The sequence below is a fragment of the Vibrio sp. JZG10 genome (genome assembly GCF_054064075.1).
This window is the reverse complement of sequence record NZ_JBSUGE010000011.1, coordinates 57,672-230,575: the sequence shown is the minus strand read 5'-3', so window position 1 is coordinate 230,575 and position 172,904 is coordinate 57,672. Positions and strand designations below refer to the sequence as shown.

Sequence of the window (172,904 nt, the reverse complement as noted above, 5' to 3'; positions counted from 1 at the left end):
CTTCAATGTAGAAATTGGTAGAAATCGTGCTCTCGGTCAAGCCTTATTCCACAAGGGGTTTTCATGATCTTGCCCTGCCTAGTATTTGGTTTTGATAGGTATGAGAAATGGAGATTTAAATTGTAACCTATGCCTAACCAACATTTGCTCGCCACTTTGTTAGCTTTGAGCGTCCCTCTGACAAAAGGGAATTACATAAATTTGTAATAGTTCTCGTTTTTTATAAATCAATCTTGCCAGAAATGCACTTAGGTGCTTATTATTATTGAAAATTCTTTAGTTTGACCTCTTTCTTTTATTAGGAAGGAGGCTTCAACGGTGATTTGGGCACGCTACCGCCCCTAGGTCTGGCTCCTAGAAGCAAGTTTTTGCACGTAATGTGAACGGTTGCATTTCCAAACAGGAGACGAATTGTATAGTAAACACGTTGCAACTAAAAGTAGAACGTGTAAAAAGCTTACAAAAAAATGTCTTTTTTCTGACACTTATACCGTCATAAATGTGGCGTGTTTTATAAAATTATAATTATCAAACACCCACTTTACGCAGCGAGCACTAAACAGCCAGTGACGCTGATTCCAAAAGCTTAAATAAAAATAGTTGCAATAATATGAATTGCATCACAAGCGGTTGCAATGAAACGTAGTCAAATTTATGACGAATATCTAAGTCTCTCTAAACTTTCAGTTTTGCCATTTTCTTTCTCCTATTTTGCTTGCCTACAATACGCTCACTTATTCACTACCTGCCTGCTTACCCTGACTACTGAGCGATTTACCAAATCACTGCCAAATAGTGAGGTTTGGCTATGTGTAAAATAGATATTCACAAGCGTAAGCTAGCAAAGGTAAAAGCGTCGTTTTGTTATGAAAGTACTGCACCACGGTGGGAAAAATACGGTTACTGGCTCTTGCCACGAGCTCGTGTTACAAAATGGAAGTGTGCTGATCGACTGTGGTTTGCTACAAGGCCAAGACAATACTCAGCAGCAGAGTTTGGGTATCGACTTTTCTATCGCTCATCTCAAAGCGGTAGTGCTAACTCATTCTCATATCGATCATATTGGTAGGCTGCCCTGGCTATTAGCAGCTGGCTATAAGGGCCCTATCTACTGTACGGAAGCCACCGCTGAGCTCGTGCCGCTTATGTTAGAAGATGGTTTAAAGCTCCAATTGGGTATGCGACGTCATCAAAGAGAGAAAGTGCTCGATTTTATTCGAGCGCTTATTCGTCCTTGTCCTTACTCAGTGTGGGTAGAAATAGAAGAGAGTACTTCTCTGCGCTTTCAACCTGCTGGGCACATTTTAGGCTCAGCATATGTTGAATTTCATTTATCAAACCAGGAGGCTGTTGTTTTCTCTGGGGATTTGGGACCTCGCAACACACCTCTCCTACCGGATCCATTATCACCGGAAAAAGCTGACTACCTGTTTATCGAGTCGACTTACGGCAATAAAATTCACGAGGATGTAGAGTCTCGCAGCAGGAGATTACTTTCTATTATTGAGCACGCCCTTGGGGATGGTGGCGTAATTGTGATACCAGCTTTTAGTGTCGGGAGAACCCAAGAGTTACTCTTTGATATAGAGCAGCTTATACATGAGCACGCTTTGCAAGATTCACTGCCTATTATTCTCGACTCTCCTTTGGCTAAAAAGGTGACCAATACCTATCGCCATTTTAAAAAACTTTGGGGATCTGAAGCGAAAGAGCGACTCGATCATCATCGACACCCGCTCGCGTTTGACCAATGCATTACGATCGAAAGCCACGCAGACCATTTACGGCTCGTTAACCGTCTCGCAAGTACATCAGAAGCCGCTATCGTGGTTGCAGCCTCCGGAATGTGTGAAGGTGGCCGTGTCGTCAATTATTTGGAAGCTTTACTGCCAGATAAAAGAAATGATTTGCTATTTGCAGGCTATCAAGCAGAAGGGACGTTAGGTCGGCGTATCCAGGATGGAGAAGAAAGTGTATTGATTGAAGGTAAGCGCGTGAAAGTGAAAGCTCAAGTTCATACGATGTCAGGCTACTCTGCGCATGCCGATATGAACGACTTAATACAATTTGTAACTGCCATTCCTGCTCCTCCTAAAGAGGTTCACCTTATACATGGTGAGGAAGGTTCGAAAAAAGCGCTTTATCAAAAACTCATCAACCTCGGATATAGCTGCGTAATATAGTGAATTAGATAATCATTTAATTTAGAGGCAACATAATATATCGCAAACATAGTTTGTCGAATTCATTGATATAGTTACGTCAAGATTCAAAAACAAGCCATAAGTAAGGACTCAGGTTCAAGAAAATTAACAAAGTTACAAGCATGTTCTGGATTAAGGGATATAATTTCTATACGAATTAAATTATAATCGCCGACTTGTAAGCAATTGGCTAGTCGAAAACAACTTATTCCATTCCTATGACAGACAGTATGAGCGACACGCTTCAAGAACGAGAAGCTTCTGAATTAACTAAAAATAATTCTATCAGCATAACATCAGCATTGGACGAGTTATCCGCAAGTGAAACAGACGCTTGCCTTTATATCTACTGTCCGAAAGAAGACGAAGCAAAGATTGCTCAAGTACTTAAGAGACATCCTGAGATCAACGCTCAGGTAAACAACTATGCGCTCAGGGAGTTTAAGAGTAAAACTCTTTGTCACTTCAAAAGCTCAAATTTGAGTGTAGAACAGCAGGCTTTTTTGGTTGCAGCTACAGAGCTTGGAGCTTGGGTCGAACCTCTAGTCAGCTACTTTGACCGCTCTTTAGGCTACACAGAAACTGAGCTCTTGCATAGTGGCTACTTCTTACACCAAAAAGCTTTTTCTATCCTCTCTAATCGTAAGAACAGCTGGCAAAAGCGCTTCATCGATCTCTTGTTTGTTTTTATGCTATCGTGGGTTGCTATCCCAGTAGGGCTTATTACGGCACTGCTCATTAAGCTTGAGTCACCAGGCCCGGTATTCTTTAAGCAGCGTCGTACTGGCCAATATAATGAAGAGTTTGAAGTGATCAAGTTTCGCTCTATGCGAAACGATGCGGAAAAGAACGGTGCCCAATGGGCGACCAAAGGCGACACCCGTGTGACGAGAGTCGGCTGTTTTATTCGTAAAACTCGTATAGATGAACTCCCTCAGTTGATCAATGTTCTAAAGGGAGAGATGTCGATGGTTGGCCCTCGCCCAGAACGCGAAGTGTTCATCTCTGAATTGGAAAAAGCAATTCCTTATTACCGCTTTCGTCATGCAGTGAAACCTGGGGTAACTGGTCTAGCTCAAGTTAAATACCCTTATGGCGCATCGGTAGAAGATGCTATTTGGAAGCATAAATACGATATCTACTACATCAAACACCAAAACTGGATTATGGAAGTGAAAATTCTATTCCTAACAGTAAAAACGGTCTTGTTCGGTATGGGACGTTAAACAAGAAGTATCACAATACGTTTTTAAGTAACTGTAGATAAAAAGAGCAGCCCCTTTACGGGATCTGCTCTTTTTACGTTTATAGCACTGTAGTGAAGAGTTAAAAGGAACGAGACTAAAACTTGCGCTTCGCTCTATGCTTGATTGTTCCTTTTACAGCATACACAGAAAATGTTAGTAAGCTTTTAGGGAAACTCAAACCCACTACATCTCTATAGAACTTCCATTGATATGACAAAACACTAAGCTTATTCGCTGTCATACCAGTATCCATTCGATACTTGGCTAATGTTTTGGGCAAACAATAAGCTTTAGGAGTATCTTTTAATATCTCCAACCATAAGCCCATATCTTGCCGCTTACGAATCAGTGGCATATAACGTTTACCTAAAGTCTGAGCATCATAAACTGCTGTCAGGCATCCAATAACATTACTGTATAATAACTTTTTATACGTAGTGGAATCAGGTGCAGTCACAACGCTAATTTCTTCTTCGCTATTAAAGCGACTGTAGTGCGTATATGTTAGAGCGTAATTATTATTTAACATGAACGCGATTTGCTCTGACAATTTATCTTCTGTCCATAAATCATCAGAATCCAAAAATGCAATAAATCGGCCTTGAGCCTTTTCTATGGCTAAATTTCGGCTTGCGCCAGCGCCTCGGTTCATGTCATTTTGGAAGATATGAATGTTAGGATATTGCTCAGAAAAACGTTTGAGTATTGTCCATGTACCATCTGTAGACTTGTCATCAACAACTATAATTTCCCAATTTGTATAAGTTTGGGATATAACGCTTTTGATGCTCTCTGCAATCGTACCTTCTGAGTTATAGGACGGCATGATGACAGAAACAAGAGGTTGAGTATTTGGCATAATACAGACTACTTAAGGACCTATTCGACTTGCTTTAAGTTGATTGACGAGATTTAAGTCCCCCCAAACAACGCGATTATTAGCTTGGAGGGGCTATAAGTTATTTAATTCGATTGAAGATTTCTGCCCACATTTGCTCTGTCTGAGCTTTGTACTCTGCAATTTTGGTATTGTAGGTTTCTTCTTCTACTGTTGAGATAGATAATCTTAATGCTTCCTTCAGTTCTTCTTTCGACCACTCTGGCTTCGCTAAGAAGTCGGCACGATTGTACTCGTCAAAAAGGCTCTCGTATTTATGGCTCCAGCTAGTACCTACACAAGGGATGCCCTGGGTTAACGCACTAACACAGCCATGAAATCGAGAACAAATAATGCCTCGGCTTGAGCCAATCAAACCTTTCACTTTTAAAGGGTTGGTCTCTTGAATAATTTCAATCGAATGAGGTGTTGCCGCTTTCACTTTTTCACACAGCTCACCATCGTGCTTGCCTTCATGGTTCAACAGTACTGGCACGTAGCCTAGCTCAAGAATGTTTTCAGCAGATTCTACTAAGAAGTCTAGGTAACGTGATTTCCAAGTAGTATTGTTATTGCGCTCGTTTACCATATTGTAGTTAGGGATGATAAACACGGTATTGTTATACTTCGCGTAATCTTCTTCGAGTTCACCTTTCACTAGGTTAGTGAAGTCAGGAGCAATTTTTAACTTTGATGTATCCTCAAGGTAAGGTCGAATGCCATCAAAACTGCTCTGCTCACGAGCAAAAATCAATGCAGCCTTGCTAAAGCCATCTTTTACTGCCACTTGTTTCTCTGGATCAGCAAACGGACCTAGTGCTTGAGGCATGAAAATGAATGTTTTGTTGTGTTTTGCTAGTCGCTTAACTTCTTTAGCTACTGCCTCTAAATGCTTAGTCGGCCATTGATCACCATAAGCAAAACCAGATGCATCCAGCACTACATCCACATCCGCTTCCGTCACAATACCCCAATTGGTTTTTAGCCACTTTCTAATTTTTGTCGGTAGGTGGTAAGACAACTCGTTTAAGTCTAAAAAACGCTTTTTCAAAGACAGCTTCTGATAAGCGTTGACCTCAGCACGCGCTTTATATGGCGAGTTACCATTAGGTGCCAAAACAATCTCTGCACTAGGATCAAACTCATTCAATTTTTGAATAACAGCGTGCAACATAAGCTCCGCGCCTTTGTTAACAAATTGAACACCTTTAATTTCAACGATCATTATTTCACTACCTTTATTAAATCTGAGTTGTCTTTTTTGTGAGAGAACGGGATAAAACCTTCAGGATCTGCATAACCTACTGACATCAGCATAACCGTACGTTCGTGAGACTCCAAACCTAGCAGTTTTTCAAGTCTCTTTTCACGGTCCTCTACATCTGGCCAGTTGATCATACAAGAGCTTAGCTCCATAGTTTCCAGTGCCAACGCAAATTGCATTGCTACCAATGAGCCATCAATATAAATAACATGGCGGTCTCGCTCTGCTGGGTATGCTGAAAGATCTCCAACGATAGCAATAATCATTGGGAAGTTATGCCCAAAACCAACAGTTCCCATAGCGCTATCGGCAACTTTATTCACCATGTCTTTGTCGGTTACAACATGAAACTTAAATGGTTGGCGGTTACAAGCAGAAGGCGCTTGCTTTGCAATTGTCATTGCTCGCTCAATCTTTTCTATTTCAACCGCCTGCTCAAGGTACCAGCGGGTCGAGCGGCGTTGTCTAAACAATTTTTCTAGCTGCTCTGTCGTAATTTCTGAAACTTCACTCGCGTTTTTCGCATACGGAACTGAACGCATAGTTAGCTCATCTAGAGATTGAACGTTCTCTAAGCACGCGAAGTAATCAACTTTTGCTTTCTCAATATCATTGTCTTTACCCGCAATTTCGAAGAAATGGCTAAGTACGCTCACACACCAATCCAACTCTTCTTTCTTAAGTTGTTGGTTGTTGCAAGCGACAACAAAAGCGTCAACGGTTTCTTGAATGTAACGAGTAGCAAATACATCCCTTCTCGGGCGCATAATCAAGCCCTTTTCAAGACGGTGTACATTTCGTCTTAAAAGAACTCGACTGTCCTTGGCTTTGGCGTTGTCATCATAGTATTTCAAACTACCTTTCAAAACCGATTGGTGCTCTCTGTAAAACCTAGTACTGAAGAACGTGTAATATAGAGAAGAGGTAAATCTGGTTTTTGACATTGTACGGATCAAACCTGCTCTTGTATTTTCAATGAACGTCTTAATGCGATTTTTGGTATTTTTACTCAGAAGCTTCAATAACAGGCTTTTCATTTAAATTTCCTAATACAGTATGTTGCAGGCATAAGTACAGATTTAGTCATAATTAATGCCATAATTTGTGTCTTTGGATGTAGCCAAAGAACGAAATAACTCGCGCTAGCATATGAAATGAGCGTAGCAATAGCAGCACCTTCCCCTCCAAATTTAGGAATAAGGAAGTAGTTGAGTACAATGTTAACAATTGCTGCGATACCATGAGTAAACAAAGAAAATTTTAGTAACCCTTCAGCAATGAGCCATTTGCTCAATAAAGCGCGCATAAAGATAAAACAACCAGCCCAAATATGAATAGTCAGAATTGGCGCAGCTGGAGCATAAGGTTCTCCAAAAGCAAACGGAACAAGCCACCCGCCCAACAGTGATACGGCAATAGCAATTATTATGGCCATCCAAAGTAACACGCCACATAGCTGTTCAAGCTGGAAATTATAGCTTTCTCTGTTTCCTCGAGCTTTAAGCAGTTTAGGGAAGAAAGAAGTTGTTAGAGCTAGTGGAAAAAAATACCAAACTTCAGACAAACGAGCGGCAACAGAGTAAACACCTAACTCTGTTGCTCCTACCATTTGGCCGATCATTAGCTGATCTATTTTAAGATAAACAACGGACATAAACCCAGATAAAACTAGCCATTTCGATTGGTCTAGTAAAGAAAATGCATACGTCTTATTCCAAGAAAAATGTTTAAGTGTGATAACTTCAGAAAAGTGTTTATTGTAGTAAATATAACTAGATACATACAATACACCACGTATAATTAGCTCAACAAAAAACACCCAAATAAAGAAGCTAAGATCAGCCTTCAACAAAATCCCAACTAACTTAGCTGCACTTGAAATTATTAGTGTGGTGACTCGAATAAAGACAATATATTTGGATGCCACCTCAGCTTGAAAATAAAATTCAATAACATATAAGGCGGATGAAATATTTATAACTGCGGCTACAATCAACCATTTAGGATCGACGAGTTCAATCGAACTCTGCCAAATCAAAATACCAACCACAGCGATCGTTGCCCCAACTAATCCTCCGATTAACCGCAATAAGAAGGATGAGCACAATACTTCGTATTGGCTTCGACCGTTTACAATTTCACGAGTAACAAGTGCGTTGAGGCCAAGAGAAGTAAAAGGAGCTAAAAGGGCTAAAAAAGAAACTATAAAGTTGTATTGCCCAAATTGTTCCGGAGCTAAATATCTCGCTAGAAAAATATTTATTAAAAAGGTAATGGCTAAAGTTATTATTCTCTCACTAAATAACCAAGCTGTATTTCTCAATGCTTTTTTTGTTGAGTTCATTATTCTAAATCACTTAATAGACTTGATCATTGTAAAAATAGCCTTTATAAATATCTCGTAAGGCTAAAGCCTTATTATATCGTATCTTTTTAAATGACTTTATAAAAAATGCAACGTTGAGAACCAGGCTCAAACTACCAAATATCTCTCGAAAGGCGATGCCTCTAGCTATCATCTCATTGCTACTTTTTATTTCCTTACCTGATGACTCTAATGGATGTCGAGTTATCACCTCCGGAACATAGCCTAGCTTACATCCAGATTTACTCAATCGGTTCAAAAATACTGGTTCATCACAAAGAGGGTATTTAGCACCAGCCCCAAGGTTTTCAGGAAAAGTAATATGGGGCTTTTCTAATAAAACAGAAGCTTTAACTGCAATCTCAATCGTTCCGACTTTCAAGATGGAAATATTATTATGCTTAAATTCTTTATCTGCATAGTTTTTGATCAGCCTGTTTCCTGTTAGGTCTGACACTGAGAAAGTCAACACTTCGTAATCATTTTTCGCAAAAGCCTGAACAACCCTCTCGTAAGCGAATTCCTCTAACTCGACATCATCGTCAAGGAAGAACACATAACTTGCGTCGTTTGGGATGTGCTTTATCGCTAGATTTCTGCTTTTTGTAACACCCGTTTCATCTGAAAATACAGAAAACACATCGCTACGCTGTGAGATTTTCTTGAGAAATTCATCTTGAGTAGACTTTGAGGTGCACTGGGAAACGACAATGTAAGACACTTCTTCCCTCTGCTTCAAAAAGATGTCAGGAACGTTGAGCAACCGATCACCATAAGCAGCAACTAAAAATATAACCTTTTCCATTTTTATTTTCTCAAATTTCGCTGCTTCAAGAAAAGTGAAAGTGCAGACTTGTAGTTATCACGAGAAATCAATCGAGCCATAGTCAAAAGAGGGAGAGTTTCTCCTGTCACCTTGTATCTCATGATTTCCATTGATTTTTTATGATCGGCATTCATTTTGTTTTGATGCTTTTCGAAAAACAGTTCAAAACCTCTCGTTTTACGATTACTCGAACTTGAGATTCTCTCTCCCGCATGTTCCGTATTTAGGTAATAGTTGTATTTATCAGTTTTGTAACCTTTACCAAATCGATCTACAAGTCTTACCCAAGTGTCGTAATCTTGAAATGCTGGCATCGCTTCATCAAAGCCGCCAATAGCCTTGAGCTTAGAAACGCTGGTTAGCATCTGGTTTCCAACCAAATTTTGATACATTAGGTTATTCAGATCAAACTCACCCTGCTCAAATCCAAATTTTCGATGAATTTCTCTGTCGATGGTAACTTCAATAATGTTTGCACAAACTAGAGAATACTTGTCCTCATACACACCGACTAAATCGTCTACACGGGATGCTCCAAAGTAATCATCATCATCCATACCTGTAATCAACTCACCCGATGCAGCGTTCAATGCAACATTTCGAGAGTAGCAAGCTCCTTTCCCTTCATCGTTTCTGAAGTATTTTAATGGATAAGTTGTTTGCATCTGTTTAATAACATCTTGGGTGTCGTCTGTTGACGCATCATCTACTACGATAACTTCGATGTTTTCGTAAGTTTGGTTATAAGCAGATTCAATTGCTCGTTTGAGCAGTTGACTCCGATTATGAGTAACAATATAAATAGTCACTAATTTCATATTCAACTCTATTATTTATTTTTACTAATTAGTTTTTCTGCTCTTTCGAGCTCTGCCAACTTATAAATACATAGTATTAGAAATACGATCCAAGCAAAGTGAGTGCTAAGATACTCAGAGCGATAAGTAGAAGCAATTAAAAGATGAAACGTTAATAGGCCACCAAGAAAGTACTTTACAGAGGTAAAACCATATTTAAAGCAAGGATAGAATAATGACATAAAGAAAGTAAAGATCATAAGAACGCCGATTGCTCCACTTTCCCAAAACATGTCTAAAATATAGTTATTGGTGATCCTAAATAAATAGTCTTCACTTTTCATTCCAAACTCATCAAGAACAGACATTGTACCAAGTCCGTGCCCAAAGATAAGTTGAGTATAGTTTGACTCTGTTATTAATTGAACAAAAGATATCATAAATTGGCTACGAGAAGACCCACCAGAAGCTTCTGTCGACATCTTATAATAGATAAATTCAATTAAAATAGTACCTACATATATTAGAAGCAACACCAATACCATTACAATAACAAGTATGAAAAAGTGACTTATCCTTGTTTTACCAGTTAGAGCTGTTTTTAGAAAAGTAAATACGAATACAAAGCCTAGTAATAAGACAAAGTTTACATATGCACCACCAGAGAAAGAGAGTATTACAATGCCAAATGACAGCAACAACAATACTAATCTTGAGAAGCTATGTCTTACCAAAAAAGTGATAAGAATCAATGACTCCATTAGGATAGGCGATAAATAGTTTGGCTCTTCAGCGATCGAAGTTACGCGAGAAGGAAACACCGCCCTCAAAGCTGCAGGGACGCCATGCATCCAGTCTCGTGTTTCAATAAAGAATGGGATACCCAAGAACTTACCAATTACTTGCCAGTAACCAAGAGCGATAAAAGCCAGTACACTTAACAAGGCTAATTTCATAAATTTCTTTAAGGAAGACTCTGCTGCATTCGAGATCCAAAGAAGAAAGATAATAACATTCAGCATAAGAGAAAAAAATGTAAACATCCTGCCTATGATTACTGTTCTCAAATACTCCGCTACCAAGTAATCTCGACTAATTAATATACTAAAAAGTGAGATAATAAAAACGGAAGAAAATGAAAGGCAAACGAATACAGGGTATTTTTCAAAACTAACTGTTCTTGAATTAATTAAGTAGTATGAAAATGCTAATAATGAGGAAAGGAATAAGATAACTAAAAAAATTTTATTCCATTGTGTCACTGACAAAGGTGCAAAGAGAGCAAAGAGGCACATATGTGCCTCTAATAGCTTTTTCGGTGCTAGATCTATGCTATGCATGTTTTCTTTTTACTGCAATTCTAATTAATGCAATGAATATAGAAAGAATACCACCAATCAATGTACCTAAGACGCAAATTATTGCCCGGCTAGGACTATCCTTTTCTTCTGGTACTACTGGAGGATCAATCACTTCAAATATATATTGATCTTGAGCTTCAGCTAGCATTAATTTTTTAGTCTGTTCTTCAATAAGCTGATAAAAAACATTTTGCATTTCAGAGAGGTTAGTCAACTTCAGCTGCTTATCCAAATATTCAATATTCTTCTTAGCTTGGTTAATATCTTTATTCTTCATCCATTCATTTAGATCAGAGATCAACCAAGTCAACCATTGCTCTGCTAGATCTGGAGACTGATTTGTTAATGAAATAATCGTAGCGCCACTTACTTTATTGGAGTCAATTGATAACAATTCGTTAAAGAACTTAATTGCTTCAAGCTTAGTTGGCTTTGGCAACTTTCCTTCACTGACTGAACGAGTCCAAACGCCTGTTGATTCATCGTATATTTCTGGATCAATAACGATTCGTTTTGCAGATGCATCCCAGCTATCAATTGCCATTAATGGAATTAAGATGTCACGTCGTTCGATAAAAGATCCTAAAAAAGCTCTCGAACGCAATGCTTCCAATGCGATCGCTTGTTTTGAGCTTTCCTGCCCACCAAAACCCGCTAATGCAGCTAAACCACCTAACTGCCCCATTGCGGAACTTGTAGAGTTATCAGTAACAGGGAACAACACTGCTTCAGATTTATAGATGTTTGGTTTTGAAATAGCAAACAACACCGATGCAACTGCAAAAGTAAATGTAATTGAAATAATCAACCACTTTTGTTTCCAGAGCAATCGAACTAGTTCACTAATATCCACTTCAAATTGATTTTTTTCCATTATACCAAAGGGGAGATTACTCCCCCCCGTCTCTCAATTTTATTCTTTGATCTAATTATTTATTACTTGAGTGCGTTAATCGCTACACCTGTTTGATATAGGATCTGTGTCGCAGCAGTCCAAGTACTTAGTGCATCTCTGTAATCGGTGTCAATTGGAACAACGATCGTATCACCAGGCTTCAATTCCTGCTTGTCATTACCAAACCAGTAGCCAGAACTTGGCTTATACACTGAGCCATCTGCACGTACTACGAAAATACGATCTTCATCAGCTTGTTTCTTAACACCACCAGCTTTGTTTATGTAATCATCTACATCTAAACGATTATCAAGTAAGTATGTTATGCTGACTTGAACTTCTCCCATAATAGAGACCGTATTGCGGAATGTTGGTATAAATAGAAAGTCGCCATCCTCGAGCACAAAATCAGCAGATTTATCCTTAGCTATGATTCTGTCAAGCTGTACAACCATTCTTCCGAGAGCCTTATTTTTGCTCGCCTCTTCAACGAACTTCAGTGTTTTATCTGGGTCAGAGATAACTGAACCAATATTGCTATCTGCACGGAAAGTTTTCTTAGCAGTTTCAGCTCTTATATCTGCTGCATATTGATCTAATAACTTCTGTTCTTGTAAACGCAATGCCTCTCGAGTAAAAATAGCTCCTTGAGGATGTGCATATTGAGTAAGACCACCAGCTCTAGCTAACAGACTACCCAAAGTTTCACCTTGGCTAACGGTATAGGTCCCAGGAAAACGAACTTCACCTTGCAGTACAACTGTACTTTGCAAATTAACATTAGGCTTTTCTAGAATATTAAGTCTATCTCTACCTACAACTTTTACATCACTAGAAACGTCACCTTGGATAGCGCTTCGAAGATCAATTCTTTCTACTGATATAGAAGCACTTTCATCTAGATCGTTTACAATACTTCTTGCTAGCTCTGCATTGATAGTAAATGCGTTATATGTCAAACCACCTGCTGCTGCAATTAAGTCAGATACTTTCATTGTTTGAGTGATTGGGTATCGGCCTGGATGCTTTACTTCACCAAAAACTTCAGCTATTTGCGGTGCTAACCCTAACCGTGATTGTTGCTGCAATTGCAACAAAATAGGTGCTAACAACGTTCTGCGAGTATTCATTTTGATCTTTTCAAAATCTTCTTGAGTAATTTCTTTACCTCTAAAGATGATCTTAGGTAACGGTTCTCTTGATTGAAGATTATTCTTACCGTTGGGATTAGCGTTGTTTGTGTTGTCTTTATTAAGAATGTTGTTTTGGTTAGAGCCAATCGTAACTGACGAGCTCACCTGTTCTTGCTCTTTTTGTTGCTCAAGCTCTGCTTTCTCTTGAGCTTGCTCTAGTGTCTTGGCTTTATTTACTACTTCATTCTCAACAACAGCATCAAGATCTTCGTTGTTGAATCTGTTGAAGACTAAAACTCGATCTCGAGAATTTAATGTAATATTGTCGGAACTATTTGGTGATAAAATAGCGTTTGCAAGGTTTAGCTGGAGTACTTTAATATCGCGCTGTGGGTTAATTTCTCTAACGACAACTGCGTAGTTGATATCTGCTGTAGAGTTAAAAGCCGTATCAACCGAACGGAACAAATCTGCAACCTTTAGGCCAGACTTCCATTCTACAAAGCCAGGGTGTTTAACATCACCTTCTATTTGTACATAGCGAGTTAGTTCCTCGCTTTTTTTATGCACATTAACTTCATCACCATCTTTTGCTTGAATTTTGCGTTGAGAGGGAATTGAAAAGTCAAGAGAGAGAACCTCTCTATTACCTTTTGACTCATACCTTCTTACTTCAACTTGCTCAGAATATGCATTTGCAGTAAAGCCGCCTGCATATTTAATAGCTTGTTCGTAAGATTCACCTGGTTTGATCTCATAAATTGCTGGGCGATTAACTTCACCATCAATACTGACCGTGTTGCCAACAGAGCCGATAAATACGACATCGCCAGACATTAAACGTACATCTCGACTTGAGTCACCTTTCAAGAGTAAGTCATACATATCTAACTGACTGATAACTCGACCATCTCGCTTCAACTTAATATTTCGCAAAGCACCGCTTTCACCAAAGCCACCACTGTAGTAAATAGCTTGTGATATCGTAGTCAAAGCGCTAACCGTGTAAGCCCCGGGTTTGTATGCATCGCCCATCACAAATACTTGCATAGTCCTCATTTCCCCTAAGGAAATATCACTACGTACCCCGATGATTTGCTCTTCGACTCTTTTGCTTAGTGACGCGCGCATCTCTGAGAAACTCATACCTGCAACGCTCACAGGCCCTAAAGACGGAAAATTAATTATGCCAGCTCGGTTAACTCTCAAACGATGAGTAACATTATCTTTACCGAATAATTGAACAATAATCTCATCACCTGCCCCAATATTATAATCTGCGGGTACTGGAACATCACTAATAGGTGCAAATGTAGTTGGCGAACCTGCGAATAACTCTAACCCGAAACGTTTTAGCTCTTCGTCGTCTGGATTTTTACCAAATTCTTTTTCCATTGCTGTAGAAAATGCTGAACTTTCTTCCGCTCTAGGTTTAATTACATCAGGTTGTTGAAATGAACTAGGTTGAGAAGAACCCGAAGGGATGGCAAACCCGTATTTCGTAGCCAAAGCTTGCTGTTGATCTGCTGGTAAACTTTGGAACATTTGGAGCTGTTCAGGTGTTGGAGTGGCTGCATAACTGACTGATGCAAATAGGCCTACTAGTAGAGCTATAGCAAGAGAGATATATCCTTTAAGCATGATGGGTCGCTTTAGTTATATGGGATGAAAAATAAGAGCAAGGGCGTTTGCGATCTAGCAACATTCGTCGCCATGAAGCTTTTTGTCTACTTAAAATTAGAATCGGTGTTGAAATCCAATACTAATAGTATTGAGACGAGCAGTGTTATCTGAAGATACATCTACAAACTCGAATGTAACGGCATTGTTTGTATCTAAGGCGTAGTGCATACCTAGACCAAAACTGAAGCTTTCTTCTGAATTAGATCCGACGTTTTGTTGATCCATTTGCAAAAATGAATAGCCAGCTAAGCCATAAACTGCAATGCGATTTGAAACCGGAATATTGAACTTAGTAAACGCACTGGTAATGCTATCAATATTGAGGTTGTTATCTCGTTGTATTGAAGTACCATAACGAGCCTCTAAGGCCAGATAATCATTGAAAAAATAGCCCAGCTGCCCTTGCAGAACATAAGGGTTTGCTTCTAGAGTAGAAGCTGGTTGCTTATATTCTGCGTTAGAGTAACTTGCTAACACTCCTGCATAATAATCCGCCGAAGCCGAGATAGAATACAAGCTTAAACCTAGAGTACTAATCACATTCAACAAAACTCGTTTACTTATCACGAACACTTCCTTTAAATCAGTAACTTATAAAGCACTACCTTTGTACACGCAGCTTACTTACAGCCACATTCTTTGCCTACGCTACCGCCCTGAGGCAAGCGAATAACCACCGTTTCGCAGTAACATCAAACTCACCTATAGGTTAGACACATTGAATTAATCACATATGTACCCACTAGAGAGAAAATTGCGATTCAACTCGATATAAGCACAAAAGCTGGCAAATTATGCACGTAATGATTAAAAACGGCAAGGTTACAACTGTCAAAGAACAAGCAGAAACATTAAGCTAGTAGTAAATGCTCGACTAGACATCACAAACATTTACTAACTTACGAAAGAAAAAGTTGCGGATAAGTTCCACAACTTTAATATCGTTCTTATTTCTCAGTTTTGCTTAAACAATACCAATTCGAGTACATCAGCCCCGTAGCTATCAAGAACAATCCTATCTCTACCTATATGACTCACTTTGTAGTTTGACAAAACAGAGTTGTCCTTTAGTACCTCTCTCGACACCTCTCCCGTTTCTAAATTGCGAAGTTGAATTACAGCAAACATTGAGTTCTCTTGCTCAAAAACAGCGGAGAGTCGAATAGCTGAAGACATGATTTTTTTCTCGCCCGCTTCAAGAGCCTTCTCTGAACTTTCAACCTCAGCCTTATCATCAATAGCGGCTTCTGCTTCTTTAGCTTTTAAGGGGTTAATCGATGCAAAGTGAGCTAGCAAAGAACTGACCTCTTCACTCTTTGGCGTCGACTTCTCTACATACGAAACGTCTCTATGCGTTAGCGAACGAGCCCCATCGCTTTGAACTGCCACCTTAGGAGAAATGGTAATATCAATAATAACGGCCAGTAAAACTAGAGGAATAGCCCAAGATAGAGATTGCGTCGTCAAAATCGCTTTCATACTTCCTTTCCTTCTAATACTGGTACCGCGAGTTTGTAGTTACTCTGTATGGACCATTGCCAATTACGACCTCTTGTATTTGGAGTTCTCCAGCTAAAACTCGATATTGCGACTTGTTCTTTGCTTTGTGCTAAATAACGATGGAATGCCGCGATGTCATCAACTGAACCGGAAAGTACAACCTCCAAGTTATACCAGCTCACAACTTCATCTCTAATTGGCTCCAACCAGGCAATAGACTGAACTTTGACATTAAGCGCCTGAGCCTCGACTTCAAGCCGTTTTTGAAACTCAAGTCGAAAAGCAGATTCATCATCTGAATGGTAAAACCTATGCTCAACTTTCTCGATGGCTCGCTCCAAAGACGTTTTCTGTAGTTCGAATGCATCTTTGTTGTTGATGACTTCTTGCGTCTTGATAATCTGACTTTGAAGTGCACTTAACCCTTCTCGATGCTCATTTCGGCTTTCAAGTACAGGTACCCACAGAAATTTGGCGATCACAAGTAAGCTGAGCCAAGGCAAGTATTTCTTATACTGTTCTGTATTCATCTCTCTACCTTCTGAGCCAGCTTAACCTCAACGTTAACAACTTCTTTATCACGCACCTTTCTCGCAGGACCGCTGAACTTTGCAGATGAAACGTTCACGTTATTAATTAAGTTTTGTAGAACTGCACTCGATGAGTCAGCTCTAACACGAATATTGACTAAATCATCCACCACCGTAATTCGCTCAATTTGGCTCCCCATTTCGTAGAGAGGGACTAAGACTGGCCATAGCTCCCATCTTGTTTGCACTGCATTTTGTACAACAGAGAGCTTATGCAAGTGTTCATCCAAATTTCTGACTTCATTTCGAACCTTTAAGGCACTGCCAACGTTAGCCTTTAAACCGCTAAGCTCATCAGAAGCAGAATTCATTTGCATACTCACAAAGGCAGAGCTAAGTAACAAGTAAACGGTAAATAGAAGAGAAAATGGAAAGACAGCTTTACTCAATCTATCAAAAAGAGACTCATCACTTCCCGGAGCTTGATGCCACAAGCCCATACATTTATGCCAAGGTAAGCGGAACCAGTTTTCGTTTAGGATTTTACTAAACTCAACCACCTCTATGTGTCGAGATTCTAAGGCAGCAATACCATGCGCAGCACAAAAATACTCCGCATTAGCAAACATACCAGCCGAAAGCTTTGAAAATATCCCTTTACTATTCTTTGCCAAGTAAACCGAATTACTGCCATTTTGATACCGAACAAACTCCCCTTCTTTTATCGAGCGACCAATAATGAGGCTCTCGGGAATTAATACACCGGTAAGCTCATTTAGGGATGGGGCGATCCAATATATATCCACAGTAATCGAGTTGTTAGAATTCTGATTTACAACGTATAAACCATGCTCTTCTTTCCCTTGAAGCTCAAATTCAATAGCCTGCTTGAGGGCTTTGCGCTCCATCACTGGCAACGTCAGTGTTTGCTCTCGGTATAACTCTCGATTAAGTACATAAACAGGCCTTTTCGCCCCCGAACGCTCTAGATGTTCACCGACTGACTCCGGTGTGATATATTTAAAAAGCACACCCAATAGAGAGTCCAACTGAAACTTTTCTTTTTTCACTACCCTTCGACTCCAAAACTCCAAATGGGTTGGGATTTATTTGTGGGAGACACATTGATGAACATTTTCCTCTGCACTCGAGCATCTCCAATTTGTTTCTTCAACGTAATAATAAAACGGCCACTAGGGTAAAACAGCATATAGTCACTTTTCCGCAACCCCGTAAGCTGGGTAAATAGTTGAGGTGTAAGTTCGCCATTTTGTCTCGATTCGATCACAGCCTTTGCCTGGCGTTCAGGCAACCATAATTTTAAAGATTCATCTGGAGCCTGCAATGGTAAGTAAGCGCTATAAGGAATGCGTGTAAACACTTCGGCCTTTGACGAAGATATCCCAACCTCTTCCAAAGCTCTCAACATTTCTTTTCGACTTTGGAAAAACTGCCCACTTAAGCCAGTGTCATTCGTAGAGCTCTGGAAACCTTGTTTGTCAATCAGTGCATTACGAGCAACTCTAGCCTGATGCTTACTGCCAAGTAATCGCTCAAATGCTCTCTCCACAGTTGAGCGATCCCCTCCGTTAAACACTGAAATCAGCCCTGAATTATCTTGGATTGTGATTGTTCCAATATCTTCATACTCAAAAGGAGAACCATAAAAATTCCATATCTGAGCCAATTTGTTTTCGTGTTGTTCGTCTTTGGCCCAGCGAGCCGTTGACAAGGCAAAAAGTAATTCAGACTCCATGGTTCTTACCGCAACCTCAGCCATAACTTTATCCTGTATGACCTGAGCGATAGATACTTTATCTTTTGCCGAATAACTCATTTGCAAAGCGAGTACGCTAATCACAGCACTCATTAATAAAACTTGCAGTAAGGCAACGCCGGACTGCTTAGTGTAGAAAAAGTTCACTACGCTTCATCCCATGTGTCAGTTGAGAAATTGAGCATGTAACTGTTATCTTCTGGAAGCAGAAATCGCAATACTTCGTCACCTATTGTAAGAGCGATAGCGACGGGCATCGTCTTTACAGCCTGTGCGCTATAGTCATCGTTCCATTGAGGCTTCCCTTCAAATTCATCTAGGAATAGGTTTTTATCCTCTAAGCTTTCCCACCCCAAATATCGAAAACCTGCTATTTCCAGCCCTTCAAATAAAACCTTTTCATACTTAAAGTCAGGCTTGGAAGAATCAAGTGCAAAAGATGAATTGAGTATTGGTGCCTCTTTGTATATGACTTGGAATGTACCATCTCCGACAGCCTGTACAGATATCTGAACTAGTGCTGGATCAGTACCAAAAATAGGTAGTTCGGTCACGGCCTCAAACTGCCGCCCATCACCTTCGAAAAAGTAAGAAGCTTTACCCTTCCCCCTGACTAGATATGGTAATGTGCCGTTTAGAACATCGAGCATCATTAATTGGCTTTTTTTCTCAACGACCAACTGATAAAACTGCCCCTTGTCTTTAAACCATCTATCATGAAAGAAGCTATAGCTAGTACTAGCTATCAACAAAACAGCCATCATGATGACACTAGCCACTAGCATTTCAACTAGGGTAAAACCTTGTTGCCCTTTCACCAGCTAAACTCCTTATAGACAATAGGAGCCCGGTTTTCGACCGTCAGCGTAACGGACCATAAAACAAAACGACGTTGCTGGGCACCATACTCATCTTCCAACCCCTCAGGCACGTATCCTGCTTTTCTATCTATTTCTGATGCATTCCAATGATAATAAGCTCCTTGGGCGTACCCCTCTCCATTATCAATCCTCTCATAGCGGATTTGATAACGGATCTGGTCAAGAATAAAAGGGATTGCACTTGAGTATTCGATAGATTGCTTGGCTTTGAGCTCTGCTTTTATTGTGCTTTGATAAAGCATCGACATAGATGTGATGACAGCAAAAAGGATCATGCTTGCTACCAGAGCTTCAATAAGCGTAAAGCCTTTGTGCTTATACATATTCCCATTCGCTTATAGTAGGCAAAAATTAACGTATAACGTCTAACTAAAAAGGTGTCGATAGGCCCAAATTAATGAGCCTATGCACTATATATCTTAAATTTTGACGTGCTCAAGCCCCTGAGCAAAACGTGCTTTCAGATCATCCCATTGGCTGCTGCTTTCAACGATTCTTGGCGTCACCATAATCACAAGCTCAGTTTTGGTCTTGTTATCAGTTTTAGTTCCGAACAAACCACCAACAACGGGTAAAGAACCTAAGAATGGTACTGCTGAACCATTGTTTGTAACATTTTCACTGATCAAGCCACCCAGAATTACTGTTTGACCAGATTCAGCAACTACTTCTGTTGTAATGCTACGATCAAAAATTGAAGGGTTGCCCTCTACAGAGGTACCACCATCAACTTGGTTACTATTTTCCTGAGAAATAACCATTGAAACAATACCTTGAGCGTTGACTGTTGGAGTAACAGCAACTTTTACACCAGTTTTTCGGTATTCCACTGAACGTGTTACACCATTATTGCTGTCTGTAGTTGTTTGTCCAACTACAGGAATATCTGTACCGACATTAATATTTGCTTCAACACCATCTCTTACTAACAAGCTAGGTTTTGACATGATATTAACGTTATTATTACTCTCGAATGCCTGTAAGTTAATGAAGTCATCACCGCTCATCCATTTGATCAAGCCACCTCCGACTTTATCCAAACCAAAAGCATCTTTTGTGCTAGCTGAAAAATTACCATTAGAAAAGGCCCACTCGACCCCAAACTTAAATTCATCAGTCATCGTTACCTCCGCAATTGTCATTTCCAAAATAACTTGCTTAGGCATTACATCTAGCTGAGCAATAAGCGGTAGCAAAGCCTGATATTCGGTAGAGCTGGATCTGAATATCAATGTATTCGCTCTTTCATCAACCACTAAACTCAGTTTGTCATTCGATACTGAGTTACTACTTTGGCTATTTACTTCTATTTTAGAAGAGTCTTTGTCTGCACTCTTTTGAACCGATAGCGAACGACCACCTATTAGCTTACTTAAGCTATCACCTATATCTGCAGCTCTTGCATACTTAGGTTGATAGATGAAATAACGTAAATCTGCGCCCTGACTTGGTCGATCCATTTGCGCAGCCCAGTATCGAACTCTCTTTATAAAAGAGTCTTCCGATGCAAAAACAGCCAAGGCTCCTAGCTGAGGGATCTGTACCATTGATAATCGCTTATCATTAACTCCACCATCAGCAACAATTCCCTCATTTTGTAAAAGCTCGGTCACGGTAGCGATGAAGTCCTCAGTAGTAATGTACCTTAGCTTCACCAACCCGATATGCTTGCTAGTATTTGAGGGAGCATCAAGGATTTTCAGTAATTCAATGGCCCTAACTACCTCCGAGCGCTTTCCGCTCAGAATGAGTACGCCCTGCCTTAAATCTGGAGAAACTCTAACTGACGTAAGTTCTCTAATTACGCCCATAGTCGAATTGCTGAAAGTAAACTTCAGAGGAACTACTTGAACTACGTCGATAGCCCCATCTGGCACAGATTCAGGCGTGGAGCCATAACCCAAAACGGCACTAGATTTACCATCTTGTTTCAAGTTCATAATGACATATAAACCATCACGAGCCTGCACACTAATACCACGCTGAACCAAAAGCTCCTGTGTCAAATCAAACAGACGTCTCGGGCTGATATCATTTTGAACATTCAGAGTGACCGGAGTTGTAACTCCTTGCAAGTTATCCCCAAGAATGTAGTCAACTTGCAGTATCTGACCAAAAACATAATGCAAGAAATCATTCAAAGGCATAGCGTCAGCAGCCAGCTTTAAGCTAGCTTCATCACTGAAGTTCGTTGAGAGTGCCTGACCCGCCTCAAAACGGTCATTACTAACCTTTAGAGTAGGTACTGTTTTATACACAGCCCCTGGTTTTGCTACTTTTGGCTCTAAGTCTGAACTAGCTTTCTTTTCAGTGACCTCATCTTTTGATAGTACGCTGTTTGTTGCCTCAGACTCTAAAAATGAACCGCTGACCGGATATTGACGCTCAGAAGCGTCTGTTAACACACACCCTGACAACAATGAACTGCATAACAGTGCAGACGTTGTTAACTTGAACTGTTTATTCATTTTGATTCCATGAAACGAGTTTGCCTCAGTCGTTATATCAATCTGTCGCTTCGACGAGGCGGAATAAATTGATTTCCTGACGAGCGCCTCTAAACACAACTATGAGATATTCAGGATCTGGATATCCATTGCGATTAAAGGCCACCATTTGCTCTTCCGGAAAACCTAGAAATTTAAAAGTAATATGCTTTTCACTTGTGGGCTGTTGAGAAGTATCCAACAACGTTAGCTCATTATTTCGAACATATAGCCCGATATCACCACCACGGTTAAACGCAAGATTACTTGTCTTGCGAACTAGACTTTTTAGCTTTTGTAGTTCAGCTCTGGCTTCAGCTTTTTCAACTTGAGCAATTGTAGCCGGCCCAACTAATGAGGCTGCAAGTCCCATTAGAGCCAAAACAATTAATAGCTCTATTAGAGTAAAGCCACGTGGGTGCATTTAAATCGCCACATCATTCAATGAAGTTATGCTCAAAAGCATAACCACCACAACACCACCAACAATCCCGCCCATAACAAGGATCATCAATGGCTCAAGAATAGAAGTTAATTTCGACGTCCAAGATTCAAAATCAGCTCGGCTTCGATGTGCAACCTCGTCAAAAACCCTGGCTAGCTCACCACTTTCTTCACCAACTTCAATTAAAGAGAGAGAAAGATCTGAATATAACTCTATATTTGACAGAGCTAACGTTAAGCTCTCGCCACCACTCACTTTGCTACGGGCTGCATTGAGTGAATTTTGTAATTCAGCCCAAGTGATGCCATCACAAACCAGCTTCAAAGCTTGATCTAACTTCACTCCACTAGTTAATAGCATTGCCATTGAACTACTGACTTGAATTCGATTAACAAGCAATATTGAGCTCTTAAGACCTGGCGTTTGGCTAAAAACCCTCGAAACCCAAGACTTAAGCTGTCCCGTATTAGCTAAGTGAAGAGTAAAAAACACACACCCGATGACTCCAATCAGCAGGTAGATTTGGTAACTTTGCATCCAAGCACTTAACCCTAGGAGCATTTCTGTATAAACAGGTAACTCCGCCGCTTGCTCAAATAACCCACTCATTCTCGGAACTATGAAGTTAAAGACAAATAAAATACAGGCTACACAAACAAACAAAATCACTGCCGGATAGGTAAGTGACTGAATGATTTTTGCTTTCAACTCACATTTAAACTTAAGTTCTTTGGCTAGCTGACCAAATACTAGAGGTAAGTTACCGCTCTCTTCCGCCATTTTAACCAAGCTGACATAGACATGGTCAAAACCTTTAAGATTTGACATTGCAGAAGATAAAGAGTCCCCTTTTCGAACAGCACTGGCAAGTTGAGACATGACGCGGCCTAAGTTGCTCTCACTGCCTTTTGCCAATATGTCTAAACCTCTATCAATCCGAACACCACTCTCAAGTAAAAGAGCAAGCTCAGATGTCATGATTTCTAGCTCTTTCAACGTTAATGGTTTAATTGGCCCGCTCGCCTTGCTACGGTTATTTGCTAGTGTCTCTTGTAGCTTTACGACCGTTAAATTTTGCTGCTTGAGCTGTTTTTTTGCGTCCTCTAGTGAAGACGCATCAATTGCACCATTATGTTTGGCTCCATGACGATCATACGCCTGATAGTCAAACTTCATTAGTTAGCCACCCTCATAACTTCTTCGATGGTTGTAAGTCCTTGAGATACTTTTAATAACCCATCATCAGTCAAACCACGACCACCAATACTTCTATGATAAGCGATGGCTTTTTGCAGAAAGTGTTGATCTTTCTTGAGGGCTCGAATCTCATCGTCAATAGACATGTATTCAATTATCGCCATACGACCTTTATAACCAGTATTCCCGCAGTGTTCGCATCCCCTTGCCTGCTTTAGGTTCAGCGTATGTCCGCTTCTTTCGGCTAAGGTTGCCAGTGTTGGGTGCCTTTTCAATGTTTCTGAAGGGTCGATCGGCTCCGCACAATGAATGCATAACTTCCTAACCAGTCGCTGAGCTACGATAGATACCAGCGCCGCATTCAGCAAATACTCTTCAGCCCCAAGGTCGAGTAAACGAGTAAACGCTGAAGGAGCATCATTGGTATGTACTGTACTAAACACCAAGTGTCCGGTTAATGCAGATTGCATTGCAATACGCGCCGTTTCTGCATCACGAATCTCACCCAGCATAATGACATCAGGGTCCTGTCGGACAATAGAACGCAAGCCCTCAGCAAAGCCAAACCCAATATCCGATTGAACTTGTACTTGGTTAATACCGTCTAGACGGTATTCTACAGGGTCTTCCAAAGTAATGATTTTACGAGATTCGTCGTTCAATAAACTCAGAAAGGTATATAAGCTGGTCGTTTTACCTGAGCCTGTAGGACCAGTAAGCAATACTACGCCTGCTGTTTTTTTTATATCGCCTAGAATAGCGCTTTGAATATCACTGGATAAACCCAAACTACCAATATCGTAACGAATCGACTGTTGTCGTAAGAAACGCAAAACCATGCTTTCGCCATCTGCAAGAGGCAGGGCTGATACACGGATGTCTAGTTTTTCATTCGCGATCTTAATTGCGATCTTGCCATCTTGAGGTCGTCGTTTCTCCGCGATATCCATACCAGAGAGAATTTTCAATCGTGAGATTATCGGCACACTCAAGCGAGCAGGAACTTTTTCCACTTCATGAAGTACGCCGTCAACACGCATTCGCACTCGATAGGAATTCTCACTCGGTTCTAAGTGCATATCGGATGCACCTAGTTTTAAACCTTTAGTGATCAGGCCGTTAAGAAGGTTTACTACTGGAGCTTCAGAAGCAAGCTCTCTTAGCTTGTCCTCTTCTAATGAACTGAGGTTGTTGAAGTCATTTTCATCAGAGTTCTCACCATCAGAAACATGAGATTGTATGAGCTCGTCAAACTGAGACTCACTTGTAACAACAAACTGGACATTTTCGGTTGGAACCAAGCTTGACAAAAGCTCAATAGCTTCTGGGTGAAGGGGGTTTTGTGCAAAAACAACGAGTTCACCTTCACCGGTCTTGGCAACCAGCCAGCCCATGTTCTGCAAAGCAGAATACTTTTCACCGTTTTCAAACAGCAAATCTGGTGGCAGTTCGAATTCAGTGATAAGCGGTAGCTTTAAGTAAGTCGCGTAAAATTCAGGAAGATTCTCTTCTGTCAACGCGCCTATGTTGACTAAAATCTGTTCTAGTTGCCCACCATTCCGCGATTGGAAATGACGAGCTTTCACTAAATCTTCACTAGAGACATCGAAGTGCGACCTGAAGATGGCTTCAATTTGACTCATTGATAAACCACATCCGCCGCTTCACCTTCTCCACCTTCTACACCATCAGAGCCAAGACTCTTTAGACTGTATGGCGCGCTGTTTTCACCCGGTACTTTGTAAATGTATGCTCGGTTCCACGGGTCTAACGGAATCGCTTTTGGAAGATAAGGACCATCCCAACCAACTTTATCATCTTGACGAAGCTGTTCCAGAGCTGAAGGATAGTTACCAACGTCTAAGCGATATACGTCTAAGGCTGTCGCCATCATCTGCATTTGTGCTTCTGCTGTCTTAGCTTTGGAGGCACCAACCTTCGAAAACATAGTCGGAGCGACGAGTGACATCAGCAGGCCCATAATGACAATAACAATTAAAAGTTCCATTAGCGTGAAGCCGCGTGTGCGAGAACGTAAAGAATTAACAACCAAAATTTTGCTCCCAGATAGACCAATTGGAAGGCGATACTATCATAGCCATTTTTAAATCCATACCACTTCTCCATATCGAAGCGGTTGCTCAAAACAACATCACAAAACTGTTAACAAAGTAATATACAGATCTATCAGTCAAATATTATTAACAGCATCAATAGTAGCGCCCTTAATTACAAAACCAACAGAATGCGTAATAAAAATGTTATATTTGAGCACTATTTGAGCACGCTAATGACAGTCCTATAAATTAACTCAAATATTCGGACGTTTTGCTGACATAAGTGTGAGTTAGGGCAATTTTTTTTGACAATAACCCCTCCTCACCAGTTGATGTTGACATTTAATTCCTTTATATTTCCGCTTGTAGCTAAACCTTTGGAAGGGGTGGTTACAATATTGATTAGATTTTGTCCTAATCGGTGTCACGGGGCATCATTAATTCCAACCCGGGTGGCAATGCTGCCTCGTCGGTAATGACAAAATCTCTTATAGTTGGCAGTTATGGAAAACAATAACTTTTGGTTAGGGTTTCATGACACCAATTTCATGAAATTGGAGAAATTTTCAAAATGAAAAAGCTATTTAACGCATCTCTTGTTGCGCTAGCAGTGGCTGGTACTTTCAGCGCAAACGCAGCTGATATCTCAGTAAACGGTGATTCAGTAAAAATCTCTACTGAAGCAAAAGAAGTAGGTCTAAGCTACACTGGTGCACTTACTTTCGATACTATCGTTAAAAAAGATCACTCAGCTGGTTCTGAGATCGTTCTAACATTCAGCGAAGACGTAGATCTATCTGGCGTAGTTGGTGGTGCTTGTTCAGGCCTTAACTCTGGTACATTTGAGTGTGGTGGTACAACAGACGCAAACACTGACGGTCTAGTATTTGATGTAGGTACAGGTTCATTCACATTCGATGCAGTTACTGTAGACAACACAGCTAAAACTATTAGCTTCAACGTTAACCTTGGTAACCCACTGATTGCTAACTCTGCTTTCCGTACTACTATCAACAACATTGAGATCGCTGGTGCATCTGACCTAGATTACGCATCAAACTTGGGCGGCGCGGAAATTGAAACTGGTTCAGCACTAATCGCAACTGAAGCATCTCAGTACTCTTTCGCAGTTCAAACTGAGTACAACAACCGTGTTGAACGTGTAAACCAAGAAACGTTTGCAACATTTGCTTCTGACGAAGGCGCTCTTGTTGATATCGCTCGCGTTAACATCCTAGATAAAGCAACTGAATTTGACGTTGCTGCGACTACTGTTGATTCAGACATCAAAGTTTCTGCAGACCTACACCTAGGTGGTGCTACTGAAGCTGCATTTGGTATCACTGGTACTAGTGGTACTGTAACTAAAGTTGAAGAGGCTGGTAAACTAGTTGGCTTTACTTCTGCTCTAACAGGTCTAGATGCAACTAAAGCAACCGTAATTACGTTTACTAACCCAGCTAACACTCCTATTGCGCTTACAAACTTCGCAATTGATGCAGCTGTGGAATACAACGATGGTGCTTCTGCAACTGGTACTAAGACTCTAGCACAAGCTGCTGATCTTGGTCAGTGGGAACTAGACGCGTCAGTAGTTAACGTTCCTTACCTACCAGTAGGTTACGAGAACCTATCTTCAAACGTTGAGTACTCTAACCACGGCTCTTCTGCTGCTGAAGTAAGCATCTCTGCTTTCGACAACAAGGGCAACGAGTGGAACGGTACACTAGCTAACGCAGCTCCTAAGACTGTAACTAAGTACTCTGAAGATGACATCATGGCTGCTCTAGGCATCACTGAAGCTACTAAACTAAACATCACGTTCATCTCTGACGCTGATGAAGAAAACGTAAGCATCGTACCTTACTACCGTCAAGGCGATTCTCGCGTTCAATCTATCAACGACCAATACAAAAAGTAATTAAGTACTTTTAGTATAACTCGTTAAAAAGCAGGCTTCGGCCTGCTTTTTTTGTTTGTTCTGTTTTAAAGCAACTGTTTACAACATATGCATATATACCCTAAAATGCAGTTTGAGGTTTACCCTCACATCGATGTTATTGAACCTTGCAAGGAATAGTTATGAAAAATATCGCATTGGCAATGTTAGTGGCACTAGGTGCTTCTACTTCTGCTTTCGCTGAAACAGGTACAGAAGCAGGCAGCGCTGGCGCAGCATCTGCATCTGCAACAGGTACAACAGCTGTTGCTGTTGGTGCAGCAGCAGCTGTAACTGTAGTTGCAGTAGCAGCGTCTGACTCAGACAGCTCTTCTAATTCTACTTCAACTTCTACTTCAGCTTCAGTTTCTAACTAATCTTAACTGTCTGACAAAGAAGTTAATCGCCCTGATCTTTTCAGGGCGATTTTATTTGTATTCAACCCAAGGTGAGGACGGCATGGGTAAAATGAGAGGTAATGAGGGTAAAACTCAAGCAAAACTCTTGATCATTACATCAATTTTATTGATGGCGGGCTGTACGCAAAAGTTTAATGATGTTTCGGCAACCGTAGAAGAAGCTTACTCAAACTATATTGATGTTGAGTTAACATCTGATGAGATAAAACAAGTACCTTATGCTAGTGCATACTTGAGAATAGGCACTCAAAAGCAAGTCTTCGTTGTGCTGGCTTTTGCCGAAGAAAACAAAATCACAGGAGCCCAGCAACTAAAATGGGTGAGCGCTGATAAGTCTATGATTGTGACAGAGAACGGACGCATTGTTAAAACAATAGGCTTACAAGGAAACAACCTCGTCGCTCTATCTGGCACTTATCCTAAATTTAATGATGTAAATACGACTCATAATTATTCATTAACTTATGATTGGATGCCGAAGTATCGCTACAACTATTCTGCGACAGCACAATTATCTAAAAGTATTACTTCAACGGTAGAAACCGCACTCTATAACTCTCCAGCTCAGGTATTTGAAGAAAGCATTTATTTTAAAGCTTTAGACTCTAAAATTACGAATAGATACTGGGTTGATACTTCGGGAAATGTTCTAAAAACAAGACAATACCTTGGTCCTAATATGGAACCAATTGAAATTACTTTCCTTAAAAGGTATACGGAGAAAAAATAATGTTTAGGATTACTATTACATTTTTCTTTATACTTGTGAACTTCCCATTATATGCTTCAGAACAAGTAAAAGACGATTATCTTACTCTTAAACTTTCCAACTCAAACCAAGAGTTCAAGTTTTCATCATCAACACGACTACACCAAGCTTTAACGGCTCTCGAACAGCATAATGTCTATATAACTTACCCCTTATCAACTACGCTTTTCTCTCTGAACCCTTCTGATGTAGAACAAGTTCGACTCAGCAAAGAGCGTGCCCTTGAGTTGATGAAAGAATATAAGCTCAACAAGACGGAACTTTTTAATTTAATTCAACGTTCTGGTACTTCTAAAAGAGTCATTTCAAATATTGATTTAGATACTATTCGTTTAAATAAAAAAAACAATCCTCTTCTAAAAGGAAAGTATATTCTCTCAGTTGGTGAACGAGGAAGACCTTTACTTGTATTGGGTAATACCCCTAAAATTGAAACTATCTCGACTGAAGAAAACATGAGCCTGAGTAGTTTATTCAATGATGAAACAGCATTATTTAAAAATCTAGAACACGCTCCTGTACTTATTTACCCTGACGGCAAACTAACACAATCGCACATTGGAAACTGGAAGACAAAAAGTTACTCTCTTCCACCTGGCACTATTATCTACATTCCATTTTACAAATTTGAGAATTCACCTTTAGATAAAGCTATCGTTGAACTTTTGATAAACATGAATACAGTCTTATGAAGCTCATTCCAAATTTTCTACCCATTGTACTAATGAGCCCTGTAGCAGTGTTGGCTCAATCAGTGCCTTTTGAAGCACCAGATTTAACCCCTTCTCAGATGGATTTCGGTGGTGTTGGTTTAATGCAGATGCCCACCGCAAGGATGTCTGATGAAGGCGAATTTAATTTTTCAGTTACCGGTAGTAATGAGTATTTGTTTTATAACGTCACCCTACAAGTACTACCTTGGTTAGAAAGCACCATACGCTACACCAAGGTGAGGGATCTACCATACTCATCGTCTTTTCCTGGAGTAGACAACGACTACACTGATAAAGGAATCGATTTTAAGATTCGCTTGATGCAAGAATCTCAGTATCTACCTGAACTGTCTGTTGGTGTTCGAGACTTCGCAGGTACAGGCCTTTTCGATGCTGAATTTATCGCGGCAACAAAACGTTACTCCAACCCTAACTTAGGTACTTTTGATTTTACACTTGGTATGGGCTGGGGATACTTAGGTACCCGAGATAATGTAACAAACTCATTCTGTAAGTTAGGAGATAAGTTCTGCGAGCGTTCTGACGAGTTTCTTGACTCAGGCGGCACAACTAATTTTGAAAGAGCATTTAAAGGCCCTGCAGCTCTGTTTGGTGGTGTAGAGTTCCAGACTCTGCACGAGCCACTGCGGTTCAAAATCGAATATGATAGCAATGACTACAGTGAAGATTATGCTGTCGTCAGATCAGAAGTCGATATGACGCCCCATACACCTTGGAACTTTGGTGTTCTATATCGTTTAGGACATATGGCTGATTTGCGCCTGAGTTATGAGCGTGGTGATACACTCGTTGCTGGTGTTAGCCTTTACACTAACTTCAATGAAATGCCGTCTTTCTGGCGAGACACGCCAACTCCTGAAATGAATGACGAGCAACCGGAGCAACTGTCTGATGTAGATTGGGAACGAGTCACTAAAGAGTTAGATAACGTTGCTGGTTACCAAAATGCCCAACTCTATGTTAGTGAAAACACGGTCTCAGTAGTCGGAGAACAAAAGAAGTATCGTGATCGCACCGAAGCTCATGAAAAAGCATCAGCGGTTCTATACAACGAGATGCCAGAAAACATTAATACTTTTACTATAAATGAGCGCAGTCGTGGGTTGATTGGTGAACAAACGGTTATCTCTAGAGATAAATACCGTGATTTCGCTGAGGTGAACTATGTAGATCCAGTAATTTCAGATGCAACTTCAACGTCAGGAATGAAGCCGCAAGGTGATCTAGCATATGATGGATTTGAACGCTTTGATTGGGGTTTTGCCCCGAAACTGACTCAAACTTTGGGAAGTGCGGAAGACTTTTACTTATTTAGCGTAGGGCTGAGCGGTAGCGCCTCATACTGGCTGACAGACAACCTTGAAATTGGCGGCTCGTTGTACTGGGATTGGTATAACAACTACGATAAGTTTAACTATGTAACTCCACCTGATGGTACTACTGTTCCTCGCGTTCGTACCATGTTCCGCGCTTACCAAAATGAACATGCTATAACCATGTCAAACTTACAATTGACTTGGTTCCAAGAGTATTCCGATACCATGGTTCAACAATTCTACGCGGGTTATCTGGAGAGCATGTTTGCTGGAGTCGGTACCGAGTTTCTTTACCGACCACAAGGAGCTAGCTGGGCGATTGGCGCTGACGTCAACGTAATTTCTCAACGTGATCCACAAAGTTACTTCGGTGTTTACGATGAGAAATGGCAGAACGTTCCAGAATATGGACGTCCATTCCAAGTTATTGATAAAGGATTCACTGGTTTTGTATCTGGTTACTACTACCCTCAATGGGAATTCCTGCAAGATTTGATGATCCAAGTCGATGTTGGTCAGTTCCTAGCTGGTGATGTTGGTACACAAATCAATGTTTCTAAGCAGTTCAAGAGTGGCGTAATTGCTGGCGCCTTTGCCTCATTTACAGACTTGTCTGCGGACGAATTTGGTGAAGGTAGCTTTACTAAAGGTTTCTACTTGTCGATTCCGTTTGACATCATGACCGTTAAGCCAAGTAACAATCGTGCGAACTTTAGTTGGCAGCCTCTTACTCGTGACGGAGGGCAGAAGCTCGGCCGCAAATACAGCTTAATTGAGTTAACCGACGAACGAAATCCTTGGTACCAAAGACCTAACCGTTCGGATGTGGAATAATAAAGTAATCAAGGGAGCTGCGGCTCCCTTTTCATATCCAGATACTGAGTCATAGAAGACTAAAACCTATCTTCCTGCTTCCAATAGCGCTACTTTTCGTTTCTTGCTAGAATTCCTGAGAAAATTTTAATCTATGGTGGAAGTTCTATGATCATCGTAACTGGTGGCGCTGGCATGATCGGCAGCAACATTGTTAAAGCACTAAACGAAGCTGGTATTAACGATATCCTGGTTGTCGACAACCTAAAAAATGGCAAAAAGTTTAAGAACTTAGTTGATCTGGACATCACAGATTACATGGATCGTGACGACTTTCTGACCCAAATTATGGCGGGCGATGATTTTGGTCCGATTGAGGCAATTTTCCACGAAGGTGCTTGCTCTGCAACAACTGAGTGGGATGGTAAGTACATGATGCTAAACAACTACGAGTACTCTAAAGAGCTGCTTCATTACTGTTTAGATCGCGAGATTCCATTCCTATACGCTTCTTCTGCAGCCACTTACGGCGATACCGATACTTTCGTTGAAGAACGCGAATACGAAGGCGCACTGAATGTATACGGTTACTCGAAACAGCAGTTTGATAACTACGTTCGTCGCCTATGGCAAGACGCTGAAGAACATGGTGAGACCCTTTCTCAAATCACCGGCTTCCGCTACTTCAACGTATATGGCCCACGTGAAGACCACAAAGGTAGCATGGCATCAGTTGCGTTCCACCTAAACAACCAACTTAACGCAGGTGAAAATCCTAAATTGTTCGCGGGCAGCGAATCATTCAAACGCGACTTCGTTTACGTTGGTGATGTCTGTAAAGTAAACCTGTGGTTCTTAGAAAACGGCGTATCAGGCATTTTTAACTGTGGTACTGGCCGTGCTGAATCTTTTGAAGAGGTAGCAAAAGCAGTTATCAAGCATCATGGCCAAGGCCAAATTGAAACCATCCCATTCCCTGAGCACCTAAAAGGCGCTTACCAAGAATTCACACAAGCGGATCTGACCAAACTGCGCACCGCAGGCTGTGATGTTGAATTCAAGACAGTTGCAGAAGGCGTTGCCGAATACTTGACTATCCAAAACCGTTAAGCCCCACAAGGTGGCAGAACCATAATCTGCCACCTTTACTCAAGTGTAATAGCCTGTATCATTCCTAACTATCTTTTTTCTCATTTAAACCACTTCGCCCGTACACGAATAGGTAACTAGACACGCCATGACCATAAAACGTGATGACTTCGACCCTAAAGCATATAACCCTGAGTTTAAGCGCCACTTTCTGTCGCCTAAGTACTGGGGCACGTGGTTAGGTGTTATCTTATTTTTACCTTTATCATTAATGCCACTAAGTTTACAAAAGTGGTTGGCGAAAACCATAGCCAAAAAACTGTCGAAATCCCACAAGGGGCCAGCTCACCGAGCGAGGGTTAACTTTGAGCTGTGTTTTCCGGAAAAGTCGTTCCAAGAACGTGAAGCTTTGATAGAAAAAACACTCTACACAGCGGCCATGTTCTTTTTTCGCTTCGGGTTACTAAGTTTACGCTCACCAAAGTGGCTTCAGAACCGTTGCCAAATTCGCGGCCTAGACATTTTACGACAGCACATTGATAACAACGAAAATGTGATTTTAATGGTTCCCCACTCTTGGGCAATTGATGTGCCTGCTATCTTGCTCGCTTCAATGGGAATGCCAGTTTCTGCAATGGCGAAGAAACAAAAGAATGATGTTGCTGACTGGCTTATGCACAAGCAAAGAGTTCAATACGGTGGTCGTGTTTATGAACGCTCAGGTGGCATTAAGCCTTTTCTGAAATCCATTCGAGATGGCTATGTGGGGTATTATCTACCCGATCAAGATCACGGCCCAGAGCATAGTGTGTTCGTAGATTTCTTTGCTACACGTAAAGCAACGCTACCTGGTTTAGGCAAAATAGCGAAACTATCACGCTCAAAAGTACTGCCTCTATTTGCGTCGATGAACACTGAAGATGGTACGTTTGATATTGAGATTTTACCGGCGTTTGAGCTGGATAAAGGCGAAGAGCAAGACGCTCGTACCTGTAATGAAGCCATTGAATATTTTGTCGGTGATAAACCCGAACAATATATGTGGGTACTGCAGTTGCTGCACTCTCAAGAAGACCGCAATAACTATTACAATTTGTTTAAACCAAGATATAACAGCGACTGGAAAGTGCAGTGAAAGTATTTGTCGTAAGCTTGGCTCGATCGCTAGATCGCCGAGAACGTATTGAAGAAAAGTTAAAACAACAAGGTATTACGTTTGAATTTTTTGATGCCGTAGATGGCTCTGTTGACAGTTTTCTTCATTCAGAAAAAAGTCGTCCAACCATTACTCTACGCCGCAAAGGGTATCAATTAAAAACCAGTGAAGTCGCCTGCTTTGCAAGCCATTACGAGTTGTGGGTTCGCTGTATTGAGCTTGATGAACCGATCATCATCTTAGAAGACAACGTCGACCCCGTAGAAGGGCTAAAGCAAGTACTCGAACATACCCTTCCACTGACTTCTAATTATGACTACATCAAGTTGTCTGCCACTCAGAAGTGTGCATTCATCCCAATTGTACCTATTGATGATACTCATATGCTAGGGGGCTACTCTGCTGGCACTTGTGGTACCACCGCTTATATCGTCACACCTAAAGCAGCCTCAAAGTTTGTTATGCATGCTCAAGAGTTTATTGAACCAGTCGATGACTACATGGAAAAACCATGGAGACATGGTGTTCAAGTTTACAGCGTGTCTCCAGATCTTTTTACTAGAGCTGAGATTGCTTCGACGATTGGTGGTAAAAGAAAAGATAAATCCAAAATGACTCTTGCGAATAAAATATACGCTGAACTTTTTAGAACTTATGAGTCAATTTTGAAATTCCTATACTGGAAAAACAAAGCATGAAGATTTTAGTCATTGGCCCTGCGTGGGTCGGCGATATGGTAATGTCGCAATCGTTATATATCGTATTAAAGCAACGTCATCCAGATAGCCAAATTGACGTTATCGCTCCAGGATGGTGTAAACCGATTCTTGAGCGTATGCCAGAAATCCACCAAGCTATTGAAATGCCTATCGGTCATGGTGAGTTTAACTTATTAGGCCGCAGGGAAATTGGTAAATCATTACGTGAAAAGCAATATGACCATGCCTATATCTTGCCTAAATCAGCGAAATCAGCACTGATCCCATGGTTTGCAAACATTCCTCTTCGTACTGGCTGGAAGGGAGAAATGCGCTATGGTTTATTGAATGACTTACGCCCTAACATGAAGTCTTTTCAGTACATGGTAGAGCGCTATGTAGCGTTAGCTTATCCAAAAGCAGAAATGGTGGATTCTAACTCTCTTGGCGGGCTTGAAACCTTGCCTCGCCCGCGCCTTGCAATCAACGCAGCTGAGCAACAAGCCACGCTCAAAAAGTTCAACTTAACGCAAGACCAACCAATCATTGGACTGTGCCCAGGAGCAGAGTTTGGTCCTGCCAAAAAATGGCCTGAAACACACTACGCTGAAGTTGCGACACAAATGGCTCGATCTGGGCATCAAATCTGGTTGTTTGGTTCTCAAAAGGACTTAGAGACTTGTAACAATATTCGCGCACTTGTTCCGACGCAATTCCATAAGCACATTCATGTTCTAGCAGGCCAAACCAGCTTAATTGAAGCGGTCGATCTACTTGCTGCATGTAAGACTGTTGTCGCGAACGACTCCGGCTTAATGCATGTGGCATCTGCGGTTGGTTGTAATGTTGTTGCCGTGTATGGCTCAACTTCACCGAAGTACACACCTCCACTCGCAGAAAAGGTGGAGATTGTTCATACCGATATTGATTGTCGCCCTTGTTTCCAGCGTGAATGTCAATACAAACACCTAAAGTGCTTGACAGAACTTTCGCCTAAGCAAGTGCTAGATAGTATCCAAAAACTTGACGCCATTACGATAAGCTCATGTTAGTTCGTATTGTTTATACCTTACTACTCGCCCTAGCGTCACCGCTGCTTTTATTTGGTTTGTACAAGAGCAAACCAAATAAACCTAAGTTCGGCTCTCGCTGGAAAGAGCACTTTGGTATCACTCCCAAGCTAAAAAGCAACGACAAACCTATTTGGATACATGCCGTATCTGTTGGTGAAAGCATAGCAGCAACACCTTTAATCAAAGCCCTTAAGGAACAAAACCCCGAACAATCTATTCTAGTTACTACAACAACAAGTACCGGAGCTGAACAGATTGCTAAGTTGGGTGATTTAGTTGAACACCGCTATATGCCAATTGACTTTGGGTTCGCTATCAAAGGTCTTCTTAAAGCAGTGCAACCAAAACAAATGTTGATCATTGAGACTGAGCTGTGGCCAAACACGCTTCACAATGTTTACAAAGCGGGTATCCCTATAACTGTCGTGAATGCGCGCCTCTCTGACAAATCGTGTCATAACTACGCAAAAATACAGCTGCTTTTTAACCAGCTTCATCCATGCCTAACTCAAGTACTCTGCCAAACAGATTCAGATGCAGAGCGCTTCGAACGACTAGGCGTCGAGAAAAAGAAACTATCCGTTACTGGCTCGATTAAGTTCGATATTCAAATATCAGAGCAAGTGAAACAGCAAGGACAGCAGCTTCGAGCCCAACTTGGAAACGATCGCCCAATTTGGATTGCAGCTAGCACCCACAAAGGCGAGGACGAACAGGTATTAGATGCACATAGACAAGTTTTAAAATCTCATCCAAATGCTTTACTCGTTTTGGTTCCTCGCCATCCAGAACGATTTGATGATGTATTCACACTTTGCCAACAGCAAGGCTTTAACACTGTGCGTCGTACTTCAACGCATGCAGTAGAGACGAATACTCAAGTATATCTAGGCGATACTATGGGTGAGATGCTAACGTTGACGGGCGCAGCGGACATCTGCTTTATGGGTGGAAGCCTAATTGGAGATAAGGTTGGTGGGCACAATGTGCTAGAGCCTGCGGCTTTGGGCGTCCCTATTATCAATGGTCCAAGCTTCTTTAACTTTAAAGAAATCATCAATGACATGAAGCAGAATAGCCTGATAGAGATCGTCCAGGATGATAAAGAGCTTGCTAAAGCGATAATCGCACTCGTTGATAACGAAGTCGCTCGAGAGCACCTCACCACAACGCTTGCCGCTTTCATGTCAGCGAACTCAGGCTCTCTGCAACGAACTACCACAGCTATCTCTTCTATCTAAAAAAGCCGATATTAACTCGGCTTTATTTTAAGCTTTAGTTTTAAACCAACGCTTTATTTTCTTTCTGTAATGCTTTTTCGATTTCTTTAAGTATATAGAAATAAAGGTTGGCCAGTATTTATAGCCATATATCCGATTTAGCCCTAAGATTCGTTTTTTATATTGCTCAAATTCACGATCTTCAGCAATCGGGTCTTTCGCTTGCTGCAGACTCCAAGAGCCCTCATGCATACTACGATACACTGACATATAACCCGGTATGTAAAGTGCGCCTTTGTCGACACTATTGATAATCTGTAATACGGAGTGTTCACAGTTATATAGGAAAAAATCCGGGTTTTTAGCGATTAACTCAAGAAATGGTTTAGTTCGAATAAACAAAGAAGCCATTGGCATATAGCCTCCACCCTTCTTGATGATCGTCTTAAATGAGACGATCTCGTCTTCTTCCCCAAGATAGCCATACTTTTTGTCAAGTAACTGTTCGTCAATTAAGGTATATACTGGATGAAAACATGCATTTAACTCTGGCTTGTCAACCATTTTATCATATTGTTTTTGAAGCTTATTCTCATCTAGCCAATAGTCATCCCCCTCGCAAAAAGCGATAAACTCACCTTTTGCCTTAGGAATAATGACCGAAGACATTGTAATGCCTTTTGAGTATTGATTCTCCTCTGCGTAAATTTTTCTTAAAGCGCACTTTTTATTATTTAAAATAAATTCGTCAATAATAGTTCTAGTATTGTCCGTAGATAAATCATCATAAATCAACACTTCATAATCAAAGTTTGTTTTTTGATTAGAAATGCCACTTAGTGCTTTTTCAATAAATTTCTCGTGGTTATAGCAGACGACAAAAACTGAAACTTTAATACCTTCAGAAAACTCACTTGACATAGAAAGCTACCATTAAAATAAATTAAACAAAAAATAATCACAGCTTAGTTTTAAATCGTTAAAAATAGTGACAAAACAAAACCACAATATCAATAAATTAAAAAACCATAGCGATTAATAAATAATTATAACATATTAAAGTCTGATGCTCACCATTGTATTAAATGAACATCCTAAAAAACTATAAGCTCTTTGTTAATTTCATTTTTATCTACCAACACAATGTGTCAACACTGTTGGACAAACTTGGACTATATATAAGAAGTAATTACCCTTATAATCTAAAGCCAGTTCGCTGCACGATACCAAAGAGAGAGCTTAATGACTACAATTGATTTCCACAAGCTGGGCCATTGGGAGCAATGTCCGAATGCCCGTGATTTCTGGAACAAAGATATCCAAACACCTCGATATGCTATTGGTAAAAACTGCCAATCCTTAGATATCAACATGATTTCACCTTTGGATGGTATTGTTGATGACTACTCAACATCCTCAACATGGAATAACATTCCCGTTGTGCATAGCTCGCAAGTTCCTAAAAATAGCTTGGTAGTTAATTGCTCAACATCCGTGAGTCCAGTCTCAGTTGAAAAAGTTTTTTCAAATCGAGAGTGGTGTCTACTAAGTCTAAACTCTGTCATACATGCATCAGAAGGAGCGCTTAAACTACCTTTATTCAGTCAAGGTATGTGGCATTTGGTAGAACACGATGCTGACAAATTGAATAAGATATATCGTAGCTTAGCTGACAATGAGTCTAAGCATGTATTCTTAGATACCATTGCTTATCGACTTTACCTACAACCGTCAGTAATGAAGAATTATAAAAATAGAATATCTGAACAATATTTTGAAGATTTCATGGCTTTCGAGAATGATGTGTTTGTTGATGCAGGTGGCTTTGATGGAGATACTACAGAAGAGTTTGCAGTTCGCTACCCTACCTATAAGAAGATATACTTGATAGAACCGTCAAGTAAGAACATGGACAATGCAAAGAGAAGGCTCAAGAATTTCTCAAGAATCGAGTTTATTCAACGAGCTGTTTCTAATAAATATCAAGAACTAACATTTGATGAAGACTCTGGTTCGGCATCAAATGTTAGTGACTCAGGCTCAATTAAAGTTATTGCTGAGCCTATCGACGACTTAATCAAAGAAAAAGTAACCTTTCTAAAAATGGACCTTGAGGGTTGGGAAGTGCAAGCTTTAGAAGGTTCTGCAAGCATCATCAAACAGGACAAGCCCAAACTTGCTATTGCTGTTTACCATTCGTCTAAGGACTACATTTCTCTTTACGATTACATAATGAACATTAATCCTGACTATAAGGTTTATATGCGTCATTACACCGAAGGCTGGTCAGAGACAATTATGTTTTTCAAACGCTGATTAAACAATAGATAAAGGCACTGATTCAGTGCCTTTATAGCCCATACGGGTCACTACTATAGTTTATATAGATTACGTTTGACGCAGCTATCGAAAATCGCTTTTTTATTACCATTTAAGAAAGCAATGCCTACTCTCGTTTTTTGATTGGCTAAGACCTCTGAGCCGAGTGAAAGTAAAGGGTAGAAAGCCTTTACATTTACTGATGTATTAAACTCAAGTGACTCATAGCTGATAACTTCCAAAGATGAAACAGTGTGCCTTACCACTGGATTAGCCTGATTTACAACCGCCTTATACTCCTTACCGACGAAATAAGACGCGAACTTGCCTGCGTAATCAAACCCGGTACTGTATTCAATCAACTTAGAGTAGAGATCACCAGGGCATCGTCTTGTAATCTCGATTAAGTACGGTTGACCATCCGCAAGAATAAACTGCAAATGAACCAGCCCATCGCGAAGCTGTAGATGCTGTGCAATCGCTTCGATGCTCTTTTTCAGAACAGCACGAGCGTCTTCATTGAATTCATCATCCACATAACTGGTGTCAACGGCATATGGATTGGAAGATGAACCTTCAATAACCACGAAGCTTTCTACTACCTTACGTTGCTCAATAAAAGCACTGTAACTATACAGTTGCCCCTCGACAAAAGTCTCAAATAGCGAGCGCCCGGTATGGCTAACCGAACGAGCAACTTCGTCAGCATTAGCAACCGAATCGATGTCCATACCGTCAATAACCGATACGCCTCGACCACTAAACGCATCCACTGGTTTGCAGATATAGCGGCCAGATAATGGGAAGTCTTCACGTTGCTTGCGTTGCGGAGACAACAAGCCCAGCTCCGCACACATTTTTCTAAAATGCTCTTTGTCTCCCAGGTACTGATAAGCTTCTGGTGTATCAAAAAAGTCGTATGTATCCACAACTTCTTGGCACACTTCTATCGATAAATCAGTACACCCTGGCAAGATATAATCAAACTCGTGATCCGCAACAATGTGCTTTACAGACTCAATTTGGCTGTAATCTTGATTGATCCATTTCGGTCCAGCTCTCATAGCCAAGGCATCACCTGCGCGGTTGCCCATTACGTAAACGCTATGACCCTGTTTAATCAGATAGTTATAAATGGGTACAGACGCAAAGGCTGTATCCAAAAGCAATACTTTACTCAAACTGTTGTCCCACTTAATTACAGGTAAATCGGTTTTTCTTCTAATATCGACTGCTGTATTGCATCCAGCACTCGCATATTGTTATAACCACTTCGTCCGCTAACAAGTGGACTTGCTAGACCTTGAATAACATCAACAAAGTGATCGAGTTGGCAACGTAACGGATCTTGCGCTTCAACCGGTACATTCTCATGCGTAAAAGGCTTCCACCAAGAGGCATGTTCAACCTCTCGATAATAAGTAAGATCCATGCTAGGGAAGTCCAATGAACCATTGGTGCCTGCAAAGTGATAGCAAGCTTCTCTAGGATAATGAGGATACGCCGGGTTTTCACCGCTTGTCATTTCCCAACTCTTGGTGCTGGCTGCACAATCAGACAGGATAAAAGTACCGATACAACCTTTATCAAACTCAAAGTTGATCGCCACCGTATCTTCCACTTCATACTCACGAGTGGTATTCGAAGCAAAAGCGAAGACTTTGATGACTTCACCACATAGCTCTCGCATTATTCCTATCTCGTGGATCAAGTTAATTAGGATCGGGCCGCCACCTTTTTTAGTGCGCCATTCCCCTTCAACAAAGTAATGGCCTGGCTTGAAGAACTGAGCACTGCCCTGTACTGACACCAATTTACCAAACTTGTCGCTACCAATTATTTCTTTGGCGATAGGCATAAACGAGCTGTAAGTTCGATGATGACCAACCAGCACTGGTACGCTTTTGTCTTCAGCGTATTTTATTAAACTAGCCGCTCGCTCTAAGGTATCCGTAAGAGGTTTTTCTACTAATATCGGTAAGTTATTATCGATACACTTTAACGCATGTTCATAATGAAATTCATTTGGCGAGCTAATAATTACCGCATCAAATGTATGATGTTCAAACGCTAGCTCTAACGTTCCATAAACTGGAATGCCCGCTTCGGTAAGGTAGTTATCATGCATCTCTGGGTGTAAGGCAACGATAGCCTCGACTGAACATTTTGGATGCTCTTGGATCAATTGAATGTGCTTTCGGCCAATTAACCCTGGGCCAATTACTAAAAACTTCATTACTTTACTCTTGGTCATCTTTCTACATTACTGTGAGTTTCTTTGCGATACAGAAGCGGACAACTCTGCCAACATTTCTAGTGTACTTTCCCAGTCAATACACGCATCTGTTACAGATTGACCGTAGGCTAAAGCCTTACCGTCCGCTAAATCTTGTCGGCCTTCGACTAAATTTGATTCAATCATTACACCCATAATACCATCGCCACCATTCTCTAGCTGTCGACAAATATCTTGTCCTACCACTCTCTGGCGCTGGTACTGCTTTGAACTATTGCCATGGCTGCAATCGATCATTAACTTTGGTGTTAGACCACCTTGCTTTAGCTCTTCTAAGCTAGACGTAACATGGTGTTCTTGGTAGTTCGGCTCTAAGCCACCACGCAAGATAATATGTCCGTGTGGGTTACCTAATGTATGCGCCACAGAAGCCTGACCATGCTGATCTATGGTCAACTGAAAGTGCCTTGCTTGAGCTGCCTTTACGCCATCCATTGCGACATTGACGTTACCATTGGTCGCATTTTTAAAACCAATCGGGAACGGGAGGTTTGAAGCAAGCTCACGGTGGATTTGCGACTCAGTGGTTCTTGCGCCAATCGCTCCCCAAGAGACTAAATCTTGAAGGTAACTCGGAGTAATCATATCTAAGAATTCACAAGCGACTGGGATACCCATCTCTGTAAGAGAAACCAGCAAATTACGTGCAATTCTGATTCCGTCGTTTATTTCAAAGCTACCATTTAGGTATGGGTCATTGATCAACCCCTTCCATCCCACTGTGGTTCTTGGCTTTTCAAAATATACTCGCATCACTATTTCAAGTGTTTCAGAGTACATTTGTCGTGCTTGCGCGATTTGCTGAGCGTAATCTATCGCCTCTTCGACATTGTGAATTGAGCATGGCCCAACAACGACTAGTAGTCTTGAGTCGCCCCCTGATACGATCTGCTTGATCGCATCGCGATTACGTCCAATCGTCTGAACCGCTAATGCGCTGCTCTTATGGCAATGCTCCATCACCTGACGGGGTGAGAGTAACGCTAAGTTATTATCCAAATTGGCTGTATTTACTTGTTCTTTCATCAATCAATCAGTTTTATTGAAATAAGATACGACTCATCAGATGAGTCGTATCTATAAAGCGAATTTACTGGCTTAGCGCGTCCTTAACGACTGAGACCACCTTAGAAACTTCCACTTCGGTCATATAACCATGAAGTGGTAAGCAAAAGACTCCCTGCGCTTTCAGTTGACTGGTCACACACCCAAAGCTTCTCAGCTCTGGATAGGCAAGGTCTAACGAAGGAGTAAAATAACGGCGATACTGAATGCCGTTATTGTCGAGAGCACGCTGAAGTTTATCTTGATCGTGAACTTCTACGTAAATCGGCATATAAGCGCCATTGAATGAAGCTTGTTGATGCCATTTGGGCATTTCAACAATACCCGCGAGTTCGTGTCTATATTTAAGCAGAAGCTTCGCACGATGAGCAATAATGACATCAATCTCATCTAAAAGAGTCAACCCTACCGCACATTGATATTCATTCAATTTAGCATTGATACCAGGCTGCCCTAAAGCCCCATTACTCTGCATGCCAAAGTTAATCAGCTCTTTTGCACGTTCGAAATCATTCCTATGTTTAAAAACAATGGCACCACCTTCTACGGTGTGAAAGACCTTAGTGGCATGAAAGCTTAATGTACTTGCATCACCAAAATTCAAAACTGATGTTCCTTCCACATCAACACCAAATGCATGGGCAGCATCGTATATTACTTTAACGTTATGCTGCTGACTTAGCGCTTCGAAAGCTTTTACATCGCAGGGGTTACCATAGACATGCGTCGCTACAATGCCATCAAAACTTTCTTGTCGTAGTGCTTTTTGGGCAGCTTCAGGTGACAAGTTGTAGCTCTCTGCATCGATATCACAAAAACTAATATCCATTTTTTGCCACAATAAAGCACTTGATGTCGCGACAAAGCTGAATGGCGTGGTTAATGCGCGCTCAACTTGAAGCACTTTCGCAGCAACTTGCAATGCAAATGTCCCATTTGAAACCAACAATAGGTTTTCCACACCTAAGAATTCTTCTAACCTTTGTGTCAACTGCTGGTGCAAGGGGCCGAAGTTTGTATACCAACCACTCTCATTAACTTGAGATAAATAGTTAGAAAGCTTAGTTAAGTCTGGAGCTAATGGACTGTTAAGTTTAATTGTCATCTTCGCTCACAATGCTTGATAGGTAGATACCATAATTGTTCTTCTTAAGGGCATCAGCTGCCGCCATTAACTTCTGTTTGCTAATCCAACCATTGTTAAAGGCAATTTCTTCCAAACATGCAATCTTATAACCTTGTCGTTTCTCTATCGTCGAAACAAATTGAGCAGCTTCGAGCAAGCTTTCGTAAGTACCTGTGTCTAACCAGGCAAAACCACGCCCTAACATTTCAACATTGAGCTCGTTTGCTGTTAGGTACATTTGATTTAATGTGGTAATTTCCAGCTCACCTCGCTCTGATGGTTCGACTTGCTTAGCTCTACTCACGACTTGGTTGTCAAAGAAGTACAGCCCCGTCACAGCATAGTGGCTCTTTGGCTTAGCTGGCTTTTCTTCAATAGAGATAGCTTTTCTGTCAGCATCAAACTCAACCACACCAAAGCGCTCAGGGTCTTTCACTTGGTAGCCAAACACCGTAGCCCCATTGCCACTCTCTGCCGTCTCAACCGCTTTCTTTAACTTTGGAGAGAACCCTTGCCCATAAAAGATGTTGTCACCCAGCACTAAACATACTGAATCATCGCCAATGAATCCTTCGCCAATGATGAAGGCTTGAGCTAAGCCATCTGGACTTGGTTGAATCGCGTATTGCAACTCAATGCCAAACTCTGAGCCATCACCTAATAGGCGCTGAAAACCCTCCAGGTCTTCTGGCGTGGTGATGATCAAGATTTCACGAATGCCAGCAAGCATGAGTACCGACAACGGGTAGTAAATCATTGGTTTGTCATAAACCGGCAGTAACTGCTTAGAGACACCGCGTGTTATAGGGTAAAGGCGAGTGCCCGAGCCACCTGCTAAAATAATGCCTTTCATTATTCGCCCGCTCCTAATCGCTCTAAACTGTATGAACCATCAAGCACGCGTTGCCACCATTGCTGATTATTGAGGTACCATTCCACGGTTTTGCGAATACCGCTTTCAAACGTTTCTTCTGGCGTCCAGCCAAGCTCTTGAGCGATCTTGGTGGCATCAATTGCGTAGCGCACATCATGACCAGGGCGATCTTTGACATAAGTGATCAAAGATTCATAAGACTCGACCCCGGCCGGTTTTTCTGGACGCAACTCTTCAAGCAAAGCACAAATGGTTTTCACCACTTCGATGTTTGCTTTTTCGTTATGGCCACCAATGTTGTAGGTTTCACCGACTTCACCTTCGTTGACCACTTTGTACAGCGCGCGAGCATGATCTTCCACGAACAGCCAATCTCGGATTTGCATACCATCGCCATACACAGGCAGCGGCTTGCCGTCGAGGGCATTTAAAATCATCAGAGGGATCAACTTCTCTGGGAAGTGGTACGGGCCATAGTTGTTTGAGCAATTGGTGACAAGTGTCGGTAAACCATAAGTACGTTGCCAAGCGCGAACCAGATGATCGCTCGACGCTTTAGATGCGGAATATGGGCTACTCGGCGCGTATGAAGTGGTTTCGGTGAACAAATCATCCGTCCCCTCTAAATCGCCGTACACTTCGTCCGTAGAAATATGATGAAAACGGAATGCCGATTGGCGCGCTTCATCTAGGTTCGACCAATATTGACGCACCGCTTCAAGCAAATGGTAAGTGCCCATCACGTTGGTCTCAATAAAAGCAGCAGGACCATCAATAGAACGATCGACATGAGACTCAGCCGCTAAATGCATCACCATATCGGGTTGATGCTCTGAAAACACGCGGTCTAGTTCAGCTCGGTCACAGATATCCACTTGCTCGAAGTAGTAACGTTCACTCTCTGAGACATCAACCAATGACTCTAGATTCCCTGCGTAGGTCAGTTTATCTAAATTGATAACAGTATCTTGAGTGTCACGAATGATATGTCGGACAACAGCTGAGCCAATGAAGCCTGCTCCACCGGTTACTAATATTTTCTTCACGAATGTTACCTACGTTAATTTGTGTGTCATCAGATACACATGAATACTTTATGATTATTGTAGTTTATAGACTCACTCGAGCATCGTTAGACTCAAGAGGGCTTACTTAGAGCAATTAATGCAAAATGATAAGAAACTCAATTAAGATTGAGAAGCATAACCGTCCTGCAAATGCTCAAAATCGGATTCTTGCCAAATAATCTGTCGCTTTAAACGCTCTTTATTAAATGAACGCCGAAGTCTATTTAGATTTTGATGCTTCCAGTCACCAGAAGTTTCAAAACGACACTTATCAAAATCGATAATCCATACCTTATCTTTGTCGTCGATCAAGATATTGTGGATATTCAAATCAGTATGGTTAACGCCAACCTGATGCATCTTGGCAATTTCTTGCCCTATTTTCTGATACATTTCTACCGATAAAGACTGCTCTTGCAAGATACTAACCAGATCTCTGGCGTTTGGGATTCGCTCACTTAATAAATCACCTTGATAGAAGAGTCCTGACTTTACGGCTCTTGCTGCAATAGGACGAGGAACGTGCACCCCAGCCTCAATTAGCGCCAACAAAAGCTGAAACTCTTGCGCACAACGGGTGTTATCCCAGCCAGAGAACCAATAATAATCGTTAACTAACTTCCCAAACAAACCGCCACGACGGTAATGACGTAGTGCCGCTTGCATGTTCTCTAGTTGGATAAACCATGTTGTGCCTCGCCCCGTCGCACTGCCAACCACCTTGTCGGAGGACTGCCAGTATTCCGCATCAAATATCGGTTGGCTAGGGTCTGTAATAATCTCGTCATCAAACCAGATCACTTGGTTGTTGTTTTTATACTGTTGAGTCATACGCTCACCCTCTAGCCTAAATACCGGCTGGCTAATATATACAACCAAGTAAATGCAGCAAACGCCAAAGCAACCATAACGGCAGCAGAGCCTATATCTTTAGCTCGACCACTGAGTTCATGCCGTTCAATACCGATACGATCCACTACCGCCTCAATCGCTGAGTTTACAAGCTCTACAATCAAGACTAATACCACGACCCCGATCATTAAGATACGCTCAACCATGCCGACATCCACTAGCCAAGCCAAAATCACAGCAATACTCAACAGAGCCAACTCTTGTCGAATGGCAGCTTCATGCTTAAAAGCCGCTTTTAATCCTTGGATCGAATAACCCGTCGCTTTAACGATGCGCTTTAGCCCGGTGTTACCCGGCTTGCCAGATTCTTGCGATTGATGTGGTGTTGTCTTTGACATTGCAGAACACTTATCAGTACTTAGCTATATTCGAGCCGTGTATTTTACATTTATTGGGGATGTCTGCATAATTTACCTGCCTCTATTCATCGAATCAGACAATAATTATGTTCACTTCTGCCCCATCGTCATTATGCATCTTGCGTTTGTCCGCTATTGGAGACGTTTGCAATACCATCGCCACCGTTCAAGCTATTCAGAAACACTGGCCTTCGACCCAGATTACTTGGATAACGGGTAAACTTGAAGCCCAGTTATTAGCCGCCATTGATGGCGTAGAAGTGATTGTTTTTGATAAAAAAGCGGGATTCGATGGCTACAAATCGCTTTGGCGACAGCTGAAAGGCAGAGAGTTTGATGCGCTATTGCATATGCAGTACGCGATTCGAGCGAGTGTCGCGACGTTGGGCATTAAAGCAAAATACAAACTTGGTTTCTCTTCTGATAGAAGCCAAGATTTTCAGACGCTATTTACCAATGTCAAAGTGCCTTCCCCGCAATCTCTGCATGTCGCAGATGGCTTAATGGCCTTTGCCCACCAAATTGGGGTACCAAAGGCAGAACTGGACTGGGTACTTTCTTGTTCAGACCACGACCAAGCTTGGGCAGAGTCTCATATTTCTCGTAGTAAACCTAACCTGCTGATTGTGCCTGGTGCGAGCAAAGCTTATAAAAACTGGAACGCGGAAGGTTATGTGGATGTGATTCACCACGCCAGAGCAAAAGGCTGGAACGTGATTCTGGCAGGCAGCCCTGCTCAGGTAGAATTGGACCTGGCAGAGACCATTCAATCTCGCTTGGAAGAACCGTGTCTAAATTTAGTTGGACAAAGTTCAATTCTGCAAATGCTTGCGTTAATAGATAAGGTTGAAATGGTCATCGCCCCCGATACCGGACCAGCACACATGGCGAATGCAATGAAAACGCCAATCATCGGGCTCTATGCACACCATAATCCGCTGCGAGTAGGACCTTACCGTTATCTAAAATACGTTGTCTCAGTGTATGAAGAAACGATCTTTGCGGAAACAGGCAAAAACAGTCACGAGTTAAGCTGGCGAACTCGCGCTAAAGATGAAACGGCAATGAACCGCATTACTAACACTCAAGTAATGAGCATGTTCGATCAACTCTTAGAAGATTTGTATCCTCAATACCAGTAAACTTACTGTCTTGATTTGTTAAGAAGGAAATGACCTTGTCCAAACCAACCTTAGCCGTTGCCTTAATTGTAAAAAATGAAGAGAAGCACTTACAAGCTTGTCTAGACACAGTAAAAGATTGGGTCGATGAGATTGTCATCCTAGATTCTGGCAGTACGGATAATACTGAATCCATCGCAAGGCAATACACAGATAAGTTTTACTCTAACTTAGACTGGCAGGGGTTTGGCAAACAGCGCCAACTTGCTCAAACTTATATCGAGTCCGATTTCGTTCTTTGGCTAGATGCTGATGAGCGCGTAACTGACGAACTGCGTCAAGACATACTGAATGCTATCAGTCAGCACAAAGACAAAAACGTCTACCAAATTAATCGTCTAACCACTGCCTTTGCCAAAGAAATTCGTCACTCTGGCTGGTCTCCTGACTGGGTAGTCCGTTTGTATAAAACTTCACAAACTCAATACAACGATGCATTGGTGCACGAAAGCGTGGTCATTCCAAATGGATTTAACATCGTGTCATTGAACGGGCGTCTCAAGCACTTTACCTACGAAAGGCTAGGTGAATATATCCGCAAGACTCAATTGTATATGCAGTCTTGGGCTGACCAAAGAGAAGGAAAAAAAAACGCTTCTCTACTTAGTGCATTTACGCACGGTTTTTTTCGATTCTTTAAAATGTATATCATCAAGCGTGGCTTCTTAGATGGACGACACGGATTTTTGCTAGCCGTGTTAAGCGCAAACACCACTTTTACCCGTTATGCCGATCTGTGGCTGCGTGACTACGTGAAAAAACACAATAAAGAGCAATAATATGAATATTTGCCATGTTAATTTGGCTTCTGGCTACCATGGAGGAGAAAACCAAACCCTTCAACTCATCCAGCAACAAGTCAAATTGGGTTATAACCTTACGGTAGTCGCTAACCCTAAAAGCCCTTTTGCCGATGCCATCCGTAAACTGAACGTTAAGCTAGTGCTGGCGACTCACTTTACCAAGGCACACTCTAAAGCTGTAACTCAAAAGTGTTCAATCATTCATGTTCATGAAGGACGCGCAATTTATTGGGCTCTCATTCAGCACATGCTTTATGGTAAGCCTTATATCGTCACGCGCCGTATAGATAACCCTCTAAAGAAAAAGTGGCTGGCAAATTTAGCCTACACGAAAGCGAGTGCTGTAGTTGGCTTAAGCACAGCCATTGTTCAGAGAGTCAAAGACGCTTACCCAACGTCTACCACTTACAAAATACCAAGCTCCCCAGTGGTATACTCTGTAGATAAACAAGCAGTTAAAGCCCTAAGAGAGCGCTTTGCGGGTAAGTTTTTGGTGATTCATGCCGCAAACATGCTCAAACATAAAGGCTTCAATGTCACTATCGAAGCGGCAAGGCTACTAAAAGACATTGCGCCCTCTGTTCACATCTGTTTATTGGGCGATGGTCCAGAGCGACAAACGCTTGAAGCACAAGCAGAAGGTCTAACTAACATTAGCTTTGAAGGTAAACAGAACAACATGGGTGATTGGTTTGCAGCGGCAGACTTACAAGTACACCCATCGTATACCGAAGGGCTTGGTTCTGTCATTTTGGAAGGTATGGGCTCTGGTTTACCTATTATTGGTACCAACGCAGGAGGCATTCCTGACATCATCGACCACAACTCAAATGGATTACTGGTTGAGCCAGGTAATTCACAAGAACTGGCAGATGCAATAGTAAAGGTTTCCCAAGATGATGAATTGAAGCAACACTTCATTGCTCAAGGGCAAGAGAAATTGAAATTGTTTGATATCAACTACACTGCTAATCAATACGTAGACATTTACGAGACAGTTTTACGATGAAAAAAGTCATATACCCAGGTACTTTCGATCCAATCACAAATGGTCACCTTGATATCATCACTCGTGCCGCAGACATGTTTGATCAAATTGTTATTGGTGTCGCGGCAAGCCCTTCTAAAAATACGCTTTTTAGCCTAGAAGAACGCGTAAAACTGGTTGAAGAATCAACAGCACATTTAAGTAATGTATCGACAGCCGGTTTTAGTGGTCTACTTGTTGATTTTGCCAGAGAGCAAGAAGCAAACGTATTGGTACGCGGCCTGAGAACAACGGTAGACTTTGAATACGAGTTCGGCCTTACCAGCATGTATCGCAAACTGTTGCCAGGAATGGAAAGCGTGTTCCTTACTCCAGCCGACGAATACGCCTTCCTTTCTTCCACTATTGTTCGTGAAGTTGCCATTCATGGTGGAGATGTGAAGCAATTTGTACCTGAATGTGTTTATATCGCTATCAATACAAAGGTAGCACAATGAGTTTCAGAAAATTTAAGTATTACGCTTCAAATAGTCTGCAAGTCTTAGTACCTAACTCCATTAGAAGTAAATCAGCTCGTCGTCTTATCGATAAATACCCGATGGATTCCTATATCCAAGAGCGAGTAGACTACTACAACAAGGTTAACGAGTCATTTGAACTTCCTGAAAACGAGTCGACACGTGTTGGCGGCTACAAAAAGACAGGCGGTACAACATACTACTTCGACCTACACAAAGTAGTTAAGTCCTTCCCAGCTCAATACTTTTTCCAGTTTTTGAACGGTGATATTCGTTATGTACCAGAATACCCATGCTTTCTTAAAAGTCGACCGATTGGGGAAGACAATCAAAACTCCGTCTTACTAAAGTTAAATGAGATTCGTCACTTCCAGTTTGTTACTGATAAACAGTCATTTAGAAGCAAGAAAAACATGGCGGCTTGGCGTGGTGTTGGATACCAGCCACACCGTAAAAAAGTGATTGAGCAGTTCTATAACCACCCTCAATGTAACATTGGTCAGACACAGCCAGTCAACGGCGATCCTTGGGAAAAAGGATTTATGTCGATTGAAGAACAGCTTAATTACAAGTTTTTGCTCGCCATCGAAGGCAATGATGTTGCGACTAACCTCAAGTGGGCGATGTCTTCAAACTCACTGGTAATAATGTCCAAGCCTAGGTATGAGACTTGGTTTATGGAAGGCCGCTTGCAAGCAGGTGTTCACTATGTAGAGGTGAAAGCCGATTACTCTGATTTGATAGAGAAAATGGAATACTACATCGCTCATCCTGAAGAGGCAGAAGCCATCATCCATAATGCGCACGAATGGGTAGAACAGTTTAAAAACCCTCAGCGAGAAAAATTAATCTCTCTATTAGTGGCAAAGAAGTACTTTGAAAAATCAGGGCAAATGTAATTTGCCCTAATCCATATTTCACTTCTGACACTCACCACAAAAGAAGGTATTACGCTGCCCTATTTTTAGCTCCTGAAGTCGTTCGCCGCATTCTGGGCATGGCTCTCCGGCTTTTCCGTAAACTAATAACTCTTGTGCAAAGTAACCCGGCTTTCCATCAGCTTGCGCAAAGTCTTTCAGCGTAGTCCCACCTTGCGTAATGGCAATCTCAAGTGTCATTTTGATATTTTCAACAAGTAATCCCCACTCTTGAGAAGTCAGTTTACCTGCGGGCCTTGAAGGGTGAATTCGAGATTTAAACAACGATTCATTCGCGTAGATGTTCCCGACACCAACCACGACTTTGTTGTCCATGATGAACTGCTTGACGGCAACACGCTTATTTTTAGCTTTCTCCGCTACATATTCCGCGTTGAACTCTTCAGTTAAAGGCTCAGGCCCCATGTTTGCTAGTACAGCATGTGACTCGCCAGGAGCACACCACAACCATGCCCCAAAACGACGCGGATCGTTATAACGTAGTATTTTTCCACTGCTTAGTTTGAGATCCACATGATCGTGCTTTGCTGGCGGAAAGTCGGCATCTAGGACACGTAAAGACCCAGACATGCCTAAGTGAACAATGGCTGTACCTGTGTTTGTCTCGATCAGTAAGTATTTCGCACGACGGCTAATCGTACGGATCACCTGCCCTTCCAATTTTTTAAGCTCTATAGGAATATCCCAGCGCAATTTAGGCGTTCGAAAAGTAAACGACTGGATCGTTTGTCCAACCATGTGGGGGCTAATCCCCATACGACTGACTTCTACTTCTGGCAACTCAGGCATTAGATTCTCCAATTCACCGGCTAATAGTTCTCGCTGCTAGCATAATCGAAAAGAAAAACGATAAATAGAGAAGCTTATTAGGGGTATAGACGCAAAAAGGCTTTACTCTGGCATAAGGTAGTTTTCATCGACGGAGATAGCGACCCATTTGTCTTGCCAGGTTTTAAATAGCCAGAAATCAGGTAAACGAAAGAAAGTCACCCGCTGCGGCTCTTCGAGATCCTGATACCAGACTTCTACCGTTTCAGGTACCGTCAGGTTAGGTTTTAAGTGATCGAACTGTTCCGAGGTGAGCTCGGTCCCTTCCAATGACTGCCAGCGTGATACAAGCTCACTGATCGGTGCATCGACTTTGATATTGGATTGCCATCGTCCATCATGCAGTTCGAACTCCCAGCCACTATAGTACAAAGACTCAACCGTATAGCCGGAGCGAAGTACATTTGGGTAAGGGTCTGCTTGGTCTGTTAATAGGTAAGTTTTGATCCACATCGGCGCATTTAAGATCACTATAAACGCGATAATGCCCAGAATAAGAATATTGTTCCATCGGCGGCGACGAGCCGGACTCACACGCATAACCATCTCTACTCTCTTATAGTTATGAGTAAACTACCAAAGAGTATTGAGGTTGACTAGAACAATGGTGTGCAAGTGTGTAGAGAAGTGGTGACAAAGCGGTAGAGAGCGATAAATCAAAAATTCTAGTGTAGCGTCGGACCGATAAAATGACTTCAGCAGTGCTTTATAATCCGATGACGTACTGAACACTTTTTTAGCACTTTTTTATTCAGGTAATAAAAAACCCAACTCGAAAGTTGGGTTTTTCAATTCATCAAAGAGACTGAAACCAATTATTTGATTTTTGCTTCTTTGTACATAACGTGCTGGCGAACTACTGGATCAAACTTTTTGATCTCAAATTTGCCTGGCATATTACGCTTGTTCTTATCAGTTGTGTAGAAGTGGCCTGTACCTGCAGAAGATACTAGACGGATTTTCTCACGAACGCCTTTCTTTGCCATTGCTTATTTCCTCTTAAACGTTTTCGCCACGTGCACGCATGTCTGCAAGAACAGTATCAATACCTTTCTTGTCGATGATGCGCATACCTTTAGCAGATAGACGTAGTTTAACAAAACGTTTTTCGCTCTCTACCCAGAAACGATGAGTTTGTAGGTTCGGCAGAAAACGACGCTTAGTAGCATTTCGTGCGTGTGAACGGTTGTTACCCGTTACTGGACGCTTACCAGTTACTTGGCATACTCGTGACATGAATGTCTTCTCCAAAATCGTTTCAGCTCGATATCAACCTTGGTGGCCGAACCTCTCTATCTCTCGAAAAGAAGTTAGAGGTTAAGAACCGCTATGGAAAATCCATACAAGGCTATCAAAGGTCGCGCATTATACTAACTTGATATGCATTGCTCAAGACCCGAACAGATCCTTTTTACAGGTTTTCGTGATCTTTTTTTAGACAGCAGATTTTTTTAGCAGTCCAAGCTGAATTCAGTTAAAAATTTAGTGGCGTGGATGATAGCAGATTTTTAGCAACTAACAACCTAAAAAACGCACAGTTATATCCAGCCTCTTTCAGCAAAAGAGACACTTTCCCCATCTCCGATGACGAAATGGTCCAAAATACGAATATCCACCAATGCTAATGCGTCGGTGAGACGCCTTGTAATCCTTCTGTCAGCTTGGCTCGGCTCAGCAACGCCTGAAGGATGATTGTGCGCCAAAATCAAAGCCGCCGCATTATGATGCAGAGCTCGCTTGACGACTTCTCTCGGATAAACCGACGCGGCATCCAACGTTCCTTCAAATAAAATTTCATCTTTTATCACTCGGTGCTGGTTATCGAGAAAAAGAATATAAAAAGCCTCTCTTTGCCGATCCCTTAAAATAGAAGACAGATATAACTTAGTTTGGTCGGGACTGGTTAAGGCATCACCACGCTTTAGCGTCTCCGCCAAGTAGCGTTGCGTCATTTCTAGTACCGCTTGCAACTGAACATACTTGGCTTGCCCCAATCCTTTGTGACGACAAAACTCTTGCTCTGATGCTGAAAATAGTTGTCTGAGCGAACCAAAGTCTTGAATAAGGAAGTCTGCAAGCTCAATCACGTTCATTCCGCGGGTGCCTGTGCGCAAGAAGATGGCCAGTAGCTCAGCATCGGTCAATGCTTGCGGTCCTCGTTGCAACAACTTCTCTCTGGGCATGGACTCAGTTGGCATAGCTTTCAGTATCATCTGATGTCTCTTTATATGGAAAGTGCCCCTATTCCACAAAACAAAAAGCGAAAGTCGAGTATGACTTTCGCTTTCTTCGTACCATCAGTGCTTTCAATGCAACTTAACAGTTCATCAGAGTTTAAAGTTGCCAACCAAGCCGTGAATTTCTGTTCCAGATTGTGATAGCTGCGTGCTGATTGACTCGGCATGCTGCAACGTCTTATTAATGTTGTTCACGATCTGTTGAATAGCCACTAAGTTTTGGTTGATGTCTTCTGCAACCGCACTTTGCTCTTCGGCAGCAGACGCGGTTTGAATACCCATATCTCGAATTGTTCCGATAGAATGATGAACACTAGAAAGAGATTGCTGAATGAGCGCCGATTCTTCCGCCGTTTTTACACCTCGTTTTTGGCTCACCGACATCGTACTGACCGCTCTTGATACACCATTTTGTAGCTGCTTAAGCATGTCACCAATTTCATGAGTACTATTTTGCGTACGACTGGCTAGCGAGCGAACTTCATCCGCAACGACGGCAAATCCTCGGCCTTGCTCACCGGCTCTAGCCGCTTCAATCGCCGCATTTAGGGCCAACAAATTCGTTTGCTCGGCTATCTCACCAATCACATCCAGCACTTTGGTTATTTTTTCGGTTTGTAAACTCAACTCAGAAATTGCATCTGACGTACTGTCTATCTCCCTCACTAGCTCGGTAATGCCTTCAATTGCTTGTTCCACTTCACGCTGAGCTTCGGTAACTTGACTGTTGGCATCCTCAATCGCCTGCGCGGTCGCATTGGTATTGCTGGCTACTTCTTTGGCTGTCATACTCATTTGTGTCACTGCCGTCACGACTTTGTCCGTCTCTAAACAGTGATCCTGCATTTGACCGCTCGCTTGGCTGGTCTGAGTGTTCAGGCTTTGAGAAACGGTTTGTACTGTCGTCGCAGAGCGGTGGATATCCTGCATCAGTGGGTGCAGCTTATCCATAAACTCATTAAACGCGGCCGCCACTTCACCGACTTCATCCTGACTTTCGACTTTTAAACGAGCCGTTAAGTCACCGCCGCCTGCGGCTACATCTTTCAATGACGCCGCGACATGTTGTAATGGCTGAATGCCTTTCGACACCACGATACTGGTGAGAATACTGGTGATGATCAATCCAATAACGGAAATCAACACAGCAGATAACGTATGCTCTTTTAGCTCTTGAGTCTTTAATTCTCTGTTCATCGCAACTTGCTGGTCGATGTCATCAATATAAACACCAGTGCCTAAAACCCAGTCCCATTTCGATAGATATTCTGCATAGCCTAGCTTAGGCGCTTGTGCGTCAATGGTCGGTTTGTGCCACGAGAAATAGAGGAACCCATCCCCTTTTTGAGAAGCATCAATCAAGCCCGCGATAACTGCGACCCCATTTTCATCTTTTAAGTCGTAAAGGTTTTTACCCTCTAAAGAAGGTTTGATGGCATGTAACGTATTCACACCTTGAGAGTCGTAGGCAAAAAAGTAACCATCGCTTTCAAAGCGCATGGCTTTCAGAATTTCTTTTGCTGCCTCTTTATTACTTCCATTTACATCCGTGTCGTATAACGGTTTTATCGCCGTCACACCCATCATCATGTAGGCTTGTAACTCTTTCTTTTTCGTTTCGATGAGCTCTTGCCTGTCTCTTGCCAGCTCCGCTTCCAAACTTTTACTGCTGTTGATGTAATACACCACTGAGATCAACGTAGTGATCAACAACAACGGAATTAGGGTTATCAGCAGCAATTTGTTTCGACTTTTCAACACCATGGTTTCCAGTACCTCTTTTTCTTTTCAGACTTGCAAACTCCGCGCAACTTGTCTGTGAGGTAGGCGAGAATTTTCCCTTCCTCGGTCAGATTAATACTCTGGAGTTTGATGTGAATTATCTTCTCGTTATATATGCTCGGGCGGTCAGACTTTGAATTGTGTTAAAATCCGGTCATCAAATTGGAGATCTCACATGCAAACACTAGCAGGAAAGAAAATTCTACTCGGCATCAGTGGCGGTATTGCTGCGTATAAATGTGCGGAGCTAACCCGTCGCCTCATAGAGAGAGGAGCACAAGTTCAAGTTGTAATGACGAAAGCAGCAAAAGAGTTCATTACCCCTTTAACCATGCAAGCCGTTTCGGGCCGTCCTGTCTCGGACAGTTTATTAGACCCAGCAGCAGAAGCCTCTATGGGCCATATTGAATTGGCCAAATGGGCAGATTTAGTACTACTAGCGCCAGCGACTGCGGACTTAATCGCGCGCATGTCTGCAGGTATGGGGAACGATTTGCTTACCACGCTCGTGCTCGCGACGGATTCCCCTGTTGCTGTTTCTCCTGCGATGAATCAACAGATGTATCGCAATATCGCAACCCAAGAGAACATCGCAACATTAGCGCGTCGCGGTATGCACATCTGGGGCCCCGCTGCAGGAGAGCAAGCCTGTGGCGATGTGGGCCCAGGTCGAATGCTGGAACCAATGCAGCTAGTGCATCTATGTGAACAGTTCTTTCAGCCAAAATTGCTAGAAGGTAAGTCGATACTCATTACCGCCGGGCCAACTCGCGAAGCAATTGATCCAGTGCGTTACATTACGAACCATAGCTCAGGGAAAATGGGCTATGCATTGGCGAGCGCCGCAGCGCAGATGGGAGCAAAAGTCACCCTCGTGAGCGGTCCTGTCAGTTTAAATACGCCCGTAGGTGTTGAGCGCATTAATGTTTCCAGTGCACAAGAGATGCACGAAGCCGTTATGACACACGCAAACAAGCATGATGCGTTTATTAGCTGCGCAGCTGTTGCCGACTACCGCCCACAAACGATCGCGTCTCAAAAGTTGAAAAAGACGGAAGACAATGACGAAATGGTCATTAATATGGTCAAAAATCCTGATATTGTTGCTTCTGTAGCAGCAATGACGGAGAAGCGTCCGTTTACCGTCGGTTTTGCGGCTGAAACCAATGATGTAGAGACCTATGCTCGAGGCAAGTTAACAAAGAAAAACCTCGATATGATCTGTGCGAATGACGTTTCGGTTGCAGGGCAAGGATTTAACAGCAACGACAACGCGATTACCCTGTACTGGCCTGAGGGTGAACTTGCGCTTGCTTTAGAATCAAAAGAAGCATTGAGCTTTAAAATTCTCGAAAAAATGCATCACTTGATGTAACTAACGTTTGAAAACCCTGCCAACTTTTCACAAAAGCTGGCATAAATTTGGTACAAACATGACAACTAAGGGTGTTAAATCTCCCATTCCACCCTTAGTGGTCTAGTTTGAGGCGAAATAGCGTCTTATAATCCCCTCCGCTCAACTTTGTATTTTGAAAGGAAGTAACTAATGGCCGGCAGTAAAAAATCCAACCGTCGTGAAGAGATCTTACAAGCATTAGCAGAAATGCTTGAATCAACAGAAGGCGCTTCACGCATTACTACGGCAAAACTGGCCAAGCAAGTCGGCGTTTCAGAAGCCGCGCTGTATCGTCATTTCCCAAGTAAAGCGCGCATGTTCGAAGGGTTGATTGAGTTCATTGAAGAAGCCTTGATGACACGTATCAACCGTATTCTAGACGACGAAAAAGATACACTAGAGCGTATTCGTATGGTGATGCACCTTATTTTGGCGTTCTCTGAACGTAACCCTGGTCTGACACGCATTTTGTCGGGCCATGCTCTAATGTTTGAAAATGAACGCCTACGTGAACGCATCAATCAACTCTTTGAGCGCATAGAAACACAATTGCGCCAGATCCTGCGTGAACGTAAGATTCGTGAAGGGAAGTCTTTCCCTGTCGAAGAGCGCATCCTAGCCGCGCAAATTCTGGGACAAGTTGAGGGTAGCCTAAACCGCTTTGTGCGTAGCGACTTTAAATACCAGCCGACTGCAAACTTTGACGAGTACTGGGCGCTTTTGAGTGCACAAATAAAGTAAAAGACTATGAGTAAAGACAAATACACGCAGCCCGAGTTTTCTCTTTCACTTCTTCACCCTCGTAACTGGGGCGTATGGCTTGGGTTTGGTCTGTTGGCCATCCTCGTCAATATTCTTCCTTATCGGCTGCTGCTTTCATTAGGTCGTTCACTCGGTAAACTTGGCATGCGCTACGGTAAAAAGCGTGTCCACGTTGCTCAACGTAACTTAGAATTGGCCTTTCCAGACAAAACACCTGAAGAGATTCAACATATTGTTGAAGAGAACTTCAAAAATACCGGTATGGCACTCATAGAAACCGGAATCACTTGGTTCTGGCCGACTTGGCGCTTTAAAAAACTTATCGTCGAGAAAGATCTCGGCGCACTGCGTGAAAAAGCCAAAGAAGGTAAAGGCGTCCTACTTTGTTGTGTCCATGCTCTTAATCTAGAGATCACTGCGCGTGCTTTCGCCGTGTTAGGCGTGGCCGGGTACGGCGCGTTTCGTCCGCATAATAATCCTGCTTATAACTTTATCCAGTATTGGGGACGGACACATAACGGTAATAAACTGATTGATCGTAAAGATGTGAAAAAGATGATTCGTGTATTACGCAGTGGTGAGCGTCTGTTCTATCTGCCGGATCACGATTACGGTCGCAAAAAATCTGTATTTGTGCCCTTCTTTGCCGTAGACGATGCGTGTACGACAACTGGTACAAGCATTCTGGCGTATACCTCAAAATGTGCGATCATCCCAGGCTCAGGGTTTCGCAATGGTGAAGGGAAATACGACATCATCGCCGATAAGTGCATTGAAGCCGACTATCCACAAAAAGACGAAGTCGCCGCTGCCGCTTATATGAACAAGTATGTGGAAGAGGTCATTCTGCGCGCTCCAGAGCAATGGATGTGGCTCCATAAACGCTACAAAACCATGCAAGATGAGCATGTCGAGAAAGGCATTCGCTATAAGTAAGTCGTCAAGGCGATAAATCCAAAAACAAAAAAAGGGCAGATGGATATCCATCTGCCCTTTTTACTTTTTCAGAAAAAATAACAAATTAAATGCCGTATTCCGAGCGGTAGGCTTTAACTGCTTCCAAGTGCTCAGCAGCGTCACCTTTCTCTTCTAAGTAAGTCACAAGATCACCCAAACTTACAATTGAAATCACGGCACAACCAAAGTCACGCTCAACTTCTTGAATCGCAGAAAGCTCGCCCTTGCCCTTCTCTTGGCGGTCGATAGCAACCAGTACACCAGCAAGGTCTGCGCCATTTGCTTGAATGATTTCCATCGATTCACGAATCGCAGTACCTGCTGTGATTACGTCATCCACTAGCATGATTCGACCTTCAAGCGCAGAGCCTACAAGGTTACCGCCTTCGCCGTGATCTTTCGCTTCTTTACGGTTGAAGCAGTAAGGCGTGTCGATATCGTGGTGATCCGCCAGCGCGACTGCTGTTGTCGTCGCAATTGGGATACCTTTGTACGCCGGGCCAAACAGCACATCAAACTCAATGCCTGAATCTGCAAGCGCTGCTGCGTAAAAACGGCCTAGACGTGCGAGATCACGACCAGTATTGAAAAGACCAGCGTTAAAGAAGTACGGGCTTTTACGGCCAGATTTCAAAGTAAACTCACCAAACTTAAGAACTTCTTTCTCAAGTGCAAACTCAATAAACTCACGCTGGTATGCTTTCATGGATTTCTCTCAATTTTCTTTTCGTGTGGGGATCAGGTCCTAGGACCTAGTAATATGCAAAAAAATAGCTTCCTTTCGGGGAAGCTATTTAAATAAATCATTAATTTTCTAACGCTGCCTTCTGCGCTGCGACAATTTCCGTAATGCCGATTTTCGCCGACTCGAGCAATGCCATCAGCTGTTCGTGACTGAACGGTTCACCTTCTGCGGTGCCCTGAATTTCAATCATCTTACCTTCTTCTGTCATTACAACGTTCATGTCTGTGTCTGCCGCTGAATCTTCAACGTACTCAAGGTCACACAGAACATCATCGCCTAGCAAACCAACTGAAACTGCCGCTACGTGGCCTTTCATTGGATTCGCTTTTAGCTTACCGCTATCCACTAGGTGTTGGAACGCATCGGCCATTGCGACACTTGCGCCGCTGATAGATGCAGTACGGGTACCACCGTCAGCTTGGATAACGTCACAGTCAACGGTGATCATGAACTCACCCATGGCTTTTAGATCGACAACAGCACGTAGGCTTCGTGCAATAAGACGCTGAATTTCCATCGTACGGCCGCCTTGTTTGCCACTTGCTGCTTCACGACGAGTACGAGAATGTGTTGCTCGAGGTAGCATGCCGTATTCAGCTGTAACCCAGCCTTTACCTTGACCTTTTAGCCAACGTGGCACAGATTCTTCGACGGTCGCATTACACAACACTTTGGTGTTACCGAACTCAACTAGCACTGACCCTTCAGCGTAAGCTGTGTAGTTACGAGTAATTTTGATAGGGCGAACTTGATCCGCCTTGCGATCGTTTGGACGCATGGGCATCTACCTTAAATATGAGGAGAAGACGATTTGGTTGGGCGAAGATTATAACGGAATCGATTCCGGATTCATAGGTTACGCCGCTGGCACAACATAAACAATCCATACATCCCGCGCACCTATCGACGCAGCGTGATACACTCTTGAAGTAATTTTCAAAAAATGAAGACAGGAAAATTCGATGATTTACAGTATGACAGCGTATGCACGCAAAGAAGTAAAAGGCGACTGGGGTTCTGCGGTATGGGAAATCCGCAGCGTGAACCAGCGTTATTTAGAAACATACTTCCGCATGCCAGAACAATTTCGCGGATTAGAGCCCGTTTTACGCGAGCGTTTTCGCAAGCGCTTAGCGCGAGGCAAAGTGGAATGTAATCTGCGTTTTGAAGCAAACCCTGCCGCAAAAGGTGAGCTTAGCATCAACGAAGCGCTTGCTAGCCAGGTAATTAAGGCCGCTGAACAAGTCATGCACATGACTGGTGAACTGAGCCGAATCAATCCATTTCAAGTCATGCAATGGCCGGGGGTAATGGAAACGCCAGAGCAAGACATGGATGCGGTAAATAAAGTGCTACTAGAAGCGTTTGACGGCGCAATGGATGAGTTTATTGAAGCGCGTGCTCGTGAAGGCGAGAACATGAAAGCGCTGATTGAACAGCGTTTGAACGCCATTTCTGCAGAAGTCGTAAAAGTGCGTGCGCGCATGCCCGAAATTTTAGAATGGCAACGTGAGCGACTATTCTCGAAGTTCGAAGACGCTAAAGTGGAACTGGATCCGTCTCGTATCGAACAAGAACTGATTTTGCTAGCGCAAAAATCGGATGTTGCTGAAGAGCTCGATCGCTTGGACTCTCACGTAAAAGAAACCACAAACATTCTGAAAAAAGGTGGCGCAGTGGGTCGTCGTCTGGACTTCATGATGCAAGAGTTCAACCGTGAATCGAACACGCTAGCGTCGAAATCGATCAGCACCGACATCACCGCATCGGGCGTTGAACTGAAAGTTCTGATTGAGCAGATGCGTGAGCAGATCCAGAATATTGAATGATGTTTCACCCTGTTTCAGGGAAATCCACCATTAAATCTAAACCCATGTCTAACATGGGTTTTTTTTTATTTGTCGTTTATACTTGTTCCACTTTGTTTCATCTAGTTCCGTGCTAATTGATGACACAAGTGATGACACAATCGGTCTGTGTCATCATTTTTATGGGTCAACTAAACGACCTGATATTTTAGAGCGATGTCAAAGAGGCAATAAAGTGAGCAATAAAATAAACAATAAAAAACTCGATGCTTTGATCAGAAAAAATGAAGATACGATGCTCAGTCTTGGTGATGGGCTCTACTTTCGTATCGCTAGAAAAAAGCCATCGTGGGTAGTGAAATACACAATTGCAGGTAAAAGGTCTCAGATCGCGCTCGCTCAATCCTATCCACATTTATCGATTAGCGAAGCAAAACTTTGTGCACTAGACATTCGTCAAAAGGTAAAACTCGGTATTGACCCTAAATCCGAAAGAAAAAAAGGAGAATTCAAAGAGGTTCACAATGTAGATGGGTTATTTAAAGATTGGTACGAATCTACAGCAGTAAAGCAACTGCTTAAGCCTAATATTCCCAAGCGATACTACACAAAAGAAGTAAGGCAGCATATTGGTGTTATGACTATTACCGATGTCACTCCACAGCACATCAGAGTAATCCTCAACCTAGTGGCTGAATCTGGTAGAAAGAGCACTTCTAACAAAGTGCTACGATTTCTAAAACAGCTGTTCAATCATGCCATTAAGCTGAACTTAACCACTTTCAACCCTGCTCAAGCCTTTTCTCCTAAAGATGCTGGTGGAACTGAAGAAAGTAGACAGCGTTACTTAAGGCTAGATGAAATAAACTACGCATTTAGAATTATGCGCGACCAAAGCTCTTCATTTGTAAGAAGTAATTATCTCGCATGTTGCTTACTACTGTGCTTTGGCTGCCGAAAGACCGAACTAACAAGCGCCAAATGGGAGGATGTCGATTTCCTAGCTAAAATTTGGCATTGCATTCCCAATAAGCAACCTAAAGGTGCACCAAAGAAAAAAGTCTCAATTCCTATACCTGATGTCGCATTACAATGGTTTAAAGAGTTAAAAGAACTGTCAGGAAGCTCTGATTATGTATTTCCTGCAAGGAAAAAAAGTAAAAGAAGATACATATCTGACGACACAATAAATCATTCTTTACAAGCTTTGATGGGTATCGACCCTAGTTCCAAGGGCAAAAAATATACAAATTTAATGCCTGACATCGAGCATTTTACTATTCATGACTTAAGAAGAACGTGTAGAAGCTTGCTCTCTCAGCTCGGTGTTAGTGAACAAGTTGCGGAACGATGCCTAAACCATAAAGTGCAAGGTGTTGTTGGGATTTATGACCGCTATAATTACATCGATGAGCGCAGAGAAGCTTTAGACAAATTGGCAGACTATCTAGATCCATACTTAAATCCAGTAGAAGGTACGCAAGCTCCACAACAAGTTGTTGGTGACAACCTTTTAAACTATAAAGATCATGCCTCTAGCAACGTCTCACTCCTTAGATAAAAATTGAGACCATGATCACATTTTATTAAGGATAAACTGACCAAATCACACGCTTAGGATTTAGGATACTGCTGATTCAAACTGAAACAGCTTGAATCAATCAGTTTAAACCCCACCAAACTGAAACGCCACTGCGAACCAAGGGAGTAACCCAATGATTAGCCGTGGCAAACTAAACACCGAAATTGACCGTATTGTTCGAGAGGATGAGAGAAAGCACATAACCTCAGTCTCGAGAACACAGGCTTGGCGTTTAGAAAAATGTGGACAATTTCCAAAGCGAGTAAAGCTAGGAGGTTCACACGCTGTTGGTTGGAAACTATCAGACCTTATTGCTTGGGTTGAGCGCAGAGGTGCTGAGCATGAGTAGTTATGATCATGCAGCACTTATATGCAGCACAGAGAAACGTTTTATTAAAAAACAAGAGCTTGCTGTAATGCTCAATTGTAGTGTCCGTACTATTCATCGCATGGTAAAAAATAAGGAACTCACTCCTCCCATTCGAACTCCGAAAGGGTATATTCGAGGATGGTGTGCTAAAGATATTGACAAGATTTTTGTCAGGAAAAACTAACAGCAAATGTAGAGGGCTTCGCGCCCTCTCCTTTTTTTTAATTTGTGTCCTGATATGTCCTAATTTGACACCGTATCACTACAACTCAAATTGGGGAATCATCTTTCAAGCTAAACAGCACCTAACTTTCCAGAAAAAATCTACTGGGTTATTTATATTATTATATTGGTCTCTATGACAGATAAATCCCTAGCAATGCACCCCTACCATAAGAATGTAGCCTACTACCACTATAAGGGAACAGAGCAACCTATATTCTATTACCCTGAAGGGATTGATATTAAAGCTCTCCATAGTGCTTATGAGCAACTTGATAACCTTTTAACTTATCACTCCCGAGTAACAGTTGTTTTACTTCAGTTCAGTCAAGCAACTCAATTACCGCACAATAAACACCTGACTAAGTTCATTGCAAAGCTAAAAAAGCTCTGCATCGAGCATTACTCAATTCCTAGTGACCGTTTTGGCTACACGTGGGCAAGAGAAGAAGGTAAAGACGGGACACATCAACACTATCATATCGCTATCATGATCAATGGTTCTGTATGTCGCAGTGCCTATCAAGTATTTAAGCTCGCCAAACAAGCATCCAATGAAGTAAGCCCTTTCTATTCAGTATCTCCCCCCAAACGAAACCTGTTTTTACTCAAACGTTCAGAAAAGAGACGGAGACTAAGGACAGTTCGAATGAGGATCAGTTATGCCTTTAAAAATGCGACTAAAGAGGGCGTACCAAAAGGAGTAAAGAAGTTTGGACGTAGCACTATCAAAGCAAAACCAACACAAAATACGCCTCATGATCACAATAGTTAATGGAACACTTTGTGATCTTTATGACGAAAAACAGACAAAAAATAAGAACAATTAGCCCACAAGTCCTGAATTGAAGCCTTATAGAACCGGAACTTTCTAGCTGGGGGCAAACTGCACTTCGAGCTGCTCTCAGATATTAACTGCCACAAAAAAGTACCTCAAAATGCTTTTTTGTGACTAAAACTACTTGTTGTTCTAACGGCACTGAAGCCACCAGGAAAACCGTTGTATAATCAGCACAATTTTTCATATTCAATGTGCTGATTATAATGACTAATAACAACTTCTCTTCAACAGCAGCATTCCTGTGGTCGGTAGCCGAAGCGCCTTGGTTTTCTTTCAAAAACAACAGAGAGCAAGCGAGTGGACTACCTTTTTTACAGGGATAAAGCAGTATGTGAACAAAAATGCTAAGAAGTCACAGCTTAATATTTATTCATGTGGCTATTACGATAAGAACCCCTTGGAGTATGCGTTAAATCACCTAACTGACACGGAAGAGAACATACAAATACTTTATATCGGTGGGCGTGGTGATGGTAAGCGTGTAGCTGATGCTTCCATTAAAAAAATATCAGAGATGATTAAGAGTAAAGGACGAAATATAAAGGGGTTGATTGTTAGCTCTTGTTTGGCTGCTAGTAAAGATACTCTTTCTGAATCAACGCCTTGGGAAATAGATGGCACTAATTTTGATATTGTAAATGGTCCTAATTGGGTCATCTCATATAAGAACTCTGTCGATTGGTTTCAGTTAGTACTACTAGAAACTGCAATAACCAAAGAGTTCGCTGAAGGGTATATTAACGAGGGTAAGTTGAACTCTAAACAAGACATTATCACTTGCTTCCATAATACTCTTTTCCCATTTGATTTGAATATCCCTTTTGCCAATGGTGACGATGTAAGTTCCAAAACTCTTGGTGAATCAATACGTTTTTGGGTAAGGCCGCAAGGGAGCAGTCATCCTGTAAACGTCACAAAAGAGTTACTTACTGGCTTGATGACTGAGTATTGGGCAAAATCGTGAGATTTCTTTTTTAGTTTTAGGTATAAGCGAGTTTAGCTAATTGTTAGCACATACTACTTTATTAGTTAAACAACAGGATGAAACTAACCATGCCTATTAAAAGAAGAGTTAAAAATAATCATATCAATTATGAGCATGTGGCGAAGCTGATTCTTTTGTGTTCTCAAACACACAGTTCAGATGCTGAAGCAGGTCAAAGTAGGTTCAAAGTTCGTGAAGGTCTCATCCAGAAGATAACGGGTATACCTTTATCACATGATGACCGCTTTTCCATTATCAGAGAGTTTAATTATCTAGGCTGGCAGGTAGCCATTAACCCTGATTATTGGCTTGTATTTGCGGTGGATGAAGATCAACTACTTAAATGGGATGAGGCTAGCTACCTGTATGGGATGGAGCAAAGCATCAAAGCAATACAACAGGGATATGAGCCACAACTGGGAGAGATTAACGATTACTATCCACTTAGATCAAACCTAACTGCAAAGTTCTTAGGTTGGTCAGACGAAGATATTCAAGAACAGCTTGTGGAAGAGGCTTTAAGGGAAGCAACAGATGAAGTTGAAGAAGAGTATGAAGAAACAGGTGACAAATCTCTTCTAGGTATCGGACAGAATGATGAAATCTGCTTAACGAACTTCACTTTTTGGGAGTATCTAGACTTCGAACTGGCTAGAAATGGACTAGTTTTCAAATCTAAATAAGACTGGCGCAGGTGTGTGGTTACTCGATAGTAGCCATTCATCCTCCAAGGAGGTTTGTGTTGTTAACCCCTCAAATACCTACCGTGATCAATACCAGTAACCTTCACAAATGCCTAGAAGATGCGAAGCTAATATCGAAAAAGGTTGGAGAACAGAACATTCTCTTAGAGCTTCAAATTTATCTTTTAAGGATAGATTTATTAATAGCTAATAGCCGTATCCAGAGTGATTGGCGAACCAATGCATTAACCCTCGATAAAGTTCTTCGTAAACTCTTAGGACTTTCCAAACAGATAGAGTCGTTGACAGATAACCATGTTTTTTCAACTCAATATTGCCTTGATAGTGCTTTGGAACAAGTGAAGGTATTGATTGCCGTAACCCGTAAAGTTATAGAGGATCGGTAATATTCTTGGTGTAATTTGGCGTTTGATATGATGGTACGTGACGGGTTACCCTCTACCATTTTTAAAATCACTCAATCGTAGTGACCTTATACTATGTGCATTAATGCTGGTGGAATCACAGCCACCAGCATTAATGGCGTCAATTGATGAAAGCCTTAAGCCTGCTTGCCAAACTCATCTCTGCCCCATTCCTTGCTGGCAACTTGGAAGAAATCCTTCTTAGTTGTTTAAATTACATATGCTCCATTTTGTGTACGGGTATGAGTTTGTAGTGGCATAGTGAATTTGGTCACTTAGTTAGAGGTGATATCATCACCTCATAAGTTAACAGGTGACACTATTACAAAACGTACAAGACGACTATTTAGCGCAGAATTTAAGTTAGAAGCAGCGCAGTTAGTCCTAGACCAAAACTACTCAGTGACTGAAGCAGCCCAAGCCATGAATGTGGGCAAGTCCACTATGGATAAATGGGTTCGCCAGCTCAGAGAAGAGCGCCAAGGAAAAACACCTAAAGCTTCACCGATGACCCCTGAACAAATAGAAATTTGGGAATTAAAAAAGAAGTTGGCTCGCCTTGAAGAGCATAATGAAATATTAAAAAAAGCCACGGCTCTGTTGATGTCGGACTCACTGAACAATTCTTGATAATCAAGAAACTCAAGCAGAGCTACAGCGTAAAAACATTATGCGAAGTCTTCAATGTTCATCGAAGTAGTTATCACTATTGGCTTAAACGCCCAACGGTAATTAATGCTGAAACAGTAAAACTGCGCAACTTGGTCAGTGAGGCTCATGCCGCAAGCAATGGCTCTGCGGGTGCGAGAACCATTGCAGATATAGTCACAAATCAGGGTGTAAATATGAGCCGATACCGAGCGACAAAGCTTATGAGAACGCTTGGGTTAGTGAGTTGCCAAGTACCAAGACATCGTTACCGAAAAGCTTCACAAGAACATATTGAAGTTCCAAATCACTTAGGTCGTCAGTTTGCGGTTACTGCGCCAAATGAAATCTGGGCTGGCGATGGGCTTTGCTGCTTAATTAAGTGAGAAGACATGGCTTCCCCATACTGATTGATACTTAAACAATAACTGAGTTTCAGGCATACCAAACCCTGTAAGCTTGTTCAACGCTTTGATCATAGCGTAAGTCTCGCCAACCTTAGCGTTGTAATTTCTTAAGCTTAGCTTCCCACCTAGCAACTGTTTTACCCGATACCTTGCTGTCTCTGAGGGCGAGCGCTTATGATAACCATATAGCTTTTTTCACTTCTTGTTGGAGCCGTACAGCTTCTGGCAACCTAATGGCAATATCTTGTGTCATAAGCACCATCACCTAATATCTCTATGATCTTACGACGTGTCTGCTGTACATAGGTTGGGAAGCACTTCGGCATCGGTAACGTTGGATAAACTCAGTTCTGCTGCGATTATTTCGCGAGTGTTGGTATCTACTGCTAATTGTCGCTTACGCCAGACTCTGCGCTTCCCATCAGAACCATGCTTTTTGACCTTCCATTCACCTTCGGCATAAACCTTGAAACCAGTGGCATCGAAGGACAGATGCTGTATCACACCTCTGGTTTTAGTTTTAAATGAAACCTCAACTTCCTTAGCTCGACTGCTTATACAGGTGTGATGCGGATAAACAAACGGTATGTTAGCCAGCTTGAATACGGAGTCTAGAAAACCTTGCAACGCTCTCAATGGCATAGAGGAGACGCGTTTTATCAGTGCGGTAGGAATGGCTAGAACGCTGAATTGACAAGGCCTGCCGCGCTTGTTCTGTTTGCTTTGCATCCATTCGCTTATAGCTTCTTCATCAATCTAGAAAGTGAGTAAACCATGATTGATTAGAGATTTGTTGTACTATTTCCAGTTAGTTGTCTTGTAACGAGGTTTCGGCATAAAGCGACGATGACTAACTGATGTAGCCGATCAGATCGTAACTTCCTGATTTAGTCCCATCGAATTACGCAACAAAGCCCCCCATGCATATGAATTGTGTTACTATTCCCTCTAGGCCATACACTCTAACATCATTATTGGAGTTTTAGTTGAGATTCATCCCCTTCTTTCTGGTTGCTATTGTTCTAGTTGGTTGCAACGGCAACTCAGCGAGCAATAATAATAGTGATACTAAGCAACCAACCATCGTATTAACGTTTGATGACGTTTTTGTCGAAAACTGGCATTCAGCCTCCAGTGAACTTTTAAATCGCGGAGTCACTGCTACCTTTTTTGTTTCAGATTATGGAAATCCAAACAAGGTATATAACACTAGATTAGAACCTAAACAGAGTTTGCTAAAAGATCTGGAACAGAAAGGTTTTGAGATAGCCCAACATAGTTACAACCATGAAAACTCAAAAGATTATATAGAAAAGCATGGTATTGATAAGTGGTTTAAAAATGAAGTATCTCGTTCTACTTGTTACATGCTAGAAGATGGTTTTAACTTATTTTCCTACGCTTATCCGCACTCTAACTCCAATACAGATGAGTCTGATGCTTTATTATTTAATCACTTTGACTCTATTCGTCTTTATCCTCCGAAAGGAAGTGATATATCCACAGGCATTAACGGTAAAAATCAAAAAATATTCATGAGCACGCCGATAGATGAGCAGAAAACAAGCCTGAATAATATAAAACTACTTGTAGATCGTGTGATTAACACTGACAGCATTGTTATTTTAGCGGCACATGACATTTCTAATTATAGTGATAACCATCTTTATATTAAAACAGAACAACTATTAGACTTAGTTGATTACGCCTTACAGAAAGGTGTCAAATTTACTAATTTTAAAGATATTGTTGGAAATAAAAAATTAGAGTATTCAGATTTTGGTTGTTCTGAATTAGAAGAAGATATTTAATCGCATGAAAAATAGAATTAACTATATAGATGCATTTAGAGGGATTGCTATTCTAGGCGTAATTTTCGCTCATACAGCCTCTTATGTCGATTATGATGGCTACCTTAGTTACACGTTACTTAAAAGCGGTTACGGCGTACAACTATTTTTTATAATTAGTGCTTTTACAATATTTCTGTCGCTAGACCACTCTACAAAAATGGAAAAAAGGCCCATAATTAACTTTTATACAAAAAGGCTTTTGAGAATAGCTCCCGTTTATTGGTTAGGAATCGTTGTTTATACTTTGCTTTATGGTTTAGAGTCAAGAGGTTGGCATGTGGGCCCAGAGCTGTGGCATTATCCATTACACCTGTTATTCTTGAATTCTCTTCATCCGGAAACAACAAGTTCGGTAGTGCCAGGTGGGTGGTCGATAAGCTGTGAAGTCCTTTTTTATATGCTTTGCCCACTCTTATTTAAATACATTACTAGCCTAAAAAGAGCATTTGTTCTTTGTATTGTCACGATTATTTTTGGTGTGATGTTTTTGTTGTTATGCAAATTCTATATTACTCCTACTTTTTCTGATGAATATGGCGAAAAAGCTTTATACATATACTTCTATCGAAGCATTATTTCTCAAATAGGTATTTTTTCTCTAGGTATAATGATGTTTTACTTAGTACGTTTAAATTGGAAAAATAACTTCATAACAGAAAATTCATTTTGTTTATTATTGTTTATTGTCTCCTCCATCCTACTAGTTATTGGTTTTTCCGGCTTAGCAAGAGGAGCATCTCATTATGTCGTCGCCTTTTCTTTTTTACTTTTTGGGGTTTTAGTTAGCATTAGGCCAACGAAGATTCTAGTTAATGGATTAATTATATTTATTGGGAGAGTTAGTTTTTCAGCATATATAGTACACTTTATTGCCATAAGAGTATCTGCGGATTTGTTAGGTTCACACCTGAATATGCTTTCATTGTTAGTTATGACCTTAATAATCACAATTCCATTATCATACTTTTCTTTTAAGGTTGTAGAGTGTAACGCTATAAAGTTAGCCAGAGTGATAGTTTCAAACAGAGAAAGTAAAATAAAGACTGTAGCAACCGAAAGTAAGTGCGTTTAATGACGCACCTAAATAATTACTATATAAGAAAGTCAGTATACCGAGTCAAAAGGGAGGAATTCCTCTAGTAAATAATACCATCACTAGACAGATCGGGAAAAAGCGATTCACCATCTAAGGTTAGAATATAAGAAATAACTCTATGGTTTCGATTATCAATTTCTATTGCTCCATAAGGAGTTGATAAGTATTCCTTCAGCGCTTCTCGTGAGTAACCCACATTGAATCATTGTCAGAATATCCAACAATCCACTCACAAACTACCTCACCGTGAGTTGCTATTTGATGCTTGTTAATAGCTAAAATAGGCTCTTCAGCTATAAAATTATCCTATATGTTCGATAATTTAACTTATCGAGCATCACTCCACACATAAACGCATGATTGCATAAGTACGATATACACCATATTCGGTAAAACTTTATCGACTTAAATGTGTGATCACCGAGCGATTCTGTCGTACCTTAATTACCAAGCGATTTTGTCATTACGTTAACTACCGAGGGAAATTGACGGGACTCATTTAGCGTACTTTTTAAAGTAATCAGTGGAGCTTTAGAAGGTGCTAAGGATGTTCTATATGGATTCCAAATCTCAGTTCACAGTCGATATCATTGGCAAGGTGCTCGATGGCAGGATTAGTATCAATAGTGCCGCCACGTTGCTAAGTAAGTCTCGGCGAACGATTGAGCGATACCTTAGTGTCGTTATCGTAAAGAAGGCATTCGGTTCGTCATTCATGGCAATACGGGCCGTGCTCCTATCAGTAAAATCCCTGAGTCACTCAAGAAAAAAGTGCAAAACCTCATTCAAACCAATTACTTCGACTTAAACCTACAACACCTCTAAGAGCTTTTGAAGACGAATGAAGGCCTGTCGATTAAACGTGAGACGTTGTGCTCTTGGGCCCATGATATTCACCATGTGAAGCGGGCTAAGCGTCGTCGTAGCCGCGTTAGAAAGTATCGTGAGCGGATGGAAGCTCCTGGGTTGATGTTGCAAATGGATGGCAGCCCGCATCGCTGGTTCGGTGAAGAGCGCTCCTGTTTGATTGCTATCGTCGATGACGCGACCAGTGATATCCACGCCCAGTTTTTCCCGTCTGAAACCACCGAAGGCTGCATGAAGGTGATGAGAGCCTACATCGAGAAACGTGGCGTGTTTAAGACGCTCTACGTCGATAGGGCGGGGATCTTCGGCGGGCCGAAACGGAGCAACTTCTCGCAGATGCAGCGGGCTTGTGAGGAACTCGGTATTGATATCATCTTCGCCAACTCCCCGCAAGGAAAAGGCCGCATCGGGCGTTCGTTCGACACCTTCCAAGACCGACTTGTGCCTGAATTACGCTTACACAACATCACGGATATGGAGAGCGCGAACCGTTATTTACACGAAGAGTTCATCCCTAATTATTGGGTGAAACATGTCATGGTTGAGCCGCAAAGTCATCGCTCGGCGTTTCGATGCTTACCGCCAGACTTAGATCTCAACACCATCTGTGTGCAGAAAGAGTATCGGACGATACGACGAGATCATACCTTCAGCTTTGACAGCAAAATGTATGTCATTGACTCGCCCATCCGTTATTCGATTGAAAATCAGAAAGTCGAGATCCGATGTCAGTTTGACGGCACCTTCTCGGCCTATTTTGGCCACCCCGATTAGACATCACCGAACTGATTGAGCCTCGCAAGACCCATGAACATGGCAAGGAAGTGCAGAGAAAAATCGAAGCGCTGGAGCTGGTTGAGCTACTGGGTAGCGTATCGAAAGCGGCCCGTATCCTTGGTTGCTCCCGCCAAACGATTTATACCTACTAGAAAATCATGGAGGAAGAAGGCCCTGTCGGCCTCAAACGGTACAATAAGCCGCTGAAACGCAGCAAAAACCGTATCTCAGAAAGCACGGAAGACAGGATAATCGAACTGACCTTGCTGAACCCGCATGCACGGCGATACAACTGATGAAGCTGCTCAAGCAGGAAAACATCATCGTCAGTATCACCACTATCCAAAAGATCTGGAAGCGAGAGCAACTCAACACCAGGGAACTTCGGGTCAAACAAGCTCAATCGATGGATATCGAGGTGTGAGGCAATCAGCACCAGTGAGGACTAGAATGTAAGGGGACGACAGAGTCGATTGGTATTTATCCCGTCAAGGTCCCTCAGTAATGACACTTTATCGACTGAAATGAGTAGGCTGCCCAGCGATACTTGATGACACAAGTGATGACACAAATAGAATAACAACGAATAATAAAAACATAAGTAATTGTTTTAAAACAAATAATAAAACCAATTCAACAAGCAGATCCAGAATATAGAATAGATTCCAACCAGTTCCATGCCCATGTATAAAGCCCTTAATTAAAAGGGCTTTCTTATTTCGCTCTTCTATACACATCCATGGAATTCATCATCAACCACGAATCTGCGGGGAGTAATCAGGCGCAGGCAAGTGGCAATATATCAATGATGTGCCAGTGTGAATCGACATGTGAGATCTCCGTTCGACGTGCTTTTTTATCACGCGACTATCTTCTGTCTGTGGGTCTTAAAATCGGTCTACCCGATACGGCTTCACGTCAAACTCAGGCTCCACTTGGCGCAATAAGCTAATAACCAACTCAGCACCAATGGCGGCTTGAGTCAGCCCCAAGTGCTGATTTCCAAAGGCAAACAATAACCGTGGATGACGCGGGTGCTGGTCTATCACTGGCAACGAATCCGACAGAGTCGGTCTATGTCCCATCCATTCACTCACTTTAAGAGCAGGGTTGTTTAATCGTGGCAATAGTTGCCTACTGTGATGGCGCAGCACATTAAACCTGCGAGTAAATTCCGGTAAACGCAAACCACCTATTTCCGTGATCCCAACCACCCTTAAACCAGACGCCAAAGGGCTCATCACAAATTTACGCTCCGCAGAGCCAATCGGATGATGAAGTGGCGGCGTCTCCATGTCGGCAGTCTCTATCGTCAGGTGGTACCCACGCTCCGCTTCAAGTGGAACAGATATCCCTGTTTGTTCTAACAGAGGCTTACCCCAAGCGCCGGTGCAAAGCACCACATGCTCGAACCTATTTTGACTCGTCGCCGTGACCACCCCAACTGCGTTCTCTTGCGGAAGAATTTCACTCACTTCTGTTTGTTCAAAACACCCACCGCGCGCTTGAAAAACCGCAAACAGTTGCTTCGATAGTAAATAAGGATCTTTCACTCGACACGCATTAGGGAAAAACAGAGCGTGACTGACAGTCTCAGCCAGCTCTGGCTCTTTTTCCCTCAGTTGTGCACCCTGCAGTAGGACACTTTCTATGTCCCATTGAGCAAGGTAAGCAGCATGCGTTTTAGCCTCGTCTAACTTATTTTCTGACTCCCATACCAACAGGTAACCTGACGGAACAAGATATTCTTCGGCCCCTATATCAGCCAAGCAGCGTTGCCAAGCTGGAACAGCCGCTTGATTGAGCTGGTAGAGCGCTTGTCGACTGGCCTCCACTCGTGCAGAAGAAGCCGAGCGAACAAAACGCGCCAACCAAGGTAGGGCTTGGGGTAAATACTTCCAAGGAAGAGCCAACGGCCCCTTGGGATCCAGCCACATCCTTGGCGCGGCAGACAGTGTCTTTTTCGTTGCCAGAGGATCAATCAGTTCTGTAGCTAAATAGCCAGCATTACCAAACGAAGCGCCTTCACCCGGCAAACCCTTGTCAAGCAAAGTGACTTGAAGGCCATGACGCTGTGCTTCTAGGGCGGTACAAAGCCCCACCACTCCAGCCCCCACTACCGCAACGGTGGGCTTGTTGTTAAAAGGGGTATGTTTCGCGGATTGTGTCATGTTCTACCTACTGGCTTAGCTAAAGAATGATTGGATACGGTTTAATGGGTACTGCTACTCGCTGGTGAGACAGGCTCTGTACTTGCCGGCGCCTCTTGCTCCACACGCTTTGAGAACCACCCTGTCTGGGCGTATAAAATGCCAATCGCAGGTGATAACCAACAAGCAAACGCCAACGGTGCATACAACAAAGCACTGTAATCGCCTGGTGCGACAATCAGCCCCAAAGTTCCCATAACAAATGCACCACCCGCATTCCAAGGGATCAATGGCGAGACTAAGGTTCCCCCTTCTTCAATCGCTCTGGAAAGGTTGAGTCGGCTATAGCCCAACTTGTCATATTGCGGACCAAACATACGCCCAGGTAAAGCAATCGAGAGGTACACATCACCCGACACGGCGTTGGTCGCAACGGAAGTAAGAATGGCATTCGTTTGTAACCCTTTGAAACCTCGTGTCGACTTCATCACGGCATTCACGACCGACTCTAAACACCCAGTCCGCTCCAGTGCACCACCAAATGCCAACGCAAACATCATCAAAGTGATCACCCAAGTCATTGAGGTAACGCCACCGCGATTTAGCAAGTTATCCAACGCGGCCGATCCGGTCTCTATCTTGTATCCACTGTGGGCAAACGTGAGAATGTCATTCAGGTTGTAATCGTAATTGTGAACCGCGACACCAGCGCCAAGAACAAAGCCAATAAACAGGGCTGGGATCGGTGCTATTTTGTAAAACGCCAATAGCATCACCACCAAGAGCGGCAGTAAAGGCAACAAACCGAGTAAGAAATGACTCTCCATGCCCGATTGAATCGCGGTGATTTGTTGTAGCTGTTGTTGAGCGTCAGAGGTCGCATCCCCCATCACTGCACCACCAAGAATCGAGTACAGCGTCAAAGCGATCAGCATGGCTGGAATGGTTGTCGGCATCATATTGCGAATATGAGCAAATACATTGGTTTCTGTTACGGCGGCTGCAAGGTTAGTGGTGTCCGATAACGGTGAGATCTTGTCGCCGAAAAAAGCGCCTGAGACAACAGCACCCGCCGTCCAATATGCTGGAATACCAAACGCAAAACCGATTCCAACCAACGCCAGGCCGACCGTGCCCACGGTTGTCCAACTCGAACCAATCGAAAGAGATACCAAAGAGCACAACAGCATGGTGGCTGCCAAAAACCACTCCGGCTCAATCAAGACTAAGCCGTAATAAATAAGGGTTGGCACCGTGCCACTGGCTATCCACGTACTTACCAGCATCCCTACTACAATAAGGGTCGCAATGGAGGGCATCGCCACGTGTAAGACACGAAATGCGCCGGATTCGATGTCCTGCCAACGCAGCCCTTGGTACCAGCCAACTAACGCGGTAATAGCAAAACCAATCGCTAACGCGATATGTGGAGTAAAGTCGTCATAATAAAAAATCTGTGTCGCTAACAAGCCAATGGTGAGGATAATCGGTACGACAGCCAAGCCTAGTGGTGGTGGCGCCGTATAATCTGAGTTCTTTTTAGTCATAGGTCTTTTTCCAAATCACGTCGCGAGGGACCGCACCTGAAAAGGTGCGGCGCGCATGGAAAGCCTGATAGCGGATAACAAAGCCGCAAGCAGGGCAAAAGAAAAGCCAAGATATGCGTCGGCCTGATTACGATTTACGCACCCTGCACTGACTGATAAGCCAGAATCGCGCCCGCCAGATCTTCACGAGAGTCGCCAACCGATTTAAACAACGTGATCGCCGTTTCTGGTTCGTCGAGCTCTGCACGTCCTGCATGTTGGCCACGACACAACACCGAAAAGTCCGCTAAAATCTTCTCTTCGGTAATCGCCCCGTCACGGATAGGCATGATCAACTCGCCCGTTTCAACCAGTGCCGCCGCCTTCACATCCACGAATACATTCGCTCTCTGTAACGCTTCGTTGTCGGTCTCGCGCATTGTCGGCGTAAAGCTCCCCACCAAATCTAAGTGCGTGCCCGGCTTCAGCCACTCACCTTTAATTAGGGGCTCGGTTGAAAGCGTGGCACAGCTAATGAGATCGGCTTCACGCGCGACCGTTTCTAGTTGCTCATCGGAGCATACAATGGCATCAACGCCCTCATCACGCAATTCTGTCGCCAATTGCTCTGCCGCAGCCGGATTAATATCCCACACATGAACAGTTTCAATTGGACGTACACTCATATGGGCTGGTACTAGGCGTCGTGCAACGCGTCCTGCCCCAACCATCAACATTTTACTGGCCGTTTCACGCGAGAGGTAACGAGAAGCTAGTGCCGAAGCCGCCGCAGTTCTGCGCGCGGTGAGCTCATTGCCATCGATCTGAGCCAGCATTTGCCCTGTCTGACCACAACTCAGTAAATAGTGACTGCTGAGTCCAGGTTGATTACGCGCAGAATTCCCCGGAAAGACATTCACCTGTTTTACGCCCAAGTACTCGCCTTCAATCCATGCCGGCATTAATAACAAGGTCGCGCTAGGGTCTTGCGGCACATTCATCGTGTGATGGTGACGAATAGGCGCCGTTACATCACGGGTAAAAATATCTTTTAAAGCGTCGACCAATGGTAGCCAAGCTAGTGCGTCGCGAACCTGTTGCTGGTTAAGTTGCATGTCATTCTTCCTTCCTTGTTAATATATTGTTATTTTATCTATTAATAGCGCCATTCATTTGCCCGAGACTCTGCGGTATTTAACCCAGACTCCGGAACTGAAAAACTTTGGGAAAGGAAAAGCTACATTGGGGAAACTAAGCGCGCGGATACAAGTAGGAAACTCACTGTGAATCAAACTCAGATAAGAAGAAATGTTATTGCCAGACGCCAGGGCCAACACCTGCACAGCTACGCTCAGGTATTGTTAGGCTGGCGAGGCACAATGGCGTGCGAGTTTGAACGCGAAAGTGGAAATATAGGCCATGGCACAGTGGCGATAGTGCCCGACAATGCCCCTCATTTTTATAATGGTTTAAGTGAAGATAGTGAGTTATTGGTCATCGACTTAGCGCCAGCTGATCCTTACATCCAAGCGCTGGAACAAGCGTGTAACTTGTCATTAAAGGAATCGGTATTTCAGCAGCCTTACTTCCTAGACCTGGGTACAGAAAGTCAGATATTGCTGGACTTTGCTGCGCAGAAAGTCAGTCAGAGCCAAATGTCACCGCAGATAAACTGCCAGCTCGTGTCATTATTTTTAACGCAGCTTGGGCAAATGTCATCCAGTGTCACCTCACCAGCCCCGCATCGTCGCTTAGAAGCCTGCCATTTGAATACGTATATCGATCAAAACATTTCGACTGCGTTAACCAATGCTCAGCTAGCTCAGGCGATGCACCTCAGCGAAAGCCATTTTTACTGCTTATGCTAAAGGCAGTTTGGAGTGACACCACAAAAATACGTGATGCAGAGACGCATGCAAAAAGCACAATTTTTGCTGCGTAACAGCCATATGCCTATGACAGAACTTGCCGCCGAAGTTGGGTTTGCGCAGCTGTCGAGTTTTTCTCGTGCCTACAAACGCAGCTTTCAGCATTCGCCTAGTGACGTACGCCGAAAGTCGCGCTAAACGTATGCACTAGGCCTAACTACAGGCTGAACAACGTCATTTATGAGTAGTGAATGGCGTTCACAAACCACTCTTTGTAACCTTCTGGGGTTTTGACGCTAAACTCATCGTCGACTTCTATTTTTAGTCTTAGACCCCTCATGGGCATTGCCCCTGTGTATCTATCCATGAACAGGCCACCAGCATTAACAAGCAGTTTTCTAGTGTCCAAACTGATTCAAAAAGTCTTCAAATATGAATAAAAAGCTTAATGTTTTGTTTTTTTTAATAAAAACACACGCTCAGAAAGACAGTTCCAAACATTGAATCATCTAAAAGTCATCGAGTATTGAAACAAAAAAGCCCCGCTAGTGCGGGACTTTCTTTTATTCATCTTTTTCCAAGGTTCTGTTATCAACGTAGGGCCAATAATGATGCCCGACTCTGATGAGCAAGGTTGCCGCAGCTAAGATAAACGCTGCCAGAGATAACCACACAACCAAAACCGCATCCAGTTCTTTCATTCCTAGTGTGATATAGCGGGCGATCGCCATCATCGCGATATAGATAGGATAGCGTACCGGAATTTTTCCGTTCATCACGAACTGCTGCACCATGGCGAGCACTTCCAGATAGATAAACATCAAAAGAATATCCGTGAGTAAGACACGCTTCTCGACAAATACGTGTACAAACTCTTGCATCATGGCGTACAACGTCGCCAAGGTAATAGAGACTAGTAATACCGCCTCCAAAATATGGAAGATTTTCAGGAACGGTCGACTAAAGGATTTCGGTAAATTCGACGGCATGGTCCATTATCCAGACAAATAAGATAGGCCTTGAGTTTAGCATGCAACGATCTTCAATCAATCATAATACTCAAGCGCCAATCGACACCAAGACCTAACATAGGCCTATAAAAACGCTCCGCTTATTTGGCGGAGCGTTTTTGTGTTATAGGACCTGTGGCATCACTTACGCCACTTGCTGCTTTTTTTCAGCCAGGCGCTTTTTCTTCCGATATTTAGGGTGGGTGATCGGAATCGCAGATAGGAGTTTCTTGGTGTACTCGTTTTGCGGGTTTGCATAAATTTCTTTCGCGCTGCCTGCTTCTACCACTTTACCAAAATACATCACGGCAACTTTGTCTGAAACGTGTTTCACCACAGAGAGATCGTGAGAGATAAAGATGATCGCCAAGTTCATCTCTTGTTGCAGTTGTAGTAATAGGTTCAAGATTTGTGCCTGTACCGATACATCTAGCGCAGATACCGATTCGTCACAAATCAGTAATTTAGGCTTCAATGCAATCGCACGAGCAATACCGATACGCTGACGTTGGCCGCCTGAAAACTCATGTGGATAGCGGTTGACTGCCGTTTCTGGCAAGCCCACTTTGATTAAAAGCTCTTTTACCCACTGTTTGCGCTCGGCTGGCGTACCGATTTTATGAATAACAAACGGTTCTTCTAGAATCATACCGATGGTATGACGCTGATTGAGTGATTCCATTGGGTCTTGAAAGACGATTTGCATGTCTTTACGCAGCGATCGCATCTCTTTGACAGACAGTTTAGTGATGTCTTTACCTTCAAAGAAAATCTTACCTTCCGTTGGCTCGTATAACTTTAAGATCGTGCGACCAAGGGTGCTTTTACCACAACCTGACTCACCAACTAGCCCCAGTGTTTCACCTTCAGAAACAGACAGTGAAACCCCGTCTACCGCTTTGATGGTGTAGCCTTTCTTGAACAGCCCTTTACCAGAAACAAAGTGCTGCTTAAGATTTTCAATTCTTAATACTTCTTTTGCCATAACATCCTCTTTTATGACTCGTTCACTTTGCCCAGTTAACTGGCAAACATACTGGCATCAATAGGCTTGATATCGATCATCTGCTTCGGCTCATTATCTAAGCTCGGCATCAACCCCATCAAACGCTCTGTGTATGGGTGCTGCGGGTTATCAAACAACTCAAAAATTTCTGCTTTTTCGACAATACGCCCACCATACATCACGGCAACATCATCACACACTTCAGCCACAACCCCGAGGTCGTGAGTAATGAAGATCATCGCCATGCCTGTTTCTTCCTGAAGCTCGTTCATCAGTTCAAGGATAGACGCCTGAACCGTAACATCCAACGCCGTAGTCGGTTCATCACAAATCAGAATATCCGGCTTACAGGCCAACGCCATCGCGATCATGACACGCTGGCGCATACCGCCAGATAGGTTATGGGGATACTCATTCAATCGCTTCTCTGGCATTGGGATTTTGACTTTTGCCAGCATCTCAATCGAGAAAGCCTCCCGCTCCTTTTTGTCGAGCTCTGGTCGATGGAGTTCAAGCACTTCACATATTTGACGACCAATAGTGTGTACTGGATTGAGCGCCGTCATCGGATCTTGGAAGATGATCGAAATGCGATCGCCACGCATGGCGTACATCTCTTCCGCAGGCAAATCAACTAGGTTGGTGCCGCGATAATTCACTTCACCTTTGATGATGTTGCCATATGGCTTAGGTAAAAGCCCCATGATCGACATTGAGGTTACGCTCTTACCACTGCCTGACTCTCCCACCAGACCGAGTGTACGTCCAGCTCTCACATCAAAGTTCACACCATGCAGCACCTTCACTGGTCCATCATCGGTGGTGAATTCAACTTCGAGATCTTTAACACTTAGGATTACATCGTTTTCCATAACCAATCCTTACAGCTTATAAGTGTCATCTACGGCGACGACAGGTTCAAAAGCTTTGCCTGATTTCATCGCTTGTTTGGTTTCTTTCTTGATATCGCTATCAATCCAGTAAGTGCCATCCCCTATGATGCCACCACTGAACAACGCCTCTGTCATGCGATTCATTGGCTTATCAGGAAACTTTAGCCAGCGCCAGTGACCGTAGCGGACATAAGGAATCATGTAGCCTGTTACGATAACGTGCGCATCAATGATGTCACGCTGAATCTCATGACCTAGCTGGATCTTTTTATCCATATCCATGCTAAAACGATACTCGATGATCTTTTCATCCAGCTCTGGCGTGCTGTAGTTTGTGAAAGAGTTAGTTTGCGGCTTGTTCGCATTGACTGAATGGAAGTACTCCCAATACGTTGGGATCTCGGACGTACCCATATCTAAGAAAGCCAAATCGTGCTTTTTCTCACGGACGTATTTGAACATGGATGAGCCATCAACCAACTTGAGCTCAATATCCAACCCTGCTAGCTTGGCTTGCTCACGTAAAAAAGCAATACGAGGAGTATGAACAGGTGTTCCGTAGGTCAGCTCGAAGCTTAAACGCTCACCTTTATCATTGACACGAATACCATCGGAACCAATTTTGTTAAAGCCTGCGGCTGCGAATGCCTCGGCCGCTTTTGTGGGGTCAAATTTCGGTGCTTTTGCGTCTGGTAGGGTGTATTTACCATGGCCATAACCCGTCGGGTTTGGCTTACGGGAGTAGTCACCACGCATGATGTTCTCAATCATGCCATCAAAATCAATTGCGTAGGTAATGCCCTTGCGAACGTTTAAATCATCCAGTAAAGGCATCGCGGTGTTCATCCATACGCCGCCCGCACCGACTGGAAATTGGTTGTAACCCCAGAACTTTTGAATGTAGCCTTTTTGGTACGGTTCTGTGTTCGATTTATCGTGCCATAGACTTGGCAGAACCAGACCAAATGCATCCAACTTACCCTTTTCAAAATGCTTCATCGCAATATCGCTATCGCGGATCACTGTGATGCGAATCTTGTCGACATTGTAGCGATTTTGGTAGTACTTATTGCTGTAACCCCACCAATCTTCACCAACATGTTTGAAAGTCACACTTCTACCTTTTTTGATATCATCTAGGTAGTACGCACTGGTTGTTGGTTCACTCTTAAAGTTGTAGTAACGGACAAAGTTGTCGTGAATACCATCACCATTTTCATCCTTTGAAGGGTTGGCATAAAAGTGTGCGGGACGTGGGCGTAAAGCCCCCATTCGTAGCAACAATTCTTCCGGATTGAACTCTTTCGCGGCCTTAACAGCAAACGTATGAGCGTCGTACTTAATAACATCCGCAATGGTTTTGTTGTAATAATCGTTGTACCAAGGCTCTAGGATATCCTTAGAACGATAAAACTTAAGCATGAATACAAAATCGTCGGCAGTCACAGGCTTGCCGTCCGACCATTTAGCTTCTGGGTTGAGTTTGAAATAGACGGTTTTATTGTCGCCAGCTAATGCCCACTCGTTAGCAAGTTCAGGGATGAACTCTAAAGTATCTGGGTGGCGAACCACCAATCCAGGGGTCTCATCCAAGATAAAGGAACGCAACCCCGCATTAGCGTCTGGGCCAACACTACGTAACGTCTGAGGAAAACTTGACATGAAGGTGCGATAGGTCCCTCCACGTTTCGCTTCAGGCGAACCATATTGAGGCTCATCCCAGTTTGTTTGCCAGTTTAAGTCAGTCGGAAGCGTTGCTGACATTGCACCAAAACTCAGGGCGCTCAGCGTGGACGCTAAAAATAATTTCTTCATAAAACTTCCCTTTTTATGTTTTGCTCACAATGCTCGCTTAAACATAGCGTGTGAATTTTTTCGGGTCGAAGGCCGCTCGAATGGCTTCACCAATAAAGGTCACCATTACCAGTACCAACACAATGGAAGTAACCACTGAAGCAACAATCCATGGCGAGTCTAAGTTTGACTTACCTTGTTGTAGCAGCTCACCCCAACTTGGCGTTGGTGGCATCAAGCCTAAGCCTAGATAATCCAAAGCGGTCAGCGCAGTGATGTTTGCTGCAATAGTGAACGGAGCCAATGTCACAATCATTACCATCGTATTCGGTAGGATGTGATTAAACAAAATACGTCCCGTCGATGCCCCCAGAGCACGTGCCGCCATTACGTATTCTCGTGCCGCTTCTTTATAGGTCATGGTTCGCATGTACCATGTCATCCCCATCCAAGTGAAAAGCACGTTAATAGCGACAAAGAGAGCGAACGTCGGTTGAACGATTGAGACAAGAATCATAATGACGTACAAAAACGGCACCATTGACCAGATTTCGATAAGTCGCTGTACAAACAAGTCAAATTTACCGCCCCAAAAACCCATAGCACAACCAACTGCGGTACCAATCGCGTAGGAAATTGCCATAGTGAGCAACGCAAATCCCATTGCCGTTCTAAAGCCGTAGACAAGTCGCGCCAAAATATCGCGACCTATCACATCTGTACCTAAATAATGCTTGTTTTCGGCACTAGGCGCTGTTGGCGGGAAATCACCACTAAAATCTTGTTCATATGGGTTCCATGGCACAAGCGGCAAAATAACAAAGTTGTCGCCCCCTTCGGCCTCAAACGCTTTTTGCAGTACGCGATAATCCGCTTCGCTGGATGACTCTTGGCCAAATTCACTGCCTAAACGGACATCACTGACAACAGGAAAATAGTAGCTACCATCGTACTTGACGACTAGCGCTTTACTATTAATCAGAAGTTCAGCAAAGAGCGACAAGATCAACATGATTGAGAGAATGACAAACGACCAATAACCTCGTTTGATCTCTTTAAAGTGGCGAATTTTCTTTTGAGTTAATGGACTAACTTTAATCATGTTACGCTCCAAACTTCACACGTGGGTCGACTAAAGCAACACAAATATCTGAAATAATGTTACCAATGAGCAGCAACAGCGCATTAATGGCGACAATACCCATAACAACGGGGTAATCACGCTCCATGATTGATTCGTAACCCAATAAGCCAATGCCATCAATATTGAAGATAACTTCAATCAGGAAGGCACCAGTCATGAAGAACAACAAAGAGTTACCAAAGTGACTCGCGATTGGGATTAAGCTGTTACGCAACGCGTGCTTACGAACCGCCTTTTTGAAAGGTAAGCCCTTCGCGATAGCTGTACGGATATAGTCTGAAGAAAGGTTTTCCATCAGGTTGTTTTTCATCGTCATTGTCAGTGTTGCAAAGTCGCCAATGAGGTAACAGATTAAAGGCAACACCGCGTGCCACATGATGTCCTTGGCGCGTTCAAAGAAAGTTTCGTAATCGTCGAAGTCATCGCCGACAAAGCCTCCCATCGGAAACCATTCCAAGTGATAACTAAATAGCGTGATGAGCAATACACCCACCACATAGCCAGGCAAGGCATAGCCCACAAAGATGAGTATTGAAGAAGCGGAATCAAACACAGAGCCGTGCTTGAGCGCCTTGTAATAACCAAGAGGGATCGAGATAAAATAACTGATAAAAAAGGTCATGCCGCCATAAAATAACGACACAGGTAAACGCTCTGCAATCATGTCAGAGACAGGCTCGTAGTAACGTGTTGACTCACCAAGGTCTAGCACGACCAAGCGACTTAGCCACTCCACATACGCTTCTGTCACTGGCTTATCCAGACCGTAAAACGCATTTAGCTCAGCGATTTGATCATCAGAAAGGGCGGTATTGCCACCAGCAGACGTCATTGATGCGGCACCATCCCCTTGAGACTGCATTTGTGACAACATGCGTTCAACAGGTCCGCCCGGCACGAAACGAGTGATAGCAAAGATAAGAATAGTTATCCCGAGAAACGTTGGTATCACCAACGCCAAACGGCGTAAAAAGTACGACAGCATATACAACTTGCTCCTTGTCTACTGTCCAATTCAGGCGGAGTGAAAGAGGAAGTTACCCCGCCTAAAGTGGTGCATATTTATCTCGTAGTAACTAAAACTGTTGAAACACACTCCCTGCGTTTCAAGAACCAGACTTTTCTACTACTGCAATAATTTCAGCGTCATATTTATCTTGAATCCACATCAGCTTCAAGTGTTTGAAACCAAAACATGACAAACTTCCTCCGAAGTCGAAAAACAGAAATGTTTTTGTAAAAAATTATAAAAAACCACAAAAATAATTCACACAGAATATCAATCTAGGCTGTTTAGAGCCAAAACCCTACATAAAAATGCAAATATATGGAATAAATAGACATATCCACCACATGTATATTTGACCTAAAAATACGAGTGAGCCCTTTTACAGCAATGGGTATCATATTTTGATACCATCCTATAAGTTCGAGTCACCAAAGTATGGATTCGATATAAAACTCATCTCAGAACAATTCACTGGAAAAATATCTTTTTTCAGATTCAATTACCCACTAAAAAACCATAGGCAAGATAAGTCATTAAAGTTTATAAGAAACACAAAATACGGTGTTTTATTGAAATTTGATGTCGCCTTGGTAAGGCTATTTAGTTTTTTATTCCGCGTTTTAAACTAACCCTAGTTATTTACATCTTTTTTACATTTAAGCATCCCCGTTTACCACTGGTTTGACTTCCTTTTTTCATCTCGGTTATACATTGGCCGAACGTTAACGAAATATTAACGTCACAATTGGCCGCTATGCGGCCAGACATAGGAAATAATAATAATCGGAGCAACAAGGATGTATAAAAACACAACCGCTTTATCTGTTGCGATAAGCCTTGCGTTAGGGACAGCAGCAGTCGTAGCCCCAGCAACAGCACTGGCAGAAGAGCAACAAGTTGAAAAACTTCAAAAGATGAAAGTTACTGGTTCGCGTATCTCCACGACAGATATGGAAGGTCCTTCACCAGTTACTGTTATTAATAGTAAAGATATTGAATCTAAAGGTTTTAACAGCGCGCAAGACGTGTTGAACAGTTTGACTCAAAACACCGGTGGTGTAATGGCTCAAACGAACTCTTTCTCATTCACACCTGCAGCACAGTCAGTCAACTTACGTGGTCTTGGCGCTTCACGCACATTGATTCTTATCGATGGTCGTCGCCTTCCTCAATACCCACTGGCTCAAGATGGCACATCTAACTTCCAAGACATTGGTCAAATCCCTGTTGCCGCTATCGAGCGTGTTGAAGTAATGACTGATTCAGGTTCCGCTATCTACGGCTCCGACGCGATCGGCGGTGTCGTAAACTTCATTTTAAAGAAAGACTTTGATGGCGTTTCTGTAAAAGTACGTGCGGGTGACGCAACAGATGGTGGCTACCAAAATGGCCGTTTAGACGTTGTTGCCGGTAAAGATTTTGACGATAAACGTATTCTCTTCGTTGGCCAATTTGCGGGCAACGAAATGCTTAAGCAATCTGACCGAGATGATTGGGCTGGCGATGACGGTTCTAGCCGTTCTCAGCTAAGTGGTTATTCTAGCTACGGTGCAAACTTTGAAGGCGCAAACGGAACACTTCTAACACCAGCTGATGCTGGTTCTTCATGTAAAGAAGTCGTTGGTGATGCCGCTATTGAACGAGCGGATGGCAAGTGTGGTGTTAACCGCTCTGCATACCGAACGTTGAAACCAGAGAACAAACAAGTAGACCTGCTTTTACGCGGTGAGATGGACATTAACGACAATGTCACTGCCATGGCAGAAGCGCGCTTTGGCTATAAGTCTACAGAATCTGAATTCGAACCTAACCCATACAGTGTCGAAGTTGATGCCACTCACTTCCGCGGCGAAGGCGAATACACTCGCCGCATGGTCGAATTTGGCCCACGCGAAAGTAACACTGAAGCCGATTCTTTTGGCTTAACCTTAGGCTTGAACGGCCTGCTTGCTGATACGTATGATTGGGACCTATCAGCTGGTTACTCTGAGCAAAGCGTTGAAACAAGCAACCCAGCAATCTTCCTAACTCTTGATCAAGCCGTACAAAATGGCGATGTCGATCTTCTAGGGCCTATCTCTCAAGACGTTGTAAACAAATACAGCGGCACATCAAGCAAAGAAGCCTACTCAAAGCTTTACTCTGTTAACGGCTCACTGGCCGGTGATTTGGTTGAACTGCCTGCTGGTATGTCTGGCTTTGCTGTTTATGGTGAATGGAACCGTACTGACTACAACGAAACGATTGATGCGACAACAGCGGCTGGTGGTTTCTCTGGTCTAGGCGGAACATCAGGTGGCGGTGACCGTGATCAGATTGGTCTTGGTGTCGAAGCCCTAATTCCTATCATTGAAGATTTGGAAATGACTGTCGCTGGTCGTTATGACCACTACTTCGACGACTCGGCAACAGGCGGAGCCTTCACTCCTAAAGTAGCACTAGCATACCGTCCTACTGACACTCTATTGCTTCGTGGTAGCTACGGTCTAGGTTTCCGAGCTCCAGACTTGAAACGACTATTTGGCGATCAAACTCGAGGCTTTGGCTCTGGTTTTGACCCTGTGCTTTGTGCCAACGCTGGTGGTAGCGGCCCACAAGATAAAGATAAGTACCCAGAGTGTGATACTCAATACTTCGATACGCTTAACGGCCCTAACTCTGAGCTGAAAGAAGAAACAAGTACAAACATTAACTTGGGTCTAGCGTGGGAACCTGTGGATGACCTTGGCGTAACCGTTGACTGGTACCACATCAAGATGGAAGACGTCGTAACAGCACCAACTTACCAAGACGTAATTAACGATCCAGGTAAATACCCAGGCACAGAAGTAGTTCGTAATACAGACGGTACAATCAAGTCCGTATCTTACGGCCCAGTCAACCAGTCATATGAAGAGCGTTCTGGTGTTGACCTTGCTGTGAAATATGCTTACGACACTAATGAGTTCGGTTCATTCAATACGCGCGTAGCTGTAACTAAGATCTTGATTGCTGAATATCAAGAAAACGACAGTGAGCCAGTAACGGATGAAAGAGATTTCATGCCTGAATACACCGCAACGTTAAACCTTGGCTGGGCATACGAAGATGTCGCTATCAACCTATTTGGTAAATACCGTGACCGTATGTGTTCAAGCTATGCGAACCGTTACTACTTTGATGACTGTGACTCTGCTAAGAAAGCTGGTTACAAAGCAGAAATCGCGAGCATGACAACATGGAACCTAACGGCTTCTTACCAGTTCAACGAGAGTGGTCGTGTAACTCTTGGTGCTATCAACATGTTTGACAAGGTACCGCCTGCCGATCCTCTAAATGATACCTCTCCATTCTATGCAACTGGATATGACGATCCAATCGGCCGTCAGCTTTACATCGAGGCATCATACGACTTCTAAAAAATATTTGGCGCGGGTTTTCCGCGCCCTTTTCGACTGACTAAAACACTGACAAGGATGCAACCATGAAATTCAAGGAATTTGGTCTCAGTGCCATAGCTGCAGCATTGCTTACTATCAGTAGTAGCTCTGTAGCGGCCAACTCTGGTGCTGTCGTTTCCACACAAGCAAAAGCAAATCAATCTTCAGAAGCTTCGCAACAAAAAATCGACAACTATGCCGAAAGCACTGAAGGCATGTTGGCAGAATACAAAGGCTTACTTCGTCAAATCGACAGTATGAAAGTCTACAACGAGCAAATTAACCGTATGGTTCAATCGCAGCAAGGCGAGTTGGACTCATTAAATAACCAAATTGCTCAAATCGATCAAACGGCAACAGAAGTGGTGCCACTTACATTAAAAATGATCGATGCACTCGACGAGTTTGTGACTCTCGATCTGCCTTTCCAGAAAAAAGAGCGTAATAAGCGAGTTCAAGAACTGCGTCGTCTCATGGATCGCGCCGACGTAACAACTTCAGAGAAATTCCGTAAAGTGATGGAAGCGTACCAAATTGAAGAAGGCTTCTCTCGCTCAATCGAATCTTACAAAGCTAGCCTAGACCGAAATGGTGAAACCGTGACTTACGATTTCCTACGTATTGGTCGCACAGCACTTCTATTCCAATCTCCAGACGGTGGTGAGACAGGTATGTGGAACCAACAAACACGTCAATGGGAAACATTACCAGAAAGCTACCGCATCGCGGTACAGCAAGGCCTTCGTATCGCGAAGAAGCAAGCGCCACCAGCGCTAATCAAACTGCCTGTATTTGCTGGGGAGGAATAAGAGATGAAAGGATTCAAAACGCTAGCCGCTGGCCTACTAGCGAGCTTATTTATGGTTTCTGGCGTACAAGCAGAAGCGCCTAAAAACTTATCTGAACTACTTAAAAACGTAAAATCAGAAAGCATCGTTGAGTCGAAAGAGAACAAAGCCCGTGAAGCTGAGTTCAAGAACAATCGCGATAAGCAAGCGGCATTATTGCAACAAGCTCGCGAAGAGTTAGCAGCGCAGCAAGCACTGGGTGATCAACTTAAAGCAACATTTGATGAAAACGATAAGCAGCTAACTGAACTAACAGAAACCCTACGTGTTCGCTCTGGTACTTTGGGCGAAATGTTTGGTGTGGTCCGCCAGTATGCGGGAGAGTTTAAGGGCTTATTTGCAGCCTCTCAAAACGCTGTTCAGTTCCCAGAGCGTGACGCTCTACTAACGAAACTGGCTGAAAGTAAAGAACTGCCGTCAACACAAGAGCTAGAAGCTTTCTGGCATACCATTCTCCAACAAGTGGTTGCTTCTGGCGAAACTGCAACAACCCAAGCAACGGTTGTTTATGGCGAAGGTAAAGAAGCGGTTCGCGATGTCACTCTTGTCGGTGAATTTAACGCGATTGCCGATGGTAAGTACGTTACTTATGTACCTCAAACAGGTAAGTTCGAAGAACTCTCTCGACAGCCTCGCACCAATATTACACGTCATGTTGCAGGATTTGAGTCAGCGTCAAACAGCTATGAGCCACTGTTTATTGACCCATCCCGTGGTGTAATTCTGTCTCTACTTGTACAAAGCCCTACCGTTCAAGAACGTATTGATCAAGGTGGCATTGTAGGTTACGTCATCCTTGGTATGGGTGCAGTTGGCGCTATCATTGCTCTTGTTTGCTTCCTACGCCTTCAAGTGATTGGCGGCAAAATGCGTAAGCAAGCAAAATCAGAAACCGTGATTCCTGGTAACCCATTGGGTGAAGTTATCCAGGCTTACCAAGAGCACAAAGGTGACAACCTTGAAGATCTGGAAGCGAAGCTTGACGAAATCATTCTACGTAATGCTCCAAGCATTGAACGCTTCATCAGCTCAATCAAGCTATTTGCTTCTGTAGCACCTCTACTTGGCCTACTGGGTACGGTAATGGGTATGATCGGCACATTCCAAGCCATTACTCTGTTCGGTACCGGCGATCCTAAACTGATGGCTGGCGGTATTTCTGAAGCTCTTGTTACTACTATGCTAGGTCTGGTTGTCGCAATTCCATTGCTGTTCCTTTACACCATCGTACACAGCAAAGGTCGTCGTTTGGTTCAAACTCTTGAAGAACAGAGTGCAGGCTTCATCGCTCGCTATCAGGAAAAACTGCATAAAGCCGAAAGCTAAGGAGGCGTTATGTGGTGGTTAGTTGGAGAACTTGAATCAATTAGGCGCTTCTTGGGAATGGGTGGAGATGTACTCGTCGCCATCTTCATCCTCAGCTTTATGCTGTGGGCAGTATTGTTAGAACGTTGGTTCTATTTTGCTGCCGTCGCTCCAAAAGCCATGAAAAAAGCCGTTGGCTCATGGCAAGGGCGCTCAGAGCATCAAAGTTGGAACGCTAAGATGATCCGACAAGAAATCGTTTCTCGTCAGGATATTGAGAATAAAAAGGGACTACCAATCGTGAAAGTATTGATTGCACTTTGTCCCCTACTGGGTCTACTCGGCACCGTTGTCGGCATGATCCAAGTATTCGACATCTTAGCGGTAACAGGAACAGGAAGCCCTCGAGCAATGGCCTCGGGGATCTCAAAGGCAACAATCCCAACTTTAGCCGGGATGGTGGCTTCTCTATCAGGACTGTTCTTTAGTTCACGTCTTGATCATTTAGCCAAAGTCACAACGCAAAAGCTGGAAGACAAGCTAAAGCATATTGCCTGAGTAAATGGAATTAGAGGTATAGGTCATGAAAAGACGCTATAGCAGTGATAGCAGTGATGAAACCGCTATCGATATGACACCGATGCTCGACATCGTATTTATCATGTTGATCTTCTTTATCGTAACAACATCGTTCGTAAAAGAAGCAGGTCTGGAAGTAAACCGTCCGACGGCAAGCTCAGCGCAAACCGTTAAGAAAGGTAACATCATGGTCGCAGTTGGTGCGGCGGGTGATGTTTGGGTTGATAAACGCCGCATCGAAGTGGACGCGGTTCGCGCGAATATTGAACGTCTTCGTGCAGAAAGTCCTGATGGCGCAGTTGTTATCCAAGCCGACACTGAAGCAAATGCTGGCGTAGTCGTGAAGGTTATGGACCAGATCAAAATGGCAGGTGTAGAAAGCATCTCCATTGCCGCAACCAATAAGGATTAAGCTTATGCGGTATCTGGCCTCAATTGCACTGGCGCTCATTGTCTCCCTCGGGTTGTTCTGGGGGATGGACAAGCTAGTAAACAAAGAGCGCCACGAGTTAGTGTCGAATGATGACCTGCGTATGGTCGAGTTTATTCGCATTAAACCAGAAGAAAAAATACAGGAGAAAAAACGCGAACTTCCAAAACCACCACCACCTAAGCGTCCGCCGCCGCCGCCAGAAATGAAAGTGACAGCGACAGTAAAACCGGTGATGGAGCAGACCCCAATGGATATGCCAAAACTTGACCTACCCGTAAATGTTACAGGTGGCTCGGTGCTTGGACATTATAGCCAGGGTGGAGGTGCACAATTAGCGGGTAGCGGAGGTCCGACCCCTCTTGCAACATTCCAGCCTCAAATGCCTAGAAAGGCTGCGAAAGCAGGAATTGAAAAAGGGGTTGTCTTACTAGAGTTTACTGTAAATGCACGTGGTGCCGTAGAGGACATCAAAGTTCTTAAAGAGCAACCACGACGCTTAGGCCTCGGTCGAGCGGCAAGAAAAACAGTCTCTAAATGGACATTTAAACCAAAATTGGTTGACGGGAAACCTGTTAGCTCGCGCCTATCGCAAGAAATAGAGTTCTCAACCAATTAAGGAGTCACCATGAAAAGTTTATGGAAAAGCAAAGTGGCTTCTTTAATTCTCTTCGCAGGAGTGGCAATGGCCGCTCCTACGATGGCAAAAGAAGCTCCTCAGTTATCAGATCGGACATTTCGAACCGTCAACAAAGTGCAAGAGTTGATCGCAACTGAAAAATATTCAGCAGCGAAAGAAAAACTAGCAAGCGCTTTAGAAAGCACAGGTTCGAAAAAATACGACCGAGCAGTTTTACTTCAGCAAACGGGCTTTTTGTATTCGCTACAAGACAATTATGTGCAAGCCGCGAAATACTTTGCCGAGGCATTAAAGCTCGATGCGCTTCCCGTTCCAGTCGCTCAACAAGTTCGCTACAGCTTGGCTCAGCTTTACCTAGCTGAAGAGAAGTACACGTTGTCTGTGAAAACGATGAAGGAATGGTTCAAAGTTGCTGAAACAACCAAAGAGAAGCCTCAAGCTCATGCTTATATCACGTTAGCAAGCGCTTATGTCCAGTTGGAAGATTACAGAAATGCAATCCCACCAACCAAAAAAGCAATTGCGATGAGCAAGAGCCCAAGTGAGTCTTGGTACTTAATTCTCGTTGCCTCTCACTATGAGTTAGGCCAGCTGAAAAGCGTTGCCGGTGTGCTTAAAACCCTTACTTCAAAGTACCCTCAGAAAAAGCGTTACTGGATGCAACTTTCTGGCGTTTATATGGAGTTGGGTCAAGAGCAAAACTCTTTAGCAACCTTAGAAATGGTTTACAAAATGGGGAAACTGGAAGGAGAGAAAGAGTACTTACGTTTTGTAAACTTCTTAGCTTACCAAGGTATTCCATATAAAGCGGCCAAAACTCTTGAGAAGGAGATGGCATCTGGAAACATTGAAAAGACGAAGGAAAACTATGACCGCTTGGCCAGCTTCTGGCAGCAAGCTAAAGAGCTAGATAAATCGATTCTCGCTTATAAAAAGTCATATAACATCGCTCCTTCTGCTAAAACGCAAATTCAGATTGCTCGCTTAATGGTACAAGACAAGCAGTATTCTGAAGCGACTCGCTTTGTAGAAAACGCGGCATCGAATGCCTCTAAAGAGCAAAAGGCAGAACTTGAATACATTCGCGGAATGGCCTATTTCGAGCTTAAACAGCCACAAAAGGCCTTACAGGCAATGAAAGGCGCGGCTCAATCGCCAAAATTTAGGTCTACCGTTAGCCCTTGGATAAATTTCCTAGAATCCCAAGGATAATTTGAAGATTAAGTGTGAGTCAGTCGCACGCCTGGGGAAGTGAAAGCTTCCCCTTTTTTCGTTTGTTTTTGCGCATGCGAGCTCTTTTCAACATTTAAGTAAGACGAAAAGATCAACTGGTAACAAAATAGAGATCATGATACTCTTCGCCTCCATTTTTCTGGCGGGATTATCACCAATATCCATCCCTTTGGTGGTTGATTTATCATTGCCAGTGCTATCGTTATAAGAATGTCGGACTTTCCTTCGGCACTCAATCAATCCAATCAAAAGTGGAACAGTACAATGGGCAAAGGTACTCTCTATATCGTATCTGCACCTAGCGGCGCAGGTAAATCTAGCTTGATCTCAGCGATGTTGGAACGCAATCCAACCTACGCAATGAAAGTGTCTGTGTCTCATACCACGCGTAACATGCGACCTGGTGAAGAAAATGGTGTCCACTACCATTTTGTAGCGAAAGATGAGTTTGAAGCCCTGATCGCTAAAGGTGATTTCCTAGAATACGCTGAAGTGTTTGGTAATTATTACGGCACCTCTCGTGTGTGGATTGAAGAAACGCTAAATAAAGGTATCGACGTTTTTCTAGATATCGACTGGCAAGGCGCACGTCAAATCCGTGAGCAAATGCCTGAAGCCAAAAGCATCTTCATCCTGCCACCATCAAACGGTGAGCTAGAGCGTCGCTTGAACACTCGTGGTCAAGATAGCGATGAAGTGATCGCAAAACGTATGGCTGAAGCCAAGTCAGAAATCTCTCATTACAGCGAATACGACTACGTGATCGTAAACGACGATTTTGATACCGCTTTGATGGACTTTAAAGCCATCTTGCGTGCAGAGAGATTGAAGGAAGAAAAGCAAGCTGCTAAATATAAAGGTATGCTTGACGCGTTGTTAGCAGAGTAACTTCAAAAAAGTCACGCTGTAAAACATAAAGAATTTCTCGTTTTTTGCTCAGTGCGAAAAACACAATAAACTACCTGAGAAAGTCCACAAACGGTGGCTTGTCTAATTGCTAGTAAATAAAGTAGTTAGGTTGTATACTTTCTCGTCATTCTAAAATTTTAGTTAACTATTTGGAGTCCTCATGGCACGCGTAACTGTTCAAGACGCTGTTGAAAAAGTTGGCAACCGTTTCGACCTAGTACTGATTGCGGCTCGCCGCGCTCGTCAAATGCAAACTGGCGGTAAAGATGCACTAGTGCCAGAAGAGAACGATAAGCCAACGGTTATCGCTCTACGCGAAATCGAAGAAGGTTTAATTACTAAAGAAGTTCTAGACGCTCGTGAACGTCAAGAACAGCAAGAGCAAGAAGCGGCAGAGCTAGCGGCAGTAAGCAGCATCGCTCACAACCGTTAATTCTGACTTTAGAATTCAACAACCTCCCGGGCCTATAATTTGTATCTATTCGATAGCCTCAAAGACGTTGCCCAAGAATACCTAACAGAGCCTCAGATTGAGGCTCTGCGTCAATCTTATGTGGTAGCGAGAGATGCCCATGAAGGGCAAACCCGCTCTAGCGGTGAACCATACATCATCCACCCTGTCGCTGTGGCTCGTATCTTGGCCGAAATGCGCCTTGATATCGAAACCCTCCAAGCTGCTTTGCTGCATGACGTCATTGAAGACTGTGATGTAACTAAAGAAGATCTCGAAGAGAAATTCGGCAACACTGTCGCAGAATTGGTTGATGGTGTATCTAAACTGGACAAACTCAAATTCCGCGATAGGAAAGAGGCTCAGGCTGAGAACTTTCGTAAGATGGTTCTGGCCATGGTGCAAGATATCCGCGTCATTCTGATCAAACTGGCTGACCGCACGCACAACATGCGTACGCTTGGCGCGCTTCGACCAGATAAAAAGCGTCGTATTGCTCGTGAAACGTTAGAGATTTACGCGCCACTCGCTCATCGTCTTGGTATTCACAATATCAAAACCGAACTCGAAGAGCTGGGCTTTGAAGCGCTATATCCCAACCGCTACCGCGTACTAAAAGAAGTGGTTAAAGCCGCACGTGGTAATCGTAAAGAGATGATCCAACGCATTCACAGCGAAATAGAAGGCCGTCTGCAAGATTTTGGCTTGAACGCTCGTGTGGTTGGTCGTGAGAAAAACCTGTTCTCTATCTACAACAAGATGAAAACCAAAGAACAGCGCTTTCACACCATCATGGATATCTATGCGTTCCGAGTCGTTGTTGATACCGCTGATACTTGTTATCGCGTTTTAGGCCAAGTACACAGCTTGTATAAGCCACGTCCTGGTCGCATGAAAGATTACATCGCGGTACCAAAGGCGAACGGCTACCAGTCGCTACATACTTCTATGGTTGGCCCACACGGCGTACCTGTTGAAGTTCAGATCCGTACTGAAGATATGGATCAAATGGCGGACAAAGGTGTCGCGGCGCACTGGTCTTATAAAGACAAAGGCGATAAGTCTGGCACCACTGCGCAAGTGAAAGCTCAGCGTTGGATGCAAAGCCTGTTAGAGCTACAACAAAGCGCAGGTAACTCATTCGAATTCATTGAAAACGTAAAATCGGATCTGTTCCCAGATGAGATTTACGTCTTCACACCAAAAGGTCGTATCGTTGAATTGCCTTTAGGCGCAACGGCCGTCGACTTTGCCTATGCCGTACATACCGATGTAGGCAACTCTTGTGTTGGTGCTCGTGTTGACCGTAACCCTTACCCATTGAGCAAGGCATTGAAAAACGGTCAGACGGTGGAAATTATCAGTGCCCCTGGTGCGCGTCCGAATGCGGCATGGCTGAACTATGTCGTGACTTCTCGTGCCCGCACTAAGATTCGTCAAGTACTGAAAACAATGCGTCGTGAAGAGTCGATTACTTTAGGTCGTCGCCTACTTAATCACGCACTTGGTCGTCACTCGATTGATTCAATTTATCCAGAAAATATCCAAGAAGTCTTGAATGATCTTCGCCTAGAAAGCATCGATGATTTATTGGCAGCTATTGGATTGGGTGAGTTGATGAGCATTGTGATTGCACGTCGTCTCCTTGGTGATACCGAAGAGCTCACGACAACAAGCTCAATCCCAACGGACTCGAAGAAGAAGCTTCCGATTCGTGGCGCAGAAGGCTTATTGCTGACGTTTGCAAATTGTTGTCATCCAATCCCAGATGATCACATTATTGCTCACGTATCGCCTGGTCGTGGTTTAGTGGTTCACCGAGAAACATGTCCAAACGTTCGCGGTTATCAGAAAGAGCCAGACCGTTATATGGCTGTCGCTTGGTCTGACGACTACGATAAAGAGTTCATTGCTGAACTTAAAGTCGACATGCTTAACAACCAAGGTGCTCTTGCAGAACTGACCAACGTGATCTCGAAAACAGGGTCAAACATTCATGGTCTTTCAACGGAAGAGCGTGATGGTCGTTTGTACACTGTGACTGTGCTGTTGACGACGAAAGATCGCGTCCACCTTGCTGGCATCATGCGTAAGATTAAGGCAATGCCTCAAGCAACCCGAGTCAGACGCAGAAAGAACTAACCTCTATCGCCACCTACTCTGTTAGGTGGCGATTTTTTATACCTCAATAAATATGAACCTAGAACGTTACAACCGCATTCACCAAGTCCTAAAAACTCGCCAAACTGATCTGACACTTTGTCTCGAAGAAGTGCATAAGCCAAACAACGTTTCTGCCGTGATCCGCACCGCTGACGCGACAGGTTTACACAAAGTTCATGCCATTTGGCCTGATAAAATGCGTACGCTGAGCCATACCTCAGCAGGCGCGCGTAACTGGGTTGAAGTGGATACTCACGATTCGATTGAAACTGCGATTACCGAACTCAAAGCGCAAGGTATGCAGGTTTTGGTGACCAACCTTTCGGACACCGCCGTCGACTTTCGCGAAATCGACTACACCAAACCAACGGCCATTATTTTAGGCAGCGAAAAAGTTGGCGCTTCAGAGCAAGCCAAACAACTTGCCGATCAAGACATAATTATCCCGATGGTAGGCATGGTGCAGTCACTAAACGTATCGGTTGCCAGTGCCGTAATTTTGTATGAAGCGCAACGTCAACGTGAAGCCGCAGGCATGTACGACCGAGAAGAAAGCGCTCTGCCTAAAGAGAAAATCAACCGTATTCTCTTTGAACGTGGTCACCCTGTTCTGGCAAAAGTCGCGAAACGAAAAGGGCTCGTTTACCCACCACTCGATGAAGAAGGTCAAATCATCGCCGATGACGCGTGGTGGCAAGAGATGCAAAGCAAGTAACAGACTTTCGTCATCCTGAACAGCGACGAAGGAGCGTGATTTAGGATCTAATTCCCGAGAGTGCTGATGCTGATAGTGTTAACTTCAACGACATACTTGTTGGAAATAGATTCCTGATGTCGCTAGGCTCCTCGGAATGACAGGTTATAAGTCAAATCATGACACTAACTAAAGCATGACTATTTTTTCCTGTACAAAAACACAGCTCCATGGTTAACATACTGCTATGTTAACCATTTTCTTGAGCCCTCTATGTCCGCCCAAATGTTATCTGCCGTCCCATTAACCTCCCTTTCTGGGGTTGGCGCGAAAGTCGCAGAAAAACTCGCCAAAGTTGGCTTACATAGCGTTCAAGATTTGCTGTTTCACCTTCCGTTACGATACGAAGATCGTACCCGTATTTACCCTATTGCCAAACTGCATGCTGGCCTTTGGGCGGCCGTGCAAGGCAAGGTCATGGCAGTCGATACCATCTTCGGTAAGCGCAAAATGTTAACGGTAAAAATCAGCGACGGTAATGGCACTATCACGCTGCGCTTTTTCAACTTTACCGCGGCCATGAAGAACAATTTCACACAAGGTAAGTTAGTACATGCTTACGGTGAAATTAAGCGCGGTGGCATGGGCTTGGAAATTGTTCATCCTGACTACAAGTTTTACGTCAGCGATCAAAAGCCCGATGTAGAACAGAGCTTAACCCCTGTTTATCCCACTACAGATGGTTTACGCCAAATCACATTGCGCAACCTTACCGAACAAGCTTTAGCGCTGCTTGATAAAACCGCAGTGCAGGAATTACTTCCAGCCGGGCTGTATAACCATCAAATCACGATGTCGCAAGCGCTGCACACCATTCATCGCCCACCACCAACCATTAATTTAGATGAGTTTGACGAAGGCAAACATCCTGCTCAAATCCGCTTGATCATGGAAGAGTTGCTCGCACAAAACTTATCGATGCTGGCGGTGCGTAGCAAAGGCCAGAAGGATTCAGCGTTACCTCTCGGTCCTTGCAATAAACTAAAAACGCAGCTTTTAGCCCAACTGCCTTTCTCTCCTACGAACGCTCAAACCCGAGTAGTACAAGAGATTGAAACCGATTTAGAAAAACCCCACCCAATGATGCGCCTAGTGCAAGGTGATGTGGGATCGGGGAAGACGTTGGTTGCCGCTCTGGCCGCCGTTCGTGCCATTGAGCACGGCTATCAGGTGGCACTCATGGCACCAACCGAACTATTGGCTGAGCAACACGCGATCAACTTCGCCAACTGGTTTGAAACAATGGACATTCAAGTCGGTTGGTTAGCGGGCAAACTCAAAGGTAAGGCAAAGGAAGCCGAGCTGGCTCGCATTGCCAGTGGTGAAGCACAAATGGTAGTGGGTACTCACGCGCTATTCCAAGAGCACGTTGAATTTCATCACCTTGCTTTGGTCATCATTGATGAACAGCACCGCTTCGGTGTCCATCAGCGATTAGAGTTACGTGAAAAAGGCGCAAAACAAGGCGCCTACCCACATCAGTTGATCATGACGGCAACGCCTATTCCTCGCACGTTAGCGATGACCGCATACGCTGACCTGGAAACTTCCGTGATTGACGAACTGCCTCCGGGTCGAACGCCGATTCAAACCGTCGCCATTCCTGACACAAAACGTGACGACATCGTCGAGCGTGTCCGAAATGCCTGTTTAAACGAAGGTAAGCAGGCATATTGGGTGTGTACTCTGATTGATGAGTCGGAAGTATTAGAAGCACAAGCCGCGGCTGATACCGCTGAAGAGCTTCAACGTAAGCTACCGGACGTAAAAATTGGTCTAGTACACGGCCGAATGAAGCCGGCAGAGAAACAAGCGGTGATGCAAGATTTCAAAGACAATAAGCTACATTTGCTGGTCGCAACGACCGTGATAGAAGTGGGCGTAGACGTGCCAAACTCTAGCTTGATGATCATCGAAAACCCCGAACGTCTCGGTTTAGCACAATTACACCAGCTAAGAGGTCGCGTGGGCCGAGGTTCCGTTGCTAGCCATTGTGTGCTGCTTTACCACTCTCCACTGTCGAAAACTGCGCAAAAACGTCTCGGAGTACTGCGTGAAAGTAACGATGGTTTCGTCATTGCACAAAAAGACTTAGAGATTCGTGGCCCAGGCGAACTATTGGGTACAAAACAGACTGGTCTTGCTGATTTCAAAATCGCAGACTTAGTTCGAGATCAACGTCTGATTCCCGAAGTTCAGCGTATTGCGCGTCATATTCATGACAATTACCCGACTAATGCAACAGCGATTATCGATCGCTGGTTGGGTGAGCGGGATATTTACTCCAAAGCGTAATGATTGAAAGCGAGCCAAATGGCTCGTTTTTTAATACGCTAAAAACCAAAGCAATCGTTTGCTTTTTAGGTAAATCTCTCTATAATCGCGCACAAATTTTTAAGTGTGTTGCATCACACTCCACCAACCTGAGTTGACTCTGATTAACAGCAATCACAGGTAACGACGTCAACTCCACCCTGCTCTCCCATTCAGCGAGATCTGGGAATATATTGCGACTAGCGAGACAAACAATGACAACTTCAAACCGATCTTCGGAACTGGTCTATCAACTCAATGATCGACCACCTTTGCCTCAAACCATTTTTGCCGCACTTCAGCACTTATTGGCGATGTTCGTCGCGGTTATCACTCCGTCACTGATCATCTGTCAGTCTTTGGGTGTACCAGCAGACCAAACGAATACCATCATCAGCATGTCTTTATTTGCGTCAGGCGTGTCTTCGTTTATTCAAATTCGCACCTTTGGCCCAATTGGCTCTGGTTTACTCTCTGTTCAAGGCACCAGCTTTAACTTTTTAGGTCCTATTATTGGTGCAGGCCTATCGCTGAAAGCAGGTGGAGCAGACATCAGCACCATGATGGCAGCCATTTTTGGTACGATTTTAGTGGCATCATTTGCAGAGATTTTCCTATCTCGCGTATTAGAGCATGCCCGTCGCATTATCACTCCGCTCGTTTCAGGCATTGTCGTCACTCTTATCGGCCTCACACTGATTCAGGTCGGCTTAGTATCAATGGGCGGTGGCTACGCAGCATTAAATGAGGGAACCTTCGGCAGCTTAGACAAACTTGCTCTGGCTGGGACGGTACTTGGATTAATTGTGATTTTAAACCGCTCTAAAAACCCATACACCCGTGTGGCTTCGATTGTGATTGCGATGCTGGTAGGCTATATCATGGCGTATTTTATGGGGATGGTAGATACTTCTCAGCTAGGCACAACCGAGATCGTAGCACTACCGGTACCAATGCAATATGGCTTATCGTTTGACTGGTCTCTGTTCATTCCGCTGGTACTGATTTTCTTTATTACCGCACTAGAAGCCATCGGCGATATTACCGCCACATCCGAAGTGTCTGGCGAGCCAGTCAAAGGCCCTGTGTACATGAAACGCATTAAGGGTGGTGTGTTAGCAGACGGCTTAAACTCTGCAATCGCAGCCGTGTTTAACAGTTTCCCGAACTCCACCTTTAGCCAGAATAACGGCATCATCATGCTAACAGGGGTTGCGAGCCGTTACGTGGGTTACTTTATTTCTGGCATGTTAGTGATTCTTGGCTTGTTTCCTGGTGTCGCTAGCTTTGTTCAGCTGATTCCTGAGCCAGTACTTGGCGGCGCAACGATTGTCATGTTTGGTACGATTGCTGCCGCTGGTGTGCGTATTATCTCTCGTGTTGAGCTCGATCGCCGCGCAATTCTGATCATGGCCTTATCCTTCTCAATGGGGCTTGGTATCGCGCAAAAACCAGAGATTCTGCAATTCATGCCAGAATTTATTAAGAGTATTTTCTCCACTGGCGTTGCTGCAGGTGGTATCACAGCGATCATCTTAAACCTACTTCTGCCAGAGAAACTGGAAGACGAAGATGAACTTCCTCAAGAAGTGAAAGAGTCTTAATAAGATTGTAGAGAAAAGCAAAGCCCAACCTGTTTAGGTTGGGCTTTTTGTTTTAAATGGTACAGTCACCGACTTACTTGGTAGGAAAGCTGATTTGAGCGATTAAACCGCCTTCACTGCGATTACGCATCACCACAGAGCCTGAATGCTGGCTGATTATACGCTTCACAATCGCCAACCCGAGCCCAGTGCCTTCACTGCCGCGAGCTGTGTCACCACGCGTAAAGGGTTCAAATAATTTTGCGATTTGAGAATGCTCGATACCCGGTCCGTTGTCTTCTACCGATATCCACACTAGCTGCTTATCTGCTGTCACACCGGTACTGATTTTGACCCAGCCATTGCCGTAACGCAGTGCATTGACAACTAAATTACTGATCGCCCGTTTAATCGCAATGGCGCTTCCTTTAGCTGGTGGCAGGTTAGGATTAAGATCCGTTTCAATTTCAGCCTCATAGCCACCTTCAGAACTGGCGACGTCACTGGCAATCGTACTGATATCAACCGCTTCAAACGATTCTTTGTTCACCGGTTTGAGGTAGTCCATAAACTGACTAATGATCTCATTACACTCTTCCGTATCGCTAATGATCCCTTCAGCAAGGTAGCTGTCCTCGGGAGACATCATTTCTGTCGCTAAGCGAATGCGCGTCAGCGGTGTTCGCAAGTCATGGCTAATCCCCGCCATTAATAGGGCGCGATCTTCTTCGAGCTCCTGAATGCCTTTGGACATTTGATTAAACGCTCGGGTTACAGAGCGAATCTCCGATGCGCCTTTTTCTGCCAACGGTAGCGGGATTTCACCTCGACCGACGTCTTTCGCGGCTCTCTCTAAAGCCAAAAGTGGGCGGTTTTGTAAACGAATAAACAACCAACCACCAGCAATGATCAGCAGCGCCATAATCAAGCTGTTACGAAACAGCGGTGCAAAATCTTCTTCTTGCAGCTCAGATAAAGGAATACGAATGATGGAGTTCGGCAACTTTTCGATGTGCATCCACAAGATGTAACTTTCATCACCAAGCAATAAGCGCACTTCGGTCGGCGAACCTAGCTCTTGGCTCATTTCTTCAGACATCAAATCAATCGACATCGCGTGATGAAATTCAACCGCTTTATCGCTGTCAAGGCTGTGAACCGTCACCCCCAGCCTTTCTAATAATTGACGTCTCAGCGGTGCATCAGATTTTAATGGCCCTTCATCATCAAGCACCAAATTAAGCTCATGGGCGAGAATTTTATTGAACTGCTGCAAACTCGGCATCAACGCGTAGTTAAAAACGGCGTAGTAAGAGAAAACTTGGCTAGCGAGGAGCAAAGAGATGAACAGCAGAATAGATTGTGTCAGTGAACTTCGGATGCGCATGGAACGTTCCTGGTGGTCCTAATCGCGAAATTTCAGCCTTCGAAGGGAAGGACTTGAAGGCTGAAGTTGCTATAGCCAAGTGCTGGCTATTGAGTGAGGAGATTACACCTCTTTGCCGTCTGGGACGAAAACGTAACCTAACCCCCACACGGTTTGAATGTAGCGTGGCTTGCTTGGATCGTCTTCTAACATGCGACGCAAACGTGAGATTTGCACGTCAATAGAACGTTCCATCGCAGAATATTCACGGCCACGTGCCATGTTCATCAATTTGTCTCGTGACATCGGCTCTCGCGCATTCGTCACGAGCGCTTTCAGGACAGCAAACTCTCCTGAGGTCAGTGGCATTGCCTCGTCACCGCGGAACATCTCGCGAGTGCCTAGATTGAGTCGGAACTCGCCAAACTCCACTACTTTTTCTTCGGTGCTTGGCGCACCCGGCAACTCTACGGTTTGACGGCGTAGTACGGCTTTAATGCGAGCGAGTAATTCACGTGGGTTAAATGGTTTTGGCAAATAATCATCCGCCCCCACTTCCAGACCCACAATGCGGTCCACTTCATCACCTTTCGCGGTGAGCATTAAGATTGGCAGCATGTTGTTCGCGTGGCGTAGACGACGACAAATCGACAAACCGTCTTCACCTGGCAACATTAGGTCCAGCACCATTAAGTGAAAGTTTTCGCGCGTTAGTAGGCGATCCATCTGTTCGCCATTGGCGACACTTCGGACCTGAAAACCTTGCTCAGAAAGGTAACGCTCCAATAGAGCACGTAAACGAGCATCGTCATCAACCACTAAAATTTTATGATTTTCTTGCATTGAAACATCCTTTCAGAAGCATCTATTGTCGAAAATGTATCACTGTTTTTCCTAACGTGCTCAAGCAAATTGTTACTCTTTTTATCTTAAGCGCTTTATTTTCTCTCTAGCAGGTATTTTCAGCACCTACTATTGGCCATAATTCCATTCCAGTTCACGTTTGGCCTCAAGTAACTCTTGTTGTGCTTCTGCCAATTTGTGACGTTTTTTCTCGATTTTGTCTGCTTTCCCTGAACGCTGCGCTTCCGCTAGTTCTTGCTCACGCTCCTCAACGTCTCGCACCTTTTCGTCCACTTCCGCTTGCAGTTCTTGACGCAGTTCACCTTCCGAACATTCATTCTGGATAGCGGTAAGTGCCTGTTCTAAGCCTTTAATTCGATGTTCATTACCTTGTGCTTTCGCATACTCAAGCTGCTGTTCTACCGCTAACTCTTTGGCGTCACAGCCTTTCACTTCATCTTGAGCAAAAACTGAGAGTGAGAATCCTATTGTTAGTGCAGCGCTACACATGACTGCTTTGTTCATTTTACTTCTCCGATAAAGGCACCATGCCTTTGTATCCAATAAGCTGACGTTGAGACTCAAGTCACTTCTAGTGAACTTCAAGAGACTTGAATCGGTGATAAAGCCTCAGTCTTCCAAGGCTGGTTTGTTGTATTCAATCGAGTTAATGAACCACTCTTTTTCACCTTCTGGGGTTCGCACCGTGAACTCTTCATCCACTTGTTTTTTCAACATCGCTCGCGCCATAGGTGAATCGATAGAGATGTAGTCTTTCGCATCTCCATAAATCTCTTCAGGCCCAACAATGCGGAACTTCTTCACCTCTCCTGCCTCATTTTCTATTTCAACCCAAGCACCAAAAAAGACTTTGCCTTCTTGCTGCGGAGAATAGTCAACGATCGTGACTTCAGGCAGAAACTTGCGAAGAAATCGAACACGACGGTCGATCTGACGAAGCAGACGTTTGTTGAAGGTGTAATCCGCATTTTCTGAGCGATCGCCCAGGCTCGCCGCCCAGGTGACGATTTTGGTGATTTCAGGACGCTTTTCATTCCAAAGGTAATCATGCTCTTGTTTGAGTTTGTTATAACCTTCACGGGTAATCAGCTTAGTTTTCAAGTTAACTCCTATCTCAACTAAAAAATGCCGCTCTTGAGCAGCATTAAGGAGATGATATACCCAAAGCACTGGCTTCGTTCGGGCTTTGGGTATCAAGATAATAAGGCGGCCAGAGTGCTACTTTTCGCAATCTGGTTTTTGCGTCACGATGTAATTCGTATCACTCGAAACAACCGCGCCATGTTTTAGGAAGTTTTTACCTAAAATCATGCTGTAATGGAAGCGACCACGGTCTTGCAAATTGACTCGGATCTTCTTCTCTAACTCGCCAAGCTTAACGTGCATTTCTACTACAGGTCGTTCGTTGGCCTTTTCTCCTTTTTTGGCCGTTATACGCATGACATCCACCACCTCACGGGTAAACGCCTTGGTCATGCCTAGATCGTTTTCATAAGTAAAACTCACCATATCTTTACCGTCTTTTTGAAAGCGCTTGATGTCCTTGGCATTAATCGAGCTCACGTCAGCACCAGTGTCCAATTTGACAGGGAAAGACATCCCTTCCACTTCAGCCACTTCGATATGACCGGCTTTGAAAAGTGGCCTTGCATCTAGTAAATGGTCGGCGCGAGTATTCAGCAGCACACCGCCTTTGGCGATATCATGACCAAAGACGAAAAATGGTTGCGTCTCGTCTTCATCTAGCACGTCGAGTGCAAATTCCATTGATGTCTCTTTGCTACCGAAAAGGAAATCGCCATCAACAACGGGACGCACAGTGCTACCCACTTTGAGCTTTTTCACCACAGGCTTGGTAATTTTTTCTTCTTTACCCTCATCGTTCATTAAATAAAACGTGACGGATTCATCCTTACCTTTTTCTGTTACTTCAAAGCCATTTACACGCAGTAATGGCGTTTTCACCGTAAACGTGGGGTAAGCAGGAACGGTATAACCATCAATGGTGACTTGTTCTTCCGGCGAAATCACGAGGGGCTTTGACTTGAGTGCGCTCTTGAACGTTTTTTCAACACCGCCCAATAGGTTTTCTCTGTCGGTATCAATCACAAAGTGTTGGCTCGCGACATCCTGACCCAAGCGAATTTGTGAACTGAACTTACTGCGGTCACGCAAATAGACTAACCAACGTTGAGTTTCGTTTTCGTCGATTTTCACTGGTAAGTAGACCAACGGACGCTCGCTCTTAGTGGTTTTCAGCATGCGTACCAAAGGTAACGTCATTGGATGGCGCTTGCCGTTTTCACCTTCTAGCGTGAAAGAAACTGCATTGTTCTTTTTATCAACCTTGATATCCAGTGCGTGAACGTTGGTGTAGCGGCTGGTGGTTGATATGCTGATCTTGTATGGCACGCCCTCAACTTCAACCGTCTCTTTTTTGCCGATCATTTTTGCGCTTGGTTGCTCTTGAAGATAGTCGTAGCCAGCAAATACCCACGCATTGTTATCGAGATAGGTTTTACCAATCAAGATAGGAGAAGAGAATTGCGTGCGCTTGGTCAGGTTCACTTCTGTATCAACGGTGTGGCCTGCAATCGTCATCGGCATTTTTATCGTCGGGCGTAAAATAGGCTTTTTGCTTGTTCGACTACGAATGGCGCTCACTCGCTCCAGATCATCGGTAATCTGTATTTCTTTTCCTGTGTAAGGATGAGGAACCGTAAAGCTCACCTTCACTTGATATGGTTTAAAAGTATCGGCATCCCACTTCGCCTTCGTCCCACCTAAATCATCGACAATCGCCCACAACAACTCGTTGTCTTTCAAGTTCTGGTAGTCAGGATGAGAGCTACTGACATGGATGTTCTCTGCATGCATAGACGTGGTGTCAGCACCAGTATCAATCTTGCCAATAAATGGTACCGCTTTTAGCTCTGGAATATCACTGTAGTAAACGCTCTCCACTCGTCCAAGCACCAACTTGTCATCAAGCTGATATACAGGGTCTTGTGTGGTTGCTGATATGGATTGTGCCCAACTAAGCGGGGCGACAAGTAAGGCACTCGTAAGCGCTAACGCCAAAGACATTTTTTTCATCATGATTATCCGTATAAGCCGAGGTACATTTAGTTATATCAATAACCGTGGATATAGGTTAGTCGATAGTTGCGGATATAAGTTCTCAATTTAATTACAGTTTTGACACAAATCTGACTGATGTCCACCAGCGCCCGGTAAATTTTTGTCTCGTTAATTTAAAACATTGCAAATTCTTCGAACGACCCCAATGTTCTATACAACCCAAACCGAATTGAAAGAGAAAACACGGATGAGCCAAGCTATCTGTCGTATGATTGCTCAAGAACTGAATGTTCGCCCAGAGCAAGTCAACGCCGCTGTCACCCTAATTGATGACGGTAACACCGTCCCTTTTATTGCACGTTACCGCAAAGAGGTGACGGGTGGCCTTGATGATACCCAACTGCGTACTCTGGACAGCCGTCTGTCTTACCTTCGTGAAATGGATGACCGCCGTCAAACCATTCTCAAATCGATCCAAGAGCAAGGCAAACTGACGCCTGAGCTTGAGCAAGAAATTATTCAAGCCGATAGCAAGACTCGTCTTGAAGACCTTTACTTACCTTACAAACCTAAACGCCGCACTAAAGGCCAAATCGCCATTGAAGCCGGCCTAGAACCGCTAGCTGACATGCTGTGGAATCATCCGCAAACCGAGCCAGAAAGCGAAGCAAGTAAATATCTTGATGCCGACAAAGGCATCATAGATACCAAAGCCGCCCTAGACGGTGCCCGTGCGATCATCATGGAACGCATTGCTGAAGACGCAAACTTACTGGAAAAAATCCGTAACCACTTAAATCGTAATGCGGAACTTGTCTCACGAGTCGTTGAAGGAAAAGAGCAAGAAGGTGAGAAGTTCAAAGATTACTTCAATCACAACGAACCGCTGAGCAAAGTCCCTTCTCACCGTGCACTTGCGATGTTGCGCGGCCGCAATGAAGGCTTCCTAACTTTAGCCATGAACGCTGATCCAGAGCAGGAAGAAGGTGCTCGCCAATCTTACTGTGAAACCATCATTGCCGACCATTATGGCGTGACGTTAAGTAGCGCACCAGCAGATGCATGGCGCAAACAAGTGATCAGCTGGGCATGGCGCATCAAAGTATCGATGCACATGGAAACCGAGCTAATGGGCGCAATGAAAGAGCGTGCTGAAATTGAAGCGATTGAAGTATTTGCGACTAACCTAAAAGATTTGTTAATGGCGGCGCCAGCAGGTCCTCGTGCAACACTTGGTCTCGATCCTGGTCTGCGTACCGGTTCAAAAATCGCGGTTGTCGATTCAACGGGTAAAGTTCTGGCTACGGAAACCATCTACCCTCACCCTCCGCAAAAACAATACGACAAATCAGCGCAAATCGTTGACCAGTTAGTGCGTAAGTACAACGTGGATTTAATTGCGATTGGTAATGGCACGGCTTCTCGTGAAACCGATGGCTTTGTCGCAGACGTAATCAAACGCGGCAACCTAAAAGTTCAGAAAATCATCGTCAGCGAAGCAGGCGCATCGGTGTACTCGGCCTCTGAACTCGCAGCGAAAGAGTTCCCGAATATGGACGTATCACTGCGTGGTGCAGTGTCGATTGCGCGTCGTTTGCAAGATCCATTGGCTGAGCTCGTGAAAATCGATCCGAAATCGATCGGTGTGGGTCAATACCAGCACGATGTAAGCCAATCTATGTTGGCAAAACGCCTAGATGCGATTGTGGAAGACTGTGTAAACGCGGTTGGCGTTGATGTGAACACGGCTTCTGCCGCACTATTAACGCGCGTAGCAGGCTTATCAAGCACCATCGCGCAGAACATTGTCGACTTCCGCGACAAAAATGGCCGCTTCGAAGCACGTACGACGTTGAAGAAAGTACCTCGCTTGGGTCCTAAAGCGTTCGAACAGTGTGCGGGCTTCCTACGTATTATGGACGGCAAGAACCCACTTGATGCTTCAGCAGTCCACCCGGAAGCATACCCAGTAGTCAAAGCAATTGCTGAGAAAAACAGCAAAGACATCAAGGCACTGATTGGTGACTCAGCATTCCTCAAAGGCTTACACGCTGTGGACTATACCGATGAACACTTTGGTGTCCCAACGGTTACCGATATCATCAAAGAGCTGGATAAACCGGGTCGTGACCCACGTCCTGAATTCAAGACCGCTACGTTTGCAGAAGGCGTAAACTCAGTTTCTGATCTAGAACCGGGCATGATCCTAGAAGGCGTGGTCTCGAACGTAGCCAACTTTGGTGCCTTCGTCGATATCGGTGTTCACCAAGATGGTCTGGTCCACATTTCTGCGCTGACTGACCGCTATGTTTCTGATCCACGTGAAGTCGTGAAAGCAGGTGACATCGTCAAAGTAAAAGTGATGGAAGTGGACGTACAGCGTAAGCGTATTGGTCTATCGATGCGTATGAAAGACGAACCGGGTCAAGATAACCGAAGCCAACGCTCTTCAGCCGCACCGCGTCGTAATGACCAAGCACAACGTCGTCAGCCTCGCCGCGATGAGTCTTCATCGAACAGTGCAATGGGCGGTGCTTTTGCGGCAGCGTTTGCTAAAGCGAAAAAGTAATCTTACCTAGGTTTCACTGCTAAAAAGAAAACGCTCCAATCAGTTCAATCTGCTTGGAGCGTTTTTGTTTGAGTAGGATATTGAGTCGTCATAATACTGCTATCACTTCTGACGGGGTATGGGGAGCGACTGCATGACCATAATGAAACTTGATCACCTTCCTGCGCTTTTCCATTAATCCTTCATTGATCGCAGCATCCAAAATGCGCTTTGGTAAGCGAAAACGAATTGCGTAGCCCTTACCTTGGTCTTCACTGTACGACTTGAGCGCAAGCAAACTAAAAAGCCGTTCTAGTGTATCTTCCGGCTCTTCTTGATAACGCGTGTCGACTTCTGTTTCCATGTCATAATCAGGATGCTCTGAAGGATCCCAAGAAGACTGACGTCGGCGCTTGTCATCGCCTTTTACTTTTCGCTCTGCATTGGTTTTGGCCAATGCGACCGTTGGCGTCACAGGCTCTCGGACTTTATTGTCGCGAGCTGCTTGTTCCGTCTGCACATTCACGGATGGGGCGATCAGTGGCACACTTACGTTGGTCGGTGACACAATCATTGCGAACCCTCCTCAGAGTCGCCCAACTCGTCAATATGGCTTAGCTTTATTGGCTAATAAAACCTCACCAACCTTTATATCGACCACTTTTTAAACAGCTTGAGCTTTTTCCGCTCGTATTTGATTAATCGTGAGCAAACTCTCGAATTTGGGCACAAAACTCGTCATGTTCAGTCATAAAGGGCGCATGAGAGGACTGATTGAAAACAAACTGCTGAGTATGAGGTAACTGTTCACTTAAATCATTCGCCACTTTAATCGGCACCAATCCATCCAAACGACCATAAAGACGCAGCATTGGTACAGAAAGAGACGTCAATGCATCGCGCAGGTCCACATCAGCAAGGATGTTTAGCCCAACCAACAGCGACTCAGGGTTTGGCTGAGGGCGCGACAGTACCGCTTGCTTGAGTTGTTTCACATCTTTGCGTGCAGATGGACTGCCCATCGCTTGCAACGCCATAAAGCGCTCAATGGTCAGTGAAAAATCTTCTAACAACTGAGAGGTGAACGCGCTCAGTACATTCGGTTGAATACCGCGCCAAGGCTTCTCTGCGGCAAATTTTGGTGAACTGGCGACGGTGATCAACTTAGTCACACGCTCGGGCATGTTTAATGCGACATGCGTCGCCACTAAGCCTCCGAGGGACCAGCCAAGCCAAATCGCTTTCTTTGGCGCACTTTGCACCACCAAGTTAGCAATATGGTCTAAATCTTCACCATGATGCTCGGCACTGTGTCCATAACCCGGAAGGTCAACAACATGAACACGGAAATCAGTTTGAAGTGATTCGACGGTTTGCTGCCAAACCGCGCCATTCATACCCCAACCATGTAGCAACACCAGATCAGGTCCTTCACCAAACGACTGCCAATGTAATTTCGTGCTCATGTTCTCAATCTCTCCCACTAATTTTATTCCCTACGCCATCAGCCAAGCGTTAGGCTGAGTAAAATATCACCATGAATAAGCGCTATGTTATCTCATCACTGGCAAAACATCATGCATCGCGTGTTGAGCAGTCAATGCGGTCTGTGTCGGTTCCCTATTCAAACACCAAACCACACGCATGCTCTGCGTTGGTGTGAGCACTGTTTACAGCACCTAACTCCAATCAAGCGATGCCAACGTTGCGGTTTAACGTTACAGAAAGAGGAGATGAGTACGGATAGTATTTGTGGTGAATGCCTTTCAGAACCACCGCCATGGCAAAGGCTATACACGTTAGGCGATTACGACTTTCCCCTTTCACGGGAAGTACAACGCTTTAAAGATCACGGAGAGTCTTGGCATGTAAAAGCATTAACCGAGCAACTGGCACAGCGCATCACCACGCCAGCTCCAATCATTACCAGTGTGCCATTGCACTGGCAGCGTTACCTGCGCCGGGGCTTTAATCAAAGTGATGTTTTAGCCCGACACCTCGCCAAGCAATTGCAGACCAATTTTGATGCGAAGGTCTTTCGCCGGGTCAGAGTCGCCCAATCACAGCGCGGCAATACCAAAGCGAGCCGTGAACAAAATCTAAAAGACGCGTTTGTTCTCAATAAGCGACCGCCATCTTCCCACGTTGCCATCGTCGATGATGTGGTCACCACAGGCAGTACCGTCCGACAATTATGTCATTTACTACTTGAAGTTGGCGTAGAAAGCATCGATATTTACTGCATCTGCAGAACACCTGCTCCTCGTTCTCTCTAGATCGCTTCGCCATGCCTTAGCATCAAAAAGACTAGACCCATACGTCAACAAGAGTAGAATAGCAGCAGTAACCTACAAATTTACTCGGGTATTCGTCGTGTCAAATATTACTATTACAGAAACTGCGCAAACGCATTTCGCTAACCTTTTAGGTCAACAGCCTGAAGGGACTAACATTCGTATTTTCGTTGTGAACCCAGGTACACAAAACGCTGAGTGTGGCGTGTCTTACTGCCCACCAGAAGCAGTAGAAGCGACCGACACTGAAATCCCTTACAGCGGTTTTTCAGCTTACGTGGATGAGCTAAGTCTGCCATTCCTTGAAGACGCTGAAATCGATTTTGTTACCGATAAAATGGGCTCTCAGCTAACGCTAAAAGCTCCGAACGCTAAAATGCGTAAAGTTGCGGACGACGCGCCACTGGTTGAGCGCGTTGAATACGTTATCCAAACTCAAGTCAACCCACAGCTTGCTGGCCACGGTGGTCACGTAAACTTGGTTGAGATCACTGAAGACGGCATTGCTATTGTTGCATTTGGTGGCGGCTGTAATGGCTGTTCTATGGTTGACGTAACACTAAAAGAAGGCATCGAGAAAGAACTGCTAAACCAATTCGTTGGTGAACTCACCGCTGTTCGTGATGCAACAGAACATGACCGTGGTGATCACTCTTACTACTAAGAGTAAATACGGTCAGAAAATGGGAGGCTTCGGTCTCCCATTTTTGTATCGATACTGAGGTAACCTTGAGATGCTTAGTTCTGCCCGTAAAATCCGCTAGAAACTCAGGCGGAGTTCTCATATATTAAGAATCTTACGCATCTCGTAAACGCCAACGACACCAAGGAGCCAGCGCCATGTCGAAACGGACCCCACCAGAGATACTCTCATGCCAAACGGTCGCAAAATCCAAACTGTTTGCCGTGGAAGCGCTCGACCTTCGTTTTTCCAATGGTGAACACCGTACTTATGAACGCATGAAGCCAAGTGGGCGCGATGCGGTGATGGTGGTTCCTGTGACTGAGCAAGGCGATTTATTACTGGTACGTGAATACGCCGCTGGGACTGAACGCTACGAGTTGGGCTTCCCGAAGGGGTTGATTGACCCAGGTGAAACCCCACACCAAGCTGCGGATCGAGAGTTAAAAGAAGAAATCGGCTTTGGCTGCAATCAGCTGACTCCGTTGAAACAAGTTATCCTCGCGCCGTCTTACTTTTCGAGCAAAATGACTCTATTTTTAGGACAGGCGCTTTATCCAGAGAAGCAAGAAGGCGATGAGCCTGAGCCACTGGAAATTGTGCGTTGGCCACTTGCGCAAGCCGAAGAGTTATTAACTCACATGGATTTCTGTGAAGCACGAAGCATCACCGCGCTAATGTTGGCACTGAAACACTTACCAAACACCACTCACAAACATAACCAATAACGGTCATGAGAACCGAATAATACTGTGAGTAAGGACTATCACTTATGCCAATGACAAAAGATCTATCTCACCTGCTTCCTCAAGTCATCGAAATTGCCCGTAGTGCCGGGCAAATGATCCTCGAAATATATGAAAAAAAACAGTACGAGGCCTACACAAAAAGTGACGAGACTCCGGTAACGAGCGCAGATATCGCGGCTCACAAGCTCATCACTGAACGCTTGAGTGAACTCACACCCGACATTCCCGTATTGTCAGAAGAAGACGCAGACATCAGCCTCGAGCAACGGGCTCAGTGGGAACGGTATTGGTTAGTCGACCCTCTCGATGGTACTCAAGAATTCATCGCTCGCAGCGGCGACTTTGCGACTATTATTGCACTGGTCGACAACAATAAACCAACCATGGGGGTCGTTTATGGCCCTGTCTCTGGCGTGACTTATTACGCTTATAGTGGCAAAGGTGCCTGGAAAATTCCCGACATGTCGGACAGCGTAAAAATCCATACGCACAAACACGAGCAGCCAGGGCAAAGCATCGCGATTGCTATTAGCCGCCGTCAAGACATCAATCGCATCACTAGCCGCATGAGCAGCGCTTGGAATTACGATTTAATTCCGCTCGGCTCTGCGGCATTAAAAGCGTGTCTTGTTGCAGAAGGCGCTGTAGATTGCTACCTCCGACTAGGCCCAACTGGCGAGTGGGACACCGCTGCGACACAATGCATTGTTGAAGAAGCGGGCGGACGTATTCTCAGCACGCAATTGGAGCCGCTGTCATATAACGAGCGGGAAACACTAGAAAACCCAAACTTTATTGTGCTTGGTGATGCGGATTTACCTTGGAATGAGATTTTACAACGCAAAGATTAAGCCCCTATCGGTAAAATTTAGAACACAAAATTCTAGCAATAGAAAGGCCACGAATATGTTCGTGGCCTTTTCTTTTTGACCTGTTTGTACAGCGTTAGGAGCATTTGGCCTACTATGTTCCAATCGCTTAAAGCGCTGAACACAAGAAAAACATCCCTTTTAAAATCAAAACCTTATAATTACATCCTATTGTCACCACGATCTTTGTACAGCGAATAGAGGGTTTCGCCTACTATGTTCCAAAAGCAAAAAGAGCTGCACAATCGCAGCTCTTTGAGAATTTTGGTTTTTGTCATGATAGGTTAGAAGCGACCTTGGTAATTAAACTCGTATTGACCTTGAGGGTTCGGCTTGCCCAACCATTTCAGTTGCTCACTCATGCTGGATGGGAACTCAGCTCCTGGCTTAAACCAGGCTTTGGTTGAGTATCGCTGATTAGGCATCAGCTCTGCCGAGAACGCCGCTGAGACTTGTTTACTGCTTTGCTCACCTGCAGCCGTCAACACACTGTCCTGACAGTTTAGATCGGCAATCACAGGACCGAGTTCTAGACTACCAACAGGACTTTGAATACCACTGGCATTCCATACTAAAGTGCCTTCACCATTCTTACACCAAGGCGCGGCATAAGTCGCATGACGAATATTTAACTCAAGTTGCCCATCAACGCCGACGGGAACAGGGAGACGTGCTTGCTCAACAACTTTTACTGCCGGGATCGAGGCAACTAAGTTTTTGGCATAAGGGCCATCACTCAAGCTATAGCCAACAAAACCGCGACCACGAACGTCCATTTCACTACCACGACCAAAGCGTACGGCAAACTCAGCTTTACCAGTTAGTAGACTCGACCACTGGAAATCCCAATTAACTTCTCCAAGGTTCTGGCGCTGCCAACGAACACTAGAAGCTTGACCTTGCCATACAGAGCCATTGGCCCCCTGAATGTCTAGTCCTCTCACGGTTGGTGCTTGCTGTAACACCCAAGAAACGGGTAACCCCATTAAAAGACTGACTGAAAAAAAGACGATAAAGATAACAACGTAAAGTACTGCTCGCTTCACCTTAACCTCGCTTAAACTGAAGGCGGTTCACATCAATCATGCCCGCTTGATCCGTTCGGTCGATATCTAAAAATTCGACTTCAATACCCTGTTGCTCTTTCAAGTAACGTAACCAATCCACCAGCTGATTAAACGCGAGTGGTTTGATCCACACCTGAACACTCTCATTGCGAGGTTGTACTCGAATCAACTCAACTTTATAACGACGGGCTGAAGAAGAAACCAGTTGATTCAACGGTTGGCTAGAGTAGCTCACACCGCTGCTTTTGCGCAGTGCAGTAATGCCATCCGCTTTATCTTGTACCCAAGCCAGCAACTGTTTTTCACTTTGAATACGTGATTGAGCTAGATCCGCACGTTGGCTCATTGGCTGTAGCAACCCCCAATAAATAATGCCGATAACGGCGATAGCGCCACATCCCATGACCAAACGCTGCTCACGCTGTGAGATGCTGCTCCACCAAACCTGAGCTTGAGAAATTAAGTTTTTCATCATCACCTCACAAACGCTTCAAAACAAAGCTGCCAACCACAACGTTATCGCTACGGTTCAGCTGTCCTTGCTCAACATTAAACTTCTCTGCCAATTTCACGCGAGCCTGCTCAAAAGGTTGGAAGTCTGAACTGCGAGCTTGAATTCGCACTTCGCCACGTTGACCATCATATTTAAAGCTGGTGATTTCCAAATCGCTGACCTGACCCAGTGTCGCGGGCAGTGCCGCCAACCAAGACAACATCGCCTGCTGACCGCCACCACCAGATAAGCGGCGCTCTTCATCATCCATTTGTCGTTTGAGATAACTAACGGTAGGAATTCGTCGTTTATTCGGGAACACCTGGCGGAAAATACGCTCACTCTCCTCACGATACGCTTGTGCTTGTGCTTCGTACTTGTGGACGACGAGCAACTGCTGCGCAACCATAACAACGATAAGCACGCCCGCAGCAATGGTGGCTTTTTGCCAGAGCTTCCAGTATTTCCCCCAAGAAGATTTAGGCTTGAAGATCCCGGTCAGCAAATTGACTTTGCTTTCTGTAACCCCCTTCGCCAGTAACCCCATGGTCATTTCTTCTGGCTGCGGCTCCCATACTTCAGGTAACGCAGATTCAGGGACTGAGCTATAGCAATCGAGCTTCCAACCTTCATGATTTTGTAGATAAGAAGAGAGGTAAAGGTCTAACCAAGAAGCATCGACAACCGCACCCTCTGTCGCTGAGTGACGAATCAACCATTGATCATCAAGCATCGCGGCACTGCTATGCTCTCCCTGAACAGGTAACGCAAGCACATCTGGCAAGATGCGTTTGATGGTGATGCCTTGGCTTGAAAAACGCTGCAATACGGTCTGAATCCAAGCGCGTTCAACAGCGCACACTTGCGCTTTATCCGCTTGTTTACCTAACACGGTAAAGTGAAGGCCATCAACGTCCTGCGCGACTTCATCTTCCACGAGGTACGGTAACATCGCGTCGAACTGACGTGTTGCGCCAGGCGGTATATCCACTTGCGTCAAGACCACATCATTACTCGCCAATAGCGCCACAACTTGGCGCTGACCTGCATAAGAGATCAACTCATCTAAGTGTTCCCATCCGGCGATTTCACCGCTGGCAATCACTTCCTGTTGATCTGTCGACCACACCACCCAAGGAATGGTACTTTGTTGTTCGCTACTCAGCCGAACGGTCAGAAACTCGCTCACTGATCCCTCCAAAACGACGGCGAACTACGGTCACCGTCTCTCTATTTGTACTTTGCAAAAGGCTTCGGATACGTACACGTGATTCATCCACCAACACTTGTGCATCCAATTCAAAAAAGGCGCTATCCACACCCAAATAGCCTTTGGCGTTTTTCTTTACATCTTCACTTAAGCCAGCCATTTCTGACTCTGCTAAAAATTCATCAATGCTATCCCACCCATCAAATGGGCGTTTTTCAATTAGCTGAATCGCATCACTACTGCTTAAGTTTGGTGAGAACATTGCCACCAAAATCGGAGCTTGCTCGACTTCAATCGTATTTACGTTTAAACGCCAATCATCACTCGGTAATGCGCAGATTAGCGGTTCCAATTTTTGGAAAATCTCACCACTCACCTGATAAACCGCTCGCAACTCGGTGGCATCTGCCATCCAGCCATTTGACGCTAAATACGCGGGTTTCATCGCTTCATATGTGCTGTCTTCGACCCCGGTTGTGGAGCGAACGGTGTCATCAGAATCAATGTATTCCCAGGTAGAGTCTGCAATGATTTCTGCCTGGTACGATTCAACATCCGATTCTTCCAATAAACGCTGCAGCACATTGACTAAATAAGGTCTTGCGATTTGCTGTCCCGTCGGTTGCACACGGCTCAATACATTGAGGTTAAAGCACGCTTGTTTGTCTCTAATTCGTCCCGCCGCTTGACCATAATCTAGCGGATAGACTTGTTCTTTTATTGCCCACGGCTGACTCATATTGATCGTATCGGTATCTTTGTAGCTTTGCTCGATACCGACTTTTGCCAACGCCTCTACCCCAAGGCTATACCAATACGCTTGCTGGTAGTTAACTTGATTGGCGCCCCGCTGAAACTGCAAAAACAAACGCTCCGACATACTGGCGGCAACTGTCGCCATAATCGCCAGTAACATCAGCACAATAATCAAAGCGACACCGCGCTGACGATTAACCATTATTGCTGCCTCCTGAACTTCCTTCTTTCTGACTCAATGTGCCATCAGGAGTCAGATAGGTGCGGGCAATCTCTCCATAATCTTTGAGAGTAAGGATCACAGAAACCGCTTTCGGTAGCGACTTTTCATCATCCCACTCTTTTTTCCATTGTTTACCATCGTAAAAACGCATATCAAACGATTCGACCTGCGTTAGTAATGGGGTAACGATGCCTTGTTGACCCACTGGCGTGTCAGGGTAGCGCCACCATACTCGTTGAAATGTTTCTTCTTTTAAACGATAGCCAACCTTAGTGACCTCCCCTCGGGGAAACTGCTGTTGAGGGTTGTGCCATCCTAAGCGAGCAAACATTAGCCCTTTAGTATCGGAGTCGAGCAAGTAATCTGACCAAAAAATCAGTTGGCTCGCGGGCTCTTCACCATTTGTCCGCGTTTGGCGCATCGCCATTTGACGAAAGTCATTATCCATCATCACCATGGCGCGCTGAATTTCATTTAAGCGCTGAGTTCGCTCTTGTGATAGTGCATTGCTGCGCTGCACTTGCGATACCACTTGATACGCGGCGACACTTAAACTGGCAAAAATGGCAATCGAGACCAGCACTTCAATAAGTGTAAAACCTTTTGCCAGTTGGCGCTTACTTGCGCGTGGATTCTTATTGCGCCACATAACTTCGTACCGTCACGACTGGGCTCGCGTTTTTCTCGAGCGCGACACTCACATCAAATGCTTTCAGCAATGGCTGCGTGGTGGCAACAGGCGTGATTTTCCAGTACCAAGTGCGCCCAGCCAGCTCTTCTGTGCCGTTCTTTACTTTAAGTTCACTGGTACTCAACATCACGTTGGCCATCTGATTATCCACAACCATGGCTGCAAACATTTTTTCTTCTAAATAACTGATCGTATTAATATGCTGGCTCACCGAGCGAATGACGCTGATGGCAGCGGTGGCGAAAATAGCCAGTGCGACCAATACTTCCAGTAGTGTCATGCCTCTCGTCCGGCGATGACTCCAATGTGGGCGAGCTTGCTTAGAATTGCGCATTCTCATCCTCTTTCACTTCTTCGCCCGGCGCTAGTAACAAGATTTGTCCACTTTCTTTGCCGATGACTCGCCAGCCGTCATTAAAGGCGTCACCATTTTGCGGAAAAAAAGACAGAGTAAATGGCGTAACTTCTGCACTGGAGAAGATAAACACTTGCGGTGGCTTAACTTTCTTTTCGTCGTCGTCTTCTTCAGCAAACATGTCTTCATCAAAAAGAGAGCCCGGTTTGAATAGGCGATCATCATTATCCCAAGCACCGCCACCTAGCTCGAGCAGTAGCGTAATGTCATCTTCCAACTTGGTTTTGCTCGGAATCTGCTTTAACTCCAGAGGCTGCCAACCTTCCGCGGTCAAACTCAGTAGAGCGTACGTTGATTTAGCGTCATCCACACGAACGCCAAAGTCTTTACCGCTTAGTACGGCTTCTTCGTTAAGCAGCTGTAAACGCTGAAAAAAGCTTTGAGCATACTGTTTGGAAAGATTTTTTTGGCTGGTCGGTAATGTCGTGATCACGGCCACTGCCGTGAGGGATAGCAAAACCAGCACCAATAGAATTTCTATCAATGTAAAACCGTTGTGTTTTCGCATTTGCTTCATTAGTGCTGGCTTAGGCTCTATTTATTGGAAATCTTGCATGTTCCAGTTGCCAATATCTGCAGCTGGACCTTCTCCACCCTCTTGGCCATCTGCGCCTAGAGTGAAGATGTCAATCGTACCGTTATCGCCTGGGCTTAGGTACTGGTACTGGTTACCCCAAGGGTCATTAGGAAGACGTTTGATGTAACCGCCATCACGGTAGTTACGAGGCTCTGGGTTAGAAGGCTTGCTAACTAATGCTTCCAGGCCTTGGTCTGTCGTTGGGTAAACGCTGTTATCCAACTTGTACATATCTAGGGCATTTTCCAGCGCTACGATGTCCGTAATCGCTTTTTGTTGGTCAGCCTTCTCTTTGTTACCCAATAGGTTTGGAACAACGAAACTTGCCAAAATACCAAGGATAACGACAACAACCATCACTTCTAAAAGTGTGAAACCGTGTTGTTTACTACGTTTAAATTTCATTTTTTTCTCCGAAAGTTAGATTCAAGCCATGCCGTAAGTAGACACGTCTTAATTCGAATTTATCCGCTCATCAAGTTATTCATTTCTAGCATTGGCATCAAGGTCGCCATCACAATGAACAACACTAATCCAGCCATTAAGGCAATTAATGCCGGAGTGAATACGCCTAACGCAATATTGACTGTAGATTCAAAGTTTTGATCTTGGTTATCGGCAGCACGCGTCAACATGCTCTCCAATTCACCACTTTGCTCACCACTGGCGATCATGTGTAGCATCATTGGTGGAAACAGACGAGTTTGATCTAACGCCTTACGCAGGCTGGCACCTTCTCGAACGTTATCTGCAGCAAGTAACACTTGCTGCTTCACATAGCGATTAGACATAACATCCACCGCGACACGCATGCCTTCTAGAATTGGAATCGCACTGGAAGTACAAATCGAAAGTGTTCGTGCGAATCGTGCGGTATTCAAACCTCGAGAGATTTTGCCCAATAGCGGTAGACTCAAGATTTTTCTATCCCAAGCCAAGCGAAAGTCTGGTTTTTGCAACGCCAGTTTGAGCCCATAGAAAAACACCACCAGCACGACGAAGATGATAAGCCCCCAATCTTGCACAAACTCACTGGCTGCCAGTAAGAACTGCGTTGACTGAGGTAACTCTTGTCCCATCTGAATGATTGGCTCAATGATTTTGGGTACCACTGTCGCTAATAAGAAAGAAACAATAACAACCGCAAACACCACTAAAACCACCGGGTAGATCATGGCTTGAAGCAGTTTGGAACGCATCTTCTGACGGTTTTCGACGTAGTCCGCCAAACGCTCTAATACCGTATCAAGATGGCCTGACTTTTCACCCGCCGCAACCATGGAGCGATAGAGTTCATCAAACACGTGTGGGTAATCAGCAAAACTGTCGGCGAGCGGATAACCCTCGGTTACTTTCGAGCGAACCGCAGCCAGCATAGAACGAATTCTCGGCTTTTCAGCCTGCTCAGAGACCGCGCGCAAACATTCTTCCAGAGGCATACCTGATTGGACTAACGTGGACAATTGACGTGTGATTAGTGCCAGCTCAGATGTTGAGATGCCGCGCTTAAAGCTGACTGAACCTGAAGACTTAGCCGATTTAGCTTTCGTCTCGACCACTTCAATCGGGATCATCCCTTGCTCTTTGAGTCGCTGGCGCACTTGTCGGGCGTTGTCCCCTTCTATCGTGCCTTTTTTATGCTTGCCTTTTGCATCTAGCGCTTTGTACTCAAATGCCGCCATTAGGTTTCCTTCGTCACTCGCATCACTTCTTCAAGTGACGTAATACCACGACGTACTTTGCTTAGACCATCACTGCGAATACTTGGCGTATGGGCGCGAACGGCTCTCTCAATTTCTTGCTCACCAGACTCTCGGTGAATCAATTCTTGCACTTGCTCATCGACCATAATGAGCTCGTGGATACCTGTTCGACCTCGGTAGCCTTTTTGGTTACACGCTTCGCAGCCTTTAGCACGGTGTAGCTCTAGTGGTTCATGCGCTTCCATACCAAACAGTTTCTTCTGTTCAGCATCGGCTTCATACGGTTCTTTGCAACTCGGGCAAAGCGTACGAACCAAGCGCTGTGCTAACACACCCAATAACGATGAAGAAATAAGGAATGGTTCAATGCCCATATCGCGTAGACGCGTGATCGCACCAACAGCGGTGTTGGTGTGAAGGGTCGACATTACTAAGTGACCCGTTAAGGACGCTTGCACTGCAATTTGTGCGGTTTCTAAGTCACGGATCTCACCGACCATCACCACGTCAGGGTCCTGACGCAGAATAGCACGCAAGCCACGCGCAAAAGTCATGTCGACCTTCGGGTTCACCTGAGTCTGACCGATGCCATCAATGTCAAATTCGATCGGGTCTTCAACCGTTAAGATATTGCGTTCGTTACTGTTGATCTCTTGCAAGCCAGCGTACAAAGTCGTCGACTTACCAGAACCCGTCGGGCCGGTGACCAAGATAATACCGTGAGGACGCTGAATAAGATGACGGAAATTGTCGTGCACGGAAGGCGTCATACCTAAGCTATGCAAATCGAGACGCGTCGCGTTTTTATCCAACAGACGCATAACTACTCGCTCACCATGTGACGACGGCATTGTAGAAACACGCACATCAACCGCACGACCACCAATACGCAGCGAGATACGACCATCTTGAGGTACGCGCTTTTCTGCAATATCCAGCTTCGCCATGACCTTCACTCGCGAAACCAATAATGGTGCAAGCTTACGACTTGGGGTGAGCACTTCACGCAATACGCCATCGACACGGAAACGAATCGAAAGGGTTTTCTCGAAAGTTTCGATGTGAATATCCGACGCCCCTTCTTTAATTGCTTCACCCAACATCGCATTGATCAACTTAATGATTGGTGCATCGTCTTCTGACTCTAGCAAGTCTTCATCATGCGGCAGCTCTTCAGCCAATGAGAAAAAGTCGTCGCTATCGGCACCGATGTCTTCCATCAATTGACGCGCTTCAGACGAGTCACGCTGATAAGCTTCGGTTAACTTTTTATCGAAGGCTTCTTTATCGATAGGTTGCGGCACGAAGCTTTTCTTCAGCACACGACGGACTTCGACCAGAGCCGCTGGGTTGAGCGGCTCGACATAGTAAAGAATGGGCGGACGCTCAGGATGCTCTGTCTCCAGCACCAGTTTAAAGCGATTGGCAAAACTGAATGGCAGACGACGCATACTTGGCGCTGTGTCTAACATATCAACCATTAGTTGTTTTCCATTTGATCAATAAACGCTTGGATCTCGGTTGGGTGCTGACGCTCCTGGCCAAAGGCCGGCATGACAGGGATCTTCTCGTCAGCCATCAACTTCAATCCTTGATCCGCTTTGTAGAGCTGCTCTGCGCGAATAAAGTTGTATTTGCGCTGTGTAATACCGTCTGCGGTCATACCATCACGAATAATCGTCGGCTTGATGAACACCATCAAGTTACGCTTTTCTGTTTGCGTACTGGTTGATTTGAACAGATGACCAAGCACTGGGATGTCACCCAGTAGCGGTACTTTTGACTCACTCTCGAGTGCACGTTCATCAACCAAGCCACCAAGAACCAGCATCTGACCATCTTGGATCATGACTGAGGTATTTAGCTGACGCTTAGCAAAGCGAACGTCAACCGCACCGTTAGCCCCCAACACATTGGACACTTCTTGCTCGATATTTAACTGAACAGAGTCACCTTCGTTAATTTGTGGCACAACCTTAAGCTTGATACCAACTTCTTTACGATCAACCGTTTGGAATGGATTGTCGTTGTTTGAGCCAGCAGTAGAACCTGTGATAACAGGCACTTCTTCACCAACAATAAATGATGCTTCACCATTATCCATTACAGTGATACTTGGAGAAGATAGAATGTTTGAGTTGGAGTCGGTCGCTACCGCGCTGACCAAAGCAGTCCAGTCACCCATCACGATGCTCATCGCAGCACCGTTAACACCGCTCAGTGCCGATGCAAGAGTAGAATAGTCACCAGATTCAGTAACATCATATGGCGTTCGTTCGCCATTCGCATTTGTGTAGTATTCAGTTCGAGTTTGATCTTTTGCTTCTTCTAGACCAACCATCACCTGACCAATCGGTGCACCAGAGTTACCGTACTGAATCACCGCACCGGTTTCCAGTGAGCCCCACTGAACACCTAAGTTAATGCCGTCACCTTCTGACATTTCAACGATCAGCGCCTCAATCAAGACTTGAGCACGACGAATATCAAGCTGAGCAATAACATCTTGTAGCGCATTCATGATATCTGGTGGAGCCGTTAATACTAAGGCGTTGGTCGCTGCGTGCGCAGCAATCACCACTTCACCACGCTGGGCACCTGACGCTTTCTGGCCGACTTGCTTTTCAGCTTGTAGGTTATCGGAGACACCTTTTAGTACATCCACCAAATCTTCAGCTTTCGCGTTCTTCAGGTAAACCACGCGGTTGTTACCTTTGGTCGCCATTTCAACGTCAAGTTGACGAATCAATCGCTTCAGACGCGCACGTACTTTAGGATCGCCAGAAATCAAAATCGCGTTGGTGCGTTCATCGGCAACAATTTTAGGCTCAAGGAACTCAGGCGTGCTCTTCTGATTGGTGCTTTTATTCAGTGCTTCAACAATACGCACCATTTCGGCAGCAGAAGCATTGCGCAGTTCCACCAGCTCAATTTCTTTATCACCCGCTTGGTCAACACGCTTAATGATTTCTGCTAAGCGATTTACGACCGCCGCACGACCTGTGATTAAGATGATGTTCGCAGGATCGTAGTGAACTACGTTACCAGCACCAGCATTATCAATCAGTTGACGAAGTAGAGGAGACAACTCACGAACCGACACATTACGCACCGCAACAACTCGAGTGATAACGCTGTCGCCTTGCGCGCTGCCATCACCTAATACAGGGATTGCTGACGTTTTTGAGTCTTTCGCTTTGATAACCTTAAGTACACCGTTGTCCATTTCTACGACGGCGTAGCCGTATACTTCGAGTACGTTAAGGAAAAAGCTGTAGTATTGCTCTTCGTTAAGCACATCATAGCTGCGGACATCGATTTTACCGCGCACTGAAGGGTCAACAATGATGGTCTTTTCGAGATTACGACCCACTATGTTGATGAATTCTTGAATATCAGTGCCTTTAAAGCTGGCACTAAATTCGTTTGCTATTGCACCTGGGACGCAGAGTAAACTTCCTGCTAGTAGCCAAGCACTTTTGCTGAACCAATGTTTCACGTATGTCTCCCTGAACTTACGCCGGTTGCCTAAGTCTTACAATTGGATATAGATATCGTACTGTTGGCCGTCGCGCTCAACAGTTAAATTTAATTCTTGCGGATCGCTCATCACTTGCATCAGTTGTACTGAAGAAGACGGGTCACTTAAATCGATCCCATTAAGCTGCACCGCAATATCACCAGGTTCTAGACCCACATCATTAAACAGCGCGGCATCACGACCAGGTGACACTCGATAACCAACAATGCCCCCGTCTCTTTTGACGGGTGAAATGGTGATGTATTTGAAAACGCTTTGTGGATCTTTCGCAATTTCCTCTCGGATTTGCTCTAATTTTTCTCCAACGTCAGACGCTGATTCTGCTCGTTGAGATTGGGCTCTGGCTATCTGCGGCGATTCAGATAGCTTCTTATATTCTATACCCTGCATCATTAAGGTCTCGTCTCGACCTTGGTTATCAATGATGACGCGATCCACTAATACGGCTTTTAGTGTCGCACGCGTACCTTCAATTTCTTCACCTAAACCATACGTTGCTTGCTTGCCACGGTTGGCAATGACAGCAAGGCTGGTATTCGCATCACTGCTTGCAACCGCGCCAACCAGTGTAAGGTTAAGGCGCGTCTTCGGAGCGTCTTTAACAACAGGTTGTTCTACAACTGCAGGCTTTTGTTCAGTGAATTTACCGAATAGGTTGGCATTCTGAAGGGCATTAAAATCTATCGCGTCGCCTTTATTGCTCGCAACAACGCTGCTCGTCGATGGACGCCATTGCGGCACTTCCGACGATTGAGGTATGGCTAACCATACAATTTTGCCAAGTATCCATCCGGTTATCGCAATAAACAGACAGGTGAGCAACAAGCTAAGTTTGGCTTGAATTGTATAATTATTGGACTTGATATGAGCCAGTAGCGGTCTGCTTGATAATCCTGCACTTAGCTCTAAACGTTTCACTGAATGGATTCCTTTATTCTAACGTTCGTCATTTAAGCTATAACAATAGCTATCGACTTTAAATTGCTAAATTTGCAATAAAATTATTACTCAACAAAGAGCAGTGAACTATATCACAAGTTGTCTTTCATACCTTTTTCTTATGCAGTTTTTGCCAACTCCCTTGAAAAAAATACGCCTTGACTCCATCTGTAGGTGAATAATCCATCACTCATTGCCATATTCGGGCAGTGATTAGATAGCGTAGTGTTCTATGAGTTCCCTAAATGAAGCCGTTAGGCTAGATAAATGGCTATGGGCCGCAAGATTTTATAAAACCCGCTCTATCGCTCGTAACATGGTCGATGGTGGTAAAGTCCACTATAATGGCCAACGAAGCAAACCGAGTAAAATCGTTGAAGTGGGCGCCGAAGTAAGACTTCGTCAAGGCAACGAAGAAAAAACGGTGATCATCGAAAAAATTTCTGATCAACGCCGAGGCGCTCCCATCGCACAGACCTTGTATCGCGAAACTAATGAAAGTATAGCGAAACGTGAGGAACACGCGACTCAACGTAAGCTTAATGCCCACAACCCAAGTCCAGAACGCCGCCCAGATAAAAAGCAGCGCAGAGACATCATTAAGTTCAAACACCAATAAAAGCCGGAATTACCAACGAGGAAAGCACTCCATGGCAAATAATGTTTTAAACCGCTACCTATTCGAAGATCTTTCAGTACGTGGCGAGTTGGTACAATTGGATGAAGCGTACCAACGTGTTATCTCCAGCAAGGAATATCCGGCAGCAATAGAGAAACTGCTGGGTGAGCTACTCGTTTCAACCACTCTTTTAACTGCCACTCTTAAGTTCGAAGGCTCAATCACCATTCAGCTACAAGGCGACGGCCCTGTATCTCTTGCCGTTATCAACGGTGACCACAAGCAACGCGTTCGTGGCGTGGCTCGCTGGGAAGGCGATATTGCCGATGATGCAAGCCTCCACGATCTCATGGGCAAAGGTTACCTCGTTATCACTATCGAACCGAAAAACGGTGAGCGTTACCAAGGTGTCGTTGGATTAGAAGGTGATACTCTAGCCGACGTACTAGAAGGCTACTTCGCAAACTCAGAGCAGCTAAAAACGCGCCTATGGATCCGCACGGGCGAGCACGAAGGTAAAGCCCACGCAGCAGGTATGTTGATTCAAGTAATCCCTGATGGCACTGGTTCACCAGATGATTTCGAGCATCTAGAGCAACTGACTGACACGGTAAAAGATGAAGAGCTATTTGGTCTAGAAGCTAACGAACTACTATACCGCCTATATAACCAAGACAAAGTGCGCCTTTACGAACCGCAGCCTGTCGAATTCCATTGTGGCTGTTCTCGTGATCGTAGTGGTGCCGCTATCATCACCGTTGAGAAAGCTGAAATTTATGACATTTTGGCTGAAGTAGGATCCGTTTCTTTACATTGTGATTACTGTGGCACGACCTATACGTTCGACGAAGCGGAAGTCACCGAGCTGTATGCACAAGCTTCTGCGGACAAGAAAACCCTGCATTAATTTACATAGCTTATCAAGCACGTAATTTACCCTACAAAATGCCAGCTTAATGCTGGCATTTTTGTGATCAACCCCTCGTAATGCCTCGCTTCAAGCGTAATAAAACAACTGCTTAATTTTAAACAATTAATAATGATTTTGCCCTAGCGCAAAGGATTGCGTGCACGATAAACTATTCCCACCAATATGTGACGGGTTACCTAAAACCTTATTGAAATCATGGATAAATTTTGAGCTATCTCCCTGTTTTCTCCCCGCCCCGTTGCTAGCATGGTGAGCAGATTAAAATTAAAACATTCTTACAAAATCCCTACAAAAATCCTTATAAGGAGCACCTATGACCGTTATGGAACATACTAAGGCTGCAACACTTGATCTAACCAAGCACGGACTGCATAACGTTAAAGAGGTTATTCGCAACCCTAGCTACGAAATGTTGTTTGAGGAAGAAACGCGTGAAGACCTAACTGGTTATGAGCGTGGCGTGGTTACTGAACTAGGTGCGGTTGCCGTTGACACTGGCATCTTTACTGGTCGCTCACCAAAAGATAAATACATCGTCAAAGACGCTACGACAGAAGAGCATATGTGGTGGACGTCTGATCAAGTAAAAAATGACAACAAACCAATCACTCCAGAAGTGTGGGACGAGCTGAAAGAACTGGTCACAAACCAGCTTTCTAACAAACGTTTGTTTGTTGTTGACGGTTACTGTGGTGCAAACCCAGATACGCGTTTGAGCATTCGTGTTATCACGGAAGTCGCATGGCAAGCGCACTTCGTTAAAAACATGTTTATCCGCCCAACGGAAGAAGAATTGGCAACATTTGAACCAGACTTCGTGGTAATGAATGGCGCAAAATGCACTAACCCAAAATGGGAAGAGCAAGGTCTGAACTCAGAAAACTTCACCGTATTTAACCTAACCGAGCGCATGCAACTTATCGGTGGTACTTGGTACGGCGGTGAGATGAAGAAAGGCATGTTCGCAATGATGAACTACTTCCTTCCTCTAAAAGACATCGCATCAATGCACTGTAGCGCCAACATGGGCAAAGACGGCGACGTAGCGGTATTCTTTGGTCTCTCTGGTACGGGTAAAACCACACTATCGACTGATCCTAAACGTGCGCTAATTGGTGATGATGAGCACGGTTGGGATGATGACGGCGTCTTCAACTTCGAAGGTGGTTGTTACGCGAAAACCATCAAGCTATCGAAAGAAGCGGAGCCAGACATCTACAACGCAATTCGCCGTGATGCACTGCTAGAAAACGTAACGGTACGTAGCGATGGTTCTATCGACTTTGATGATGGTTCGAAAACAGAAAACACACGTGTTTCTTACCCTATCTACCATATCGACAACATCGTTAAGCCAGTATCAAAAGGCGGTCACGCGAATAAAGTGATCTTCCTATCGGCGGACGCATTTGGTGTGCTACCTCCAGTGTCTAAACTGACACCTGAGCAAACTAAGTACCACTTCCTATCTGGCTTTACTGCAAAACTGGCAGGAACAGAGCGTGGTATTACTGAGCCTACACCAACCTTCTCTGCATGTTTTGGCGCAGCGTTTCTAACGCTTCACCCAACTAAATACGCAGAAGTACTGGTTAAACGTATGGAAGCAGCAGGCGCTGAGGCTTACCTAGTGAACACAGGTTGGAACGGCACTGGCAAACGTATCTCGATTCAAGATACGCGCGGAATTATTGATGCAATTCTTGATGGTTCGATTGAAGATGCACCAACTAAGCACATTCCTATCTTCAATCTTGAAGTACCGACTTCACTACCAGGTGTGGATCCAAGCATTCTAGACCCTCGTGACACGTACGTTGATCCACTTCAGTGGGAAAGCAAAGCGAAAGACTTGGCTGAACGCTTTATCAATAACTTTGATAAATACACGGACAATGCGGAAGGTAAATCTCTGGTTGCCGCTGGCCCTCAGATTGATTAAGTCGAGTAACAACGACGTCGCGTAAACCACAATGATAAGTGGGCGGCCACTTATCACTTTTACGTAGACCAAGTTACAAAAAACCGCTTCAAGCCCCTCTTTTGAGGGGCTTTTTATTGAATACCGCAGAATATTGATACAAGCTAAAGCCTATCTAGTTTTATTTAATTGCAAACGTAGGTTCTAGCAGGGATGAAAACAGCGCGTCGAGTTCTAATTCTGTTACTGGTTATCTTAGTTGCCATTCCGGCCACTATGATTGCGCTGTTAACAACATCTTACGCCGATGCAACTTGGCGTCTGCTATCAAACAGCATTTCCTTGCCCTTTCAAGTAGAAAGCGTGCGTTACGATTTTCCCTACCACCTAACTTTACAGGGTGTGAACACAAACGTAGACGACGCTTCTTATATCGAGCAAGTCGATTTATGGATGAATCCCGATGTTTATCGCGATGGTAAATGGATCGTTGATAGCTTATTGATTGATGGACTTAATTTGCAGTATGGCGCGCCAAAGCTCCCGCCTTTAGATAACGTTTTGTTCCATCAAATCGCGCTCAAAAATATTGATTACGCCGACGAGCAGTTTTCTGGTAATGGCATTGACCTTCAAATTCAATCACCACAATGGAATGGCCAGTTAATACCATATGGCGAGGTTCAACTTGCAGCCGACCAGATCTATTGGAATGGCGAAGCCTTTAATCAGGTCTTGGTCGACATGGACTACAAACCGCAAGACAGTACGCTCTATGGCACTTCATTTAACTGGCGTAACAGTCAAATTTCAGGGCAAGGCGAGCAGTATCCACAAGGCTGGTCTTTAGTGAATGTGACCATCAATAAGTTGCAACTCAATCATATCCAGCTCCAATCACTGCTTGCTAAGCCTTGGCAAGCAATGCCATTCCAGATTAATCACATTAATAGCTTAGACTTACTGAACGCCGATATTGAATGGGGCGATTGGCACTGGCAAAACTTAGAGCTATCCGTAGAAAACGCCACACTGCCACTGTCTCTCTGGGAGACAACGGCTCAAGTTTCATTGCAGGCGGATAGCGTCCAATTCCAACAGCAAACCGCAATAGAGCCGCGTTTAAGTGCTGCTATAGAGCCTGGAAAAATCCAGCTCAACGAGCTCAGCTTAGATTGGCAGCAAGGTCGTGTGCAGGTCTCTGGGGTGTTCACTCCAACGCAATGGCAACTCGAAGAAGCCTCCATTCAAGGCCTCAAGTGGGCAATACAACCTGAAGATAACCAAAACTGGTGGCACGCCGCCATCAGTAAGTTAGATCATGTCACAATCCAACGACTCGACATCGAGCGCAGCCAAATCATTCAGCTATCTCACGAACCTTATTGGCAGTTCTCCGGTTTAAACATCGAAGGGCAGCAGCTTGATCTTAAACAGGTCAATCAACGTTGGGGCCTTTGGCATGGCGATCTGGAAGTCAGCGTTGTCAACGCCAGTTATAACCAAGTGCTCACGTCTCATGCTGCACTTGCCATGCAAAGTGAGAATGGCTTTTGGCAACTGACACGCCTTTTTGCACCACTCGAGCAAGGCTACGTAGAAGGCGTCGGACAGATAGACCTAAGTACTCCGAGCCAGCCTTGGGCACTCAACCTCAATGCCGATGGCATTCCCTTATCACTCTTCCACGATTATTTACCCAACACACTGGCCATTGATGGTTTTTCCGATCTCAGCCTCGATCTACAAGGGTTATCAGGTGATCGCAACATGCTGGCCTACAGCTTATCTGGTGAAGTGGAAGCCAACCTACGAGATACCCGTTTTAAATCCCAAGCGAATCATTCGCTCAAAGCCATTACCTTAAGTCCGCTGCGTTTAACCGCACAACGAGGGGAAGTCGCCATAGAACCAGTCACCATTTCAGGGAAAGCTATGAGTGGTAGGGTTTGGGGCGAGTTTGATATGGCCAACAACCCGCTAAGTGGCATTGTTTATCAATGGAAAGAGTCGTGCGGGAGCGTTGAAGGCGATCTACTCAGTGGCGAAATCCATCATAATGAGTGTTTAAAAGCACCAGCTCCAAAAGAACCGGCTGATGTTGAAAGTACTCCACAAACACATGAATCATCCATTGAGCAGCCAACTGCGATCGATAACATCAATGTGGAGATTCAAGAGGAAGAGCTTTCCGAAGAAATTGTCGAAGAAGACGAAGCATCTGTCACTGATCCCACCACAGAGGAACACATCCTCCCACCGACAGAGCAAGAAAGCGAAAAGAATAAGCGCCCTACAGATCAGTAAGGCGCCCTCTCAATTAACAACTGAGTAATTGCGAATAGTTCGGTATCAGCATATAGGTACCAACAAAATCTACGGCTGGCGTGTCGCCACTATAAATCACCACGTGAATGACGATGCGTGCTTTGCGCCCTGACTCCAATCGATCTAGGTCACCACTGATCCCATCCAACGAAGTGCTCGCCACAGGGTTTTGCTCGACTGGTTGACGATAACGAATCGAACTGTCGGCCAACACAATATCACCATGCAGACCGCGCTCTTTAAGCAGCAGCCACGTCATACCCCACCCCGTCAAGGTGGCTAAAGTAAAAGCCGACCCCGCAAACATGGTGTTATGCGGATTAAGGTTCGGATTAAGTTGCGCGCAGCATTCAAACTGATAACCCGTGTACTGGTTAATTTTGATCCCCATTTTGTCGCTAATTGGGATCTGTTGCTCCCAGCGCTGCTGAAGTTCAGTGCACCATTCTGGGCGACGTAACACATTCGCCATCGGATCCAATGGTTTCACCATTTGTTGGTGACGCACAGGACCGCGCTCGTCGGTTAGTTCACCGCGACGCTCAAAGCCATTTTTCTCGTAAAAGGCGATGGCATCTTCACGGGCATTACACACCAAGCGCTTCGCCCCTTCTTGGCGTGCTAACGACTCTAGCGCGACCAGAACCAGCGAGCCCATCCCCTTACTGCGGCGATTATTTTTAACCGCCATATAGCGGATTTGGCCATCATTATCCGGCGTAATGTATAAACGACCGATCGCCATAGGACGACCTCGGCCATCAACAATCATACGGTGATGGCTCATTTCATCGTATTCATCGCGTTCGGAGCCAATTGGCATACGCCATGGCTCACGAAGCAGTTGCCAGCGAAACTGATAATACTTGTTTATCTGATTATCGGTTTTGGGAGTAATGAGTTTGAACATATCAATCCTTTGAAAGCACAACACTAATAAATGTCGGGAAAATCACTCCAAGCCAATTCCATGAGCTTGGAGTTAAAGCTTAGACCATGGCACTGGTGTTACCAGACTAGACCTGCAACCAAAACGTCACCGGACCGTCATTCACTAAGGACACTTTCATATCGGCAGCGAAGCGGCCACGCTGTGTGGGTAAAACTTGTTCACACAAATCAGAAAAGTAATCATACAAGCGCTCAGCATCAGCAGGATGCGCACCGCGAGAAAAGCCAGCACGAGTGCCTTTTTTTGTATCCGCAGGTAACGTAAATTGAGAAACCACCAACACTTTGCCTTCTACCTGTTTGACGTTCAGGTTCATCTTACCTTCATCATCTTCGAACACGCGGTAGGTCGTAACACGCTCCATCAAGCGTTTTGCTTTGGCCTCATCGTCGTCTTTCTCTACTCCTAATAAGACCAGCAGACCACGATCAATTTCCCCTACGACTTCACCATCCACACGGACGGCAGCTTCACTGACTCGTTGAATTAGCGCTATCACTACTCTCGCTTCCTTCATCTGTTAACTGAGATTCAGCGGTCGAGTGTATCATGTCTAAATCTTCACTCCAGTGCTCTCGCTCACCAAGCGCTGCTGTGACTTCCGCACCCAATAACACGATCATCCAGCATAAATACACCCAAACAAACAAGATAGGAATCGCGGCTAACGCCCCGTAAATGAGCTGATAAGATGGGAACTGCGTGATGTAGAGTGCAAAGCCCTTTTTACTTAATTCGAACAGTATCGCAGCGACTGCTGCCCCCATCGCGCCATGAGCCAGGTGCACTTTTTTATTCGGCACCAGAATATATAAGCCAAGGAAAGCGAAAAAAGACAACAACAGCGGTAACCAACGTAAAAACAGATTGAACGCACCAGATAATGTCTCGTTCTCTAAAATTTGCAGTGAGGTCACGTACGATGTCGCCGCGATACTCGCACCGACCATGATCGGCCCTAACGTGAGTACCATCCAATACATAGAGAATGAAAAGACTAAACGGCGCTTGTCTTTAACTCGCCAAATGTAGTTTAAGTTCTTATCAATGTTCGAAATCAGCATGACTGCAGCAATGAATAAAAACCCACCGCCAACCGCGCTCATTTTGCCCGTATTCGCCACAAATTCCTGCAATGCCGTATGTACAGCTTCCCCAGATGCCGGAACAAAATTCTCAATAATGTAGCCTTGCAACACCTCACCGACGTTCGCAAAAACGGGAAATTTCGACAATATTGATAACAATACCGTCAGCATTGGCACGATGGATAACAAGGTAATGTAGGCAAGATAGCCCGCGTTCACATTGACGCGATCATGCGTTAATCGCTTAAGAAGATACTTAAAAAACGCGACGCAACTTGGCAGTAGATTGATTAATCTTGCCTTGTAACTCTCTGATAACTGGTTCATAGTTCATCCCATAATTAGCGTCGAGGACATAAGAATGCCTTATTTATTAGCAATTGTACTATCAATTTTCACTTTAACAGGGTGTCAATCTGCTTATTACTCAGCGATGGAGCAAGTTGGGTACCATAAACGAGATATTATGGTCGACCGCGTTGAAGATGCCAAAGAATCTCAACAAGATGCACAAGAAGAATTCACCAGTGCACTCGAAGCCTTATCTGCGATCACTAATTTTGATGGTGGTGAGCTAGAAAGTGTCTACAACAAAATCAATGACAAGTACGAAGACAGCGAAAAAGCGGCGCAAGACGTTCGTGACCGCATTGCTGCGATTGAAGACGTTTCCGGCGCACTGTTTGATGAATGGCAAAACGAACTAGAGCTGTACTCGAGCGCGAAATTGCGCCGTTCAAGCGAACAAAAGCTACGTGAAACCAAAGCTTCGTACAAAACCATGCTTAGCGCAATGAAGCGTGCGGAGAAAAAGATGACGCCGGTACTAAATACACTGCGCGACAACACGTTGTACTTGAAACACAACCTTAACGCGAGTGCGATTGGCTCTCTACAAGGTGAATTTTCTAGTCTAGAGAAAGACATTCAGTTTGCCATCAAACAAATGAACGAAGCGATTGCAGAGTCTGATAAATTTCTGCAAAAGCTCAATCAAAAGTAAATGATTCAAACCTCCTCCTAGCGAGGAGGTTTTAGTCTGTGACCTCACCAACTAAACCGATGACTCTTCGAACAAAGCCTACTCGTTCTAGCACACTGCCCCATGGCACTTCTACCACTTCGTAACCCAACTCAGCATAGATATCCACTAAGGATTGATGAATCTCCAATGCTTCTTCAAAGCTGTGTGGACGCACTTCATCTTGCACGTAAATGGATGCTTCAGGTCGACAGGTAAACACCTGACTATGGTACCCAGCACTTTCGGTTAAGAAAGCTTGGTCAACCTTACAACCGCCCACTTGTAAGTAAGCAATGATGTCTGGGATGGCGCGATCAACAAACGCAACGTCATGACAACGCGCATCACTCTTTTGCTTGCTCATCAAGTCGAGACACAATTGAGCAAACTCAGGCAGGTTCGTCCACGGCAAGATACCGTCGTTTAACTGGCTTTGCTGTTCAATCAGCGTACGAGAGCTCTCTGCAAACGTCGCATACCCTTGCCGATCTAATGCATTCAGTAGGGTGGTTTTCCCCGCACCTGGGCCACCAGTAATCACAATTGGCTTCATGCTGATATGTTCATTCTCTAGATACAAAAAACCCTGAGCATAACTCAGGGCTTCTTCTTAATTGAATCGCTTAACGAAAATTATTTCGCGCCACGAGAAGCACGTTTACGATCGCTTTCCGTTAGGAATTTCTTACGGATACGGATGCTTTCAGGTGTTACTTCTACTAGCTCGTCGTCATCGATGAACTCAAGCGCTTGCTCTAGTGTCATGATGATTGGCGGAGTTAGAACCTGTGCGTCATCGGTACCAGATGCACGAACGTTGGTTAGCTGCTTACCTTTCAGTGCGTTTACTGTTAGGTCGTTGTCGCGGCTGTGAATACCGATAACCATGCCTTCGTAAACTTCCACACCGTGACCGATAAATAGACGACCACGTTCTTGAAGGTTGAACAGTGCGTTAGTTAGCGCTTTACCCGCAGCGTTAGCAATCAGAACACCGTTGATACGCTGACCGATGTTACCGCCTTTGTGTGGGCCGTAGTGGTCAAACGTATGGTATAGAAGACCAGAACCAGAAGTCAGTGTCATGAATTCCGTTTGGAAGCCGATCAGACCACGAGATGGCATGATGAAGTCCATACGTACACGGCCTTTACCGTCTGGAGCCATATCTTTCAGCTCACCTTTACGTAGGCCGATATTCTCCATGATACCGCCTTGGTGCTCTTCCATTACGTCGATGGTTACCGTTTCAAACGGTTCCATTAGCTGACCATCTTCTTCTTTGATGATTACTTCTGGACGAGATACGGCAAGCTCGAAGCCTTCACGACGCATGTTTTCGATCAGGATAGACAGGTGAAGCTCACCACGGCCTGATACGCGGAATTTGTCTGGATCGTCTGTTTGTTCAACGCGCAGTGCAACGTTGTGTACCAGTTCCTTCTCTAGACGCTCAAGGATGTTACGTGAAGTGACGAACTTACCTTCTTTACCAGCGAATGGAGACGTGTTTACTTGGAACGTCATGGTTACTGTTGGTTCATCAACAGACAGTGCTGGTAGAGCTTCTACTGCGTTTTGTGCACAGATAGTGTCAGAGATTTTAAGCTCGCCAAGACCAGTGATTGCAATGATATCACCCGCGTTAGCTTGCTCAACTTCGTGACGCTCTAGGCCTAGGTAGCCCATTACTGTGCCCACTTTACCGTTGCGAGTTTTGCCGTCTGCACCAACAACCGTTACTTGCTGGTTTGGCTTAACGCTACCACGAGTTACACGGCCAACGCCGATAACGCCAACGTAAGAGCTGTAATCCAACTGAGAGATTTGCATCTGTAGTGGACCATCTAGGTCAACTTCTGGCGCAGCTACTTCGCCAACGATAGTTTCGAATAGCGGTTCCATGTTCTCGCCAGTTTCGCCTTCTTCTAGAGAAGCCCAACCGTTAAGAGCAGAAGCGTAAACCACTTTAAAGTCTAACTGTTCGTCAGAAGCACCTAGGTTGTCGAATAGGTCGAACACTTGGTCCATAACCCAATCCGGACGTGCGCCAGGGCGGTCAATCTTGTTGATAACAACGATTGGTTTTAGACCATGAGCAAACGCTTTTTGTGTTACGAAACGCGTTTGAGGCATTGGACCATCAACCGCGTCAACGATAAGTAGTACAGAGTCTACCATCGACATGATACGTTCAACTTCGCCACCGAAGTCCGCGTGTCCCGGGGTATCTACGATGTTGATACGGTAATCGTTCCAGTCGATTGCTGTGTTTTTAGCAAGAATGGTAATACCGCGCTCTTTCTCGATGTCGTTCGAGTCCATGACTCGCTCTTCAGCTTCACCGCGAGACTCAAGCGTGCCTGATTGTTGTAGCAGCTTGTCAACCAACGTGGTTTTACCGTGGTCAACGTGCGCGATGATCGCGATATTTCTTAATTTATCAATCTGTGGAGTAGCCATGGATATTGATTCACTTAGATAGATGAAATGCCCCCACGCTGAGAACGGGTGCTCTCTGGCGACATTTGCTGATTAAAAAAACGGCCATAATGTACCAGATTTTAGCAAAAAGCCTAGAAATATGTGATCTACTCCCGAGCATTTCTGCGATTTTTACGCTTAATGCCCATTTTCTTCCTCAGAACGAATTGATTAAACGCAACTTTATTCCAATCGATGCATAATTCAAATTGACTCTTGCTCAAAAACTGGGCTGAATAAGCAATGCGACTGTCACATTATGGTGCAATAATGATTTTCCGCACCACAATGGTGCGAGTAAAGATCATTTTGGTGCAATCATCTGCACCAAGCTAGCGCCAAAAAACACAATTGCTTGAAATTAATGGAATATTTTTTTTGGCACGGTTTTGGCTTTAGTTAAAACAGCATCGATTAATGAAAAGTCAAATTGATTAATCAATGCCAGGTTTCATGAATAATTCATAAATCGAGCTTTTACCGCTTATTAACACTGGAGGTTATCCAAGATGTCAGTAGAAAACGTTCTATCGCTGATCCAAGAAAACGAAGTTAAGTTTGTTGACCTACGCTTCACTGATACAAAAGGTAAAGAGCAGCACATTTCGATCCCTGCTCACCAAATCGACGCAGACTTCTTCGAAGAAGGTAAAATGTTCGATGGTTCATCAGTTGCTGGCTGGAAAGGTATCAACGAATCAGACATGGTAATGATGCCTGACGCATCTTCTGCTGTGCTTGACCCATTCACGGAAGACGCAACACTAAACATCCGTTGTGACATCTTAGAGCCGGCAACAATGCAAGGCTACGACCGTGACCCACGTTCTATCGCAAAACGCGCTGAAGACTTCATGCGCTCTACTGGCGTTGCAGATACTGTACTTATCGGTCCTGAGCCAGAATTCTTCCTATTTGACGACGTGAAATTCGCGACTGACATGTCAGGCTCTTTCTTCAAGATCGATGACGTAGAAGCAGCATGGAACACAGGTTCTGATTACGAAGAAGGTAACAAAGGTCACCGTCCAGGCGTTAAAGGTGGTTACTTCCCTGTAGCTCCAGTGGATTCATCTCAAGACATCCGTTCTGCTATGTGTCTAGTAATGGAAGAAATGGGTCTTGTTGTTGAAGCGCACCACCACGAAGTGGCAACAGCGGGTCAAAACGAAATCGCAACTCGTTTCAACACGCTAACAACCAAAGCTGACGAAATCCAAATCTACAAGTACGTTGTACACAACGTTGCTCACGCGTTTGGTAAAACGGCAACATTCATGCCTAAACCACTTGTTGGTGACAACGGTAGTGGTATGCACGTTCACCAATCTCTAGCGAAAGATGGTGTAAACCTATTTGCTGGTGACAAGTACGGCGGTCTATCTGAAATGGCGCTTTACTACATTGGCGGTATCATCAAACACGCTCGTGCAATCAACGCATTTGCTAACCCATCAACAAACTCGTACAAACGTCTTGTACCAGGCTTCGAAGCGCCAGTTATGCTTGCTTACTCTGCACGTAACCGCTCTGCTTCAATCCGTATCCCAGTGGTACCAAGCCCGAAAGCACGTCGTATCGAAGTTCGCTTTGGTGACCCAGCGGCTAACCCATACCTATGCTTTGCATCAATGCTAATGGCTGGTCTTGACGGTATTAAGAACAAGATCCACCCAGGCGAAGCAATGGATAAAGACCTTTACGATCTACCAGCAGAAGAAGCAGCAGAAATCCCAACGGTTGCATACTCACTGAAAGACGCACTAGCAGAGCTAGATGCTGACCGTGAATTCCTAACAGCGGGTGGTGTATTCTCTGACGACTTCATCGACTCTTACATCGAGCTGAAATCTCAGGACGTAGAGCGCGTGAACATGACAACTCACCCAGTTGAGTTCGAACTTTACTACTCTGTATAAGGTCGACACTGTGTAAAATGTAAACACAGCAACAAAATATTAGGCTCGCCTCGCAGGCGGGCCTTTTTTGTATTCGTCAGTCAAGATTCGACGTTTAACATGAGGGGATAATAAAAATACGCTTGGACTTTTTACCTTGTAGGTCAAAGAGCTAAGCCATTGAAACGTGAAATCATCGATCAAAAGAAGGTGAGCAATGAAAGTTCAGCTTATTCCATCGCTATGTGCTCTCAGCGGATTATTAATCGTCTCCATCGCATCAGCGCAGGTTGCTTATACATGGGTAGATAAAAATGGCGTGGTTCATTTTAGTGATACGCCAAACCAAGGTGCAAAAGCCATCGCGTTGCCAAACCTTGAAGCCAGCGCACCCGCTCCTAAGGTAGAAAGCACGGAATCACTCGCCCCTCAGACCAAGCCATCGAAAGAGCCACAAGACAAGCCGGAAAAGAAAACCGATAAACCTCTCCCATTAAAGCTCTCGATGCTGACTCCTCAACATAACGAAACCATCCGCAGCAACCGAGGCATCATCAATATTCAACTGGAAACCAATCGCAAGCTTGGTATCGGCGAACAGTTGCAACTGCTGCTCGACGGAAAACCTTATGGTGCGCCACAAAGCCATATGATGTGGCAGTTAAACAATATTGACCGAGGCACCCACACACTGGCCGTGCACGCGAAAAGAAGCGGCAAGCTTATTGCATCTACTAGCCCTATAACGGTGCATTTACATAGAGCAAGTGTTAAGCCGACCGTAAAAGGGGCAAAATAGAATATCTGGTGAAAAAAATAGCATCACTGCGGTGCTTTTCACTTTTTCTTCTGAGATTTATTCGCCATACTTAACGTTCAATTGCACCATTATTGTGCAACGCACAATCTTAAAGCAAAACAAGGACGTAATGTGGATACCAGTCTTCCTAGTGCCATTCTCAACAACATGGTGACAGCAACGCTGATTCTTGATGATGGATTGGCTATCCGTTATGCCAATCCGGCTGCCGAGTTGCTGTTTTCTCAAAGCGCGAAACGTATTGTTGAACAATCGCTTTCTCAATTGATTCAACATGCGTCGCTGGATCTCGCGCTGCTCACTCAACCATTGCAAAGTGGCCAAAGCATCACCGACAGTGACGTCACTTTCGTTGTTGATGGCCGCCCCTTAATGCTAGAGGTGACAGTTAGCCCAATCACTTGGCAAAAGCAGTTGATGCTTCTGGTTGAGATGCGCAAAATTGATCAGCAGCGCCGACTCTCTCAAGAACTGAACCAGCACGCCCAACAACAAGCGGCGAAACTGTTAGTCCGAGGGCTTGCACATGAGATCAAAAACCCGCTAGGTGGATTACGTGGTGCAGCGCAATTGCTAGAAAAAATGCTGCCAGATCCCTCTCTCACCGAATATACGCACATCATTATTGAGCAAGCCGACCGTTTAAGAGCGCTCGTTGATCGATTACTCGGACCACAAAAGCCAGGTAAGAAGACACAAGAAAACTTGCATCAAATTCTGGAAAAGGTCCGCCAGTTGGTTGAACTAGAATCGCAACGTTCAATCGTGATTGAACGTGATTACGACCCGAGCTTGCCAGAAATTTTGATGGATGCGGACCAAATCGAACAGGCGATGCTTAATATCGTCAGTAATGCAGCGCAAATTCTTAGCCATCAAGAACACGGTAAAATCACCATTCGCACCAGAACGGTGCATCAAGCTAATATTCACGGCAAACGCTGTAAACTCGCTGCGCGTGTCGAAATCACAGACAACGGCCCAGGCATTCCACCGGAATTACAAGACACGCTGTTCTATCCCATGGTCAGTGGCCGCGAGGGAGGAACTGGCTTAGGGCTGTCTATTTCACAAAATTTGATCGACCAGCACAATGGAAAAATAGACGTAGAAAGCTGGCCTGGTCACACAACATTTACTATTTATTTGCCGATCTGATTGCGCTAATGGACTTCAAGTCGCATCAGTTTTTCGGTTTGCTGCAAGGATTACTACATGAGTAAAGGATATGTTTGGGTCGTTGATGACGACAGTTCCATTCGCTGGGTGATGGAGAAAACGCTCTCCTCTGCCAACATAAAATGCGAAACCTATGCCGATGGGGAAAGCGTTTTGATGGCGCTCGAACGCGAAGTACCAGATGTGCTGGTATCGGACATTCGCATGCCGGGCATTGATGGATTAGAGCTGCTAAAACAAGTACAGCGCGATTACCCAGACCTTCCCGTGATTATCATGACCGCCCACTCAGATTTGGATGCGGCAGTGAATGCGTACCAAAAAGGCGCCTTTGAATACTTACCAAAACCTTTTGATATCGATGAAACCTTAACGTTAGTTGAGCGAGCGATTGCACACAGTCACGAAAATAAACGTGAGCAACTCTCTCCAGAAGACATTCCAGCAGAAACGCCAGAAATCATCGGTGAAGCGCCAGCCATGCAAGAAGTATTTCGCGCCATTGGCCGTCTTTCTCGCTCCTCAATTTCAGTATTGATTAACGGTGAATCGGGCACGGGTAAAGAGCTCGTTGCTCATGCGTTGCACCGCCATAGTCCTCGCGCCAACAAACCTTTTATTGCACTCAATATGGCGGCGATTCCCAAAGATCTGATTGAGTCAGAGTTGTTTGGTCATGAAAAAGGGGCATTTACCGGGGCGAACAATGTTCGTCAGGGTCGATTCGAACAAGCCAATGGCGGCACCCTATTTTTAGACGAAATCGGTGACATGCCGTTAGATATTCAAACCCGTTTGCTGCGTGTTCTGGCCGATGGACAGTTTTATCGAGTGGGCGGTCACTCCCCAATCAGCGTCGACGTAAGGATTGTCGCGGCAACACACCAGAATTTAGAAAAGCTGGTGCATGAAGGCGATTTCCGTGAAGATTTATTCCATCGCTTGAACGTGATTCGAGTGCAGATTCCGGCATTGCGTGAGCGTAAGCAGGACATCGAAAAACTTACGCAGCATTTTCTTATCCGAGCGGCTGATGAGCTGGGGGTCGAAACCAAAACTCTGCATCCGTCGACCGTTGAAATTCTTAACCGCCTTGATTGGCCGGGCAACGTGCGTCAATTAGAGAATATTTGCCGTTGGTTAACCGTCATGGCCAGTGGTAGCGAGGTATTGCCAAACGACTTACCAAGCGAACTGCTCGAAGAGAAAAAATCCATTTCGGACTCTGAGCATGGCAGCTGGCAAGAACAATTGGCGGATTGGGCACGTCAATCACTCGCGGCAGGAGATAAAGAACTGCTTTCTTATGCTTTACCAGAATTTGAGCGCATTTTATTAGAGGCCGCTTTGGAGCACACTAAAGGTCACAAGCAAGATGCCGCTAAAGTATTAGGCTGGGGGCGAAACACGCTTACCAGAAAATTAAAAGAATTGTACTGACAATCACTTACGTGGTGCGTTAACAACGAGAGTCGTTTGTCACTCGATATTAACAAAAATATCAGTACAATTGTGGCGCACCACCATCTATGTGATTAGGCAATGTCTACTGCTACGACTCAAATTACACTGCGTACCGCTGTTCTCATTCCATTTGTCATGATCTTCTTACTGGCGATCGGTGTCATTGTCTACGTCCAAAAGCAAAGCTACGAAGAAGTGGTCACAGATATCAGCGACAAACAACTTTCCGTGTTAACCGAAAGTGTCCACGACCACCTTAATAGCTATCTGCGCAAGCCGTTTACTGCGGTTATGGCTCTCGCGCATAACGTCAGCTATCACAACCTTTATCACCCTCACGACACCTCAGATATTCAAAGCTACCTGCTGAGTGCATTCAAAAACCTTTACCAATCGATACCGCAGTTGGATGTCATCGCATTTGGTTCAGAAAGCGGTGACTTTGCCGGGTTCCGCCGCGAGCTTTCCGACGATTACACCTTAATGGTTCAAGATCGATATACCGATGGTGATCTGATTATTTATGGCACCAACCATGTGAGTAATAGCATTCGAACGGTTATCTCTCCATACGATCCTCGCACTCGCCCATGGTATACGCCCGTCGCAGAGACTCAAACCTCGATGTGGTCTGAGATTTATACGAATGCCGATGAACGCCAGGATATTACGCTGTCAGCCATGACACCAGTGTATAAACACGACCAATTTGCTGGCGTGTTGGTGACAGACATTCGCATCAACACATTTAACGAATTTCTACGTGAGTTAAAATACAACACCAAAGCTTCGGTCTACATCATGGACCCAGAGCATCGTTTAATCGCTCACTCAGGCCCGGGAAGCGTCATCTCATGGGGTACAAAGTTTTCTGATAAAGGGCAGCGTTTGTTTGCGGCTGAAAACGCAGATCCGATCATCAAAATCAGTGCGAGCCGCGTTCGGTCGTTTGATCTCAACAATACTAAGCAACCTTACACCTTTTCATTTGAGCATGACGGCCAACGTATTTTCAGCCGACTAACCCCATACCGAGATCAAAACGGTTTAACATGGTTTATTGGCACCTCTATATCTGAATCCGAGTTGCTGGGTACATTGCCGAAAAGCCAACAAAAGAGTTGGCTGGTCGGGTTTATCGTCAGCTTATTTGGTATCGCCATCAGTTGGATCATTTTCAACCGAGTCACCAGACCGATTAACGCGACGGCCGACGCCGCCCAACACCTTGCGAATGGCGATTGGGACAGCAGTATGCCAAAACCTGGTTATGTGTATGAGACAACGGTACTTGTGCATGCCTTTAATGAGATGACGAGTAACCTCAGAGCCTCATTTAAAGCGTTGCGTGAGCAGTTGGTTTATGACTCTCTGACACGCTTATACAGTCGTCAGGGCTTGGTCGAAATCTGTGAGAACCAATCTCACCTGTGCCACGGCAGTTTATTTTTACTTGGTATCAACAAATTTAGAGATATCAACGACAGTGTGGGGCATCATAACGGTGATCAACTGTTGGTCAGCATCGCAGAAAGGCTAAAACAAGAGTTTAGTGATAACGCGTTACTGGCTCGGATTGGTGGTGATGAGTTCGCAGTGTTTCTCTCAAACGCCGATACTGAAGCCAAAGTTAAACAAACCGAGCGTCGATTACAGCAACTCTTTTCCACCCCATTTATGGTGGAAGGTGAGAATGTAGTGATGAAGATTTCACTTGGCATTGTGCAAACCCAACCAAATGAAACCATGCCGCTGTGGCTTCGCAACGCCAGCATCGCATTAAGCTACGCCAAGCAAGACTCACTGACCGGTGTCTGTCATTACAGCCCTGAACTGGCAAGCGCTTCAAAGTTCCGCACCCAAATGCTGACTAAGATTCAAACTGGCATCGAAAACCAAGAATTTGTCCCTCATTATCAACCTATTGTGGATCTCGCTAGTGGTAATGTGTGTGGCGCAGAAGCGCTGGCGCGCTGGCACAGTGACTCAGGAATGGTGTCACCATTAGATTTTATTCCAATCGCAGAAGAAAGCGGCATGATCAAAGCCATTGGCCAACAAATTCTGTTACAAGCTTGCCGCGATACATACCAAGCCATTCAAAGTAATCAGTGGCCATCAGACTTCCAACTGCATGTGAACATCTCCGTTAATCAACTGTCCTGCCCTGATTTTGTCGATACGGTGACCAACGTATTGGATACCACGAAATTACCCGCCAGTAATCTAACACTGGAGATCACCGAGTCGCGCATTATTGATAGCGCACCAACCACGCTGGAAAATATGACCAAACTGCGTGATATGGGGATTGGTATCGCGATCGATGATTTCGGTACCGGTTACTCATCACTGGGTTATCTTCACTCACTGCCATTTACTTGTTTAAAGATTGATCGCACCTTCATCAATCAACTCACGCAAGAAAACTTAGACAGTTCGGTCGTTGCTGCGGTCATCAATATCACCGCGGGCCTCAAAACCAATGTCGTCGCAGAAGGCGTAGAGGATAGCAATCAAGCACAATTATTGCGGTCTTTAGGCTGCAACCAAGTGCAAGGCTTCTATTACAGTCGTCCAATGCCACTAGAAGAGTGGCCAACAAATTTGGTTAACATGAAGTAGAAAAGAGCGAGAATCGTTGATTTCCTAGTCATCCTCTACTGACAATCTACCTAACTGTTATTTATACTTAACTGCAAATCTTACCCATGTATTGTCACAGATGATGTTTGGGCCCTGTTCCAGTTCATAACTATCCGGATCGACATAATGATAACGAAGAACCTTCCTCTTACTGATTTGCACCGCCACCTAGACGGTAACATTCGTACTAAAACGATTCTTGAGCTTGGCCAAAAATTTGGTATTGCTCTGCCAGCGTACGATATTGAGTCTCTCACTCCTCACGTTCAAATTGTCGAAGCTGAACCCTCTCTTGTTGCTTTCCTTTCTAAGCTCGACTGGGGTGTTGCGGTACTGGGCGACCTAGATGCATGTCGTCGTGTGGCGTACGAAAACGTGGAAGACGCACTAAACGCTCAAATCGATTACGCTGAACTGCGTTTCTCACCATACTACATGGCAATGAAACACAAGTTACCAGTAGCGGGTGTTGTTGAAGCAGTCGTGGACGGTGTGCAAGCGGGTATGCGCGATTTTGGCGTGAAAGCCAACCTGATCGGCATCATGAGCCGCACATTTGGCACCGACGCGTGCCAACAAGAACTGGACGGCATTCTGAGCCAAAAAGATCACATCGTTGCCGTCGACTTGGCGGGTGACGAACTGGGCCAACCGGGCGATCGCTTTGTGTCTCACTTCAAACAAGTACGCGACGCTGGCCTTGGGGTAACGGTTCATGCTGGTGAAGCAGCAGGTGCAGAGAGCATGTGGCAAGCAATCAATGAGCTGGGCGCAACTCGTATCGGTCACGGCGTAAAAGCGATCCACGATCCAAAACTGATGGATTACCTAGCAGAAAACCGCATTGGTATTGAGTCTTGCCTAACATCAAACTACCAAACAAGCACGGTAGAAACGTTAGAAAACCACCCTCTCAAACAGTTCCTAGAGCATGGCGTTCTTGCGTGTCTGAACACTGACGACCCAGCGGTTGAAGGTATCGAGCTGCCATACGAATACGAAGTAGCGGCACCAGCAGCTGGTCTGAGCCAAGACCAGATTCGCCAAGCACAAATCAATGGTCTTGAGATTGCATTCCTTTCAGAAGCAGAAAAAGCGGAACTGAAAGCAAAAGTAAAAGATCGCGCTTAAATCCAGCGAAAACATAAAAAAATGCCAGCATCTGCTGGCATTTTTTTATATCTTGAATCGGCGTCTATGATTAGATAACACGAGAGAATTGTTGCTGACGCGCCTTCGCTCGCAGGTACTTATCGAAGCTCATACAAATATTACGGATCAGCAAACGACCTCGCAGCGTCACACGAATTTCATTGTCATCCACTTCCACCAGCTCATCGTTGATGAAGGTCTGAAGTAGCTGCAAGTCTTCTTTAAAGTACTGATCAAACTTCACTTTAAACTCAGACTCGATCGCTTTCTTGTCTAGTTTAAAATTACAAATCAGCTGCTTGATCACTTCGCGACGTAGCAAATCATCAGAGTCCAGCGAGACCCCTTTCCACAGTGCGTGACGAAGTTCGTTGACTTGAGCGTAGTATTTCTTCAGCTCTTTCTGGTTTTGCGCGTACGCATCGCCAATCATCGAAATTGCAGAAACCCCAAACCCAACCAAATCACATTCACCTTGTGTGGTGTAGCCTTGGAAGTTGCGATGCAAAATACCTTCGCGCTGAGCAACGGCAAGTTCGTCATCAGGTAATGCAAAATGGTCCATACCGATAAATTGATAGCCAGCGCCAGTCAGTGTCGCGATGGTGTCTTGCAGAATCGCCATCTTCTCCTCTGCTTTTGGCAGGTCTTCGTCTTTAATCTTACGCTGCGCTGCAAATAGCTGTGGCATGTGCGCGTAGTTAAACACGGATAGACGGCCCGGCTGCATTTCCAGTACTTGTTCTAACGTCTTGGCAAAAGAGGCTTTGGTTTGCTTTGGCAAGCCGTAGATCAAATCTAGGTTTGTCGAACGGAAACCCAACTCTTTTGCGCGCGCAACCATCGCAAAGATGAACTCTTCATCTTGCTCACGGTTCACCAGTTTTTGCACTTCTTTGTTGAAGTCCTGAACACCGATGCTCAAGCGGTTAAAGCCTTCGCTACGTAGGTGATCCAACATGGTGATCTGAATTTCACGCGGGTCAACTTCGATACTGATTTCAGCATCACTGCTAAAGGTAAACTCTTGGCGCAACAGGCTCATTACGCGTGTAATTTGCTTTTCAGAAAGGAACGTTGGCGTACCACCACCAAAGTGCAATTGCGTTACCGTTCTGCCCACCAATAAGGCTGCACGTTGACGAATCTCATGCTCAAGCACATCGAGGTATTCGTCCGCTTTGTGCGAGTGGCGCGTAATGACTTTATTACAACCACAGTAGTAACAAAGCTTGTGACAGAACGGAATGTGCACGTACAGCGATAATGGGCGGTCTGGGTACTGAGTGCATGCCATATCATAATCAGAAATGGTGAACGCTTCATGGAACTCCAGCGCCGTTGGGTACGACGTGTAGCGAGGACCGGAATAGTTGTACTTATCCAATACCGCTTGATCCCAGACGATTTGCTGCTTCGATTCAGTGTGTTGATTCGACATGGTGGTACTTTCCGTTAAATGCTAGGGCAACGAAAGCCGTCACCCGATATTCAGAGCCGCTATTTTGCCATACGACGATGACAAGCGTGGCAACGCCGACTGGCTTTTTAATTATAAAACTAAAGAAGTGCTAGCGTGATCACGATCCCCCCAACAGTCATAAGGAAACCATTGGGGGTAACTATTAAATCATCTGAATATTGATTTGATTATTCAGTGGCTGGACGTTTTTCTGCAACACTTTGAGCTCCTCAATGATCGCATCAGTGAGGCGGCTTTCCGCTTTATGACGCGTCAAGTTCTGTTGCATACGCTCTTTCTTGGCAAGTTGTTGGCGTTCTTCACCACGTGCCATATCTTTCACGATATGGTAAAGCTCAGAAATTGCAGGGTACGTTTTATCGAAATCGACACGGTCTTCACCTTGTACATAATCCATGATGTTATACACACGAATACTGATTTCAGATAAATCGCATTGGCCTTGAATACCCGCCTGACACAAGGTATGCACATTCTCAAAAATGTTGGCGTTACGTTTATCTATCGCCAATTTTTGATGCTTTAGCTGCAATTCCTTTTGCTTTTTCAATTGAAGCAGAAGGTAACCTGCATAAGAAGCAAGTGCGATGATAATCACAACACCAGCAATAGCTAATAAGGTTACATTCATAGCTTAATTATCCTTTGTAGTCGTCGAAGTTAATGTCGTCGAAATCTGCCAGCAAGTCATCATCATTGCGCGTGCTTTTCTCAGCAGGAGCAGTGAAGTCTTCCTCTTCTTCAGGTTCCAACAAACCTAGTTGGTCCATTAGCTTCTCAATGCGGTCGAGCTTCTCATCGACGTATTTCTGTAGACCTGTGCCTAGGTTTTCACCCGCTTCAATGCGGTCTAGCAACACGTTCAATTGCGCGTCATTTTCTAGCATCTCTAGTTCTTGCTCTGCCGACAAACGACGCTCTTGCTTCGTCATTTTCTTCGCAGGCTCAACAACCAGAGGAATTTTCTTTTTGCTGCCTAAACGCGGGTCGCGGTTTTGTGCAGCAGCTTGCTTTTTCTGCTCGTTAACTTCTGAGTTACGGTTACCCGTTTTCAAGCCTTTGCGCTTTTTAGCACGCTTGCGTAGGCGGCCTTCCACATCAGATTCTGTACGGTTACGAGTTACAACAAACTCAGGTGCGCCAGCGGCACCTGGCTTTCTAGATTTTTTACTACGGCTCATTACTGGGGTTTCCTCAGTAAAATTACATCATTACCAATAAATTCGAGTTCGAGCTTATCCCGCTCTGCTAGGAACTGGAACGTGTCACGACTAAAGAACACTACATGAGTGAGATCGTTCTTATAATGCCATGATTTGAAAGCCTCCACGTCGATGACCATTTTCGTCATCAGGCCTATCCAGCCCCCTGGCTTAACTAAATTCAACCATTGCTTCCACACCAAATCTGGGTGGTAGAGGTGCTCTATCACCTCTGTTGCTGTCATGAAGTCATACGTTTTTTCTAAAACCGACGTATCAGGGTGGTAGTAGAGGTCGTACAACGCCATGTTGTGCCCCGCCTCTTCCAGCATTAAGGAGAGCGTTGGGCCAGGACCACAACCAAAGTCGATACCATTTGATTGTGGAGAAATTCGCTCTGTGATCGGGTCAGCAATACGCGACAAAAAGCGTCGGTAACCTAAATCTTCAGGGTTGTTCTCATGCAAATCATAGTGAGCTTTTTCGGTTTCCGCATCCAAACGTTGGTCTGGATTCACAAACACCAAACTGCACTGCTCACATTGAAGATATTCACGTCGCTTATCTTCAAAATAGTGGTGAGTACGCTGATTTTGGCATAAAGGACAGGTATGCATGCTGACTTCCTCAAACAGGGATGCGAAACATACCAGAAAGTGAACTCAGATTGGAGTGTTGCTGAGCATTTTTTCAGCAATTTTTGTTAAAAAACTTTGTTTACAACCCATCGAAGTAAATAAGTGCAGTAATCGTAATTCAGATTGCGACTTACCAAGGGAAAAGAATATAAAAAAAGCGACAGTCAGACTGTCGCTTTCTAAGTGCCATCAAGTGGCGAAACTGTGTTGCACACATTTGGTGCACCAATGATCCCTTTGTTTTTCGAGCTTTCCCTGCCAAAAAGAGTTGTTTTTCATCTTCCTGATGAGTTTTGGCTATCCGTTTACTTCCTGTCTACTGAGCAACTTCCTGTGCCTGATCCGTTTCACTGTCTTAACCGTCAGACGAGATGACCATCCTTATCAGATAGGCTCCCTACCTATCTAAATCCCTTTCTAAATCACCAAGCATCCGAGCTACATCCTTGGAGACCTAAACCGTGGTCTAAAATCCTTACATTCACCCCCTGTGAACGACTTCTACTTTACGCCATCCCGCGATGCTCACAAGTAATGGGTTGAAAAAATAATCCGCCTATTTTCCTAAAACATCAAAATTATCATTTAATCAAAAACTTAAAAACACCAACAAGAAAAAGCCAACATCAAGTATGGCAAATGTCTCACAAACTGCCGAGCCAACTATCGCTTTCGCATCCAAACTCGACTGTGATATCTGTCACGAACAAAAATGCCCTAGTGGATTCACTAGGGCATTTTTGTACAAGTTGCTCGAACGATGTAGGGACATCTACCCAACCAGCTCAAGATGCAGGATCTTGAGCGATTTAGGTATATTAGTGCAGACCGCCAACGTATTTAGACAGCACTTCGATATCTTCGTCTGTCATTTTCTTCGCGATGTCGCGCATCATGGCATTCATATCATTACCACGGTCGCCATCACGGAATTTTTCTAGCTGAGCTTTGATGTAGTCAGCATGCTGACCAGAAATTTTCGGGAAACCTGAAAGCTCAGTACCATTGCCACGAGGACCATGACATGCAATACATGCGGTTAGGCCACGCTCGGTATCACCAGCGGTATAAAGCGTTTTGCCTTTTGCTACCACATCTTCAGGTGTTGAGTTTTCTGAAACTGGTAGCGAAGCGTAGTAAGCAGATAGGTCTGCGATATCTTCATCGCTCAGTGGCATTGCCATACCACTCATTACAGGATCGTAACGACCTTGTTTACCACCACTTGTCATGCCTAGCTTAAGTTCTTTTAACTGCTTCTCAAGATACTTAGCGTGTTGGCCTGCGAGTTTCGGGTACGTTGTTATTGCACTGTTGCCATCTGCTCCGTGACAGGCGACACAGGTTTGTGATTTTGCTTTACCAGCCTCAATATTACCTTGGGCCCATACTGAGCAACTGGCTAAAAGACTCAAAATTAGCGCTAATTTCTTCATGACATTCCATTATAATTATCAAGCTTCCAGTACCACGGAATGTGAACATACCGCGTACACTCATGGTACAATAGGCGACCTTATGCCGAGCACGGTTATTTTACACATTTTCACAAAAAAGTAATCAATCGACTACACAAAGTCGAGATGGAGTTAACAGTGAGCGTAAAAATTCATTACCAAAATACGCATTTCATCACCAGCGCACCCGATATTCGTCACCTACCGGAAGACGAAGGTGTCGAAATTGCGTTTGCAGGACGCTCAAACGCTGGTAAATCGAGTGCACTTAACCGTCTAACTAATCAAAAAAGCTTAGCCAAGACATCAAAGACACCTGGTCGTACGCAATTAATCAACCTTTTCAAAGTAGAAGAAGGTTGTCACATTGTCGATCTACCTGGATACGGTTTTGCTCAAGTACCGGTAGAGATGAAAAACAAATGGCAGAAATCTTTGGGTGAATACTTACAGAAACGCGAGTGCCTAAAAGGCTTAGTGGTTCTGATGGACATTCGTCATCCAATGAAAGATCTCGACCAGCAAATGATTTTCTGGGCCATCGACAGCCACATTCCTGTGCAAGTTTTGCTAACCAAAGCAGATAAACTAAAAAGTGGCGCACGCAAACAAACCCTGCTGAAAGTTCGTAAGCAAGTAGAAACTTTCGGTGGTGACGTTTCCGTTGATGTGTTCTCTTCCCTTAAAGGATTAGGCGTTGATCAGCTGCGCGCAAAACTGGATACCTGGTTTGCACCGGCGCTCGCACACCGGATAGAAGAAGGCGAACTGGATACCCCAGCAAGCGACGAAGAATAATTAACAATATTTGTTAAATCTTTTCGACACGGCCCTACCATTTGGTGGGGCTTTTGTTTATCTGAGCCAAATAACAGGCAATAAAAATCCCCACCTTCCTGGCAGGGATAACGGGAGAGAAAAATTGGTAATTATTGTTATGTGACGAAGCATTGCTGAACTATCGGATGATTTCAATAGCTTAAAAAGCCGCCTAACTTTAGCTTTCGCTTAATCAATTCACAACCATAACCAATAAAGAAAATATAATTCAACAAGTTAGACAGAAACCTACCCACTTCCACGTCAACTTAGTTTCCTTCAAGAAAAAATCATAGTGTGATTGGCATAAATTTACAGATTGAATAGTTTGCGAGTTTTTTGAAGAAAATTGGAGTGTAGACAATAGGTTAAAGATGGGAGAAATATAAAGACAAGTCGTTACCAACCCAACACATTGAACAAAAAGAAAAATTTTCTTTCACCCAATAAAAAACGCCCCAGTCAAAAGCTGACTGGGGCGGCTGAATCAGCCTAATCCAATAACGTGAAACAAAAGGTCTGAAAGATAGAACATCTTACCTCTGTACCCTACGAGTATTAATGTACAACAATTGGTCAGAATTGCAAAGATTTTTTGTAGTTTTTTTTCATGAAATTTTTATTAAGCAACATCAAAGTTAACTTTGCGCTAGCTTTTTTAATCGCAAAAAAAAGCCAGCGTTTGTGCGCTGGCTCATGATTAATTGGTTATTTTGGTCTAAAAGTGACTAGTGAGCTTGATCCCAGTTGTCACCGTGCCCTGCTTCTGCAACCAACGGTACTTTTAGCTCTGCTGCAGATTCCATCAATTTCTGTACTTTACTTTCAATTTCGGACAATGATGACTCTTCAACTTCAAAGACCAATTCATCGTGTACTTGCATTAACAACTTCACACGGCCATTGCCTTCTTCCTGAATCCACTGATCAACCAACAGCATCGCTTTCTTAATGATGTCCGCAGCTGTACCTTGCATCGGTGCGTTGATTGCCGCACGTTCAGCAGCTTTACGACGCATCCCGTTGCGCGATTTGATTTCTGGTAAATGCAAACGTCGACCAAAGATCGTTTCAACATAGCCCTTATCTGCAGCCGTGCTGCGCGTGTCTTCCATGTACTGCATAACGCCAGGGTAACGCTCAAAGTATTTATCCATGTAGGCTTGTGCTTCGCCGCGAGGGATACCAAGCTGCTTCGCCAAACCAAATGCACTCATGCCATAGATAAGCCCGAAGTTAACGGCTTTAGCACGGCGACGCTGCTCGCTCGATACCTGTTCAATATCCAGGCCCATAATTTCTGCCGCAGTTGCAGCGTGAATGTCTTTACCATCACGGAAGGCATCCAATAACGCTTGGTCGCCAGAAAGGTGCGCCATGATGCGCAGTTCGATTTGCGAGTAGTCGACCGCTAAGATTTTATGGCCAGCTGGTGCGACAAACGCTTGGCGAATACGACGGCCGGCTTCGTTACGAATTGGAATGTTCTGTAAGTTCGGATCAGTAGAAGATAGACGACCTGTTGCGGTTACTGCTTGATGGTAAGAAGTATGCACACGCCCTGTTGTTGGGTTGATCATCTTCGGCAGCTTGTCCGTGTACGTCGATTTAAGCTTCGCCAAACCGCGATATTCCAAAATCAATTTTGGCAGTGGGTAATCTAGCGCGAGTTCTTGTAGCACTTCTTCATTCGTCGATGGTGTACCTGATGGCGTTTTCTTCACCACCGGTAAACCCATTTTTTCAAATAGGATGGCTTGTAATTGCTTTGGCGAGTTCATGTTGAACTCTTGCTCTGCAATTTCATACGCTTTCTTTTCAAGCTCATCAAGGCGAGCGGTAATCTCTACCGACTGCGCACTCAGCTTCATTTCGTCAATAAAGACCCCGGTGCGTTCAATGCGCGAAAGAACTGGCACCAACGGCATTTCAATCTCTTCGTACACTGTCTTCAGGCTTTCATCCTGCTCGATATTCGCAAACAAGCGATTGTGCAGACGAAGGGTCACATCCGCATCTTCTGCCGCGTATGGCGATGCTTGTTCCAACTCGATTTGGTTAAACGTCAGCTGATTTTTGCCTTTACCTGCAATTTGCTCAAAAGAAATGCAGCTGTGTTGTAGGAAGCGAAGCGCCAAGCTGTCCATATCGTGTTTACCGCCGACACTGTTGTAGATATACGATTCCAACATCGTGTCGTGCTTGATACCTTTTAGCTCAATGTCATAACGAGCGAGTACAGACGCATCATACTTTAAGTTTTGACCTACTTTTGCTTTCGCTGCGTCTTCAAGAATTGGCTTCAGCTGTTCTAGTACCCAATCACGATCAAGCTGTTCAGGCGCATCTAAGTAGTCATGTGCAACTGGCACATAAGCGGCAATACCTTCATCGACAGCGAATGACAGACCAACCAAGTTCGCTAGCATGTAATCTAGGTTGTCGGTTTCCGTATCAAACGCAAACAACTCGGCCGTTTGAAGTTTATCTAGCCACGCATTGAAGGTTTCTTCATCCAGAATCGTTTCATATTGGCTGCGGTCGATTGTCACTGCGGAAGTTTCCATCTCGGCATGAGAAGCAGAGGCTTGAGCAGAGCCAGCAAGCTCAACAGCTTCTACCGACCCAGAACCGCCGTCAAGTAGTTCGTTCAACCAAGATTTAAACGTCAGTTGGCCATACAGCTTCACTAGTTCGTCTTTATTTGGTTCCGCTTTCAGCAGTGATTCTGGCGTTTCTTCAAGTTCAACATCCAATTTAATGGTCGCGAGCTCGTACGACAGCATGGCATTTTCTTTGTTATCGATGAGCTTCTTCGCCATGGTTTTAGAACCACGGAAACCGAGCGCAGCAATGTCATCGAGATTTTCATACAGCTTAGTCAGACCGCCAATACCTTGCAGTAGTGCGGTCGCTGTTTTATCACCCACGCCTGGCACACCAGGGATGTTATCTACTTTATCGCCCATCAGCGCTAGGTAGTCGATGATTAACTCAGGTGGAATGCCAAACTTTTCAACCACACCTTCACGATCCATCACGACGTTCGTCATGGTGTTGATCAGGGTAATATTATCATCCACCAACTGCGCCATGTCTTTATCACCAGTACTGATCAATACAGGCATGCCCTTTTGTGATGCTTGATGCGCCAACGTACCAATGACGTCATCCGCTTCGACACCAGGAACACAGATCAGTGGTAAACCCATCGCGCGAATAACATTGTGCAATGGTTCAATTTGGCAACGCAGATCATCCGGCATTGGCGGACGATTAGCTTTGTATTCTGCATACATATCATCACGGAAGGTTTTTCCCTTCGCATCGAAAACCACCGCGATGCGCTCAGACGCAAACTGACGCATCATGCTGCGTAACATGTTCACGACACCGTAAACGGCATTAGTTGGAATTTCACCATTGCTCATGGTGCCCGGGTAGGCGTGAAAAGCGCGATATAGGTAAGAAGAGCCGTCGATAAGGATCAACGGATTTTCAGGAATACTTGCCATAATTGTCTGTATCCAATTCAGTACTTGAGAGATCTGCCTAGGATGCCATGACTGCTGATCCGAATCTATCTTGTTCACTCGATCTAGGTCGCGTAAATTTTTCGATTTTATTCACGAAGATAACCTCACCCTGTGGATAACTCTGTTTATAGAAATTATCCACTGGTTATCCAATGATAGAAAACACAAAAAACATGTACGTTAAGTTATTGTTTTTAAAAGTTTATTTTATAAAACGGCGAGAAGATCAACGATCCTTAAATGATCATCGTGTGTGGAAAAAATACGAATAGTGACGTCAAATAGAAATCGTAGAAAAGAAAAAAGCGACCCGAATGGGGTCGCCTAGCAGAAGTGGTAAAGCAAATTCTGTAAATAGAGCAGCTTAACCAAGAAGCTATAAATTACACTGGAAGCAATGTGAGCAATGTCGTGTCAAAAAGAATTCGTGCAAGTTCTCGGAAAAATGTTTCATCACTTCTCAACTTTCAGTTAATCAACTTCTGTTAATAAGTCATTCAACGTCCTTGTGAACTCTTCCTCATTCCCTAAGACAGGTTTAATAATAATGATTCTCATTTCGTAGTCAACAGTTAAATGAGAAAAAATCTCATTTATTTTCACATCGCTTTAATGAAATGAACTCGAGATTCACGAAGATTAATTTTTTCTTCAAATTTTTCAATGATATAGCCATTCCTCAATAACAATCGAAGCATAGCAGGAAACTGATTTCGAGATTTCACTTTTAACGTGTTATAGCCTTGCTCAGCCGCCCAATCTTCTTGTGCTTCCAAAAGCAATTGTGCCACGCCTTCATTTCGAGCCTCAGGAACAACACCACCCAACCAGCTATAGAAAACACCATTCTCTAATTCGTAACCTATTTTGAAGCCGACAATCGTGCCATTTTTTTCTGCAACGAGGATTAAACTGTTTTTCTTTTCTAAACGTTGAGTCATGGAGTCTACCGTTTCTCCTTTCGAAAATTCGGTAACACGTGCCACAACTTGAAGTGCTTCTTCCAATGTGCCTTCACGAATCAGCATTGTCATTGTTCTCTTCTCCAAAATAAAAATACCCAAGCACCTTGGATTGTTACTGTTGTAATCCGCCTGAGGTTACTTGGGTATATACAGACGAACAACTCTTGTTGGTCTGGTGTTTCTCACTGAGCGATAATTACTCTTCAGTCGCTTCCGGAGTACGATTTAGGTGTTGAGCAGTTTGTGCATTCTCTTCTGCCAACCACTCAGCCACATCTTTCGCAAAGTACGTTAAGATGCCGTCAGCACCTGCACGTTTGAAGCACAGTAGTGATTCCATCACAATTTCGCGCTCTTTGAGCCAGCCATTCATGATCGCCGCTTTATGCATCGCGTACTCGCCAGATACTTGATAAGCAAACGTCGGTACCTGAAGTTCGGTTTTTACTCGGCGAACTACATCTAAGTATGGCATACCAGGTTTAACCATCACCATGTCCGCACCTTCATTGATGTCTAGCGCCACTTCATGGATCGCTTCGTCAATGTTTGCTGGGTCCATTTGGTAGTTTTTCTTGTTGCCGCCTTTTAGATTTGAAGAAGAGCCAACCGCATCACGGAATGGTCCGTAGTAGTTCGACGCGTACTTAGCCGAGTAAGCCATGATTTGTGTATGAATGTAGCCCGCATTTTCTAATGCTTCGCGGATCTTACCAATACGGCCATCCATCATGTCTGAAGGCGCGACGACGTCAGCACCCGCTTCAGCGTGAGACAAAGCCTGCTTAACCAGTACTTCCGTGGTTTCATCATTCATTACGTAACCATCTTCATCGATGATGCCGTCTTGGCCGTGCGTCGTGAATGGGTCAAGTGCCACATCTGTGATCACACCGATTTGAGGAATATGTTCTTTAAGCGCACGTACTGCTCGCTGAACCAAACCTTCTGGGTTGTAGGCTTCAGTAGCACATAAGCTTTTAGCGTCTTGGTTTACGACAGGGAAAAGCGCGATTGCTGGAACGCCTAGATTTGCAAGGTATTGCGCTTCTTCTAGCATTAAATCAATCGACAAACGCTCTACACCCGGCATGGACTCCACGCTCTCACGACGATCTTTACCCATTAGGATGAACATTGGGTAAATCAGATCATTAACAGAAAGTTGGTTCTCAGCCATCAAACGACGACTAAAATCGTGCTTACGTAAACGACGCATACGGCGTGCAGGGAATGGACCTTGAATTGATACAGACACCATTTTCTCCTTGTCTGGACGGTTATGATGATCAAATCATCTGGTGAACAAAATCATATCACTCTTGATGCATGTTGCGAGTGACAATCTGGAAAAAGATAATGAAAAAAACTGAAAATGACCCAGCACTCACACTCAAGTATACTTCGAATACGAAACCAACCATGAAGCACAGAGAGTAACGATGATCGATACCCACGCGCACATCTATGCCAGCGAATTTGATAACGACCGCGATGAAGTAGTACAACGCGCCTTAGCGCAAGGCATTAATAAGATCCTGTTGCCAAACATCGATCTGGACTCTATTGAGCCCATGCTACAAACCGAAGCGGCATATCCTGACGTGTGCCACTCAATGATGGGACTCCACCCTTGCTATGTGGATAACAACGTTGAGCAAACGTTGGAAATCATCCGCGGCTGGTTTGAGAAACACAAGTTTATTGCGGTGGGCGAAATTGGTATCGACCTGTATTGGGACAAAACCTATCGCGCCGAGCAAGAGATGGCGTTCGTAGCTCAACTTAACTGGGCAAAAGAGATGGATTTACCAGTCGTTATCCACACTCGTGATTCGATTGAAGAAACACTCACTTTGCTAAGACAAGAGCAAGATGGTCGTCTGCGTGGTGTATTCCACTGTTTTGGAGGCAGCTTAGAAGAAGCGCAAGCAATCAATGAGCTAGGCTTCCACTTAGGCTTGGGTGGCGTATCGACCTTTAAGAATGGCGGGATGGATAAAGTCATTCCACATTTGGATATGCAGTGGGTCATTTTAGAAACCGATTGTCCATACTTAGCGCCTGTACCGCACCGTGGTAAGCGTAATGAACCAGCCTACACTTCTCTCGTTGCACAACGTGTTGCCGACTTGCGTGATGTCGATGTCGCAACTATCGATGCAATAACGACTGAAAATGCCAAAAAGCTGTTTAATATTTAATTCACGAAAATTGAAAAAAGCGACGAAATCAACGTCGCTTTTTTATTACCTAAACTATTGAATGAATGATTCAACCTATTGAAATAATAGAACAACCCACACAAAGTTATTGATAAAAATAATAATTAACTAGCAACTCTACTTACCTCTCATATCGCCACTTTACTTCGTCTGTTTTGCAAAACTGTCGACAATTAGACATATTCTTTTTCTATACTGCTTTATGCCCATTAATTAGCACAAATGTAAAACAGCATGAATATGGAAGTTGAAGTGTGTACACATGGTGCTTACTTACAACGCGTACCGCGCAGTTTTTTTCAAAAGCTGCTGGGCATCAAGGAAGTATACGTATGCACAAAGTGTGGTTACGTCATGAAAGTTAAGTAGTTAGCCCAATAAACAAACCAACCGCAAAAAAAGCGGCTCAATTGAGCCGCTTTTTACATCTACAGTAAACTTATTCTTCGGTTTCCGCTTCTGCCTCTTCGCCTCGACGCGTATAAAAACGCGCAAAGAACAAACCGACTTCAAACAGTAAACACATCGGAATAGCGAGTAAGGTTTGCGAGATCATGTCTGGTGGCGTTAACACCATACCTACGACAAACGCCGCCACAATGATATAAGGCCGTTTCTGTCTTAGATCTTCTGGTGTGGTGGCCCCAGTCCAACACAACAAAATAATCGCAACAGGCACCTCGAATGCGATACCAAACGCCATAAATAGCGCCAGTACAAAATCGAGATAGCTAGAAATGTCGGTCGCAAACTCTACCCCACCAAGAGAGATAGCAGTAAAGAAGCCAAACACTAGTGGAAACACCACAAAATACGCAAATGCCACACCGCAATAAAACAGCAGTGAGCTGGAAAACAGCAACGGCATAATCAAACGACGCTCATGTTTGTATAAGCCAGGAGCAACAAAGGCCCAAACTTGATACAAAATAAACGGCACCGCAATAAATACCGAAGCGATTAACGTCAACTTCAGTGGCGTGAAAAAGGGTGAAGCCACATCCGTAGCAATCATGGTCGCGCCTTCAGGTAGACGCTCTACTAAAGGTGCGGAAACAAACTCGTAAATGTGGTTAGAGAAATAAATTAGTCCGACAAACACCACCAACACTGCCAAAATTGAGCGCAGTAGTCGGTTGCGAAGCTCCAACAAATGACTAATTAAAGGTTGTGTCTGCTCGACGGTAGACATGGCAAACCTCTTATTAAAAACCAGATCAAAAAGGAGCTACCAATCACTAGTAGCTCCTCCTAATGAGACTATTCGGCTTTCTTATCTGCCGCTGTAACCTTGCTCTCTTCCGCTTTCTCTACCTTTTCTGCTGCTGGCTCTGTTTTTACAGGCTCAGCCTCTGAATCGGTGTTCTTTGCGTAAGGACGATTTACAGATTGCGCTGCCTTCTTCAATTCTTCGACTGAAGATTTCAACTCAGGGGACAAATCATCCATCCCCATTTGCTCTGCTTTGCGCAAGTTTTCTTGCAGCTCTTGGACTTTCAGCTCGTGTGACAATTCGTCTTTGACGCTATTTGCCATACTCTTAGCTGCACCGATAAAGCGAGACACGCTGCGAATAGCATGAGGCAAACGCTCCGGCCCAAGAACGACCAGACCAACAACAGATATTAATACCAGTTCCCAAAAACCGATATCAAACACGTTTTACGCCTGCTCTTTGTCTTTTTTCGTTTCAGGAGCAGCTTCTTTTTTCTGCTGCTCTTCTAGACTTTTTGGTTCGAAGTCTGCGTCTTTGTCATTTTTCGCAGGTTCATCTTCGCTCATCGCTTTTTTGAAGCCCTTAACGGCACCACCCAGATCGCCACCGATACCGCGTAGTTTCTTAGTTCCGAATAGCAATACAACAATTACAGCAATGATTAGAAGTTGCCAAACACTGATACCACCCATTCTCTTTACCTCGGGTCTTTAAATAAACAAAAATATTTCAAGAGTTTAACGTCTATTGACGATAAGCTCGCCAACTAAGCAGCCAAAATGTGACACCTGCGATACCGCTGGCCAACGAAAGCTGCTCAAAAGCATTGTTCACCAATATTGCCGAGCATACGACTAAAGTGGCGCCAACGCCAAATAAAAACTTTCCTGTCGCCTGCTGGCGCTTGCTCTGACGATACCCTTGGTAAAGCTGATCCATTCGTTGGTTCATCGCTTTACCTTGTTTCAGGCTATCGTAAAGCAGCTCTGGCAGTTCCGGTAACTTCTCCGCCCAAAATGGCGCGCGATCTTTAATCGCATTCACCAAAGCTTGCGGCCCAACTTGATTCATCATCCATTCTTCAAGGAATGGTTTTGCGGTCTCCCACAAATCAAGCTGAGGGTACAGCTGCCTACCAAGCCCTTCCACGTACAGCAGCGTTTTTTGCAGCAATACAAGCTGTGGCTGAACCTCCATGTTGAATCGACGTGCCGTGTTGAACAAATTCAACAGCACATGACCAAAGGAGATTTCGCACAGCGGCTTAGCAAAAATAGGCTCACACACAATGCGAATCGCGAACTCAAACTCATCGACATTGGTATCGGCAGGCACCCATCCTGAGTCCACATGTAACTCCGCCACTCGGCGGTAGTCTCGATTGAAAAACGCCAGAAAGTTTTCCGCCAGATAACGCTTGTCTTCACTATTAAGTGTACCAACGATTCCGCAATCTAGCCCGATCCACATTGGGTTCTCTGGGTGTTCTGGTTTGACGAACACGTTCCCCGGATGCATATCGGCATGGAAGAAGCTGTCTCGGAACACCTGAGTGAAGAACACACTCACGCCGCGCTCCGCGAGCAATTTCATATTGGTGCCATTTGCTTTCAAGCCTTCAATATCAGAGACTTGAATGCCATATATTCGCTCAGAAACCATGACAGTTTCATTACTGAAGTCAGGAAAAACTTCAGGAACATACAATTCTTCGCTGCCTTCAAAGTTGCGGCGCAACTGAATGGCATTCGCCGCCTCACGTCGCAAGTCGAGTTCATCAAGCAATGTTTTCTCGTACTCACGCACGACTTCAACTGGTTTTAAACGACGTGCTTCAGGCATCGCTCCGGCGACTATACGCGCCATTCGGTGCATCAGTTTTAGATCTGAATCAATGACCGGGCGAATATCTGGGCGGATAACCTTTAATACCACTTCTTGGTTAGAGTCTTTTAAACGCGCAGTATGCACCTGAGCAATCGACGCAGACGCCAGTGGTTTGATATCAAACTCGGTAAACCAGTTTTCTAACGGGCCACCTAATGCTTGCTCCATCTGCTTTTTTGCTAGCTCACCATCAAATGGCGCCACTTGGTCTTGAAGCAAAGCTAGGGGATCAGCAATATGCGGAGGAAATAAGTCACGGCGCGTTGACATCATCTGGCCGAACTTAATCCAAACCGGCCCCAGCTCTTGCAACGCTAAACGCAGACGCTCACCGAGTGGCTTTTCTGGATGCTTGTTCTTAATCCAGAACAGGCTTTTGCGCAGTAATAACGGAGCTTTGGTCAGTTGGTGATCGGGAAGCAGCTCATCTAAGCCGTATTCCAGTTGTACTTTGGCGATGTGGTATAAGCGCTTTAGTTCTGCTGGCGTCATGGTTTCTCCAATGCCGGCTTATCTGCATCCAGCTTATTCAGCAAAGCAGTCAAGCGTGCTTCAACGCGAGAAGCCTGGCTACGAACCTCATCAACCTGGTCGCAAAAATACGCCACTTCTAGAGGAGCAGGTGCCAACTTCCACTCTTCAGTCACTACTTGCGCAAGATGACGCTGGTGTTTCTCTGCTTGAGATGCGAGGAAGTTGCCTATGTTTTTTGAACCTTGCACAAAGGTATGTGCGGCGACATCGCCAGTTACGCGAGACAACCACTCTTCAACATCTGGCTTGCAATCCACCATCAACTGAGAGAATTTCTGCGCCAATTGAATATCGCCTTCAAGCTCAAGTTTATCTTGTTTAATAAGGCGAGTGATGTTGGCCTGGTCACGCAGCTCTGGCAACACGCTCAAGTTGAGCGATAAGTAGCAGTTTGGCTGTCCTTCGTAATGACCGAGCACATCAATTTGCTGACTAAAAACGAACGTCAGTGTTTTATTGATCTCTTTCAGATGAACTTGAATAACTTGACCTTTTAGACGCGCTAAACGACGGCCCAATGCAGGGTCGTCTTTGATCAGTGTATTCAGTGACGTTTCAATCACAGCGGTGATAAGTGGTTCAAATGGCATGCCGTTAACCCTTAGAATTTATAACCGCGATGCAAAGCCACAATACCACCAGTTAAGTTGTAGTATTTGGTGTTTTCAAAACCTGCGTCTTGCATCATGCCTTCCAGCGTTTCTTGGTCTGGATGCATACGGATTGACTCCGCTAGGTAGCGGTAACTCTCTGAGTCATTCGCAACTAGCTCACCGATTCTCGGCAACAAGTGGAATGAATATGCGTCGTATACTTTCGATAACGGCTCTAGCACTGGTTTCGAAAATTCTAGCACCAATAGACGGCCGCCTGGCTTCAGTACGCGGAACATTGAACGAAGCGCTTTGTCTTTGTCAGTCACATTACGCAAACAAAAACTGATGGTGATGACATCAAAATAATCATCAGGGAACGGCAGTTCTTCTGCGTTGGCTTGAACGTAATGCACGTTACCCACAATACCGTTGTCACGCAGTTTATCGCGACCAACGTTAAGCATTGAATTATTGATATCAGCAAGGATGACATGGCCTTCATCGCCAACAATGCGCGAGAATTTCGCCGTTAAATCACCCGTACCACCACCTAGGTCAAGAATACGTTGGCCAGGGCGAGCGCCACTACAATCGATAGTGAAGCGCTTCCAAAGGCGGTGAATACCACCAGACATCAGGTCATTCATGATGTCGTATTTTGTTGCCACGGAGTGGAATACTTCGGCAACCTTAGTCACTTTTTCGTCTTTTGCCACTGTAGAGAAACCAAAGTGGGTGGTTTCATTCTCTAACGTTGTATTGGATTGCAAACTTGTGTCCGTCATTCTAATTCCTCTTAGGCAGCGCTTTCTCTCTGCGGGGCGTTTGCTGACAAATAAAATCGCCCACTGCACTGCGGGCGATTAGTTTACTTTATCCTCAGCCGGATGTCTTTCTACTAACGGGTCATTTTCTGAAAATGAATCACTCTGCGCTAACTGTGCGAGGTCAGAAGAAATTGGTCGTTTGATTTCAACCCCAAGGTGCTTAAAGCTTTCGGCTTGACGAATCACATTCCCGCGCCCTGTGGCAAGCTTGTTCATTGCGCCTTGATAGCTTTGATTCGCCTTATCCAGCGCACCGCCGAGCCCTTCCATGTCGTCCACAAACAATCGTAATTTGTCGTAGAGTTTTGTCGCGCGCTGCGCAATCATTTTGGCGTTTTCATTCTGGCGTTCATTGCGCCATAGATTATCAATAGTGCGCAGTGCCACCAGCAACGTTGTTGGGCTCACCAAAATGATGTTTTGCTCCATCGCGTCTTTGATCAAACTTGGATCGGCTTGAATCGCGACTTGGAACGCAGGCTCAACCGGAATAAACATCAGCACATAGTCCAAACTCTGAATACCTTTGAGTTTGTGGTAGTCCTTCATGCTTAAACCCTTAATGTGCGCACGCAGTGCGGCTAAGTGCGCACTCAAAGCCTGATCTCGCTCAGCATCAGTTTCGGCGTTGAAATAGCGCTCATAGGCAACCAGCGCCATTTTGGAATCCACAACCACTTGTTTGTTTTGTGGGAGATGAACAATCACATCAGGTTGGTAGCGCTTGCCTGCTTCATTTTGCAAATTCACCTGAGTCTGATATTCGTGCCCTTCACGCAGTCCCGACTCGGCAAGCACCCTAGCGAGCACCACTTCGCCCCAGTTACCTTGCTGCTTGTTGTCCCCTTTCAGCGCTTGGGTCAAATTAACCGCTTCTCGCGTCATTTGCTCATTCAAACGTTGCAGGTTTTTGAGCTCATGCACTAAGGTATGGCGCTCTTTAGCTTCTTGGCTAAAGCTGTCATTAACGTGCTTTTTGAATCCTTCTAGCTGCTCTCGGAGCGGTGACAACAAACCTTCCAAACTCTGACGGTTTTGCAAGTCGACCTTCGCGGTTTTTTCTTCAAACAGTTGGTTGGCCAAGTGCTCAAATTGCTGTTTCAGGCGCGCTTCCGCTTGCTCTAGAATTTGCAGTTTTTCGGCATTGGCTTGGTTGATTTGCTCATGACGTGCTTGCTGCTCACGTAGTTGCGTTTCTAGACGTGATTTGTGCTCACGCATCTGACCAAGCTCATCAAAGTATTGCTGGCGCTCTTGCTTTACGGCCTCGAAGTAACGCAGTTTTTCCATTGCTGCCATCAGCTTTCCGTGTGTTTGGCGTACTTCAAACGCGGCTTTATCGCGCTCATCATCTAATTCATCCAACTCTTGCTGGGCATCGGCAAGGCTTTGTTTAACCTGTTCAAGCTGCTGTTGGTGAAGCTGCTTTTCTGAAACAAGTTGTTGTTCGAGAAGCTGAGTTTGGGTGATAAAACGCTGTTTCACCCACCAACCGACGGCGACACCACTAAGCGTGGCAGCGCAAAGAGAAGAGAGAATGAGAGATTGGTACTCAAGAATCCATTGCATAATAGCGAGTTAGCCTGTGTTTTGTATCTATAACAATGGTATTTAGACACTGGATAAATGTCCAGTTTGTTGGATGAAAAATCCTCGCATACACTAGGCCTTCCTATAATATTCTTTCTTCCGCTCAAATGAATCAGACCGAGCGGCACATCATCACGCAGAGGCATCATGAACGAGCGTCGCGCCCTAGGATTTGGGCTCTCAGCAGTATTACTTTGGTCTACCGTTGCAACCGCATTTAAACTCACGTTGGCAGAATTTACGCCAATCCAAATGCTGTGCATTGCCAGTATCGTCTCTGCGATTGCGCTGACGATAATCTGTGGTGTGCAAGGCAAGTTGGGCCAATTAAGTGCCACCTTCCTCTCAAACCCTTGGTATTACCTACTGCTTGGGTTGATTAACCCCTTGGCGTATTACGTCATTCTCTTTAAAGCGTATGACTTGCTTCCTGCATCTCAAGCCCAAGCAATTAACTACAGCTGGGCCATTACCTTGACGCTAATGGCTGCTGTTTTCTTAGGGCAGAAGATCCGAGCTAAGGATTGGCTCGCTTGCGGTTTTAGCTATGTAGGCGTGATTGTGATTGCCACACAGGGCAATGTTCTCGGCATGCAATTCGAGAGCCCGCTGGGCGTGGGGTTGGCGCTGCTATCGACACTGTTGTGGGCTGGTTACTGGATTTTAAACACCAAAAATAAGGCCGACCCTGTGGTTGGTGTATTACTTGGTTTTTTGGTCGCTATTCCATTTGCCATTGGTTTAAGTCTTTATGAAGGAGCGAGCTGGCAGGCAATCTCAATTAAAGGTTGGGCAGCGGTGACGTATGTCGGGCTATTTGAAATGGGGATTACTTTCGTCCTATGGCTGAGCGCCCTCAAATCGACGCAAAACACAGCCCGCATCAGTAATCTGATCTTTGCTTCGCCATTCATCTCACTGATGCTATTGGCAACCATCATTGGTGAAGAAATTCATCCATCAACCTTGATTGGTTTAATACTGATCATCAGTGGATTAGTGGTCCAACAAGTATCGTGGGGTAAAAAAACCAAAGCCATGAGCACTTCTCAATGATGAACAAAAAACCTCAATAAACGATGCAATGAGTTGGATAAAAAAGAGATATAGCTAACAGTTTAATGATAGAAAGCGCCTTACGCTGCTGGGAATTACCTAAGCGTTGGATACGATACCAACACGGCCCAATAGCTTAAGCTAGATTCTAATACCACTATCTTTGGGCGCTTCAGGACACGTTATTAATTATGTTTCGCTTCGCTATTCCTTCGCCTTTGATGGCAGACTGGCAACAGGCTCTGCAACAATGCTGTGATGCTACTCAAGCTCAGGGACAACTTTATACTCTGAGCGATACCCAGCAGTGGCTATCAACTGAGGTGTCCACCTCGGTTCAAAATCATTGCGCTATCGTCGAAGTGGTAGTGCAAGTTGCCGATCAATTTAAACCGACAGACTTGACGATAAGCCACACATCCTTTGGACAGCAAACCTTGAGCATAGGTCCAATTTGGCTACCAAATGGCGATCTGTTTGCCGTATTAGCGCTGACTCACCCTGACGATCAAATCACGGTAGTGTCTGCTTGGCTGAGTGCATTAGTGGGGCGAATGAGCTTTGATGTCAGCTCACACTACCAGCAAGAACGAACACGCCATCAAACTGCAGCGACCACACCATTACCGACGCTGCAAGAGTTTATCGACTGTCTTGAAGACCATATTTGGATAAAAGGCATGGATGGTCTTTATTCGATGACCAATCGAAGCGTAGAAAATGCGTGGCAAAAGACCAACAGTGAGATCATCGGCAAAGATGATTTCGCACTATTTAGCCACGAGCGAGCAGAGAAGTTCATTGAGGCCGATAACTTGGTCGTGGCGACAGGCACGCTGAACATCGTCGAAGAATGCCGCCAAATTGATGAAAACAATAACCCAACTTGGCTAGAAACCATTAAGTCTCCTGTCCGTGATAATGACGGAAACTTAATTGGCATTCTGGGCATGACACGCAACATCACACGCCGGAAAATGGTCGAAACGCAACTCTCATTGGCATCCAAAATTTTTAATAACTCACAAGAAGGCATGGTCATTACTGACCGCAATGCCAACATCATTGATGTAAACACAGCCTTTACCCAAATCACCGGCTATCGCTCTGAAGAGGTGATTGGAAAGAACCCCAGAATTCTGCGCTCAGGTCATCATGACCAAGGCTTCTATAAACAGTTGTGGCATCAGCTCGAAACCAAAGGTCAATGGAAAGGCGAGTTCATCAACCGAAAGAAAGATGGCAGCATTTACCCACAGTTAGCGACCATTAGTGCCGTAATGGACGATAAAAATCATCTCATTAACTACATCTGTGTATTTGAAGATATTTCCGTGCGTAAAGCACACGAAGAAAAACTGCAGCGCATGGCCTTTTATGATCCGTTAACGAATCTACCTAATCGCACCCATTTACTTAGCTTGCTTGAGCAACACATTGAAACCGGGCACAAGAACCAACAGACGTTTGCCACCCTATTTCTGGATATTGACCATTTCAAGCACATCAACGATAGCATGGGTCACTTTTGTGGTGATCAGTTGCTGTCTAAGTTGGCTATCCGTCTGCAAGATATTCTTCACTTAAATGCGCATGTGGCTCGTATTGGCGGCGATGAGTTCGTGATCATTTTGCCGGACGTCCACAGTGATGTGGCTTTGCTGGAAACCGTCGGCGATATTCTCAGCGTTTTCCAACAACCGTTCGACTTGGCAAATCACGACTCATTGCGCGTCTCGACCAGTATTGGCATAGCCTTATATCCAAGAGACGGCCAAGACAGCGAAACCTTACTCAAAAACGCAGATACGGCGATGTACTTAGCGAAGAAAAATGGGCGCAACGGCTACGCATTTTACTCACCAGATTTAACCGATAAATCGGTATCCCATGTGCGCATTCAATCTGCTTTGCATCAAGCGATAGAAAAGCAGCAACTTCGATTAGAGTTCCAGCCACAATATAACTTGGAGCAACATGCGATTGTTGGCGTTGAAACCTTATTACGCTGGCAGCACCCCGAATTTGGCCTTGTACCACCAGCCGACTTTATTCCAATTGCAGAAAAAACGGGGCTTATCCAAAGCATTGGCGAGTGGGTCTTGCTACACGCTTGTCAGCAAGGAAATGCTTGGCTGAAACAAGGCGTTGAGTTTGGCAGAATTGCGGTTAATGTGTCGGCATTACAGCTTCAGCAATCGAATTTCATTCAGAGATTGAGCGATATCCTCAATCAAACCGGTTTTCCTGCTCAACGGCTGGATTTGGAGATAACCGAGAGCTTTTTACTGATCGACCCTCAACAAGCCATTGCGTCGTTAAATCAACTAAGAGGGTTAGGCATCGAGATTTCTCTGGATGATTTCGGCACAGGCTATTCGTCTTTGTCTTATTTGAAAGGTTTACCCATCAATAAGCTGAAAATTGATCGTTCGTTTGTCAGTGATGTACCCAGCAACAGCGATAGCAATGCGATTGTGAATGCGATTATCGCCATGGGCAAAACACTGTCATTGAAAGTGGTAGCGGAAGGAATAGAAACTCAGGAGCAAGCCGATTACTTGTTCGAAAAAGGCTGTGTTTACGGTCAAGGGTATCTTTTTAGCCGACCTGTAAGTGCGGAAAAACTTTTTCGTTGAGCCAGCTTGTAGCCCAAGTCATTCTCGTGGAGCCATATCCTCGGGGATGGTTTGTCTTGGTTGACTTTGAGTTGATTGACACAACTCTAGACGCTCAACCAAAATATTAATGCAGACCAATAGCGGTACACCGATTAAGAGCCCCATACCGCCCCAAAGCCAACCCCAGAACACGAGCCAAACGAAGATCACTAACGGATTTAAGTTGAATCTTTTCCCTAATAACGTTGGCGTGACAAACTGACTTTCAATCAAGTTGATCAACAAATAGATAGACACCACAGTGAGCATAAAACTGACCGACTCCAACTGCAGATAAGCCACAAAACCGAAACTCACCATGGAGATGACTGGGCCGAGATACGGCGCAAAATTCATCACGCCAGCAAACGCACCCCACAAGAACGGATCCTCAAGGCCTAAAACAAAAAACACCGCCCCAACACTCAACCCAAGTCCCGCATTCACTAACGTGATAGTGCCAATGTATCGAGATAGGTCTTTCTGTAGTGCTTTGACCAGTTCAATCGCTTGGCGCTGCTTGGCAAACCCATGCAAGTACGATACTGACTTTCGAAATAAGCTGCGTCCGTGATTGAGCATAAAATAAACCATAAACAGCACGATCATCGCTTGTGTCAAAATGGTCGGCGTCGTGGTCGCGAGTGTCTTCACCAAAGAAAATACGGTATTGTTCCCGACTTCATCCATACCCATATCGCTGGCAATATTCAGCGGCGTATTAAGGTGATCCGCCGAGGCTTGAGTCACTTCACTCACTTCTTGCGACACATTTTTCACGATACTGGGCAGTTCAGACCACCACTGCTTAGCAGGCTCCGACATGGCAGCAAGGCCAATAATTGAAGCACCAACCAAGAATGACAGAGTCACCACGACGGTAATCGCGCGCGGTAAACCTTTGTCTTCAAGATAGTTAATGAAAGGACTGCATAACAGCGAAATAAAGGTACTAAGCACAATAGGTAACAAGATTGGCTTAGCAAAATACAGCCCAGGAACGAGCAATAAGACAAGAAGGGTTGCACCAATCGCGGTGTTGGCAGGGATGTTCAATTTCGCTGTCATAAAAAGGCTCAAGGTCGGTAGGAATCATTATCGGCGAAAGCCGTTATTGGGGATGCTCGACTTCTGTTTCTGTCGCGGTCTCTTCTGTCGAAGCAGTATTGCTTGCTTGTGGTTCAGCATTTTGACCTTGTTCTACGCCCGACTGGTTAGAAGACGCTGCCATAACTGGCTTGGCAAGCGAATCCGTTAGTTCGGAGACACTACTCGCCAATAGCCCCATGGAAGAGATAGAGGAAGTCAGTCGAGACAATCGACCCGCTTTGGCAGCGGTAACAGCAACGACAGCACTAATACCTAGCGTCGTCCAAGGATTTTCTTTCACAAACTTCTTAGCGGTAAACGTGAACATTTCCATCGACAAGCAGCATTGCTCTAAAGATGCCTTACCTTCCATCCGCTTGATTCGCATGGCTCGATTGAGCTTTTGTAGCGAGCGCATCCCACCCCTCCTGCAACTGTTCTGTCGTATTTTTGAATCCAAGGAAACCAACTAAACGCTTCTGCCACCAAGCTAAAGACAATAATGCCAAACCTAAAGACGCAATAAATACGCCCACGGCAACATACACGTTAGCGGTCAGCTGATAAGCCACCACACCAGAGGCAAGGCACAAACTGAACACGAACAATACCGACAATAAGGTAAAAACAATGGTGCACAGCAAAATCTGTCGCGCTGCGGACGCATTAATTTTCACCTCCAAGAGGAACAAATCTAACGTTGAACCCGACCACGCTTTCAGCGATTGAGTCAATTGGTCCAGTTGTGAAAGAATACTGCTCAAACCATTGATGGTTTGTTGGATACCCTGCTCTTCTGCCCCACTTGGGGCTCGACCGCTGTCTGCTGCGGCCGAGCCCGGTTGCTGGTTGGTGACTTGTCCGGAGTTATTCATTGGAACCCTCGCCTTCTGTTATGTGGCTTAATCCGTTGGACCGTGATTATTTGATCAGCTTCGAAACCGCCCAACCCGCAAGGAAGGCACAACCAATGCTCAGCAATGGACGCTCCTTGATAACGTTCTCTGCCGACTTGGTCGCCTGCTGAACGTGTTCCGCGCCCACATCAAATTTCTCTTTAGCTTGGTCTTTCATTGCGCCGACGGCTTCCGTCGTGGCTTGCTCCGCTAAGTGATATGCTTCTTCTAACTGCTCTTGAGGTTTTACTGTGCTTTCTTTTGTTGTAGCCATAACTAGCCTCCGTTGATGAGTTGAGTAGTAAATCAAGTGAAACAACTTTTGAACTCACTTACTCACTACAAAGCCATATTCGTGCCAAAACTATAAGTGCATGTTTTTAATTGGTTTTTGTTTTATTTCACGACAAATGCTTATCTGTACGTGTAATTCTTTCCAGACTTCCCCAGCATTCTTGTAATTTTTTCTTAGCGCCTTGTCTGCAACCCTCCAATTCTTGCGCAATAAACTCATAACCAATTGATTAATAGAAAAATAACATTCCTTGGCATACAACCTGCAACTAAAGATGAAACACCTGTGTTTGTTCCCCATACGTACAAACACTCCCATCACCAACCAAATCAGGAGTGAGATATGAAAAATGAAAATATCGCCTCAATCATTGAGCTTATCGAGAGCGGAAATGACATTTACAACAAGGCCATTGAGAACATTGACAACACTTCTTTGAATAATGTGTTGGTAGAACTGCTTAGAGTACGTGAGCGAGCGGTGCTTGAGCTTACTCCCTACACATTGGCAAATAACCAGGAAGACTCTGCCGACGACACTCCGGTTTCCTACACCATTAAAGCGCGTGAGGTGTACAGCGATGTGATGAAGGAGGTGTCTTCTGACAAAGAGTCCATGTATTTGGAACAGCTCGAAGGTGTTGAAAGCAAGGTGCTCAAAGAGATCGAAAACCTAATTACTAGCCACCCAGAGCAAGCGGATAATTCGGTTCTACTGAAAGTTCGCAGTGATATCAAAAGCTGTAAAGAAAAGCTCAGCAGCATCAGCCTTATCAGCTGATCCTTAGTGGTCGCCTTTGCAATCAAGCGCTGGCAGAGAAAATGGCCAACTCGTTTTGGCCATTTCTGATAAGACCACTGGCACCTCAATACAACCAAAACTAGAAAACACTAAACCGAGTAATCAACACGGTAGTCATAAATAAAGAGGTCAGTATGACATTGGATAATAATCGAGTAAGGGAGCTACTCGTAAAAATGACACACCATCGCCAAACGTGTTTGCCTCTCGTTAATCCGCAATCGCATATGACACTCGCAAGAGCGGCGTATCGATTCGTTAAAATAGAAAAAGTGATGATCAAAAAGATGGCGAAGTTGTTCTTCGACCAAGATGGTGAACAATTCATTGCAGAAAATGCCACCGAATACGGCGTTGCCGAATTAGGTAATTACAAAGAAATGCATTTCATGAACAAGTTGTTGTTAGATGATTTAAAAGCGCTACTCAGAGCCATTGACGACTCTAACTTAACGGCGCTTGTTTCTTACTGGTTAGCTGCTTTACAAGTCGAAAACGATGAAATTGAAAAGCACTTACCCCAGGGTGAGTAGTCATACTCACCCCCTTCTTCCTTTCACTTCGAGAACGACAAATAGACGCTCTCTCAGATACAAAAAATGCCGATATAAAAAAGCCGCTGCACCTACGCAGCGACCTTATTGGTTCCCTCAAAACTATGACTAAACCGGTAAACAAAGGCGCGCTATAAAGCACTAGGCAAATCGCGCATTATCCACTGCTTATCTGTTTTAAAGCTAAGCCGATTTACTTCTCCCGCTTGGGACAAATACATTCAACGATTTTGGACGAAGCTTGATCGCTAATTGCTCATCAGAATAAAGCTCACCATCAATCACATACTCAATCGGTTTGTTCGCAGAAATAGTGACATTCTGAGCCGTCGCGTATTGAAAATGAGTCGATTCCTCCTGCGCACCTACGCTGGTTAATGTCAGATCAGACAATGCGATGAGGCGTCCGCCTAAAGATTCGGTGTTATCTAAATACGTGATATGCAGCTTGCCATCGTCAGGCTGCGGAGCACCACCACCTTGCGCGAGCAACGTACTAAAAGGAGCGA

General features: G+C 44.5%; 159 protein-coding genes and 5 pseudogenes (1 of these 164 only partly in view). 70 read left to right on the top strand and 94 right to left on the bottom strand.

Features of this window, described 5'->3' with window-relative positions:
• Positions 1-866 precede the first annotated feature (866 nt).
• Positions 867-2,183 (top strand): MBL fold metallo-hydrolase, encoded by a 1,317-nt coding sequence (locus ACWYVB_RS13860; protein WP_318119359.1) that lies wholly within the window; start codon positions 867-869, stop codon positions 2,181-2,183.
• A gap of 239 nt (positions 2,184-2,422) precedes the next feature.
• A complete protein-coding gene (locus ACWYVB_RS13855; RefSeq protein ID WP_318119358.1) occupies positions 2,423-3,430 on the top strand; it encodes a sugar transferase in 1,008 nt (335 codons plus the stop codon).
• A gap of 115 nt (positions 3,431-3,545) precedes the next feature.
• Here the strand turns inward: ACWYVB_RS13855 and ACWYVB_RS13850 are convergent, their stop codons facing one another.
• The 21 genes and pseudogenes from ACWYVB_RS13850 to gspG (ACWYVB_RS13750) form a co-directional block, all read right to left on the bottom strand.
• Complete coding sequence (locus ACWYVB_RS13850; RefSeq protein ID WP_074191960.1) at positions 3,546-4,310, bottom strand: glycosyltransferase family 2 protein; 765 nt, start codon at positions 4,308-4,310, stop codon at positions 3,546-3,548.
• Positions 4,311-4,410: 100 nt separating this feature from the next.
• Positions 4,411-5,553, bottom strand: coding sequence for a polysaccharide pyruvyl transferase family protein (locus tag ACWYVB_RS13845; protein ID WP_318119357.1), 1,143 nt, complete (start codon positions 5,551-5,553; stop codon positions 4,411-4,413).
• Complete coding sequence (locus tag ACWYVB_RS13840) at positions 5,553-6,359, bottom strand: nitroreductase family protein (RefSeq protein WP_165616009.1); 807 nt, start codon at positions 6,357-6,359, stop codon at positions 5,553-5,555. The genes ACWYVB_RS13845 and ACWYVB_RS13840 overlap by 1 nt, the downstream gene beginning before the upstream one ends.
• Before the next feature lie 266 nt (positions 6,360-6,625).
• Positions 6,626-7,936, bottom strand: a complete 1,311-nt coding sequence (locus tag ACWYVB_RS13835; RefSeq protein WP_318119356.1) for a flippase — start codon at positions 7,934-7,936, stop codon at positions 6,626-6,628.
• Positions 7,937-7,949: 13 nt separating this feature from the next.
• Positions 7,950-8,762, bottom strand: a complete 813-nt coding sequence (locus ACWYVB_RS13830; RefSeq protein WP_318119355.1) for a glycosyltransferase — start codon at positions 8,760-8,762, stop codon at positions 7,950-7,952.
• A 2-nt stretch (positions 8,763-8,764) separates the two neighbouring features.
• On the bottom strand, positions 8,765-9,601 hold the full coding sequence (locus tag ACWYVB_RS13825; RefSeq protein ID WP_301659478.1) for a glycosyltransferase: 837 nt from the start codon (positions 9,599-9,601) through the stop codon (positions 8,765-8,767).
• Between the two features lie 11 nt (positions 9,602-9,612).
• Positions 9,613-10,920 (bottom strand): hypothetical protein, encoded by a 1,308-nt coding sequence (locus ACWYVB_RS13820; protein ID WP_318119354.1) that lies wholly within the window; start codon positions 10,918-10,920, stop codon positions 9,613-9,615.
• A complete protein-coding gene (locus tag ACWYVB_RS13815; RefSeq protein WP_074191953.1) occupies positions 10,913-11,815 on the bottom strand; it encodes a Wzz/FepE/Etk N-terminal domain-containing protein in 903 nt (300 codons plus the stop codon). The genes ACWYVB_RS13820 and ACWYVB_RS13815 overlap by 8 nt, the downstream gene beginning before the upstream one ends.
• Before the next feature lie 62 nt (positions 11,816-11,877).
• Positions 11,878-14,328 (bottom strand): annotated as a pseudogene (locus tag ACWYVB_RS13810) (SLBB domain-containing protein); the annotation flags it as partial.
• A 378-nt stretch (positions 14,329-14,706) separates the two neighbouring features.
• Complete coding sequence (locus ACWYVB_RS13805; protein ID WP_074191951.1) at positions 14,707-15,219, bottom strand: porin family protein; 513 nt, start codon at positions 15,217-15,219, stop codon at positions 14,707-14,709.
• Between the two features lie 387 nt (positions 15,220-15,606).
• Entirely contained in the window at positions 15,607-16,131 is a 525-nt protein-coding gene (locus tag ACWYVB_RS13800; protein ID WP_256899638.1) for a hypothetical protein, read from the bottom strand.
• Positions 16,128-16,682: a hypothetical protein gene (locus ACWYVB_RS13795; RefSeq protein ID WP_318119352.1), complete on the bottom strand. Its 555-nt coding sequence runs from the start codon at positions 16,680-16,682 to the stop codon at positions 16,128-16,130. The genes ACWYVB_RS13800 and ACWYVB_RS13795 overlap by 4 nt, the downstream gene beginning before the upstream one ends.
• A complete protein-coding gene (locus tag ACWYVB_RS13790; protein WP_318119351.1) occupies positions 16,679-17,752 on the bottom strand; it encodes a hypothetical protein in 1,074 nt (357 codons plus the stop codon). Before ACWYVB_RS13790 ends, ACWYVB_RS13795 begins: the two co-directional genes overlap by 4 nt.
• Entirely contained in the window at positions 17,752-18,606 is an 855-nt protein-coding gene (locus ACWYVB_RS13785) for a hypothetical protein (protein WP_257887434.1), read from the bottom strand. The genes ACWYVB_RS13790 and ACWYVB_RS13785 overlap by 1 nt, the downstream gene beginning before the upstream one ends.
• Entirely contained in the window at positions 18,606-19,277 is a 672-nt protein-coding gene (locus ACWYVB_RS13780; protein WP_074191946.1) for a prepilin-type N-terminal cleavage/methylation domain-containing protein, read from the bottom strand. The genes ACWYVB_RS13785 and ACWYVB_RS13780 overlap by 1 nt, the downstream gene beginning before the upstream one ends.
• A complete protein-coding gene (locus ACWYVB_RS13775) occupies positions 19,274-19,663 on the bottom strand; it encodes a PilW family protein (RefSeq protein WP_074191945.1) in 390 nt (129 codons plus the stop codon). The genes ACWYVB_RS13780 and ACWYVB_RS13775 overlap by 4 nt, the downstream gene beginning before the upstream one ends.
• A gap of 96 nt (positions 19,664-19,759) precedes the next feature.
• Positions 19,760-21,808, bottom strand: coding sequence for a secretin N-terminal domain-containing protein (locus tag ACWYVB_RS13770; RefSeq protein WP_104968994.1), 2,049 nt, complete (start codon positions 21,806-21,808; stop codon positions 19,760-19,762).
• Between the two features lie 37 nt (positions 21,809-21,845).
• Positions 21,846-22,250 (bottom strand): pilus assembly FimT family protein, encoded by a 405-nt coding sequence (locus ACWYVB_RS13765; protein WP_033004862.1) that lies wholly within the window; start codon positions 22,248-22,250, stop codon positions 21,846-21,848.
• On the bottom strand, positions 22,251-23,447 hold the full coding sequence (locus ACWYVB_RS13760) for a type II secretion system F family protein (protein ID WP_457529193.1): 1,197 nt from the start codon (positions 23,445-23,447) through the stop codon (positions 22,251-22,253).
• Positions 23,447-25,111, bottom strand: coding sequence for a GspE/PulE family protein (locus ACWYVB_RS13755; protein WP_457529191.1), 1,665 nt, complete (start codon positions 25,109-25,111; stop codon positions 23,447-23,449). Before ACWYVB_RS13755 ends, ACWYVB_RS13760 begins: the two co-directional genes overlap by 1 nt.
• Positions 25,108-25,521: a type II secretion system major pseudopilin GspG gene (gene gspG / locus ACWYVB_RS13750; RefSeq protein ID WP_258512549.1), complete on the bottom strand. Its 414-nt coding sequence runs from the start codon at positions 25,519-25,521 to the stop codon at positions 25,108-25,110. The genes ACWYVB_RS13755 and gspG (ACWYVB_RS13750) overlap by 4 nt, the downstream gene beginning before the upstream one ends.
• Positions 25,522-26,096: 575 nt before the next feature.
• On the opposite strand from gspG (ACWYVB_RS13750), the gene ACWYVB_RS13745 reads away from it, so the two are divergent.
• The 10 genes from ACWYVB_RS13745 (at position 26,097) to waaA (ending at position 36,772) form a co-directional block, all read left to right on the top strand.
• Complete coding sequence (locus ACWYVB_RS13745) at positions 26,097-27,446, top strand: hypothetical protein (protein WP_457529188.1); 1,350 nt, start codon at positions 26,097-26,099, stop codon at positions 27,444-27,446.
• Between the two features lie 161 nt (positions 27,447-27,607).
• Positions 27,608-27,841, top strand: coding sequence for a hypothetical protein (locus tag ACWYVB_RS13740; RefSeq protein ID WP_457529186.1), 234 nt, complete (start codon positions 27,608-27,610; stop codon positions 27,839-27,841).
• Positions 27,842-27,923: 82 nt separating this feature from the next.
• Positions 27,924-28,613 (top strand): YjbF family lipoprotein, encoded by a 690-nt coding sequence (locus tag ACWYVB_RS13735; protein ID WP_457529184.1) that lies wholly within the window; start codon positions 27,924-27,926, stop codon positions 28,611-28,613.
• Entirely contained in the window at positions 28,613-29,344 is a 732-nt protein-coding gene (locus ACWYVB_RS13730; protein ID WP_318119346.1) for a capsule biosynthesis GfcC D2 domain-containing protein, read from the top strand. The genes ACWYVB_RS13735 and ACWYVB_RS13730 overlap by 1 nt, the downstream gene beginning before the upstream one ends.
• Complete coding sequence (locus ACWYVB_RS13725; protein WP_318119345.1) at positions 29,341-31,536, top strand: YjbH domain-containing protein; 2,196 nt, start codon at positions 29,341-29,343, stop codon at positions 31,534-31,536. The genes ACWYVB_RS13730 and ACWYVB_RS13725 overlap by 4 nt, the downstream gene beginning before the upstream one ends.
• Before the next feature lie 147 nt (positions 31,537-31,683).
• Positions 31,684-32,625, top strand: a complete 942-nt coding sequence (gene rfaD, locus ACWYVB_RS13720) for an ADP-glyceromanno-heptose 6-epimerase (RefSeq protein ID WP_318119344.1) — start codon at positions 31,684-31,686, stop codon at positions 32,623-32,625.
• Between the two features lie 127 nt (positions 32,626-32,752).
• Positions 32,753-33,739, top strand: a complete 987-nt coding sequence (gene lpxM / locus ACWYVB_RS13715) for a lauroyl-Kdo(2)-lipid IV(A) myristoyltransferase (RefSeq protein WP_318119343.1) — start codon at positions 32,753-32,755, stop codon at positions 33,737-33,739.
• The gene (locus tag ACWYVB_RS13710) at positions 33,736-34,458 is read left to right on the top strand and encodes a glycosyltransferase family 25 protein (RefSeq protein ID WP_318119342.1); all 723 of its coding nucleotides are present in this window, start codon (positions 33,736-33,738) and stop codon (positions 34,456-34,458) included. Before lpxM ends, ACWYVB_RS13710 begins: the two co-directional genes overlap by 4 nt.
• Positions 34,455-35,510 carry a lipopolysaccharide heptosyltransferase II gene (gene waaF / locus ACWYVB_RS13705; protein ID WP_256955140.1) on the top strand — a complete coding sequence of 352 codons (1,056 nt, stop codon included), beginning with the start codon at positions 34,455-34,457 and terminating at the stop codon, positions 35,508-35,510. The genes ACWYVB_RS13710 and waaF overlap by 4 nt, the downstream gene beginning before the upstream one ends.
• Positions 35,504-36,772, top strand: a complete 1,269-nt coding sequence (waaA, locus tag ACWYVB_RS13700) for a lipid IV(A) 3-deoxy-D-manno-octulosonic acid transferase (RefSeq protein ID WP_318119341.1) — start codon at positions 35,504-35,506, stop codon at positions 36,770-36,772. Before waaF ends, waaA begins: the two co-directional genes overlap by 7 nt.
• 27 nt (positions 36,773-36,799) lie before the next feature.
• Here waaA and ACWYVB_RS13695 read toward each other — a convergent pair whose 3' ends face one another.
• Positions 36,800-37,672, bottom strand: a complete 873-nt coding sequence (locus ACWYVB_RS13695; protein WP_318119340.1) for a glycosyltransferase family 2 protein — start codon at positions 37,670-37,672, stop codon at positions 36,800-36,802.
• 321 nt (positions 37,673-37,993) lie between these two features.
• Between ACWYVB_RS13695 and ACWYVB_RS13690 the strand changes: the two genes are divergently transcribed.
• Positions 37,994-39,067, top strand: a complete 1,074-nt coding sequence (locus ACWYVB_RS13690; RefSeq protein WP_318119339.1) for an FkbM family methyltransferase — start codon at positions 37,994-37,996, stop codon at positions 39,065-39,067.
• A gap of 56 nt (positions 39,068-39,123) precedes the next feature.
• Here ACWYVB_RS13690 and ACWYVB_RS13685 read toward each other — a convergent pair whose 3' ends face one another.
• The 8 genes from ACWYVB_RS13685 to ACWYVB_RS13650 form a co-directional block, all read right to left on the bottom strand.
• Positions 39,124-40,251 (bottom strand): ATP-grasp domain-containing protein, encoded by a 1,128-nt coding sequence (locus ACWYVB_RS13685; protein ID WP_318119338.1) that lies wholly within the window; start codon positions 40,249-40,251, stop codon positions 39,124-39,126.
• Positions 40,252-40,268: 17 nt separating this feature from the next.
• Entirely contained in the window at positions 40,269-41,306 is a 1,038-nt protein-coding gene (locus ACWYVB_RS13680) for a Gfo/Idh/MocA family protein (RefSeq protein ID WP_318119337.1), read from the bottom strand.
• A 27-nt stretch (positions 41,307-41,333) separates the two neighbouring features.
• The gene (locus ACWYVB_RS13675; RefSeq protein ID WP_318119336.1) at positions 41,334-42,392 is read right to left on the bottom strand and encodes a 3-deoxy-7-phosphoheptulonate synthase; all 1,059 of its coding nucleotides are present in this window, start codon (positions 42,390-42,392) and stop codon (positions 41,334-41,336) included.
• 64 nt (positions 42,393-42,456) lie between these two features.
• The gene (locus ACWYVB_RS13670) at positions 42,457-43,536 is read right to left on the bottom strand and encodes a DegT/DnrJ/EryC1/StrS family aminotransferase (protein ID WP_318119335.1); all 1,080 of its coding nucleotides are present in this window, start codon (positions 43,534-43,536) and stop codon (positions 42,457-42,459) included.
• Positions 43,526-44,410 (bottom strand): glucose-1-phosphate thymidylyltransferase RfbA, encoded by an 885-nt coding sequence (gene rfbA, locus ACWYVB_RS13665; protein WP_318119334.1) that lies wholly within the window; start codon positions 44,408-44,410, stop codon positions 43,526-43,528. The genes ACWYVB_RS13670 and rfbA overlap by 11 nt, the downstream gene beginning before the upstream one ends.
• Positions 44,410-45,477, bottom strand: coding sequence for a dTDP-glucose 4,6-dehydratase (gene rfbB / locus ACWYVB_RS13660; protein WP_457529177.1), 1,068 nt, complete (start codon positions 45,475-45,477; stop codon positions 44,410-44,412). Before rfbB ends, rfbA begins: the two co-directional genes overlap by 1 nt.
• 141 nt (positions 45,478-45,618) lie before the next feature.
• Positions 45,619-46,329 (bottom strand): 3-deoxy-D-manno-octulosonic acid kinase, encoded by a 711-nt coding sequence (locus ACWYVB_RS13655; protein ID WP_318119332.1) that lies wholly within the window; start codon positions 46,327-46,329, stop codon positions 45,619-45,621.
• Positions 46,330-46,340: 11 nt separating this feature from the next.
• A complete protein-coding gene (locus ACWYVB_RS13650; RefSeq protein WP_005395798.1) occupies positions 46,341-46,748 on the bottom strand; it encodes a diacylglycerol kinase in 408 nt (135 codons plus the stop codon).
• A 107-nt stretch (positions 46,749-46,855) separates the two neighbouring features.
• Between ACWYVB_RS13650 and ACWYVB_RS13645 the strand changes: the two genes are divergently transcribed.
• From ACWYVB_RS13645 to ACWYVB_RS13625, 5 genes are read left to right on the top strand one after another with little or no spacing between them, the layout of a single operon-like run.
• Positions 46,856-47,911: a glycosyltransferase family 9 protein gene (locus ACWYVB_RS13645; RefSeq protein ID WP_457529174.1), complete on the top strand. Its 1,056-nt coding sequence runs from the start codon at positions 46,856-46,858 to the stop codon at positions 47,909-47,911.
• Positions 47,912-47,946: 35 nt separating this feature from the next.
• Positions 47,947-48,729 carry a glycosyltransferase family 2 protein gene (locus tag ACWYVB_RS13640; RefSeq protein WP_457529172.1) on the top strand — a complete coding sequence of 261 codons (783 nt, stop codon included), beginning with the start codon at positions 47,947-47,949 and terminating at the stop codon, positions 48,727-48,729.
• Position 48,730: 1 nt separating this feature from the next.
• Complete coding sequence (locus tag ACWYVB_RS13635) at positions 48,731-49,762, top strand: glycosyltransferase family 4 protein (RefSeq protein WP_074191919.1); 1,032 nt, start codon at positions 48,731-48,733, stop codon at positions 49,760-49,762.
• A complete protein-coding gene (gene coaD / locus ACWYVB_RS13630; RefSeq protein WP_074191918.1) occupies positions 49,759-50,238 on the top strand; it encodes a pantetheine-phosphate adenylyltransferase in 480 nt (159 codons plus the stop codon). Before ACWYVB_RS13635 ends, coaD begins: the two co-directional genes overlap by 4 nt.
• Positions 50,235-51,158, top strand: coding sequence for a glycosyl transferase family 90 (locus tag ACWYVB_RS13625; RefSeq protein WP_074191917.1), 924 nt, complete (start codon positions 50,235-50,237; stop codon positions 51,156-51,158). The genes coaD and ACWYVB_RS13625 overlap by 4 nt, the downstream gene beginning before the upstream one ends.
• Positions 51,159-51,176: 18 nt before the next feature.
• Here ACWYVB_RS13625 and mutM read toward each other — a convergent pair whose 3' ends face one another.
• From mutM to ACWYVB_RS13595, 6 genes are all read right to left on the bottom strand, one after another.
• Complete coding sequence (gene mutM, locus ACWYVB_RS13620) at positions 51,177-51,986, bottom strand: bifunctional DNA-formamidopyrimidine glycosylase/DNA-(apurinic or apyrimidinic site) lyase (protein WP_074191916.1); 810 nt, start codon at positions 51,984-51,986, stop codon at positions 51,177-51,179.
• A 102-nt stretch (positions 51,987-52,088) separates the two neighbouring features.
• Positions 52,089-52,565: a hypothetical protein gene (locus tag ACWYVB_RS13615; RefSeq protein ID WP_074192073.1), complete on the bottom strand. Its 477-nt coding sequence runs from the start codon at positions 52,563-52,565 to the stop codon at positions 52,089-52,091.
• Between the two features lie 275 nt (positions 52,566-52,840).
• Positions 52,841-53,011 carry a 50S ribosomal protein L33 gene (rpmG, locus tag ACWYVB_RS13610; RefSeq protein ID WP_004410866.1) on the bottom strand — a complete coding sequence of 57 codons (171 nt, stop codon included), beginning with the start codon at positions 53,009-53,011 and terminating at the stop codon, positions 52,841-52,843.
• 13 nt (positions 53,012-53,024) lie between these two features.
• Complete coding sequence (gene rpmB / locus ACWYVB_RS13605) at positions 53,025-53,261, bottom strand: 50S ribosomal protein L28 (RefSeq protein ID WP_005384783.1); 237 nt, start codon at positions 53,259-53,261, stop codon at positions 53,025-53,027.
• A 302-nt stretch (positions 53,262-53,563) separates the two neighbouring features.
• Positions 53,564-54,238, bottom strand: coding sequence for a RadC family protein (gene radC / locus ACWYVB_RS13600; protein WP_005395784.1), 675 nt, complete (start codon positions 54,236-54,238; stop codon positions 53,564-53,566).
• A gap of 114 nt (positions 54,239-54,352) precedes the next feature.
• The gene (locus ACWYVB_RS13595) at positions 54,353-56,026 is read right to left on the bottom strand and encodes a methyl-accepting chemotaxis protein (protein ID WP_457529168.1); all 1,674 of its coding nucleotides are present in this window, start codon (positions 56,024-56,026) and stop codon (positions 54,353-54,355) included.
• A gap of 193 nt (positions 56,027-56,219) precedes the next feature.
• Here ACWYVB_RS13595 and coaBC point away from each other — a divergent pair, with 193 nt between their 5' ends.
• From coaBC to ACWYVB_RS13580, 3 genes are all read left to right on the top strand, one after another.
• Positions 56,220-57,419 (top strand): bifunctional phosphopantothenoylcysteine decarboxylase/phosphopantothenate--cysteine ligase CoaBC, encoded by a 1,200-nt coding sequence (gene coaBC / locus ACWYVB_RS13590; RefSeq protein WP_065646539.1) that lies wholly within the window; start codon positions 56,220-56,222, stop codon positions 57,417-57,419.
• Between the two features lie 171 nt (positions 57,420-57,590).
• Positions 57,591-58,181, top strand: a complete 591-nt coding sequence (gene slmA, locus ACWYVB_RS13585) for a nucleoid occlusion factor SlmA (RefSeq protein WP_005395778.1) — start codon at positions 57,591-57,593, stop codon at positions 58,179-58,181.
• 6 nt (positions 58,182-58,187) lie between these two features.
• Complete coding sequence (locus ACWYVB_RS13580) at positions 58,188-59,138, top strand: Kdo(2)-lipid IV(A) acyltransferase (RefSeq protein WP_012841196.1); 951 nt, start codon at positions 58,188-58,190, stop codon at positions 59,136-59,138.
• Between the two features lie 85 nt (positions 59,139-59,223).
• Here ACWYVB_RS13580 and pyrE read toward each other — a convergent pair whose 3' ends face one another.
• Both pyrE and rph read right to left on the bottom strand, forming a co-directional pair.
• Positions 59,224-59,865 carry an orotate phosphoribosyltransferase gene (pyrE, locus tag ACWYVB_RS13575; protein ID WP_005395770.1) on the bottom strand — a complete coding sequence of 214 codons (642 nt, stop codon included), beginning with the start codon at positions 59,863-59,865 and terminating at the stop codon, positions 59,224-59,226.
• A 100-nt stretch (positions 59,866-59,965) separates the two neighbouring features.
• Positions 59,966-60,682: a ribonuclease PH gene (rph, locus tag ACWYVB_RS13570; protein ID WP_046874111.1), complete on the bottom strand. Its 717-nt coding sequence runs from the start codon at positions 60,680-60,682 to the stop codon at positions 59,966-59,968.
• Between the two features lie 184 nt (positions 60,683-60,866).
• Here rph and ACWYVB_RS13565 point away from each other — a divergent pair, with 184 nt between their 5' ends.
• From ACWYVB_RS13565 to ACWYVB_RS13525, 9 genes and pseudogenes are all read left to right on the top strand, one after another.
• Entirely contained in the window at positions 60,867-61,733 is an 867-nt protein-coding gene (locus ACWYVB_RS13565; RefSeq protein WP_046874112.1) for a YicC/YloC family endoribonuclease, read from the top strand.
• A gap of 214 nt (positions 61,734-61,947) precedes the next feature.
• Positions 61,948-63,273, top strand: coding sequence for a tyrosine-type recombinase/integrase (locus ACWYVB_RS13560; RefSeq protein WP_256899632.1), 1,326 nt, complete (start codon positions 61,948-61,950; stop codon positions 63,271-63,273).
• 154 nt (positions 63,274-63,427) lie between these two features.
• Complete coding sequence (locus ACWYVB_RS13555; protein WP_256899631.1) at positions 63,428-63,643, top strand: helix-turn-helix transcriptional regulator; 216 nt, start codon at positions 63,428-63,430, stop codon at positions 63,641-63,643.
• Complete coding sequence (locus tag ACWYVB_RS13550; RefSeq protein WP_256899630.1) at positions 63,636-63,848, top strand: helix-turn-helix transcriptional regulator; 213 nt, start codon at positions 63,636-63,638, stop codon at positions 63,846-63,848. Before ACWYVB_RS13555 ends, ACWYVB_RS13550 begins: the two co-directional genes overlap by 8 nt.
• A 174-nt stretch (positions 63,849-64,022) precedes the next feature.
• On the top strand, positions 64,023-64,661 hold the full coding sequence (locus ACWYVB_RS13545) for an inovirus Gp2 family protein (protein ID WP_257887464.1): 639 nt from the start codon (positions 64,023-64,025) through the stop codon (positions 64,659-64,661).
• Positions 64,662-65,058: 397 nt separating this feature from the next.
• Positions 65,059-65,691, top strand: a complete 633-nt coding sequence (locus ACWYVB_RS13540; protein ID WP_257887465.1) for a hypothetical protein — start codon at positions 65,059-65,061, stop codon at positions 65,689-65,691.
• Positions 65,692-65,780: 89 nt separating this feature from the next.
• Positions 65,781-66,395 (top strand): hypothetical protein, encoded by a 615-nt coding sequence (locus ACWYVB_RS13535; RefSeq protein WP_257887466.1) that lies wholly within the window; start codon positions 65,781-65,783, stop codon positions 66,393-66,395.
• A gap of 56 nt (positions 66,396-66,451) precedes the next feature.
• The gene (locus ACWYVB_RS13530; protein WP_457529163.1) at positions 66,452-66,802 is read left to right on the top strand and encodes a hypothetical protein; all 351 of its coding nucleotides are present in this window, start codon (positions 66,452-66,454) and stop codon (positions 66,800-66,802) included.
• Positions 66,803-67,105: 303 nt separating this feature from the next.
• A pseudogene (locus tag ACWYVB_RS13525) lies at positions 67,106-67,830 on the top strand (IS3 family transposase); the annotation flags it as partial.
• Positions 67,831-67,842: 12 nt separating this feature from the next.
• Here the strand turns inward: ACWYVB_RS13525 and ACWYVB_RS13520 are convergent.
• Positions 67,843-68,658, bottom strand: a pseudogene (locus ACWYVB_RS13520) (IS5 family transposase).
• A gap of 203 nt (positions 68,659-68,861) precedes the next feature.
• On the opposite strand from ACWYVB_RS13520, the gene ACWYVB_RS13515 reads away from it, so the two are divergent.
• The 3 genes and pseudogenes from ACWYVB_RS13515 to ACWYVB_RS13505 all read left to right on the top strand — a co-directional run bounded on the left by ACWYVB_RS13515 (position 68,862) and on the right by ACWYVB_RS13505 (position 72,892).
• Positions 68,862-69,686 (top strand): polysaccharide deacetylase family protein, encoded by an 825-nt coding sequence (locus tag ACWYVB_RS13515; RefSeq protein ID WP_257887468.1) that lies wholly within the window; start codon positions 68,862-68,864, stop codon positions 69,684-69,686.
• 4 nt (positions 69,687-69,690) lie between these two features.
• Complete coding sequence (locus tag ACWYVB_RS13510) at positions 69,691-70,800, top strand: acyltransferase family protein (RefSeq protein ID WP_257887469.1); 1,110 nt, start codon at positions 69,691-69,693, stop codon at positions 70,798-70,800.
• Positions 70,801-71,371: 571 nt separating this feature from the next.
• Positions 71,372-72,892: pseudogene (locus tag ACWYVB_RS13505) on the top strand (ISNCY family transposase).
• A gap of 463 nt (positions 72,893-73,355) precedes the next feature.
• Here the strand turns inward: ACWYVB_RS13505 and ACWYVB_RS13500 are convergent.
• The 3 genes from ACWYVB_RS13500 to lhpI all read right to left on the bottom strand — a co-directional run bounded on the left by ACWYVB_RS13500 (position 73,356) and on the right by lhpI (position 77,259).
• Complete coding sequence (locus ACWYVB_RS13500; RefSeq protein ID WP_164666576.1) at positions 73,356-74,639, bottom strand: NAD(P)/FAD-dependent oxidoreductase; 1,284 nt, start codon at positions 74,637-74,639, stop codon at positions 73,356-73,358.
• A gap of 41 nt (positions 74,640-74,680) precedes the next feature.
• Positions 74,681-76,165: a Na+/H+ antiporter NhaC gene (gene nhaC, locus ACWYVB_RS13495; RefSeq protein WP_005395761.1), complete on the bottom strand. Its 1,485-nt coding sequence runs from the start codon at positions 76,163-76,165 to the stop codon at positions 74,681-74,683.
• A 134-nt stretch (positions 76,166-76,299) separates the two neighbouring features.
• Complete coding sequence (lhpI, locus tag ACWYVB_RS13490) at positions 76,300-77,259, bottom strand: bifunctional Delta(1)-pyrroline-2-carboxylate/Delta(1)-piperideine-2-carboxylate reductase (RefSeq protein ID WP_301661362.1); 960 nt, start codon at positions 77,257-77,259, stop codon at positions 76,300-76,302.
• A gap of 168 nt (positions 77,260-77,427) precedes the next feature.
• On the opposite strand from lhpI, the gene ACWYVB_RS13485 reads away from it, so the two are divergent.
• On the top strand, positions 77,428-78,012 hold the full coding sequence (locus ACWYVB_RS13485) for an AraC family transcriptional regulator (protein WP_457529159.1): 585 nt from the start codon (positions 77,428-77,430) through the stop codon (positions 78,010-78,012).
• Between the two features lie 12 nt (positions 78,013-78,024).
• Positions 78,025-78,210, top strand: a complete 186-nt coding sequence (locus ACWYVB_RS13480; protein ID WP_259345204.1) for a helix-turn-helix domain-containing protein — start codon at positions 78,025-78,027, stop codon at positions 78,208-78,210.
• A 40-nt stretch (positions 78,211-78,250) separates the two neighbouring features.
• On the opposite strand, the pseudogene ACWYVB_RS13475 reads toward ACWYVB_RS13480, so the two are convergent.
• From ACWYVB_RS13475 to ACWYVB_RS13445, 7 genes and pseudogenes are all read right to left on the bottom strand, one after another.
• A pseudogene (locus ACWYVB_RS13475) lies at positions 78,251-78,337 on the bottom strand (transcription elongation factor GreB); the annotation flags it as partial.
• 238 nt (positions 78,338-78,575) lie between these two features.
• Entirely contained in the window at positions 78,576-79,001 is a 426-nt protein-coding gene (locus ACWYVB_RS13470) for a phosphate-starvation-inducible protein PsiE (RefSeq protein WP_012841209.1), read from the bottom strand.
• A 166-nt stretch (positions 79,002-79,167) separates the two neighbouring features.
• Positions 79,168-80,007, bottom strand: a complete 840-nt coding sequence (locus ACWYVB_RS13465) for an ABC transporter ATP-binding protein (RefSeq protein ID WP_005394930.1) — start codon at positions 80,005-80,007, stop codon at positions 79,168-79,170.
• Between the two features lie 35 nt (positions 80,008-80,042).
• Complete coding sequence (locus ACWYVB_RS13460) at positions 80,043-80,900, bottom strand: ABC transporter ATP-binding protein (RefSeq protein ID WP_005394932.1); 858 nt, start codon at positions 80,898-80,900, stop codon at positions 80,043-80,045.
• Positions 80,901-80,909: 9 nt separating this feature from the next.
• Positions 80,910-82,736, bottom strand: a complete 1,827-nt coding sequence (locus tag ACWYVB_RS13455) for an extracellular solute-binding protein (protein WP_395196856.1) — start codon at positions 82,734-82,736, stop codon at positions 80,910-80,912.
• Positions 82,737-82,773: 37 nt separating this feature from the next.
• Positions 82,774-83,817, bottom strand: a complete 1,044-nt coding sequence (locus tag ACWYVB_RS13450; protein WP_006741815.1) for an ABC transporter permease — start codon at positions 83,815-83,817, stop codon at positions 82,774-82,776.
• 1 nt (position 83,818) lies between these two features.
• On the bottom strand, positions 83,819-84,844 hold the full coding sequence (locus ACWYVB_RS13445; RefSeq protein WP_005394935.1) for an ABC transporter permease subunit: 1,026 nt from the start codon (positions 84,842-84,844) through the stop codon (positions 83,819-83,821).
• A gap of 821 nt (positions 84,845-85,665) precedes the next feature.
• Between ACWYVB_RS13445 and ACWYVB_RS13440 the strand changes: the two genes are divergently transcribed.
• From ACWYVB_RS13440 to ACWYVB_RS13380, 13 genes are all read left to right on the top strand, one after another.
• Positions 85,666-88,266, top strand: coding sequence for a TonB-dependent receptor plug domain-containing protein (locus ACWYVB_RS13440; protein WP_047009405.1), 2,601 nt, complete (start codon positions 85,666-85,668; stop codon positions 88,264-88,266).
• Between the two features lie 65 nt (positions 88,267-88,331).
• A complete protein-coding gene (locus tag ACWYVB_RS13435) occupies positions 88,332-89,096 on the top strand; it encodes a DUF3450 domain-containing protein (protein WP_104971145.1) in 765 nt (254 codons plus the stop codon).
• A gap of 3 nt (positions 89,097-89,099) precedes the next feature.
• Entirely contained in the window at positions 89,100-90,461 is a 1,362-nt protein-coding gene (locus ACWYVB_RS13430; protein WP_065275018.1) for a MotA/TolQ/ExbB proton channel family protein, read from the top strand.
• 9 nt (positions 90,462-90,470) lie between these two features.
• Positions 90,471-90,998 carry a MotA/TolQ/ExbB proton channel family protein gene (locus ACWYVB_RS13425; RefSeq protein WP_005379363.1) on the top strand — a complete coding sequence of 176 codons (528 nt, stop codon included), beginning with the start codon at positions 90,471-90,473 and terminating at the stop codon, positions 90,996-90,998.
• A 25-nt stretch (positions 90,999-91,023) separates the two neighbouring features.
• Positions 91,024-91,431 (top strand): ExbD/TolR family protein, encoded by a 408-nt coding sequence (locus tag ACWYVB_RS13420; RefSeq protein WP_005379359.1) that lies wholly within the window; start codon positions 91,024-91,026, stop codon positions 91,429-91,431.
• A 4-nt stretch (positions 91,432-91,435) separates the two neighbouring features.
• Positions 91,436-92,068 carry an energy transducer TonB gene (locus ACWYVB_RS13415; protein WP_006741809.1) on the top strand — a complete coding sequence of 211 codons (633 nt, stop codon included), beginning with the start codon at positions 91,436-91,438 and terminating at the stop codon, positions 92,066-92,068.
• Positions 92,069-92,077: 9 nt separating this feature from the next.
• Positions 92,078-93,301, top strand: a complete 1,224-nt coding sequence (locus ACWYVB_RS13410; RefSeq protein ID WP_395196853.1) for a tetratricopeptide repeat protein — start codon at positions 92,078-92,080, stop codon at positions 93,299-93,301.
• Between the two features lie 285 nt (positions 93,302-93,586).
• Entirely contained in the window at positions 93,587-94,210 is a 624-nt protein-coding gene (gene gmk, locus ACWYVB_RS13405) for a guanylate kinase (protein WP_005394946.1), read from the top strand.
• A gap of 181 nt (positions 94,211-94,391) precedes the next feature.
• Positions 94,392-94,664 carry a DNA-directed RNA polymerase subunit omega gene (rpoZ, locus tag ACWYVB_RS13400; RefSeq protein WP_005379346.1) on the top strand — a complete coding sequence of 91 codons (273 nt, stop codon included), beginning with the start codon at positions 94,392-94,394 and terminating at the stop codon, positions 94,662-94,664.
• 39 nt (positions 94,665-94,703) lie between these two features.
• Positions 94,704-96,824 (top strand): bifunctional GTP diphosphokinase/guanosine-3',5'-bis pyrophosphate 3'-pyrophosphohydrolase, encoded by a 2,121-nt coding sequence (gene spoT, locus ACWYVB_RS13395; RefSeq protein ID WP_005394948.1) that lies wholly within the window; start codon positions 94,704-94,706, stop codon positions 96,822-96,824.
• 52 nt (positions 96,825-96,876) lie between these two features.
• Positions 96,877-97,560, top strand: coding sequence for a tRNA (guanosine(18)-2'-O)-methyltransferase TrmH (gene trmH / locus ACWYVB_RS13390; RefSeq protein WP_395196852.1), 684 nt, complete (start codon positions 96,877-96,879; stop codon positions 97,558-97,560).
• A 252-nt stretch (positions 97,561-97,812) separates the two neighbouring features.
• Positions 97,813-99,894, top strand: a complete 2,082-nt coding sequence (gene recG, locus ACWYVB_RS13385) for an ATP-dependent DNA helicase RecG (protein ID WP_258619738.1) — start codon at positions 97,813-97,815, stop codon at positions 99,892-99,894.
• A 233-nt stretch (positions 99,895-100,127) separates the two neighbouring features.
• A complete protein-coding gene (locus tag ACWYVB_RS13380) occupies positions 100,128-101,516 on the top strand; it encodes a uracil-xanthine permease family protein (protein ID WP_258683467.1) in 1,389 nt (462 codons plus the stop codon).
• Between the two features lie 73 nt (positions 101,517-101,589).
• Here the strand turns inward: ACWYVB_RS13380 and envZ are convergent, their stop codons facing one another.
• The 5 genes from envZ to ACWYVB_RS13355 form a co-directional block, all read right to left on the bottom strand.
• Positions 101,590-102,882 carry a two-component system sensor histidine kinase EnvZ gene (envZ, locus tag ACWYVB_RS13375; RefSeq protein ID WP_395191882.1) on the bottom strand — a complete coding sequence of 431 codons (1,293 nt, stop codon included), beginning with the start codon at positions 102,880-102,882 and terminating at the stop codon, positions 101,590-101,592.
• Between the two features lie 102 nt (positions 102,883-102,984).
• The gene (gene ompR / locus ACWYVB_RS13370) at positions 102,985-103,704 is read right to left on the bottom strand and encodes an osmolarity response regulator transcription factor OmpR (RefSeq protein WP_005394960.1); all 720 of its coding nucleotides are present in this window, start codon (positions 103,702-103,704) and stop codon (positions 102,985-102,987) included.
• A 129-nt stretch (positions 103,705-103,833) separates the two neighbouring features.
• Positions 103,834-104,229: a DUF1090 domain-containing protein gene (locus ACWYVB_RS13365; protein ID WP_395191881.1), complete on the bottom strand. Its 396-nt coding sequence runs from the start codon at positions 104,227-104,229 to the stop codon at positions 103,834-103,836.
• Positions 104,230-104,334: 105 nt separating this feature from the next.
• Positions 104,335-104,826 carry a transcription elongation factor GreB gene (gene greB, locus ACWYVB_RS13360; RefSeq protein WP_005394962.1) on the bottom strand — a complete coding sequence of 164 codons (492 nt, stop codon included), beginning with the start codon at positions 104,824-104,826 and terminating at the stop codon, positions 104,335-104,337.
• A 117-nt stretch (positions 104,827-104,943) separates the two neighbouring features.
• Positions 104,944-106,824 (bottom strand): ATP-dependent zinc protease family protein, encoded by a 1,881-nt coding sequence (locus tag ACWYVB_RS13355; RefSeq protein WP_457529151.1) that lies wholly within the window; start codon positions 106,822-106,824, stop codon positions 104,944-104,946.
• A gap of 229 nt (positions 106,825-107,053) precedes the next feature.
• Here ACWYVB_RS13355 and ACWYVB_RS13350 point away from each other — a divergent pair, with 229 nt between their 5' ends.
• The gene (locus tag ACWYVB_RS13350) at positions 107,054-109,375 is read left to right on the top strand and encodes a Tex family protein (RefSeq protein ID WP_457529149.1); all 2,322 of its coding nucleotides are present in this window, start codon (positions 107,054-107,056) and stop codon (positions 109,373-109,375) included.
• Between the two features lie 88 nt (positions 109,376-109,463).
• Here ACWYVB_RS13350 and ACWYVB_RS13345 read toward each other — a convergent pair whose 3' ends face one another.
• Together ACWYVB_RS13345 and bioH are read right to left on the bottom strand one after the other, a co-directional pair.
• Positions 109,464-109,928 carry a hypothetical protein gene (locus ACWYVB_RS13345; RefSeq protein WP_005379316.1) on the bottom strand — a complete coding sequence of 155 codons (465 nt, stop codon included), beginning with the start codon at positions 109,926-109,928 and terminating at the stop codon, positions 109,464-109,466.
• 124 nt (positions 109,929-110,052) lie between these two features.
• Positions 110,053-110,820, bottom strand: coding sequence for a pimeloyl-ACP methyl ester esterase BioH (bioH, locus tag ACWYVB_RS13340; RefSeq protein WP_237312143.1), 768 nt, complete (start codon positions 110,818-110,820; stop codon positions 110,053-110,055).
• An 84-nt stretch (positions 110,821-110,904) separates the two neighbouring features.
• Between bioH and ACWYVB_RS13335 the strand changes: the two genes are divergently transcribed.
• The 4 genes from ACWYVB_RS13335 (at position 110,905) to cysQ (ending at position 113,930) form a co-directional block, all read left to right on the top strand.
• The gene (locus tag ACWYVB_RS13335) at positions 110,905-111,630 is read left to right on the top strand and encodes a ComF family protein (RefSeq protein WP_457529148.1); all 726 of its coding nucleotides are present in this window, start codon (positions 110,905-110,907) and stop codon (positions 111,628-111,630) included.
• Between the two features lie 97 nt (positions 111,631-111,727).
• On the top strand, positions 111,728-112,312 hold the full coding sequence (nfuA, locus tag ACWYVB_RS13330; RefSeq protein WP_005394968.1) for a Fe-S biogenesis protein NfuA: 585 nt from the start codon (positions 111,728-111,730) through the stop codon (positions 112,310-112,312).
• 176 nt (positions 112,313-112,488) lie between these two features.
• A complete protein-coding gene (nudE, locus tag ACWYVB_RS13325) occupies positions 112,489-113,058 on the top strand; it encodes an ADP compounds hydrolase NudE (protein WP_005394971.1) in 570 nt (189 codons plus the stop codon).
• 44 nt (positions 113,059-113,102) lie between these two features.
• Positions 113,103-113,930 carry a 3'(2'),5'-bisphosphate nucleotidase CysQ gene (gene cysQ / locus ACWYVB_RS13320; RefSeq protein WP_005394972.1) on the top strand — a complete coding sequence of 276 codons (828 nt, stop codon included), beginning with the start codon at positions 113,103-113,105 and terminating at the stop codon, positions 113,928-113,930.
• Between the two features lie 302 nt (positions 113,931-114,232).
• On the opposite strand, the gene ACWYVB_RS13315 is transcribed toward cysQ, so the two are convergent.
• Genes ACWYVB_RS13315 through gspC form a run of 12 tightly spaced genes read right to left on the bottom strand, consistent with a single transcriptional unit; the run spans position 114,233 to position 125,542 of the window.
• Complete coding sequence (locus ACWYVB_RS13315) at positions 114,233-114,994, bottom strand: type II secretion system protein N (protein WP_104971139.1); 762 nt, start codon at positions 114,992-114,994, stop codon at positions 114,233-114,235.
• A 1-nt stretch (position 114,995) separates the two neighbouring features.
• A complete protein-coding gene (locus ACWYVB_RS13310) occupies positions 114,996-115,487 on the bottom strand; it encodes a type II secretion system protein M (RefSeq protein ID WP_005394974.1) in 492 nt (163 codons plus the stop codon).
• Positions 115,488-115,494: 7 nt separating this feature from the next.
• Complete coding sequence (gspL, locus tag ACWYVB_RS13305; RefSeq protein ID WP_457529146.1) at positions 115,495-116,697, bottom strand: type II secretion system protein GspL; 1,203 nt, start codon at positions 116,695-116,697, stop codon at positions 115,495-115,497.
• The gene (gspK, locus tag ACWYVB_RS13300; protein WP_457529144.1) at positions 116,666-117,676 is read right to left on the bottom strand and encodes a type II secretion system minor pseudopilin GspK; all 1,011 of its coding nucleotides are present in this window, start codon (positions 117,674-117,676) and stop codon (positions 116,666-116,668) included. The genes gspL and gspK overlap by 32 nt, the downstream gene beginning before the upstream one ends.
• Positions 117,669-118,346 carry a type II secretion system minor pseudopilin GspJ gene (gene gspJ / locus ACWYVB_RS13295; RefSeq protein ID WP_432602006.1) on the bottom strand — a complete coding sequence of 226 codons (678 nt, stop codon included), beginning with the start codon at positions 118,344-118,346 and terminating at the stop codon, positions 117,669-117,671. Before gspJ ends, gspK begins: the two co-directional genes overlap by 8 nt.
• Entirely contained in the window at positions 118,333-118,728 is a 396-nt protein-coding gene (gene gspI, locus ACWYVB_RS13290) for a type II secretion system minor pseudopilin GspI (protein WP_031780439.1), read from the bottom strand. Before gspI ends, gspJ begins: the two co-directional genes overlap by 14 nt.
• A complete protein-coding gene (gspH, locus tag ACWYVB_RS13285; protein ID WP_457529141.1) occupies positions 118,709-119,311 on the bottom strand; it encodes a type II secretion system minor pseudopilin GspH in 603 nt (200 codons plus the stop codon). The genes gspI and gspH overlap by 20 nt, the downstream gene beginning before the upstream one ends.
• Positions 119,312-119,341: 30 nt before the next feature.
• Entirely contained in the window at positions 119,342-119,785 is a 444-nt protein-coding gene (gene gspG, locus ACWYVB_RS13280; RefSeq protein WP_005394985.1) for a type II secretion system major pseudopilin GspG, read from the bottom strand.
• A gap of 59 nt (positions 119,786-119,844) precedes the next feature.
• Positions 119,845-121,062 (bottom strand): type II secretion system inner membrane protein GspF, encoded by a 1,218-nt coding sequence (gene gspF, locus ACWYVB_RS13275; protein WP_005394987.1) that lies wholly within the window; start codon positions 121,060-121,062, stop codon positions 119,845-119,847.
• Positions 121,062-122,564 carry a type II secretion system ATPase GspE gene (gspE, locus tag ACWYVB_RS13270; RefSeq protein WP_005394994.1) on the bottom strand — a complete coding sequence of 501 codons (1,503 nt, stop codon included), beginning with the start codon at positions 122,562-122,564 and terminating at the stop codon, positions 121,062-121,064. The genes gspF and gspE overlap by 1 nt, the downstream gene beginning before the upstream one ends.
• The gene (gene gspD, locus ACWYVB_RS13265; protein ID WP_005394995.1) at positions 122,564-124,582 is read right to left on the bottom strand and encodes a type II secretion system secretin GspD; all 2,019 of its coding nucleotides are present in this window, start codon (positions 124,580-124,582) and stop codon (positions 122,564-122,566) included. Before gspD ends, gspE begins: the two co-directional genes overlap by 1 nt.
• A 36-nt stretch (positions 124,583-124,618) precedes the next feature.
• On the bottom strand, positions 124,619-125,542 hold the full coding sequence (gene gspC / locus ACWYVB_RS13260; protein ID WP_457529138.1) for a type II secretion system protein GspC: 924 nt from the start codon (positions 125,540-125,542) through the stop codon (positions 124,619-124,621).
• A 253-nt stretch (positions 125,543-125,795) separates the two neighbouring features.
• On the opposite strand from gspC, the gene hslR reads away from it, so the two are divergent.
• The 4 genes from hslR to ACWYVB_RS13240 all read left to right on the top strand — a co-directional run bounded on the left by hslR (position 125,796) and on the right by ACWYVB_RS13240 (position 131,341).
• The gene (gene hslR, locus ACWYVB_RS13255) at positions 125,796-126,182 is read left to right on the top strand and encodes a ribosome-associated heat shock protein Hsp15 (protein ID WP_031780440.1); all 387 of its coding nucleotides are present in this window, start codon (positions 125,796-125,798) and stop codon (positions 126,180-126,182) included.
• Positions 126,183-126,213: 31 nt separating this feature from the next.
• Positions 126,214-127,089: an Hsp33 family molecular chaperone HslO gene (gene hslO, locus ACWYVB_RS13250; RefSeq protein WP_046874147.1), complete on the top strand. Its 876-nt coding sequence runs from the start codon at positions 126,214-126,216 to the stop codon at positions 127,087-127,089.
• Positions 127,090-127,426: 337 nt separating this feature from the next.
• Positions 127,427-129,055, top strand: a complete 1,629-nt coding sequence (gene pckA, locus ACWYVB_RS13245; protein WP_005395000.1) for a phosphoenolpyruvate carboxykinase (ATP) — start codon at positions 127,427-127,429, stop codon at positions 129,053-129,055.
• A gap of 192 nt (positions 129,056-129,247) precedes the next feature.
• A complete protein-coding gene (locus tag ACWYVB_RS13240; RefSeq protein ID WP_457529135.1) occupies positions 129,248-131,341 on the top strand; it encodes an AsmA family protein in 2,094 nt (697 codons plus the stop codon).
• 13 nt (positions 131,342-131,354) lie between these two features.
• Here ACWYVB_RS13240 and ACWYVB_RS13235 read toward each other — a convergent pair whose 3' ends face one another.
• The 3 genes from ACWYVB_RS13235 to ACWYVB_RS13225 all read right to left on the bottom strand — a co-directional run bounded on the left by ACWYVB_RS13235 (position 131,355) and on the right by ACWYVB_RS13225 (position 133,729).
• Positions 131,355-132,272, bottom strand: a complete 918-nt coding sequence (locus ACWYVB_RS13235) for a bifunctional GNAT family N-acetyltransferase/hotdog fold thioesterase (RefSeq protein ID WP_005395003.1) — start codon at positions 132,270-132,272, stop codon at positions 131,355-131,357.
• A gap of 106 nt (positions 132,273-132,378) precedes the next feature.
• A complete protein-coding gene (gene dtd / locus ACWYVB_RS13230) occupies positions 132,379-132,813 on the bottom strand; it encodes a D-aminoacyl-tRNA deacylase (protein ID WP_012841223.1) in 435 nt (144 codons plus the stop codon).
• Positions 132,785-133,729 carry a virulence factor BrkB family protein gene (locus tag ACWYVB_RS13225; protein ID WP_005379281.1) on the bottom strand — a complete coding sequence of 315 codons (945 nt, stop codon included), beginning with the start codon at positions 133,727-133,729 and terminating at the stop codon, positions 132,785-132,787. The genes dtd and ACWYVB_RS13225 overlap by 29 nt, the downstream gene beginning before the upstream one ends.
• Before the next feature lie 34 nt (positions 133,730-133,763).
• Between ACWYVB_RS13225 and ACWYVB_RS13220 the strand changes: the two genes are divergently transcribed.
• Entirely contained in the window at positions 133,764-134,405 is a 642-nt protein-coding gene (locus ACWYVB_RS13220) for a DUF2959 domain-containing protein (protein ID WP_258686849.1), read from the top strand.
• A gap of 31 nt (positions 134,406-134,436) precedes the next feature.
• Here ACWYVB_RS13220 and ACWYVB_RS13215 read toward each other — a convergent pair whose 3' ends face one another.
• A complete protein-coding gene (locus ACWYVB_RS13215; protein ID WP_258686850.1) occupies positions 134,437-134,979 on the bottom strand; it encodes an AAA family ATPase in 543 nt (180 codons plus the stop codon).
• A gap of 80 nt (positions 134,980-135,059) precedes the next feature.
• On the bottom strand, positions 135,060-136,889 hold the full coding sequence (typA, locus tag ACWYVB_RS13210; protein WP_046874152.1) for a translational GTPase TypA: 1,830 nt from the start codon (positions 136,887-136,889) through the stop codon (positions 135,060-135,062).
• 530 nt (positions 136,890-137,419) lie between these two features.
• Here typA and glnA point away from each other — a divergent pair.
• The 6 genes from glnA to add all read left to right on the top strand — a co-directional run bounded on the left by glnA (position 137,420) and on the right by add (position 146,048).
• Positions 137,420-138,829: a glutamate--ammonia ligase gene (gene glnA / locus ACWYVB_RS13205; RefSeq protein WP_005395023.1), complete on the top strand. Its 1,410-nt coding sequence runs from the start codon at positions 137,420-137,422 to the stop codon at positions 138,827-138,829.
• Positions 138,830-139,025: 196 nt separating this feature from the next.
• Complete coding sequence (locus ACWYVB_RS13200; RefSeq protein WP_012841225.1) at positions 139,026-139,607, top strand: DUF4124 domain-containing protein; 582 nt, start codon at positions 139,026-139,028, stop codon at positions 139,605-139,607.
• Between the two features lie 132 nt (positions 139,608-139,739).
• Complete coding sequence (glnL, locus tag ACWYVB_RS13195) at positions 139,740-140,786, top strand: nitrogen regulation protein NR(II) (RefSeq protein WP_012841226.1); 1,047 nt, start codon at positions 139,740-139,742, stop codon at positions 140,784-140,786.
• A 57-nt stretch (positions 140,787-140,843) separates the two neighbouring features.
• Positions 140,844-142,247 (top strand): nitrogen regulation protein NR(I), encoded by a 1,404-nt coding sequence (gene glnG, locus ACWYVB_RS13190; protein WP_005395036.1) that lies wholly within the window; start codon positions 140,844-140,846, stop codon positions 142,245-142,247.
• 102 nt (positions 142,248-142,349) lie between these two features.
• Complete coding sequence (gepA, locus tag ACWYVB_RS13185) at positions 142,350-144,896, top strand: phosphodiesterase GepA (protein WP_237312155.1); 2,547 nt, start codon at positions 142,350-142,352, stop codon at positions 144,894-144,896.
• 147 nt (positions 144,897-145,043) lie between these two features.
• The gene (add, locus tag ACWYVB_RS13180) at positions 145,044-146,048 is read left to right on the top strand and encodes an adenosine deaminase (RefSeq protein WP_005395038.1); all 1,005 of its coding nucleotides are present in this window, start codon (positions 145,044-145,046) and stop codon (positions 146,046-146,048) included.
• Positions 146,049-146,118: 70 nt separating this feature from the next.
• Here the strand turns inward: add and hemN are convergent, their stop codons facing one another.
• The 5 genes from hemN to ACWYVB_RS13155 form a co-directional block, all read right to left on the bottom strand.
• Positions 146,119-147,510: an oxygen-independent coproporphyrinogen III oxidase gene (gene hemN / locus ACWYVB_RS13175; RefSeq protein WP_005394456.1), complete on the bottom strand. Its 1,392-nt coding sequence runs from the start codon at positions 147,508-147,510 to the stop codon at positions 146,119-146,121.
• A 184-nt stretch (positions 147,511-147,694) separates the two neighbouring features.
• Complete coding sequence (locus tag ACWYVB_RS13170) at positions 147,695-148,183, bottom strand: DUF2489 domain-containing protein (RefSeq protein WP_005379254.1); 489 nt, start codon at positions 148,181-148,183, stop codon at positions 147,695-147,697.
• A gap of 7 nt (positions 148,184-148,190) precedes the next feature.
• Positions 148,191-148,733, bottom strand: a complete 543-nt coding sequence (gene yihI / locus ACWYVB_RS13165) for a Der GTPase-activating protein YihI (protein ID WP_005394455.1) — start codon at positions 148,731-148,733, stop codon at positions 148,191-148,193.
• Entirely contained in the window at positions 148,733-149,371 is a 639-nt protein-coding gene (locus tag ACWYVB_RS13160; protein WP_005394454.1) for a class I SAM-dependent methyltransferase, read from the bottom strand. Before ACWYVB_RS13160 ends, yihI begins: the two co-directional genes overlap by 1 nt.
• Positions 149,372-150,210: 839 nt before the next feature.
• Positions 150,211-150,828, bottom strand: coding sequence for a c-type cytochrome (locus tag ACWYVB_RS13155; RefSeq protein WP_457529129.1), 618 nt, complete (start codon positions 150,826-150,828; stop codon positions 150,211-150,213).
• 159 nt (positions 150,829-150,987) lie between these two features.
• Here ACWYVB_RS13155 and yihA point away from each other — a divergent pair, with 159 nt between their 5' ends.
• Entirely contained in the window at positions 150,988-151,647 is a 660-nt protein-coding gene (yihA, locus tag ACWYVB_RS13150) for a ribosome biogenesis GTP-binding protein YihA/YsxC (RefSeq protein WP_258459899.1), read from the top strand.
• A 508-nt stretch (positions 151,648-152,155) separates the two neighbouring features.
• Here yihA and ACWYVB_RS13145 read toward each other — a convergent pair.
• From ACWYVB_RS13145 to hemB, 4 genes are all read right to left on the bottom strand, one after another.
• The gene (locus ACWYVB_RS13145) at positions 152,156-152,203 is read right to left on the bottom strand and encodes a hypothetical protein (protein ID WP_438356636.1); all 48 of its coding nucleotides are present in this window, start codon (positions 152,201-152,203) and stop codon (positions 152,156-152,158) included.
• Positions 152,204-152,396: 193 nt separating this feature from the next.
• Positions 152,397-155,183 carry a DNA polymerase I gene (polA, locus tag ACWYVB_RS13140; protein WP_256956424.1) on the bottom strand — a complete coding sequence of 929 codons (2,787 nt, stop codon included), beginning with the start codon at positions 155,181-155,183 and terminating at the stop codon, positions 152,397-152,399.
• A gap of 620 nt (positions 155,184-155,803) precedes the next feature.
• Complete coding sequence (locus ACWYVB_RS13135; RefSeq protein ID WP_457529126.1) at positions 155,804-156,238, bottom strand: N-acetyltransferase family protein; 435 nt, start codon at positions 156,236-156,238, stop codon at positions 155,804-155,806.
• A 127-nt stretch (positions 156,239-156,365) separates the two neighbouring features.
• Positions 156,366-157,427 (bottom strand): porphobilinogen synthase, encoded by a 1,062-nt coding sequence (gene hemB, locus ACWYVB_RS13130; protein WP_031777176.1) that lies wholly within the window; start codon positions 157,425-157,427, stop codon positions 156,366-156,368.
• 184 nt (positions 157,428-157,611) lie between these two features.
• On the opposite strand from hemB, the gene ACWYVB_RS13125 reads away from it, so the two are divergent.
• Complete coding sequence (locus ACWYVB_RS13125; RefSeq protein WP_046874158.1) at positions 157,612-158,373, top strand: TatD family hydrolase; 762 nt, start codon at positions 157,612-157,614, stop codon at positions 158,371-158,373.
• A gap of 460 nt (positions 158,374-158,833) precedes the next feature.
• Here the strand turns inward: ACWYVB_RS13125 and tatC are convergent, their stop codons facing one another.
• The 7 genes from tatC to rmuC all read right to left on the bottom strand — a co-directional run bounded on the left by tatC (position 158,834) and on the right by rmuC (position 165,023).
• Entirely contained in the window at positions 158,834-159,586 is a 753-nt protein-coding gene (gene tatC / locus ACWYVB_RS13120; RefSeq protein WP_005394442.1) for a twin-arginine translocase subunit TatC, read from the bottom strand.
• Positions 159,587-159,654: 68 nt separating this feature from the next.
• Positions 159,655-160,053, bottom strand: coding sequence for a Sec-independent protein translocase protein TatB (tatB, locus tag ACWYVB_RS13115; protein ID WP_005382959.1), 399 nt, complete (start codon positions 160,051-160,053; stop codon positions 159,655-159,657).
• Between the two features lie 3 nt (positions 160,054-160,056).
• A complete protein-coding gene (gene tatA, locus ACWYVB_RS13110; protein WP_005382958.1) occupies positions 160,057-160,302 on the bottom strand; it encodes a Sec-independent protein translocase subunit TatA in 246 nt (81 codons plus the stop codon).
• A 52-nt stretch (positions 160,303-160,354) separates the two neighbouring features.
• Positions 160,355-161,989: a ubiquinone biosynthesis regulatory protein kinase UbiB gene (gene ubiB / locus ACWYVB_RS13105; RefSeq protein ID WP_104974618.1), complete on the bottom strand. Its 1,635-nt coding sequence runs from the start codon at positions 161,987-161,989 to the stop codon at positions 160,355-160,357.
• Positions 161,986-162,621: a ubiquinone biosynthesis accessory factor UbiJ gene (locus ACWYVB_RS13100; RefSeq protein ID WP_005394440.1), complete on the bottom strand. Its 636-nt coding sequence runs from the start codon at positions 162,619-162,621 to the stop codon at positions 161,986-161,988. The genes ubiB and ACWYVB_RS13100 overlap by 4 nt, the downstream gene beginning before the upstream one ends.
• 11 nt (positions 162,622-162,632) lie before the next feature.
• Positions 162,633-163,412, bottom strand: coding sequence for a bifunctional demethylmenaquinone methyltransferase/2-methoxy-6-polyprenyl-1,4-benzoquinol methylase UbiE (gene ubiE / locus ACWYVB_RS13095; RefSeq protein WP_457529122.1), 780 nt, complete (start codon positions 163,410-163,412; stop codon positions 162,633-162,635).
• Positions 163,413-163,490: 78 nt separating this feature from the next.
• Positions 163,491-165,023, bottom strand: coding sequence for a DNA recombination protein RmuC (gene rmuC / locus ACWYVB_RS13090; RefSeq protein ID WP_005394435.1), 1,533 nt, complete (start codon positions 165,021-165,023; stop codon positions 163,491-163,493).
• Between the two features lie 168 nt (positions 165,024-165,191).
• Between rmuC and ACWYVB_RS13085 the strand changes: the two genes are divergently transcribed.
• Positions 165,192-166,100, top strand: coding sequence for a DMT family transporter (locus ACWYVB_RS13085; RefSeq protein WP_047009379.1), 909 nt, complete (start codon positions 165,192-165,194; stop codon positions 166,098-166,100).
• Positions 166,101-166,291: 191 nt separating this feature from the next.
• Entirely contained in the window at positions 166,292-168,739 is a 2,448-nt protein-coding gene (locus tag ACWYVB_RS13080; RefSeq protein ID WP_203346752.1) for an EAL domain-containing protein, read from the top strand.
• 18 nt (positions 168,740-168,757) lie between these two features.
• Here the strand turns inward: ACWYVB_RS13080 and ACWYVB_RS13075 are convergent, their stop codons facing one another.
• Genes ACWYVB_RS13075 through ACWYVB_RS13060 form a run of 4 tightly spaced genes read right to left on the bottom strand, consistent with a single transcriptional unit; the run spans position 168,758 to position 171,019 of the window.
• On the bottom strand, positions 168,758-169,828 hold the full coding sequence (locus tag ACWYVB_RS13075) for an AI-2E family transporter (protein ID WP_006741768.1): 1,071 nt from the start codon (positions 169,826-169,828) through the stop codon (positions 168,758-168,760).
• 43 nt (positions 169,829-169,871) lie between these two features.
• Positions 169,872-170,267 (bottom strand): hypothetical protein, encoded by a 396-nt coding sequence (locus ACWYVB_RS13070; RefSeq protein ID WP_240312135.1) that lies wholly within the window; start codon positions 170,265-170,267, stop codon positions 169,872-169,874.
• Entirely contained in the window at positions 170,212-170,724 is a 513-nt protein-coding gene (locus ACWYVB_RS13065; protein WP_047009376.1) for a hypothetical protein, read from the bottom strand. The genes ACWYVB_RS13070 and ACWYVB_RS13065 overlap by 56 nt, the downstream gene beginning before the upstream one ends.
• 46 nt (positions 170,725-170,770) lie before the next feature.
• Positions 170,771-171,019, bottom strand: a complete 249-nt coding sequence (locus tag ACWYVB_RS13060) for a hypothetical protein (RefSeq protein ID WP_005394426.1) — start codon at positions 171,017-171,019, stop codon at positions 170,771-170,773.
• Between the two features lie 363 nt (positions 171,020-171,382).
• Here ACWYVB_RS13060 and ACWYVB_RS13055 point away from each other — a divergent pair, with 363 nt between their 5' ends.
• Both ACWYVB_RS13055 and ACWYVB_RS13050 read left to right on the top strand, forming a co-directional pair.
• Entirely contained in the window at positions 171,383-171,820 is a 438-nt protein-coding gene (locus ACWYVB_RS13055) for a DUF2383 domain-containing protein (protein ID WP_005394423.1), read from the top strand.
• 155 nt (positions 171,821-171,975) lie between these two features.
• A complete protein-coding gene (locus ACWYVB_RS13050) occupies positions 171,976-172,374 on the top strand; it encodes a hypothetical protein (protein WP_114323025.1) in 399 nt (132 codons plus the stop codon).
• A gap of 204 nt (positions 172,375-172,578) precedes the next feature.
• Here the strand turns inward: ACWYVB_RS13050 and ACWYVB_RS13045 are convergent, their stop codons facing one another.
• Positions 172,579-172,904: the 3' end of a diacylglycerol kinase family protein gene (locus ACWYVB_RS13045; protein WP_248381433.1), read on the bottom strand. 1,333 nt of this gene lie beyond the right edge of the window; only the last 326 of its 1,659 coding nucleotides appear in the window; the start codon falls outside the window, past its right edge; it ends in the stop codon at positions 172,579-172,581.

Excerpts from the sequence above, each read along its gene's own strand:
- ACWYVB_RS13860 (WP_318119359.1), top strand. The coding sequence starts at position 867 with ATGAAAGTACTGCACCACGGTGGGAAAAATACGGTTACTGGCTCTTGC.
- ACWYVB_RS13855 (WP_318119358.1), top strand. The coding sequence starts at position 2,423 with ATGACAGACAGTATGAGCGACACGCTTCAAGAACGAGAAGCTTCTGAA.
- ACWYVB_RS13850 (WP_074191960.1), bottom strand. The coding sequence starts at position 4,310 with ATGCCAAATACTCAACCTCTTGTTTCTGTCATCATGCCGTCCTATAAC.
- ACWYVB_RS13845 (WP_318119357.1), bottom strand. The coding sequence starts at position 5,553 with ATGATCGTTGAAATTAAAGGTGTTCAATTTGTTAACAAAGGCGCGGAG.
- ACWYVB_RS13840 (WP_165616009.1), bottom strand. The coding sequence starts at position 6,359 with ATGCGCCCGAGAAGGGATGTATTTGCTACTCGTTACATTCAAGAAACC.
- ACWYVB_RS13835 (WP_318119356.1), bottom strand. The coding sequence starts at position 7,936 with ATGAACTCAACAAAAAAAGCATTGAGAAATACAGCTTGGTTATTTAGT.
- ACWYVB_RS13830 (WP_318119355.1), bottom strand. The coding sequence starts at position 8,762 with ATGGAAAAGGTTATATTTTTAGTTGCTGCTTATGGTGATCGGTTGCTC.
- ACWYVB_RS13825 (WP_301659478.1), bottom strand. The coding sequence starts at position 9,601 with ATGAAATTAGTGACTATTTATATTGTTACTCATAATCGGAGTCAACTG.
- ACWYVB_RS13820 (WP_318119354.1), bottom strand. The coding sequence starts at position 10,920 with ATGCATAGCATAGATCTAGCACCGAAAAAGCTATTAGAGGCACATATG.
- ACWYVB_RS13815 (WP_074191953.1), bottom strand. The coding sequence starts at position 11,815 with ATGGAAAAAAATCAATTTGAAGTGGATATTAGTGAACTAGTTCGATTG.
- ACWYVB_RS13800 (WP_256899638.1), bottom strand. The coding sequence starts at position 16,131 with ATGAAAGCGATTTTGACGACGCAATCTCTATCTTGGGCTATTCCTCTA.
- ACWYVB_RS13795 (WP_318119352.1), bottom strand. The coding sequence starts at position 16,682 with ATGAATACAGAACAGTATAAGAAATACTTGCCTTGGCTCAGCTTACTT.
- ACWYVB_RS13775 (WP_074191945.1), bottom strand. The coding sequence starts at position 19,663 with ATGTATAAGCACAAAGGCTTTACGCTTATTGAAGCTCTGGTAGCAAGC.
- ACWYVB_RS13770 (WP_104968994.1), bottom strand. The coding sequence starts at position 21,808 with ATGAATAAACAGTTCAAGTTAACAACGTCTGCACTGTTATGCAGTTCA.
- ACWYVB_RS13765 (WP_033004862.1), bottom strand. The coding sequence starts at position 22,250 with ATGCACCCACGTGGCTTTACTCTAATAGAGCTATTAATTGTTTTGGCT.
- ACWYVB_RS13760 (WP_457529193.1), bottom strand. The coding sequence starts at position 23,447 with ATGAAGTTTGACTATCAGGCGTATGATCGTCATGGAGCCAAACATAAT.
- ACWYVB_RS13755 (WP_457529191.1), bottom strand. The coding sequence starts at position 25,111 with ATGAGTCAAATTGAAGCCATCTTCAGGTCGCACTTCGATGTCTCTAGT.
- ACWYVB_RS13745 (WP_457529188.1), top strand. The coding sequence starts at position 26,097 with ATGAAAAAGCTATTTAACGCATCTCTTGTTGCGCTAGCAGTGGCTGGT.
- ACWYVB_RS13740 (WP_457529186.1), top strand. The coding sequence starts at position 27,608 with ATGAAAAATATCGCATTGGCAATGTTAGTGGCACTAGGTGCTTCTACT.
- ACWYVB_RS13735 (WP_457529184.1), top strand. The coding sequence starts at position 27,924 with ATGGGTAAAATGAGAGGTAATGAGGGTAAAACTCAAGCAAAACTCTTG.
- ACWYVB_RS13730 (WP_318119346.1), top strand. The coding sequence starts at position 28,613 with ATGTTTAGGATTACTATTACATTTTTCTTTATACTTGTGAACTTCCCA.
- ACWYVB_RS13725 (WP_318119345.1), top strand. The coding sequence starts at position 29,341 with ATGAAGCTCATTCCAAATTTTCTACCCATTGTACTAATGAGCCCTGTA.
- rfaD (WP_318119344.1), top strand. The coding sequence starts at position 31,684 with ATGATCATCGTAACTGGTGGCGCTGGCATGATCGGCAGCAACATTGTT.
- lpxM (WP_318119343.1), top strand. The coding sequence starts at position 32,753 with ATGACCATAAAACGTGATGACTTCGACCCTAAAGCATATAACCCTGAG.
- waaF (WP_256955140.1), top strand. The coding sequence starts at position 34,455 with ATGAAGATTTTAGTCATTGGCCCTGCGTGGGTCGGCGATATGGTAATG.
- waaA (WP_318119341.1), top strand. The coding sequence starts at position 35,504 with ATGTTAGTTCGTATTGTTTATACCTTACTACTCGCCCTAGCGTCACCG.
- ACWYVB_RS13695 (WP_318119340.1), bottom strand. The coding sequence starts at position 37,672 with ATGTCAAGTGAGTTTTCTGAAGGTATTAAAGTTTCAGTTTTTGTCGTC.
- ACWYVB_RS13690 (WP_318119339.1), top strand. The coding sequence starts at position 37,994 with ATGACTACAATTGATTTCCACAAGCTGGGCCATTGGGAGCAATGTCCG.
- ACWYVB_RS13680 (WP_318119337.1), bottom strand. The coding sequence starts at position 41,306 with ATGAAGTTTTTAGTAATTGGCCCAGGGTTAATTGGCCGAAAGCACATT.
- ACWYVB_RS13675 (WP_318119336.1), bottom strand. The coding sequence starts at position 42,392 with ATGAAAGAACAAGTAAATACAGCCAATTTGGATAATAACTTAGCGTTA.
- ACWYVB_RS13670 (WP_318119335.1), bottom strand. The coding sequence starts at position 43,536 with ATGACAATTAAACTTAACAGTCCATTAGCTCCAGACTTAACTAAGCTT.
- rfbA (WP_318119334.1), bottom strand. The coding sequence starts at position 44,410 with ATGAAAGGCATTATTTTAGCAGGTGGCTCGGGCACTCGCCTTTACCCT.
- ACWYVB_RS13655 (WP_318119332.1), bottom strand. The coding sequence starts at position 46,329 with ATGACTCAACAGTATAAAAACAACAACCAAGTGATCTGGTTTGATGAC.
- ACWYVB_RS13650 (WP_005395798.1), bottom strand. The coding sequence starts at position 46,748 with ATGTCAAAGACAACACCACATCAATCGCAAGAATCTGGCAAGCCGGGT.
- ACWYVB_RS13645 (WP_457529174.1), top strand. The coding sequence starts at position 46,856 with ATGTTCACTTCTGCCCCATCGTCATTATGCATCTTGCGTTTGTCCGCT.
- ACWYVB_RS13635 (WP_074191919.1), top strand. The coding sequence starts at position 48,731 with ATGAATATTTGCCATGTTAATTTGGCTTCTGGCTACCATGGAGGAGAA.
- coaD (WP_074191918.1), top strand. The coding sequence starts at position 49,759 with ATGAAAAAAGTCATATACCCAGGTACTTTCGATCCAATCACAAATGGT.
- ACWYVB_RS13625 (WP_074191917.1), top strand. The coding sequence starts at position 50,235 with ATGAGTTTCAGAAAATTTAAGTATTACGCTTCAAATAGTCTGCAAGTC.
- mutM (WP_074191916.1), bottom strand. The coding sequence starts at position 51,986 with ATGCCTGAGTTGCCAGAAGTAGAAGTCAGTCGTATGGGGATTAGCCCC.
- ACWYVB_RS13615 (WP_074192073.1), bottom strand. The coding sequence starts at position 52,565 with ATGCGTGTGAGTCCGGCTCGTCGCCGCCGATGGAACAATATTCTTATT.
- rpmG (WP_004410866.1), bottom strand. The coding sequence starts at position 53,011 with ATGGCAAAGAAAGGCGTTCGTGAGAAAATCCGTCTAGTATCTTCTGCA.
- rpmB (WP_005384783.1), bottom strand. The coding sequence starts at position 53,261 with ATGTCACGAGTATGCCAAGTAACTGGTAAGCGTCCAGTAACGGGTAAC.
- radC (WP_005395784.1), bottom strand. The coding sequence starts at position 54,238 with ATGATACTGAAAGCTATGCCAACTGAGTCCATGCCCAGAGAGAAGTTG.
- ACWYVB_RS13595 (WP_457529168.1), bottom strand. The coding sequence starts at position 56,026 with ATGGTGTTGAAAAGTCGAAACAAATTGCTGCTGATAACCCTAATTCCG.
- coaBC (WP_065646539.1), top strand. The coding sequence starts at position 56,220 with ATGCAAACACTAGCAGGAAAGAAAATTCTACTCGGCATCAGTGGCGGT.
- slmA (WP_005395778.1), top strand. The coding sequence starts at position 57,591 with ATGGCCGGCAGTAAAAAATCCAACCGTCGTGAAGAGATCTTACAAGCA.
- ACWYVB_RS13580 (WP_012841196.1), top strand. The coding sequence starts at position 58,188 with ATGAGTAAAGACAAATACACGCAGCCCGAGTTTTCTCTTTCACTTCTT.
- pyrE (WP_005395770.1), bottom strand. The coding sequence starts at position 59,865 with ATGAAAGCATACCAGCGTGAGTTTATTGAGTTTGCACTTGAGAAAGAA.
- rph (WP_046874111.1), bottom strand. The coding sequence starts at position 60,682 with ATGCGTCCAAACGATCGCAAGGCGGATCAAGTTCGCCCTATCAAAATT.
- ACWYVB_RS13565 (WP_046874112.1), top strand. The coding sequence starts at position 60,867 with ATGATTTACAGTATGACAGCGTATGCACGCAAAGAAGTAAAAGGCGAC.
- ACWYVB_RS13555 (WP_256899631.1), top strand. The coding sequence starts at position 63,428 with ATGATTAGCCGTGGCAAACTAAACACCGAAATTGACCGTATTGTTCGA.
- ACWYVB_RS13550 (WP_256899630.1), top strand. The coding sequence starts at position 63,636 with ATGAGTAGTTATGATCATGCAGCACTTATATGCAGCACAGAGAAACGT.
- ACWYVB_RS13545 (WP_257887464.1), top strand. The coding sequence starts at position 64,023 with ATGACAGATAAATCCCTAGCAATGCACCCCTACCATAAGAATGTAGCC.
- ACWYVB_RS13535 (WP_257887466.1), top strand. The coding sequence starts at position 65,781 with ATGCCTATTAAAAGAAGAGTTAAAAATAATCATATCAATTATGAGCAT.
- ACWYVB_RS13510 (WP_257887469.1), top strand. The coding sequence starts at position 69,691 with ATGAAAAATAGAATTAACTATATAGATGCATTTAGAGGGATTGCTATT.
- ACWYVB_RS13500 (WP_164666576.1), bottom strand. The coding sequence starts at position 74,639 with ATGACACAATCCGCGAAACATACCCCTTTTAACAACAAGCCCACCGTT.
- nhaC (WP_005395761.1), bottom strand. The coding sequence starts at position 76,165 with ATGACTAAAAAGAACTCAGATTATACGGCGCCACCACCACTAGGCTTG.
- lhpI (WP_301661362.1), bottom strand. The coding sequence starts at position 77,259 with ATGCAACTTAACCAGCAACAGGTTCGCGACGCACTAGCTTGGCTACCA.
- ACWYVB_RS13470 (WP_012841209.1), bottom strand. The coding sequence starts at position 79,001 with ATGCCGTCGAATTTACCGAAATCCTTTAGTCGACCGTTCCTGAAAATC.
- ACWYVB_RS13465 (WP_005394930.1), bottom strand. The coding sequence starts at position 80,007 with ATGGCAAAAGAAGTATTAAGAATTGAAAATCTTAAGCAGCACTTTGTT.
- ACWYVB_RS13460 (WP_005394932.1), bottom strand. The coding sequence starts at position 80,900 with ATGGAAAACGATGTAATCCTAAGTGTTAAAGATCTCGAAGTTGAATTC.
- ACWYVB_RS13455 (WP_395196856.1), bottom strand. The coding sequence starts at position 82,736 with ATGAAGAAATTATTTTTAGCGTCCACGCTGAGCGCCCTGAGTTTTGGT.
- ACWYVB_RS13450 (WP_006741815.1), bottom strand. The coding sequence starts at position 83,817 with ATGATTAAAGTTAGTCCATTAACTCAAAAGAAAATTCGCCACTTTAAA.
- ACWYVB_RS13445 (WP_005394935.1), bottom strand. The coding sequence starts at position 84,844 with ATGCTGTCGTACTTTTTACGCCGTTTGGCGTTGGTGATACCAACGTTT.
- ACWYVB_RS13440 (WP_047009405.1), top strand. The coding sequence starts at position 85,666 with ATGTATAAAAACACAACCGCTTTATCTGTTGCGATAAGCCTTGCGTTA.
- ACWYVB_RS13435 (WP_104971145.1), top strand. The coding sequence starts at position 88,332 with ATGAAATTCAAGGAATTTGGTCTCAGTGCCATAGCTGCAGCATTGCTT.
- ACWYVB_RS13430 (WP_065275018.1), top strand. The coding sequence starts at position 89,100 with ATGAAAGGATTCAAAACGCTAGCCGCTGGCCTACTAGCGAGCTTATTT.
- ACWYVB_RS13425 (WP_005379363.1), top strand. The coding sequence starts at position 90,471 with ATGTGGTGGTTAGTTGGAGAACTTGAATCAATTAGGCGCTTCTTGGGA.
- ACWYVB_RS13420 (WP_005379359.1), top strand. The coding sequence starts at position 91,024 with ATGAAAAGACGCTATAGCAGTGATAGCAGTGATGAAACCGCTATCGAT.
- ACWYVB_RS13415 (WP_006741809.1), top strand. The coding sequence starts at position 91,436 with ATGCGGTATCTGGCCTCAATTGCACTGGCGCTCATTGTCTCCCTCGGG.
- ACWYVB_RS13410 (WP_395196853.1), top strand. The coding sequence starts at position 92,078 with ATGAAAAGTTTATGGAAAAGCAAAGTGGCTTCTTTAATTCTCTTCGCA.
- gmk (WP_005394946.1), top strand. The coding sequence starts at position 93,587 with ATGGGCAAAGGTACTCTCTATATCGTATCTGCACCTAGCGGCGCAGGT.
- rpoZ (WP_005379346.1), top strand. The coding sequence starts at position 94,392 with ATGGCACGCGTAACTGTTCAAGACGCTGTTGAAAAAGTTGGCAACCGT.
- trmH (WP_395196852.1), top strand. The coding sequence starts at position 96,877 with ATGAACCTAGAACGTTACAACCGCATTCACCAAGTCCTAAAAACTCGC.
- recG (WP_258619738.1), top strand. The coding sequence starts at position 97,813 with ATGTCCGCCCAAATGTTATCTGCCGTCCCATTAACCTCCCTTTCTGGG.
- ACWYVB_RS13380 (WP_258683467.1), top strand. The coding sequence starts at position 100,128 with ATGACAACTTCAAACCGATCTTCGGAACTGGTCTATCAACTCAATGAT.
- envZ (WP_395191882.1), bottom strand. The coding sequence starts at position 102,882 with ATGCGCATCCGAAGTTCACTGACACAATCTATTCTGCTGTTCATCTCT.
- ompR (WP_005394960.1), bottom strand. The coding sequence starts at position 103,704 with ATGCAAGAAAATCATAAAATTTTAGTGGTTGATGACGATGCTCGTTTA.
- ACWYVB_RS13365 (WP_395191881.1), bottom strand. The coding sequence starts at position 104,229 with ATGAACAAAGCAGTCATGTGTAGCGCTGCACTAACAATAGGATTCTCA.
- ACWYVB_RS13355 (WP_457529151.1), bottom strand. The coding sequence starts at position 106,824 with ATGATGAAAAAAATGTCTTTGGCGTTAGCGCTTACGAGTGCCTTACTT.
- ACWYVB_RS13350 (WP_457529149.1), top strand. The coding sequence starts at position 107,054 with ATGAGCCAAGCTATCTGTCGTATGATTGCTCAAGAACTGAATGTTCGC.
- ACWYVB_RS13345 (WP_005379316.1), bottom strand. The coding sequence starts at position 109,928 with ATGATTGTGTCACCGACCAACGTAAGTGTGCCACTGATCGCCCCATCC.
- bioH (WP_237312143.1), bottom strand. The coding sequence starts at position 110,820 with ATGAGCACGAAATTACATTGGCAGTCGTTTGGTGAAGGACCTGATCTG.
- ACWYVB_RS13335 (WP_457529148.1), top strand. The coding sequence starts at position 110,905 with ATGTTATCTCATCACTGGCAAAACATCATGCATCGCGTGTTGAGCAGT.
- nudE (WP_005394971.1), top strand. The coding sequence starts at position 112,489 with ATGTCGAAACGGACCCCACCAGAGATACTCTCATGCCAAACGGTCGCA.
- cysQ (WP_005394972.1), top strand. The coding sequence starts at position 113,103 with ATGCCAATGACAAAAGATCTATCTCACCTGCTTCCTCAAGTCATCGAA.
- ACWYVB_RS13310 (WP_005394974.1), bottom strand. The coding sequence starts at position 115,487 with ATGAAAAACTTAATTTCTCAAGCTCAGGTTTGGTGGAGCAGCATCTCA.
- gspK (WP_457529144.1), bottom strand. The coding sequence starts at position 117,676 with ATGGTTAATCGTCAGCGCGGTGTCGCTTTGATTATTGTGCTGATGTTA.
- gspJ (WP_432602006.1), bottom strand. The coding sequence starts at position 118,346 with ATGTGGCGCAATAAGAATCCACGCGCAAGTAAGCGCCAACTGGCAAAA.
- gspI (WP_031780439.1), bottom strand. The coding sequence starts at position 118,728 with ATGAGAATGCGCAATTCTAAGCAAGCTCGCCCACATTGGAGTCATCGC.
- gspH (WP_457529141.1), bottom strand. The coding sequence starts at position 119,311 with ATGCGAAAACACAACGGTTTTACATTGATAGAAATTCTATTGGTGCTG.
- gspG (WP_005394985.1), bottom strand. The coding sequence starts at position 119,785 with ATGAAATTTAAACGTAGTAAACAACACGGTTTCACACTTTTAGAAGTG.
- gspF (WP_005394987.1), bottom strand. The coding sequence starts at position 121,062 with ATGGCGGCATTTGAGTACAAAGCGCTAGATGCAAAAGGCAAGCATAAA.
- gspE (WP_005394994.1), bottom strand. The coding sequence starts at position 122,564 with ATGGTTGATATGTTAGACACAGCGCCAAGTATGCGTCGTCTGCCATTC.
- hslR (WP_031780440.1), top strand. The coding sequence starts at position 125,796 with ATGAGTTCCCTAAATGAAGCCGTTAGGCTAGATAAATGGCTATGGGCC.
- hslO (WP_046874147.1), top strand. The coding sequence starts at position 126,214 with ATGGCAAATAATGTTTTAAACCGCTACCTATTCGAAGATCTTTCAGTA.
- pckA (WP_005395000.1), top strand. The coding sequence starts at position 127,427 with ATGACCGTTATGGAACATACTAAGGCTGCAACACTTGATCTAACCAAG.
- ACWYVB_RS13240 (WP_457529135.1), top strand. The coding sequence starts at position 129,248 with ATGAAAACAGCGCGTCGAGTTCTAATTCTGTTACTGGTTATCTTAGTT.
- ACWYVB_RS13235 (WP_005395003.1), bottom strand. The coding sequence starts at position 132,272 with ATGTTCAAACTCATTACTCCCAAAACCGATAATCAGATAAACAAGTAT.
- ACWYVB_RS13225 (WP_005379281.1), bottom strand. The coding sequence starts at position 133,729 with ATGAACCAGTTATCAGAGAGTTACAAGGCAAGATTAATCAATCTACTG.
- ACWYVB_RS13220 (WP_258686849.1), top strand. The coding sequence starts at position 133,764 with ATGCCTTATTTATTAGCAATTGTACTATCAATTTTCACTTTAACAGGG.
- ACWYVB_RS13215 (WP_258686850.1), bottom strand. The coding sequence starts at position 134,979 with ATGAAGCCAATTGTGATTACTGGTGGCCCAGGTGCGGGGAAAACCACC.
- typA (WP_046874152.1), bottom strand. The coding sequence starts at position 136,889 with ATGGCTACTCCACAGATTGATAAATTAAGAAATATCGCGATCATCGCG.
- glnA (WP_005395023.1), top strand. The coding sequence starts at position 137,420 with ATGTCAGTAGAAAACGTTCTATCGCTGATCCAAGAAAACGAAGTTAAG.
- ACWYVB_RS13200 (WP_012841225.1), top strand. The coding sequence starts at position 139,026 with ATGAAAGTTCAGCTTATTCCATCGCTATGTGCTCTCAGCGGATTATTA.
- glnG (WP_005395036.1), top strand. The coding sequence starts at position 140,844 with ATGAGTAAAGGATATGTTTGGGTCGTTGATGACGACAGTTCCATTCGC.
- gepA (WP_237312155.1), top strand. The coding sequence starts at position 142,350 with ATGTCTACTGCTACGACTCAAATTACACTGCGTACCGCTGTTCTCATT.
- add (WP_005395038.1), top strand. The coding sequence starts at position 145,044 with ATGATAACGAAGAACCTTCCTCTTACTGATTTGCACCGCCACCTAGAC.
- hemN (WP_005394456.1), bottom strand. The coding sequence starts at position 147,510 with ATGTCGAATCAACACACTGAATCGAAGCAGCAAATCGTCTGGGATCAA.
- ACWYVB_RS13170 (WP_005379254.1), bottom strand. The coding sequence starts at position 148,183 with ATGAATGTAACCTTATTAGCTATTGCTGGTGTTGTGATTATCATCGCA.
- yihI (WP_005394455.1), bottom strand. The coding sequence starts at position 148,733 with ATGAGCCGTAGTAAAAAATCTAGAAAGCCAGGTGCCGCTGGCGCACCT.
- ACWYVB_RS13160 (WP_005394454.1), bottom strand. The coding sequence starts at position 149,371 with ATGCATACCTGTCCTTTATGCCAAAATCAGCGTACTCACCACTATTTT.
- ACWYVB_RS13155 (WP_457529129.1), bottom strand. The coding sequence starts at position 150,828 with ATGAAGAAATTAGCGCTAATTTTGAGTCTTTTAGCCAGTTGCTCAGTA.
- polA (WP_256956424.1), bottom strand. The coding sequence starts at position 155,183 with ATGGCAAGTATTCCTGAAAATCCGTTGATCCTTATCGACGGCTCTTCT.
- ACWYVB_RS13135 (WP_457529126.1), bottom strand. The coding sequence starts at position 156,238 with ATGACAATGCTGATTCGTGAAGGCACATTGGAAGAAGCACTTCAAGTT.
- ACWYVB_RS13125 (WP_046874158.1), top strand. The coding sequence starts at position 157,612 with ATGATCGATACCCACGCGCACATCTATGCCAGCGAATTTGATAACGAC.
- tatC (WP_005394442.1), bottom strand. The coding sequence starts at position 159,586 with ATGTCTACCGTCGAGCAGACACAACCTTTAATTAGTCATTTGTTGGAG.
- tatA (WP_005382958.1), bottom strand. The coding sequence starts at position 160,302 with ATGGGTGGTATCAGTGTTTGGCAACTTCTAATCATTGCTGTAATTGTT.
- ubiB (WP_104974618.1), bottom strand. The coding sequence starts at position 161,989 with ATGACGCCAGCAGAACTAAAGCGCTTATACCACATCGCCAAAGTACAA.
- ACWYVB_RS13100 (WP_005394440.1), bottom strand. The coding sequence starts at position 162,621 with ATGCCATTTGAACCACTTATCACCGCTGTGATTGAAACGTCACTGAAT.
- ubiE (WP_457529122.1), bottom strand. The coding sequence starts at position 163,412 with ATGACGGACACAAGTTTGCAATCCAATACAACGTTAGAGAATGAAACC.
- rmuC (WP_005394435.1), bottom strand. The coding sequence starts at position 165,023 with ATGCAATGGATTCTTGAGTACCAATCTCTCATTCTCTCTTCTCTTTGC.
- ACWYVB_RS13085 (WP_047009379.1), top strand. The coding sequence starts at position 165,192 with ATGAACGAGCGTCGCGCCCTAGGATTTGGGCTCTCAGCAGTATTACTT.
- ACWYVB_RS13080 (WP_203346752.1), top strand. The coding sequence starts at position 166,292 with ATGTTTCGCTTCGCTATTCCTTCGCCTTTGATGGCAGACTGGCAACAG.
- ACWYVB_RS13075 (WP_006741768.1), bottom strand. The coding sequence starts at position 169,828 with ATGACAGCGAAATTGAACATCCCTGCCAACACCGCGATTGGTGCAACC.
- ACWYVB_RS13070 (WP_240312135.1), bottom strand. The coding sequence starts at position 170,267 with ATGCGCTCGCTACAAAAGCTCAATCGAGCCATGCGAATCAAGCGGATG.
- ACWYVB_RS13065 (WP_047009376.1), bottom strand. The coding sequence starts at position 170,724 with ATGAATAACTCCGGACAAGTCACCAACCAGCAACCGGGCTCGGCCGCA.
- ACWYVB_RS13060 (WP_005394426.1), bottom strand. The coding sequence starts at position 171,019 with ATGGCTACAACAAAAGAAAGCACAGTAAAACCTCAAGAGCAGTTAGAA.
- ACWYVB_RS13055 (WP_005394423.1), top strand. The coding sequence starts at position 171,383 with ATGAAAAATGAAAATATCGCCTCAATCATTGAGCTTATCGAGAGCGGA.
- ACWYVB_RS13050 (WP_114323025.1), top strand. The coding sequence starts at position 171,976 with ATGACATTGGATAATAATCGAGTAAGGGAGCTACTCGTAAAAATGACA.